Origin of the sequence: Mesorhizobium sp. Root102 (assembly GCF_001425625.1) — a bacterium.
Taxonomy (GTDB): domain Bacteria; phylum Pseudomonadota; class Alphaproteobacteria; order Rhizobiales; family Rhizobiaceae; genus Mesorhizobium.
Map to the genome: position 1 here is coordinate 1 of NZ_LMCP01000005.1, position 175,098 is coordinate 175,098.

The 175,098-nt window shown below is 61.3% G+C and carries 158 protein-coding genes, 3 tRNA genes and 8 pseudogenes; 82 read left to right on the top strand and 87 right to left on the bottom strand.

The window, feature by feature from the left end; all coding sequences use genetic code 11:
- Positions 1-10: 10 nt before the first annotated feature.
- From ASD12_RS32810 to ASD12_RS06575, 7 genes are all read right to left on the bottom strand, one after another.
- Positions 11-959, bottom strand: a protein-coding gene (locus ASD12_RS32810) for an IS630 family transposase (protein ID WP_156389034.1) whose coding sequence is annotated in 2 segments (ribosomal slippage) — positions 11-622 and positions 624-959 — 948 coding nt in all. Because the reading frame shifts where the segments join, the coding sequence is not laid out codon by codon here.
- A 674-nt stretch (positions 960-1,633) separates the two neighbouring features.
- Positions 1,634-2,701 (bottom strand): phosphatase PAP2 family protein, encoded by a 1,068-nt coding sequence (locus ASD12_RS06550; protein ID WP_082525279.1) that lies wholly within the window; start codon positions 2,699-2,701, stop codon positions 1,634-1,636.
- 51 nt (positions 2,702-2,752) lie between these two features.
- Positions 2,753-3,265, bottom strand: coding sequence for a prepilin peptidase (locus ASD12_RS06555; RefSeq protein WP_056583121.1), 513 nt, complete (start codon positions 3,263-3,265; stop codon positions 2,753-2,755).
- A gap of 1 nt (position 3,266) precedes the next feature.
- Positions 3,267-3,809: a tetratricopeptide repeat protein gene (locus ASD12_RS06560; protein ID WP_056583124.1), complete on the bottom strand. Its 543-nt coding sequence runs from the start codon at positions 3,807-3,809 to the stop codon at positions 3,267-3,269.
- Positions 3,810-3,862: 53 nt separating this feature from the next.
- Positions 3,863-4,810 carry a type II secretion system F family protein gene (locus tag ASD12_RS06565; protein ID WP_056583399.1) on the bottom strand — a complete coding sequence of 316 codons (948 nt, stop codon included), beginning with the start codon at positions 4,808-4,810 and terminating at the stop codon, positions 3,863-3,865.
- Between the two features lie 16 nt (positions 4,811-4,826).
- Positions 4,827-5,798: a type II secretion system F family protein gene (locus tag ASD12_RS06570; RefSeq protein WP_056583126.1), complete on the bottom strand. Its 972-nt coding sequence runs from the start codon at positions 5,796-5,798 to the stop codon at positions 4,827-4,829.
- A complete protein-coding gene (locus ASD12_RS06575) occupies positions 5,798-7,186 on the bottom strand; it encodes a CpaF family protein (protein WP_056583128.1) in 1,389 nt (462 codons plus the stop codon). Before ASD12_RS06575 ends, ASD12_RS06570 begins: the two co-directional genes overlap by 1 nt.
- 532 nt (positions 7,187-7,718) lie before the next feature.
- Here ASD12_RS06575 and ASD12_RS06580 point away from each other — a divergent pair.
- The 10 genes from ASD12_RS06580 to ASD12_RS06625 all read left to right on the top strand — a co-directional run bounded on the left by ASD12_RS06580 (position 7,719) and on the right by ASD12_RS06625 (position 15,754).
- Positions 7,719-7,898, top strand: coding sequence for a Flp family type IVb pilin (locus tag ASD12_RS06580; protein WP_056583130.1), 180 nt, complete (start codon positions 7,719-7,721; stop codon positions 7,896-7,898).
- 74 nt (positions 7,899-7,972) lie between these two features.
- The gene (gene cpaB / locus ASD12_RS06585; RefSeq protein WP_056583132.1) at positions 7,973-9,025 is read left to right on the top strand and encodes a Flp pilus assembly protein CpaB; all 1,053 of its coding nucleotides are present in this window, start codon (positions 7,973-7,975) and stop codon (positions 9,023-9,025) included.
- 55 nt (positions 9,026-9,080) lie between these two features.
- Positions 9,081-10,526: a type II and III secretion system protein family protein gene (locus tag ASD12_RS06590; RefSeq protein WP_056583134.1), complete on the top strand. Its 1,446-nt coding sequence runs from the start codon at positions 9,081-9,083 to the stop codon at positions 10,524-10,526.
- Positions 10,527-10,530: 4 nt separating this feature from the next.
- Positions 10,531-10,797, top strand: a complete 267-nt coding sequence (locus ASD12_RS06595) for a hypothetical protein (protein WP_244482757.1) — start codon at positions 10,531-10,533, stop codon at positions 10,795-10,797.
- 75 nt (positions 10,798-10,872) lie between these two features.
- Positions 10,873-12,339 (top strand): pilus assembly protein TadG-related protein, encoded by a 1,467-nt coding sequence (locus tag ASD12_RS06600; RefSeq protein ID WP_056583137.1) that lies wholly within the window; start codon positions 10,873-10,875, stop codon positions 12,337-12,339.
- On the top strand, positions 12,320-12,847 hold the full coding sequence (locus ASD12_RS06605; protein ID WP_056583141.1) for a TadE/TadG family type IV pilus assembly protein: 528 nt from the start codon (positions 12,320-12,322) through the stop codon (positions 12,845-12,847). Before ASD12_RS06600 ends, ASD12_RS06605 begins: the two co-directional genes overlap by 20 nt.
- 46 nt (positions 12,848-12,893) lie before the next feature.
- Positions 12,894-13,421, top strand: coding sequence for a TadE/TadG family type IV pilus assembly protein (locus ASD12_RS06610; protein WP_244482758.1), 528 nt, complete (start codon positions 12,894-12,896; stop codon positions 13,419-13,421).
- A complete protein-coding gene (locus ASD12_RS06615) occupies positions 13,418-14,581 on the top strand; it encodes an AAA family ATPase (protein ID WP_056583144.1) in 1,164 nt (387 codons plus the stop codon). Before ASD12_RS06610 ends, ASD12_RS06615 begins: the two co-directional genes overlap by 4 nt.
- Entirely contained in the window at positions 14,565-15,170 is a 606-nt protein-coding gene (locus ASD12_RS06620; protein ID WP_056583146.1) for a L,D-transpeptidase, read from the top strand. The genes ASD12_RS06615 and ASD12_RS06620 overlap by 17 nt, the downstream gene beginning before the upstream one ends.
- A 20-nt stretch (positions 15,171-15,190) precedes the next feature.
- On the top strand, positions 15,191-15,754 hold the full coding sequence (locus ASD12_RS06625) for a hypothetical protein (RefSeq protein ID WP_244482759.1): 564 nt from the start codon (positions 15,191-15,193) through the stop codon (positions 15,752-15,754).
- Positions 15,755-15,793: 39 nt separating this feature from the next.
- Here the strand turns inward: ASD12_RS06625 and ASD12_RS06630 are convergent, their stop codons facing one another.
- A complete protein-coding gene (locus ASD12_RS06630) occupies positions 15,794-16,327 on the bottom strand; it encodes a hypothetical protein (RefSeq protein WP_056583149.1) in 534 nt (177 codons plus the stop codon).
- A 203-nt stretch (positions 16,328-16,530) separates the two neighbouring features.
- On the opposite strand from ASD12_RS06630, the gene ASD12_RS06635 reads away from it, so the two are divergent.
- Complete coding sequence (locus ASD12_RS06635) at positions 16,531-17,517, top strand: sugar kinase (RefSeq protein WP_056583151.1); 987 nt, start codon at positions 16,531-16,533, stop codon at positions 17,515-17,517.
- The gene (locus ASD12_RS06640; protein ID WP_056583153.1) at positions 17,517-18,785 is read left to right on the top strand and encodes a D-tagatose-bisphosphate aldolase, class II, non-catalytic subunit; all 1,269 of its coding nucleotides are present in this window, start codon (positions 17,517-17,519) and stop codon (positions 18,783-18,785) included. Before ASD12_RS06635 ends, ASD12_RS06640 begins: the two co-directional genes overlap by 1 nt.
- Before the next feature lie 47 nt (positions 18,786-18,832).
- Here the strand turns inward: ASD12_RS06640 and ASD12_RS06645 are convergent, their stop codons facing one another.
- Positions 18,833-20,179, bottom strand: coding sequence for an FAD-dependent oxidoreductase (locus tag ASD12_RS06645; RefSeq protein ID WP_056583155.1), 1,347 nt, complete (start codon positions 20,177-20,179; stop codon positions 18,833-18,835).
- A 1,000-nt stretch (positions 20,180-21,179) separates the two neighbouring features.
- Between ASD12_RS06645 and ASD12_RS34790 the strand changes: the two are divergent.
- Positions 21,180-21,306: pseudogene (locus ASD12_RS34790) on the top strand (GNAT family N-acetyltransferase); the annotation flags it as partial.
- Positions 21,307-21,912: 606 nt separating this feature from the next.
- Here ASD12_RS34790 and ASD12_RS06655 read toward each other — a convergent pair.
- The 6 genes from ASD12_RS06655 to ASD12_RS06670 all read right to left on the bottom strand — a co-directional run bounded on the left by ASD12_RS06655 (position 21,913) and on the right by ASD12_RS06670 (position 28,272).
- Positions 21,913-23,244, bottom strand: coding sequence for a carbohydrate porin (locus tag ASD12_RS06655; RefSeq protein WP_200953684.1), 1,332 nt, complete (start codon positions 23,242-23,244; stop codon positions 21,913-21,915).
- Positions 23,245-23,303: 59 nt separating this feature from the next.
- Positions 23,304-23,477 carry a hypothetical protein gene (locus tag ASD12_RS33985; RefSeq protein ID WP_156398542.1) on the bottom strand — a complete coding sequence of 58 codons (174 nt, stop codon included), beginning with the start codon at positions 23,475-23,477 and terminating at the stop codon, positions 23,304-23,306.
- A gap of 3 nt (positions 23,478-23,480) precedes the next feature.
- A complete protein-coding gene (locus ASD12_RS06660; protein ID WP_056583159.1) occupies positions 23,481-23,678 on the bottom strand; it encodes a hypothetical protein in 198 nt (65 codons plus the stop codon).
- A gap of 7 nt (positions 23,679-23,685) precedes the next feature.
- Positions 23,686-24,249 carry a DUF6538 domain-containing protein gene (locus ASD12_RS06665; RefSeq protein WP_348271707.1) on the bottom strand — a complete coding sequence of 188 codons (564 nt, stop codon included), beginning with the start codon at positions 24,247-24,249 and terminating at the stop codon, positions 23,686-23,688.
- 347 nt (positions 24,250-24,596) lie between these two features.
- Positions 24,597-25,103, bottom strand: coding sequence for a transposase (locus ASD12_RS32820; protein WP_162252216.1), 507 nt, complete (start codon positions 25,101-25,103; stop codon positions 24,597-24,599).
- 322 nt (positions 25,104-25,425) lie between these two features.
- Positions 25,426-28,272: a winged helix-turn-helix domain-containing protein gene (locus tag ASD12_RS06670; protein ID WP_056583162.1), complete on the bottom strand. Its 2,847-nt coding sequence runs from the start codon at positions 28,270-28,272 to the stop codon at positions 25,426-25,428.
- Between the two features lie 323 nt (positions 28,273-28,595).
- Between ASD12_RS06670 and ASD12_RS06675 the strand changes: the two genes are divergently transcribed.
- The 5 genes from ASD12_RS06675 (at position 28,596) to pgm (ending at position 35,563) form a co-directional block, all read left to right on the top strand.
- Positions 28,596-28,841 (top strand): DUF982 domain-containing protein, encoded by a 246-nt coding sequence (locus tag ASD12_RS06675; protein ID WP_056583404.1) that lies wholly within the window; start codon positions 28,596-28,598, stop codon positions 28,839-28,841.
- Positions 28,842-28,925: 84 nt separating this feature from the next.
- The gene (gene tal / locus ASD12_RS06680; protein WP_056583164.1) at positions 28,926-30,023 is read left to right on the top strand and encodes a transaldolase; all 1,098 of its coding nucleotides are present in this window, start codon (positions 28,926-28,928) and stop codon (positions 30,021-30,023) included.
- Entirely contained in the window at positions 30,023-31,675 is a 1,653-nt protein-coding gene (gene pgi / locus ASD12_RS06685) for a glucose-6-phosphate isomerase (RefSeq protein ID WP_056583405.1), read from the top strand. Before tal ends, pgi begins: the two co-directional genes overlap by 1 nt.
- Before the next feature lie 104 nt (positions 31,676-31,779).
- Positions 31,780-33,891, top strand: a complete 2,112-nt coding sequence (gene tkt / locus ASD12_RS06690; protein ID WP_056583165.1) for a transketolase — start codon at positions 31,780-31,782, stop codon at positions 33,889-33,891.
- 10 nt (positions 33,892-33,901) lie between these two features.
- Complete coding sequence (pgm, locus tag ASD12_RS06695) at positions 33,902-35,563, top strand: phosphoglucomutase (alpha-D-glucose-1,6-bisphosphate-dependent) (protein WP_082525281.1); 1,662 nt, start codon at positions 33,902-33,904, stop codon at positions 35,561-35,563.
- Positions 35,564-35,674: 111 nt separating this feature from the next.
- Here pgm and ASD12_RS06700 read toward each other — a convergent pair whose 3' ends face one another.
- Positions 35,675-36,238 (bottom strand): DUF488 domain-containing protein, encoded by a 564-nt coding sequence (locus ASD12_RS06700; protein WP_056583167.1) that lies wholly within the window; start codon positions 36,236-36,238, stop codon positions 35,675-35,677.
- Between the two features lie 208 nt (positions 36,239-36,446).
- Between ASD12_RS06700 and ASD12_RS06705 the strand changes: the two genes are divergently transcribed.
- The 4 genes from ASD12_RS06705 to ASD12_RS33995 all read left to right on the top strand — a co-directional run bounded on the left by ASD12_RS06705 (position 36,447) and on the right by ASD12_RS33995 (position 39,760).
- Entirely contained in the window at positions 36,447-36,662 is a 216-nt protein-coding gene (locus tag ASD12_RS06705; protein WP_056583169.1) for a DUF2945 domain-containing protein, read from the top strand.
- Between the two features lie 23 nt (positions 36,663-36,685).
- The gene (locus tag ASD12_RS06710) at positions 36,686-38,419 is read left to right on the top strand and encodes a molybdopterin-dependent oxidoreductase (RefSeq protein WP_056583171.1); all 1,734 of its coding nucleotides are present in this window, start codon (positions 36,686-36,688) and stop codon (positions 38,417-38,419) included.
- A gap of 90 nt (positions 38,420-38,509) precedes the next feature.
- Complete coding sequence (locus ASD12_RS06715) at positions 38,510-38,902, top strand: CBS domain-containing protein (protein WP_056583173.1); 393 nt, start codon at positions 38,510-38,512, stop codon at positions 38,900-38,902.
- 546 nt (positions 38,903-39,448) lie between these two features.
- Positions 39,449-39,760 carry a hypothetical protein gene (locus tag ASD12_RS33995; protein ID WP_156389118.1) on the top strand — a complete coding sequence of 104 codons (312 nt, stop codon included), beginning with the start codon at positions 39,449-39,451 and terminating at the stop codon, positions 39,758-39,760.
- Positions 39,761-39,955: 195 nt separating this feature from the next.
- Here ASD12_RS33995 and ASD12_RS06725 read toward each other — a convergent pair whose 3' ends face one another.
- From ASD12_RS06725 to ASD12_RS06745, 5 genes are read right to left on the bottom strand one after another with little or no spacing between them, the layout of a single operon-like run.
- The gene (locus ASD12_RS06725; protein WP_056583177.1) at positions 39,956-41,971 is read right to left on the bottom strand and encodes a hydantoinase/oxoprolinase family protein; all 2,016 of its coding nucleotides are present in this window, start codon (positions 41,969-41,971) and stop codon (positions 39,956-39,958) included.
- A 4-nt stretch (positions 41,972-41,975) separates the two neighbouring features.
- The gene (locus ASD12_RS06730; RefSeq protein WP_056583179.1) at positions 41,976-42,185 is read right to left on the bottom strand and encodes a DUF3470 domain-containing protein; all 210 of its coding nucleotides are present in this window, start codon (positions 42,183-42,185) and stop codon (positions 41,976-41,978) included.
- Positions 42,182-42,598 carry a group III truncated hemoglobin gene (locus ASD12_RS06735; protein ID WP_056583180.1) on the bottom strand — a complete coding sequence of 139 codons (417 nt, stop codon included), beginning with the start codon at positions 42,596-42,598 and terminating at the stop codon, positions 42,182-42,184. Before ASD12_RS06735 ends, ASD12_RS06730 begins: the two co-directional genes overlap by 4 nt.
- A gap of 8 nt (positions 42,599-42,606) precedes the next feature.
- A complete protein-coding gene (locus ASD12_RS06740) occupies positions 42,607-43,305 on the bottom strand; it encodes a CBS domain-containing protein (protein ID WP_056583182.1) in 699 nt (232 codons plus the stop codon).
- A gap of 11 nt (positions 43,306-43,316) precedes the next feature.
- A complete protein-coding gene (locus ASD12_RS06745) occupies positions 43,317-43,835 on the bottom strand; it encodes a hypothetical protein (RefSeq protein WP_156398543.1) in 519 nt (172 codons plus the stop codon).
- Between the two features lie 237 nt (positions 43,836-44,072).
- Between ASD12_RS06745 and ASD12_RS06750 the strand changes: the two genes are divergently transcribed.
- From ASD12_RS06750 to ASD12_RS06765, 3 genes are all read left to right on the top strand, one after another.
- A complete protein-coding gene (locus ASD12_RS06750; RefSeq protein ID WP_244482760.1) occupies positions 44,073-44,456 on the top strand; it encodes an XRE family transcriptional regulator in 384 nt (127 codons plus the stop codon).
- A gap of 627 nt (positions 44,457-45,083) precedes the next feature.
- Entirely contained in the window at positions 45,084-45,548 is a 465-nt protein-coding gene (rnk, locus tag ASD12_RS06760) for a nucleoside diphosphate kinase regulator (RefSeq protein WP_056583189.1), read from the top strand.
- Between the two features lie 162 nt (positions 45,549-45,710).
- Positions 45,711-46,271 (top strand): nucleoside-diphosphate kinase, encoded by a 561-nt coding sequence (locus tag ASD12_RS06765; protein ID WP_056583191.1) that lies wholly within the window; start codon positions 45,711-45,713, stop codon positions 46,269-46,271.
- A gap of 106 nt (positions 46,272-46,377) precedes the next feature.
- On the opposite strand, the gene ASD12_RS35855 is transcribed toward ASD12_RS06765, so the two are convergent.
- Together ASD12_RS35855 and ASD12_RS06770 are read right to left on the bottom strand one after the other, a co-directional pair.
- Positions 46,378-46,605: a DUF488 domain-containing protein gene (locus tag ASD12_RS35855; protein ID WP_320410791.1), complete on the bottom strand. Its 228-nt coding sequence runs from the start codon at positions 46,603-46,605 to the stop codon at positions 46,378-46,380.
- Between the two features lie 286 nt (positions 46,606-46,891).
- A complete protein-coding gene (locus ASD12_RS06770) occupies positions 46,892-47,737 on the bottom strand; it encodes a LysR family transcriptional regulator (protein ID WP_056583409.1) in 846 nt (281 codons plus the stop codon).
- Positions 47,738-47,862: 125 nt separating this feature from the next.
- Between ASD12_RS06770 and ASD12_RS06775 the strand changes: the two genes are divergently transcribed.
- From ASD12_RS06775 to ASD12_RS06785, 3 genes are all read left to right on the top strand, one after another.
- Entirely contained in the window at positions 47,863-48,525 is a 663-nt protein-coding gene (locus tag ASD12_RS06775; RefSeq protein WP_082525290.1) for a 5-formyltetrahydrofolate cyclo-ligase, read from the top strand.
- Between the two features lie 99 nt (positions 48,526-48,624).
- A complete protein-coding gene (ctaD, locus tag ASD12_RS06780) occupies positions 48,625-50,220 on the top strand; it encodes a cytochrome c oxidase subunit I (protein ID WP_056583195.1) in 1,596 nt (531 codons plus the stop codon).
- Between the two features lie 61 nt (positions 50,221-50,281).
- Positions 50,282-50,902, top strand: a complete 621-nt coding sequence (locus ASD12_RS06785; protein WP_056583196.1) for a Tim44/TimA family putative adaptor protein — start codon at positions 50,282-50,284, stop codon at positions 50,900-50,902.
- Positions 50,903-51,014: 112 nt separating this feature from the next.
- Here the strand turns inward: ASD12_RS06785 and ASD12_RS06790 are convergent, their stop codons facing one another.
- Positions 51,015-51,311, bottom strand: a complete 297-nt coding sequence (locus ASD12_RS06790; RefSeq protein WP_056583198.1) for a hypothetical protein — start codon at positions 51,309-51,311, stop codon at positions 51,015-51,017.
- A gap of 77 nt (positions 51,312-51,388) precedes the next feature.
- Positions 51,389-52,924, bottom strand: a complete 1,536-nt coding sequence (locus tag ASD12_RS06795; RefSeq protein WP_056583200.1) for an FAD-dependent oxidoreductase — start codon at positions 52,922-52,924, stop codon at positions 51,389-51,391.
- Between the two features lie 653 nt (positions 52,925-53,577).
- On the opposite strand from ASD12_RS06795, the gene ASD12_RS06800 reads away from it, so the two are divergent.
- From ASD12_RS06800 to ASD12_RS34795, 3 genes and pseudogenes are all read left to right on the top strand, one after another.
- Positions 53,578-53,991 carry a group III truncated hemoglobin gene (locus tag ASD12_RS06800; protein ID WP_244482761.1) on the top strand — a complete coding sequence of 138 codons (414 nt, stop codon included), beginning with the start codon at positions 53,578-53,580 and terminating at the stop codon, positions 53,989-53,991.
- Positions 53,992-54,051: 60 nt separating this feature from the next.
- Positions 54,052-54,512 (top strand): annotated as a pseudogene (locus tag ASD12_RS06805) (Rrf2 family transcriptional regulator).
- 159 nt (positions 54,513-54,671) lie between these two features.
- Entirely contained in the window at positions 54,672-54,815 is a 144-nt protein-coding gene (locus ASD12_RS34795) for a hypothetical protein (protein WP_164482338.1), read from the top strand.
- A gap of 441 nt (positions 54,816-55,256) precedes the next feature.
- Here ASD12_RS34795 and ASD12_RS06815 read toward each other — a convergent pair whose 3' ends face one another.
- The gene (locus tag ASD12_RS06815; RefSeq protein WP_244482762.1) at positions 55,257-56,759 is read right to left on the bottom strand and encodes a PAS domain S-box protein; all 1,503 of its coding nucleotides are present in this window, start codon (positions 56,757-56,759) and stop codon (positions 55,257-55,259) included.
- Positions 56,760-56,957: 198 nt separating this feature from the next.
- A complete protein-coding gene (locus ASD12_RS06820; RefSeq protein WP_056583206.1) occupies positions 56,958-58,115 on the bottom strand; it encodes an NnrS family protein in 1,158 nt (385 codons plus the stop codon).
- A 319-nt stretch (positions 58,116-58,434) separates the two neighbouring features.
- Between ASD12_RS06820 and ASD12_RS06825 the strand changes: the two genes are divergently transcribed.
- Both ASD12_RS06825 and ASD12_RS06830 read left to right on the top strand, forming a co-directional pair.
- Positions 58,435-58,824, top strand: a complete 390-nt coding sequence (locus ASD12_RS06825) for a hypothetical protein (RefSeq protein WP_056583209.1) — start codon at positions 58,435-58,437, stop codon at positions 58,822-58,824.
- 152 nt (positions 58,825-58,976) lie between these two features.
- Positions 58,977-59,453 (top strand): plastocyanin/azurin family copper-binding protein, encoded by a 477-nt coding sequence (locus ASD12_RS06830; protein ID WP_056583412.1) that lies wholly within the window; start codon positions 58,977-58,979, stop codon positions 59,451-59,453.
- Between the two features lie 61 nt (positions 59,454-59,514).
- Here the strand turns inward: ASD12_RS06830 and ASD12_RS32835 are convergent, their stop codons facing one another.
- The 3 genes from ASD12_RS32835 to ASD12_RS06840 are packed head-to-tail and all read right to left on the bottom strand — an operon-like array spanning position 59,515 to position 61,941.
- Positions 59,515-59,769: a DUF2249 domain-containing protein gene (locus tag ASD12_RS32835; RefSeq protein ID WP_082525283.1), complete on the bottom strand. Its 255-nt coding sequence runs from the start codon at positions 59,767-59,769 to the stop codon at positions 59,515-59,517.
- Positions 59,770-59,806: 37 nt separating this feature from the next.
- Entirely contained in the window at positions 59,807-60,391 is a 585-nt protein-coding gene (locus ASD12_RS06835; protein WP_056583212.1) for a UbiX family flavin prenyltransferase, read from the bottom strand.
- Positions 60,388-61,941 carry a UbiD family decarboxylase gene (locus tag ASD12_RS06840; protein WP_348271708.1) on the bottom strand — a complete coding sequence of 518 codons (1,554 nt, stop codon included), beginning with the start codon at positions 61,939-61,941 and terminating at the stop codon, positions 60,388-60,390. The genes ASD12_RS06835 and ASD12_RS06840 overlap by 4 nt, the downstream gene beginning before the upstream one ends.
- Between ASD12_RS06840 and ASD12_RS06845 the strand changes: the two genes are divergently transcribed.
- The 5 genes from ASD12_RS06845 to mog are packed head-to-tail and all read left to right on the top strand — an operon-like array spanning position 61,854 to position 65,495.
- Complete coding sequence (locus ASD12_RS06845) at positions 61,854-62,468, top strand: hypothetical protein (RefSeq protein WP_244482775.1); 615 nt, start codon at positions 61,854-61,856, stop codon at positions 62,466-62,468. The two genes, ASD12_RS06840 and ASD12_RS06845, sit on opposite strands and share 88 nt — an antisense overlap.
- A gap of 50 nt (positions 62,469-62,518) precedes the next feature.
- Positions 62,519-63,067: an SCP2 sterol-binding domain-containing protein gene (locus ASD12_RS06850; protein ID WP_056583216.1), complete on the top strand. Its 549-nt coding sequence runs from the start codon at positions 62,519-62,521 to the stop codon at positions 63,065-63,067.
- Complete coding sequence (locus tag ASD12_RS06855; RefSeq protein WP_056583218.1) at positions 63,064-64,062, top strand: peptidase U32 family protein; 999 nt, start codon at positions 63,064-63,066, stop codon at positions 64,060-64,062. The genes ASD12_RS06850 and ASD12_RS06855 overlap by 4 nt, the downstream gene beginning before the upstream one ends.
- Before the next feature lie 4 nt (positions 64,063-64,066).
- Positions 64,067-64,966 (top strand): U32 family peptidase, encoded by a 900-nt coding sequence (locus ASD12_RS06860; RefSeq protein ID WP_056583220.1) that lies wholly within the window; start codon positions 64,067-64,069, stop codon positions 64,964-64,966.
- Between the two features lie 22 nt (positions 64,967-64,988).
- On the top strand, positions 64,989-65,495 hold the full coding sequence (gene mog / locus ASD12_RS06865) for a molybdopterin adenylyltransferase (protein ID WP_056583223.1): 507 nt from the start codon (positions 64,989-64,991) through the stop codon (positions 65,493-65,495).
- A 41-nt stretch (positions 65,496-65,536) separates the two neighbouring features.
- Here mog and ASD12_RS35175 read toward each other — a convergent pair.
- Positions 65,537-65,933: pseudogene (locus ASD12_RS35175) on the bottom strand (IS5/IS1182 family transposase); the annotation flags it as partial.
- Between the two features lie 76 nt (positions 65,934-66,009).
- Between ASD12_RS35175 and ric the strand changes: the two are divergent.
- Positions 66,010-66,978 carry an iron-sulfur cluster repair di-iron protein gene (ric, locus tag ASD12_RS06870; protein ID WP_244482763.1) on the top strand — a complete coding sequence of 323 codons (969 nt, stop codon included), beginning with the start codon at positions 66,010-66,012 and terminating at the stop codon, positions 66,976-66,978.
- A 191-nt stretch (positions 66,979-67,169) separates the two neighbouring features.
- Here the strand turns inward: ric and ASD12_RS06875 are convergent, their stop codons facing one another.
- From ASD12_RS06875 to ASD12_RS06895, 5 genes are all read right to left on the bottom strand, one after another.
- A complete protein-coding gene (locus tag ASD12_RS06875; RefSeq protein ID WP_056583227.1) occupies positions 67,170-67,457 on the bottom strand; it encodes a DUF6522 family protein in 288 nt (95 codons plus the stop codon).
- 254 nt (positions 67,458-67,711) lie between these two features.
- Complete coding sequence (locus ASD12_RS06880) at positions 67,712-67,981, bottom strand: hypothetical protein (RefSeq protein WP_056583229.1); 270 nt, start codon at positions 67,979-67,981, stop codon at positions 67,712-67,714.
- Positions 67,982-68,313: 332 nt separating this feature from the next.
- On the bottom strand, positions 68,314-68,523 hold the full coding sequence (locus tag ASD12_RS06885; protein WP_156398544.1) for a hypothetical protein: 210 nt from the start codon (positions 68,521-68,523) through the stop codon (positions 68,314-68,316).
- Positions 68,524-68,564: 41 nt separating this feature from the next.
- Positions 68,565-68,903: a metal-sulfur cluster assembly factor gene (locus ASD12_RS06890; protein WP_056583233.1), complete on the bottom strand. Its 339-nt coding sequence runs from the start codon at positions 68,901-68,903 to the stop codon at positions 68,565-68,567.
- Between the two features lie 69 nt (positions 68,904-68,972).
- The gene (locus ASD12_RS06895) at positions 68,973-69,227 is read right to left on the bottom strand and encodes a DUF2249 domain-containing protein (RefSeq protein WP_056583234.1); all 255 of its coding nucleotides are present in this window, start codon (positions 69,225-69,227) and stop codon (positions 68,973-68,975) included.
- 252 nt (positions 69,228-69,479) lie between these two features.
- On the opposite strand from ASD12_RS06895, the gene ASD12_RS06900 reads away from it, so the two are divergent.
- The 4 genes from ASD12_RS06900 to hemN all read left to right on the top strand — a co-directional run bounded on the left by ASD12_RS06900 (position 69,480) and on the right by hemN (position 72,435).
- Positions 69,480-69,908 carry an Rrf2 family transcriptional regulator gene (locus ASD12_RS06900; RefSeq protein ID WP_056583236.1) on the top strand — a complete coding sequence of 143 codons (429 nt, stop codon included), beginning with the start codon at positions 69,480-69,482 and terminating at the stop codon, positions 69,906-69,908.
- Positions 69,909-70,242: 334 nt separating this feature from the next.
- Entirely contained in the window at positions 70,243-70,479 is a 237-nt protein-coding gene (locus ASD12_RS06910) for a hypothetical protein (protein ID WP_056583240.1), read from the top strand.
- Between the two features lie 9 nt (positions 70,480-70,488).
- The gene (fdxA, locus tag ASD12_RS06915) at positions 70,489-70,830 is read left to right on the top strand and encodes a ferredoxin FdxA (RefSeq protein WP_056583241.1); all 342 of its coding nucleotides are present in this window, start codon (positions 70,489-70,491) and stop codon (positions 70,828-70,830) included.
- A 252-nt stretch (positions 70,831-71,082) separates the two neighbouring features.
- Entirely contained in the window at positions 71,083-72,435 is a 1,353-nt protein-coding gene (gene hemN / locus ASD12_RS06920; RefSeq protein WP_056583416.1) for an oxygen-independent coproporphyrinogen III oxidase, read from the top strand.
- A 170-nt stretch (positions 72,436-72,605) separates the two neighbouring features.
- Here hemN and ASD12_RS06925 read toward each other — a convergent pair whose 3' ends face one another.
- The 7 genes from ASD12_RS06925 to ASD12_RS06955 are packed head-to-tail and all read right to left on the bottom strand — an operon-like array spanning position 72,606 to position 81,591.
- Complete coding sequence (locus ASD12_RS06925; protein ID WP_056583243.1) at positions 72,606-73,601, bottom strand: FAD:protein FMN transferase; 996 nt, start codon at positions 73,599-73,601, stop codon at positions 72,606-72,608.
- 1 nt (position 73,602) lies between these two features.
- A complete protein-coding gene (locus ASD12_RS06930) occupies positions 73,603-74,121 on the bottom strand; it encodes a nitrous oxide reductase accessory protein NosL (protein WP_244482773.1) in 519 nt (172 codons plus the stop codon).
- Between the two features lie 20 nt (positions 74,122-74,141).
- Positions 74,142-74,972 carry an ABC transporter permease gene (locus ASD12_RS06935; RefSeq protein ID WP_056583247.1) on the bottom strand — a complete coding sequence of 277 codons (831 nt, stop codon included), beginning with the start codon at positions 74,970-74,972 and terminating at the stop codon, positions 74,142-74,144.
- Positions 74,969-75,886, bottom strand: coding sequence for an ABC transporter ATP-binding protein (locus tag ASD12_RS06940; protein ID WP_056583249.1), 918 nt, complete (start codon positions 75,884-75,886; stop codon positions 74,969-74,971). The genes ASD12_RS06935 and ASD12_RS06940 overlap by 4 nt, the downstream gene beginning before the upstream one ends.
- The gene (locus ASD12_RS06945; protein WP_056583251.1) at positions 75,883-77,271 is read right to left on the bottom strand and encodes a nitrous oxide reductase family maturation protein NosD; all 1,389 of its coding nucleotides are present in this window, start codon (positions 77,269-77,271) and stop codon (positions 75,883-75,885) included. Before ASD12_RS06945 ends, ASD12_RS06940 begins: the two co-directional genes overlap by 4 nt.
- A gap of 3 nt (positions 77,272-77,274) precedes the next feature.
- Positions 77,275-79,200: a TAT-dependent nitrous-oxide reductase gene (gene nosZ, locus ASD12_RS06950; RefSeq protein ID WP_056583253.1), complete on the bottom strand. Its 1,926-nt coding sequence runs from the start codon at positions 79,198-79,200 to the stop codon at positions 77,275-77,277.
- Positions 79,201-79,224: 24 nt separating this feature from the next.
- Entirely contained in the window at positions 79,225-81,591 is a 2,367-nt protein-coding gene (locus tag ASD12_RS06955) for a NosR/NirI family protein (RefSeq protein ID WP_244482765.1), read from the bottom strand.
- A gap of 145 nt (positions 81,592-81,736) precedes the next feature.
- Here ASD12_RS06955 and ASD12_RS06960 point away from each other — a divergent pair, with 145 nt between their 5' ends.
- The 3 genes from ASD12_RS06960 to ASD12_RS06970 all read left to right on the top strand — a co-directional run bounded on the left by ASD12_RS06960 (position 81,737) and on the right by ASD12_RS06970 (position 84,584).
- Positions 81,737-82,582, top strand: a complete 846-nt coding sequence (locus ASD12_RS06960) for a ferritin family protein (RefSeq protein WP_056583258.1) — start codon at positions 81,737-81,739, stop codon at positions 82,580-82,582.
- Between the two features lie 279 nt (positions 82,583-82,861).
- The gene (locus tag ASD12_RS06965) at positions 82,862-83,305 is read left to right on the top strand and encodes a pseudoazurin (protein WP_056583260.1); all 444 of its coding nucleotides are present in this window, start codon (positions 82,862-82,864) and stop codon (positions 83,303-83,305) included.
- 574 nt (positions 83,306-83,879) lie between these two features.
- Complete coding sequence (locus ASD12_RS06970; protein ID WP_056583262.1) at positions 83,880-84,584, top strand: Crp/Fnr family transcriptional regulator; 705 nt, start codon at positions 83,880-83,882, stop codon at positions 84,582-84,584.
- Here the strand turns inward: ASD12_RS06970 and ASD12_RS32840 are convergent.
- From ASD12_RS32840 to ASD12_RS07025, 12 genes and pseudogenes are all read right to left on the bottom strand, one after another.
- Complete coding sequence (locus ASD12_RS32840; RefSeq protein WP_082525294.1) at positions 84,550-84,801, bottom strand: DUF1858 domain-containing protein; 252 nt, start codon at positions 84,799-84,801, stop codon at positions 84,550-84,552. The genes ASD12_RS06970 and ASD12_RS32840 overlap by 35 nt on opposite strands.
- Positions 84,802-84,900: 99 nt before the next feature.
- Positions 84,901-85,425: a DUF2249 domain-containing protein gene (locus tag ASD12_RS06975; RefSeq protein WP_056583263.1), complete on the bottom strand. Its 525-nt coding sequence runs from the start codon at positions 85,423-85,425 to the stop codon at positions 84,901-84,903.
- 24 nt (positions 85,426-85,449) lie between these two features.
- Positions 85,450-86,811 carry a hypothetical protein gene (locus ASD12_RS06980; protein ID WP_056583265.1) on the bottom strand — a complete coding sequence of 454 codons (1,362 nt, stop codon included), beginning with the start codon at positions 86,809-86,811 and terminating at the stop codon, positions 85,450-85,452.
- Positions 86,812-87,045: 234 nt separating this feature from the next.
- Entirely contained in the window at positions 87,046-87,765 is a 720-nt protein-coding gene (locus tag ASD12_RS06985; RefSeq protein ID WP_056583266.1) for a peptidylprolyl isomerase, read from the bottom strand.
- Complete coding sequence (gene narI, locus ASD12_RS06990) at positions 87,762-88,481, bottom strand: respiratory nitrate reductase subunit gamma (protein ID WP_056583268.1); 720 nt, start codon at positions 88,479-88,481, stop codon at positions 87,762-87,764. The genes ASD12_RS06985 and narI overlap by 4 nt, the downstream gene beginning before the upstream one ends.
- 18 nt (positions 88,482-88,499) lie before the next feature.
- Positions 88,500-89,123, bottom strand: a complete 624-nt coding sequence (gene narJ / locus ASD12_RS06995; protein ID WP_056583270.1) for a nitrate reductase molybdenum cofactor assembly chaperone — start codon at positions 89,121-89,123, stop codon at positions 88,500-88,502.
- Between the two features lie 10 nt (positions 89,124-89,133).
- Positions 89,134-90,666 carry a nitrate reductase subunit beta gene (narH, locus tag ASD12_RS07000; protein WP_056583272.1) on the bottom strand — a complete coding sequence of 511 codons (1,533 nt, stop codon included), beginning with the start codon at positions 90,664-90,666 and terminating at the stop codon, positions 89,134-89,136.
- Positions 90,663-94,442, bottom strand: a complete 3,780-nt coding sequence (locus tag ASD12_RS07005) for a nitrate reductase subunit alpha (protein WP_056583274.1) — start codon at positions 94,440-94,442, stop codon at positions 90,663-90,665. Before ASD12_RS07005 ends, narH begins: the two co-directional genes overlap by 4 nt.
- A 22-nt stretch (positions 94,443-94,464) precedes the next feature.
- Entirely contained in the window at positions 94,465-95,718 is a 1,254-nt protein-coding gene (locus ASD12_RS07010; protein WP_056583276.1) for an MFS transporter, read from the bottom strand.
- Positions 95,719-95,942: 224 nt separating this feature from the next.
- A complete protein-coding gene (locus ASD12_RS07015) occupies positions 95,943-96,137 on the bottom strand; it encodes a hypothetical protein (RefSeq protein WP_056583278.1) in 195 nt (64 codons plus the stop codon).
- Positions 96,138-96,494: 357 nt separating this feature from the next.
- The gene (locus tag ASD12_RS07020; RefSeq protein WP_056583281.1) at positions 96,495-96,959 is read right to left on the bottom strand and encodes an Hsp20 family protein; all 465 of its coding nucleotides are present in this window, start codon (positions 96,957-96,959) and stop codon (positions 96,495-96,497) included.
- A gap of 459 nt (positions 96,960-97,418) precedes the next feature.
- Positions 97,419-97,739: pseudogene (locus tag ASD12_RS07025) on the bottom strand (SMC-Scp complex subunit ScpB); the annotation flags it as partial.
- A gap of 866 nt (positions 97,740-98,605) precedes the next feature.
- Here ASD12_RS07025 and ASD12_RS34800 point away from each other — a divergent pair.
- The 4 genes from ASD12_RS34800 to ASD12_RS34805 all read left to right on the top strand — a co-directional run bounded on the left by ASD12_RS34800 (position 98,606) and on the right by ASD12_RS34805 (position 99,725).
- Positions 98,606-98,767, top strand: a complete 162-nt coding sequence (locus ASD12_RS34800; RefSeq protein WP_164482340.1) for a hypothetical protein — start codon at positions 98,606-98,608, stop codon at positions 98,765-98,767.
- 69 nt (positions 98,768-98,836) lie between these two features.
- Positions 98,837-99,058 (top strand): DUF768 domain-containing protein, encoded by a 222-nt coding sequence (locus ASD12_RS07040; protein WP_056583287.1) that lies wholly within the window; start codon positions 98,837-98,839, stop codon positions 99,056-99,058.
- Between the two features lie 68 nt (positions 99,059-99,126).
- Positions 99,127-99,417: a hypothetical protein gene (locus tag ASD12_RS07045; protein WP_056583289.1), complete on the top strand. Its 291-nt coding sequence runs from the start codon at positions 99,127-99,129 to the stop codon at positions 99,415-99,417.
- Between the two features lie 143 nt (positions 99,418-99,560).
- Positions 99,561-99,725: a hypothetical protein gene (locus ASD12_RS34805; protein WP_164482342.1), complete on the top strand. Its 165-nt coding sequence runs from the start codon at positions 99,561-99,563 to the stop codon at positions 99,723-99,725.
- Positions 99,726-100,575: 850 nt separating this feature from the next.
- Here the strand turns inward: ASD12_RS34805 and ASD12_RS07050 are convergent.
- Positions 100,576-100,652: transfer RNA gene (locus tag ASD12_RS07050), tRNA-His, on the bottom strand.
- A gap of 373 nt (positions 100,653-101,025) precedes the next feature.
- Positions 101,026-101,484: a phasin gene (locus ASD12_RS07055; RefSeq protein WP_056583292.1), complete on the bottom strand. Its 459-nt coding sequence runs from the start codon at positions 101,482-101,484 to the stop codon at positions 101,026-101,028.
- Positions 101,485-101,733: 249 nt separating this feature from the next.
- On the opposite strand from ASD12_RS07055, the gene ASD12_RS07060 reads away from it, so the two are divergent.
- Positions 101,734-105,654 carry a PAS domain S-box protein gene (locus tag ASD12_RS07060; protein WP_056583294.1) on the top strand — a complete coding sequence of 1,307 codons (3,921 nt, stop codon included), beginning with the start codon at positions 101,734-101,736 and terminating at the stop codon, positions 105,652-105,654.
- 386 nt (positions 105,655-106,040) lie between these two features.
- Here ASD12_RS07060 and ASD12_RS07065 read toward each other — a convergent pair whose 3' ends face one another.
- Positions 106,041-108,011 (bottom strand): acetoacetate--CoA ligase, encoded by a 1,971-nt coding sequence (locus ASD12_RS07065; RefSeq protein ID WP_056583296.1) that lies wholly within the window; start codon positions 108,009-108,011, stop codon positions 106,041-106,043.
- Positions 108,012-108,228: 217 nt separating this feature from the next.
- Here ASD12_RS07065 and ASD12_RS07070 point away from each other — a divergent pair, with 217 nt between their 5' ends.
- Positions 108,229-110,082, top strand: coding sequence for an AsmA family protein (locus tag ASD12_RS07070; RefSeq protein WP_056583298.1), 1,854 nt, complete (start codon positions 108,229-108,231; stop codon positions 110,080-110,082).
- Positions 110,083-110,102: 20 nt separating this feature from the next.
- Here the strand turns inward: ASD12_RS07070 and ASD12_RS07075 are convergent, their stop codons facing one another.
- From ASD12_RS07075 to ASD12_RS07100, 6 genes are all read right to left on the bottom strand, one after another.
- Entirely contained in the window at positions 110,103-110,921 is an 819-nt protein-coding gene (locus ASD12_RS07075) for an ABC transporter permease subunit (protein WP_056583301.1), read from the bottom strand.
- A gap of 4 nt (positions 110,922-110,925) precedes the next feature.
- Entirely contained in the window at positions 110,926-111,897 is a 972-nt protein-coding gene (locus tag ASD12_RS07080) for an ABC transporter permease subunit (RefSeq protein WP_056583303.1), read from the bottom strand.
- A 9-nt stretch (positions 111,898-111,906) separates the two neighbouring features.
- Positions 111,907-113,046, bottom strand: coding sequence for an ABC transporter ATP-binding protein (locus ASD12_RS07085; protein ID WP_056583305.1), 1,140 nt, complete (start codon positions 113,044-113,046; stop codon positions 111,907-111,909).
- Between the two features lie 81 nt (positions 113,047-113,127).
- Complete coding sequence (locus ASD12_RS07090) at positions 113,128-114,225, bottom strand: polyamine ABC transporter substrate-binding protein (RefSeq protein WP_056583307.1); 1,098 nt, start codon at positions 114,223-114,225, stop codon at positions 113,128-113,130.
- A gap of 350 nt (positions 114,226-114,575) precedes the next feature.
- Positions 114,576-115,529 (bottom strand): DMT family transporter, encoded by a 954-nt coding sequence (locus tag ASD12_RS07095; protein WP_056583310.1) that lies wholly within the window; start codon positions 115,527-115,529, stop codon positions 114,576-114,578.
- A gap of 135 nt (positions 115,530-115,664) precedes the next feature.
- The gene (locus tag ASD12_RS07100) at positions 115,665-117,107 is read right to left on the bottom strand and encodes a helix-turn-helix domain-containing protein (protein WP_056583311.1); all 1,443 of its coding nucleotides are present in this window, start codon (positions 117,105-117,107) and stop codon (positions 115,665-115,667) included.
- Positions 117,108-117,343: 236 nt separating this feature from the next.
- Here ASD12_RS07100 and aceA point away from each other — a divergent pair, with 236 nt between their 5' ends.
- From aceA to ASD12_RS07115, 3 genes are all read left to right on the top strand, one after another.
- A complete protein-coding gene (gene aceA, locus ASD12_RS07105) occupies positions 117,344-118,633 on the top strand; it encodes an isocitrate lyase (RefSeq protein WP_056583312.1) in 1,290 nt (429 codons plus the stop codon).
- A gap of 59 nt (positions 118,634-118,692) precedes the next feature.
- On the top strand, positions 118,693-118,935 hold the full coding sequence (locus ASD12_RS07110) for a hypothetical protein (RefSeq protein ID WP_006202762.1): 243 nt from the start codon (positions 118,693-118,695) through the stop codon (positions 118,933-118,935).
- A gap of 276 nt (positions 118,936-119,211) precedes the next feature.
- Complete coding sequence (locus ASD12_RS07115) at positions 119,212-119,619, top strand: response regulator (protein ID WP_244482774.1); 408 nt, start codon at positions 119,212-119,214, stop codon at positions 119,617-119,619.
- A 69-nt stretch (positions 119,620-119,688) separates the two neighbouring features.
- On the opposite strand, the gene ASD12_RS07120 is transcribed toward ASD12_RS07115, so the two are convergent.
- Positions 119,689-120,405 carry an HAD family hydrolase gene (locus tag ASD12_RS07120; protein WP_056583316.1) on the bottom strand — a complete coding sequence of 239 codons (717 nt, stop codon included), beginning with the start codon at positions 120,403-120,405 and terminating at the stop codon, positions 119,689-119,691.
- A 145-nt stretch (positions 120,406-120,550) separates the two neighbouring features.
- Here ASD12_RS07120 and ASD12_RS07125 point away from each other — a divergent pair, with 145 nt between their 5' ends.
- The 3 genes from ASD12_RS07125 (at position 120,551) to ASD12_RS07135 (ending at position 124,686) form a co-directional block, all read left to right on the top strand.
- On the top strand, positions 120,551-121,987 hold the full coding sequence (locus ASD12_RS07125; protein WP_027035719.1) for a glutamine synthetase family protein: 1,437 nt from the start codon (positions 120,551-120,553) through the stop codon (positions 121,985-121,987).
- A 188-nt stretch (positions 121,988-122,175) separates the two neighbouring features.
- Positions 122,176-123,462, top strand: coding sequence for an FAD-binding oxidoreductase (locus tag ASD12_RS07130; protein ID WP_056583318.1), 1,287 nt, complete (start codon positions 122,176-122,178; stop codon positions 123,460-123,462).
- 363 nt (positions 123,463-123,825) lie between these two features.
- Complete coding sequence (locus ASD12_RS07135) at positions 123,826-124,686, top strand: SH3 domain-containing protein (protein ID WP_056583418.1); 861 nt, start codon at positions 123,826-123,828, stop codon at positions 124,684-124,686.
- Positions 124,687-124,775: 89 nt separating this feature from the next.
- Here the strand turns inward: ASD12_RS07135 and ASD12_RS07140 are convergent, their stop codons facing one another.
- Positions 124,776-125,522 (bottom strand): SDR family oxidoreductase, encoded by a 747-nt coding sequence (locus ASD12_RS07140; RefSeq protein WP_056583320.1) that lies wholly within the window; start codon positions 125,520-125,522, stop codon positions 124,776-124,778.
- 315 nt (positions 125,523-125,837) lie between these two features.
- Between ASD12_RS07140 and zwf the strand changes: the two genes are divergently transcribed.
- From zwf to edd, 3 genes are all read left to right on the top strand, one after another.
- Positions 125,838-127,307 carry a glucose-6-phosphate dehydrogenase gene (gene zwf, locus ASD12_RS07145; RefSeq protein WP_056583321.1) on the top strand — a complete coding sequence of 490 codons (1,470 nt, stop codon included), beginning with the start codon at positions 125,838-125,840 and terminating at the stop codon, positions 127,305-127,307.
- Positions 127,289-128,005 carry a 6-phosphogluconolactonase gene (pgl, locus tag ASD12_RS07150; RefSeq protein ID WP_056583323.1) on the top strand — a complete coding sequence of 239 codons (717 nt, stop codon included), beginning with the start codon at positions 127,289-127,291 and terminating at the stop codon, positions 128,003-128,005. Before zwf ends, pgl begins: the two co-directional genes overlap by 19 nt.
- A gap of 71 nt (positions 128,006-128,076) precedes the next feature.
- Entirely contained in the window at positions 128,077-129,900 is a 1,824-nt protein-coding gene (gene edd, locus ASD12_RS07155) for a phosphogluconate dehydratase (RefSeq protein ID WP_056583324.1), read from the top strand.
- Positions 129,901-129,965: 65 nt separating this feature from the next.
- Here the strand turns inward: edd and ASD12_RS07160 are convergent, their stop codons facing one another.
- From ASD12_RS07160 to ASD12_RS07175, 4 genes are all read right to left on the bottom strand, one after another.
- A complete protein-coding gene (locus tag ASD12_RS07160) occupies positions 129,966-131,627 on the bottom strand; it encodes a VWA domain-containing protein (protein WP_056583326.1) in 1,662 nt (553 codons plus the stop codon).
- 125 nt (positions 131,628-131,752) lie between these two features.
- Positions 131,753-132,715: a GlxA family transcriptional regulator gene (locus tag ASD12_RS07165; RefSeq protein ID WP_013530232.1), complete on the bottom strand. Its 963-nt coding sequence runs from the start codon at positions 132,713-132,715 to the stop codon at positions 131,753-131,755.
- A gap of 56 nt (positions 132,716-132,771) precedes the next feature.
- A complete protein-coding gene (gene folD / locus ASD12_RS07170; protein ID WP_056583330.1) occupies positions 132,772-133,671 on the bottom strand; it encodes a bifunctional methylenetetrahydrofolate dehydrogenase/methenyltetrahydrofolate cyclohydrolase FolD in 900 nt (299 codons plus the stop codon).
- 180 nt (positions 133,672-133,851) lie between these two features.
- On the bottom strand, positions 133,852-136,476 hold the full coding sequence (locus ASD12_RS07175; protein WP_056583333.1) for a Wzz/FepE/Etk N-terminal domain-containing protein: 2,625 nt from the start codon (positions 136,474-136,476) through the stop codon (positions 133,852-133,854).
- 198 nt (positions 136,477-136,674) lie between these two features.
- On the opposite strand from ASD12_RS07175, the gene ASD12_RS07180 reads away from it, so the two are divergent.
- A complete protein-coding gene (locus ASD12_RS07180; protein ID WP_056583335.1) occupies positions 136,675-137,970 on the top strand; it encodes a lipopolysaccharide biosynthesis protein in 1,296 nt (431 codons plus the stop codon).
- Here ASD12_RS07180 and ASD12_RS07185 read toward each other — a convergent pair.
- The 3 genes from ASD12_RS07185 to ASD12_RS07195 are packed head-to-tail and all read right to left on the bottom strand — an operon-like array spanning position 137,967 to position 140,856.
- Positions 137,967-138,896: a DUF6492 family protein gene (locus ASD12_RS07185; RefSeq protein WP_056583337.1), complete on the bottom strand. Its 930-nt coding sequence runs from the start codon at positions 138,894-138,896 to the stop codon at positions 137,967-137,969. The genes ASD12_RS07180 and ASD12_RS07185 overlap by 4 nt on opposite strands.
- The gene (locus ASD12_RS07190; protein ID WP_056583339.1) at positions 138,893-139,687 is read right to left on the bottom strand and encodes a WecB/TagA/CpsF family glycosyltransferase; all 795 of its coding nucleotides are present in this window, start codon (positions 139,685-139,687) and stop codon (positions 138,893-138,895) included. The genes ASD12_RS07185 and ASD12_RS07190 overlap by 4 nt, the downstream gene beginning before the upstream one ends.
- On the bottom strand, positions 139,684-140,856 hold the full coding sequence (locus tag ASD12_RS07195) for a glycosyltransferase family 4 protein (protein WP_056583345.1): 1,173 nt from the start codon (positions 140,854-140,856) through the stop codon (positions 139,684-139,686). Before ASD12_RS07195 ends, ASD12_RS07190 begins: the two co-directional genes overlap by 4 nt.
- Before the next feature lie 171 nt (positions 140,857-141,027).
- Between ASD12_RS07195 and ASD12_RS07200 the strand changes: the two genes are divergently transcribed.
- The 3 genes from ASD12_RS07200 to proC all read left to right on the top strand — a co-directional run bounded on the left by ASD12_RS07200 (position 141,028) and on the right by proC (position 144,218).
- On the top strand, positions 141,028-142,026 hold the full coding sequence (locus ASD12_RS07200) for a glycosyltransferase (RefSeq protein WP_056583347.1): 999 nt from the start codon (positions 141,028-141,030) through the stop codon (positions 142,024-142,026).
- Positions 141,995-143,341 (top strand): O-antigen ligase, encoded by a 1,347-nt coding sequence (locus tag ASD12_RS07205; protein ID WP_056583349.1) that lies wholly within the window; start codon positions 141,995-141,997, stop codon positions 143,339-143,341. Before ASD12_RS07200 ends, ASD12_RS07205 begins: the two co-directional genes overlap by 32 nt.
- Before the next feature lie 61 nt (positions 143,342-143,402).
- Positions 143,403-144,218, top strand: a complete 816-nt coding sequence (gene proC / locus ASD12_RS07210; protein ID WP_056583352.1) for a pyrroline-5-carboxylate reductase — start codon at positions 143,403-143,405, stop codon at positions 144,216-144,218.
- A 4-nt stretch (positions 144,219-144,222) separates the two neighbouring features.
- Here proC and ASD12_RS07215 read toward each other — a convergent pair whose 3' ends face one another.
- Positions 144,223-145,539: an NAD(P)H-dependent oxidoreductase gene (locus ASD12_RS07215; protein ID WP_056583420.1), complete on the bottom strand. Its 1,317-nt coding sequence runs from the start codon at positions 145,537-145,539 to the stop codon at positions 144,223-144,225.
- A gap of 335 nt (positions 145,540-145,874) precedes the next feature.
- Between ASD12_RS07215 and ASD12_RS07225 the strand changes: the two genes are divergently transcribed.
- The 3 genes from ASD12_RS07225 (at position 145,875) to ASD12_RS07235 (ending at position 148,119) form a co-directional block, all read left to right on the top strand.
- Positions 145,875-147,278, top strand: a complete 1,404-nt coding sequence (locus ASD12_RS07225) for a PTS transporter subunit IIC (protein ID WP_056583356.1) — start codon at positions 145,875-145,877, stop codon at positions 147,276-147,278.
- A 74-nt stretch (positions 147,279-147,352) separates the two neighbouring features.
- Complete coding sequence (locus tag ASD12_RS07230) at positions 147,353-147,814, top strand: PTS sugar transporter subunit IIA (RefSeq protein ID WP_056583358.1); 462 nt, start codon at positions 147,353-147,355, stop codon at positions 147,812-147,814.
- Positions 147,815-147,831: 17 nt separating this feature from the next.
- Positions 147,832-148,119: a PTS sugar transporter subunit IIB gene (locus ASD12_RS07235; protein WP_056583361.1), complete on the top strand. Its 288-nt coding sequence runs from the start codon at positions 147,832-147,834 to the stop codon at positions 148,117-148,119.
- A gap of 57 nt (positions 148,120-148,176) precedes the next feature.
- Here ASD12_RS07235 and ASD12_RS07240 read toward each other — a convergent pair whose 3' ends face one another.
- Together ASD12_RS07240 and ASD12_RS07245 are read right to left on the bottom strand one after the other, a co-directional pair.
- Entirely contained in the window at positions 148,177-149,571 is a 1,395-nt protein-coding gene (locus tag ASD12_RS07240) for a multicopper oxidase family protein (RefSeq protein ID WP_056583363.1), read from the bottom strand.
- Positions 149,572-149,727: 156 nt separating this feature from the next.
- Positions 149,728-150,360 carry a TetR/AcrR family transcriptional regulator gene (locus ASD12_RS07245; protein WP_056583366.1) on the bottom strand — a complete coding sequence of 211 codons (633 nt, stop codon included), beginning with the start codon at positions 150,358-150,360 and terminating at the stop codon, positions 149,728-149,730.
- A gap of 102 nt (positions 150,361-150,462) precedes the next feature.
- Here ASD12_RS07245 and ASD12_RS07250 point away from each other — a divergent pair, with 102 nt between their 5' ends.
- A complete protein-coding gene (locus tag ASD12_RS07250; protein ID WP_056583368.1) occupies positions 150,463-150,867 on the top strand; it encodes a VOC family protein in 405 nt (134 codons plus the stop codon).
- 87 nt (positions 150,868-150,954) lie between these two features.
- Here the strand turns inward: ASD12_RS07250 and metH are convergent, their stop codons facing one another.
- The 3 genes from metH to ASD12_RS32845 form a co-directional block, all read right to left on the bottom strand.
- Complete coding sequence (gene metH, locus ASD12_RS07255) at positions 150,955-154,764, bottom strand: methionine synthase (RefSeq protein WP_056583371.1); 3,810 nt, start codon at positions 154,762-154,764, stop codon at positions 150,955-150,957.
- A gap of 373 nt (positions 154,765-155,137) precedes the next feature.
- Entirely contained in the window at positions 155,138-156,769 is a 1,632-nt protein-coding gene (locus tag ASD12_RS07260) for a DUF882 domain-containing protein (protein WP_056583373.1), read from the bottom strand.
- Between the two features lie 259 nt (positions 156,770-157,028).
- Complete coding sequence (locus ASD12_RS32845; protein WP_244482768.1) at positions 157,029-157,559, bottom strand: LysR family transcriptional regulator substrate-binding protein; 531 nt, start codon at positions 157,557-157,559, stop codon at positions 157,029-157,031.
- Here ASD12_RS32845 and ASD12_RS07270 point away from each other — a divergent pair.
- Entirely contained in the window at positions 157,512-157,892 is a 381-nt protein-coding gene (locus ASD12_RS07270) for a cupin domain-containing protein (protein WP_056583377.1), read from the top strand. The genes ASD12_RS32845 and ASD12_RS07270 overlap by 48 nt on opposite strands.
- A 181-nt stretch (positions 157,893-158,073) precedes the next feature.
- Here ASD12_RS07270 and ASD12_RS07275 read toward each other — a convergent pair whose 3' ends face one another.
- The 4 genes from ASD12_RS07275 to ASD12_RS07290 all read right to left on the bottom strand — a co-directional run bounded on the left by ASD12_RS07275 (position 158,074) and on the right by ASD12_RS07290 (position 163,517).
- Positions 158,074-158,835: a glutamine amidotransferase gene (locus ASD12_RS07275; protein ID WP_056583379.1), complete on the bottom strand. Its 762-nt coding sequence runs from the start codon at positions 158,833-158,835 to the stop codon at positions 158,074-158,076.
- Between the two features lie 82 nt (positions 158,836-158,917).
- Complete coding sequence (locus ASD12_RS07280; RefSeq protein ID WP_244482769.1) at positions 158,918-159,970, bottom strand: rhamnose ABC transporter substrate-binding protein; 1,053 nt, start codon at positions 159,968-159,970, stop codon at positions 158,918-158,920.
- Complete coding sequence (locus ASD12_RS07285) at positions 159,967-160,956, bottom strand: ABC transporter permease (RefSeq protein WP_056583382.1); 990 nt, start codon at positions 160,954-160,956, stop codon at positions 159,967-159,969. The genes ASD12_RS07280 and ASD12_RS07285 overlap by 4 nt, the downstream gene beginning before the upstream one ends.
- Complete coding sequence (locus ASD12_RS07290) at positions 160,953-163,517, bottom strand: ATP-binding cassette domain-containing protein (RefSeq protein WP_082525285.1); 2,565 nt, start codon at positions 163,515-163,517, stop codon at positions 160,953-160,955. The genes ASD12_RS07285 and ASD12_RS07290 overlap by 4 nt, the downstream gene beginning before the upstream one ends.
- A gap of 252 nt (positions 163,518-163,769) precedes the next feature.
- Between ASD12_RS07290 and ASD12_RS07295 the strand changes: the two genes are divergently transcribed.
- Positions 163,770-165,023 carry an ROK family transcriptional regulator gene (locus ASD12_RS07295; RefSeq protein WP_244482770.1) on the top strand — a complete coding sequence of 418 codons (1,254 nt, stop codon included), beginning with the start codon at positions 163,770-163,772 and terminating at the stop codon, positions 165,021-165,023.
- Here ASD12_RS07295 and ASD12_RS07300 read toward each other — a convergent pair.
- Positions 165,002-165,076: transfer RNA gene (locus tag ASD12_RS07300), tRNA-Thr, on the bottom strand. The genes ASD12_RS07295 and ASD12_RS07300 overlap by 22 nt on opposite strands.
- Positions 165,077-165,238: 162 nt before the next feature.
- On the opposite strand from ASD12_RS07300, the gene ASD12_RS07305 reads away from it, so the two are divergent.
- The 9 genes from ASD12_RS07305 (at position 165,239) to yacG (ending at position 171,107) form a co-directional block, all read left to right on the top strand.
- Positions 165,239-165,439, top strand: coding sequence for a hypothetical protein (locus tag ASD12_RS07305; protein WP_056583384.1), 201 nt, complete (start codon positions 165,239-165,241; stop codon positions 165,437-165,439).
- Positions 165,440-165,568: 129 nt separating this feature from the next.
- On the top strand, positions 165,569-166,861 hold the full coding sequence (gene murA, locus ASD12_RS07310) for a UDP-N-acetylglucosamine 1-carboxyvinyltransferase (protein ID WP_056583386.1): 1,293 nt from the start codon (positions 165,569-165,571) through the stop codon (positions 166,859-166,861).
- A 307-nt stretch (positions 166,862-167,168) separates the two neighbouring features.
- Positions 167,169-167,603 carry a DUF2948 family protein gene (locus ASD12_RS07315; protein WP_056583387.1) on the top strand — a complete coding sequence of 145 codons (435 nt, stop codon included), beginning with the start codon at positions 167,169-167,171 and terminating at the stop codon, positions 167,601-167,603.
- A 7-nt stretch (positions 167,604-167,610) separates the two neighbouring features.
- The gene (hisD, locus tag ASD12_RS07320; protein ID WP_056583389.1) at positions 167,611-168,903 is read left to right on the top strand and encodes a histidinol dehydrogenase; all 1,293 of its coding nucleotides are present in this window, start codon (positions 167,611-167,613) and stop codon (positions 168,901-168,903) included.
- A 6-nt stretch (positions 168,904-168,909) separates the two neighbouring features.
- The gene (locus ASD12_RS07325; RefSeq protein ID WP_056583391.1) at positions 168,910-169,395 is read left to right on the top strand and encodes a UPF0262 family protein; all 486 of its coding nucleotides are present in this window, start codon (positions 168,910-168,912) and stop codon (positions 169,393-169,395) included.
- The gene (locus tag ASD12_RS07330; protein WP_082525287.1) at positions 169,383-169,844 is read left to right on the top strand and encodes a low molecular weight phosphatase family protein; all 462 of its coding nucleotides are present in this window, start codon (positions 169,383-169,385) and stop codon (positions 169,842-169,844) included. The genes ASD12_RS07325 and ASD12_RS07330 overlap by 13 nt, the downstream gene beginning before the upstream one ends.
- A gap of 199 nt (positions 169,845-170,043) precedes the next feature.
- On the top strand, positions 170,044-170,262 hold the full coding sequence (gene infA, locus ASD12_RS07335; protein WP_006200926.1) for a translation initiation factor IF-1: 219 nt from the start codon (positions 170,044-170,046) through the stop codon (positions 170,260-170,262).
- A 21-nt stretch (positions 170,263-170,283) separates the two neighbouring features.
- Positions 170,284-170,913 (top strand): Maf-like protein, encoded by a 630-nt coding sequence (locus tag ASD12_RS07340; protein WP_023809261.1) that lies wholly within the window; start codon positions 170,284-170,286, stop codon positions 170,911-170,913.
- Entirely contained in the window at positions 170,910-171,107 is a 198-nt protein-coding gene (gene yacG / locus ASD12_RS07345; protein ID WP_056583395.1) for a DNA gyrase inhibitor YacG, read from the top strand. Before ASD12_RS07340 ends, yacG begins: the two co-directional genes overlap by 4 nt.
- Before the next feature lie 64 nt (positions 171,108-171,171).
- On the opposite strand, the pseudogene ASD12_RS07350 reads toward yacG, so the two are convergent.
- Both ASD12_RS07350 and ASD12_RS34810 read right to left on the bottom strand, forming a co-directional pair.
- Positions 171,172-171,804 (bottom strand): annotated as a pseudogene (locus ASD12_RS07350) (alpha-glucosidase/alpha-galactosidase); the annotation flags it as partial.
- 51 nt (positions 171,805-171,855) lie between these two features.
- Positions 171,856-172,011: pseudogene (locus ASD12_RS34810) on the bottom strand (ABC transporter permease); the annotation flags it as partial.
- On the opposite strand from ASD12_RS34810, the pseudogene ASD12_RS07355 reads away from it, so the two are divergent.
- Both ASD12_RS07355 and ASD12_RS07360 read left to right on the top strand, forming a co-directional pair.
- Positions 172,012-172,638 (top strand): annotated as a pseudogene (locus ASD12_RS07355) (helix-turn-helix domain-containing protein); the annotation flags it as partial.
- Positions 172,639-172,961: 323 nt separating this feature from the next.
- A tRNA-Phe gene (locus ASD12_RS07360) sits at positions 172,962-173,037 on the top strand.
- Between the two features lie 1,848 nt (positions 173,038-174,885).
- Here the strand turns inward: ASD12_RS07360 and ASD12_RS35180 are convergent.
- Positions 174,886-175,098 (bottom strand): annotated as a pseudogene (locus ASD12_RS35180) (hypothetical protein); the annotation flags it as partial.

The following is a 175,098-nucleotide window of genomic DNA, read 5'->3' on the forward strand; positions in this document are numbered from 1 at the left end:
CTAGAGCCTTTCACGTTTTGACGGAAGCATAGCCTGCGTTTTGGAAGTAGTTCTTGCATTCGGCTGCCTCGATGGTTTCGACGAGGTGGCCGATGTGGCGCCAGGTGTCCTCGACAGTGCGTTTCTGAGCCTGGCGCATCCAGTGTTTGATCTTGGCGAAGGCCTGCTCAATCGGATTGAGGTCCGGCGAGTAAGGCGGCAGGTACCAAAGCCTGGCGCCGGCAGCCTTGATCATCTGCCTGATGGCCGCCGACTTATGACTTCCCAGATTATCCATGACGACGATATCGCCGGGCTTCAGCACCGTGATGAGCTGCTGCTCGACATAGGCGCGGAAGCATTGGCCGTTGATCGGACCGTCGAAGACGCAAGGCGCTGCGAGCCGATCCCAGCGCAGCGCGCCGAGGAAGGTCAGCGTGCGCCAGTGGCCGTGCGGAGCCAAGCCGCGCAGCCGCTTGCCCTTTGGCCCCCAACCCCGCAGCGGAGCCATGTTGGTCTTGATCCAGGTCTCATCGATGAAGACCAGGCACTGCGGATCGAGGCCGGCCTGCCAGGATCGCCATCGCTGGCGCCTGCGGGCAATATCGGCGCGGGCCTGCTCAAGGGCGAACAGCGTTTTTTTTGAAGCTCAGCCCCTCGCGCCTCAAGAACAGCCACACCGTGTTGTGCGAGACCTTGATCCCTCGCGCATCCAACTCCTCCTTCAGCCGATGCAGCGTCAGTTCAGAGGTCTGATTGATCCGCTCCACGATGAAAGCCCGATGGGGCTCCAGAACCCGCTTGCGGTGGCCGCCCATCTTGCCCGGCGCCACCGAGCCGGTGGTACGATAACGCTGCGACCACTTCACCACTGAGGAAACCGCAACGCCAAAGCGCGAGGCAACCGCACGGCAGGTCTCCCCGCCAAGAACTGCCGCTACTGCACGCTCACGAAGATCATTTGAAAGCGCTCGCGTCATCAGATGCTGGCCTCCAATCCAGCCAGCATCTTGAATCACAAACAAGCCTCGATGGGAATCCTACGATTCCCTCAAAGTGGGAAACGCTCTAGNGCGTCATCAGATGCTGGCCTCCAATCCAGCCAGCATCTTGAATCACAAACAAGCCTCGATGGGAATCCTACGATTCCCTCAAAGTGGGAAACGCTCTAGCATGAAAAAGTCGATGAACGGACCGAACAGATATTTCTGCGGAGTGGCCTGGACCGAAACCGAGGCATCCGCCGAAAGGTGAAGCGCCATCATGCCTTCTCCCTGTGGTCGTTTATCTAACCATCGACCTGCTTTTCCGACAAGCTCTTCGTGGACAGCCAGTTCGGCGGCGTCGGCGGCTTTTGTGCCGCCAGCTTTTCACGATAGGAATTTTTTCTTGATCCCATGACCTCAGCTATGGTACATGTTCGTCCATGGTGCTGATTTGCGTCGGTGACCCGCCGCACAGGCGGGGCCGGCAGGATCACGAAGCGCGCCCGCCAAGCATGAAAAAGTCGATGAACGGACCAAAGAGATATTTCTGCGGAGTGGCCTGGACCGAAACTGGAGCGTCCGCCGAAAGGTGAAGCGCCATCGTGCCTTCTCCCTGTGGTCGTTTATCTAATCATCGACCCTCTACCTGGGCAACATATCCTGCATGGCTACTGGCGATAGAATGGGATGTCGATTGGCGTCGAGCTCGGCCAAGGTTTCGCTATGCGGCCGGCAACGATCCATATGATCGGAGTCGCCAGCATCGAAGCATATCCGTCAATCCCATAATGCCAGGCGAGTTGGACAGACCCTATTTGGGTTGCGATCAGGAAAACGACGCCAGTCCAACGCACCAGACCGCCAAAACGCCAGAGATAGATGGCGTTCAACGTGGCTATCGCAACGTGCAGTGAAGGAAATGCTGAAATACCACTGCCCATGCGTGGACCATCCAAGGCTGCATTAGCCAGAAGCATTCCCTGAGCATATAAAGCCCATATCGGGTAGACGGCGTTTGTGGCGTTGAGATATTCCATCAGCGGAGAGAAGGTACGGTCGCCGTAAAAGGGCAGGACAAAAGCTGGCCCTACCGACGAAAACGCCGTCGCCGCGAGATTGCCAAGCAAGCCCCACGTCAGCACAAAAGCCACCAAGTATTGGGAACGAAGACGGTCGTTACCCGACGAGAATGCAACGCAAAACAACACGACAAACATTATCACAAACCAAAGATTGTAGAAAAAATTCAAAACGAAAACTAAAGCACCGTGTCGAAATATCTGCGGCAATATTTGCCAAGCATCAAACCCACCATGAAGCGATCGATCGATCTCCATCATCGCTTTGTCAGCATAGAACGGGACAATCCTATTGATACCATCCTTCATGCTCGTGAAAATTGAAAAGAATACAGGCAGAACCAGTATCACCGGTAAACCTTTCATTATCCTTTCTGCCAATTCATTTTCCAACAATTTCTCTTTAATGGCACTAAATACATAACCTGGTCGACCGAGCATGACACGTATCGATATCCACGAAAACAGAACAACCGCAACGGAAAATCCAAACACCCAAAAACCTTCGTTATAAAGTCTAACATCGATAGGTATCTGCCAGTACAACGCTACTGGAATTACAAACAATAAATAAACAACCAAGGTAGCGTAGAATTGGTTATTAGCTCGCCAGATCGCAGGACTGCCCCAACGCATCACAGCCTCAATCACGCGCATCTTGGACCTCGAGCATGTTCAGCCAGCAAGCGACGAATGCGCTGCCCTCTTTTAGCCGTTAGCGGTCAAACTATTGATGACCAGAAATGCCGTCGTGCAGATCGCTGCAAGCGAGATAGGCACACCAAACGGCACGACACCTTGGTTGTCGAGGTGCTGCGCATAGATTCGGAAGGCGCCCTCGGGAAGCAAAAAGGGATTTTTCACTATCAACGCCGTAGCGAGCGCGAAAATCAGCAGAAGGGAGGAAAACACGACGAGGCCGCCGCTGCCGATCAGAAGCGGCACGACAGCCATAAGCTTGACATCGCCGGCCCCGACCTTGCGCAGGAGCCAGAACGGGAACAGCGCGACGAACAGCAGAAGTCCGGCCATGGCGCTCAGCCCCATGTCCCACCACGATCCGGTCTGGAGCGACAGCAGCAGCAGCGACCCCGCCCCAAGGCAGAGCAGCAGCAGGACATCGCGATTGGAGATCTTCTGGGTGGTGAAATCGAGCCAGCCAATCCTTGCCAGCAGGGGAATGGCGAGCACTTTCAGCACCAGCGCTTCGACGAGCAACATGCTAGCGCTCGATGTTCTGCACGCTTGACGACAGCAGCTTCAGATTGTTGGCGACGGTCGGATCGTTGGGCGCCAGTTCGTAAGCCTTGAGGAAATTCGAGCGCGCGTCCTGCAGCTTGCCGCGCAGCAGGTAGGAATAGCCGACATTGTTGTAATATTCGGGCGTCGCGCCGATCAGCCTGAACGCCCTGGCATAGGCCTTGTCGGAAAGGTCGAAGCGGTGGATCCGGTCGGTGCAGGCGGCCAGCCCCATCCAAGCGTTACCATCATTGGGCGCCAGTTGCGTCGCCTTGAAGAACAACGCGCCGGCATTGCCGTAATTTTCCGCGCGGAACTGGTTCTTGGCTTCGGCGACAGCCTGGTCCGAGGCATAATATTCGACATTGCTGACCGTCTTCAGCCCATCGAAAGCATCGCCAAAAGATGTGACGTCGCCCTTCGACGGCTCGTTGGTGCGAACAATGCCGTCGGTTGTGTCCGCCGTCTGGCAGCCGGCAAGCACCACCATCAACAGACAGGCTGCGGCCGCAGTAGCCCTTTTCATAGTGTACCCCCAGAGGGTCCCCGACTCACATTAGGACCAAAGCATATACCTAACTAGAAGAAAATGCCCTTCATGCGAATGAGCACAGGCAGCATTACTACCATCATCACCACCGGGAAGATGCACAGACCCAATGGGATCATCATCTTGACCGGCAGAGCATTGGCGCGCTCCTCGGCATTCAGAATTCTCTGGCTGCGCATTTCGTCGCTGTAGACGCGCAAAGCGTCCGTCAGGCTGGTGCCTAGTTCTTCCGACTGCCTGAATAGCACAGCTAAAGCTCGCGCCTCTTCAAGCCCGATGCGATCCGACAGTTCGCGCAACGCCTCCCGCAGCGGCTTGCCGGCACGCAACTGCAGGTTCATGATTGAAAGTTGGATGCCGAGCCATTTGTGGGTCCCGGCCAATTCGCTTCCGACGCGCTCCACCGCCGCCTCAAGGCTCATGCCGGCATCAGCACAGGTAATCATCATGTCCATGAAGTCGGGAAACCCGCGCCGATAGACCTGCTTTTGGCGGTTCTCAAAGCGGTCAAGCGCTATGCTGGGAATGACGAGCCAGCCAAGTCCGATCAACGCTGAACCGGCGAAGGCGGCGAAGCTGGGGATCTGCGGCGGCAACACCGCCGTCAGGACAGCGTAACTGCCGAGAAATCCAATGCACACCGCACCAAGACGCGACAACGTGTAGATTGCCGGCGCGCTTGCCTGGTAGAACCCGGCCCGAAACAGTTTCGCCTCCAGCGCATTCGGCTCGCCGCGTTCTTTCTCCAGGGCGCGGAAATAGGCATCGACCGGCCGCTGTGCCGCCATCCTGTTGAGTTCCTGTTGCGCCGTCAGCGACCGGTTGGAAATTCCCTCGGATAGGAGAGTTTGAGCGACCAGCTTCCTCGTCTGGAGGACGGGCGTCAGGACTAGGGCAATCAGGAGAAAAAGTGTCGTCACCGCAAGGAAAACGGCAAGCGAGAGCAGCGTGGCCGAGTCTCCTATGTAGTTCAACAGCCCATACCCCCGTTCGTCAGAAGTCAAAATTGACCATGCGATACATGATGAAATCGCCTAGCAGCGCCCAAAGTCCGAAAATCAAGAATACCGGCATGACAATGGGGCTATCCCAGATGTCACCGTAATAGCTCGGAGCGATGAGCGTCAGGATGCCGAGCATGAGGAGTGGAAACAGCGAAATGATCCAGGCAGACATGCGGCCCTCTGCCGAAAGCGACTTGATCTTCATGCGCAGTTTGCGCCGCTCACGCAACACCGACGACAGATTGGCCAGAATTTCGGTAAGATTGCCCCCGGTTTTCGCTTGAATGGAGAGTGACACCGACAGGAGGTGTAGCCCCTCAAAGCCAACGCGCTCCGACAGCTTTCGAACGGCCTGCTCAAGACTGAGGCCGAAGCTGATTTCATCGGAGACGATGCCGAACTCGGTGCCGAGCGGATCCGGCATTTCGCGCGCGACGAGGCCGATCGCCACGGTGGTCGGATGACCGGCGCGCAATGAGCGGACGATCATGTCAAGTGCGTCGGGTAACTGTGTGGCGAATTTCTGGATTCGTTTATTGCGGGCGCGCCGCAAAACGAGAAGCGGCAGGACAAGGCCAACGACGAGAAAAACAATGATCGCGACGATGGTCGAGAAACCCAACAGCAAGGGCAACATCAGCGCGAGGACCAAGCCGGCGAGCAGGAAAACAGCCGCGAAAGCGAGCGGGTTTCCGGTTATGCCGGATTGGGTGTAGAGGCGATTCAAGGCGATCGCGCCGAAAACAAAATCACCCGATGCCGTAAGCCCCCGCTCTTGCAGCAAACCCTGTAGATTTTGTTCGGCGGGCAATTCGTCGCCCAGTCGTTGCAAGCGCCGGTTAATGACCCCTGCCCTCGCTCGCCGTCCCGCAAACGACAGGTAGAAGGATTCGGCAGCAAGGATCACTGACGCTGCCACCAACACATAGATGAAGTAGAGTAAGGTCTGGCCCGTCGGCATCAGAGCGGAACCTGTGGATTGAAAGCATCCTTGGCGAATTGGTGACCAAGTGTCGCCGCCTCCTGGGCAAAACGCGGCCTGACACCCGTCGCGCGAAATTCGCCGATGACCTTGCCTTCGGCGCTGATATCGCGCCGGACAAAGTGATAGATTTCCTGGAGTTGCACGACATTGCCTTCCATGCCCGTGATTTCCGATATCGAAGTTACACGCCGACCGCCGTCCGAGAGCCGTTGTGTCTGCACGATGATGTCGATGGCCGAGGCGATCTGCGCACGGATGGAATCGTTGCTCATCGGCATGCCAGCCATGCCGACCATCTGTTCCAGGCGCGAGATCGCATCGCGCGGCGTGTTGGCATGGATTGTCGTCATCGAGCCTTCATGGCCGGTGTTCATCGCCTGCAGCATGTCGAAAGCTTCCTCGCCGCGAACCTCGCCGACGATGATGCGGTCCGGCCGCATGCGCAGCGCGTTCTTCAGCAGTTCGCGCTGGCGCACCTCGCCCTTGCCCTCGACATTGGGCGGGCGCGTCTCCAGCCGGCCGACATGCGGCTGCTGCAATTGCAGTTCGGCCGCATCCTCGATGGTGATCAGCCGCTCTTTCGACGGGATGTAACTCGACAGTGCATTGAGCAAGGTGGTCTTGCCGCTGCCGGTGCCACCCGAAACCAGGATCGATTTGCGCGCCTGCACCGCGATGCGCAGCAGCTCGATCATGGGCGGCCGGATCGAATTGAATGCCATCAACCGCTCGAGCGAAAAAGGGTTCTTGGAGAATTTGCGGATCGATACCAGCGGGCCGTCAACCGAGACCGGCCGCACTGCGATGTTGACGCGGGAGCCGTCCTCCAGCCGCGCATCGACCATCGGCGCCGATTCGTCGACACGCCGGCCGATCGCCGAGACTATTTTGTTGATGATACGCAACAGATGTGCCTCGTCGCGAAAGCGGATTGCGGTCTCCTCGATGACGCCGCGTCGCTCGATGAAGACGCGCTTGTGCGTGTTGATAAGGATGTCAGCGATCGAATCATCCTTGAGCAGCGGTTCGATCGGCCCCAATCCGAGCATCTCGTCGGCCGTGTCGCTGGTCAGTTGATCGAGTTCGCGGGCATTCAGCGGCACGTTTCGATTTCGCACGAACTCGCGAACGATCGGACGGATCTCATTCAGGATCTCGTCCTTAGTGGCACTTTCAAGAGCGGTCAGGTTGAACCGGTCGATCAGATGGCGATGAAGCTCGACCTTGAGCGTCAGGAAAGCTTCCCCGTGGGACTCGATATCAACTCCTGTAGAAAGAGGCGAGGCAACGGGCGCCACAGCCAGCGGCTCGGGCTTTGCTATTGCCGCCTGCTCGCTTACCCCCTTGATGAACCGCCCCAGCATAATCGCTTATACTCCCCTCTTATACGCATTAGCGGAAACTAAACATTAACCAACGCGCGCACAAGCGCCTGGATGCCCTACGCGCAGCCATTACTTCAGACATAGTTAAGAGCAAGCGCCAGCAATCCTTTATTTATTTTATGTGGCTGGACGTCAGGAATTTTCCCGTTCCACTCCGCTCTTCGATCCCACCCGCCTTTTGCCGAAAACCCGCTAGAAACACGGCCTTAAGTCCTTAGATATAAAGGAATATGCATTATTGCTAATGCTTTCTCAATCTCGCCGCATCCGGGGCTAAATTGTGAACGAATGGTTAAGGTGCTTGAAAAATGAAAAGAATCAAACCCTTGGTAAGATTCGATTTTGCAATCTTCTTGCCGAATCACGTATATGAAAGTTAAGGAACCATTAATCTCGTTTGACTCTGCGTTTTCTCGGGACCTAGGATCGAGATGACGGGGGATGCTTGGGTATGGGGTTCATCACCTAGCTCTGTCTCGTCGGGTTCAAACCTCCAAAGGGAGAAATTGACATGAAGAAGCTCATGACGATGACCCGGCAGTTCCGCGACGACGAAAACGGCGCTGCAATGGTCGAATATACGGTACTGCTCGGGATCATCACCGTGGCGGTTATCGCCACAGTGGTGCTGGTCGGCACCTGGGTCGGCGGCAAGTGGACCGCACTCTACTCTGCTATTTCGGGTCACTGATCAGCAGGCGCTGCTGTCATCGACGCAAGGGGCGTCGATGACTGCAGGCGATAGGGGGCAATCGGGGGCTGACGATGCGCGCAAACACTGTCATCATGATCGTCTTGGCTGGTGTCTTCGGCGTTCTAGCCGTTGTCCTCGCCAATATCTGGCTGGCCAACCAACGCAGCGTCATGGCGCGGACGGATGATGTTCAGCGCGACACAGTTGTGGTGGCCGCGGTGGCGCTGAAGTTCGGCGACACGCTGTCCGCCGACAAATTGCGCGAAGTCGCCTGGCCTTCTGGCGCGGTTCCATCGGGTGCCTTCAAGACGAGTAAAGAGCTCCTGACAGGCGACTCAAAACAGGCGCTGCAAGCGATAGGCGTCAACGAGCCCGTCCTTGCCACCAAGATAACCGGGCCCGGCCAGCGCGCGACGCTTTCGGCGGTGCTCGGCGAGGGCATGAAGGCCGTTTCCATCCGCGTCAATGATGTACTCGGCGTCGCCGGCTTCGTCTTCCCAGGTGACCGGGTTGACGTGTTGCTGACGCGCACCGTGCGAAGTCAAGACGGCGCGGATCAGAGTTTTGTCGATGTGCTGCTGCAGAGCATGAAGGTGCTCGCGGTCGACCAGGTTGCGGACGAAAGCAAAGACAGTCCCACCGTCGTCAAATCGGTGACCCTTGAAGCCACCACCAAGGATGCACAGAAGCTGACGCTGGCGGCGGGCGCCGGCCAATTGTCACTGGCGCTGCGCCAGGCCGCCGCCAGCAAAGGCGAGACGACTGAGCGCGTGACGCTTTCCGATTTAACCGGCGAAATGCCAGCCGACGTCGCCAAGAGGCAGGCCGAACTGGACAAACAGGCTGCGACTGAAGCTTTAGCTGCGGCCGAACGTCAGCGGGCTGAGGACGAGCGCAAGCGCGCGGACGACAAGATCGCCGGGCTGGCCAAAGCAGTCGATCGGGTGGGAAGCAAGCTCGACGAGTTGGGCAAAGTGAAGCCAGCTCCGGCCGTGGTGTCCGCACCACAGCCGGTCGTCAAGGAAGTGGTCAAATACGTGCAGCCTGAACCGCCGGCACGGGCAACGATCGGCGTTTTTCGGGGCGTGAAACTCGAGACATATGACGTTCCGCGACAACAATAGCCAAGCGCGGTGAAACGGAATAGGGCTGCCGCCGGCAGCGATTGGGGAGACGGGGATGCGGGGATCTTGGTTAGGGATAGCGACGGCCGCGTTGTCGTGTCTGGCGGCGCTGTTGCTGTCGAGCCTGGCGGCTGGTGCGGCCGACCGTTTCATCGACGTGTCCACTCCCGCCGTCCATCGTATCTTCCTGCCGATGTCGCAATCGGTAACGATCCAGGTGAGTGCCAATCTGGGCGACATCGTCGTTGGCGACGAGAAGATCGCCGATGCCCAGCCGATGACCGACCGCACGCTTTATGTCATTGGCAAGGGCGCTGGCACCACAACTGTCAATCTCTTCTCGACGGACAAGCGCTCGCTCGGCGCCCTGCAGATCGAGGTCGGCGTCGATGTCAGCGACATGGCGCAGGCGATCCGCCAGGTGGCGCCGAAGTCGCGCATCGAGATCGGCTCGGTCAACGGAAGGGTCAGGCTTGGCGGCCATGTCAAGGACGGCGCGACCCTGGCGACGATCCTCGACGTGGCAAAGCAATATGGTCCCGATGAGATCATCAATTCCGTGACCGTCGACGACAGCCAGCAGGTCAATCTCGAAGTGCGTGTGCTGGAAGCCAAGCGGAACGCGGGCCGCGACCTCGGCGTGTCGATCAGGAGTACGAATGGCGATGGGACGACCAAAACCGGAACCGGAATTGCTGCCGTCGACAAAGACAAAGTGGTGCTCGGACCGGGCGCTCTGCTCAGCAACCTTCTGTCCAACTCCACTCCGTTCGGAGCGCTGCTCACGCGCGTCATCGACAGCAACATCAAAGTCGATTTGTACATCGAGGCGCTCGAGGCCAAAGGCGTGGTGCGCACGCTCGCCAACCCCAATCTCACCACGCTTTCCGGTGAGGAAGCCAGCTTCAACGCCGGCGGCCAAGTGCCTATCCGCTCTCTCGACAAGGATGGCCAAATATTCATCGAGTACAAGCAATTCGGCGTCAATCTGGTGTTCACGCCGGTGGTACTCGACGACGGCAAGATCCACATGAGGCTGGCGCCGGAGGTCAGCGACCTGACCGGCTTCACCACCGCCGGCGACCCGATCTTCACCAACCGCAAACTCGCCACCGTGGTCGAGTTGCGCGACGGCCAGAGCTTCGCCGTCGGCGGGCTTTTGTCCAGCAAGACCACCAAGCTGCAGAACCAGGTGCCCTGGCTTGGCCAGGTGCCGGTCATCGGGACGCTGTTTCGCAATTCGAGCAACCAGAAGGAAGAGACCGAGCTGGTGGTGATCGTCACGCCGCACGTGGTGCGGCCGGTGAAACCCGGCGAGCAGTTGGCAACGCCTTTCGACAAGACGCGGCCCGCCAACGATCCGGAATTCTTCGTGCTCGGTCAGCTCGAAGTGAACAAAGACATGATCCGAAAATATGAAACGGGCGAAGGCGTCACCGGCCCCTATGGCCACATGCTCGACTTTAAATCGAAGGACAAGATGCTCTATGTCAAGAAATAGCGCCTTGATCCTCATTCTGGGCACCGGCCTGCTGACAGGCTGCGCCGCCGATTATCTGAACCACTATGACTCGGTGACCCTGGCCGCCGGCGACACGCAGAAATTCAATTCGATGCTGCAGACGGTCGACCCGCTCAACCCGGCTTCACGGAACACACATATCGAAGGCGACGGCGCTCGGGCCGCGACTGTTGCCCAAGGGTACAAATATCCACCGCCGCCACCGCCGCCGGCGCCGATCACGGTCAATGTCGGCACGCCTACGAACTAAGGCACGGAAGGATGCGGTTTCGACGCGTCAGGCAAAACGAGGGATCCTGGCGCAATGGGAACAGAGAGTACGGTCATGTTGAGGACCATCAGAGCATTTTGGCACGACCAGAGGGGAATAGCGCTGATCCTCGTCAGCATCATGCTGCCGGCAATCATCGGTTTCTCACTGCTAACAATCGATATGAGCCGTGCGAACAATCTGCACAACGATTTGCAGAAAGGGGCGGACGCGTTTGCCCTGGCCGGTGCGGCGGAACTGGACGGCAAGCCGGATTCGATCGTCCGCTCCGATCGGGCGATCGCCAATCTCGTCGACAACACGTACAAGTTCTCCAACGCGGGGCCGGTACAGACGCTGACAAATGCCGGGATAACTCGCCGCTACCTGCGGTCGCTTCCGCCAAATGACACTGACGCAATCAGGGCGCAGGACGTCATCGCGGACGAGGTTGCGGGAGCTGCCGAAGCCGAGTTTGTCGAGGTGAAGGTCAACCCGACCGGGTTCTCGGCGATCTTCCCCGCCTCGTTTCTGACTGGCAATACCGGGGATAATGCCTTCAACATCGGAGCGACAGCGGTCGCAGGCTTTGCCGGAGTCGTCGTGTGCGACATGACCCCGCTTTTCATCTGCAACCCGTTCCCCGGTCAGAACCTGCAGGATGTGGTCAACAATCAGAATTTCTTCCGAAAGGGCATCAAGCTCGTGATGGGCTCAACGTCCTGGGGGCCTGGCAACATGGGCTTCCTTAGACCCGCCGCATCCCACGGCTATGGTGAAGGCGACCTTGCCGACGACATCGCCCATGTCGATTTCCCGGAGTGCGTGAACAGCCGAGGTATTTACACCCAGACCGGCAATCTCACCGAAAAGGCCAAGGCGGCGTTCAACACCCGCTTCGACATGTACGGCCCCCACTTCTCAAAAAACGACGCGTCTGTTCCTCCCGCACCGAATATTCGGAAGGGCTTCGATTTCGCACCGAAGGGCAAGAAGCCGGGCACCGACCCGTGCGATATGATCCCAGGGACCGACCTCACCAAGTTCCATGGTCTGACGCAGGACACAGCCTACCCGCTCTTTGACGGGCGCATCGGCAATGGGCTTTGGGACTACGACGGCTACGTGACCGCCAACTATCCCAATGGCGAACTGGCCGGCTTCAGAGACGCAGCCGGAAACGCCTACTCGAACACCAACCCGCCGTCTCGATACGACCTCTACAAATACGAGATAGACACCCCCGGCCTGGTAAACACTCACTCAGTCGGCGGAGAAACCGGCCAAGCACTGTGTCACGCAACTCCATCGACCGATCCCGATCGTCGGCTGATCTATGCCGCGATTGTCGACTGCGACCAGTACCTGAGCGAATTGAACGGGCAGAGCGGTTCAATGACCGCGATTGGGTTCGCAAGCTTCTTCCTCACCGAACCAGTTACCGGCGATGATGTGTTCGCCGAAATCGTCGACATCGACGGCAACAAAGGCCGAGGAACCATGGTCAACTTCGCCAAAGACAATGTCCAACTCTACCGCTAAGCGCACCGGGATCCTTCGCCGACTCGCCCTGAAATTCGGCCGCGAGGAACGCGGCGCGATGCTGGTCGAGATGACGTTGATCACGCCGCTGATGATCGCACTGTCGGCGGGTGTATTCGAGTTCGGCACCATCATCCACCGGAAGCTGCTGATAGAAGTGGGCCTGCAGGACGCGGCACGGTACATGGCACGTTGCACCACCGGCTTCGCCACCGTGAATTGCACGACCACGGCGCAGAACATCGCCAAATATGGGACGCCGACGGCCGGGACCTTGAGAGTGGCCGACTGGGGCACCGACGAGCCGGTCGTCATATCAACCTATGACACCACCAATGCGGTCGATCCCGACACCGGGCTGCAGGACTATCGAGGGACCGGCGCGACTGTCCGCACGATCCGCGTGACCACCACCTACGCATACGGGGCTACATCGCTGCTCTCCTATATCGGTATCGGTCCAATCACCATCACCGCTTCACATGAAGAGCGATTTATCGGGTACTGACATGCGACCATTGAGTGATTTCAGACGAGAGGAGTGCGGGGCAGTCATGGTCGAGGCGGCCATCGCGATGACGCTGCTTCTCGTGTTGACGCTTGGCTTCGTCGATTTCGGCTATGCGCTTTACCAATGGAACGCAGCCACAAAGGCGGTCGAAGTCGGAGCCAGGGCCGCGTCCATTTCCAATCCAGTGAGTACCGCGATTGCCAATGCGGCGGTCACCACGAACGTGACGCTGGTGGGCACGGCCATGGCGTCTGGCAGCTTCCCCACCTATTCCTGTACCGGTGCAGGCGGATGTACTGGATTCAACCAGGCGAATTTCGACGCGATCTACAATCGCATGGTCGTGTTCTTCCCCAGGCTCCAGCCTGCGAATGTCAGGATCACCTACTCCGCGACGGGCCTCGGCTATTGGGGCCGCCCAGGCGGACCGGTCCCAACGATAACGGTCAGCCTGGAGGGTCTTACCTTCCAGTTCTTCTTCCTCAGTGGACTTCTCGGATTCAATGACATCCCCATGCCCTCGATGCTGAGCACGGTCACGGGCGAAGACATGAAGAGCACCTTCCCATGAATGCCATCAACACCAAGGTTACGCCGACCAAGCGAAAGCAGGTGGCGCTGTTTTCGTCAGATCCGAATTTCAAGCGCGATGTGGCGACGCGGCTCGATGCGCTGGCGATCTATGACGTCAGGGTTTCCGAGACCAGCGACTTCCTCAAGGGGCCGGCCGCCGAGACGCGCCCGGGCATCGTCATCCTCGATCTCGGCAATGGCGAGTTGCTCGGCAGGCCTGGCATCGTCGAGGCGCGCGCGCTGTGGGCGACCGTGCCGCTGATCGCGGTTTCCGACGAGCTGACCTCGGAGCAGACGCGCGTGCTGGTGCGCATGAACGCCTCGGACTGGCTGCACAAGCCGCTCGACGGCAAGGAGCTGCTCAACGCGGTGACCTTCCACGACACCGGCAACCAGGGCGCGAAAAGCCGGATCATCACCTTCATCGGCGCCAGCGGCGGCGCCGGCGCCACGACGCTGGCGCTGTCGGCGGCCGAACATCTCGCCTCGAAATCGGCCGAGCGCGCGGCGTCCACCTGTCTCGTTGACCTGGATTTCCAGAGCGCCAATTGCGGCGCCTATCTCAATCTGTTCAACCAGTTCGACCTTGCCGGCATCATCGGCCAGCCGGAACGGCTCGATGTCGAGCTGATGGATGTCATCAAGCTTTCGCGCCCGTCCGGCCTCACCCTCTACGCGTTCGAGAGGCCGCAGCTGCCGTTCGAGCCGCATGGCAGCGATTTCGTCTTCCGGCTGCTGGACCTCGTGGCCTACCGCTTCGACGACATCGTCATCGACCTGCCCAATCTCGAAACGCCGTGGCACAATTCCGTGCTGTCGACGAGCGACGAGATCTTCATCGTCTTCGAGCTCAATGTCGCTTCGCTGCGGCAAGGCAAGCGGCTCTACAAGAAGATCCGCGAGCTGCGCGGCAACGCGGTCAACATCACGCTGGTCGCCAACAAGCACAAGCGCAAATGGTTCGGGAACCATTTTTCGCGCAGCGAGCTCGAAAAGATCTTCAAGGCGCCGCACATCAAGTCGGTGGCGCTGGACAACGCCCTTCTGACCGATGCGCTGAACAGGGCCATCCCACCTTCCGAGGTGGATGGACGGGCGCGCTTCAACAAGGATCTGAAGCGGATGTTCAAAGACCGGCTCGATGACGCTGCCCGATAAATATCGGATCGCGAGATACCGGATCGCTGGGCGGCTCGCCGGCGCCTGCGTGCTCGGCGTGGCGCTGGCTTTGTCCGCCCACGATTTCGCCCAGGCGAGATCGAGCCTTTCAGATCGGCCGCCGCTGCCGGCGATGGGGCCAAGCCTGCGCAAGGCCGTTGCCTTCGCGACCGCCGAGCAGCCGGGAACGATCATCATCCGCAAGGACGAGAAGGCGCTTTACCTGGTGACCCGCCAGGGCCAGGCGCTGCGCTACCAGATCAGCGTCGGACGCGACGGGTTTGGCTGGACCGGCGTCGTCAAGGTGGGGGCGAAGACCGAATGGCCGGAGTGGCGCCCGCCACAGGAAATGCGGGCCCGCCAGCCGGAGCTGCCGAAAATGGTGCCCGCCGGCCCGTACAATCCGCTCGGCGCAAGGGCGCTCTATCTGTCTCGTGACGGGCGCGACACGCTCTACCGCATTCACGGCACCAACGATCCGTCGGGTGTCGGCTTCGACGGAACGTCAGGCTGTTTTCGTCTTACCAACACGGATGTGATCGATCTTTTCAAGCGCGTCGCGGTCGGCGCAAAGGTGGTGGTCCAATGACGACGATCAGCGAACCGGACATGCCGGCGATCGACATCGGAAACCAGGAACAGCGCGCCATCGAGAAGCCCAGCAATCCCAGGACGATCGGCGTCGTGGTCGCCTGCGGTGCCTTGCTGCTCACCGTGATCAACATGGCGGCCGCGGTCTATCTCTATCGGGGCATGAGCGACCTGCGTTTCGTCGAAGCGCGGCTGGAGCAGCTCGGAGCGTTCGAGCAGCGGATCGCGGCGCGGCTCGACACGGTCAACAACGGCTTCCAGAGCCGGTTCGAGAAGCTGGACAGCCAGTTGCAAGGCAACTTCAACGAAATCAACGGCGGCATTGCCCGGTTGGGACAGAATGTGCCGGCCGCCGGCGGCGAGGCCGTGTCGAGTGCCGCGGAACCGTCCGAGATCACCACCAGCACGCTGGCGCAGGCGCCCGAAGCTCTCGACGGCGCGATCGCGGGCGAACCCAGCGTCATCGAAGCGCCGCAAGCGCCAAGGAAGAGGACCGCGTCGGCGTCGCCCCCTGCCCCAAGCTCCAACTACCAGCGCATCGAGCAGCCTGACGGCAAGGTCTATTACCGCAGGACCAACTAGACTTTTGGGGCGTAGGTGGCGAAGACCGCCCGGAACGATCTAGAGATCGCGCTGCAGGGCCAGGATGCTGATGGCCCGGATGGACCGCTCTCGCGCTTCGGCGAGGAAGGCGATGTGGCAGTAGCCGCAGGCCGCCGCCCCCAGAAGCAGCACCAGGCTGTTCTTCAAGGTGAAATCAACAGCCAGCGAAAACTGAAGGCCGCTAGGCGACGTGAATGCAGCAATCGTGCTCGCCGTTTCCGAATGGCTGCCGACCGCGATCATCAGCCCAGCGAAAATCAGGGCGACGTGGTTGGCGAGGAAGAAGAATGCCGACCTTCTGGCGTGGCACGCCATCCAACAGGCGATCGATGCGACGGCCAGGATGGCGGCGTCGACAGCCATCGAGCTGCCCAGGTAGACATCGACCTGCTGCCAAAGCATCACCGACAAGGGGCGCAATTCAAGCCATATCCACCATGCGGTGGGGCTGGCTGGATAGGCGCCCAGCAAGAAGGTCGCCATGCGCTCCCCTGCCAGGACCGCAAGAATGAGAAAGGGGAAGGCAAAAAGCAGAAGCGGCTGGCGTTTCATGTTCCCTCGACAATCTGCAAGCCAGGATAGACCGCATAGATTGCGCAAGGCTTAACGGCTCCCGGGATATCCTGATGACACAATGTCGGATCATGGCTGAGTGGCGGTGGCATCTGGTCGATTCGCATCGATCCGGTAAGAATCCCCTTGCGCCTCAGTCTCGTGAACCGCAAACGACGCCACACCCCAGGATTGGACGCTTGATGAACGACACCCCCAAAACGCTGGCACCAGACTCGCTCGGGCCAACCGTGACCATTGGAGAGATATTGGTTGAGATCGTCGCGAGGGAGACAGGCGCCGGCTTCCGGGAACCGATCGACCTCATTGGTCCCTTTCCGAGCGGCGCCCCCGCCATCTTCATCGATCAATGCGCGCGTATGGGCGGAGCGGCCGCGATGGTGGGCGTGGTCGGCGACGACGATTTCGGCTTCGTCAACATCGAGCGCCTGAGACGAGACGGCGTAGACATCTCCGCCATCGCTGTTTCCCCGGATTATCCGACGGGCAGCGCCTTTGTTCGCTACCGCGACGACGGAAGCCGCGATTTCGTCTACAACATCGCCAAATCCGCAGCAGCCCGGCTGGAATGGACCCCGCAGGTCGAGGCGTTGATCGCGCGTTGCGGGCATATCCACGTCATGGGAACGGTGTTCGCAAGCCCAGCCGCCTGGGCGATCACCGAACGCGCGATCCCCCTGATCACGGCACGCGGCGGCACGATGTCGCTCGATCCGAACCTGCGCAAGGAATTGCTGGCCCACGGCCAGACCGAGGAGAAATTCGCGGATCTGGTGGACAAAGCGGACCTGCTGCTGCCGTCGGGCAACGAATTGTTCCTGGCGGCCGGCATGGACGGCGAGGAACGCGCGATCGAGGCGCTGTTCAAACGAGGGGTCAAGGAGATCGCCGTCAAGCGCGGCGAACATGGCGCGTCGGCTCGTCAACGCACCGGCGCCCGCGCCGATTGCCCCGGCCTCATCGTCGAGGAAAGGGACCCGACCGGCGCCGGCGACTGTTTCGGAGGAGCCTATGTCGCATGCCGGCGGCTGGGCATGCCGCTGCAGACGGCGCTCGAGTTCGCCAACGCGGCAGGGGCGCGCAATGTCACACGCCTCGGCCCCATGGGGGGAGCCGGCACGCGTGCCGAACTGGAAGATTTCATGGCAAGGACGGCGAGAAGAAGCTGATGCGTGTGGCGATCGAAGATTTGCCGGCCCTGCAGAGGGAAGGGAAGAAAATCGGGGTGACCTCGGTGTGTTCGGCACACCCGTTGGTGATGAAAGCCGCACTGCGCCACGGCCGGGAAACCGGCACCACCGTCCTGATCGAGGCGACGTGCAACCAGGTCAACCATCTGGGCGGTTATACAGGCATGACGCCGTCCGATTTCGCGGCGATGGTGGACGCACTCGCGGCGGCCGAGCAATGCCCGAAGGAACTGATCGTGCTTGGCGGGGATCATCTCGGCCCTAATCCCTGGAAAGACCGCCCCGCCGAGGAAGCGATGGCGCAGGCCGGGAAAATGGTCGATGCTTACGTTCGCGCCGGCTTCCGCAAGATCCACCTCGATGCCTCGATGGGCTGCGCGGGTGAGCCGGCGGCGCTCGACGACCACACGGTGGCCGAGCGTGCGGCCAAGCTGGCGGGCGTCGCGGAACGGGCGGCAGCGCGGAGCAGCGGGGCAAGCCCGGTCTACATCATCGGCACGGAAGTGCCGCCGCCCGGCGGTGCCGATCACGCATTGGATGCGATAATCCCGACCAGTCCGGAGGCCGCTCGCCAAACACATGCCATTCACGCCAAAGCATTCCAGGCCGCCGGGCTTGAAAGCGCGTTTTCCCGCGTCGTCGGCCTTGTGGTGCAGCCGGGCGTGGAGTTCGGCAACCAGAATGTGATTTTCTACGATCGGGCGAAGGCCCGCGATCTGGCGGCAACTCTGGACAGATTGCCATCGCTCATTTTCGAAGCCCATTCGACGGACTATCAAGGCGAGAGGCCGCTGCGTGAACTCGTCGAGGACGGTTTCGCCATCCTCAAGGTCGGCCCCGAGCTGACCTTCAAACTGCGCGAGGCGCTGTACGCGCTCGATCTGATCGCTTCCGATCTGGTACCCTTCTACTGCGAGCGGCCGCTTTACCACGCCATGGAAGAGCTGATGCTCGGCGCCCCCAGGAATTGGGCAAGCCATTATCACGGCAGCGATGCCGACAAGCGGACGCTGCGCCACTACTCCTATTCCGATCGCATCCGATACTATTGGGCGGCCCCGCAAGCCCGTGCCGCCTGCGACCGGCTCTTCAATGCGCTGACGGGCCGGAAGGTGCCGGTGACGCTGTTTCTCCAGCACCTGCCTTCGGCGCTCGCTTGGGCCGACCGCGCCTGCGACGGCGAGGAGATCGCGATCAATCACGTCCAGCGGAGCATCGAGGTGTACGCTCGGGCATGCGGCACCTGAACCCGCGTCCGGCCCCTTCAGAGCCGATGGGCCGGGGGCTGGAACGCTTACAGCGATGGTCCCAATCGGATCGGGCTGCCGTCGCTGAAACGGGATTGACGGAACCTGTGGAGATTGTGCCCGGTCTCGTTGCCCTGGATCAAATCGGACAGGATACGGCCCATTCCGGGTCCTATGCCGAAGCCGTGGCCACTCATCCCGGTCGCGACAATGAGGCCTGGGATCGCAGCGGCCCGATCGACGATAGGCACGACATCCGGCATCGCATCGATCATGCCCGCCCAACTCGCCTTGATCGGCACTGTCTTGAATTGCGGGAAAAATTCCCTGAACCCGCTATCGATGGCGCGGAGCGCCGCAGCCTCGGGAGCGGGATTGAGGACGCGCATCCGTTCGAACGGGGTTTCCTTGTCAGCGTCCCATCTTCGCGGGGTTAACCAGCCGTCCGGATATCCGCGCGGCGCGGCCGGCAGGTAGCGTGTGCCAAAGGGATTGGCCATCAGGGCGCTGGCATATTTGCCCGCATGTCGAAATGCGTCCGGTCCTATGTAGAGTTGGCTACTGCCTCCCAATGCGAGCGTGTATCCGCCATCCTGCCTGCGACGGAACGCGATGCGTTCGTCCGCGGCGGCACCGGCGTGGATTTCGGCCATCGGCGCTGTCGCGGCGACGGTCGCCCTGACGCAGAGCTGCGGGATAGAGATGCCGTGCGCGCGCAGGAAGAGCGACGTCCAGGCGCCGCTGGCGACGAGGACGCTCGAGGTGGCGATGTGGCCCCGCTCGGTCCAGACGCCGCTGATCCGGCCCGCCGAGATGTCAAGCATACGTGCCGCACAATTCTCGATGATCGTGACGCCTTGCCGGGCGGCCAGGCGAGCGATCGCGGGCACGGCGACCCAAGGCTCGGCGCGCATGTCCGATGGGGTGGTCATGGCGCCTTTGAACGGTCGCGACATGGCCGGGATAAGACTTGCCACCTCACCTTGGTCGAGGAGACGCGTGTCGACGCCATGAGCCAGGGCGATCTTCAGGAATTTCGCGAAACCGGCCATCTCCTTATCCGTCCGCGCAAGATAGGTGACGCCCGTCTGCTTCAGTCCTATGTCCTCGCCGCACTCCTCGGCCAGTTGCCGCCAGAGGCGCTGCGCTTCGATCACGATCGGCAGTTCGTCGGCATCGCGACCCTGCTGCCGGATCCAGCCCCAATTGCGCGAGGACTGCTCGGCGGCGATGCGTCCCTTTTCCAGCAGCGTCACCGAGATGTTCCGTCGCGCCAGGAACAGTGCCGTGGTCACGCCAATGACGCCACCGCCGATGATCACGACTTCCGAGGTCTTCGGCAGCGGCTCTTGAAACTGGATCGGAGTGGCTTCGGTGAAGGGGAAGATTATCAAAGAGCACTGTCCCTATTGGTACGCTACGGCGGTATCCGGCTTAAAGACTTGTCTTGGCAGCGAGATTCGGCCGCTTCCGTGGAATGTCTGCGCCGCTTCAGCGCCGAGCACGCAATCGGCCGCAAGAACCAAGCGTACTACGATGCCTATACACCGCAGAAACTCAAAGATCTCGCTGCGGCCCTCAAGGCCGCCACATCATCGGCGGGAATCGGCGCAACGCGCTATGGGGAGTCGCCAGTGGACCGGCCTCCAAGACTCACGTTTTGAAAGATCGGATGGAAAAAACATGAATGGTGCGTGTGGGGTCAATACATGTTTCGCCAATCCGCGACGAATGACCGGCAAGCCAGCCGCCACCTTGCTGCATTGCGGCCCGGGTCTGGCAAACGGTCTCGCGAACCTTCACAACGCACGCCGAGCGAATACGCCGATAGTCAACCTCGTAGGTGGTCAGGCGACCCATCACCGCCAGTTGGACGCACCGCTGACGGCCGATACCGAAGTCTGGTCACGCCCCGGTTTCGCGGTGGGTCAGAACGTCAGCGACTTCACGCACCGTTGGAGAAGATGCCGCGGCCGCCGTCGAAGCCTCGCTGCACAGTCCCGGCGGTATAGCTACCCTCATATTGCCATCAGATGTCTGCTGGAATCCGGGCGGTGTTGTGGGATCGCCCCGAGCCGTGTCCGGCGCGCCCTGCAAGTGAGCCCTGACGCCGTGGCGGAATCGGCACGCCTGCTGCGTTCCCGCCGGCAAACGGCGATCATTCTTGGTGGCATGGCGTTGCGGGCGCCGCAGCTTGAACTGGCGAGCAGAATCGCCGCCGCAGCTGGTGCAAGGCTTTTTGCCCCCGTTTCAAATGCCCGTATCGAACGTGGCGAAGGGCGATATCCCGTCACGCGGCTACCCTACTCCATAGACCAGGCCGTGAAGGTGCTGTCGGACGTTTCCAATGTGATCCTGGTAGGCGCAATGCGTCCGGTGGCTTTCTTTGCCTACGCCGCGTTTCTTCAGCAGAGCTGCCCCGGCTGAAGCTGTTACAACCATGTCCAAAGGGCGCCGATTCCTGAACCGGGAAGAAAACGGACCGTGGGTTTACAGTTTGGCCGGCCACGCATTGAGCTGAATGCAGCATACGGCTGGTGGAGGGCATCTCGTCCACCGCCAGATTTATGTCCTGTAAATCGCGGGACACCGATTCTACTCTCGTGGCGGCCGTGTCTTTTCTCGGGGTTGCTGCGTGGCAGCACCGAAATTCCGAGGCACGGTCTTTATGGTTGGCCAATTTGATGCTCATTGCAGCCCGTTGCCTGGACCATCCGTGCTGCCGCCAAATGCCCGGAACAGGGTAGATTCGTTGACGAGTTGAGCAAGTAGGATCTCGGCGAGCGCCTCCTCGGCCATGCGACGTCGTTCCTGCGCGTCGAGCCAGATGCGCGAGGTGATGGCACCGGCTCTATACCTTGCTTCGGTAAGCCGCTCCACTTCCTGCGCGGCCGAAAGGGCGTTGCGCAGACGGCGCGCCCGTTCGACGCAATCCGCCCGGGCGCCTAATTTAGCTCGGAGATTCTCGCCGCTTGCGTCTCCACGGTCTGTTCGACTTCCATGACTTCGAGGTCAGAAATGGCGCCACTTGCCCGCTGGGTCCGCACCAAAGCTTATGTTTGCCTGACATAAGCCAGGCTTCTTTCGGCCGAAGCGATCGATTGATTGAAACTCCGGCGAGAGCAGTTTAGAAGTCGATGGTGCTTCTGACTCCAACAACGAGGGCGTTGGGGATTGCCTGGCCGGTCGCATCATCCGCAGCTCCTCCGCCGGGATGGACAATATACTGGAAATCCGGCTGAATATTCCACCATGGTGCCGCGACGAAGTTGTAATTCACCTCGAAGATGGTCTCGCCGGAACGTATTGGATACGCTGTGCCTGTTTCGGCCGCGGTGTCTCTATCAAGTCCTGATGCCGCATGGCTGATTCCTGAGTGACTGACGCCAACGGTCAGCGTATCGTCTTTGCGGTCTGGCAGTAGGCCGGTAAAGGCCAGCCCTGCGTCGACTCCCCACGCCACCAGATTCCTGTCAGACGGCGCCAACTGCCCGCGCAAGAAGCCACCGACTTTGGTGCCATTCCCCTCAAACAGCGTCTGGTCTACCAGGGCGTAGACACCCCAGTTCCCCGAATGCATGATCGGACCCACCGCTTGAGGCGACGCGCGCGACACCACATCGCCCGAACTGCTCAGGCCATATCGGTCATCGGCAAACGTGCTGGTGTGATACCAGCCGCCGAGCTTGTAAGAAACCGATGGCCCGTCCGCCGCGCCGTCCGGATTGAGCTCATAGGCCAGCTCGGCCATCAGCAGGGCGCCACCGGTCAAACTGAATGTGGTGCCGTGAAAGTTGCAAACCTGCGGATCGTCTTGGCAATCCCGGCCGGCCGGGTCGCCGCTGAAAAGCCCACCGCGCACGACAACTTGCGGCTTGAGGTAAATGCCTGAAACCACACCGGGCGTCGCAAGCGGATAGGCCGGTCCGCCGCTCGGCATATCCGAGGCATTCAGCACAGGCCATCCAAACGCACCGTTGAGCAATTTCCCGGCCGAATTGCTCGTTGCGAAATCCTCGTCCGCCGAAACCTGCCCCAACCTGACAAAGCTGCCGTCTGCAAACGTTTGCTGGAGCCAGGCGGTGAAGAGCCGCGTCGTCGGAACCGCATCGATGTTACTTGGATCGCCGAGGCTGCCAACCTCAGCGGCGACATTGCGATCATTGAGATCGTGTATTTGATACAACGTCACATGGGCAGATCCACCCTGCCACAGACCCATCTTCTCAAAATCGAGGTCCAAGTTGACGTCGAAGCGACCTTCGTAGGCCGCGCCCTGGCGGATGCCGCCACTCGCCACATCCATGACCTCGCTGACGTAATCGAGGGTGAACTTAACGCCCTTGTCCTCAAGCGCCTTCCGGTCGCCATTCCAGTCCCCAGTCAGGTGATCCCACTGCCAGATTGAGTTACCCGCCTGGCCGGACGCGTCGGCGGCGCCGGCCGGAGCAGCGAGCAAGATTAAATCCGCCAAAAAAATGAATGACAGCGACCGTTGCAACCGACCGCATCGGGACTTCACTTGGCATCCTCCACGGTGGGCGAAACCTCGACCACAGACATCATTCGCCCAAGCTTCAGCCAATCACCGTGCAACGGGTTGAGCGAGCGCTCGACCGCGTGGCCGAGATAATCGTCGCGCACGGCGACCAAGGCGAGACATGGCTTCCGCTGTACGACTATCTTGAACATGCCCTACAAGATTGCCAAGCGAAAGAAGAACGCCTTGCCGCAGCCCATCAGCGCGTTAAACGATTGAGGGATCGGCAGTACGATCTTCATGAGTTCTTCTTGCCACACTGTGATGTCGCCGCCTTCGCCGTACTTCGGACGGTCGATGGTGTGGCCCATCAGCATGCGCCGGAGTTCCTCATCCAGCCTGCCATTCTTCATGCGATCCTCAAACGACCAGTGCGATAAAGACATCGACGCTCATTTGGCGTTTTGCCTTCCATCGTTTCTTTTGCTCGGCGCTTTTGGTGCGGAGTTCGTCGCGGACGATTTCGTCGAAATAGAGCTTCAGCGCTTCCGAAATCTTGTCGTCAGGATGGGAGACAGTGCCAGTAACAGCGTCAACCACCGGAGAACTGGCAGGCTTTCCAATCGTCGCCTCGACCCGCTGTAGGATGGTGTCTAGCGGCTCGGCAACGAGGATGTCGGCGAGCGGACGATAGACGAACCCTAGCGCCTCTGCGCGCTTGATAGCGCGCCGGTAACGAATGTGCGCAGCTTCTGGGTTTTCGCCCAGTATAAGAGAGGACCATAACGCGTTATCGGCAGCCTCATGGAGATCACTCGCGGTGCGCGCCTTTAACCGGTCCGAGGTGTCCAACGCGCCGCGTACGAAAACACCGCGATCATCGAGTTCTCGTAGCTCCTTTGGGACCCGTCGGTAGTAGTGGAAGCGATCGCCCCTTCGTTGCAGAAAGCGATCCGGATCATGCGCTTCGCGTCGCCTTCCCATATCTTTAAGATACCGTTTGTATCGCAATCAGTAACACAAACGGCCAAAATGGCGCAAGCGTCAACTCAGGAAATGCAAAATTCTTCAGCAAAATCAATAATTTGCAAGATTGGCCGATGGTACCGTTGGCTGGGATCGAACCAGCGACCTCCGGATCCACAATCCGGATGTCTAAGAAAATGGGCCTCGCACAATCTGTTGACGACCTGTGAAATTGTTAGGTTTGGTACCGGATAGTGTTCAAGCTGCACCGCTTCGGCGATGCGAGAGCAAACCGATGACTAAGATGTGCAAGAGGGCCTTTTGGGGCCAACTTCCGCGGCTAGTCGTGCTTGCAGGCTTGGTCTTCAGGCGGTGGCCGCTGCAATTCTTGGCTTCCAGCGCAGGCGGATCCATTGCCGGATATTGTAGGCCAGCAGGGCCCACAGGGCTTCCGTTCCTGCCTTTGCCAACCCGCGCACACGAAAGCGCCGCAGACCCAGCTTATCTTTCAGCCACGCATTGACGAACTCTGCGACACGCCCACGTTCGCGGATTAACGCTTTTGTCTCTGGCGAATTTTTCCGAAAGCGGAACGCACTCACTACAGGGTCTTCGTGTGTAACGACAATCGATCGTCCATAGCGCTGGTTGCCTGAGCAACATTGGCGGCGACTGGGGCATGGCCGACAATCGGTCGGGCTGGCCAGATAACACACCATCTTTCTTCCAGATCGCACATGGCCATAGCGGGCGGTGAGCGTCTTGCCCTCCGGACAAACGTAGCTGTCGGACGCCGTATCGTACTGGAACTTGTCGGGCAGGAAAGCGTCCGTTACCCCCAACACGAGCAAGCCGTTGCTTGGCGCGGCCATCAGTTTCAGTCCATGGCCCGACAAGTTCAATGTCTTTCTCGCGCGCGTCCAGAATGTTCGCCCGACTGGTATAGCCTGCATCCGGGTCCGGACGGCCCGTGATTGAGATCGTGTCACGCCATCTTTTCTCCGCCCCACTCAAATCTGGTGCCGCCAACCCAGAGGCAGCGGGGCAGAACCGCGATCTTGCGAGCATCCGCCACTTTCGCTTTCTTCATGCCGATCCGCGTTGACGATCAATCGCAGGTTCTGTTCGCTGCTGCGCAGGGTTTGCTCGGCCGCTTTCTGTTCTCCGGCCTAAGGTTCCCATCCCTTTGGGCTGTTAGAGCTGATCCAAAAGTTGACATGCTGCGATAAGATCTCGCGTTCCAAACCCTTCAGTAAATCGCTGGTAAACACTTCCTAGCAGCGATCTGGCCTCCTGATTCTTACCCAAATCCCTCCACATTTGGGCAAGGGGAATTGCTGCCTTTAGTTCCCAACTGAAGGCGGATTGCTCTCGCGCGCAAGAAATTGACCTCAGAAGAAATTGCTCGGCAGAAGCAAGGTCCGGCTGCGGCATCATCAACTCGATCTCGCCTTGAGTTCGTAGCAACTCTGGCCGCCAGCATCGTTCGTTAACCAGATCGGCGCGTGACAACGCTACTTCAAGCACTTGCCGCGCTTCTTCACCACGTGCTGAAGCTGCCAACGCTTTTGATAATACACAGGACGTCGAAGACGCTATGATGCTGTATTGGCTGGAAAGCATGGTTGAGTAGCCTTGCTGGAGCATCTCCAACCCCGTCGAATCGTCCCCATTTACAAGCAGGAACTCGCCCTTCTGTGCACGGGCGATGGCCTGAAAGGCCGGGAGAGAATACTTGGACGCATGTGATAGCGCGCTCTCAATCGGCTCGGCCGCCATCTTATATGCGCCGCACCAAAAGAAGACGGGGATCGTCCAGACTAAGGCAAAGCAGTAGGAAGCATGATGGCTGTAGGCGCGCATGTGTTCTATTGTCTCATGGGCGGATTCGAGAGCTTGATCGGGAAAACCTCGCAGCCACAGGGATCGCGTCAAGGCCAGCCGCGCACGCGCTTCGCTAGCCAGGTCCAATTTCAAAGACGAGGCGGGAAACGCCTGCAACAGGAAGCCATTCTTGCAATGACGCAGCGCAGCTGCCTGATTGCCAGTCGCGTGATATGAGGCGCCAAGCAACCACTCTGAAAGAATTTTTTCGACGGGGTCGCCCGTTCGCTGAGCGATAGCGGCGCTTTCCTTCGCTGTAGCAATCGCACCTTCGAAATCACCATTGCGAACGAGATAGACATTGAAATCGGCGAGCAGATCGAATTGACGACGTTCGTCGTGTAAAATCTCTGACAGATGCAATGCGCGTTTGAACGCGTCCTTGACCTCGTTGACGCTTCCTGGAGCGTAGAGCGCCGATCGCGCCAGTGCGTAATATAATTGTAGCTCTAGTGATGTCCCACGATCTCTTTCAGGTAGCCCAGATATAGCTTGACGGCACCATCTCTGGCATTCTCCAAATTGGGAAATTTCCAGAAATATTGACACGGCATTGGTGGCAAGCTCGCGTCCGATGGCGGGATTGCCCCGATCGGAAAAACTCCACTCAAGCGCCTTGCGGATATTGCCTAGATGAGGAGTATATTTGGCCGCGTCCCTGCCATCAAATCCTTGTCCTGCCAAGCGCGATTTGAGGAAACTGTCGAAGTAGAGGGCGTGGCGCCCGGCTATTGCACTTTCCTCGTCGCCAACCTTGAGCTTGGCAGAGGCGTATGCGCGCGTCGTATCCAGAAGTCGGTAGTAAACAAAGCCGCTGATCGATGAGATTGAAATCAGAGATTTGTCGGCTAAGCTTGCAATGATGGTCGCCAGTTTCTTTCTGTCATTATCCACAACACCCGCAACCGTATAGGCTGCATCGAGGGGGAATTGACCGATAAAAATTGAGAGTGTGCAGAGCGTTTTTTGCTCGCTTCCCGACAACAGGTTGAAACTCCAGTCAAGCATCGCCTGCAACGTTTGGTGCCTCGACGTGGCACTGCGCCGACCTTGAAATTGTAATGGATCGGCCTCATTGAGGAGGCTGGCCACTCCTCTAATGCCATACGTTCCCACTCGGCTTGCAGCGATCTCGATCGCCAACGCAATCCCATCAAGCCGTCGGCAGATGTCAGCTACAATGGGGGCATCGCTGTCCTGAAGGCCGTCCAAAAGCCCGCCGACAGCAGCTTTTTCCATAAAAAGTTGCACTGCCGGCGAAGCGAGAGCCGAAGCCGCAGACGGCGCGGCGTCAAGCGGCCAAGCAAGCGGCGGGAGCAAATGGACGTTCTCTAACTCGACGCGAAGTGCTTCTCTGCTCGTTGCCAAAATGTGGATGGACGGCGCCCCAGCGACTATATGTTTTGTCAGCGGCGCGACTGTCTCCATAACATGCTCGCAGCTGTCCAGAATGAGCAGGGCGCGCTTGTCCGCGAGAAACGCGGGTATAGCGTGATCTGGTACAAGGCCTTGCACAGAACATCCAATAGCGGCGGCAACCGCACTCGCAGCGTCGGCTTTGTCGTCCAGGGAACCAAGATCGACAAAGAAAACCATTTCGTTTCCAAAGTCAGACAGAAGCGCGTGGGCAACCGCTATCGCGACAGTAGTCTTTCCAATGCCGCCCGGCCCCACAACACTTACCAAGCGGTTTGACTGCACCTGCGCGATCAACTCTGCCAACGTTTCGGCGCGGCCAGCAATTGACCGCAACGGTGCAGGCAAGTTCTTTGGTTGCGGCAACCCGGCTTCACTATAGATAGAGCTAGTGCCGCTATGGGGTGAGCGCAGCAAAGGAGCAACGAACGCGTATCCTCGACCAGGTACGGTAATAACAAACCGATTTCCGTCTCTAGAGTCGCCGAGGACCTTACGAAGAGCGGCGATGTGGACTCGGAGATTGGCCTCTTCGACCGTCACATCCGGCCATACGATATCAATCAATTTACGTCCGCTCACGATCTCCGTGGGCCGATCGGTCAATGCGATCAGAATCTCGAGCGCGCGGCCACCGATTGCGATTGGCTCGCCATCTCTCGTAAGCAATCGTTTGATTGGTGTCAGCACGAAGCGACCAAAGGCAATTGTCGAGATGCCAGATTCGCTGTCGTTTGCCATGATCGAAGCCCTTGGCCTGGCCGGAGCTCGTCTCGTACATTTCCCTAATTCGCTATATGATCGACGTTAAGTCAAGGCGTTGTGGGGCCGCCAGTGCGATGCCAGACTTCCGTGTCCACTATCGATCGCCGCTCTGTGCCGCCCAGGCTTTCTCACCCTCGATCATTCTTGAAATCATTCAACGACCGCGTAACCGTGGCCGCTCTCAAACGCGCTGCTGCTATTCACACGGCTTGGGTTCACGCAAGGGTGATGCCTGTCGATGAAACCTCACCCGACGGGGCGCGTTGTCAGAGTTCAGCCAGTTAGAGGCGGCCCACTCGATGTATGATGCCTGGTTTTCCAAGCCAATATCTGTTGCCACCGGCATAAGCGGCGACATTCGAAACCTTACCAACGCTCGGCAAGCTCTTGACCTTCTCAACGATCATTGGCGCAACGGAGGAAGCGACAAGCACCGATCGGCGAAACGGGCATGCCAGCAGGCCTTGAATGGTAGTGTTCCGGCTGACGTGGCCAGAGACGCGTTTGCCGACGCGGCGCGCGAAGCGCACATGCTGGTCGAGTGATTTGCGTTTCGGACATAGGATTTGGTTGGGGTCGTCGATCAATTTTCGCCCGTCCAAACGGGCCATCACGCTAGCGAGGTCGCCATGAATGCAACAACCCGATTGCACGAACTCGGCCAAAGCCTCTGGTTGGACAACATCACCCGCGACCTGCTGAGCAGTGGCACCCTTCAGCGCTATTGCACCGAATTTTCGGTGACGGGATTGACGTCGAACCCCACGATTTTCGATGAGGCTATCAGAAACAGCACAGCTTACGACGAGGCCCTTCATCGAAAAGCCAGAGAAGGGAAAGCGGGCGAGCAGCTATTCTTCGAATTGGCGCTCGAAGACCTGACCCAGGCCGCGGCACTCTTCGGGTCGGTCCATGAAGCGACGGGCGGTATCGATGGCTGGGTTTCGCTGGAAGTTTCGCCTTTGCTGGCTAACGATGCCGGCGTCACTGTCGAGGCCGCCAAGCGATTGCACGCGCAGGCGCACTGTTCCAACCTCTTTATCAAGATTCCGGGCACGCCGGCTGGCGTCGAGGCCATAGAGGAATCGATCTTCGCCGGCGTGCCTGTGAATGTCACACTGCTGTTTTCGTGCGAGCAGTACTTAGCGGCGGCCGACGCGTATTGCCGAGGAATTCAGCGCCGGATCGATGCCGGGCTCGACCCGAAGATAGCCTCGGTCGCCTCAATCTTCGTCAGCCGCTGGGATAAGGCGGTGATGGATAAGGTTAGCCCAGCGCTGCGGAACCGCCTCGGCATCGCCATATCCGGGCAAGTCTATAAAGCCTACCGGGAGCGGCTTGCCTCTAGCGGATGGCGCAAGCTGGCCGATGCCGGCGCACTTTCCCAGCGTCTGCTATGGGCAAGTACCGGGACCAAGGATCCGAAGCTTCCGCAATCCTATTATATCGAAGCACTCGCCGCGCCGGCTACCATCAACACCATTCCGGAGAAGACGCTCCATGCATTTTCGAAAGAGGGTGTGTTGCGCGGCGTCATGCGGGAGGACGGCGGCGACAGCGAAACCGTGCTTGGCGATTTTGCAAAAGCCGGCGTCGACATTCAGGCGCTTGCCGCGCAGCTCCAGTTGGAAGGCGCGCAATCCTTCACCAAATCATGGGCCGATCTGATGGCGGTGATTGCCTCGAAGAGCGAGCAGTTACATCGCGACGGTTCGGCCACCGGATGATGAGCGCGCCTCTCGCGGCCAGGACGTTGCCGCTCGCGAAACTTCCAGCATGGAAGGCGTTGCTGACGCATTGCCAGGAAGTGCGCCCTTTGCATCTGCGACAGCTCTTCGCCGACGATCCCCAGCGTGGCAAGCGCTTCGCCATCGACGCCTGCGGACTTTATCTCGACTATTCGAAAAACCGCGTCACGGCTGAGACGATCCAGCTTCTCATTCAACTTGCCGAGGCTTGCAGCTTGCGTGAGCGCCTCGAAGCGATGTTCAAAGGGCAAAAGATCAATGTGACGGAGCGGCGCGCCGTGCTTCATACGGCACTGCGCGCTGTCGGCGAGCAAATTTTGGTCGATGGCATCGACGTCGTGCCGGCAGTGCACGCGGTGCTCGGCAAGATGGCCGATTTCACGGACAAGATCCACCGCGGCACTTGGCGCGGCCATACTGGCCTGCCGATCCGCAACGTCATCAATATCGGTATCGGCGGCTCGGACCTCGGGCCGGTCATGGCCTATGAAGCGTTGCGGCATTACAGCCGGCGCGACATCATTTTCCGTTTCATCTCGAACATCGACGGTACCGACTTCGTGGAGGCGACGCGGGATCTGAATCCTGAAGAAACGCTGTTCGTCATCTGCTCGAAGACGTTCAAGACATTGGAAACGCTGACCAACGCCCATACGGCACGTGAATGGGTACTGCGAAAGTTAGGCGACGATCAGGCGGTGGCCCGGCATTTCGTCGCCGTCTCGACCAACACCGAAGGGGTCGCTGAGTTCGGCATCGACACCAATCAGATGTTTGGCATGTGGGATTGGGACGGCGGCCGCTATTCGATGGATTCAGCAGTCGGCCTGTCCACCATGCTCGCCATCGGCGCGGAGAATTTCCACGCGATGCTGTCGGGTTTCCACGACATGGACCAGCACTTCCGCACCGCGCCGTTCGATCGGAACCTGCCGGTCCTGATGGGCCTGCTCGCTGTCTGGTACACCAATTTCTTCGGGGCGCAGACGGTCGCGGTGCTGCCCTACGAGCAATATCTGAAGCGTTTTCCCGCCTATCTCCAGCAACTGACGATGGAAAGCAATGGCAAGCACGTCACGCTTGGCGGTACGAAAGTCGATTACCAGACAGGGCCGATCTATTGGGGCGAACCTGGCACCAACGGGCAGCATTCCTTCTACCAACTCATTCACCAGGGCACCAAACTGGTTCCATGCGACTTCATCGGGTTTTGTCGGGCATTGAACCCGCTGGGACGCCACCACGATCTCCTGATGGCAAATCTCTTCGCGCAAACCGAGGCTCTGGCCTTCGGCAAGACGCCAGAGGAGGTCAGGGCCGAAGGGACCCCGGACTGGCTGGTTCCGCACCGCACCTTCGAAGGCAACCGCCCCACCAACACCTTGCTTGCCGAACGCCTGACCCCAAGGACGCTGGGCAGCCTGGTCGCGCTCTACGAGCACAGCGTCTTCACGCAAGGCGTCATCTGGAACATCGACTCTTTTGACCAATGGGGCGTTGAGCTGGGCAAGGCCCTGGCCGAGAAAACAATCCCTGAACTGGAAGCCTCCCAGACCCCAAATCTCCGACATGACAGCTCGACCAACGCTTTGATCGAGCGCTATCGCCGGTTCCAAAAACGAAAGAAGTAAAGGGCGGTGAGCCCGGCCGCGCCTATGGCCCGACCAACATACTGCGGCGCAACCCAGCCAGCACTTGGACGATCGGGTTGCCTACATCCGATCAAAGGATCCCCATGAAACAGGTGCCACTCGACCAGCTCAGCATCAACACGCTGCGAATGCTTTCAATCGATGCGGTCCAGAAAGCAAAATCCGGCCATCCCGGAACGCCGCTGGATGCCGCGCCGATGGCCTATTGCCTGTGGCAACGCTTCCTTCGCTACGACCCTGCCGACCCCGATTGGCCGAACCGCGACCGCTTCGTGCTGTCGGCCGGCCATGCCTGCGCCCTGCTCTACAGCCTGCTCTACCTGTGCGGCGTCAAGGCAAAGGGCGCGAGCTATCCATCGGGCGACCGGCTTGCCGTGACGCTGGACGATCTCAAGAGTTTTCGCCAGGCAGGCAGCCATTGCACGGGACATCCCGAATATGGCTGGACCTCGGGCGTGGAAACCACCACGGGGCCACTCGGACAAGGTGCGGCAACAAGCGTCGGCATGGCAATTGCGGAACGGTGGCTGGCGGCCACCTACAATCGACCCGATTATGATCTGTTCTCGCACAACGTCTATGCGCTGTGCAGTGACGGCGACATGATGGAAGGGCTCAGCAACGAGGCGGCATCGCTGGCTGGACACCTCCGATTGTCGAACCTCTGCTGGGTTTACGACGACAATCACATAACCATCGAGGGGCCGACTGGCCTTACATTCACCGAAGACGTGGCAACCCGCTTCCTCGCGTACGGATGGCATGTCGAGCGGGTAAGCGATGCAAACGATCTGATGTTGCTGGACAAGGCTTATCAGACGTTCATCGATACGCATGACCGCCCCACGCTGATCATCGTTCAAAGCCATATCGGTTATGGCGCGCCGCATAAGCACGACACAAACAAAGCTCACGGAGAGCCACTGGGCGCCGAAGAAGTTCGGCTGACTAAGGAATTCTACGGCTGGGACCCGGACGCCGATTTCAAGGTTCCGGAAGGGGTCGCGGCGCATTTCCGCGCACATATGGGCAAGCGTGGGGACGCCGCTCATGCCGCCTGGCGGAAATTGTTTTCCGCTTACCGGATGCAATATCCCGACCTGGCCAAACAGATCGACCAGATGCAGCGACGCGATGCTCCCTCCGGGTGGGACGCCACGTTGCCCGCCTTCTCAGCCGATGCGAAAGGCCTCGCGACGCGCGATTCGTCCGGTCAGGTGTTGAACGCCATTGCTGCACACATGCCATGGCTGCTGGGTGGGGCGGCGGACCTGTCGCCGTCAACGAAGACGAACCTCGAATTCGATTTCGCCGGCGACTTTCAGACCCCCGAGGGTGAACAGGCCGTCAGCTACCGCGGGCGGAATTTCCACTTCGGCCTGCGCGAACATGCCATGTGCGCCATCGGCAACGGCATGAGCCTGTCGATGCTGCGGCCGTTCGTTTCCAGCTTCCTGATCTTCACCGACTATTGCCGCGCGGCGCTGAGACTGAGTTCAATGATGGAGCTCCCGCTGATCTCCATCTGGACCCATGATTCCATCAGTCTCGGCGAGGACGGGCCAACCCATCAGCCCATCGAACAGCTTGCCTCGTTCCGCGCCATGCCCGGCATGGTTGTCCTTCGTCCGGCAGACGCGAACGAAGTCGTGGAGGCATGGAAGGTCATCATGGATCTCAAGGACAGGCCTGTCTGCCTGGTTCTGACGCGACAGGCGGTGCCGACGCTCGATCGCTCGACCTATGCAAACGCAGTCGGCGTGGCGCGGGGCGCCTATGTACTCGCCGATGCTCCCGACGGCAAACCCGATGTCCTGCTGCTGGCGACCGGCAGTGAGGTCGCGCTCTGCGTGACCGCATATGAGCAACTGAAAGTCGAGGGCATCAAGGCACGCGTCGTCAGCATGCCGTCATGGGAATTGTTCGAAAGCCAACCGAAGGAGTATCGCGAGACGGTCCTGCCGCCCGCTATAACGGCCCGGGTTGCGGTAGAAGAAGCATCCGGTTTCGGATGGGAGCGTTATACGGGTTTCGACGGTGCTATCCTCGCTCTGCACAGTTTCGGCCTGTCCGCTCCATCAAAGGTCGTCGCAGAACACTTCGGATTCGAGCCGGTACACGTCGTTGCGGCTGCCAAGGCGCAAATAGCCGGCCGCCGGTCAATCAAACAAGTCGGGATTGCCCGAACCGAATGAGGCGACCAGCATGACCATGAAAATCAGTGCATTGGCCGGAAAGCCGGCCCCGCCCGACCTGCTGGTCAATGTCGCCAAACTCGTCACCGCCTATTACTGCCAGGTACCGGACCCTGCCAACCCCTTGCAGCGGGTTGCGTTCGGCACGTCCGGGCATCGCGGCACGGCGTTTGAGAACACGTTCAACGAGGCGCATGTGCTGGCAATCAGCCAGGCCATTTGCCTCTACCGCAAGCGACTGGGCATCGACGGCCCCATATTCGTCGGCATCGACACCCATGCGCTATCGGAACCAGCCTTTGCGAGCGCCCTTGAGGTGCTTGCCGCGAACGGAGCGGAGGTGATGATGGCGGCCGGTGGCGAGTATACGCCCACCCCGGCCGTCTCGCATGCAATCCTCAACTACAACAATGGCCGCAAGACTGGACTAGCCGATGGCATCGTCGTCACGCCGTCGCACAACCCACCCGGCGACGGCGGCTTCAAGTACAATCCGCCTAATGGCGGGCCGGCGGATACCGATGTTACCGGCTGGATCGAAAAACGGGCCAATGAGTTGCTTGGCAGCGGCCTGAGAGATGTGCGGCGGATGCCGTTCGAGAAAGCCCTCCACGCGCCGACAACCCATGCCCACGACTTCTTGAATAGTTACGTGAACGATCTCGGCAATGTCATCGACATGGATGCCATTCGCGAAGCGCATGTCCGCATGGGCGTCGACCCGCTCGGCGGCGCGGGTGTCCACTACTGGCCAGCCATCGCCGACCGCTACAAGCTCGACTTGACCATCGTCAATCGGCAGGTCGATCCCACCTTTCGTTTCATGACGGTCGATTGGGATGGCCAGATCCGCATGGACCCGTCTTCATCCTACGCGATGCAAGGCCTTATCAGGCTGAAGGACCAATACGACATCGCTTTCGCATGCGACACCGATCACGACCGGCACGGCATCGTCACGCGAAGCGCCGGGTTGCTGCCGCCCAATCATTACTTGTCGGTGGCGATTGACTACCTGTTCCAGCATCGCGCTGAATGGCGCAAGGACGCCGCCGTGGGAAAGACGGTGGTGAGCAGCCAGATGATAGATCGCGTCAGCGCCAGGCTGAAGCGCAGACTGTATGAAGTGCCGGTCGGTTTCAAATGGTTCGCCGAGGGCCTTCAGGACGGCTCGCTGGGTTTTTGCGGCGAGGAAAGCGCTGGTGCGACGTTCATGCGCCGCAACGGCGCCGTCTGGACGACCGACAAGGATGGCATCGTTCCGGCGTTGCTGTCGGCCGAGATCACGGCAAGGATGGGTCGCGATCCCGGCGAGGTCTATCGCGACTTGACCAAGAAGTTGGGCGAACCCGTCGCCGACCGGCTCCAGGCAACAGCAACCCCAGCGCAAAAAGAGAAACTGTCGAAGCTTTCACCGCATGAGATCACGTCGAAGACCTTGGCTGGAGAACCGATCCGGTCGGTGTTCAGCCGGGCACCGGGCAACAATGCCGAAATCGGCGGCGTCAAGGTGGCCACGGAAAACGGCTGGTTCGCCGCGCGCCCGTCAGGCACCGAGAAGATCTACAAAATCTACGGAGAGAGTTTTCGCGGACAGGACCATCTGCGCGCCATCCTCTCCGAGGCCCAGACGATCGTCGATCATGCGCTTGGTGCAGCCGGAGATACCTGAATTGGCGGGCGGCTGCGCTGGCCCTGCGGCTTGTGGCACGCCTCATTTGGCAGCAGCCCCGGCAAAGCCCGATGAAGGGGGCGGCATCGTAGCAGTCCTCCTCCGCTGCGCCTAAGAGTGGCCGTCGTCAACGTTCGGCGACGAATTCGGCGGGTATAGGACCGTTCCATCGTCGCGAACGACGGCGCCAGGTGTCAAATGCGCCTCGTCGACATGCGACGGTCCGAGAATATGCATCACACGCTCGCCTGCTGCGAGGAGATAGTCTGCGATGATCCGCCGGTGGCATCGCCACCAGACTGTTTCGGCACACATAATCGCGCACACCTGCTGGGCGCCTAGCTCCCGGAGGCGGGCAAAGCCAAGCTGGAAGGGCACTGTCAAAGCGTAGTCAGCATAGTTGCGGAAGCTACGGACCCGCCAATATGTGTTGGGGGAAGGCTCCGCGCCGCGCGTCTTTCCCCGAAGGCCGCCTAGCTCGGCTATATGCTCATAACCGATCTGCCACGGCGCCAATGTTGCCGGCAAGCCCAGCCCGTTGAACTGGGGATTGGTGCGCGATCTCGGCATCGCTCTCACATCAACAACGAGTCTGATGCCTTCTTGCTGAAGAAGGTCAGCAAATTCGTCTATCGTCCTCGTGGAGTGGCCTATCGTGAAAAAAGTGTTGGTCATGGCTCCAGCATCAAGGCGCTTGCGTCTGCCTATGACAAGCGAATGGTTTCGAAATCAAAAGTGTCGTTTCTGCTACGTCCGCTAGTTTCTACGGAACCGACATCGATAGCGAGGGTTGTTGCGGTAGTCGGTGCAATTAAGTGCCTGACGGCCGACGAAAACCTCCAGCGGGACGTTCAGACGATCGCCAGGGACAAGGAGAAACACCATGACCGACAAATTCAAGGTTGGCGAAAACGTGACTTGGAATTCCGAGGCCGGGCGGGTCAGCGGAACGATCGTTCGCGTGCATAGGCGCAATTTCGAGGTCGAGGGCCACATTCACCACGCCAGCGCCGAGACACCGCAGTACGAAATCAAAAGCGACAAGACCGACCATGTCGCATTCCACAAGGCCTCGGCGCTCAGCAAACTTCGCGGCTGACGCCATCAGAAAGCGACTGGCTGATGCCAAACTCTCTGCAGCCGCCTACGACCGAGCCGCTCCGCGCCAGTCTGAGCGACGCCGACGACCGCATCTTCCTCAATCGCTGGATGCCGCCGCAGAAAGGGATAGCGCCCAGGATCAGGATCGGGCGTCGCTGGATCAACACCTTATGGAGCCTTCCAATCGCCGCCGCGGCGCTGCTTTGCCTGATCGCGCTGGCTCAAAGTCTGCGTGAACTGCCGATGGTGGAAGTGTTCATCCGACAGAACCCCGGCATCCCTCAGTCCGCGGCTGCGGTGGACGCGGGCTTCCCATGGTGGCTGCAACTGCAGCACTTCCTGAACATGTTCTTCATGCTATTCATCATGCGGGCCGGCCTACAGATCCTGGCCGACCATCCCCGGCTTTATTGGGGGCGGGATTGCACGCCGGGAACCGACTGGTTCCGGTTCCAGGTTCCGGTGCCGAAGGACCGGATTTGGACGGCCAAGGACGACTCCGTCACACTGCCGACCTGGCTCGGTATTCCCGGCCTGCGTCATACCCTTGGGCTGTCGCGCTGGTGGCATTTTTCAATCAACCTGCTGTGGCTGATCAACGGCATCGCCTTTTATGCCCTGCTGTTCTCCACCGACCAATGGCGCAGGTTGGTGCCGCTGACCTGGGAGGTGTTTCCGGCCGCGATGTCGACAGCGATCCAGTATGCCTCGCTGAACTTTCCGGTCGACGAAGGCTGGACCCGCTACAACGGCCTGCAGCAGCTCAGCTATTTCATCACCGTATTCATCGCGGCGCCCCTCTCGATTGCCACCGGGCTGATGCAAAGTCCGGCAATCTCCAATGCGCTCGGGTGGTTCGGCAGGGTGTTCAATCGGCAGGCGATGCGCTCCGTTCACTTCATCTCATTCGCCTGGTTCGTGGCTTTCATCCTGGCGCATGGCGCCATGGTTTTCGTCACCGGCATCAGGCAGAACACCAACCACATGTTCGCCGGCGTCGACAACGCCTCTTGGTCAGGATTCCCGCTGTTTCTCCTTGCGATGGGCATCCTGCTCAGCACCTGGCTTGTGGTGTCGCCCTTCACCATCCGGTACGCCCGGCTGGTACAGCGCGTCGGAGCGTTCATGATTGGCTGGATCATGGGATTGGCCGAAGGTTGGGACCCGCGTTCGCAACTCACAAAGAAGGACATTTCCCCCTACTTCTGGCCGAACGGGACGATGCCGAATTCCAAGGAATTCGACGACCTCGTTGCTGAGAACTTCACCAGCTACAGGCTTCGCGTCAGCGGTCTTGTCGCCGCGCCGCGGGAATTCTCCCTATCCGACCTCAAGGCAATGTCGAAGCAGGCACAGATCACAACGCACTTCTGCATCCAGGGCTGGTCCGGCGTGGCCGAATGGGGCGGTGTACCCATGCGAGATATACTGAGTCTGGTGAAGCCGACGCCCGACGCACGCTACGCGGTGTTCTACTCATTGGCTGACGGCGCCGACGGAGGGCGCTACTATGACGTCCATAAGATCGAGAACATGTGTCACTCGCTGACCATCCTGGCCTATGAGATGAACGGAGCGCCCGTCAGCGTGCTGCACGGTGCGCCCTTGCGGCTCAGATGCGAAAACGAGTTGGGTTTCAAGATGGTCAAATGGGTCGCAGCGATCGAGTTTGTTCGCGATTTCGCCGACCTTGGCGCGGGACAGGGCGGTTACAATGAGGATCATGAGTTCTACGGCTATCGCATGCCGATTTGATCGGCGATAATAACGGGCGCTGTTGCCCTACGGACGATCCTGAGCGCCCACGGATTTTGACGCCAAAGCGATTTCACAGGAATAGGAACGATGTTGGTCGAGAAGATGTTGCCACGCGCGTTCGAGCGGCTCGCGGTAATCGAAGCAAAGGCTCAGATTAAAGAAGCGGCCAAAATGATGTCCAAGCCGCACACCGACCTCGTTGTGGTGTGTGAGCGAGGGAACATGGTCGGCGTCGTTACAAAGACCGACATTGTTGGTCAGATCAGTCAGTGTCTCGGATTCGGTTGTACGGCCAGCATAGACAGCATCATGACGCGCGATGTTACCTATTGCCGAGAGAATGAGGGGCTTCTTGATGTGTGGACGGTGATGAATGAACGGGGGCTTCAGCGCATTCCGGTTCTCGACGCGGGACAAAAGCCAATCGGCATCCTTCTCTGCCTGGAAGGAGCAGTGTGTTTGCCTGCACCTTTGTCATGATCGCATCTTTTACGCTGTTGCTGGGCTTTTCCTTCGGCGGCGTCAAAGCCGGGTGATCGTCATGATCTGATACCGGCGGCGCCCGTGTCCGCAGTTGGAGGTGCGCCAATGCCTCCTTCAGTCTGTGGTCCGTGCGGATGCTCGGGATTGTAGTTATGCGTCGACGTCTCGAAACGAGCCGATCCGCTGCCTCGTGAACCGCGGGCAGGAGACCTCGGCCGAGGAAGATTCGCTTGCCGAAAACCGCCGAGGGACAGTGTGTCCAACACCATTTCGACCAAAGCCGGATATTTGCGCGCCCTGACGCCGAGTGCGTCGCCAGGTTCGAATGCGAGTCCCGAGCCAGTCAGCGACAGTCGATGTGTCGGGTTTCCTTGCTCGACCCGCGTCCGGACAGGACAAGATTATCGATGATAGTCTTGGCGAGGTCGGAACTGTTGCCGGTCTCGCCGCCGAACAGGATCGTCAGCGATCACGAGGCAATCGCCAGCGGCGCGACCGACACCGGGTGGATGCTGATGGAGAAGCGATGTCTCCGAAAAGCGCGTGCGCGCCGTGATCGATGCGGGCGAGATAGCCGCTGATCCACAGCGCCTGGCCGGGCTTCAGCTAGGTCGCCAGAGCTGCAAGGCGTTCCCATTGTTATACGGTGAAGCCTGGGCCCGGAAATTCCAATGCCGTCATCTTGTCGCTTCCTTAAGCATGGTCCTGCCGCCGTCGGCTTGGCCGTTCAAAGGGGTACGCACGACGCAAATTGTGGTGGCGGGCCCGACCATTGCATTGCGCTTTTGGCCCAGACAAACGAATGATATTGCTGGCCGACTGCAAGAAGTTTGCAGTAAACAGCAATTTGAATAGAGGTTCTAACATTCATCCGAACGACACTTCTTTCTTTCCAAGAACGAGATATTCCATGGTCAGAAAGTACGGTCGGCCGATTCCAGTTTTTTGTCGTTTTGGAGTTCGATCGGCCCAACAGTTCCCGGTTTCCAATCCGAGGTTCCCGTGTCAGCCGACGAGTTGTCATAGCCGAGATTGGACCTAGCTGCGTCATCACGCGATCCTCGGCCGTCCGGTGGCAGTCGCGACAATGATGGCTTCGATGAAGCTGCGTTCCCCTTCAATTGTTGCAATCCTGATGTCCCGTGCGATCTCGATCCGCGCCTGATCGGTCCCGGCGCGCTCGGCAAGACCTGCCGCCAAGGCGCGAATGTGGGCTTCGCCGGCAGCCATCGCTTCGTCTTCGGTGTCATAGTCGTCCAGCCGCTGGCCTGAATTGAGACGAAAAAGCCCGATCTCTGGCTGGCTGACGCGCGCTTCCGCAGACATCCGCACCTGTCCTACGACGGCGCCCAGCGCATTTGCGACGTCAGCGTGTTCGGCGATGATGCAGTCATTACCGATCAACCGCGGTAGACCGGCATAGTGGAGAGATGCTGACGCCCCAAGGCCGATCACCGGCCGGTCGAGTGCGATCGTCAGCCGCGCCATGCCGCCACGTCGGCCAACCGCCCGCTGAACCAGCGGATTGGCAACGGAGACACCGCCATCCAGTCCGTCTTCGGCAAAGACTGTTTCAAGAATGGCTTCGGCCGAACGCCGGGTCACCGCGGTGAGAACCATCTCGGAAAAAGCTTCCGCGCCTTCGGCTACACGATGCCCCTGGCCGTCGCGCTTGCGTGCGAACAGTTCGGCGCCCAGTCGAGCCGCGACAGGATCCCAGTTCGCTTGCCGGCCTAGCACATGAGCCGCGTCGGATGGCGTGAAGCCCACGATATGCACCAGACCGCGCGCGACCAGGCGATTGAGTGTCGCGACCTGTGACGTCGATACCAGCAGCCGATCGAGCGCGGCGGGAATTGCCGAAATGTCAGCATAGAGCCTTGCCTCGGTAACCGTCAGGCCTGCAGCCAGACGCTCGGGTACACCTATTCGCAACGCGAAACGGCCATCCAGCCGACTCGTGTTGGGGCTGAGCAATTGCCGCCTGAGGCCCTTGTATATGGCATCGTCGTGCTTCACCGCGGCGAGCGCCAGCGGCACGAACCGACGGGGCCCGAGGACGATCGTCGAAGTCAGCGACCGCTCATGAAGCGAGACTTCCGAATCTCCACCGAGACCAAAGGTGCGCATGGCGACTGCTTCCACCATGGTTCGCATTTCGCCGACGGTGGCGCCTTCCGGATCGAGCCGCAGGCGGCCGCCGTCCAGAACGGCGATGTCGGTGGTGGTGCCGCCGATGTCGGACACCACGGCGTCATCGAGGCCGGTCATGTATCGCGCTCCCACCAGGCTTGCCGCCGGTCCTGACAGGATGGTCTCGATCGGCCGGGCGCGGGCGAATTCTGCGGTGACAAGCGCGCCGTCGCCGCGCACGACCATGAGCGGAGCGACGATCCCGCGTCTTGCCAGAAAGCCCTCGGTGGCGTCGACAAGACGATCGATCATCGAGATCAGTCGCGCATTGAGAAGCGTCGTAAGCGCTCGACGCGGGCCTCCGAGTTTCGACGACAGTTCGTGCGAACAGGTCACCGGAAGCCCGGTACGCTCTCGGATGACGTCACGTACCGCGATCTCATGTTCGGGATTGCGAACGGCAAAATAAGAGGCCACGGCAACGCCTGAAACCGTGTCGGCGAGGGACGGCAGCATAGCCACGAGAGCGTCCAGAACCAGCTCACGCGGATCGCCATGGACGTCATGTCCGCCTGGGCAGAAGATCACGGGATCGGAGCCGAGGGCTTTTGACAATCCGTTCCGGGCAAGATCGGCTTCAGCGAAGCCGATCATCACGAGGGCGACCCGTCCGCCCTGCCCTTCGACGAGGGCGTTGGTTGCGAGCGTTGTCGACATCGAGACGAGTTTGATCGCGCTGGGTTCGATGGCAGTCTCGGACAAAACAGCGTCGACGGCGCCGGCGATGCCCTCGGCAAGATCGTGCCGCGTGGTCAGCGATTTGGCCTTGGCCACGATGCCTGTGGATTCCGACCACAGCACGGCATCGGTGTAGGTGCCGCCGGTGTCGATGCCCAGATACAGAGGCGACGGCTGATGCGTATATGTGTTCATTTTATCAGTCGCCCAACCTGGGTCTCGGCGAGAAATATCTCGCGAGCTTGTTCGCTTCGCCGTCGAACGCGTTGGCGTCGGCGGGTTGATCACGCTTGATCGCAATATTAGGCCATACAGACGCGTACTCGGCGTTCAGCGCGAGCCAATCGTGGAGATCTGGCGCGGTGGGAATTTTGCACCTGATGCAATTGTCGGTGACCACGAACGTCATGCGGCGTTTCTCAGCCATGGACGGTCAGGGCGATCGAACAAGAACAGCTTCAGACTTTCGGCGACGTGAGCGGCCTTCAGCCAACAGAGCCCAGCAGTCTCGCTGTCCATAAATTCGTCGCAACTGTCGCCAAACAAGACGAGGCACCGGTCGAGCAGACCGATCTCAAACTCACACATGTGCTTGCGGACCGCGACGAGACTTTTCCTGTCGTACCTAGTGGTCAGCATGACAGAGGACCAGAAATCGGACATCTTCGCCAGATGCGTTTCCCGATCGCCGGAAACGAGGCGCTCGAAAATCGGCCCGAGATCGGCGTCGGCTCGGATCTTGCCGCAGAAGGAATCGACGAGTTGTCTAATCTGCTCGTCGGGAATTGGACTGTCTGTATCAGGGGCTGGTCCAGCGCTCATCCGGCCCTTCAGACCACGCCGTAGGTCATATCGAGCGGAATGCGGTGATCATCGATACCCCGTACGCCAGCGGTGTTTTCAGCAAGGATGAGTGAGGCTTTCCGCTCCTGCTCCGACAGGTAGGCTCCCCAGAAGGTGACCACGCCGTTGGTAACAGTCACGTCCGAACTTCCCGTCGAGGGCCATGATTCGGATCGCAGGGCGTCAATAATCTCCAACCTGATAGTGCTGTCGTCATACGAGACCGGAGCGCGCCAACCTTTCCTGGCGACGACAAGGGCCCGCACCAGGCTCGCGCGGCTGACGATCCCCACCACCTGTCCGTCGCGAAGCACGGGGACACGCTTGATCCGATTGTGTTCAAGCAGGGTTGCGATCTCGACGACTGGCGTACTCTCGACCACCGTCGCAACCTGCTGTGTCATGACATCGATCACATGCTCGGAATGAGACTTGAGATAGCCTTGCGCCTGAGCCGCGTTGTTGGTGAAAAACCGAAGCCACCAGGAACAACCCCGCAGCGCCGTACCGATCTCGACCCGGCGGATCAGGTCGCCTTCACTGACGATGCCCAGCAGCGCACCTCGATCGATCACTGGCACGGCGCTGATCCCGTGCGACAGGAGAACATCGGCGACCTCGTCCACCGTACTGTCCGGCCCCACCGCGATGACCGGTGACGTCATGACGTCCTTGGCGATCAGCATTTCGTTCTCCTTCACCTGCTTGCAGGCGGCAGTACCGGCGGCAAGGTCGCTCCAGAGCCTTGCCCGTTGCCAGCATGGAGATGGATCGCGCGATAGAACTCCCTTGCATGGAAAGCATAGGCTTCCAGATCGACCGGATCGCCAACGAAAAGCCCGATGTCCTTGGCTTTCCGGAAGAACCAGGGAGCGGGCAAACCGGGATCGAGCGACTTCACGGCAACAGCCGCAAGTAATGGCAGGCCTTCGTCCGCATCGTCGTCCATCAGTTGTTCGAGTGCACCACGGATCACGCCTGTTGCTTCCGAACCAACCATGCTCTCGGCCAGTCTTGCATAGGTGATCGGCAGCCGGGTCTGTGCTTGCAGGAGCAGTTCCTCGCGCAGCCGCGTTGTGAGAGGGCTGTCATCCGCAGGTGCGATTGGGATGCCGTCTGCGTCAAGGCGATTGGCAGATACCCTTCGACCGACCACATGACGCCGTATGTCCGGGCCGGAAAGTATTCTGCCGAAATCGTGTTCAAGCCTGTCCATTATCATCATCGCCGACCTCAAGGTGCCCTTCGCGCGATATCGCCAAGAGTTCCCCTAGCGTTGAAACCTGCTGGCTGGCACCCAATCGGTCAATTTCGCTACGCGCGAGCTTCACTGATCCTTACATGCAAGACAAACGAAATTTATTGCCGCTTCGGCCCAATTATTTTGCATCAGGATTTCGATTGCGGTGAGTGGCGCAGCCCTTCCCTTTTCGGATTCGATGTGCATTTTTGATTGGATGAGGCTGCGTACCCGGAGTGTCCTGGCTTTCAGCAAGCGGTGATTTCGGCCCCGAAAACGGTAGCAGGAGATTTTATGATGATCACTGGGGCTCAATGCCGTGCCGCTCGCGCGCTGGTCGAATGGACCCGTGATAAGCTCGCCGGCAATTCAGGCGTGGATGCGTTGGTCGTCGAAGAATTCGAGCGCCGGATCAGCCTTCCTGACCGTGAGATCTGCGACACGCTGCAAACCGCGCTTGAAAGCGCCGGCGCCGTTTTCATCGCAGAGAACGGCGGCGGTATCGGCGTTCGCCTGAAACTCAACCGCTCGGACGTCAAGCGGATCGGCATTCTGGAGAATGAAGGCGGCATTGTCGGTATAGATGCCGTTCCATAGGCCCAAGGCCTTCGGGCTCAATGAATTCATGGTCGCAGCCCGTCGCTGGACAATCCAGGATCGGCATCGGCTTGATGTGCACGCAAGGGAGGTGGCCCTCATGACGGTTATCTGGGGCGATCTCACCAAGGAGGAGCAGACGGCACTCAAGCGAATGAACCGAGGACCCTACCCATCTCTATCGAAAGCCTTGGCCGAACGTCTTGTCTTTCTCGGATTGGCTGAAGAAAGACCGGGCGGGACCGGGATAAACAGGGTCGGACGAGAGCTGGTGATAAGAACGTTGCTTCGCACTCGCTCTGACTAGTTTAGGATTGATACCCGCCAAGCTGCATCGAAGTGGCTGACTTGACTTCCCGGATTGCGTCACCAACTATGGTTGTATGAACGCCGCCGTCAAAATTCGTCGCGATTTTCTTTTCCGGGTTTGCCCCATAGCGGGAATGTAGCCCCCGGCTCGGCTGCCATGCGCGCCCCGAGCCGAGGGCGGTGCGTTTACCCACATGGGATGGTTCCGCAGGGCCTCAAGCCTCCGGAGCATCGGCGTTCCATCAAGATTTTCACGAATTGGCTCGATTCCGGCACCCTTGGCGGGCGGCTGGTCCGAGCAGAAGCACGAGTATTCAAATGCAAGATAACACGAAAACCCGGCGCAAGCCGAACATCCGCATTTCACAGTCGGACCATACGCGTCTGTCGGCAGTTGCGAGCACCGTGGCCGCGCGCAATCCGGAGGCCTCCGATGAACTGCTCGCCGAACTCGAGCGGGCACGTATCGTCGCCGATGGTTGGGTCTCCGCCGGCACCGTCCAGATGGGTTCGACGGTGACGTTCAAGCCCGATACTGGCAATGCCAAAACAGTCACGCTGGTTTTTCCTGGCGACGCGGATATCTCCGAAGGCAAGGTTTCAGTCCTCACGCCGATAGGCACGGCCCTGATCGGCCTCTCGGCCGGACAGTCGATCATGTGGGCCGCGCGCGATGGGCGCCGGCACGAACTGTCGGTGCTTGCCGTGGGCCAACCCGCTGCCGAAGGCGATGCAGTCGATCGGCGCACACCGGCGTCTTCGGCGATCGCGGCGGACGCCTAGACATGGGCGTTTCCATCCGTCTCCTCAATCACTCGGGCAGCCTGATCGCGGGAGTCTGACCCCTGCGCCGGCCTATCCAGGTCCGGCACAGGGGTAGCTTTCCACATCCGATCAAATGCTTGACGCCGGATCCCTTTCACGGGTCCGGCTTGGAGACGCACCATGCCCACTTTCGATAGCTGCCAACTGACCACCAAGGACTACACGATTCTTGAAGTGATGCAGGAGCGCCATCCCCGCGGCGATACCTTCTCGGCGATCCTTCAACGAAAAATTTCGAGCGCGGTTGTAATGTTTCGGGAAGACATCCCGGCAACTGTCGTGACACTCAGCACCCGCGTGGCTTATCGGGTAAACGACGGTCCTGCCGAAACACGCATCGTCGCACATGACGAGATGCGCGGTTTGGTTGGCATGCTTTTGCCGATCACCAATCCGCGAGGCCTGGCGCTGCTCGGCCTGGCCGAAGGTCAGTCCGTAACCATTCCGGCCGCGGACGGCAGCCTTGAAACGCTGACCGTGCATGAAGTGGTCTATCAGCCAGAAGCCGCGAGGCGCGAGAGATTGAAGCTAACTGGGAATGCAGCGTCGGCCCCATCGCGGCTGGGCGGCCCGGTTCTGCGCGTCGTCCATCGTTCCGATGAGCTGCAGGACAAAGCGGACAACAAGGTTGTGGCGACATTCGACACCGGGTTCGACGACCCGGGTCCGTCGGCCGCCTGAGGGCTCGTCTATCCCGAAGGCTGTGAAGGCGGGTAGACAAGCGTTCCGTCGGGTCTTGCTTTCACACCGCCGGTGAGGTTCGCCGGCTCGACCTTGTCATGGCCCATCAGATGAAAAACGGACTCGCGCGGCTAAGGAGATAGCCCGCGACGATCCTTCTGTGACAGCGCCACCAGAGCGTTTCCGCGCACATGACGGCGCATCGCCGCTGCCTGCCGAGGGACACAAGCCGGTCCGGGCGGCAATGAAACTCCACCGACAGCGCGTAGTCGGCATAGTTGTGAAAACTCTGGTTGATCCAGAATGCGTTGAGCGTCGGTGGAATGTCGTGCACCTAGCCGCACAGGCCGCCAAGCTCGGCAATGTGCTCATATCCTATCCCGAACGCTGCCAGGCATTCCGGCTGCACCTCGCTATTGAACCACGGGTTCGCCCCGATCGTCGGACGATCCTGATGTCAACCGTCAGGGCGATCTCTCCAACCCGCAGCAGGGCGACGGATTCGGCAATCGACCGAGTCTAGTAACCGATGGTGTGGAACAGACAAGGCATGTTCGGTCAATCCGTGTCGAACCATCCTTCCAGTCACGCGAACCATGGCTTCGCGCCTGGAGGGACAATCATTTCACAACTTGCTTCAATCCGCGTAGCGCCTCCTGCACGTCGGCTCGCGCCTCGCCTGCTTCCGGATAGACTGCATAGGCCGGATAGGTGAATTCCGGCGCGCCTTCTACCACCTCCAACTGCCCCGCCTCTATATGGGGAGCCGCCGCGCCCCTGCGGAAATAACCCATTCCGCCGGCGCGCAGGATATAGCTCAGCCCGAGCGGACCAAGGCCGACCATCAATCCCGGCTCGCCGAAGGCAGAGGAACTGGCACCATGCTGGGCCGCAAATAGCGGCCCCCAGTCTACATAGACATAGTCCCTGGGGCCGACCGGTTCCCCGTCTCGGTCCGTGGTCCGAACCAGGACGAGCTGCTCCTCGACCAGAAGCTCTACCCTGAAACCCGGCAGCAGCTTCGGCGCATAGAGCACCGCAATGTCCAGGACGCCAGTCCTGAGCTGCTCGATGAGCTGGTCCGGCACACCGACCTGGGCTTGGATGGCGATTTCCGGCCTGGCCCCCTTCATCCAGACCAGCCAGTCGAGCAGCAGCGGATTCCACAGGCTGAGCTCTCCGCCCAGGGCAACGACGCTTGTCCGCCCCGATGGGATGGCGAGCTGGTGCCGTGCCCGCTCCCAGATTTGCACGAATGACTGGGCAAATCGCTCGAACTCCCGGCCCGCCGGCGTCAGTTGCGCGCCATTGCGGTTGCGGATGAAGAGCTGGCGTCCAAGCTCTTCCTCCAGCGTGCGTATCCGCGCGCTGACAGTTGTCTGGGTGACGTGGAGTCGGTCGGCGGCTCTCAGAAAGCTACCGGAATGGACGATTTCCAAAAACGTGCGCGCGCGGTCGATGTCCATCACAGCGTCCATATTAGTGCAATAATCTTGCACTAATACAGCATTTAATTCCGTTTGCCTTCCTGTTTTACGCAGCGCAACGTCCACGTATGCGGGTCTCGGCTGCAACGGATATGGAGCGTGCGATGTCTGATCAGGAGGATGTTTACCCGGAGACGAGAGAATACGCCTCTCCGCCATGCTTCATGCATGAGCTTGTCCCCGGGTACGGCACTGAGCCGGCCGTTCAGGACGCATGGCCCGACGTCTGTCGATGGCGCAAGGCGGAACGCAAGCGCCTGATCGATGAGCGTCTCGCGATCGACGCCGAGGAACGCAATGCGAGGTCTTCACGTATCGCTTCCGCTCTCGACCTGGCTGTCGGCCGGGTGAGCGGGCGGATCGTCAGCGGCTACTGGCCATTCCGCGGCGAGCCCGATCTCCGCAACTGGGCGATAAAGGTGATCGAGCGCGGCGGGCGAATCGCGCTGCCGGTCGTCATCAAGAAGGGCTGGCCGCTGGAGTTTCGTATCTGGGGGCCGGGAGACCCGCTTGAACGCGGCATCTGGAACATTCTTGTCCCGTCACACGGGCCATCGGTCCAGCCAGATGTGGTCATCGCGCCTGTTGTCGGTTTCGACCAGGCCAACTATCGCCTGGGGTATGGCGGCGGCTTCTTCGACCGGACCCTGGCCGCCGCGCCGAAGAGGCCGCTCGTCGTGGGCGTGGGTTACGCCGGCAGCAGGATCGAGACCATCTATCCTCAGCCACACGACATTCCGATGGATGTGATCGTCACGGATGAATGAGTGCAGGCAAGGCCTGATCCCCTCGTGACGGAGGATCGCGGATGCCGTCCATCGTCGAGGCCGTCTTGCCTGCCAGCAGTGAAGAGCAGGAAGCACACCATGTCTAATCCAGCCACGACCTTGGATGATCACAGGCCCCGGTTTCTCGTCCGGTGGCTGCTCTCGACCAACCACAAGGATATCGGGACGCTTTATCTGATCTTCTCGATCATGGCAGGAGTACTCGGCACCGCGTTCTCGGTGCTGATCCGGATGGAGCTTCAGGAACCGGGGCTGCAGATATTCGCCGACCCCTCTGTCTACAATGTCGTCGTCAGCGCCCACGGCCTGGTCATGATCTTTTTCGTCCTCATGCCGGCGCTGATCGGCGGCTTCGGCAATTGGATGGTGCCGATCATGATCGGCGCGCCCGATATGGCTTTTCCGCGCATGAACAACATTTCCTTCTGGCTGTTGGTGATGTCGTTTATCCTCTTCATCACCTCGATGTTCGTTCCAGGAGCACCCGGCACGCTCGGCCATGGCGGTGGCTGGACGCTCTATCCGCCACTGTCGACCTCAGGCCAGCCCGGCCCTGCCGTCGACCTCGTCATCCTTTCGATCCACCTTGCAGGAGCGTCATCGATCCTCGGTGCGATCAACTTCATTACGACCATTTTCAACATGCGCGCACCCGGCATGACAATGCACAAGATGCCTCTGTTTGCCTGGTCGATGCTGGTCACCGCCTTCATGCTTCTCATGTCGCTGCCCGTGCTTGCCGGCGCGATCACGATGCTGCTCACGGACCGCAACTTCGGCACGACTTTCTTCGTGCCCGAAGCCGGCGGCGATCCGATCCTGTACCAGCATCTGTTCTGGTTCTTCGGCCATCCCGAAGTCTACATCATGATCCTGCCAGGCTTCGGCATCATCAGCCATGTCATCTCGACTTTCGCCAAGAAGCCGATCTTCGGCTATATCGGCATGGCCTATGCGATGGTGGCGATCGGCGCGATCGGTTTCGTGGTTTGGGCTCACCATATGTATACGGTTGGCCTGTCCGCCGACACCCAGCGCTACTTCGCCTTCGCCTCGATGGTCATTGCCGTTCCAACCGGGGTGAAGGTGTTTTCGTGGCTGGCGACCATGTGGGGAGGATCGATCGAGTTCAAGACGCCGATGCTATGGGCTCTCGGCTTTGTTCTGCTCTTCACCATTGGCGGCGTCACCGGGATCATGGTCGCTAGCCCCGGCATCGACCGCTCGCTGCACGACACCTATTTTGTGATCGCCCACTTCCACTATGTGCTGTCCTTGGGCGCGGTCTTCGCCATCTTCGCCGGCTTTTATTACTGGTTCCCGAAGATGACTGGTTTCATGTACAGCGAAACGCTGGGCAAGCTGCATTTCTGGCTGATGTTCATCGGCGTCAACCTCGTCTTCTTCCCGCAGCATTTTCTGGGCATGGCCGGCATGCCGCGACGCTATGCCGACTACCCCGACGCATTTGCCGGCTGGAATTTCATTTCCTCGATCGGGTCCTACATTTCAACGGCCGGACTAGTCGTCTTCTTCATCACGGTGGCGGAAGCTTTCAGCCGCGGACGCCAGGCTGGCGCCAATCCATGGGGCGAAGGGGCGACCACGCTCGAATGGCAACTGCCATCGCCGCCGCCCTTCCATCAGTGGGAGAAGCTGCCGCGCATTCTCTAGCTTCGCCTCCTGCTCCAAATCGGCGCCTGCTGTCACTTCGACATTTTGTCGGGAGAACGACATGAACGAGACCGCAGATCCAAACAACCAGATCCTGCTCGTGGCGATCATCGCGTTCTATTGGGCGTTGCTGGGCATTTGGGATCAACTTCTGCCGCGCTCGGGAGAAGGCAAGGCCAAGCGGGACGATGCGCCGACGGACAGGCGGACCAGCGGTGCCGAACACACTTCCTCCGCCGACACCTCCTCGGAGGGGATTCGAAAGATCGACCCGGATTTCGACGTCGCCGCGTTTCTGGCCGGCGCCAAGACAGCCTATGAAACTATCCTGCGGGCCTATGTGGACAGTGACATCCAGACGTTGAAGCGTCTTGTCAGGCCGGACGTGCTTGATACCTTCGAGAGAGCCATTGCCGGACGCCGGGATCACGAGGAGACACTGCATCTCACTTTCATCGGCACCAGCGAAGCGAAGGTCGTCGATACTCTCGAGGAGGACGGTACCGCTGAGATTGTTGTTCGCTTCGTTTCCGACGTGGTCAGCGTTACCCGCTCGGCCAACGATGCGATCGTCGCCGGCGATCCCGAGCAGATCGTCGAGGTGATCGATACGTGGACGTTCGCCTGTGAAATCCCGTCAACGAAGCTGAATTGGATGTTGATCGCCACGGACGGCGAATGACAGCATGTGCCGTTCCGATAAGTCCGCCTGACAGCCGATGGCTGATGAGCCGTCCACCCGAACGATCATTGCTGTGAGAAGGGCGCCGGCCGGCGTGCTCGTGAATCCTCGGTTACTCGAACATGATCCGAGCGGTACCTCTTTCGGCGATCAACATTCTCCGAGCTTCCTGGATCCGCTCAGCCTGTTGTTTGGTATAGGGACCCATCGGCCGGGTCTTTTCATCGCCGCGACGGACCCGGCAATACCAGTGGCCGCTGTCCGAGAAGATTTCAACCGAAGTCGGCGTCTCATCGGACGCTTCCCCGGCAACCTCCTTGGCGAACTCGACGATCTTTGAATAATGCTGAGTAGGTGCAACCGCGTACAAACCGTTGTTAGTGTCAAGTTCCTGTTGCATTGTGGACATCAGTCAAACTCCTCTCTGTCGCGATGGCACACCGTTCCGTCATACTGGCTACGCTCTCCGGTGCCCGAGAGTGCTTGCTAATTTGCCATTTGGCGCTCCATTTCCACTTCGGCCTCTAGACTTTCGATGTCGCGAAAGATCGAGGCGACAGCCAGTGTGCGCCCTGCGCGTTTGAAGTGGAGCAGGCAATCCTTGGCTGTGATGTCTCCATCGACCGCGATCTCATCCCATTGCCCGGCATGACCGACATAGTTGATGGAAACGTCGTAATGCTGACTCCAGAAGAACGGCACGGCCGCGAATTTCTCCCGATGGTCGAGCATGTTCCGAGCCGCAGTCTGCCCCTGTCTCTCGGCAACCACCCAATGCTCGACGCGAATGTTCTCGCCGCTGTGAGGATCTGGCCATCTCGCAATGTCGCCGGCCGCGAAGATCCCTGGCTCGCTCGTCTCCAGAAAAGCGTCCACAACAACGCCGTGGTCAACGACCAGCCCGGCCTTCTCGGCGAGCCCGATCCGCGGTCGCACGCCAATGCCAGCGACGACGAGGTCCGCCGTCAACGTACCACCATTGGTGAGGTTAACCCTGCTACCATCGATGCTACTCGCGGTGTCCCCGAGATGGAATACGACGCCATTCTCCTCGTGGAGTGCGCGGATGAAGTCGCCCATTTGCGGACCGAGGACCCGTTCCATGGGTCGTTTATCCGGCGCCACGACATGAACGTCGATACCGCGCGAGCGCAGGGCCGCGGTAACCTCCAGGCCTATGAAACTGGCGCCAAGCACGACGGCGCTGCGCGCAATCGTCGCTCGCTCGATGATCGCCTTGCAATCCGCGAACGAGCGCAGCGTGTGAACGTGTGGCTGGTCGGCGCCGGGAATGGTGAGGCGCACCGGTTCGGCCCCCGTGGCAAACAGCAGCCTGTCGTAAGGAACCGTGCCTTTATCCGCGAGGACAACCTCGCTGGAATGCAGGTCGATGTGAACGGCCTTCGTATTGAGACGCAGGTCGATGTCGTTTTTTGAGTAGAACTTCTCCCCGCGGAGCGGAATCCAATCCTCCGGTGCCTTTCCGGCGAGGTAGTCGTTGGAGAGATTCGGTCGGTCGACGGGAGGCGCTTGGTCATCGCTGATCATGACGATGCTGCCCTGGTACTGTTCGCGCCGCAGTGTTTCGGCGGCTGCGAAACCAGCTGCCCCGCCGCCGACAATAACGATTTTCTCTGGAACCTTGCCTGAGCTTGCATCACGCCGTTCTGGAGCCGTCCTTTTGCGCCTCTCGCCCACGAATAGTCGACCATCGCGTTCTTCCACCGACCAGCAAGCGAGTGGGTTGAAGGCAGGGGCGTGCAAGGCTTCGCCTGTGCGTAAATCGAAACACGCGTGATGCCAGGGACACCGGACGGTATCCTCCACCACAAGACCGTCAGCGAGCGGCCCACCGTAATGTGTGCATGTCGCGCCAATGGCGAAGACCTCGGCCCCGCGACGCACCAACAAAACCTGCTCGTCGCCGCAATGACCGACAAGCTTTGCACCATCGGGAAGATCGGACAACGCGATGCCCCGGAACAGATCCGGTCCGGTCGGCTTGCTTTGGTCTTGGGTCATTGCCTTCTCCCTTGAGGATCCAGGATCGGAGACGTCCTCTGCAATCGAGAAGCGGGAATTCTTCAGGTAATCTTTGAGTTCAACGGTAGCTTCTCGCTATTCCCGACATCGTGCAAACGAATTTAATCGGCGGTTGCGTGCAAATTTAATGATAGGAACAGGCGGTCCGGCGCATCTACAGGATCGCTTGCCCCCTCTTGCGCCAGAAAGAGGCCCGTCGGTGAGCGGGTGTCTGGCAAGGTTCGGAGCACCGTCGGTGGCCCGGCCTCGATATCGGCGCCTGTGATGTGATCGCGGCCTGTTTGGCATCGAGAGGGGTGATGGCGCTCCATGCGGAATGCCCAACCTGCCAATGCCATGAGCACTCCGAATGAGCCTCGGCCTTCAGCAGAGTGCGGTTCAACGCAAGCCTTGCCGAAATGCATTTGCGTCCACCGTCATGATCGTGTTTCTAAAACACACATTGACAATGTATGTTTTAGTTGGGATGCTTGCTCGAGTCTATTGCCAAACACAATGAGAACCGAACCCGTGTGGCAGTCTGGATGTGTCTGGCGTGATGCCAAAAGCCGCCTTGGCCTTGCGGAAATGGGAGCGCGCACATGAGCGGGAACAGTCGGAGCAAGAGAACGATCATCATTGACGGCGTCCCGTTGCCGGATCTGCTTGACGAGACCATGATCCATAATGTGGTTCACGGCTTCTACGATGGGATTCGCCGCGATGAACTTCTCGGTCCTATCTTCCAGCAGAGGATACAGCCCGACGAGTGGCCGCATCATCTGGCAAAGATGTGTGACTTCTGGTCGGCGACACTGTTGCGGACGGCCCGATATCAAGGGCGGCCACTGCCGCCACACCTGGCGATAGCTGGTCTTGGCGAGGTGCATTTCCGCCGTTGGCTTAAATTGTTTCGCGCCACGGTGCATGGCATCTGCCCGCCCGACGTCGCGGCGCTGTTCATCGATCGCGCGCTGCGCATCGCTCACAGCTTTCGTCTTGCAGTCGCCTTCAGTCGCGGCGAGACCACGATTGGCATCGAACCGATTGCCGAGAAAGACCTGTGATGACGAATTGGTTGTGAGTGGTTCCGGTGACGGCGCGCCAACCCAAGAGAGGAACCGCCCATGAGGCTGACCAACTTCTGGGACTATGCTTTGAGGATGCTGATGTACGCCGCCTGCGCTGGTGATCGCCTGATCACGATCGAGGAGACTGCCCGCATCTTCAAGGTGTCGAAGACACACCTCAACAAAGTCGCCAACACCCTGACTCGCGGCGGCTATCTGAAGGCGGTGCGCGGCCGTTCCGGCGGCCTTGTTCTGGGCTCCGGCCCGAGATGATCCGGATCGGCGATGTCATACGGCTGACCGAGCCGGATTTCGCGGTTGTGGAGTGCTTTGCCACCGGGAACCAATGCGTGCTCACCGACTCTTGCAAGCTTTCAAGCATGTTTGGCGACGCGATAGCCTCCTTCCACAGCATCCTTGACCTCTACACGCTGGCCGACGTCGCACTGATGCCTCAAGATTTCCTCGGCAGGCCGTCACCACCCCAAGTTTCCGGCGTGGCGCAAAGCGGCGGGTAAGGTCGACCTCTCCTTTTGATCGGAGACAAAATGTTGCGCCGCGAAGAATCAAGAGCACCGGATCGATTTGAAGACGGAGCAGACGGCCGTCACAGTCACCTACGCAGGCGCTGCCCCTTTACCGGACGCATGCCGCTTTTCCTCGGATGGAGATGAGCCATGGTTGAACCAAAGAAGAACGAAGAGACGGTAACAAAACAGTTTGAATCTGGTATCGACCCGGACAACAGTCTGTTGCCGATGCTGATCGGAGGGCTTGTTCTGATCGTCATCGGCGCGATCATCGTCATGATGTTTGTCTAGACTATTTTCGGAATTAGCGATGCGGTGGATAGTCGGCGAGCCCGATGTTCGGAGTTGGAAAGACCAGTCTTCTTCGGTTTATTCGGAAAAGATCAACGATCTTCCGTAGAGAGGGGTTTGCAGGGAATCGCGCGTTCGGCCCGATTGGCCTGTGGGGCGTTTTTTGAAGGCCACCGAGGTCTCGCCCTGTCTCTTAGGCCGAGGGCATCGTTCTCATCACTTTTGCTCACTCGAACTGAAAGCACCCCCTTCGCATGTCGAGCATCAATGAAGACAACGGCAATCCGACCCGTTTAAGTTCATGCCAGTGCCAGTTGGAGATGGCGACCGTCGTATCCGGTGCGCTCGGCGTGAGGTGGGAGTTTGCGGAGCAACTCGGTCAGTGCTCGCGGATCGGACTTCACTTCCATTGGAAGATAGGGCGTACGGACATCCACAACGTCAACAGGATTCCTGGGGCAGCGTGAACCGGAAGACGCAACCGCCCTCTGGACGCTGTTCCGACCAGATCCTCCCGCCATGGCTCTCAACGATGGTCCGGCAGATGGATAGACCGACCCCCATTCCGGTCGGCTTGCTGGTCACGAAGGGCTCGAACAGGCGCTGCGCCACATCTTCCGGCAGGCCCGGGCCAGTGTCTGACACGCTGACTTCCACCATGTCCCGCTGCGCTGGCGTGGATGCGACTGCGAGTTCCTTACGATCAGAACCCTGCATCGCTTCGATCGCGTTGCGCATCAAGTTCACCAGGACTTGTTGCACTTGTATCCGGTCGCAGACGACACGGTCTGCCAACGGGTCGATACGCAAGGCGACATTCTGCCCATGGCTTCCGACGAGAACCAGCCCGACCGCGTCGCCGACAATCTCGGACAGGCTGTCGCCCTGATGCACCACCTTACCTCGCGACACGAATTGGCGCAGCCGTCTGATGATGTCGCCGGCCCGCAGCGCCTGGTCAGCCGCATCTTTGAAAGCCGTCTCGATGAGCGGCAGGTTCTTCATTGACGGATCGGACAGCAGACGGCGAGCTCCGCTGAGGTAGTTCACAATGGCCGAAAGCGGCTGGTTCACTTCGTGCGCCAGGCTTGAGGCCATTTCCCCCATGGCGCTCAGGCGAGAGACGTGAACCAGCTCTGCCTGCAGTTCCTGCATGCGGGCCTCGTCCTTCCGCCGCTCCGTCAAATCCCTGATGAAGCCCGTGAAAAACCGCATATCTCCACTGGCCACCTCTCCGACGACAAGCTCGATTGGGAAAATGCTCCCGTCCTTGCGCTCGGCCGTAACGGTCTTCCCCTTTCCGATGACATGCCTTCGTCCAGTCGCCAGGTATCGCTGGATGTAGCTGTCGTGCTCGCCGCGGACGACAGACGGCATTAGGATGGACACGCTCCGGCCGACGACCTCCTCCGCGGCATAGCCGAACAGCTGTTCCGCCGTCCTGCTGAAGGACTCGATGACACCGTGTTCGCCGGCGATGACCATTGCGTCCGGCACGGTTTCAAGGATCGACCGTAGATTCGCCTCACGGGCAGCGAGTTCGTCGGCGCGCGTCTTCGCCCGTTCTTGGGCGCTATGGAGCCGCTGTCCGAACCACGCCAGCAACACGCATATCCCCCAATAGGCAGCGACGTTGACGCCCTCGGCGAAATCAACGCCGTCATACAAGGGCACGAACACCATGCCTCCAACGAATCCTAAAAGGGCCGCCAGTAATCCCGGACTGAACCCGCCGACCGCTGCCGCGATGACTACAGTCGGCAGAAAGAACAGGAATGGGGCGTTGACACCCAAGGAGTGCGACAGGGCAAGCCGGATCACGAACGCGGCAAAGACGAGCCCCGCTGCGAGCGTATAGCCCGAAATCCGCCTTCTCATCGCGCTACCGATCAAGCGCTGCTTTGCCGCCTCAGCCAGCGACAACGGGTCCTGGATGCGGTTCATTCTCGTGGTCATCGAGACCCTCAGGCTGCCACATCAAAGCTGTACAGGCCGTCCTAATGAAGCAGAATCTCGCCAGGAACGTTGCTCAAGATCAAACAACTTGGCTTCTGACGGAACCCGGCGGACATCCGTCAAAGGATTCCGACGGTTTGGCCCGGCAGGTAGTTCTCGATCGTACGCTCGCACAGGCACGTTGCCTCATATGCGCGGCATGAGCATTGTACGGAAAGCCATGAGAAACAGGCCGAAGCCGGCAACCCACAACATGCCTGCAAGGCTCGTTAAAGCGACGCCGTAGACGGGCAGAAATTCGACCAGGAGGCGCGACAGGCAGCAAATTGTCATCGCTACGAACGCACCAGTCGCAAGAACCGAGGTCTCGAAGGCGCGGCGGCTGTGCTTGCGGATCATGCTCGCCATGATGGCGAGAGCCATTGTGCCGATGGCGCCGATCGTCCAGGCATGAACGGCAACAGCCTCCCCTAGCCTTGCAGGGGCGAAAATGTGGATCGTCAGAAGCCCGAAACCGACGGTGATCCAGACGTACCCAATATGAAGAGCGAGAACTGACGACGACGCCACCATTCGCCATCCTTTCCACTGGGCGACTCGCATCACCTGACTGCAGGCGGCAAAGGCGCAGGCAAGGCCGGTGAATTGTGCCTGCGGCGCAACAACCCACGAACCAAGGGCGCATGCCGCCACGACCGCTGCCGCGTACTCAAGAACAGCGGAGCGATCGATGAAGATCCGGCCGTCGACGCTTTCGACGTAAGCCATGGTCAAAGCCGGCACGACCCGTCCTCCGATGACCATGAGGAGGCCGATGATCGCAGCCAGGGCTAGTCGCAGTGCAAATTCTACCTGGTAGGACGCTGCCGTGAGCACGTTGCTGCCACAGAAGATAAGCAGCAGAAATACTATCTTCAGGTTGCGGCGATCCCGGCTGGCGATCACATGTCCCGCCGCGATCAAGAGGAGCGTCAGGACCAACAACGCCGAGAGGGCAAGCCCGGCCGGATGCGACAGGAACAGGAAAGTCCCCCGGCTGCACAGCCATAGAGCGACCAGCAAATGCGTGGTGAGCGGCGACACTGCACGACGTCCTGTCCATCGGGGGAGAGCCGTCAACAGAAAACCAGTCAGGATGGCTGGAACCATCCCGAACAGAAGCACGTCACGATGCCAATCGCCGGGAGAAATCCCGGTCGAGCCCATGGCCGGCATTCCGAACGCTGAGGGCAGCCAGACCGCCGCCCCTACGATCGCGTCCAATCCCGCGATGAGAAAGAAAGGCCGAAACGGTACCGACATCCGCTTCGCATCGAAAGCGGGCACACTCCGGTCAGCAGCCATGCAACAATTCCTCTAGAGGGAGATAACTGACACGACATCCTCGTTCCGCTTCGCAACTCCCAAAAATCGGCGGTCGGAAAAAACTCAATCCAACGGCAATACCGTCAATGATCGATCTCCGTGTTTGCTCCAGCGCAAACAGGCTGCAAAATGGTCGATTATAGTCAAAAACAATTTTCGGGACCGGTCGGCCAACTGGAAAGGCGGGCTGCGTCTGTTCGCGTTGCGACCGGCCGCGAAACGTCTGCCTTGCGGTGTGCTGACGGCTAAACCGGACGCCGGCAGATTTGATTGGCCGTGCGATAGGAGCGAAGAAGATATGAAGCAGAACGTTCCATTGAGTAGCATTGATGGCGGCACCCGGAGCTTTGCCGACGTGGCCGTTATCGGTCGGTTGGCAAATTTGATCAAGGACGCCCGACTCGACTGCAAGTGCCGTTCCAGGCTCGACGAGACGCTGGCGCGATTTACGGCTCTGGAAGTCCGGCGCGCGGCACGCGAACATCTTGCCAATGCCCGCAGTCAACGCGAGCGCATAGAAGCCATTCTCTTCTTCTTGCAGGATCTCGATGAAATGGGCGCAGCCGAACGGGATCGCAGCGTCTACATGGATCTCGCACTCCTGTTTGACGATATCGCGAGCACTGCAAAGGAAGGTGCCTTCTCAATGCGGCAACTCAGTTTGTCGGCGGTGCCGACCAGGCCATAGGTGATCAACCGCAAGAGCTGGCGAGGCTGCAGGCGTCCCTACCGATCCTGTTCCGGGGATCGTCGATCGCGGTCCGAACAGAGCCTGCGGCCACCTCCGGCATGAGTGAAACTCAACACATTTCGCAAAGGAGAAATCGCGTGAAGAAATGCATGATGCCGACAGTCGCCATGATCCTCTTCGCCGCGCCGGCGCTTGCGGCGGGAATGCATTCCGGCACTCATGACGGCCATGAAATGATGATTATCGGTCACCCGGGCATGAACGCCAAAGCAGACCGTACCATCGCGATCAGCATGGTCGAGAACGAAGATGGATCAATGGCGTTCGATCCGGTTTCAGTCACCGTGAAAAAGGGCGAGACGGTGCGTCTGGCCTTCACCAATGAAGGCGAATACGACCACGAATTTGTCATGGATACGCATGAGCAGGTGATGGAGCATAGGGCCGGGATGGAGAGGCTTCCCGACATGGAACATGCCGACCTCAATGCAATCCGCGTCGGTCCCCAGGGAAAAGGTGAGATCGTCTGGACCTTCACCAGCGCCGGCCGGTTCGACTTCGCCTGCCTGATACCGGGTCATTACGAGCTTGGAATGAAGGGGGCCCTCAAGGTCACCGCCAACTGAGTCCCGAGGTAACCAGATCAGGTCGATCGGCGTGTGCGACCTCTTTTCGTAGAGTTCGACATCACTGCGCAGGTCGAGGTCTTCCTATCTCGATCAGCCATTCTGGTGGCCCCGGTCTAAGGCAAACCCAGATGTGTTCGCCAGCAAAGAAGGCTCCGAACTGACGCCTGAGTTTGTCGGGATCAAAATCGAGAACGACCACGAATGTCTGACCGGGTTTGAGTCCGTCGAACATTGACAAGACGGCGGACTGCTTCCTTTCAGGTGGAAGTTTCCGTACGTCATATGTCGCGCCTTTCGGCTGCAGGAAATTCATCGCAATCCTTATCCGTTGAGCCAATCCATCAGGACGATCACGCGGCGGCGACTTTCTTTTCGCCCCAACGCGTGAGCTTGTCGCCCGGGTCGACGCCCGCCCAGCCGACCAGCCGGGCAGCCATCTCGACGACCATTTCCTCAATCGAGGCCAGCTTGACATAGAACGGCGGTACTGGCGGTGCGATGACTGCCCCCATCCGTGCTAGTCTCAGCATCGCGTCGAGGTGCCCTTCATGGAGCGGCGCCTCGCGCGGCACGATGACCAGCCGGCGCTTTTCCTTCAAGCTGACATCGGCGGCCCTGGTGAGAAGGTTGTCGCCTAAACCGTGTGCCATAGCCGCCAAGGTCCGCATCGAACAGGGAACGACGATCATGCCATCCATTCTGAAAGAGCCGCTGGCGATGGGTGCAGCCAAGTCCTGATAGGAATAAGCGTGGTTGGCGAGGGAGGTCAGTTGGGCAAGGCCATCGGTGCCGAGCTCATGAGGGATGGCCAATCGCGCCCCCTTGGAGACGACGAGATGAGTCTCCACCCCGGCCCTGACCAGTTGACGAATGGTTTCCAGCGCGAGCACGGAGCCGGATGCACCTGTGACACCGATTATCAGCCGTTTGGTCATTGTTGCCCCTGAGCGGTCGTCTGCGAAAAAAACTCGTTCCATCGTTGGGACACCTGCTCCTCGATAGTAGCTGACATCCTCAGCTCCTTTCCCCACTCGCGAGATGTCTCGGATCCAATCTTGCGCGTCGCATCGAATCCGATCTTTCCTCCAAGTCCTTCGAGCGGTGACGCGAAATCGAGCTGGTCGATAGGAGTCCTATCCACCTGCATCAGATCGCGCGAAGGATCCATGCGGGTGGCGACCGCCCACATCACGTCCGGCCATGATCGAATGTCGATGTCGTCGTCAACCACGACGACCATCTTGGTCATCGAGAATTGTGGCAATAGGGACCAGAACCCCATCATCACGCGCCTGGCCTGTCCGGCGTACTTCTTGGCGATCGAGATAACGGCAATCCTGTAGGAGCAGGCTTCCGGCGGAAGCCACACGTCGACGATTTCCGGTATTTGTTGGCGCAGGAGCGGCTTGTAGACATCGAGCAGCGCCTCGCCGAGGACCGAGGGCTCGTCGGGCGCGCGCCCGGTGAACGTTGTCAGGTAATTTGCCCCGTCACGGACGCGGACTCGCTTGAGGTTGAATACGGGGTATCGTTCCGGCGCGTTATAATATCCGGTGTGATCGCCGAAGGGTCCCTCCAGCGCTGTCTCTGCTGGAGAGACGACACCTTCAAGCACGATTTCCGCACTGGTTGGCACGTGAAGCATGATGCTCTTGCAGGACGCCAATCCGACCCGGCGATTGTTGATCATCCCGGACAGTGCGAGTTCCGAGACGCCTTCGGGCGCCGGCATCACCGACGCGATCAACGTGGCGGGGTCCGCCCCGATGACGACCGCCACCGGCATCTCAAGACCCCTCGCCTGCCAAATACGATGGTGTGCTGCTCCGCCTCGCATGGGAAGCCATCTTATGATCGCACGATCGCGGGCTAGCACCTGCATCCGGTATATGCCCAGATTGTATGTGCTCGGGTCGTCCTCGCCAGGCGGGCGAGTGATAACCACGGGCCACGTTATCAGGGGGCCGGCGTCTCCCGGCCAACAAGTCTGGACGGGAAGAAGCGAAAAATCTGGATCGGCGTCTCGCCACTCTCTAGGCGGGGAGACGATCTTCGGCCGCGCCACGAGTGCACCCCGCGCCATAGGCAACATCTGTCGGGCCTGACGAAGGTTCTGCGGGGCCTGAGGCGATCTCATCCACGCAAGGAGCGCGCCGAGGGTTTCTAGACCATGAAGGTCGGTGCCAAGGCCCCAAGCTACACGTTCCCGGGTGCCGAAAAGATTTGCGACGACTGGAAAGGCTGACCTGACGCCGCGATCGTCGAGAGGCGCCGTAAGGCGGAGCGCCGGGCCTTTCGAGGCAATCACGCGCCTATGTATCTCGGTCAGTTCAAGCCTTGTCGAAACAGGCACGCCAACCTCACGAAGCTGCCCGTTCCGATCGAGGAACGAAAGAAATGAGTCGAGATCTGAAAACAAGGGAAGGCAGCGGTGATGCATGGCGAAATCCGGCCCGACCGGTTCGTCGGCGACTAATTTTGCCATCAGGGCTGACGAAGAACTTTGCGCTTGCGCAAAGAGCGAACGATCCGTCCCCTCTATTTTCCCTTCTCACATCATTTCCGAGGAAGGCGATCGAGGCGAAGGGATTTCACATGGCAGGCAATCTCATCAGCGAAACTGTCGAAGCTTGGCGGTCCGTAATTTCCCTTCTTGCGGATCGCCGGCGGAGCAGGGCAGCGACAAGAGAATTCTGGGCAATGGGTTTGGATGAGTGCACAGGCATCTTGAATGACATCGGTCTATCGCGAAGCGAATTCGACGATGCCATGCGGTTGCCATACGCCTCGGAAGACCTGCTTTCTTCGGCGATGCGTTCAGCCGGCATCGATCCGGACAGTTTCCAATCGCTGCAAGCGCACCGTTTCATGTCACGCATCTGCATCACCTGCCAGCATCGTCGTCAGTGTCATAGCCAACTGGCCGCCTTCGATTTCGAAAGTCACTATCAGGATTTCTGTCCGAACAGCCAGAATTTCGCAGATCTGCTCGAGAACGGACCCCGCACGTAATCCGCCGCGAAATCCGCTTGAGCGACCCCCATATGGAAAGGATGCACTGAATGGTGGCGGGAAACACGGAACCGAGATTGCCGGCGGTCGTTCGCCATCTTTTCCCGGCCTTCGCCGGCTTGCCACTCGGGCCGCTGCTCACGCTGTCCTTGCGCTCTTTGGCCGGGCGACAGCCTCGATTGTTCGAGCGCCTCGGCGAACATCGAACAGCTTGCTATTTCATCGACCCGGTCGACCTCGCCTTCGCATTTACCGTCGTGCCGGACGCGGAGCGCTCGATCGTTCGTGTCGTCAGGAAAAGTGAGGCCGCGACATCAAGCGTCCAGATCAGGGGACCTATTCTGACACTGTTGAGCCTGCTCGACGGCACGCTGGATGGCGATGCGCTTTTCTTCAGCCGGATCATCTCGATCAGCGGCCGCACGGAGGCGGTGCTCGCGCTGAGGAACACAATCGAGGACGCCGAGCTTAGCCCCGCGGACTTACTCGGCCTGCGTGGCTTTCTAGCTCGTTTCGCCGATACGGGCATTCTCGGCGCATTGAGCGTCGCACGCCAAATGGCCGATCGCAACTCCAGACGCAAGGCACCAGTGGCATGAAAAGCGGACGCATGGAACTTGTCTGCCCGGCCGGAACCCCCGCTACGTTGAGGGCAGCCGTCCAGGCAGGCGCGGACGCAGTCTATTGCGGATTTCGCGACGAAACGAATGCCCGGAATTTCCCGGGACTCAACTTCTCCAGGGAAGAACTGGCCGAGGGCGTCCGCTTCGCGCATGACCACGGTAGCAAGGTTCTGGTCGCTATCAACACCTTCGCGCGGGTCAATGATGTCGACCTGTGGAAGAAGGCCGCGGACACGGCGGCTGAATGCGGCGCAAACGCGATCATCGCGGCGGACATCGCCGTCCTCGATCACGTCGCGAAAAACCACAAGCAAGTTCGTCTTCATCTCTCCGTACAGGCAGCGGCCGCGACGCCAGAAGCAATCGGATTCTACGCGACCAGTTTCGGCATCCGTCGCGTCGTCCTGCCGCGGGTGCTTTCTGTTCAGGAGATCGCGGCGCTCAACCGTGCGATCGAAGTGGAAACGGAAGCATTCGTGTTCGGCGGCCTTTGCGTGATGATCGAAGGCCGATGCTATCTCTCTTCATACGCGACAGGAAAATCACCAAATCTGAATGGCGTCTGTTCGCCACCCGAAATGGTGAGTTACGACGACGAGCCGAACAGCACGGCGGCACGGCTTTCAGGGTTCACGATCGACCGCTACGAGCCTGGCGAGCCAGTGGGCTACCCCACTTTATGCAAAGGCAAATTCAAAGCCGGCGGAAAGACCTCCTATTTGTTCGAGGATCCCGTCAGCCTGAACGCCGGCGGGATGATTGCCGGGCTGAAAGCCGCCGGCGTAACCGCCTTGAAGATCGAAGGACGCCAGCGCGGCAAAGGTTACGTTACGGAAGTGGTCCATGCCTTCCGGAAGGCCGTCGACGCCGTCGGGCAAGGTGGCGACGCGATCGAGATCGATCGGATCCTTGCCGGTCAGTCGGAAGGGTCCCGGCAGACGGCAGGAGCGTACAGCAAGAAGTGGAGATAGCAACTTGTCCGCAATTGCGTTGACGCTTGGGCCGGTGTTCTTCCACTGGTCGCCCGACCGCCTCTTGGACTTCTACCGCAGGATAGCAAACGAGGCTCCGATCGACCGCGTCCATGTCGGCGAAGTCGTATGCGGCAAGCGGATGCCGTTTTCCGACCCGGCATGGCCTGAGATCATCGAACGCCTCGAGAGTGCGGGAAAGGAAGTGGTGCTGTCCACGCTGGCGGCGCCGGCAACCGTTCGAGAGCGCAGAAGCATCGCGGATCTCTGCACCGACGAGCGGCTGGTGGAGATCAACGATGTCACCGCCCTGCCGTCACGCTCCGGCAAGCCCTTCGTGACCGGTCCGTTCCTGAACGTCTACAATGAGGCTTCCGCGCGGTTCCTGATCCAGCGCGGTGCCACAACGATATGCCCACCCGTGGAATTGTCGCTCGCCGCCGTCGGCGCCATGGCCGGCGTATGTCCCGAGGCGGAATTCGAGATTTTCGTCTTCGGTCGGCTGCCGCTCGCGCTTTCCGGCCGATGCTATCACGCGCGCATCAACGGCCTTCACAAGGATTCCTGTCAGTTTATCTGCGAACGAGACCCGGATGGTCTTGCCGTCGACACGCTCGACGACCAGCAGTTTCTCGCGATCAATGGCGTGCAGACGCTCTCCAACCAGGTGCACGCCTTCTGCCCGGCACCCGCGGATGTCACCTCCAGAAGCGTCCGGCGTATCCGCTTGTCTCCGCACACGTGCGACATGGTCGAGGTGGCGAAGACCTATAGAGCGCTTGCCGATGGGAGAGAGGATCCCAAGGGTGCCCGCTTTATCCTTTCGTGCCTCGATCTGCCCGGTAGGCTGGTCGACGGATACGCCCTTGGCAAGCCCGGATGGCAAACAACCGCTTCGATCTGAAGACGGATTTCGAACGGAAAAAATGACCCAGATTGCAATCATCACGGTGTCGGACCGTGCAAGCCGCGGCGACTACGAAGATCTTGGCGGGCCTGCCATCGAGCGCTGGCTTCGCCGTGTCGTGACGACACCCTGCGCTTTCATCCGTCGCATTATCCCCGATGGTCTCGAGAGTGTTCGGGATGTGCTTGTTGAGCTTTGCGACCAGGGCGGAGTTGATCTGATCCTAACAACGGGAGGAACCGGCCCTTCTCCGAGGGATCTTACTCCCGAAGCCATGCAGCAGGTCATCACGAAGGAGCTTCCCGGTTTTGGCGAACTCATGCGGCGGGCCAGTTCGCGGCACGTCGGCACAGCCATCCTTTCACGTCAAACAGCTGGAGTGCGCGGTCGTTCGCTGATCATAAACCTGCCCGGTAAACCGGCGTCGATCGACGTGTGTCTGAACTCCGTATTTCCTGCCGTGCCGTACTGTCTCGAACTGATAGGAGCAGCGCCAATCATAGCGGATCCAGCGATGCTCGGATGATCTCGCGCCGATATGGCCTTTAGATTTGGAGTTGTGGACAGTTATCTGATCCATAGGATAGTAGCTGCGAGAGCGACCGCAGCAAGTTCCCTGCTGTTTTCTCAAGCGAGTTGCGACGCGTCGGAACTGTTGAGCTTTGAGAAGCAACATCCGATCAGGTGGGGTTAGGCGCAATGTGAACGTCGACAGGGTATCTTTGAGTCCGCGACGGTTGTCTTGGGATGCAGCCACGGCGTCTTTGTCTGCGATCACTTGGCGCAGGCGATCGGCGTCTTAGGCAGCGTCGGCCATGACGACTTTGGCGCGCCGTCGATCAAGGGATAAGCCTGCGGCCTAACCCCGGTGGTCGGCGGTCAGGATGAAGCGCACCCGGCAGGAGAGACCTCGTACGGCCCATATGGTGCTCAGGTCCCCGCGGGAACGGCCAACGGCCTGGTCGTCAGACCCCTTGTTTAGCGCTTGAAGACAGCTTGCTGCCTTGGGATCTTGGCGGTAGTGCGCGGTGGAACCCGACGTGGTCCCCTGGCTGTCCACCTTTGTGCTTCCGCGCTTCGATGGGCAATCGGCAGACAAACGGCAGCCATCGCCACACATGAACGATCCATGCCCGATTAAGGAACGCGCGCAAGGAATGCATTTTGCCCCTCTTTGTTCCAGCGCAAAGACTAGGACCTCTATCTGGACAATTCATGGTCCCAACGGCTGGCACTATTTCGTCCTCGCGACGGAGCGAAGAGTTCGCTGTGAGTTTCAAAGCCGTTGTGTTGAAAATGCATGGAGCTTCGTTATGAACACCCAATTCCCAGGTCCAGAATTATGGGAACGCACAGTCGGCGACATAGCCGCTACGCTGCCTGGCGCCACCGCCGTTTTCCGCAAATTCAAGATCGACTTCTGCTGCAACGGCGATCTCACCCTTGATGGCGCCGCGCACCGGCGCGGAGTCGATCCCGACGAGCTTGAGCGCGCGCTGGAGGCGCTTGGTACCGGCGCCGGGGACACGGCCGCGCCAGCTGCGATGGACAGCGATGAACTGATCGACCACATCGAAGCCTGCTACCACGAGGCGCACCGCCGCGCTCTGCCCGAGCTCATCGCCCTGTCGCGTAAGGTTGAGGCGGTGCATCGCGAGCATCCGAAGGTGCCGGCCGGCCTTTCCGATGCGTTACGGCAGATGCAGAGCGCACTGGAGCAGCACATGGCCAAGGAAGAGGCTATTCTGTTTCCGGCAATGCGGCAGTGGGACAAAGGCAAGTTCGATATCCCGGTTTCGGAACTGCGGCACGAGCACGATGACCAGGGGACCTTGCTTCGGCTCCTCGAAAGCCTCACCGATGACTTCGCCACGCCAGATGGAGCTTGCCGCTCCTGGCAGGCGCTGTACGTCGGCACGGCCCAGCTTGCCGAGGACCTGATGGAGCACATCCACCTGGAGAACAACATCCTGTTCCCGCGGTTCGCGGCAACGGAAAGCCGTGCCTAGCCGCCCAACGTTGATAGCGACTGCAGCAATGTAAATCGCTTGGCGAATCTTCGACTGACAAGCTTGGCGCTGGACCCGGTAGTCGCCGTGCTGCCACTGTTGCCGTTAACGCCAACTGGCCTACCGGTCTGTTTTTAAGCGAATGAAAAGAGGCTTAGTTCACGCATTTCAACGGGCATGGGCACCGTCCGCTATCGGCCTGAGCGATGCAATTGGCGCGGTAGGACAGCTTGGCCAAAGTCGATCATCGAGCGCCGTAACACGTTGCCGGCGGCATCAATGCTCACACGCGCGCGGCGATTGCCGTAGAAGAAGCTCAGTCGATATTCGCCCTCGTGCTCGCCAATCCCGCGTTCACAGAGAGATGTAATCTCTTGTGTTCTCAGCAGTGAGTGCACCGCCGTTGGATCGAGACGTAGCAAATCGGCAAGCAATCTTGCGTCGATGAGAATCTCGTCCGTGTCGATCTCGACTTGCATAGGTCCACCCGCGAATCAGAAAGCCTTTGACGAACCGTGGCCGGAGCCGCAACTGATCCATTCCGGAGGATCACTGGCGGGAACGATTCCCACAACGGCCGTGGGTCATCGCACGGCCACCTCCCGACATAAGATACACTAAATATATATCTTAATATTCGACATTACAAGGAATCTTGGAATGTCGCGCGGAAGCTGACGGCGCGGCCCGCATGCCGACGAACGAGCGGACGGGCATCGAAGCGGCAAGATGCCTAGGCGGTCACGACCCACTGCAAGATTGTTTGTACAGCCGAAAGGCCGGGATCTTCTGATTTGCGCATCAGCGTTAGAAGCTGGAACCAGAGATCATCGTCGGCTTCGTCGAGAAACGTCCGCACGGCTCCAGCTGAAAAGTCCCCGACGGACATCGATGCTTGTGCTGCGCGTTCAGCGACCTTTGTGGCGAGTTCGGGATGGAGAGTCGACAGGACACTGGCGACCACCTCTGGCTGGTCCAGCGCGGCGATCAAATCCCCAAGCATATTACACCCGCGCTTGGTTCACTCTGTGCCTTAGCCAACATAAGAATACAGGCCCTCAAGTTGCGTGACGCTGCCCCCGCCCCTGAATCCCCCTGCGCTCGCCTGCAGTGGCCAGTCGCTGACATCCTGTCGCGTATCGGCATGTCGGGTCAGGCTAACCTGATGACGAAGATCATGGCGACGACGATAAGTATAAGGCCGTCGACAAGCATGGGGCAACAGCGAGCTTTCGTGTCGCGCTTGCTGCCTTTCGTCCTGAGCGGACCTGTTCATGGGATCGCTTTCAGTGGCTCGACCGTTGTCCACTCTCCGGCAAAGGCGCGATAGTCCCTCTACGGCTCGTCCCAACGCACCTGTTTGCTCAACCGATGCAGAAGCGCGTTGAACTTCTGCCATTGCCTCGCGTCGATGTCCCGCAGTTGGGCACACGCCCGACCGGCAAGGCGGCAGGCGGTATCTGTATGTCCGGCCTTTGCCAGTAATTCAAGGCTGGCGACCAGGATATCCGCCATGCCTTCGATCCGATCCGCCTGTTGCACCATGCTGGCCTCCGTGAACTTGATCAAGGCAGTCCGAACGTCGCTCACCACTCGCCATCATCGCCAATGCCGAGGTGCCGCTTGGCTTCGATGCTCATCTTCTGTGGCGACCAGGGCGGCTCATAGGTCAGGGTAACGTCGACGAATTCGACGCCTGGAACGCTCCAGGCGGCGTCACGGGCCCCCTCCTGCATGTAGTTGGTGGCCGGGCAACCGCGTGTCGTTGTGGTCATCACGATGTTGACGACACCGCCGTCGTTGACCAGGACAGCGTACACAAGCCCCAGGTCAACGATGTTGTAGCCGAGTTCCGGATCGATCACGAGGCGAAGCGCCTCCTTGACCTTCTCGTCGTTAAGCCGCGGTTCTGCTCCAACGGTCATGTCACGGTCCCTGCCGCAGCGCCGCCCACGCAAAGTCCGGGGGCGGCTTGTCGGGTTGCGATGCCTGTCTCACGCCGCCTTCGAGAGGCGACCGATCTCGACGCGCCAGACCGGCCCCCTCTCGAGATAGGTCCAGGAGAATTGGTGCGGATGTTCTGCCTCCAGCTGGTAGTAGAGGGGCTTGGGATCATGATCGTTGACGAGGATGAACTTCCCGCCGGGCGCAAGCTGATCGACAAGCTCGAAGATCTTCTGGTGCCTCTGCATCGGCACCAGGCTGCGGACATCTATTTCGTTCGTTTCTGCTTCTGTCGTAAGTGCCATTGAATCGTTCCTTCGATTTCAGTGAGGAGCGGCGGATCCAATCTTGACCCAGGTCGCCGCCGTGCCGAGGCAAATTGCGCTGCACCGACGGTCATCGATAATCGATGCATAAAGATACATTGTCAATGTATGTTTTAGCGCTCCTGGCAGAAACTCCGAAAATTGCCCGCCTTGCAAAAGATACCTCCGCGGCGCATCTTTCTGGTGTTTTATCGCCGAGATGGCGCATTGGGTTTGGCAAGAGGGCTTTGGATGAGACTGACAGATTTCTCGGACTACTCGCTGCGGTTGCTTATGTACGCCGCGGCCAGGGCCGGGCAGCTGGTCACTATCGAGGAAACCGCTCAGGTCTATGGAATTTCGCGCGCGCACCTCATGAAGGTGGCCAACCAACTGACCCGCGCCGGGTTCCTGAGGGCGGTGCGCGGTCGCTCTGGCGGCCTCGCGCTCGCCAGGCCGCCAGCGCAAATCCGATTGAGCGACGTATTGCGCGCGACCGAGCCCGACTTTGCGCTGGTCGAATGCTTCCGAAGCGAAAACAACTGCCTGATCACCCCGCGTTGTCGCCTGCGCGGTATGCTGAAGGAGGCGCTCGCCGCCTTCTCCGGGACGCTTGACCGCTACACCTTGGCCGACCTTCTGCTCAGTCCCGAAGACTTCGGCATCCAGCCGGCGGCCTAAGGGGGCGACGCCCCCGCTTCACCTGGTCGCAGCGTTTTCCCTTGCTGGGTCATATTCAAAAAGATACATTTACGATATATCTTTTATCCAGCCTGATGGTGATCACCTTGCCAGCCACTTTCATCGGTCACACGTTGCGTACCCTTCAAGGATTCTTGCCAGCGTTGACGCGCCCGGACCTCACCTGCGGCCTGTCACGCCAGGAGCGGCTCGGCCTGATCTTCTCAGCGATCGAACAATGTGGCGCCGACTGCCCGCCCTGCGCAATTTGGGCGCTGGAGCAGGACAGGTCGTAGGCAGTGATGGATATTGAACTAGCCGAAAGGAGATTGCCATGCTGAGCAATTCGCACGATTTCGTCCAGCCCGCGGATACAGCGGACCGCGCTTATCTCGAATCCTTGGTTCGCGCGGATTATGACGGGAGCCATCCTGGTGAAACTTTCGACGACATGAAGCGCCGCATGTCCTTTTCCAGGGAGGATCAAGGCCTCTACCGCGATTGGATAGCCCTTGCCGTGGCTCGCGCCGAGACCGCGCGCGCGGCAAGACCGAGCCCGGTTGCCGCCTGAGGATTTCGCATGGCCTATGTCGTCACCGACAATTGCATCAAATGCAAATACATGGACTGCGTCGAAGTGTGTCCTGTGGACTGCTTCTACGAGGGCGATAACATGCTCGTCATACATCCCGACGAGTGCATCGACTGCGGCGTCTGCGTCCCCGAATGTCCAGCGGAAGCAATCTTCCCGGATACCGACCCATCCGCCACTCCGGCCTGGCTCGCGCTCAATCACAAATATGCGTCGTCCTGGCCCAACATAACGCGCAAAAAAATACCGCCGGCCGATGGGGAAGCCTGGGACGGGATGCCCGGAAAGTTCGACGCACATTTCAGCGCCAAACCCGGTGAGGGCGACTGATTTGGTGCCCTTCCCTGACAATGGCCGCGGACGATGCGGGCAAATGAAACTCGGCCGACCGCTCGGGCAGTGGCAGCCGGAATGGCCCGCAGCTTCGATTTCTGTACTCGCCACGGCGTCGCCACTCTCTCGATGGCGGGCACAACTGCTCCGCAGCATCGCCTTCCCAGATGCAAGACATTTGGCATTTCGCAAAGAAGCCGGGCGGGAGATCCACGAGTGTCCGATGCTTCAACGGAGGCGAGGAAGGTCGTGAAATTGTCTGTTTTGCAAAAATATGGTGAGGCGCGCCTGCCGCGCTATACCAGCTACCCACCCTCGCCGGAGTTCTCACCTTCGGTCGACGTTGACACCTATGCAAACTGGCTGTCGCACCTGCCGCGAGGCGCTCCAGCCTCCCTCTACCTGCATATCCCATTCTGCCGCTCGATGTGCTGGTATTGCGGCTGCCACACAACCGTCACGGCCAAAGATCAGCCCATCGTCGAATATCTGAACCTGCTTCGCAACGAGATTCACATGGTCGCCGCGCAGGCGGCGCAGCCACTTCATGTCGACAGGGTACACTTCGGCGGCGGTACCCCCACCATCGTCACGCCAGCGGATTTCGTAGCATTGACGGATCTTCTTCGCGATCGCTTCGTTTTGGCCGAGACCGCCGAAATCGCGGTCGAGATCGATCCGCGCACGCTCACGATCGAGATGGCGGGCGCGTTGGGTGGCGCGGGCGTCGGCCGCGCCAGCCTGGGCGTACAGAGCTTCGACCCGGTGGTCCAGAGAGCGGTGAACCGCATCCAAAGCGAGAAGACAACAGTGGAGGCGGTCGACCGCCTGCGCCAGTCCGGCGTAGGCAGCATCAATTTCGACCTGATCTACGGCCTGCCTCACCAGACGGTCCGATCCTGCATCGACACGGCCAAAACCGCAGCCGCCATGCGGCCTGACCGGCTTGCAGTTTTCGGCTACGCCCATGTGCCGTCGTTCAACAAGCACCAGCGCATGATCGAGGAAGCGACACTGCCTGACAGCCTCGCTCGCATGGAGCAGGCACTTGCCATAGCCGGTACGCTCGTTGGCGCTGGCTACGTCCAGGTCGGGCTGGATCATTTTGCGCTGCCCAACGACGATCTCGTGCGGTCGCAGGCTACGGGAAAACTGCGGCGCAACTTCCAGGGTTACACCACCGACAATTGCGAAACGCTGGTCGGCTTCGGCGCCTCGGCCATCGGTCACACCCGTCACGGCTATGTCCAGAACCAGGTCGGCCTCGGCTTCTATGCCGGTTCGATCGCTTCCGGGCGGCTGGCGACCGCCAGGGGCTACCGGCTAACCGACGAGGACCGCCTGCGCGCGGAGATCATCGAGCGTCTGATGTGCGACTTCACGGTCGACGTGCAGGAGATTTGCATCCGGCATGGATTTGATCCGGCCAGGTTGCTCACCGACAACCAAAGGCTTGCCGAACTCGCCGATGACGGCATCATCTACGTCGCCGAAGGCATCGTCCGGGTACCGCGTGATCATCGGTTCCTGGTCCGCGCCGCCGCGGCTGCCTTCGACGCCTATCTCCATCGGTCGAGCCGAGGCCACAGTCAGGCTGCCTGAGCGGTGGCAATCTAAGGCGAGAATCCGGAGCGTGAGGGAGGCCAAGCGCATTGGCGCTGGCCGCTACCACCATTCGGCGATATCCGCCCAGCCGGAGTGGGACAGATCGAGATGTCCGCCGTGTTCAATGCCGCCAACCGGGCAATTGGGCCTGCTTTCCGATCGCCTCCTCATGCCCTGATACGAGTCCATCCACCTTCATGCGACAGGGTATGGACCTCCACGCCGGCATTGCCGTGGACGGAGGCCGCGATCGCGGCCGCGTCCATCAGGTTGAAGGCGGTTGACAGCGCATCCGCCAACGCCGCCTGCCCGGCCACCACGGTGACGCTGGCATGGCGCTGTGGCGTCGCGCCGCTGCGTGGATCGATGATGTGGCTGAACCTCCCCTCCGCGTCGAAGCGGAAGCCGAACGGGCTCGACGTGGCAACCGCGCGATCCTCCACTTCAAGTATCTTGAGGATTTGGGCCGAATCGAGCGGGTCGGAGACGCCAACACGCCACGGCCGGTCGCCCGGAGCAGAACCGATAGCGCGGCTTTCGCCCATGTTCACCATCGAGCGCTCGATGCCGCCGGCCTTCAGCAGATCCACCACCCTGTCGGTGACATAGCCTTGGGCGATGCCGTTAAGCGTCAATGCCGCACCCGGCTCCGACAGTTCTATCCGGTCGGGTGAGCAGGTGACATTTTCAAGGCCGACGCAGCCGAGACATTCACGCACAAGCTGCCTCGAAGGTCCGGCTTCGGAGGCGCCGGGCGTCGAGAAATGGCGTCGATAGGCTTCCCACAGCGGCTGCACCGTCGGATCGAAGGCGCCGCCGGTGAGCAACCAAACATCACGGCACTGCTGAAGTATGTCCACCAACTCTCGCGGCGGCGCGATGAGAAAGCGCTGATGGTTTAGGTGCGTCAGATCTGAATCGTCCAAGTACAGGCTGAAGATACGCTCCAGTCGCCGCACCTCCGCGACCACGTCGTTGATCAGCGTCAGTGCCAAGGCGCGATCGGGATGATGGATGACGATCGAGGCCTGCGCCCCCATCGCCTCGCCCTGCCAAGTCACTGCCGTTGGGGCTGCCTTACCATGCGGTGGCAGTAGCGCCATGCCGACCGTAGCGGCACTGATGGCAATCATGCGACGTCTGGTCATCGTTCCGGAAATCATGTCAATCGACCTCCCTGGCAGACTGCTTAGACGTATCGCCGCCGCTGGCCTGCCCGTCCAATATGTAGTCGCGCGGAACAGCGTCGAAGCCGATTACCTTGCCGCCGTGGTCCCCAGCGAAGGTCTTCGCCGCCGCCTCCGTCGAGAAGGGCACGGCTTCGGCCGCTCCCATGCCGCCTTTGCGATCGCTGCCGACGACGAAGAAGGCCTTGCGAGCGTCAACCCAGTTGTCCGCACCGGGCTGCTCCCAGCTTGCCGCCTTGGCCATGTCGGAAACATAAATAGCCCTTATGTCCTTGGGCTCCTCCGGCAACATGGTGAAGGCGATCGTGTCGCGCGCCGAGGAGAACCAGATCGGCTCGTCGTATCGGGCGAGGATGACCTGCCCCTTCGGGCCCGCATGTTCGAGGATGTTCATGCCGCAATAGCGGCCCATCGCCTCCTCCGTCATGGCGAAGGGAGGCGGAGGCGCCTCTGGCGTGCGCTGACAGGCGCCGAGCACGAGCAGGCTTGCGAGCAGACCTATCTTCAGATGTCGCTTCACAGTTCCCTCCGTGAGAAGGCGAGTGCGGCAAGCGCCATCGGCCCGGCGACCCATGCCGCGAGCGCCGCGATCAGCGCCAGGGGCGCCAATGCGACGCTCTGCACGCTCCCGGCCATGCCCGAGGCAGCGGCGATCTCGTTCGAGCCGGAGAGATTGAGGATGCGGTAGGCATCGGTAGGATTGAACAGGAGCAGGGCATTCAGCGCGCCGCCGCTGACGTGGTGGCCCTGGTCGGCGACCAGAATCCCCAGCAGAGCCATGTCGTAGATCACCACGAAGACCAGCCATATGCCAATGGCAATGCCGGCGGCTGTGCCGCGGTCGCGCGCCAGCGCACTGACCAGATAACCGATCGCCACGAAGACGGCGCCCAGCAGCACCGACGACGCGGTCATTGTCGCGAACGCCGTCCAGCTTTCGCCGCCAATCCCCTTGTCCGTTGCCGCCAGCGCCAGTGCGGCAAGCCCGTAGCCGACGCAGGTGGCGAAGGCCAGTATCCCGAGATGGCCCAGGAACTTGCCGAGCAGCACCTGACGGCGACGGACCGGATAGGAAAGCAGCAGCGTCATGGTGCCGCGCTCAATCTCTCCGACGATGGCATCGTGGGAAATGAGCAGCGCAATCAGCGGCACGACGAAGATCGTCAGGCTGGCGAGGCTGATCACCACGACATCCAGCGCGCCGGCGCCGACCGTGCCGGCAGGCGCACTGCCGAGGAAGACGAGCGTCAGCGCCAGAGCTGCCAGAAGCCCCGTCGCGGCGATCACCCAGCGGTTGCGCAGGCCTTCGCGCAACTCCTTGGCCGAGAGCAGCAGGATGGTCTTCATTGGGATGCCCTCCCCGCGAGGAAATGTGCATAGAGTTCATCGAGGCCGGGTGGCACCATGTCGAGATCCTCGAAGGGGGCGCCCTCGCCCGCGGCGCGGCGGAGGAAGGCAGCCTTGTACTCAGGCGTGGCGTCGATCTCGACGATGTGACCGTTGATCTGCCTGAGGCCTTTCGGCTCTCCCATCCATTCCCTCAGCCGCCGCGCGCCGCCCTCGCCAGACGTCAGGCGGATCCTCGTCGGCAGTCGTGCGATACGGCGCAATTCGTCAAGCGAGCCGTCGGCGATCTTTCGGCCTTCGTCCAGGATAACAACTCGGCCGGCATTGCCTTCCAGCTCGTTCAGCGCATGGGAAGACAGAAGCACGGTCGTGCCTGCCGCCTGCATCTCGCGCACGATCCCATAGAACTGCTGGCGCAGTTCAGGATCGAGCCCGGTGGTCGGCTCGTCCAGCAAAAGCACCGCCGGCTTGCCGATCATCGCCTGCGCCAGTCCCAGCCGCTGGCGCATTCCCTTGGAATACGTGCCGATGCGTCGGTCGGCGGCGTGGGCAAGGCCGATTCGCTCCAGCAGCGCATCAGCCTCCTTTGGCCGGCGGCCCTTGAGTTGGACATAGAAGCGCAGCGTTTCGCGACCCGTGAGGACCGGATTGAAGGAGACGTTTTCGGGAAGATAGCCGAGACGACGGCGAACAGTCACGTCTCCGTCGGCCGGGTCCTGCCCGAGCACGGAGACCGAGCCGGAAGTGGGCCGCGCAAGCCCGAGCATGAGCTTGATGAGCGTGGTCTTGCCAGCGCCGTTGTGGCCCACGAGGGCGACTACCTCGCCTGCGTCGGCCGAAAAGGAGACACCATCCACCGCCTTGACTGAACCATAGTGCCGGGCGACCGCGTCCAGTTCGATGTTGAAGCTCATGGCTTTCCCCTTTTCTCGATGCCGTCGGGATACATGAGCGGATGGCTGTCCATCACGCCGCCGGGAAACACTCCCGGGAAGCGCGCCTGCGCCCAGCGGATCACCTGCACGGCCGGGCTGTTGACCAGCACCTTCGCCGCCGGCGTCTGCCACAGAACCCTGTCGATCATGTCGTTCGGCCGGTAGGGCTTGTCGGCAACCCCGTCGCCGTCAAGGTCGAAGGCCGGGTTGTCGCTCCAGTAGTTGCCACGGCCGCCGCTCGACCAATCGAGCGAGCGGGTCCCGACATATTTGACCTGATTGCGGTTGCGCACGAAGGCGTTGCCGGTCATGGCGTTGCCCTCGGAACCCGCCGTAAAGTGCACGCCGATCTCGCAACCCTCGAAGAGGTTGCCACTGAAGCGGTTCTTGTTGGCATTGTAGATGAAGACACATTTTTCCGGGCCTATGCGCATGCCCGAGGGCGTAGCGAGGACTGGCGCCGCACCATCGCCGGCTGGCAGGTCCTGATCCGCGACGAAGCGTTGCCCGTTGCTTGTCCAGCGGCCGGCCGGCTGCGGGCCGCCGCGCACGACATTGCCGCTGATCTCGGAACCATTGGCGTAATTGAGCAGGAGGCCGTTGTCGCGATCGCCGTCGGACACATTGCCGGTGACCTTCAGGCCGTTGGAATACATGATTGCATAGCCGACGATGTTGCCGGTCGATACGTTGTCGGCGATCACGCTGTCGTTGGTGTACATGTAGTGGACGCCGAAACGGAGGTTGGCGAAGGCGTTGCCCTTGAATTCGTTGTTCCTGCTGGCGTTGGCGAAGATGCCGTCGCGGCCGAAGCGGATGTCATTGCCGATGACCTTCGCCCCCGGCGCGTTCCACACCGAGACCCCGCTGCCGGACCGGCTGATTCGCCCCTCGCGCAGGCCCTCGATGCGATTGTTGCGCGCCACAGAGTCGCGCGCCCCGTGCAGATAGATGCCGTAAAGGTTGCCGACGACCGAATTGTTCTCAATCTGGGCGCGCGTCGCGGTCTCGGTGGCGAACACGCCCGCATCCATGGCGTCGAGGTCCATGCCGGAGCCTTCGATCTCAAGACCACGCACAGCCGCATCGGGCGCCAGCAGCGTAACGACGCTGCCCTGTCCGTTGCCCTTGAGCGACGCGCCCGGGTCGCCCTGCAACGTCAGCGGTTTGGCGATGATGACCGGCCCGCGATGCTCGCCCGGCGCAAGACGCAGCACGTCGCCGGGCGCGGCGGCGTCCACCGCCGCCTGCATGGGCGCAGCACCAGCAGGCACGGCAATCTCGGCCGCGGTGGCCGCGCAGCCGGGAATGGCGGCTAGAAACGCCGCCATTCCCATCACTGCCAGGTTCACGACGCGGAACATGTCCTAGGCGCCTTGTGGCTCTACGAACATGCGGCCCTGCATCTCCATGTGCATGGCGTGGCAGAACCACGAGCAGTAGTACCAGTAGACGCCGGGCTTGCTTGCCTTGAACGTCACCGATGCCGTGGCTTGGGGGGCCACCTCCATGTTGATGCCGTAGTTGACGATGGCGAAGCCGTGGGTGAGGTCCTCCACCTCGTCGATGTTGGTAACGTAGACCGTGACCTCGTCGCCCTGCTTGACGCTGAAGCTCTCCAGCCCGAAGGCCGGCGCCGAGGACGTCATGTAGACGCGCACCTTGTTGCCGTCGCGGATCACCTCGCTGTCCACCATCAGGTCAATGCCGTCGGCCTTCGCCTGCTTGACCGCATCCTCGAAGAACGGATCGGCTCGGTCCCAGATGCTGATCGGGTTGATCTTCGAGCGGTGGACGAGGGTCGCGTCGTGCGGCTCGGCGAAGCTCGGGCTGTCATGCACCAGCACCATCTGGTCACCGGAAATGTCAATGAGCTGGTCATTCTCCGGCTTCAGCGGGCCGACGTTGAGGTAACGGTCCTTGGAGAACTTGTTCAGCGAGATCAGCCACTTGCCGTCCGCCTCCTTGGTCTGGCCCATGGAGGTATGGTTGTGGCCGGGCTGATAGTGAACGTCGAGCTTCTGGCGGATCGGGTCGACTTTCTCGCCAGCGAATGAGCGCTTGGCGTCCTCGATGCTCCACTTGCAGATCTGGCTGTCGATGAACAGCGTGGTGTAGGCGTTGCCCCGACCATCATAGGCCGTGTGCAACGGCCCGAGCCCCAGTTCCGGCTCGGCCACCACCGTGTCGCGCGGCTTGATCTTGTCGTCGAAAAGGTCATCGAACTTGCGCACGTCGAACACCGTCACCGTTGGCGACAGCTTGCCGTTGGCCACCACATGGATGCCGTCCGGCGCGGTGTTGATGCCGTGCGGGCTGTTCGCCACCGGCACGTAGCGGGTGTAGGGCGAGCCGTGTCGCCCGTCGATGACCGGCACCCCTCCCATTTCCTTGTAGTCCCCGCTCTTCACCGCGTCCTCGATGCGCTTCAGGTTGAAGATCACGATCCAGTCCTGCTCCTTCGCCATCGTCTGCTCGAGGTTGACGCCCTCCTCGGAATTGTAACAGGTGGAGAAGGCGTACTTGCCCTGGTAGTCGGCGTCGACATTGTCGAGATTGCCGTCCACCATCACCTGCCAGGCGACCTTCATCGTCTCACCGTCCACGGCACTGAAAATGGAATGGTACTGCTTGCTGTCATCCAGGATCTTGCCGTCATTGGGGATCGGCACGCGGTCCTCGCCATTGCAGAACACGTAGCCGGTCTTGGGATATTTCTGCACGCGCAAGCCGTGCACCGTATGCTGGTTCGGCAGCTGGATGATCTTGTCACACTTCATCACGTCGAGTCGGATGCGGGCGACGCGCGTGTTGGCCTTGTCGTTGACGAACAAGTAGCGGCCGTCGTAGGTCCCATCCGTTTGGGAGGGGTGGGGGTGGTGCAGATCGCCATTGAGGTAGATGCCGCCGCGGTCCTTCAGGAATTCAACAGTCTCCGGCAGCAGACCCTCGGTCAGGATCTTGCGGCTCTCGTTGGTCAGGCCCCAGCCGGTGGCGCTGCAGCGGTTGAAGACAGGGATGCGCATCATCTCGCGCATCGAGGGCGCGCCCATGATGCGGACCTCGCCCGTCTGGCCGCTGGAGAAGAAAACGTAGTACTCATCCAACTCGCCGGGCTTGACCTCGAATTCCTGCCCGCCCTTCTCGCTGGCTGCCGCCCGTGAAACCACGCCTCCGTTCAGCGCCAGTCCACCGCCTACGCCGGCAGCCCCCGCCGCGGCTATCGCCGCCGTCGTACCCAGCAATTGGCGCCTGCTCAGGATCGTCTTCCTGTCCTGGTCTTCCTGCGACATGTCCTTCTCCTTTTGGTTGGCCTGTCAGCCTGTTGGGTTTGTGTCGTCTTCGGGAACTTTTATCGGCAAACCCTTGTGGGTGATGACCGGCGGTCTTGCCGGCCCCTTGCCCGGCTTGGCGGGGGCCCGCGTTGTGGGCGATGACAGCGCCTCGAACTTCTCCCGCTTCAGCCGCACCTGGATCATGTGCGGACAGCGGTGGTCGTCGTGGTAGAGTTCCTGGCAGTGCATGCAGTAAATGCACTCGTTGACATTGATCTGCCCTTCGGGATGGATCGCCTCGACCGGGCATTCCTTGGCGCAGCGCTGGCATGGCGACCCGCATTCGGGATAGCGCTTCAGCCATTCGAACATGCGGATTCGGCCGGGAATGGCGAGGGCCGCGCCCAGCGGGCACAGGTACCGGCAGTAGAAGCGCTCGATGAAGAGGCCGGCTCCCAGCAGCGCCAGCGCGAAGGCGACAAAAGGCCAGCCGCGTGCGAACTTCAGGATGATCGCCGTCTTGAACGGCTCAACCTCGGCATAAGTCTCGGCCAGCGACACGGAATAGAGCGACAGACCGAACAGGCCTAGGAAGATCATGTACTTGATCGGCCACAGGCGTTCGTGCAGGCCGAAGGGCAGCTTGACCTGTGGGACTTTCAGCCATTGCGCGATGTTGTTGGTCAGTTCCTGCAGCGCGCCGAATGGACACAGCCAGCCACAGAAAGGCCCCCTGCCCCAGAACAGCAGGCCCACGGCCACCGCCGCCCAAAGGATGAAGATGAGCGGCGCGGTGAGGAAGAATTCCCAGCTGAAACCGGTCAGGAGCGAATTGATGAAGGTCAGCACGTTGACGACGGAAAGTTGGGCGTTCGCGTACCAGCCGAGCCAAACCAGCGCGAACAGAAGGTAGCCCCGCCGCACCCAGGCGAACAGGCGTGGTCGACGCACCAGCCAGTTCTGGAAGAAGAAGATGGCGGTGAGCACCAGGAGGGCGACGACGGTGATGCCGATTTTGACAGTGTTCAGCTTCCAGATCTTCACCCACAGCGGTTCTTCGTCCGCTGAGCCCTGTCCGGCGGGCTCGGCGGCCGCCTGCGTGCCAGCCGCCAGCCCAGGTGCGGCCGCTTGCGGCTGCCGAGGAGGCTGTGCTGTCTGCGGTGGCGCGGACGTCGCCTTCAGGTAGCGATGGGGCAAGGTGTAGCCGAGGTCGAAGGGTAAGGTCGCCTTGTCGCGAGCGCCATAGCTGCGCTGGACGAGCAGTTGCAGCGCCCACGGCTCGGTAAGATCGAGCGGAAACTCGTCCGGCACCGTGAATAGCGCAATCTCGCGCAGGTGCGGCGCGCCCTTGGTCGCGAGGTCGCCGAGACGCGTATGGTTGCGGTCGCGAAAGCGCACCCCTTGCCCGCCCTGCAACAGCTCGATGCGATCGAAGATGCCGCCGCGCACATAGCCGGAGCCCTTGAAGGAATATGCGCCGTCTCCGGCCACCACGATCGCCTGCTGGCCGGGTCTGAGCGACTTCTGCAGACGCTCATAGGCGGTATCGCCCAGGAGGCTGCGGCCGATGGTGGGCACGCTGACTGGCGCGATAAAGAGATCGATGAAGCGATCGTCCGCATTGCCCGTCTCCGGTCGCGCGGCGGCCTCCGGATGGCCGGAATCGGCGAACGCCTTGGTTACCTCGCCCACAGTCAGGCGCAGGCTTCGCACCGAGCCGTCGCCAAGCAGGGTATTCCAGTCGTGGACTTCAGAAACGGTCGCATCCACTGTTTTCGCCGGGGTGACTGGCGCGCCGGAGGCCAACGTTCCGGTTTCCGCCAGACGGCCACTGCGGATCAACTTCACGGCCGAGCGCACGACGCTGTCGCTCATCACCAGGACGGTGACGGTCGCGCCGCTGACGATGTCCACTTGCGGCAGCTGTTCCTGACCAGCAGCGACTCGGCCAAGGTCCTTGCCGATCAGCGAATTGAGCGCCGCGACGACCTTTTCCTGCGGGATGCCTATGAGGACGATGGGTTCCTTGTGCTCGACCAGCTTGATGCCGCGGATGACCCCCTTGGGGTCGATCCCGACAAGGATGCGGATCGGCTTGCCTGAATAGCCTACGGCGCTGGAGAAGTCGGTGTTGAGATAGGCGTAGCCGACCGGCTTTCCGCTGGACAGGAGCGGCACCAATGGCGGGCTTCCCGACATCTCGCCATAGGCATCCGCGCCTTGGATCAGCTCCCCCGGCCGCGTGCCGGAAATAAAGTGCTGCAGGCTTTCGTCCGCACGGCTCTGAGGCATGGAAAGGGCGAGCAGTATGAATGCCGCCAGTACGAATGCCAGCGCGCGCCGCGCTCGGGCGCCGACATGGCGCGATGCGGCTCGATCGGTTCTGTGCATGAATGTGCCTGTAGGCATGCGCTTCCTCTCCGGCCGCTCCAGGCGCAACCGGTCTCAGGACGCACATGTCGGTGGTTTTGCCGGATGGTTCTTTGATCAAACGCAAACAAATGCGCCGAGGAAGATGGTACGACTAAGCGCTTAAGCGAGGGAAAGCTGTCCCATGTCCCGTCTGACGTCCGAACCGACCTCAATCCGGTCGATGGACGAGCTTCTTGCCGTCGCGCTGGCGATGGAGAAGGAGTCCGCCGACCGGTACGCAGGCTTGGCCGAGCGCATGCGCTCGGTCGGCCGGATGGAATTGGCCGATGTATTCGATCGTCTCGTCCGCGAGGAAACTGGGCATATCGATATGGTTGTGAGCTGGTCGCGTCAGGTCAGCCGCCAATCGCGAGAAGTTGTGCCGGCCGACGCCATGCCGCAGGATGTGTTCGACGATGAGGCAATAGGGCTGGTTTCGCCCGAACTTGTGGACGCCTACCGTTCTTTTGCGATCGCCGTCCGAAACGAGGAGCGCGCTTTCGCCTTCTGGTCCTATATAGCTGCCCATGGCGCGTCGCTGGAAATCCGGGAGGCTGCCGAGCGGATGGCGCGCGAAGAGCTCGAGCACGCGAAAACGCTGCGGCGCGAGCGACGGAAAGCCTTTTTCAAGGATCGGCGTCTGGGGCCGACAGTCCGCGAACCCCATGATCTGCCCGGCCTGGAGATGGAGGTCTGCCAGCGCCTTGAGGAATATGCTGACAGGAACGAGGATCGAAGCGAATACCGGGATCTCGCCCTTGAGGCGCGCATGATCTCCCTCGATCTCGCATCGGATCCTCTCCAGGACCCCGCGCAGGTTGGGCCGTCGCCGCCGAGAGCCCTGGATGCGCTCTGCGAGTGGTTGGCTGACTACTATATCGACGCCGGCGAACAGCTACCTTCGCAGGCCGCCCGGGATCGGGCGCAGGCCCTTGCCACCATCGCCGTCAAGCGCCTTGCTGTCGTCCGGACCCTTGCAGGGAAATAGGCGGGAACCCGACAGTCTGCGTCGGGTCGTCACTATGCCAAATCATTTTACCTCCAGACCGCGGCTTGCCGGGCAAGCCGAAGTCATCGCCGGTCCCCGGGGCACGTCCGCGTCAGTTGGCGCAACGCGTCGTGGCGTCGTTCAAGCTCGTCCTCGATCGCCCATCGAAAAATGAAAAGAACAATCTCACGCCAGTTTGCGCTGCAACAAAGTGAACCTCCCTGGGCCACGGTAGGTACCAGCGCGGTGTTCATCCCGTAGAAGAAGGAAAGTTAGATCATGAAATACGCAACCATCGCAGCGGCAGCGTTCGCGACTCTTGTCGCCTCAAGCGTAGCCCAGGCCGCCGACCATCAAGTGCAGCTGCTCAACAAGGGCGAGCACGGCGTCATGGTCTTCCAGCCGAATTACATCGAAGCAGCCCCCGGCGACACGGTGACTTTCGTCCCGACTGACAAGGGCCATGACGCGGCCAGCATCGACGGTATGATCCCGGACGGCGCGCAGTCCTTCAAGGGCGAGATCAGCAAGCCGGTCACTCTCACGGTCGACAAGGAAGGCGTCTACGGCATCAAATGCGTCCCGCACTACGGCATGGGCATGGTGGCGCTGATCGTCGTCGGCAAGCCCGTCAACCTGGAAAAAGCCAAGGCCGTCAAGCAGCCTGGCAAGGCCAAAACCGTGTTTGCCGATCTGTTGTCGAAGGTCCCGGCAAGCAACTGAGCCGACACTCACCGCTTTGGCCGCCTCCGGCTCATCCGGCGGCGGTCTTTGCGCATCCCGTCACCCATACAGGAATGCGGGATTGCGATGTCGCGCACGAGGGCAGGCAATTGGCCCGGGACTCCATCCTAAGGTTCCCCGGCCCCGGACACGGCTCCCTGAAGGCACACGCCATATTTGCCACGGACCGGAGAAATGCCACGCCGTTGGCCATTGTCAGGCCTGCATTGGTTGGTCACTGCATTCTGAGCATAGCCAGCAGCGCGTCTGTCGCGTGCCAGCCGGATGACGAGGTTGTCCGTGGCAAGACCGGCAGCGCAGCCGCCCTTCCTGCAGTCACGAAGGATGCTGGACATGTACCCCCGCGATGTCGGCCAGTTACGACACGCGTGCCGCAGTTGTGGGCACTTCGGGGAACCGACGCATCCACGCCAGCACGAGGCTGGATGAGTGCCACTCAAGATCGCGGCGAAATCCTTCCGGGTATTAGGCCGCAGCACGAATGACTTGCAGCAAAAGTCGTTCGCGTGACATGTTACTTGGAGCGCAAAACTGCCAAAGCCGGAAAATAAAGATGACTCGTCTTGACCGCTCACTGATCGCCAGCCTGTCGGCGTTTGAGGGGCTGACCCCGGCTGAACTCGACCGCATGGTTGGCCAGGCCCGCTCGCTTCGTATTGCAAGAAACCGGGCCGTCTTCGAGCAGGAGGGCGATGCCCATTCCTTCTTCCTGTTGTTGGATGGCCATATCCGCGTCGTCAAGAGTACGGCAGAGGGCGGAGAGGTCACCGTGCGCTACATCGGTCCTGGCGAACTGATGGGCATAGCCACGGCCCTTGGCCGCATCACCTATCCAGCCAGCGCCATCGCCGCGGTCGACTGTGTGGTGCTGGCATGGGCTAGCAGCCTGTGGTCGGAATTCGCCTCCGCTTATCCAAGCTTTGGTGCCAGCACCTACAAGACCGTCGGCAACAGGCTTCAGGATGCCCACACGCGTGTGGTCGAAATGTCAACCGAGCACGTCGACCGGAGAGTGGCCCATGCCCTCCTCAAGCTGGTGAACCAGACTGGAAGAAAGACGGAGGAGGGTCTCATGATCGACTTTCCGATTTCCCGCCAGGACATCGCCGAGATGACGGGAACGACGCTGCACACGGTCAGCCGCCTTATGAGCGCCTGGGAAGGAAAGGGATTGGTCAGAAGCGGCCGCCAGAAAGTGACTGTCGTGGAGCCGCATCGCCTGCTCATGCTGGCCGAAGGTCGGACGCAGAAGACATAGGCGACGCCGAACTGCCCGAGGATGCAGCGGTTTCCAGATCGCTGCGCAACAAATCTTCATCCAATCCGTGCTCGCGGGCGGCGTCAGCAACCCCATGGAAGGATGCAATGGGACAACCAACGCACAGCATGCCGCTGCGAATGACCACTCGGATGGTCAGCGGCCATCTGCGCATGATCTGGTCCATGGTCATATCGTCATCAATCAAAGATTCCATCGTCGTCATCCGCTTCCGAAGTCGGTCAACCCTAAGGCAATGGACGGCGGCGGTTCTTTGCGCCTCGACAAACTCCGGCGCGGAGCCAGCGTCATTCGCTCAGCCTCGCCGGATCAAGACGCGATAGTGTCCGTCGGGCTCGAAGGCTCCGCGCCAGAGATGGCCGCGCGATTGCAGTTCCTCGAAAAGGAAAATCGGCTCGCGCGGCAGCAGTGCTGCCAGCGTCTGTCCGGGCGACAGCGCCTCGACCCCTTCCAGCGTCCGCACCATCGGTTCAGGTGGCTCGAGGTTGCGATTGTCCAGTTCGACGACGGGCGCGGGCCAGGTCTCGCTGGTCGGGATGGTTCCATCAACCGCTGGCGCCTGTTCAGCTTCCACGGGGTCAGGCTGCTGGCCGACCGGCGTGAAGATCACCTCCCAGTCGCCATTGCCGATCTCGCGCGCCGCCGGTTCAAAGCCACGACTGCCCAGGACATGAAACAGGGGGATCGGCTTGAAGGTAGCAAGCAGGCGCAGGCTCTGGCCAGGTGCGAGCGCCTCGACCGCCGCCATGATGGCACTGAAAGGTTCCCCGCCTTCTCGCAGGATCGGCCTGACGTCGACATCGTAGTAAGGAAGAGTCATCGCTATCTCCAGTTCATTTCGCCATCAATGGGGGGCGGGGAGGAAAAGTCGTGGCCGCGACGCGCCTTCGGGCAGGCGCTTGTCATCCGGTACGTTGGCGAGACGGCGCGCCACGACGAGTTCGGCGACAATGGCCAGCGTCGCAAGCAGCGTCGCGGCGGCTGCGGCGCGAAACAAGCCAGGTTGGTCGACAAGCAGGGTTGCCGTGCCGGCCAGCACGCCGAGGAAATAGAGCGCGAACCAGATCCAGCCACGGCGTTCCATGACGAGGTCCTGTACTCGCGGAGTAGGCTTCCTGCCCATGACCGGGCCATAGCATTCCAGCCACGTGAGGAACGGCACGATCTTGTAGAGCTGCGAGAGTCCCAGTCCAGTTAGCCAGCCGAAGGCGACGAGATAGAGCAGCGCGCCGATATGGCGTTCCAGCGTTCCGGTCGCCAGCAGGGCAAGCAGCAGAATCGCTGACAAAGCGAGTGCCAGAAAGGCACCTTGGGCCGCGCGGCTGTTCAATTCCATGGTACGGCGCTTGCGGTGACGGTAGAAGAAGGCAAGATCGAGGCCGTAAAGGACGAGGGCAGCCATCCCGAGTGCCACCGCCAGCCTCGTCGCCGGGCTGACTGCGGCAGCAAGGCCCATTTTTTCCAGAAAGGCGGCGATTGGCGAGGCCAGCACGGTCAGCAGCAGTGCGACGACCCCGCTCCACCAGGACACACGACTGCTGGCGCGCTCCCGGTCCGGCGACAGCATGAACATGGGCAAAAGGCGGTAGGAGACGCCGATCGCCGTGAAACTCAGCCATCCGCCAAGTCCAACGGCGATATGGACAGGAAGCGCCTGCGTCCGGAAGTCGATCACCGCCAGCGCAGGAAGAAAGCCCGAAAGCAGCAACGCGAAGAGCGCGCCGAGGATGGCCGTGACGAGCACGCATCCCAAACCCACGGCAACGAAACGCGCGGGAAGCTGCAGGTTCGCGCGCCAGAGCGTGCCGCCGAGCACGCCGGCGACGAGCAGAAATCCGGCAGGCAGAAGCGTGCCTGCCAGGGCGAGCAGAGGAATACCGGTATCGAAGACGCCGGCCAATTGCAGGAAACCCGCCAGAAGAGAGGCGAGCCCGGTCAAAAGACATATCAAGGCGGGCAACACCAACCGTTCCCCGCGTAAAGGCTGCGCGATCAGCACCGGCACGAACTGAAACAGCGCGCCGCACATCAGCATGCTAAGCCAGCCGATCGTAACCATGTGCACGAGGACCAGCGTCTCTGGCGCCTCCACCGCCACCGCAGGGAAGCCGTAGCCGGCGACCATCAACATCTGGGCACCGACAAGAAAGGCCAACGCTACGGTGAAATATGACATTGTCCAGCGCGATAGCGCGGTGCCTATCATGGCCGTTTCCTCGCAGCGCCTCCATGACGGACAACGCATCAAAACCGTCGAAACTTCGCTGTGGCTTTCCGGCGACGGAGCCCTTTGCGGTTCGGGGTGCTCGCGCTGCAAAGAGATATCTATATCCAGTCGAGCACCTCAACAGGAAGCTTACCCGACCTGTCTCAATGGACTTTGTCCAAACGCAAACTTGTTCGCGAGCGAAGCATTTTCTCTTCGGCGGAAGGGTCGAGCCTACTGGACCAGCGGCGATGCGCTTGCCTCGATATGTGCGCCTTCGATTTCGGCCTGTCCGGCCAGAACGCTGACATACTGGCGCAGCGCCCTTTCCTCCACCTGTGACCGAAGACGCTCGGCGATCCGCTCCTGGACAACATCGAACGGAAGCTTGCGGCCTGGGATGCGCTGATCCACGGCCACGATGTGGAAGCCATAGCGTGTCTTGACGAGGTCGCGAAGAATTCCGGACGCTCCGAACTTGAAGACAGCCTTTTCGAACTCCGGCACCATGTCGCCGCGCCCGACCTGGCCGAGATTGCCGCCCTGCTCTCCTGACGGGCAGTTGGAAAGCTCGGCGGCAAGCGCCGCGAAGCGGTCTGGCTCGGCAAGCAGCGTGTTCAGCGCTTGTTCGGCCCGCACCCGCATATGCGGCACGTTCACCTGCGGCGTCACTTGAAACAGAATATGACGAACATTGACCAGATCGCCGCTTTCGAACTCGGCCGGGTTACGCTCGTAATACCGGCGGCATTCGGCGTCCGTCGGAACGGGCGTCACCACCTCCTTTTCCAGCAAGGCCTCAATCGCCGCCTCGACCGTCTCATCGTCCTCGGTCGCCGGCTCCAGCAGGGCGAGTGCGATGGCACGTTGCCGCAAAAGCTCGCGCGCGGCTGCAAGCTCAGCCGGCTGACCGGCGTCCACCGTCACCGCAAAACCGTTGACCGACAGGATCATGGCCGGGTCGGCTCCTGGGCGCGGGTCTTGGGCGTGCGAACGATCTGGTAGGGCCTAAATAGGTAGGACAGTGCGCCCGCCCCGCTCCAGATGTGGATCATGCGCGTGAACGGCGAGACGAGGAAGATCGTGAAGCCGAGCAGGATGTGCAGCTTGTACGTAAGCGGCACACCCATCATCAGTGTTGCAGCGCCGCCGTCAAGCGTGACAATGCCCTTCACATAGCTCGTCAGTGTCTCGAACAGTCCGCCGTCCATATGGAAGGCCGACAGTGGAACGGTGAGCAGGCCAAGCGCAAGCTGCAGCCAAAGCATGAGGGTGATGGCAATATCCCATTTGCGGCTGTTCAACCGGATACGCGGATCGGCGAGCCGGCGATGGATGAGGATCGTCAGCCCGACGATGGCGACGAGGCCGGCGATGCCGCCGACCACCATGGCAAGAAGCTGGTGCGCGACTGGCGTCAGCGCCCAGTCGACCGCCCAGTGCGGCGCCAAGAAACCCGCGAAATGGCCGAGGATGACGACAAGGACGCCGTAGTGGAAGAGATTGGAGCCGAGCCTCAATTCGCGCTTGCGCAACATCTGCGAGGAATCGCTCTTCCAGGTGTAGGGCTCGCGGTCGAAGCGGATGAGGCTGCCGATCAGGAGCACCACGAGACAGATATACGGATAGACGCCGAAGAGAAGCGTGTTCACGTAGGAATTGGCGAGCATGAAGAGCCTCCTTCCTTCTCAAGTTGTGGAGCCGCCGCCGGCCGTGTCGGCATCGGCAAAAGCGGGCCGCTCGGCCCAGTCGCGGTCGAGCGTTTCCGCCGGTTCGCGAACCGGTTTCACGCTGGCCGCATCGACGGGTTTCTCGCCTGCGATGGCGAGCAGTGCCTGGATGACAGCGGCATAGCTGCTTTGCCGGGCCAGCAGCGCGCGGCAGATGGAGGCCAGAATGGCCTTGCAGTCGACCAGCAGTTCGCGCGCCTCGGCCATGTCGCGCTGGCCCAGATACTCGAGCACGACCGGCAGGTAGTCCGGCAGTTCCGAAGCGGTGAGCTCAAAACCGGCGGCGGCGTAGAGTGCCTTCAGTTCGACCATCGCGGCACCCCGATCCCGGCCGTCGCCATGCAGGTGCTCGAAGAGATGTAGCGACAGCGCCCGCCCCCGGTCGAAGAGATCGACATAACGCTCTTCCGCCGCAAGCAGGTCGTCTTCGTCGATCTCGGCGAGAAGGCGAAGCAGGTCCTCACGCTCGCGTGTGGCCAGCAGTGGCGAGGTGCGCATCAGCTCGGCGATCTCAGGCAGCGCCTGGCGCATCTCGGCGTCCGGATAGGAAAGCAGGGCACTGAACGCCTTGAAGATCAGCATGGCACGTGCCTCACGTATCGAGTGGTCGCACTGGGTTCAGCTTGCGCCGCCCCATCTTGCCGCCGAAGAGCGAGGAATGCGGCGGGCCGAAATCGCAGCCATTGCCGAAGGTGAAGCCGCATGAGCCCTTCAGCCCGTACGCGTCTTCGGCTTCCTCGCGGTGGCTGGTCGGGATGACGAAGCGGTCCTCATAATTGGCGATGGCGAGATAGCGGTGCATGTCCTGGACCTGCGCGACCGAAAGCCCCGCCTGCGCCAGCACCGCGTCGCCGTCGCCCTCTCCGAGCTGGCGCTGACGGAAATAGATGCGCATCGCCAGCATTCGCTCCAGGGCCGATACGACCGGCGCCTCGGCGCCGGCAGTGAGCAAATTGGCGAGATAGCGCACGGGGATGCGCAACGAGCGCACGTCGGGGATCTCGCCCACCGTCTCGATGGCACCGGCATTGGCATGCGACTGGATGGGCGAGAGCGGCGGTACGTACCAGACCATGGGCAATGTCCGATATTCGGGGTGCAGCGGAAAGGCGATCTTCCAGTCCACCGCCATCTTGTAGGCGGGGGAGCGCCTTGCTGCCTCAATCCAGTTGTCGGCGATGCCATCTGCTCGAGCCTGCTCGATCACTGCCGGGTCGTTCGGGTCGAGGAACAGCTTGAGCTGCGCTTCGTAGAGGTCCTGCTCGTCCTCGACGGATGCCGCCCGCTCGATGCCGTCAGCATCGTAGAGAAGCACGCCGAGATAGCGAATGCGGCCGACGCAGGTCTCCGAGCAGACGGTCGGCTGGCCGGCCTCAATGCGAGGATAGCAGAAGATGCACTTCTCCGCTTTCCCCGAGGTCCAATTGTAGTAGATCTTCTTATAGGGACAGCCGGACACGCACATGCGCCAACCGCGGCACTTGTCCTGATCGATGAGGACGATGCCGTCCTCCTCGCGCTTGTAGATCGAGCCGGAGGGGCATGAGGCGACGCAGCTCGGGTTCAGGCAATGTTCGCAGAGCCTCGGTAGATACATCATGAACGTGTTCTCGAACTGGCCGTAGATGTCCTTCTGCACCGCCTCGAAATTATAGTCCTGCGAGCGCTTGTCGAATTCGCCCCCGAGGATCTCCTCCCAGTTCGGCCCCCATTCGATCTTTTCCATCGGCCTGCCGGTGACCAGGGACAGCGGCCGGGCGACGGGCGCGGTCGGCAGTTCCGGCGCTTTCTGCAGATGCTCGTAGTCGAAGGTGAAGGGCTCGTAGTAGTCGTCGATCTCGGGCAGATTCGGATTGGCGAAGATATTGGCCAGAACGGCGAGCTTGCCGCCCTGCTTCGGGACGATCTTGCCATTCTTTTTCCGCTTCCAGCCGCCGTTCCAGCGCTCCTGGTTCTCCCAGTCCTTGGGATAGCCGATGCCGGGCTTGGTCTCGACATTGTTGAACCAGGCGTATTCCATGCCCTGGCGCGAGGTCCACACCTGCTTGCAGGTGACGGAGCAGGTGTGGCAGCCGATGCACTTGTCGAGGTTGAGCACCATGGCGATCTGCGCGCGGATCTTCATGATGCGGTCTCCTCGGCAATCGGGTCGACAGGGTTGGAGCGGTCGAGCCATTCGACCTTGACGAGCTTGCGCACCACCACGAACTCGTCTCGGTTGGAGCCGACCGTACCGTAATAGTTGAAGCCGTAGGAAAGCTGCGCGTAGCCGCCCACCATGTGGGTGGGTTTCAGCACCGTGCGCGTCACCGAATTGTGGATGCCGCCGCGCTGGCCGGTGATCTGCGAACCGGGCACGTTCACGATCTTTTCCTGCGCGTGATACATCATGCACATGCCTTCTTGGACGCGCTGGCTGACCACCGCGCGCGCCGCGATCGCGCCGTTCAGGTTGAAGAGTTCGATCCAATCATTGTCGACGATGCCGGCCTTCTTCGCATCGGTCTCCGAAAGCCACACAATCGGCCCGCCGCGCGACAGCGTCAGCATGATCAGGTTGTCGGTGTAGGTGGAGTGGATGCCCCATTTCTGATGTGGGGTGATGAAATTGAGTACGATTTCCTTCTCGCCATTCGCCTTCTTGCCAAGCATGGCGACTGCGGTACGGGTGTCGATCGGCGGACGGTAGACGGCCAAGCCTTCACCGAAATCGCGGAACCAGCGGTGATCCTGATAAAATTGCTGACGGCCGCTGATTGTGCGCCACGGGATCAGCTCGTTCACGTTCGTGTAGCCGGCCGTGTAGGAGACATGCTCGCTCTCTATGCCGGACCAGGTCGGCGAGGAGATGATCTTGCGAGGCTGCGCCTGGATGTCGCGGAAGCGGATCTTCTCGTCCTCGCGCGTCTTGGCAAGATGGGTGTGGTCGCGCCCAGTGATTTTGCCGAGCGCCTCCCAAGCCCTCACCGCTACCTCGCCGTTGGTTTCAGGCGCGAGATACATGACGGTTTCGGCAGCATCGATGTCGGTGTCGATGCGCGGCCGTCCATCGGTCGGTCCGCCGTCGTTGACACGATGGTTAAGGTCGCCGAGTCCCTTCACCTCGGTTTCGGTGTTCCACGAAATGCCCTTGCCGCCGTTGCCGAGTTTGTCGGCCAACGGCCCAAGCGCCGTGAAGCGGCGGTATGTATTGGGATAGTCGCGCTCGACCACGCTGAGCTGAGGTGCGGTGACCCCGGGCACAAGATCGCATTCGCCCTTCTTCCAGTCTTGTACTTCGAACGGCTGGGCAAGCTCCGCCGGCGTGTCGTGCTGGATGGGGGTCAGCACCACGTCGCGTTCGACGCCAAGATGGCCTTCCGCCAGTTCGGAAAAGCGCTTGGCGATCGCCTTGTAGGTCTCCCAGTCGCTTTTCGCCTCCCACACCGGATCCACGGCCGCCGACAGCGGGTGAATGAAAGGATGCATGTCGGAGGTATTGAGGTCGTTCTTCTCGTACCAGGTGGCCGTCGGCAGCACGATGTCCGAATAGAGGCAACTCGTCGACATGCGGAAGTCGAGCGTGACCACAAGGTCGAGCTTGCCTTCGGGTGCGGCGTCGCGCCAGGCCACCTCGCGCGGCTTCTCGCGGCCTTCCTCGCCGAGGTCTTTGCCCTGCAATCCGTGGCGCGTGCCGAGGAAGTGACGCAGGAAATACTCGTGCCCTTTGCCGGACGATCCGAACAGGTTCGAACGCCAGATGAATAGATTGCGCGGGAAATTGACCGGATTGTCCGGGTCCTCGCAGGCCATGCCGATCTTGCCGGATTTCAGGCCGGCGACGACATGGTCCTTGACACCGACGCCCGCGTTCTCGGCTTCGGTCGCGAGCGCCAACGGGTTGACGTTGAGCTGCGGCGCCGAGGGCAGCCAGCCCATGCGCTCGGCCTTGACGTTGAGGTCGATCATGCTGCCGCGATAGGGCGCGGGATCGGCAAGCGGCGACAGAAGCTCGGCCACGTCCAGCTTCTCGTAGCGCCACTGGTCGGAATGCGCGTAGAAGAAGGAGGTGCCGTTCATGTGGCGCGGTGGCCGCACCCAGTCGAGCGCGAAGGCGAGCATGGTCCAGCCTGTCTGCGGCCTCAGTTTCTCCTGCCCGACATAATGCGCCCAGCCGCCGCCCGAGACTCCGACTGTCCCGCACATCATCAGCATGTTGATGATCGAGCGGTAGCCCATGTCCTGGTGGTACCAGTGGTTCATGCCGGCGCCGATGATGACCATCGAGCGACCCTTGGTCTTCTCTGCGTTTGTCGCGAAGCCGCGCGCCACGTCGACGGCGTGCGCAATCGATACGCCGGTGATCTTTTCCTGCCACGCGGGCGTATAGGGCACATTGTCGTCAAAGCTTTTGGCGCAGTCGCCGCCGAGCCCGCGGTCAAGCCCGTAATTGGCACAGAGCAGATCAAAGACGGTGGCGACATGGGCCTCGCCGTCCGCCAGCTTGACGCGACGTACCGGCACGTTGCGCATCAACACGTCGCCGCCTTGGTCGTTTCCAGAAAAATGCGGATGTGGCGTGCCGCCGAAATAGGGGAAGGCGACCGGCAGCACGTCGTCGCGCCGATCTATGAGGCTGAGCCCCAGTCGCACCTCCTTGCCCGTCTCGCCGTCCTTCTCCTCGAGGTTCCAGCGACCCTTTTCCTCGCCGTCCGAAGGCCAGCGATAGCCTATCGAGCCCTGCGGGACGACGAGATCGCCGCTATCCTCGGCAAAGGCCACGGTCTTCCAGGCGGCGCGATCGGTTTTCGGTGTCTTGCGGCGCGATTTCGGCCCGCCTGCGAGATCGCTCTGGCGGACATAGCGGTCGGGCACAAAGCGGTCACCGTCCTTCCGCAGCCGCACCAGCATCGGCAGGTCGGTCAGACGCCGGCAATAGTCCTGGAAATACGGCACCTGTCGGTCAAGGAAGAACTCCTTGAGGATGACGTGCCCCATCGCCATGGCGAGCGCCGCGTCCGTGCCCTGCTTGGGATGCAGCCAGAGGTCGGACAGTTTCGCCACCTCGGCGTAGTCGGGTGTCACGGCCACGACCTTGGTGCCATTGTAGCGCGCCTCGACGAAGAAATGCGCGTCGGGCGTGCGCGTCTGTGGCACGTTGGATCCCCAAGCGATGATGTAGCCGGAGTTGTACCAGTCGGCCGATTCCGGCACGTCGGTCTGCTCGCCCCAGGTCTGCGGACTCGACGGCGGCAGGTCGCAGTACCAGTCGTAGAAGGACAGCAGCGTGCCGCCGATGAGGCTCAAATAGCGCGCACCGGAGGCATAGGAGACCATCGACATGGCCGGGATTGGTGAGAAGCCTACGACCCTGTCAGGACCGAAGGCCTTGACCGTATGCACGTTAGCGGCGGCGATGATCTCAACGGCCTCCGCCCAGGTCGAGCGCACGAAGCCGCCGCGCCCGCGCATCGCCTTGTACGATTTCGCCGCCTTTTGATCATCGACGATCGAGGCCCAGGCCTCCACCGGCGCAAGCGTCTTGCGCGCCTCGCGCCAGGCCTTGACCAGACGGCCGCGCACCATCGGATATTTGATGCGGCTGGCGCTATAGAGATACCAGCTATAGGAAGCGCCACGCGAGCAGCCCCGCGGCTCGTGGTTGGGCATGCCGGGCCGCGTGCGCGGATAGTCCGTCTGCTGTGTTTCCCAGGTGACGACGCCACTCTTGACGTAGATCTTCCACGAGCACGAACCGGTGCAGTTCACGCCGTGAGTGGAACGTACGATCTTGTCGTGCTGCCAGCGCTGTCGGTAGCCCTCCTCCCACATGCGGTCCTCGTCGCGCAACTCGCCATGGCCATCGGCAAAGGTCTCGCGGCGGCGGGACAGGTAAGTCAGGCGTTCCAGGAAGTGGCTCATACGGCTGTTCCTTTTGTCGGCGTCAGTTTTGCGAAGCCTTCTGCTGTGCGGCCCCCTCGCCCATGACCGGGGCGCGCCGCACCTCTGTCAGATAGTTCCACGTCAGTGACACCCAGACGATGCCGTAGAGCAGCATGAAGCAGCTCGAATTGACGCCGAGCCGATCGAGGATGGCACCGAACATGATCGGCAGCAGGAAACCGCCAAGGCCGCCCATCATGCCGACGATGCCGGACACCGCGCCCATGTTTTCCGGAAAGTCGTCGCCGACATATTTGAAGGTCGAGGCCATGCCGCAGGCGAACGCGATGCCGAGCACGAACAGAAGCGCGGTGAAGAACCAGGCCGGCAGGGCTAGGCCGAAGCTCGCCGGGCCGCTGACCGTATGGATGGTCAGCTCGGTCTTCGGATAGGAAAGCAGGAAAAGGCAGATCCAGGCGACCCACAGCACCCACCATGTCACCGCATGCGCGCCGAAGCGGTCGGAAAGCCAGCCGCCGAATGCGCGGAAGACGCCGGCCGGCAAGGCAAAACAGGTCGCCAGCAGCGAGGCCTGCGCGATGGTCAGACCATATTCGGACTTGAAATACTGCGGCATCCAGATCGACAGTGCCGTAAAGCCGCCGAAGACGATGGAATAATACTGGCAGTATTTCCACACTCGCGGATCGCGCAGCACGGCAAGCTGTGACCGCATGGATGGCGAAGTCGCCGTCCGCGCGGTATCCGGCGCCGAGAATATCCAGAAGACTCCGGCCGTCACGACCAGGCCGACTGCATAGACCTTGGGCACCATCTGCCAGCCATAGGCGTTGATAAGCCACGGCGCCACGAACATGTTGAGGGCCGCGCCTACCGTGCCTGCTCCAAAGAAGCCCATGGCGAAGCCGCGCCTTTCCTTGGAAAAGAACCGCGCGACATAGGGCGTGCCTACCGAGAAGGAGGCTCCCACCAGCCCGAGCGCCAAGCCGAGCAGCAGGAAATGCCACAGCGCAGTGGCATAGGAGGAAATCCACACCGGAACGGCGCAGCCGAGAAGCAGTGCCAGCATCAGGCGTCGGCCGCCGAGACGGTCGGTCCAGATGCCAAGCGGCAAGCGGAACAGCGCCCCCGTCAGCACCGGCATGGCGGTCAGAAGACCGAATTCGAGCGAATTGAGCCCGAGTTGCTCGCGGATCGGGATGCCGATCACGCCAAACATCATCCAGACGGCAAAGCAGGCCGTGAAGGCCCACGTGCTGACAACCAATACCGCGGCGCTTCCTCGCCTGGGCATCCAAGCCTCCGGCTCCGATTCCTAGGTTGTTCCGAAAAATATCGCATCGCGATCATCCCAGTTCTTAGCGCAAATGCAAGTACAAACCGGAATCGCCCACCAAACCCAGGTCCCACCGCGTGAGCCCTGCGAGCTCTGTAAGAGGGCCTGGGACTCCTGATGACGATGCACGCAGCAATCGACAACGGAGCTCTGAATGATGCCGGAAGACCAGATACACATCGTCATGGGTCACGCAACCGGCGCCATGCGCCGATCAAAAACGTCGAGAAATTTCGCCAGAATTCAATCAAGCCGACCTGAAGCGCCAAATACAAGATGGCGACCTGCCGGTGCTGCATCAGCGATCCTGCAGATTCGAAATAGATCACGCTGGCTACAAATATCCCATTTTCGCCTTCGCCGATCGCGAGGGGCAATGGCGCATCAATCGCATCCGGCGGTCTCGAAACGGAGAACCTTGGGGAGCTTGCAGCTCGCATCCTATAGCGCGGAGCAGGTGTTCCCACGATTGACGCGTCAACCCACCAAGGCAAGGATGCGTTCCGGCGAACGCGGCAGGTCCGTCAGTTCGGCGCCCAGCGCATGATTGACGGGGTTGCCGCCGCAACCGGAATGGTCGCTACCTCGCCGACGGCTTTTGCGAGCCGGGACAGGCCCTCGGCAGATGTTATCGTTTCATGATGCGGGTTGTTCATCTCCGTTCTCCGCAATCTGTGCCTCCCGGCCGAAACCGGGAGGCGGACCGCAGTGTTGAGGGTGAAAAATCGCAACGGTCAGGCAGCTTTGCGAGGACGTTCGGTATCCTGCGCGATCTGCTTACTGACTGCCGACGCATCGCCAGAGCCGATGGTGATGCGACGCGGCTTCAGCTCTTCGGGAATCTCACGCACTATGTCGATTGTAAGCAGGCCATTGTCGAGGTTCGCCGCCACAATCTTCATGTGGTCGGCCAGCTTGAAGGTCTGACGGAAACTGCGGTAGGCGAGGCCCTGGTGCAACAACTGCCCGCCGGTCGGTTCATCGCTCTTCTGGCCAACGACAACCAACTCGGGGCCGTGCTGGGTGAGCTCAACTTCTTCTGTGCTGAAGCCCGCAATCGCCATGGTGATACGGTAGTCGTTCTCGCCGACCTTCTCGATGTTGTAGGGCGGCCAGTCGGCCCGAGTGCTACTGTCGAGCATATCGAAGAGGCGGTCGAAACCGACCGTGGTGCGGTAGAGAGAGTCAAAGGTTCTCATAGCCATATTCTCCTTGAGCAACATGGGTATAAGGGACGCCGCCCCATGCGGCGCCGCCAGTTTGCCGAGCCAAACGGCCTCGACGGCGAGGAATTAGGAACGGCGGAAATTTGGTTCAAGAGCCCTATTCAAAAAAATTGGCTGAGGATCCGCAGGCCCGTCCATCCTTTCGTCACCGAAAGAGTGCCGAGATGTCACGGTCCCCCTCAAAGATGTTTGCCACCTTCAGGAACTCACCCTGAGACGATAGAAAATCACCTCTTTGCGGCCGTACTCTCTGCCGATTGGAACGCCGCATAAATCGCGCCGAGGCGGATAAGAAATCTAAGCATGGAATCTCTCCGTCGACAGGATCAACAGGCCGGCATCAAGATAGTTCCAAGGTTTGCGAGCTGGGACTATTTTGCCGCCTCGCCCATTGTCCAACCACGGGCGTCGAGCTTTGGCATCGCGCGGCCATCACCCTTCCTGTCTGTGATCGCCTTCGTCGTTCAATCCAGGTATCAGATGCGCTTCACCGGACAACCATTTGTCCTTGTTCAGCAAGCCAGCGTCTTCGAGCGCGTCGATGTCAGGCAGATCACGCAGCGTGTTGAACCCGAAATGGGTCAGGAATGTCTTTGTCGTTACACAAGTGTGGGGTGCCCCGGGGGTAGGGCTGCGCGGACCCGATGCGATGAAGCCCGCACCGCGCAGATGGCCGATCAGGTCGCGGCTTATCTCGCGGCCGAAGAACGACGATAATTCACCGCGGGTCACCGGCTGGTGTGGAACGCATAAAGTGCGCCCGAACGGCTTAGGCCGGAAAGACCTTTCCAACGAAATGGCGCGCCTGCATGGCAAGTGAAGCGGAGTTCGTGCACCGCGAAAACATCAAGCACTTCGAAAAGAGGCTGGAAACCGAGACGGACCCGGCAGCCCGGAGTGTGCTTTTGAGGTTGCCGGATGAGGAACGGACGAAGCTCTCGCAGATTGAGACTCGGACGCGTCAGCCCCATAAGTCCCATCAAATCCAGCGCTAGACGCAACGGCTCAGGCCCTGGGGGAATGGTCTGTCAAATATCTAATCGCTCCATATGCGCGAACCATCTACGCGGCGAGGAAGACTTGCGGCACGCGTCACTGCAGGATTTCAGAGAGCTAATGCAGCCCGAGCCTGAATAGCTCAAGGCTGCTGCGTTTTGGTTCCCGACGTTAACCGACCTTGCGAAACTGCGTGCGCGGTCGCCCGCCTTCAAGCAGTTCGGCTTCGGTGTTACGTCCCGACTCGAACAGATTTACGAGCCTTGTGGCGATATCCTCCGCCTCGGGAGACCTTGGCTGGCATTGATCCTCGGCACGGAGGACGTCGAAAACTCGCTTTTGCAAGTCGAGGTCAGAGGGATAGAACCCCGCCGCCTGTAGGAGTGACCTGTGCATCTCTGTGCCTCCAGAAGGGCGAGAGTGCGGTCTACGCTCCCAAGCAACGGAGCCCATACAATGGCCGCTGACCTTCGTACTATGGGCCGCAATTGCGGGCGTGGCATTGTCATTTGACATAGCGTTGCAAAAAAAGGCGATGGCTGAGCATCGAGCGCTCTGTCCGTTTCCGACTAGGAACCAGGCTCGTTCGGGGGCGTTCGCCACCTGAAGGGATTCATTCCACCATGGTTGATGAAAACAAAAGCGCTCTCGATGTATCGGTCGGCATACTCAGCCGTCTAATGACGGAAACCGGCATCACCGAAGCGCAAGCCCGTGAACTCATTGCACTACTCGGGCTGAATTGGTCATCGCTGTTGCGAGAGGCGCGGCTCCTGAAGCGGTGACTGCCCTAGTATCGTAGACCCACACCTCGACAAGCCGAACCTAATATCGCCAAGCAGCTTGTTTCATGCATGAGAACACGCGGTGTCAATTTTCTCGATCAAGGGATCGCCAACAACATCCCTGAGACGACAACGGCAGACGTCATCTCCGTCGACGAACTCACGCATAAGCTGATCGCCGCCGCAAAGGCGCACGGCATCAAGCGAGACGAGATCGACGAGGATGTCGACAGCCTCTATCGCACCATCCCCGACGCGATTGTGCACTACGACCCTGGCCTGCCTGAATAGCCTTGCGACTGCGGTTGTGCCGAGGAATACATTCCTCCGTTGCGGCGATCCCTCTCACGGAGATTGCCATGCCTCAGAAGACCCTCGCCGATACCCTTGCCGCCCGCGAAAGCATCCACATCAACTGCGGGCACCCGGTGTGCTGCAGATCAACCAAGCTCGATATCCAGGCGCTGATAGACCGCCTCGGGCCTGACCACGGTTCGATGCACCAGGATCTTGTCGGGCTGTTCGGCTGCTCCAGTTGCAAATTAGCCGACCGTGAGCGGCGTCCGGTGTTTTTCACATGCATTCCTGACTACGAAGGCCAGCAGCGGGAGCGCAACCGCGACTGGAAGCCGGCGTTCGATCGAGGATAGCGATTGACGGGAACATTAGCCGTCTCTGAAAGTTTGTGCCTGGCAGCTGGCGGTGCCTCCATTGCCTGCTGAAGATCGGGGGCAACCCTGATCGGCCCGCGCTCTCCGCCAGAGGCGCGGGCTTTCGAACCAAAGAGGAAGAGATGCCTGAAACGCCGGCTACAACCTACGTCGTGAGGGTGTTCGAGAAACCGCATTGGCGGACTGTGCTCACGACCAACGACAAGACCAAGGCGCTGGCTTTGGCGAAAGAGATTGGTGACAAGGTACGGGTCGACACAATTACGCCGAAGCCGGAGGAGCGCTAGAGGGCTCGGCGCAGTCGGCGACATAGCCGGTGATAGATCGGCGAGCTTTGAAGGTCACGGGCTGCGTGGGTGAACAGCAGCACGAAAAACAAAACCACAACTGCAGACACAAACCCGGTAACGAGAGCCATACAAGGGAACGACGCCGCCGTCGGGAAGTTCCGCGCTGAACGAGCGCCTTCTTCCGACGCCGGGTTGAGGCGACCATGGAGTATATGATCAGCATGCTTGACGCGATGGATGGTGACCCCGATCTTGAACCTGACCTGTCGAAGAACAACACGACCGAGAGGCTGTACCGCTGAGGGCGTCACGGCCCTTCCTCTTGGCCGAAGTCCAACGGCGATACCGAAAAACTCACCGTTGATTGGCAACAGAGACCGGCGGACGACCCGCCGGTTTTCATTTGGTTCGATCGCTGCTTGGCAGGACATGAGACCTCGGCGCCAAGCGTGCTCCCCGAAGGGAGCGCTTGAACGATTTGAGCGAATAAGGGCAGTGGGCACGGCCCTTGGCCTGCAGGCGGCTGGCGCCAAGACGCGGGAGAAGTCGGCGGCGTAGAACACTGCGACCAATGTGCGACCAATGAATGGAGATAAGGGCAAGGTTGGGGAGATTATGATCGCATCATCGCCGAGGAGAACAACAATTCGTGGGTAGCCAGATCGTGGGGCCGATGCTGGCGGCTGCCTTGGCCTATTTCGAGGCCCAGCCATGAATATCACCAGACGTTCCGCGCTTAGTCGCAGGAAACCCTTGGAAATCAACGGAAGCAGTTTGCAACATAGCGCGAGGGCGATTTGGCACCACGGTCCGCCGATCAATGCATTGACTTTATTGGTCAATTTTGTGGTACCGTTGGCTGGGATCGAACCAGCGACCTCCGGATCCACAATCCGGCGCTCTAACCATCTGAGCTACAACGGCACGTTTGCCTGAGCGGGAGCGAAACAGAAACTCGTCCCGACCTGTCGTTCGGCGATGCGTCCTTACGGGCTTCTGGATTCTAATTCAAGGCTTTTGGAAAGCAAAGGTCACTTCCCCACATCGGCGCGGCATTTGCCTGGCAAAAAGAGGGCACAAGACAAGAACTGGGCACCAGACAAAGAAAAAGGCCGGCGGGAGGAGGTGCCGGCCTTTTCCTGTTACGAGCCAGCGGGAGGAGGTGCTGGCTGGTCACCCCGGGGAGCAGAGGGAGGAGGTTCCACCCGCCGGGTATTCCTTGATGGCTACCATCATACGCCTGATCGTTTTTAAGAAAATGCGACCTTTTGTTGCATCTTCGGATCATGCGTAAATGTTAGGCAACCTTGATTTCCTTCATCGCCTTCTCGAAGGCGGTCTTGATCGGCTTGGAGACGTCCTCGGCTGCCTTGGAGGCGACGGCCTGGAAGTCCTTGGCCTGCTCGACGGTCGCTTCGACGCGCTTGCGCAGGAAGGCGGTCTGCAGCTCGACGACTTCCGACAGCGACTTGGCGCCGATCAGGGCTTCGAGATGGGAGAAGCCGGCCTCGGCATTGGCGCGCAAAGCGGAGATGGTCTTGAGCGACAGGTCGCTGGAAACGGTCTTGGCGGTCTCGAAGGTCGACTCCAGAGCCTTCTGGGTCTCCTCGGCACCGGTCTTCAGCTTGGCATAGGCTTCCTTCGACTGCTCAACGCCCTTTTCAGCGAAAGCGCGCATCTGGTCGGTGGCCTTGGAAGCGTCGAAGCTCGGGAATTCAACGTTTTCGATCGTCTCGGCGGTTTTGGTCCTGGACATTTTCCATCCTTTTCAGCGGCGGCGGCTTTGACAGAAGGCCGTCTCGTTCATGTATGATGGCAATATAAAGGCAAATTTTGTGCATTGCAATATCTTTGTTGCAGTGCACCATAAATTTCTTTTGGGCCGTTAACCAAGAGCCCAGATTCCAGCCTTTGCACGTTCTGGCTTGTGGACCTTCGCGCCTCCGGCTTTTATTAACAAAGCGTTAACTGCAAATTCGCCGCTCCGTGAGGGTTCGCCAAGCGCATGCCGTCCGAATATTCCTTCCTCGACGTCGCCGTACTCGACGCGGTCCGCCAGCGCTTTGCCGCTGGCGACGCGATCGCGATCCTGTCGGCGGATCTGGAGCAGGTGATCTGGGCCAATGGACCAGGCGCCGCGGTGTTCGGCTATCCCGACATCGAGGCGATCATCGGCGCCTCGGCGCAGTTGCCCTTGATCGCTAGGCGCCAGATCATGGCGACCAGCGGATTTCCCGAGATCGGCAGCGACCGCGCCATCATGGTCCGGCTGGCGACCGGCATGACCAGCCGCGCCGTCGGCTTCCTGGCCAATGCGGTGACCATGCCGGATGCCGAAAAAGCCATCATGCTGGCCGTGCCGGCGGCGCAGACGGGTTCGCGCAGTGCCGGCGAAATCGCCGCTCGCGCCATCAGCGGCTTCACCGAGGATGGCCATTTCATCGCCTTTGTCGACGCCGGCGGCACTATCGAGGCGGCCTCGGAAGGATTTTCGGCACTGGGCATCTTGCCGGAGACGCTGGCCGCGCTCGTCGCCGACGTCGCGGCCGAGAGCGACCGCATCGTCAAGCGCCTCGTCCCCGGCCGCATGGTCTCCTATCCGGCAGGGCTGGCAAGATTGACCGAGGAGCGGCATCTGCTGGTGGTGATCGACGAGGACCAGCTCGACGATAAAGCCGCTGCCGACGACAGCGTCGTGGAACCACAGCAGCCAGCCCCAACCGAGACCGCAGCTCCGGAAAGCACGATCGCCCAGCCGGAACCGGATCAGGACAACAGACCGGCAGTCGACAGCGAACACGCGACTGCCGCAGTGGACGAATCGAGCGTTGCACAAGCCACCGAGACCAAATCGGTGCCTGCCGAGCCTGGGAATGTCTATCCAGACGAGCGACCCGCGGAGACTGCGGACAACGACCCAGGGAGTGCCGGCGGCACGCCGGCGCAGCATGATCACTGGTACTTCAATGCCGGTGAGGATGATGCACAACGAACCGACCGGCCAGCCGCAACCGAGCCCGTTGAGCCTCCCAGCACCGCCGCGGAGGTCGCAGCGGAAAATCCGATGCAGGACGACACGAAGACCGCCGCGCCTCTCGAACGCCCGGTGGCGCGGTCGATCGACCGCACGGCGGCGCCGGTACGCTTCGTCTGGCGCACCGATGCCGAGGGCAGGTTCAGTGCGCTGTCGCAGGAATTCGCCGACATCGTCGGCAAGCCGGCGGCCGACGTGATCGGCCGCCGCTTCAGGGATGTCGCGGCCACCTTCGGGCTCGACCCCTCCGGCGAGATATCCGGCCTCCTGGAACGGCGCGATACCTGGTCCGGGCGCTCCGTGCTGTGGCCGGTCGTCGGCACCGACTTGAAGATACCTGTCGACCTAGCGGCCCTGCCTGTCTATGGCCGCAGCCGCGCCTTCGAGGGTTTCCGTGGCTTCGGCGTCGCCCGCCCCAGCGATGCGGTCGTCGATCCGGAAGCGATCGGCATGGCGCTGGTGCCCAATGGCAAGGCGCCGGTGCCGCAAGCCGTCGAACCCGAGCCCGAGCAGCCGAAGGCCGAGCAGCCTCAGGCATTGGATCCATTCAAAGGTGAGGTGCCGGCGCTGACCATCGTGCCGAAACCGGAGCGGCGCTTTGCCGACAAGGTGATCCGGCTGGCCGAGCATCGCCAGCCAGCCAACGACAAGGGCCTGTCGACGCTGGAACGCAGCGCGTTTCGCGAGATCGGCGAACGACTGAAGAAGGACAGCGCCCCGGTCGAGCCGGCAGAGACCCAGAAGCCCAGCCTCGAAAGCTTCGGGGAGGCTACGATCGAGACGTCTGCCGAACCTTTGGCGGAAACAGCGGAGGCCGAGGCTCCGGTCGAGGCGGCTGGCGACCTTACGCATGCCGGCGATATCCCCGCGGCAGAGCCCGAGGACGAACCGGTCGAGCCATCCGAGACCGATGCCGAAGACGAGCAGGATCTGGCGCGGCTTGACGGCGGTCGCCCGGACAAAGCGGTTCATGAGGGACCCACTGGACCGAATGTGACGGGCTCGTTGCTCGACTATGCCGGCCATGATGACGAAAGCGGTCCGGTCGCGGACAACAATGACGCGGCCTCTGTTTCCGAGCCGGTGACGGCGGAAACAGAAATCACCATGCCCGTCACGGCTGGCGAAGGGCCGGCTGGCGCTGATGCGACACATGACGCCGTCGATGACGACAGCATGACCTCAGCGGATTTTCGCGATGCCGAGGATAGTGAAGATTGGGCGCAGCCCGACGCGGAAGGCGCGGCGCCTGACGAGGAGGCGGCTGCATCCGTCGAAGAAACCACCAGCGCAAGCGACGCCGTCGCGGCACGCGTGGAGCGCCCTCGCCTGCAGGTGCCGCCGCTCAAGACAGAAGGCTTCGTGCCGTCGGCGTTTTCCGCCGGAGATGAACACAAGGCTCCGGACACCTTGCTGCTCGGCAGGCTGCCGGTGCCCCTGCTCATCCATTCCGGTGACCAGTTGCACTATGCGAACGAGGAATTCCTCAATCTGACCGGCTATGAGGCGCTCGATGACCTGACGGACGCCGGCGGCCTCGGCGCGCTGTTTGCCGACCCCTATGCCGACGACGGCGCTACCGACGGCACCGATCATGCGCTGCGGTTGAAGACGCGTGACGGACAGGAATTCCCGATCGAGGCCATCTTGCGCTCGGTTCCCTGGCGCGACGGCAAGGCTCTGATGCTGGTCGTGCGCCGCTCCGGCGAGGACGACGCACCGGCGGCCCTACATTCGGTTGGCGACGAACAGACGCAGCCCGACATTCCCGAGTTGAAGGCCCGCATCGCCGAGATGCGCACCATCATCGACACCGCCACCGACGGCGTCGTGCTGATCGGGCGTGACGGCACCATCCGCTCGATCAGCCGCCCGGCCGAAGCGCTGTTCGGCTTCGACAGCGACGACGTGACCGGTAAGCCGTTCGCCTCTCTGTTCGCGATCGAAAGCCAGCGCGCGGCGCGCGACTATCTCAACGGACTGTCCGAGCCCGGCGTGGCGAGCGTCATGAATGACGGCCGCGAGGTGATCGGGCGCGAGGCGCAGGGGCGCTTCATTCCGCTGTTCATGACCATCGGCCGACTGCCCAACGACAGCGGCTTCTGTGCAGTCGTGCGCGACATCACGCAGTGGAAGCGGGCCGAGGAGGATTTGACGCAAGCGCGTGCGGTGGCCGAGCGCGCGTCTTCGCAGAAGACCGATTTCCTCGCGCGCATCAGCCATGAGATCCGCACGCCCCTCAACGCCATCATCGGCTTTTCCGAACTAATGATCGACGAGAAGTTCGGACCTGTCGCCAATGACCGCTACCGCGACTATCTGCGCGACATCAACCGCTCGGGCAATCATGTGCTCGACCTGGTCAACGACCTGCTCGACATCTCGAAGATCGAAGCCGGCCAGCAGGAGATGGCCTACGAGGCGGTTTCGCTCAACGACACGCTGGCCGAGACAGTGGCGATGATGCAGCCACAGGCCAACCGCGAACGCGTCATCATCCGTTCCAGCTTCGCATCGCGGCTGCCGGAAGTGGTGGCCGACCTGCGCAGCGTGCGCCAGATCGCGCTCAACATCCTGTCGAATGCCATCCGTTACACCCAGGCCGGCGGCCAGGTGATCGTCTCGACCGCCTATGAGACGTCGGGCGACGTTGTCATGCGGGTGCGCGACACCGGCATCGGCATGAGCCAGGCCGAAATCGAGCAGGCGCTGAAGCCGTTCAAGCAGATCAACGCGCTGAAGCGTGGGCGTGGCGACGGCACGGGCCTTGGACTGCCACTGACTAAGGCGATGGTGGAAGCCAACCGCGCCCGGTTCACCATCAACTCGACACCGGGGGAAGGCACCCTGGTCGAAGTCGCGTTTCCGTCGACCCGTGTGCTCGCGGAATAGGCCAGCCCTTTCCACAGCTCAGCCTCTTTTGTTTGGCGCAATTCCGAACGGAAAACCGCTATGCACTTTTCCTGGAATTGCTCCGGTAAAAGAAAAGGCGCCCAAAGGACGCCTTAAGAGATGGGATTGCTGTCACAACGGGGGCTTGAGCGAATTCGGATCCTCCGGGGGCTGAGGAACGGGATTTCTCCCTCAAGTTGTATGCGACTATCGACGCCGGACCTTAACAACTCCTTACCGGGCAGCCAAAAAATTTACGAATGTGTACCACTCGTGAAATCTAGGTAAATTCTACCGACATATTTGGTTAACCATGCCCGAGAGTCTTTTTCATGGATGTCGTTGTCTCAAAACCGGAGCCACATTTGAGCGACATGAAGTAGCAGCTACTCGGCCAATTGCGGCAGGTTCTTGAACAGCTCCAGCGCCTCTGGATTGGCGAGCGCCTCCTTGTTCTTGATGGCGCGGCCGTGCACGACGTCGCGCACCGCAAGCTCGGTGATCTTGCCCGACTTGGTGCGCGGGATGTCGGTGACGGCGACGATCCTGGCCGGCACGTGGCGCGGGCTTGCGCCGCCGCGGATCTTGGCGCGAATGCGTTTTTCGAGTTCCTCGTCGAGTTGCACGCCGGCGGCCAGCCGCACGAACAGCACGACGCGCACGTCATTGTCGAAGTCCTGGCCGATGCACAGCGCTTCCAGGATCTCCGGCATCTGTTCGACCTGGTTGTAGATCTCCGCCGTGCCGATGCGCACGCCGCCTGGGTTGAGCGTGGCGTCGGAGCGGCCATGGATGATCAGGCCGCCATGCGCGGTCCATTCGGCGAAATCGCCGTGACACCAGACATTGTCGAAGCGCTCGAAATAGGCCGCCCGGTACTTCTTGCCCTCGGGGTCGTTCCAGAAGCCGATCGGCATCGCCGGAAAGGCCTTGGTGCAGACCAGTTCGCCCTTCTCCTGTCGGATCGGCCTGCCGTCGTCGTCCCAGACATCGACTGCAAGGCCGAGGCCGGGTCCCTGGATCTCGCCGGTCCAGACCGGCTGCGTGGGCACGCCGAGCACGAAGCAGGAGACGATGTCGGTGCCGCCGGAAACCGAGGCCAGATGCACATCCTTCTTGATGCCGTCATAGACGAAGCGGAAATCCTCCGGCGACAGCGGTGACCCGGTGGAAGAAATCGCACGCACGCTCGACAGATCATGCGTGCGGATCGGCTTGAGACCGGCCTTGCGCACGGAATCGATGAATTTGGCCGAGGTGCCGAAAAAGGTCATCTTCTCGGCATCGGCGAAGTCGAACAGCACATTGCCGTCGGGGTAGAAGGGCGAGCCGTCATAGAGCAGCAGCGTCGCACCCGAAGCGAGCCCCGACACCAGCCAGTTCCACATCATCCAGCCGCAGGTGGTGAAGTAGAAGAAGCGGTCACCGTCGGTGAGACCGGCATGCAGCCGGTGTTCCTTGACGTGCTGGATCAACGTGCCGCCGGCCGAATGGACGATGCATTTGGGAATGCCGGTCGTTCCCGACGAGAACAGGATGTAGAGCGGATGCAAAAACGGCAGCGGCTCGAAGGCAACGGGCTTGCCGGCGAAGGGCGACAGCGCTTCTTCCAGCGCCACCGCCTTGTCGACGGTAGCAGCGACATCGCTCGATGTGCCGAGATAGTCGACGACCAGGATCTTGCGGACAGTGCCGAGCTTGGCCGCGACCGCGGCGATCTTGTCGGCGACCTCGATCGCCTTGCCGTTGTACCAGTAGCCATCCGGCGCGATGAAGACGACGGGCTCGATCTGACCGAAACGGTCGAGCACGCCCTGCTCGCCGAAATCGGGAGAGCAGGACGACCAGACGGCGCCGATCGAGGCGGCGGCCAGCATGGCGGCAATCGTCTCCGGCATGTTGGGCATCATCGCCGCAATGCGGTCGCCCTTTTTCACCTTGAGCGACAGGAAAAGCTGCTGCAAACGCGAGGTCAGCGCATGCAACTCGCTCCACGACAGCCGGCGTTCGACCTTGTCCTCGCCACGAAACACGATGGCCTCACTGGCGCCGGTCTTCCTCAGCAGATTCTCGGCGAAATTCAGCGTGGCATTAGGGAAGAAGGAGGCACCGGGCATCTTGTCGCCGTCGACCAGCACGGACTCGCTCCCATTGGTCCCCTTGTCGCCGACGATACCGCAGAAATCCCAGACCAGGCCCCAGAACCCTTCTCGATCCTCTACCGACCAGCCGTGAAGCTGTGAATACGAAGAAAACGTTACGCCGGCTTTCACAGCGGCGGCCTTGGTGAAAGCGGTCAAGGGTGCTGCATCAATCTGGTCTTGTGTCGGGGTCCAGAGCGGTACTTCGGCAGCCATGATGGTTCCTCCACGGTCGCCATCGCTTATGCATATCGCAGCGCAGCAGAGCAAGATTTTGTTCGGTCAATGCGACCAGATGTGCGCAAATGCCATCGCCGAGCCATAAAGACTTGAAATGCCTCAGCCCTAAGTCGTAGTGACGACTGGACGTCGTGGTGACGACTGGGGTTACACCCGTCGGGCGATTTGTCGGAATGGAAGCATACGGGGCGATATGCCATCATCTTTGATCCGGCGCGGGGTATGGACGATCGGCGCTGCCGGTATCGTCATCGCGCTGGTGGTTGCCGCCCTGCCGCTGATCGCCTCCACCCGTATCGTGCGCGACCGCATCGCCTGGGAAATGAGTGCGTGGAGCGGCTTCCGGGTCGCCATCGAAGGTTCGCCGCGCATCGAGGTCTGGCCGACATTCCGGGCCATCCTGACCGATGTGACGCTTTCACAATGGACCGACACCGAGGCGCCACCGGTCGTCGAGGCAGAACGGGTCGAGGTCGACCTTTCCGCCATGGCGGCGCTGCGCGGCGACGTGGTGTTTTCGACGGCGCGGCTGGTGCGGCCGACGATCCGGGTTCAGCGCACGCCAGCCGGCCTCTTCCTGCCCGCCGTCCCGACCGGCGGGCGCATCACGCGCTCCATCGATGCGGCGCGCGGCGTGGTCAATGCCGACCCCGCCAAGCCGGACCTCGATAAGCTGCCGGCCGACACCTTCGGCACGGTGGAGTTCCGCGACGGCCGCATGGTGGCCTCCATCGCCGGCAAGGACGTCGAAATCCTGAGCAGTTTGACCGGCCAGGCGAATTGGGCGGCGATGAACAGCAATGCGACGCTGTCGGCCACAGGGATCTGGCGCGGTGAAAGCGTTGCGCTGGACGTCGCCTCGGCGAAACCGCTTGTGCTGTTTGCCGGCGGTACGGCGCCGCTCACGCTGTCCTTCAAGGCGGCACCCGCCACCTTCTCGTTCGACGGCACGGCCAGCATGTCCGAAAACACCTATTTCGACGGCCAGGCGAAATTCTCGGCACCCTCGCTGCGGCGTGTCCTGGAATGGTCGCAGGCCGGCATCGCTCCGGGCGCTGCCATCGGCTCGGTCGGCATTTCGAGCAAGATCACGGCGACGGGCGGGCGCGTCAAGTTCGACAACACGGCCATTGCCCTGGACAACAATCCGGGAATGGGTGCGCTGGACCTCTCGCTCGGCGAGGCACAGCCGGTGATCTCCGGCACGCTCGCCTTCGACACGCTCGATCTCAGATCGTTCCTCTCCGCCTTCACGCCGCTGGCGCCGACCGGAGGGGCGGGACCCGGCGAAATCGACACAAGTTTCGCCGACAAGATCAACCTTGATCTCAGGTTGTCGGCAGCGCACGCCACGGCGGGGCCTATCCAACTCGCCGATGTCGCCGCCACCGCACAGGTCAAGGATGGTCTTTCCGCCTTCGATATTTCCGATGCCTCGGCCTTCGGCGGCAACATCCAGACCAGCCTTCGTTTCGACCGCAAGCCGGAAGGTACGCAGGTCGAAATCCGGCTGCTGGCGTCCGACATCGACGGCGGTGCTTTCGGCACGGCGGCAGGCATGACCCGGCTGGTGCCGGTCGGCACGGGGACCGTCTCGGTGATCCTCAAGGGACCGGGCAGAACCTGGGACTCCATCTTTGACAATGCCGACGGCTCGGTTTCGGCGACCTTCGGGCCAGGTGCGTTGAGCAAGCTCAACCTGCCGGCCTTCCTCAAACATACCGAGCAAGGCGGCTTCTTCGCGCTTGACGACGTCTCCGACGGAACGTTGCCGATCGACGGCGCCGAGATCAAGGCCAGCATTTCGAAGGGCGTGGCACGGATCGACAAGGCCGAGGCCAATTCGGCGAAGTACAAGATCTGGCTGTCGGGCATCGCCTCCTACGCCGGACGAGGACTGGCATTGTCCGGTGGTGTCATTCAGGCGGACCAGGCGGCAACACAGACCAATGGTCAGCAAGGCCCCAACCAGTCCTCGTTCTTCGTCGGCGGGACATGGAGCACGCCGTTCATTTCCCCGATCAGCCGCGGCGTTTCGGGGGAATAGGCCCGCCGCGCTTTCAATCTTCAGCCGCGCTGTGCGGCCTGCTCGTCGAGCTGGCGCTGCACCTCACGGCGCTTGTTGGCAAGCGAGGCGATGATGACGCCAATCGCCACAACGGCGATCAGGATGGTGCAGGCGGCGTTGATCTCCGGCGTCACGCCGAGGCGAACCTGGCTGTAGATCTTCATCGGCAGCGTCGTGGCGCCCGGCCCGGAGGTGAAGCTGGCGATGACCAGATCGTCGAGCGACAGAGTGAAGGCCAGCATCCAGCCGGACACGATGGCCGGCATGATGACCGGCAGCGTGATCTGGAAAAAGGTCTTCACCGGCGTTGCGCCCAGATCCATCGCGGCTTCCTCGAGCGAGCGGTCGAAGGTGATGAGGCGCGACTGCACGACGACGGCGACGAAGCACATGGTCAGCGTGATGTGGGCGAGGGTCACGGTGAGGAAGCCGCGGTCGAGGCCGACCGCGACGAAGAGCAGCAGCAGCGACAGGCCGGTGATGACTTCCGGCATGACCAGCGGTGCAAAGACCATGCCTGAAAACAGCACCCTGCCCCTGAAGCGCGTGTAGCGGGTCAAGGTGAGCGCAGCCAGAGTGCCCAGCACCGTCGCAACGGTGGCCGAGATCAGGCCAACACGCGCCGTCACCCAGGTCGCGTCCATGAGGCCCTGGTTGTGGAACAGCGAGACGTACCATTTGGTCGAGAAACCGCCCCAGACCGTGACCAGTTTCGACTCGTTGAAGGAGAAGACGATGAGCAGCACGATCGGCAAATAGAGAAAGGCAAAGCCAAGCACGATCGAGGTGATGTTGAAGCGACTCCAGGTGGTGTTCATGCGGTCACCTGTCCATTTCTTGAGCGCGCGCCTGAGCCCGCTGGAAGAGCATGATCGGCACGATCAGCAGCAACAGCAGGATGACGGCCACGGCCGACGATACAGGCCAGTCGCGATTGGCGAAGAACTCGTTCCACAGCGTCTTGCCGATCATCAGCGTCTGCGACCCGCCAAGCAGATCGGGAATGACGAATTCGCCGACGGCCGGAATGAACACCAGCAGACAGCCGGCGATGACACCGGGCAGCGACAGCGGGAAGGTGATCTTCCAGAAAGCGCCGGTTGGCGGACAGCCGAGATCCTTGGCTGCCTCGATCAGCGAATAATCCATCTTCTCAAGAGCGGAATACAGCGGCAGCACCATGAACGGCAGGTAGGAATAAACGATACCGATGAAGATCGCCGTGTAGGTGTTGAGGATGATCAGCGGCTGGTGAATGACCCCAGTGGCGAGCAGCAGCTGATTGAGCAGCCCTTCGGGCTTGAGAATGCCGATCCAGGCGTAGACGCGGATCAGGAACGAGGTCCAGAATGGCAGGATCACCAGCATCAGCAAGGTTGGGCGGATCGTCGCCGGCGCGCGCGCCATGCCGTAGGCGATCGGATAGCCGACGAGCAATGTCAGGACCGTCGAGATCGCGGCGATGATGACGCTGGTCACATAGGCGTTGAAGTAGAGCGCGTCCTGCGTCAGCCAGGTGTAGTTGTCGAGACTGAGTTGCTTCAGCTGAGCAATGAACCCGGAAATGCCGCCGCTGAAATCGAGTGCCGGCGTATAGGGCGGAATGGCGATCGCCGTTTGCGACAGTGAAATCTTGAAGACGATGACGAACGGAATGAGGAAGAAGAACAGCAGCCAGACATAGGGGACGATGATGACCAGGCGGCCAAAGAAGGCCGCGCCCAGCCTGGCGAGGGCGGATCCGCCGGCATTGGTAGCCGGGGCTGATGCGGTGGTGACGGCGGCGCTCGACATGGTCGCCCCCTACCGCGTCAGCACGACGCCGGCGTCGGGCCGGAAGGAAACCCAGGCGCGGTCGTTCCAGCTCAACGGATCCTCGGTGATGCGGGCCGCGTTCATGGTGCTCGCACGCACCACCTGGCCGTCGTCCAGCCTGACATGATAGACGGTCATGTCGCCGAGATAGGCGATGTCGTAGACCTCGCCCTCTATCGCGTTGACCGCCTCGGCCGGCTTCTTCGACGACACCTTGATCTTTTCCGGCCTGATGGCGAAGGTGACGGCCGTCCCAGCGCCGGCGGTGCCGGCATTGTCGGTGCGGATGGTGATGCCATTGCCGGCATCGATGCTGGCGCTGCCGGCCTCGCCACGCGCGATCTTGCCTTCGAACATGTTCACATTGCCGACGAAGCCGGCGACGAAGCGCGACCCCGGCGCCTCGTAGACTTCGGCCGGCGTTGCCACCTGCATCACCTCGCCCTTGTCGATGATGGCGATGCGATCGGCCATCGTCATCGCCTCTTCCTGGTCATGGGTGACGACGACGAAGGTCAGGCCGAGGTTCTGCTGCAGGTCCATCAGTTCGAACTGCGTTTCCTCGCGCAGTTTCTTGTCGAGAGCGCCAAGCGGCTCGTCGAGCAGCAGCACCTTCGGCCGCTTGGCGACCGAGCGGGCGAGTGCGACGCGCTGGCGCTGGCCACCTGACAGCTGATGCGGCTTGCGCTTGGCGAACTGCTCGAGCTTGACCAGCTTCAGCATCTCGGCAACGCGCGACGCGATCTCGGGCTTCGGCATGCCGTCCTGCTTGAGGCCGAAGGCGATGTTGTTCTCGACCGTCATGTGCGGGAACAGCGCATAGGACTGGAACATCATGTTGACCGGCCGCCGGTAGGGCGGGATGCCGCGCAGATCCTGGCCATCGAGCAGGATGCGGCCTGATGTCGGCTCCTCGAAACCGGCGAGCATCCTGAGCAGCGTCGATTTTCCGCAACCGGAGGCGCCGAGCAGAGCGAAGAACTCGCGCTCGAAGATGGTCAGCGACAGATTGTTGACGGCGGTGAAGTCACCGAACTTCTTGGTGACGTTGTCGAACTGGATATATGGCTTGGCGTTCGGGTCGTTCCACGGCGCAAAATCCCTGCGGATGCTGCCAAGCGATTTCATGTCCCACTCCGTCCTGACTCTTGCTTCTTGCCCCAGAAAAGAATGGTCCCGGCAGGTGGCTGCCGGGACCATGTCGATTGCTTATTGGCCAGTGACGATCTTGGTCCAGGTGCGCGTAATGATGCGCTGGGTCTTGGGATCGTACGGCTGGACAGTATAGAGCTTCTGCAAGGTCGCCACGTCCGGATAGATCGCCGGATCGTCCAGGATCGCCTTGTCGACGAACTGCTGCGACGCCTTGTTGCCGTTGGCGTAGAGCACAAAGTTCGACGATTTGGCGATCACTTCAGGCTTCATCATGTAGTTGATAAATTCATGCGCCTCGGTGACATGCTGCGCATCGGCCGGTATCGCCATCTGGTCGAACCATATCTGCGCCCCTTCCTTCGGCACTGCGTAGCCGATTTCGACGCCCTGCTTGGCTTCTTGCGCGCGGTTGCGTGCCTGAAAGACGTCACCCGAGAAGCCGACCGCCAGGCAAATGTCGCCGTTTGCCAGAGCATTGATATATTCGGAGGAGTGGAACTTGCGGATGGAGGGCCGGATCTTAAGCATAACCTCCTCGGCTTTGGCGATATCGTCGGCCGAAGTGCTGTTCGGGTCGAGGCCGAGATATTTCAACGCTGCCGGGATCATGTCGGCCGGCGAATCCAGCACATACACGCCACAGTCCTTCAATTTGGCCAGACTTTCCGGGTTGAAGAACACGTCCCAACTGTCGATCTTGTCGGTGCCGAGCGCTGCCTGCACTTTCTTGATGTTGTAGCCGATGCCGACCGTGCCCCACATGTAGTTGGTCGAATATTCGTTGCCGGGGTCGTATTTGCTGGTTCGCTCCGAAATGACGTCCCACATGTTGGAAAGGTTCGGCAGCTTCGACTTGTCTAGCTTCTGGAACACCCCGGCCTGGATCTGGCGCGCGAGGAAATTGCCGCTGGGCACGACGACGTCGTAGCCGCTGCCGCCGGCAAGCAGCTTGGTTTCAAGGATTTCGTTGGAATCGAAGGTGTCGTAGACGACCTTGATGCCGGTTTCCTTGGTGAAATCATCGATGATCGAACTGTCGATGTAGTCCGACCAGTTGAAGACGTTGACGACGCGGTCTTCGGCGTGACCGCCGACGGTAAAAAGCGTCAGAAATGCCGAGGTTGCCGAAAGCCAGAGCGCTTTGCGGATCATGCTATTCTCCTTTGGTGAGTGTTCCATTGCCGGCTCGTCGCGGACCCCGCGCGACCGGGCATTTGTTTCAGACTATTGAGCTTTCCAAGGGCCGACAAGCGCGAACTGGCGACACCATGCAGGCGGTTCAATGAGCGGCAAGAGATGGCTCTGTGTCCCTGCGGCGGCCTGGGAGGCGTGCCGATACCGTCAGAGGCTTTCGCCGTGGCGGGGGCAGAGATACGACGATATGGTCCGGTCTCGATCTGACCGGCTGGGAGACTTGGCAAGATACGCCTGTCTTGTTGTTGCCGTGGTCTCAGCCTGCCCGCGCGGCTACGAAGTTGTCAATGGCAAAGCTGCACACCGCTTCAATTAGGCGACGGCACGCCGGTGACCCCTGCACGCTCGGGCCGTGTCTGGCGCTTGAACTCAAGACCGATATGGACGAGCAGCGCCGTCACCACCACCGCGCCACCGATGATGGTGCGCGCCGACGGCACCTCGGAATGGATGAGCCAGACCCATATCGGGCCGAGGATCGGCTCGAACGTGCCGAGCAACGCCGCGATGGCCGCCGGGATCAGCCGTGCGCCAGTGGCGAAGAACGCGAGACCAATGCCGAGATTGACCACGCCGAAAGCAAAGAGAAAGCCCATGTCACTGACCGATACAGTGAATGTCGATGCCTGTGAGGCGGCAAAGCCGGCCGCAAGCATGGTGCCGAGACAGGTTGCCGGCGTCATGCGTACGCTGGAAAACCGCCGGGTGATGACGGTCGCGATCGAGAACATGACCGCGATCAACAGCGCCAACCCGTCGCCTATGGGCGAGACGGCGCCATCAAGCGATTCCGACACCATGATGGCGACGCCGGCGATGACGGCGGCAATCGCCACCCAGGTCGTGATACCAACCCTTTCGTGGAACAACGCCCAGGCAAACAGCGCCGCCAGCAACGGCACGCCGGCCTGCATCAACAGGATGTTGGCGACGGTGGTGTAGGCAAGCGCCACAACGAAGGCGGTCGACGCGGTGGCGAAGCAGATCCCGACGGCAAGGCCGGGCAGACCCATGTCACGGAACATTTTCAGCATGCCGCGCCAGCCGTCGCGCCAGACCATGAAGCAGACCAGGAAGGCGGCTGCCCAGATGGAGCGCCAGAAAATAACCGTCCAGCTGTCGCCGGTGGTGATGAAGCGGGCGATGGTGCCGCCGAAACTCCACATCAGCGCCGACAGGAACACCAGCAGGAAGCCGATGCGCTCCTCCCGTTGCGGGACGCTCGATGAAACAAGGATCGGCGATGGTGCGGTGTCGGTCATGGGCGCGACTGTCGGGCTTTTGTGGACGGGACGATGCGCAAGGGACGACGAAAAGATGCTCTGTTCGCGTAACGCAAAGACGCAGGCCGGGGGTGAGCCAGCGACCGGCGACAATTGTGGCACCTTGCCTCGGCGCTACTGGAAGTCGAAGGCGCTCAGGCCCGTCACCATCTCGTCGAGGCCGAGCGGACGCGTCACCGGCGGTTCGGCGCGCGCCAGGCAGCCGACGCGTTCGCAAAGCCGGCAGGCAGGCCCGATAGGCGTCGCCGCTACACTGCCAGCCTTTGCGGTGATTGCCGCACCGGGCAACGCTGCGCCATAGACGATCTCGTCACGAAAGCCGATGTCGCAACCGAGCAGCAGCGCGGTGCGGCGCGGGCGTTCCGAGAACGCGCCTTGCGGCCCTTCCAGCGTGCGGGCGATGCACAGGAACTCGGCGCCGTTGGGCATTTCCACTGCCTCGACGAAGATCTGGCCGGGCTGGGTGAAGGCCACATGCACGGGCAGTTTGGGACAGCCGCCGCCGAAGCGGCTTTGCGGAAAGCCCTGGCTGCCGGCCTTGCGGAAGCGGTTGCCGGCGCTGTCGACCTCCAGCATGAAGAACGGCACGCCTGAGGCACCCTGCCGCTGCAGCATGGTCAGCCGGTTCGCCGCCTGTTCGAAAGAGACCCCGAAGCGCGAACGCAGGACGTCGACGTCATAGCGGGCGCGCACGGCTGCCGCATGAAAGGCCTGATAGGGCATCATCAGCGCATGCGCCGCGTAGCGGCCAAGTTCGAAGCGGGCCAGGCGGCGTGCCTCGTCGGTGGTGAGTTTGAGCGCCTGGATCTCGCCGGCGACCGCGACTGTCATGCGGATCAGACAGGCCTCCATCGCGACTTCGCGCAACTGGTCGAACGGCGACAGGCGTTCGGACAGGAACAGGCGCTGCGAGTGGCGATCGTAACGGCGGCGCCAGTTCGGCATGGTGGCGACCGGCAGCACCTTGACCACGATGCCATATTCGCGCCTCAGCCAGGCCTTCAGCGCGCCGAACAGATCGTCGCCGGGATCGAGGACCGAGGTGAACGCCGCGGCCTCCTCCTCGAGGGCTGCGAAATGGTTCGGCCGGCGCTCGAAAATCTCGTGCACCTCGTCGATCGGCAGGCGGGCGCCGGAAAGCGCCGTCGCGCGACCTTCGCGCGCCAAAAGCGCGTTGAGATCGGACAGGCGCTCGGCCTGCTCGCGATAGGCGCGGAACAGTTTTATCACCGCCGCGGACGCGTTGGGCGCTGCCTCGGCAATCTCGATCAGCTCCTGATCGCCCGGCAGCTCGCCGACCAGCAGAGGATCAGTGAACACCTCCTTCAAGGCGGCGACAGACCCCCTTGCCTCGCCCTGCAACTCGTGTGGGTCGACCTTGTAGACGGACGCCAGTTTCAGGATCAGCTGCACCGTCAGCGGCCGCTGGTTGCGCTCGATCAAGTTGAGATAGGACGGCGAAATGCCGAGGCCCTCGGCCATCGCCATCTGAGTCAGGCCCTTGGCGTTGCGGATGCGGCGGATGCGCGGCCCGGCGAATATTTTCTGGTCAGCCATCGACTGTCCTTGACAGGAATTTACACAAGTTTCGCGGCAACCTCGCTGCGCTGCCCTTTACAATCATGACAAATTTACAATGCGAGTCTGTCAAAGGCAACACAGATTTTCCCTTATATTTCGCCAACTTCCTTGATTTTTCTGGCTCATTTTGCGCCGCAATGTAAATTCAGTCATATCCCGGCGCACAGATGATCAACGCCCGGACACGGTGCAGCAATCTTTCGGAGTGACCCATGACCGATTTTTACAACCTCGTCCCATCGGCGCCTGAAGGTCGCTTTGACGGTATCGAACGGCCCTATTCCGCGGCGGATGTTAAGCGGCTGCGCGGTTCGGTGCAGATTCGCCAGAGCCTCGCCGAAATGGGCGCCAACCGGCTGTGGAAGCTCATCCACGAGGAGGACTTCGTCAACGCGCTCGGCGCCATGTCTGGCAACCAGGCGATGCAGCAGGTGCGCGCCGGATTGAAGGCGATCTATCTGTCGGGCTGGCAGGTTGCCGCCGACGCCAACACGGCTGGCGCGATGTATCCGGACCAGTCGCTCTATCCGGCCAATGCGGCGCCCGAACTGGTCAAGCGCATCAACCGCACGCTGCAGCGCGCCGACCAGATCGAGACGTCCGAAGGCAACGGGCTTTCGGTCGAGACCTGGTTCGCGCCGATCGTCGCCGACGCGGAAGCCGGCTTCGGCGGACCGCTCAACGCATTCGAGATCATGAAGGCCTTCATCGAGGCGGGTGCCGCCGGCGTCCATTATGAGGATCAGCTGGCGTCGGAGAAGAAGTGCGGCCATCTCGGCGGCAAGGTGCTGATCCCGACCGCGGCGCACATCCGCAACCTCAACGCCGCGCGCCTGGCAGCGGACGTGATGGGCACGCCGACCCTGGTCGTCGCGCGCACCGATGCGGAAGCCGCCAAGCTGCTCACCTCCGACATTGACGAACGCGACCAGCCTTTCGTCGACTATAGCGCCGGGCGTACGGTGGAAGGTTTCTACAACGTCAGGAACGGCATCGAGCCCTGCATCGCCCGCGCCATCGCCTATGCGCCTTACGCGGATCTGATCTGGTGCGAGACCTCGAAGCCCGACCTGGCACAGGCCAAGAAATTCGCCGAGGGCGTGCGCAAGCATCACCCCGACAAGCTGCTCGCCTACAATTGCTCGCCATCGTTCAATTGGAAGAAGAACCTCGACGACGCGACGATCGCCAGGTTCCAGAAGGAGCTCGGCGCCATGGGCTACAAGTTCCAGTTCATCACACTCGCCGGCTTCCACCAGCTCAACTATGGCATGTTCGAACTGGCGCGCGGCTACAAGGCACGGCAGATGGCGGCCTATTCCGAGTTGCAGGAGGCGGAATTCGCTGCCGAGGCCGATGGCTACACCGCGACCAAGCACCAGCGCGAGGTCGGCACCGGCTATTTCGACGCCGTGTCGATGGCGATCACCGGCGGCCAGTCGTCGACCACTGCAATGCATGAATCGACCGAGCACGCACAGTTCAAACCAGCCGCAGAATAGCGGATCACAGAAATACAGAGGAAACGCCCAACGGGGCTTGGAACACAAGGAGAAGACCAATGGCATCGATAAGCCGCGTCAAGGAACGCGCCGAGGAACAGTCCACGACGATGAGCGTCGACCAGCAAGCGACGATCCGCATGCTGGCCAACGACCTGCACCGCCTGAACCAGTCGGTGATGAAGGCGGTCGAGGCGGGCGTCTCGGTTGAGCTCGTGCGCTCGGCACGCCACCACGGCGGCGACGGCAACTGGGGCGATCTGCTGATCCCGGTGATCGTCACACAGCAGAGCCACGGCTGATCGAAATCCTTGCAACCTACCCTTCACCTGCGCAGTCTCTGCGCAGGTGAATTTTCTTTTTACGAAATGCACGAATGGACAGTTCAGTACAGTAGCGTTGCTTGGAATGCACTGCCCCCGGAGATGATTTCGGGTCGTTTTATTTCACCTTGACATGGGCTTCGATCTCACGCCAATTGCGCTCCAGATTCAACTCTGCATTGAAATAGGGGCGAGCTTCTTGGCCGACTTGTGTGCCCAGTGAATCGCGAAGGCGAGACTCCAAGACATCCAAATCTGGTGACCCGCGACTCAAGCACCGAGACGATCCATGATCCGTCGCAGGTGCTTGTCGTTGGCAGATCGCCAATCAATCGCGTGGTGATCTCAAAGATCGTCGAGCGATCCGGGCTCAAGCCGATTTCGGAATCTCCCGACACGGCGGCAAGGATCTTGCGGTCCCTCATTCCCGGCGCGGTTGTCCTTGACGGCGGCGCAGACAACAAGGACTGCGACAGTCTGATGTCCAGCATCGCCGCGTTGCGGCGGGTCTCGGGCAAATCGCAGCCACCGGTAATCCTGCTTTCAACCAAGAATGGCACGACGGAAAGCCTGGGCCTGTCTGATATCATCGATGTCGTGGTCGCCAAGCCGATAACGCCCGAACGGTTGCAACCGGTGATCGATCGCCTGATCGGCCGCTAGAGCAATTGCAGGAAAAGTGTGTAACGGTTTTTCCGTCCGGAATTGCGCAAAATAGGTAAGGCCCGGCGATCAGCCCGGATTGATGATGCTTTCAACCAGTCCGGGCAGTTGTCCGAGATCGGATATCTGGCAAAACCTCGATTCGGCCACCGGCGCCTCGACATGCTCCAGCACCCAGGTCAGTTCATGCGGCACATGGACACCCCAACCGCCGGCCTCGATGGCCGGCACCACGTCCGACTTCAGCGAGTTGCCGACCATCATGCTTTTCGCAGGACCATCGCCGTGGCGGTTGAAGAGTCTGTTATAGGTGGCGGCATTCTTGTCGCTGACGATCTCGACCGCATCGAACAAATCGCCCAGGCCTGACCCAGCCAGCTTGCGCTCCTGGTCGAAGAGGTCGCCCTTGGTGATCAGCACAAGGCGGAATGCGCCGGCAAGCTTCTCGACAGTCTCGCGCGCATGCGGCAGGGGCTCGATCGGATGGCTCAGCATCTCGCGGCCGGCATCGAGAACCTCCGATATGACCGAGGCCGGCACGCGGCCTTTAGTGACCTCGATCGCCGTTTCGATCATCGACAGGGTAAATCCCTTGATGCCGAAGCCATAGATGGCGAGGTTGCGCCTTTCGGCTTCCAGCAATCGTGCGGAGATGTGCTCCGCTTCGCCATGATCGGCAAGCATGGCGGCAAAGCGCTTCTCCGTCAGGCGGAAGAACTGCTCGTTCTGCCACAGCGTGTCGTCGGCATCGAAGCCGATCGTCGTCAGTTTACCGTTGTGCCGCATTGAACGTCTCGATTGGCATTGGGAATGGGGAAACTAAGCAGATTGGCGTGATTTTCAACCGCGTCAGCCAATGCCCGACGCGGCTCCCCTTCCCTTCCATAGGGGGGCACGGCTATACTCCACAATCCGCAACCCAATCTGGTGAATGATGCCGCCTGCAAAAAAGGAAGTCCGTCCGTCGAGCCGCGGAGGACGTGCCCGCACGCCTGCCTTCGTGAAAAACCAACGGGGCGTCAAGAACTGGAAGGAAGTCAGCGCCTGGCTGGAATGGCGCGGCATCGAGGACATCGAGTGCATCACGCCCGATCAGGCAGGCGTCGCGCGTGGCAAGATGATGCCATCGAAGAAATTCACCTCCAACACCTCGCTGGCACTGCCGTCGGCAGTCTTCATGACGACGATTTCCGGCGGCTACCCCGAGGATGGCAACGGCTTCCATTACCCGGAAGACGACGGCGACCTCAAACTGATGCCGGACCTGTCGACGCTGACGGTGGTGCCCTGGGAAGAAGACCCGACGGCCGCGGTCATTTGCGATCTAGTCCACCAGGACGGGCGCTCGGTCGAATTCACGCCGCGCAATGTGCTGAAGCGTGTGGTGGCTGCCTATGACAAGCTCGGCCTGAAGCCGGTGGTGGCGCCCGAGATCGAGTTCTATCTGGTGCGCAAGAATCCCGATCCGGACTATCCGCTGACACCGCCGGTCGGCCGTTCGGGGCGCGCGATCGGCGGCGGCGCCGGCTATTCGATCGCCGGCGTCAACGAATTCGACGAGCTGATCGACGACATCTACCATTTCTCCGAAAGCCAGGGCCTGGAGATCGATACGCTGATCCACGAGGAAGGCGCCGGCCAGTTGGAGATCAATCTGCGCCACGGCGACCCGATCGAACTGGCCGACCAGGTGTTCATGTTCAAGCGCACCATTCGCGAGGCGGCGCTGAAGCACGAGATCTATGCCACCTTCATGGCCAAGCCGATCCAGGGGCAGCCTGGCTCCGCCATGCATATCCATCAGTCGATCATCGACAAGAAGACCGGACAGAACATCTTTTCGGCCGCCGACGGCTCGGAAACCGACGATTTTTTCCACTTCATCGGCGGCATGCAGAAGCATGTGCCGAACGCGCTGGTGATGTTCGCGCCCTATGTCAATTCCTACCGCCGGCTGACACAGGCGGCGTCGGCGCCGGTCAACAACAAATGGGGCTATGACAACCGCACCACGGCGTTTCGCGTGCCACGCTCGGATCCGGCGGCTCGGCGCGTCGAAAATCGCATCCCGTCCTCCGATGCCAACCCCTATCTGGCGCTGGCGGCATCGCTTGCCTGCGGGCTGATCGGCATCACCAACAAGATCAAGGCCGAACCTCCCGTCCTGACCACAGCCAACGCCGACGAGATCGACCTGCCGCGCGGCCTGCTCGAAGCCGTCGACCTGTTCGAGGGCGACGAGGAACTCTGCGCGCATCTGGGCAAGTCCTTCGCCGCGACCTATGCGGCGATCAAGCGCGCGGAATTCGAGACCTTCATGGAAGTGATTAGTCCGTGGGAGCGGGAGTATCTGCTGCTCAATGTTTAGGGCAATAGCGAATAGAAAATAGCGAATAGCAAATAGCAAATAGCAAATAGCAAATAGCAAATAGCAAATAGCAAATAGCAATGATGAGACAGGCGACACAGTCTCGATCAACCCTCACTTTTCAATTCTTCCCTATTCGCTAATCGCTATTCGCTTCCCCTTCCAAATCTCCGAGTCTTCACCGCATCATGACCTACCAATCCCCGATCTCCCCCGGCCGTTCCTGGTATGAGGACACGGCCGGCCCATGGCCGGAATACCCGGCGCTTGATGGCGACCGGACTTGCGACGTCGTCATCATCGGCGGCGGCTTTACCGGCCTGTCGGCGGCAGCGCATCTGGCCAAGGCGGGCGCCAATGTCGTGCTGATCGAGGCGTATCGCTTCGGTGATGGCGCCTCGGGGCGCAATGGTGGTCAACTTGGCACCGGCCAGCGTGCCTGGGCTGAGGAGTTGGAAGCCGAGTATGGTTTCTCCCGCGCCAAGGCGCTGTTCGATCTTGCCGAAGAGGCGAAGACGCATCTCCTCGAATTCGCCGCCGCCAACCAGATCGATATCGACTATATGCCGGGCCAGCTCTCGGTGGCGCACAAGCCGCGCTACGTCGACGACTACAAGGCGCATGCCGAGACCATGGCGAGCCGTTTTTCCTACCCGCATATCTCGTTCATGGATGCCAGGGAGACGGCGGAGCGGCTGGGCTCGACCGCCTATTTCGGCGGGACTCGCGACACCGGCACTGGCCACATCCATCCGATGAAGCTGGTGATCGGTACAGTGCGGGTGGCAGCGCAAGCGGGCGCGCAGCTGTTCGAGGGGACACCATCGACCGGGATCATTTCCCATGGCGGCAAGGTCAAGGTTTCGACACCGAGAGGCACGGTGACCGCGCAGAAATGCCTGATCGCGGTCAATGCCTATGGCGGCACGCTCGAGCCGGTGAGTGCGGCGCACATCATGCCGATCGGTTCGTTCATCGGCGCCACCGTTCCTCTGGGAGCGGACTCAGACGTGCTGCCGGGCGGCGAGGCGGTCGACGATTCCCGCTTCGTCGTGCGCTATTTCCGCAGATCGAAGGACGGGCGGCTGCTGTTTGGCGGACGCGAGGTTTACGGCGTCAACGATCCGAAGGATATCCACATCCACATCCGCCGCCAGATCGCCGAACTCTATCCGGCGCTCAGGGATGTCGAGATCACGCATGGCTGGGGCGGCTATGTCGGCATCACGGTGCCGAGAAAGCCGTTCGTGCGCGAAGTGATGCCCAATGTGATCTCGGCCGGCGGCTATTCCGGCCACGGCGTCATGCTGTCCAACTTCTTCGGTAAGCTCTATGCCGAAACCGTAGCCGGCAACCGCGACCGGCTGAAGCTGATCGAGGATCTGAAAATCCCGCCCTTCCCCGGCGGCCGGCGCTTCCGCACGCCGCTGCTTTTCCTGGCGCTCAACTGGTTTGCGCTGCGGGACAGGATTTAGGACCGGTTCCGTCCCGATGGAATCAGGACCGGGCTCCATCTGTTGGTTGGCATGATTTTTGGCCACAGCCTGATGCCACTTTCGGGATCATGCGCCGGGTGGATAGGATCGTTCTGAATTCCTGTAATATTGCTGTAATATTTGTTGCCGTGGCGACACATTGCAGAATCCCCGGCGAAGGTGCAGAATCGCAGGGAAGGCGTAGTGATGCCACAATCACCGGCAAAAGATGCCGGTTGTGGGCGACTGACGGGGAATTCTGCGGGCTTGCCCGCTTTGGTTTCTTGGGATCGATGCAGATCTGGCGCCAGGTTCTTGGCATTCGATCGAAAGAACATCGGCCCGCTTATGGAGGTGGCAAGAGTGAGAGAGCCCTTCAGTTTCGGTACGCCGGAACGTCGGCGCTTTGCCATGCAGTTCGGGTATGACATGCGGCCGTCCTTCTGGCAGGAAGTCCGTTCGAATTCGCATCTGGTGATCGCCGCGATCGGCACCGCCGCACTGTTTGGCGTCGCCGCCGTTGCGCTGTGGCTGGCATTGCCGGCCAATGACAGGCAAGCGGCAGCGAGCCCCGAGCAGACCATTCCAACCATTCCGGTGAAGACGACGAAAATCGCGCCGGCAGGAGCAGCGGTGGCTGCGGCAACCGTGCCGCAGGCGCGCAAATCCAACGCGGTTTCACCGACCGTAGCGGCCGCTGAAGCCAACATCCCCGCACTCGCGGCCAACGATCCGCGCTGGACCGGTTCGCAGCCGAAGGCTGCACCCGCTTCCGACGCGCCTGCTCGCAGCCAGGCGGCGAACCAGGCTGAACAGGCGCCGGACAAGCCGGCGGCATTCGCGCAGCCGTCAGCCGATACCGATGCCGCCACCGAACTTGCCAAGGTCGCCGCGCCCACCTCGCCGTCGGGCGGCCATCCCGATGGTGCACAAACCGCCGCCATACCGGAGGTGCAGCCGCAAGTGACGGCGCAGCAGCCGGCAGCGGCGGAAGGCGATGGCAGCCAAGCCAAGGAAAAGCCAAGGAAAATTGCCGCCGCCGGAACCGGACGGATCCTGCGGGCTGTGACCATGCGGAGCGGTCCGAAGAAAAATGCGGCCGCCATCGTCACGGTGCCAGCCAGAACCTCGGTGCAGGTGATGAGCTGCAAGAAATGGTGCCAGATCACCTACAACGGCAAGACCGGCTGGATCTACAAGAGCTACATCAAGACCGGCGCCTGACGCCCATCGCCCTGCGTGGAACGTGCCTCTTGCTTTGGTGCATGTCGTTCGCCCAAAACCGGTTCTCGCTTCTGGGCGACCCAGGGCCTTCAGATACAGCGGCCGCCGTCGACCTCCAGCGCGACACCGGTGATGAAGGCGGCTTCGTCCGAGGCCAGCCAGAGCGCTGCGTTGGCGATATCGAGCGGCGTCGAAAGCCGGCCGAGCGGGATCGATGCCCGGAACTTCTCGCGGATTTCGGGCGTGTCGGCGCCCATGAATTTCTCCAGCATGCCGGTCTCGCCGGCAACCGGGCAGAGGCAGTTGACGCGGATGTTCTTCGGCGCCAGTTCCACCGCCATCGATTTGGTGGCGGTGATCGCCCAGCCTTTTGACGCATTGTACCAGGTGAGGCCCGGCCGCGGGCGCAGGCCTGCGGTGGAGGCCGTGGTCAGGATGACGCCGCCGCCTTGCCGCTCCATGATCGGCACCACGGCGAGTGCCGCATGATAGATCGCCTTCATGTTAACTGATGTGATCAGGTCGAAGGTTTCCTCGTCGACGTTGAGCATGTCGCCATTGCGATGGGTGTAACCGGCATTGTTGACCATGATGTCGATGCGACCGAAGGCGCTTTTTGCGGCATAGACCATCTCGTCGAATTCGGAGCGCAGCGAAACATCCGTCTGGGTCCAGATCGCCGCTTCCCCGATTTCGCCGGCGACGCGCTCCGCGCCCTTGGCATTGAGATCGGCGACAACGACCTTGGCGCCCTCCTGCGCAAAGCGCCTGGCGATGCCCTCGCCAAAGCCCGACGCGGCACCGGTGATGACGGCAACCTTGTTTTCCAGACGCATGTTTTTCCCGCTCATGATTGGTGACGATCAACCGGCGCGCCAATGGCGCTCATCCGCACAGAGCCAGGGCTTCTGACCGGATTGGGCGAAAGATGTGCGGCCATTGCCGATTTCTCCTTTGGCTTTCGCTTCGATCCCGCTCTATGCTGCAACTGCGAAGGCTTCCGGAGCCGCGCCTGTCGACAAGCCTCCCGGGTATCGGACTGTCAAGAGGCAGGCGCATACACCCAGATGTGACACCATGGCACTGGAAAATTTAAATCGATTAGATTATATCAGCCGCGTCACAGCGACCGGCGTCAAAGCGGACAGACCATGACCAGCCAGATCATCCCCGTCGACCCGTTCGACTTCATCATTTTCGGCGGCACCGGCGATCTGTCGGAGCGCAAGCTTCTGCCGTCGCTCTACTATCGCCAGCGCGATCATCAATTCTCCGAGCCGACGCGCATCATCGGCACGTCACGCTCGAAGATGAGCGATGAGGAATTCCGGGCCTTCGCTAGCCAAGCGATTTCCGAGCACGTCAAACCGGCCGATATCGACGCCAAGGAACTGAAGACCTTCCTGGCGCGCCTCTCTTATGTCTCGGCCGATGCAACAAGCGGGGCCGGATTCGACAAATTGAAGAAGGCGATCGGCGACAGCGACTGCATCCGCGCCTTCTACCTGGCGGTGACGCCGGCGCTGTTCGGCGATATCTCGCACAAGCTGAAAGAGCACAATCTGATCACGCCGAACTCCCGCATCGTGCTGGAGAAGCCGATCGGTCGCGACCTTGCCTCGGCGCAAGCGCTCAACGACTTGGTCGGCGACGATTTCCACGAAAGCCAGATCTTCCGCATCGACCATTATCTCGGCAAGGAAACGGTGCAGAACCTGATGGCGCTGCGCTTTGCCAACGCGCTCTACGAGCCGTTATGGAACTCCGCCCATATCGACCATGTGCAGATCACCGTGGCCGAGACCGTCGGGCTGGAAGACCGCGTCACCTACTACGACAAGGCCGGCGCGCTGCGCGACATGGTGCAGAACCATATGCTGCAGCTGTTGTGTCTCGTCGCCATGGAAGCGCCGTCGTCGATGGACGCCGACGCCGTGCGCGACGAGAAGCTGAAGGTGCTGCGGGCGCTGAAGCGCATCAACGGCAACGAGGCGCCGAAGCACACCGTGCGTGGCCAGTACCGCGCAGGCGCCTCGGCCAGCGGAGCTGTAAAGGGCTATGTCGAGGAGCTTGCCCACGACAGCAACACCGAGACCTTCGTCGCTATCAAGACCGAGATCGGCACCTGGCGCTGGGCGGGCGTTCCGTTCTACCTCAGGACCGGCAAGCGGCTGGCGACCCGGGTTTCGGAAATCGTCATCGAATTCAAGCCGATCCCGCATTCGATCTTCGGCGACAGCGCCGGTCCGATCTTCGCCAACCAGCTGGTCATCCGGCTGCAGCCCGACGAAGGCGTCAAGCAGTTCATCATGATCAAGGATCCGGGTCCGGGCGGCATGCGGTTGCGTCAGATCTCGCTCGATATGAGCTTCGCGCGATCCTTCGACGGCCGCGCGCCGGACGCTTACGAACGGCTGATCATGGATGTCATCCGTGGCAACCAGACCCTGTTCATGCGCCGTGACGAAGTCGAGGCTGCGTGGAAATGGATCGACCCGATCCAGAACGCCTGGGAAAGCGCCAGACAGGAAGCGCAGGGCTATACGGCAGGCACCTGGGGTCCCTCGGCCTCGATAGCGCTGATCGAACGTGACGGGCGGACATGGCACGAGAGCAATTGAACAGCGCCGCCTATAGCTGGAACGGCTTCGCCAAGCGCCAAGAGCTGGCGGCCGCCCTCGCCGATCATGTCGCCGGCCGCCTGACCAAGGCAATCGCCGAGCGCGGCACAGGGCTGCTCGCCGTCTCCGGCGGCACTACGCCGGCAAAATTCTTCGCCGCCCTATCGGCGATACCCATCGCCTGGGAAAAGGTGATCGTGACGCTGGTCGACGAACGTTTCGTGCCGGCCTCCTCGCCGCGCTCCAACGCCGGCCTGGTGGCCGCCAATCTGCTGCAGAACGCGGCCAAGGCGGCTCGTTTCGTGCCGCTCTACCACGAAGCCGCCAGCATTGAGGATGCGGCTTCCTCCGACAATGCAGCGCTCCAGTCACTGCCCTGGCCGCTCGACGTCGTCGTGCTCGGCATGGGACCGGACGGCCACACCGCTTCTTTCTTTCCCGATGCCGATGACCTGGCAAGATTGCTCGACCCGTCCTCCAACAGGATCGTGCTGCCGGTTCATGCGGCAAGTGCGGGCGAGCCGCGGCTGACCCTGTCGCTGGCGCGCATCGTCGATGCCGGTTTCACCGCGTTGCACATCGAAGGCGAGGACAAGCGCACCGCCTTCGACAGCGCGGTGGCACCTGGACCGCGAAAGCCAATCCGCGCCGTGCTCGATGCCGCGCGCAAGCCCGTAGAGGTTTTCTGGGCTCCCTGAATTGAACTTGCTGAGGGTCCCGGCGGACAGCCGGATTGTGTTCCGGGACCTCGCCTGAAAGGACCGACGCCATGACCGCCAGACGCGATATCGAAGCCATCACCGAACGCATCCGCCAGCGTTCAAAGCCAGGCCGCGAGCGTTATCTTGGCCGCATCGCCGAGGCATCGAACCGCACCGCCAACCGGGCCGTGCTGTCGTGCGGCAATCTTGCGCACGGCTTTGCGGTGTGCAGCCCCTCGGAAAAGCTGGCGTTGGGCGCCGACAAGGTGCCTAACCTCGGTATCATCACCTCCTACAACGACATGCTGTCAGCGCATCAGCCGTTCGAGACCTTTCCGGCGCTGATCAAGGACGCGGCACGCGAAGCCGGCGGCATCGCCCAGGTGGCCGGCGGCGTGCCGGCAATGTGCGATGGCGTGACGCAAGGCCAGCCCGGCATGGAGCTGTCGCTGTTTTCGCGCGACGTCATCGCCATGGCCGCGGCGATCGGCCTGTCGCACAACATGTTCGACGCTGCCGTCTATCTCGGCGTCTGCGACAAGATCGTGCCGGGGCTGGTGATTGCAGCCCTCACCTTCGGCCATTTGCCGGCGGTCTTCATTCCGGCCGGGCCGATGACGACCGGCCTGCCCAATGACGAAAAGGCCAAGGTTCGCCAGCTCTATGCCGAGGGCAAGGCAGGTCGCGCCGAACTGCTGGAGGCCGAGTCCAAGTCTTACCATGGGCCGGGCACCTGCACCTTCTACGGCACGGCGAATTCCAACCAGATGCTGATGGAGATCATGGGCCTGCACACGCCCGGCGCATCCTTCGTCAATCCAGGCACGCCGCTGCGCGAGGCCTTGACCCGCGAGGCGACGAAGCGGGCGCTGGCGATCACCGCGCTCGGCAACGCCTATACGCCGGTCGGCCGGATGATCGACGAGCGCTCGATCGTCAATGGTGTTGTCGGCCTGCATGCCACCGGCGGCTCGACCAATCACACCATCCACCTGATCGCCATGGCGGCGGCGGCCGGCATCACTATTACCTGGCAGGATATTTCCGATCTTTCGGAAGCGGTGCCGCTGCTAGCGCGGGTCTATCCGAACGGTCTCGCCGACGTGAACCATTTCCATGCCGCCGGTGGGCTCGGCTTCCTGATCCGCGAACTGCTCGACGAAGGCATCCTGCACGAGGATGTGCAGACGGTCTGGGGCGAAGGCCTGCGGCCCTACGCGGTCGAGGCAAAGCTTGGTGCCGACGGCAGCGTCGTGCGCGAAGCCTCGCCGCGGACAAGCGGCGACGAGAAGGTGCTGGCGCCTTTCAACAAGGCGTTCCAGGCAACCGGCGGTCTGAAGGTGCTGTCGGGCAATCTCGGCCACGCCGTCATCAAGACTTCCGCCGTGAAGCCGGAGCGGCGCATCATCGAGGCGCCAGCCAAGGTTTTCGATAGCCAGCAAGGGCTGAATGACGCGTTCAAGGCCGGCACGCTGACCGGCGATTTCATCGCCGTCATCCGCTTCCAGGGGCCGAAGGCCAACGGCATGCCGGAACTGCACAAGCTGACCACCGTGCTCGGCATCCTGCAGGATCGCGGCCAGCGCGTGGCGTTGGTCACCGACGGGCGCATGTCGGGCGCCTCCGGAAAGGTGCCGGCGGCGATCCACGTGACGCCGGAGGCGGTCGAGGACGGGCCTATTGCTAGAATCCATGAAGGCGACATCATCCGGCTGGACGCCGATGCAGGCACCCTGGAAGTGTTTGTGCCGGCACCGGAATTCGCACTGCGCCGTACGGCGGAAGCCGATCTCATCGGCAATGAATTCGGTTTCGGCCGCGAGCTTTTTGCCGGGTTCCGGCAATTGGTCGGCCGCGCCGACCATGGCGCCAGCGCCTTCGGCACGGCTTGACGGACCACCGTCCTGCCCATGAAAAAGGGCGGCTCGTGGCCGCCCTTTTTCATGGGTTAAGGCAGTTACTTGACGGTGACCTCGACGCGTTCGCCGGCCTTGACCGTAGCCGTGCCTTCCTTTGAGCCGTTCTCGGAGGTGTCGGCGACAATCGCGTAGTCGCCGGCTGGCAGCGTGGTCTGGAACTTCGCGTCGTAATTATAGCCGATCGACTTGCGGTTGCCGTTGATGTCCTTCTTCGTCTCGAAAATCTCGATCTTCGAGGCGCCGGGCGCGGCGGTGATTGCCAGCACGCCGGCATTCATGGCCACTTTCACGTCCTGAGACTCACCGGCCTTCACCGTGAACGGCTGCTCGACCTCTGCCAACTCGACCGTCGCGATCAATACATAATCGTCCGGCGGCAGATCGAACTTGCTGTCGGGACCATAGGCATAAGTCACTTCTTCCCTAGTCCCGTCGATCTTCTTTTTCGCCTTGAACACCTTAAAGCCGATGCCCGAACCGTCGGCCTTGTCGCCGCCAGCGGTATAGTAGGCGTTGGCAACGATATGCCCGACGCCGACGATGATGTCCTTTTCGACCGTCTTGCCCGCAGCGAGCGGTATCGACTCGGAAGCCACGCCTTGGCCGATTGTGACCGTCACTTTCTCGTCGCCGGCCGGCAACACGATCTTGGTGGTCCCATAGTAGGTTGCGGGGTTGTCGGCACCCGGGTAGTCGATCACGACAGCCGCGCCATCGACAACATCAGCCCCCGCGCTTGGTCGCGGATGAATGATGAGCGTGCCGGCATTCAAGGTGAAGACTGGCTTGGCGACCTGGCCTGCCTCGATCTTTACCTTCTGCTCCACCTTGGCCTCGCCGTCGCGCGCGACGATGACGTAATCGCCCGGTTCCAGATTGGCTTTGTAGGCGCCGTATTCGGTGGTGACGTTGTCGCCACGCGTGCCGTCGGACTTTGCCTTGTAGACTTCCCAGGCATTGCCGTCGGTGACCGGATCACCGCCCTCGGCAAGCACTGCCGTCGGCATGAAGTTGAATTCCGGTTTGGCAGGCTCGGGGGCAGGTGCGGGCGCCGGTTCAGGAGCAGGTGCCGGCGCTGGCGCCGCCACGGTCTCGACAAGCGCCTCCTGCAGCGCTTTCTCGTCAGACGCCTGGATGTATTTGCCGCCGGTGTTGTCGGCAAGACAGGCGATCTGCTTGCCCTCGTCGGCGGTCAGACCAAAGCCGACGACGTCGGCGGTAAAATCGATGCCGGACGCCTCGAGCTCCTTGCCGAGCGCGCAAGGATCACCGCCACAGGTTTCAAGTCCGTCGGTGATCAGCACGACGGTCGCCTTGTCCTCTGTGTATTTCAACGCTTCGGCCGCCTGCTTGACGGCCGCCGTCAGCGGCGTCTTGCCGAGGAATTTCAGGCTGTCGGCGGCGGCCGAAATGGCGCTCGCCGAACCTGCCTGTGGCGGCACGATCAACTGGATATCGTCGCAGCTGCCTTTTTCGCGATGGCCATAGGCCATGAAGCCGATCTCATCGTCGGCGGGGACCGATTGAAGCACTGACCTCAGCGATTCACGGGCGATTTCGAGCTTGGGCTTGCCGTCGATCTGCGCCCACATCGAGCCGGAGGCATCGAGAATGATGATGACCTTGTTTGCGGCAAAGCCGAATGTCGTCATCGACAAAAGGAGGATCGCCGCAGCGACGCTCCGTGCAAGTCCCGCCATCGATATCTCCTCAAATCCGCCCCTGATCCGGGCGGGAAAGCTATTTGACGCGGCGTCAGGACACAAGTCCGGGCAAGGCTGGGAGGGGCCGAATGCCAAACTTTTCGGCGAAAGCGAAAATCCGCTCAGTAGGTCGTGCGGCGCTCTTCCGAGGGCGGCCTGCCAAATTGCAGACGGTAGCTCTGGGCGAAGTAGGAATGCGAGGTGAAGCCGGTCGCGATCGCCACGTCGAGGATCGGCATGTTGGTCTGGCGCAGCAATTCGCGCGCCCGCTCCAGCCGCAGCCGCATGTAATAACGGCCGGGCGTGACGCTGAGATGGCGCAGGAACAGGCGCTCGACCTGGCGCACCGATAGGCCGGCGGATTTGGCCAGTTGCACGGCCGAGAGCGGTTCGTCGAGGTGGTCGGCCATCAGTTCAACGATGCGCCTGAGCTTCTCCGACTTGCCGGTCAGGTCACGTTCCGGCCCGACGCGCTGGCGGTCGCCGGCCGAGCGGATGCGTTCGTGCTGGAACTGGTTGGCGACGCCATTGGCGAGGTTCGAGCCGAAATCGCCGCGCACGATTTCCAGCATCAGGTCGATCGAGGTGGTGCCGCCGGCGCAGGTATAGCGCTTGCGATCGATCTCGAAGACGTTGCCCGTGCAGTTGATGTCGGGGAAGCGTTCGACGAAGCCGGCGCGGTTTTCCCAATGGATGGTGCAGCGATAGCCTTCGAGCTGGCCGGCCTCGGCCAGCAGGTAGGAACCGACCGACAAGGCACCCAGCGCATTGCCACGCCTGCCCCAGCTGCGCAAAGCCGCCAGCACCTTGCTCTTGCCGGGAAATTCCGTCGTCAGCCCGACCGAGACGAAGAGGATGTCGACCGGCGGCAGGTCGGCAACGGCGTAGTCGATCTTGAGCGGCAGGCCATTGGAGGCCATCACCGGATCGCCGTCGGCCGACACCGTGGTCCAGCCATAGAAGTCGCGGCCGAGCAACCGATTTGCCGACCGGAACGTGTCGATCGCCGCGGCCAGCGAGAACATGGAGAACTTGTCGACCAGCAGGAAAGCGAACTGCCGGCCGCCTTGAACGGGATCGGTCATGGCCGGCCGTTCCAAGGGAATAGTGGGGTTCGGCAAAGCTGCGGCTTTCTGGCGGGTCAGAAGGACGGCCGTTTCAATCCGGCCGCAAGGTAGGCAGAGGCTAACGTATTGGCCATCAGCATGGCAATGGTCATCGGCCCGACACCGCCGGGCACCGGCGTGATTGCGCCGGCGGCCTTGGCCGCTTCGGCATAGGCGACATCGCCAACAAGGCGCGACTTGCCCTCGCCCTTTTCCGGCGCCGGAATGCGGTTGATGCCAACATCGATAACGGTGGCGCCGGGCTTCACCCAATCACCCCTGATCATTTCCGGCCGGCCGACGGCCGCGACAAGAATGTCGGCGGTGCGGGCTAGTGCCGGCAGATCCCTGGTGCGGCTGTGGGCGATGGTGACGGTGCAGTTGGCAGCAAGCAAGAGATTGGCCATCGGCTTGCCGACGATGTTGGAGCGGCCGACGACGACGGCATTGAGGCCGGACAGGTCCTTGCCGCGCACGCGCTCGATCAAAAGCATCGAGCCGGCCGGCGTGCAGGGCACGAAGGCGGTCTCGAGTTCACCGGTGCCAAGCTTGCCGACATTGATGAAATGGAAGCCGTCGACATCCTTTTCCGGCGCGATGGTCTGGATGATCTTGCCGGCGTCGATATGGGCCGGCAGCGGAAGCTGCACCAGGATGCCGTTGATGGCCGGATCGGCGTTGAGGTCGCCGATGATCTTCAGCAATGCCTGTTCGGAGGTTTCGGCCGGCAGCGTGTGCTGGACGGAATGAAAGCCGCATTCCTTGGCTGTGCGCGACTTGGAGGCGACATAGACCTGGCTGGCCGGATCCTCGCCGACGATGACCACGGCAAGACCGGGCTTTGCCTTGCCTTTGGCAACCAGCTCGGCCGTCAGGGCCTTGACCGTCCGCACCACATCTTCGGCGACGCTCTTACCATCAATCATTTCGGCCATGGACCATCCTCAACACCAAAATGCCCAAGCGCGTCGCTTCCGGAAGCGACGCGCTTTTCGATCTTTCACAGCCTGGCATTTTCACGAAAATTCCAACACGCAATCCCGCCAAAGCGCCTTCCCATGCCGCTTACGCGAAACCGGCATGTTTTTGTATGGCGCCGCGAAGAATTTTGTGGCTCAGAAATACCTGCGGCGCGCGCGGCTCTCGGTCAGTTCGCGGACCGCTTCGCGGAATTCGCGCAGGCTGGCGCGGATTTCCTCGATTGGCGCCTGCTGCTCGACATCCGCCTTGGTCCGCGGCGTCTCCACCGATTGCTGAGGCGGGATGGGCGGCTGCGGATAAGACTCAGAAGCAGGCTGAGGCGGATAGGGCTGCTGTCCGGCATTGGGGGCCGGAATGGACTGCGGATAGGGATGGCCGGGCTGCTGCGTGTAGCCCAATGGCTGCGCGTAGGGATAGAGCTGCGGGCCCGAATATGGTCGCTGCGGCACTATCTGCGGAGGCAATGGCGGCTGCGCCATCTGCTGCGGATGGGGGGCATGGCCACCGGGCTGGAAAGGCAGCGGTGGCGGTGGGTAGGCTGCCGCAACCTGCTGCCTAGGCGCAAAGGCCGGCGCCGACTGGGGATAGGCGGGGTACGCTGGATCTTGCGTTGGCTTCACGTTTTCAGCGGAGACCCATTCGGTATCGAAGGGCTCATCCGGGGACGGCTTGCGGGACACGGCCTTACCCAGCATCGACAGCAGCGCACGGATCCGGCCGGGGCCTTCGTCCGGCGCGATCTCAGTCTGCTGGACAGGTGGTGGTGCTGCCGGCGGTGGCGCAGGTGGTGGCGGTGCAGGCGGGGGTGTCGATGGCTGCGGTACTGGTGGTTGTGGCGGTGCCGAGGGTGCTGCCCGATATGGCTTGTCCTCGTAGGGCGTCCGGCGTTCGTCCATGCCGCGGTCGCGGCGCGAGCGCGAATTGGCTGTGTCACGCAGGCTCTCATAGGCGCCACGCATGGCGCCGAGGCCAATGCCGGAGGCAAAGCCCAGCAACAGGCCGGCAAGCGCCACCACGACCCGCGACGGCCCGTTCGGCTCCAGCGGCGCGAAGGCCTTCGAGATCACATTGATGTTGGCGGTGTTGATGTCCTTCTGCTCGCCGGTCTCCTTGGCGCGCAGCAGATACTGCTCGTAGACGGAACGCTTGGCGGAGGCCTCGCGCTCCAGTTCGCGCATAGACACCAGATCGCTGTTGACGTCGCCGCTGCGGACCTTGAGCTGAGCCAGACGAGAGGCGAGATCCTGTTCGAGCTGGACGGCACGCTTGAGGTCGACCTGCAGCGACGAGCCTATGCGGCGCAGCTCCGCGGCGATGCGGTCGCGTGCGCCGGCAATCTGGGCATTGAGGGCCTGGAGTTCGGGGTGACGCGGGCCGAACCGGATGGCGGCGCGGTCAGCTTCCTGCTTCAGCGACGCATATTGCGAACGCAGGTCGCTCATCGTGTTGGAGTTGATCTCCTCCGGCAAGGTACCGGTGAGAACCGAGTTGACGTCGACCGAACGCGCCGAGGCCGCCCGGGCATTGAGTTCCAGCGTGCGGGCGCGGGCAACCGACAGTTGTTCGTTGAGCTTCAGCATCTCATCGTCGCTGATGAGGTGGCCTTGCGCATCGACAAGGTCGTGCGTGGCTCTGAAATCCTCGACCTTGCGCTCCGCCGCCTCGACGCCCTTGCGTAGCTCGTCCAGTCTTGCCGTCAGTTCGTCGGTGGCGCGGCCTGCGGTATCGGACTGGATTTGGCCGAAGGTCTGCAGGAAGACATCCGTCATCGTGTTGGCGATCAGAGCCGATTTCTCGCCATTCTGCGTGGTGGCGCTGACGGTGATGACAAAGGTCTTGCCGCCGCGCTCAACCGAGAGGCTCTCAGCCAGATTGCCGACAGCCAGCGCACGGCGGCGGGTGTCGTCGACACCCCCCGGCCCGTCATTGCGAGACAGGACGGAGCGGATGAGCGACATGACGCTGAGGCCGCCGCTGCCTTGCCCATTGAATTCCGGGTCGTTGACGAGATTGAGCTTGTCGACGACCTTGTTGAGAACAGTGCCTGACGTCAGCACCCGGACCTGGTTTTCGACGATGGCCAGCGTCGCGTCCGAAGCGACGACCGACTGGGTGAGATCGCGATCGGTAAGCTTCAGGTCGCGCGGATCGACGATCAGTTCGGTGGTGGCTTCGTATTTCTTCGGCGTCGACAGCGCGATGGCAATGCCGAGCGCGGCACCCAGTATCGTTGTCGTCACGATCAGCAGCTTCGACTTGCCGACACCGCGGACCACCTGCATCGGATCGATCAGCGGCTTCCATTGCTGGCTGTCGGCGCCATCGTTGTGGGACGTCGGCGCGTCGCCTGAATGGTAGCGTTCGGAGGCCCGATCGGAGCGATGGGCGCCTGCGATTTCGGCAGCAACAGTTCCTGCCCGTGACGTGGTTTGCGCGTGGGCCGATGAGGCCGATCCGGCAGTTGAAAAATCGTCGGCGAACAGACCGCGTTCGGGCGTCACCTGCGCTGACGAAGCGGGTCCATAGCCAGCCTGATATCCGTCTGTTGAAACCGGATCCGACAGCTTCGGGTTCGTCCGCGTTTCGCGCTGCGAACGGGCAAGGCGGTGGCGCGTGGCGGCATCCTCGCGCCATGACGGGTCTGCCCGATCCCCGATCGAGACCAGGGACGCGTCGGGTTCGTCGCCGCGCACAGCCTGGCCAAGCGCCAGCAACGAGCGCTCGCGCTTCCAGTCTTCGCGATTTTCCCTGTCGACCATCGTCTGGAACTTTACCCTTGGCGACCTGCAAACGGCGATTGGCCATTCGTTAAGCCACGCTAAACAGGCATGGAAAACAAAAGGTTAATTTTCCCGCGCCGAGCCTGCGGTTTCCCTCTTCGATTGCATCTATTTTCGACGCAACCTCAGGCTCCAGAACGGCACGTTAAGTTTTCCGGCCTAGGCTCTCCATGAGACATGACGCAGGCCAGTGATATACCGCAAAGGCGGCCCCTCGCCCGGATCGGCACTTTTTTGGCCGAACGACGGGGGCTGCTTCGCGACTATTTCTCGGCGATCAGCGGCGCCGGTGGGCGACTGGTGTTTTCACTCGCCTATTTCATCGCACTGGCCAACACGCTGTCCATTTCCGAGTTCGGCATGTTCGCCACCGCATCGGCGGCCGGCGTCATGCTGTCGCGCATCCTCGCCTTCGGTTTCATCTCGGCGCTCTACCGCACCGCCACCATCCGCCCCAATCTGATCGGCACCTTCACCGCCGGCTTCCTGCTGCTCGGCGTGCTGTCGCTGCCGCTGCTGGCCGCGGCCTCGTTCGGCGTCTATCTGATTTTCTTCGCCGACACCGTGCCGCTGTCGGTGTTTGCGGCAATCGTCTTTGCCGAGGCGCTACTGTGGCGGCCGGTGGAGGTGGCGCTAATCGTCAACAACGGTCTGGGCAAGTTCGGCCGCGCCGCGCTGCTGGCCATCCTGGCGACGGCGCTGCGGGCGCTTGGCGCGGTGCTGTTCATGTTCTGGGCGCAACACAGCGTCTGGATATGGTCGTGGTTCTATATCGGCGCCAACGCCGCCTCGCTGCTGATTGCCTTCGGCTTCTTCTATCCACGCCAGCGGCTGCGGCTGCGCATCGAGCTCTATCTCCGGCGATTGGCCGATTCCATCTATGTGGCCGGCGCGGAAGTGCTGTTCTACCTGCAGATGGAATTCGACAAGCTGCTGGTTCTGGCGATCGGCGGCCCGCATCTGGCCGGTATCTACGCCATCATCATGCGGCTGGTCGACCTGACGGCCATTCCGATCCGCACTTTCTCGATGATGCTGGTGCAGCGCATGATGCGCGCGCCGGAAATGCTGTCGCGGCTGGCGGTCAAGAGCGGCATTGAAGGCGGCGTGTTCGCGGTGTCGACGCTGGCGCTGCTGACGCTCGGCATCGTGCTGCATTTCTTCCCCAACGCGCTTGGCAAGAATGTCGCCGAGGCCGCGCCGCTGGTCGTGCTGGCGATCTGCGTGCCGGGGCTGCGCAATCTGGTCGAATACCAGGCCGAGCTTTTGTTCGCGCGCGGCCAGACGCTGGTGCGGGCGCTCAATCTGGGCCTGCTCGCCGGGCTGAAGGCGCTGCTTTTGACCTATGTGCTGACGACCATCCTCGACACGCCGAACCTGGTGCTGTCGCTCAATGTCGTCTTCCTGCTTTTGTATCTCGCCTCGACGCTGCTCACCTATTCGGCGATGCGCAAGCCGGCGAAAGCTATCTAAGAGCGATCGAGCCCAATCAGACGGCGGATGCGGCCGATATCGGTGCCGATGAAGGACTGCATGCCTATCGCCACCTGCTCCGGCGCCATGTCAGCAACGAAGTGGCGGAACTCGTCATCCGACAGCGCCTCGCCGGTCCAGTGCACCCGGCAGAATTCTTCCGAACCGTGGAAGTGACCGGCGCCCTGCAGCAGATCATCGACGTAGCGGCCGTAGATCATGCATTCGGAGAATTTGCGCGCCGAGCCGACGACCTCGACCCAGTTGCGACCATGGACCTTCTGGATCTCGCCGCACATGGCCAGCACGGTGTCGCGACGCCAGGCGATCAGCGTCGAGATGTAGTCGTGGATCGATGTCCGGGACGGGTCGATGCCAAGTGCCGCGCCGGCGTTGCGCGACCAGATGCGATGCTCTTCGTAACCTTCGTTCGCCAGCACGCCGTCACGGCGAAACAGCCGCGCCTTGCCGTCACGCCAGAAGGCGCCGCAGTCGAAGGGCTTCAGGAAGGCGACGTCGGAATCGCAGAAGATCAGCACGTCTTCGGATGCGTGCGCTGATATCGCGATGCGGCGCAGCTGCTGCACATGCCAGCCGCGCAGCGGCTGGGTCTTCAGGCTGAGCCAGACGCGCCGGCGAAACAGGCTGAGCGGATCGTCGAAGGCGTGCAGCCAGCGCGGCAGCAATTCACGCTCATCAACGATGCTGCGATGGCCGGCCTCCAATTGGCGAAACAGCCTGACATCGCGATGTTCGACCAAAATATAGTGGTGCGCCGCACCGGAAACGTGGCGATCAAGTGTCTCGCACAGCAGGCGGCAGCGCTCGAAATCGGGCGCGTAGCTTGCCGTCACTATTGCCGCCGTCGGTGTCTGCCGAACGGGGCTTGGTTCGACAGCGGTGCCTGGAAGGAACCTGCTGTTCACTGGCCGTCCCTCGCAGCTTCGGATGCGCGCGAAAATCTCTGCCCGGCAACACGCAGCAGGAACAGGGGATTGCCGACCACGTAGCGGCGCCACAGGCGGCCCGGTTCGACAGCCAACCGAAACAGCCATTCGAGCCGCAGCCGGCGCATCCACAGGGGTGCCCGGGGCACCGAGCCGCTCAGGAAATCGAGCAACGCGCCGACGGCGATCGGCAGCGTGCAGTGGCGCGCGTCGATATGGCGTTCGATCCACAATTCCTGGCGTGGCACGCCCATGGCGACCAGAAGCACGTCCGGCCGCAGCGCGGCGATCCGGTCGACGATTTCCGATTCCTGCGAAGCGGGGAAATAGCCGTCGTGGATCACCACGAAGCTGTGCTGCACGGCCAGCGCCGCCAGCTTGATCGACGCCGCTTCGGCGTTGACGCGCGTCGCGCCGAGCAGCCCGACCGTCAGCGGCGTCGTCGAGGCCTGCAGGAAGGCGGGGACGAAGTCGGTGCCGTTGAGATTGTCTGGAAACGGCGCCCCATAGAGAAGTCTCGCCGCCAGATCGACACCGATGCCGTCGGGCAGGATGAGGAAATCATCGAGCGCCTCGGCGAAGACCGGGTCGGTATAGGCGATGTTGGCGTTGTGGGCGTTAAGGAAACTGACCTTGGTGAAACGCCGCTCGGCGATCAGGCGGGTCAGCAGGACGATGGCATCGTCCCAGCGGATCGCAACCACCGAGATACCAAGGATCGTCTTCAGCTTGTCGAGCCCGAACGCGGCGCGGGCGGAATGCATGTTCATGCAAACGCCTCCTGCCTGACAGGCTCGAGCTTTTCGAGGCCGAGCCGGATGGCGGCGTCGAGCGCCTTGACTTGCGAACGACGGAATGCGCTGCCGTCGACGTCGCGGATGTCGGTCGCCGCAGCCTCCAACGCCCTGGCGAAGGCAGCGGGATCGTCGGTGATGACGCAATTGGCCGGGCGATGATCGATGCCGCGCAGCGAACGGCTGGTGGCGACCGAAGGCAAGCCGAGTTCGAAGGTTTCGATGGTCTTCAACTGGACGCCGCTGCCGGCGGTGCTGATCAATGGGATGACGGCAGCGCTGCGCACGAAAGCCTGCGCGTCGGGCACACGGCCGACAAATTCGACACCGGGATGCTTCGACGTGACGCCGGCAGGCATGCTGCCGGCGACGCGGATGCGGAAACCGGAGCGTAGATGCGGTACGACCTTGCCCAGGAACCAGTCGAGGCCTATGCGGTTCGGCTGCCAGGTCCAGGTGCCGATCAGCGCTGCATCGCAGTCGATGTGGCGCGGGCCTTTCGGAGTTGGCGCCTGAGCACCGGTCACCAAAGGCAGCACCGCCGAGCGGTCGTCGGAGGCGACACCGAGTGCCGCGCGATCTTCCTCGGCCAGCGTGAAGACGAAACGCGCCCGGCGACAGAGCCGCTCTTCCACGGTCTTGAGCAACCTTGCCTCGCGGCGAAACAGCAGGCGCTGGAAGAGGCTGTCGGCGGCAGCCGCATTCTCCTGCGCCGAAAGATGCTCGACATTGTGGGCGACGAAGATCGAAGGCAGGTCAGAGAACAGCTTTTCGAAGGCGCCTGCGAACTGCACGGAATTCAGCACGTAGCCGTCAAACGGTCCGGCGCGCTCGACAGCAGCTAGTACATCGCCGTCGGACACCGCGCGCAACTTGACCGACGCAAAGGTAAGGCCCGAAAGCAGCGCCTTACCGACCCAGGCCAGCTTTTGCAGTGCGGAGGCATTGTCCGTGCGCACGTCGATCGCACCCAGCACCACGGTGTTTTCGGGATCGGCCGCGGGTTTCCCCGGCCAGGTGAAGCCGATGACCGTGACGCGCGCGCCAGCGCGCCGCAAGGCGGCGATGATCGCAGCGTTGGCGATCTCGTAGCCCGAGGCGAGAGCACCGTCGGGCACGATTGATGTGGCGAACAGCAGATGCATCTCACCTATCCAGTGGTGTAGCCGGTAGCAAAGTGCGGTGAACCCTTGATTAAGCCAGCACATTCGACGGCCGAAAGCCCCTGCCTGGCGGGCTTCTCAGTGCAAGGTGATTAACGAAACCTTATCACCGTGGTGCTACCAGAGCCCAACTCACCATGTGGCTGGACACGGATGATCCCTTTGCCATCGGACGGTTCGGTATCGATCGCTGGACGATCGCCGCGGCTTGATGTCGAGGCCGTCGAAGCGGTCGTCACCTTGCCGACCTTCAAGCGGCCCGAGCAGGTGCTGGAAACACTGGCGTCGCTGCGCGCGCAGCAAACCGGCAGGCGCTTTGCCGTCATCGTCATGGAAAACGAAGCCGAGGCGCGTGCCGGCTCCAAGGCGGCACTGCCGCTGTTCGAGCGCGGCGAGATGTCAGGTCTGGTTATCATCGCGCAGGAGCGCGGCAATTGCAGCGCCTACAATGCCGGCTGGCAGACAGCGATCCTGCAATTCCCGAACTTCAGGCACCTGCTGGTCATCGACGATGATGAGATCGCCGATCCGCAGTGGCTGGAACGGATGTGCAAGGCGGCGGAGACACTCGGCGCCGATATCGTCGGCGGCCCGCAGGTGCCCGTGTTTGCCGATCCCGCCCATGCGCGATGGGCCGAGCATCCGGTGTTCGCGCCTCCCTACCGGGAAACAGGGCGCGTGCCTGCGCTCTATTCGTCCGGCAATCTTCTGGTCGGGCGCAACGTGCTGGTCGCCATGGGCCCGCCCTTTCTCGATCTGAAATTCAACTTCATGGGCGGCGGCGATTCCGATTTCCTGAGCCGGGCGGCGCAGCGCGGCTTCGTGCTTGGCTGGTGCGCTGAAGCGCAAGTGCAAGAAACCGTTCCGGCCCGGCGTGTCGAAGCCGACTGGATCCGTGCCCGCAGCCTGCGCAACGGCGTCATCTCGACACTGGTCGAAAAGAAGAAACGCGCCGGCACCCCACTGGCCAACGCCAAGGTGTTGCTGAAGAGCCTGGCGCTGCTTGCCGCCTCGCCATTTCGCGGCCTGATGCGGCTGGCGCGAACCGGATCACCGGCAATCGCCATCTATCCCGTCCATGTGGCGCTGGGCCGCGTGCTGGCCGAATTCGGATATGCCAATGAGCAATACCGCCAGCCTGAGAAAAACTGAGCGCGCCCCGCTCGGCGCCGCGTTCACGCGCGAAGGCGTGGCCACTGCCATTGCCGCGCTGCTGTTCACCGTCATCATGGTGTCGTTCCGACCGTTCCAGCCGGCCGGCGCCGAGCTCACCGGTCAAGGCGGCGACATCGTCAACCAGCTTGGCTTCAGTTCGCTTGGAGCCATGTCGATCTTCTCGCTGATGGCCTTTGCCGATCCGCGCGTGGTGCGCTCGCTGCTCAGCCCGTCCTGGATGCTGATGCTGGGCTTCTTCTTCCTGTCGGTGATCCTGGCGACCGATCCGCCTTCGGCGATGCGCGCCGCCTCCTTCACCCTGATCGGCATCCTGACGATGGCGACGATCCTGGTGCTGCCGCGCGACGCCGAGGCCTTCTCAAAAGTCATCATCTTCACCGCCGTCGTGGTCATGGGCCTTTCCTATCTCGGCCTCATCGTCTTTCCGCACGAGGCGATGCACACCGCCGACTCACAGGAGCCCGAACATGCCGGCCTGTGGCGCGGCGTGTTCACCCACAAGAACATCGCCGGCCCGATCATGGCCTGCCTCAGCTTCTCAGGCCTGTACCTCTACCGGCGCGGGCAGCGGTACTGGGGCGCCGGGATCTTCTTCGCGGCGATGATCTTCATGCTGCACACCGGCTCAAAGACAACGGCCGGCCTGGTGCCGTTCTCGATCCTGATTGTGATGTTCCCCAGCCTGATAGGCATGCGGCTTGGCACGCCGATCCTGTTTGCCCTGGCGATCATCGCCACGGCGGTCGGCACGCTGGGCATCGTCTTCCTGCCGCCGATAAAACATCTGGCGGCGATCTATTTCCCCGACATGACCTATACCGGCCGCACGACGCTGTGGGAGTTCGCCGGCAGCATGCTGGCGAAGAAGCCATGGATCGGCTACGGCTATGAGAGCTTCTGGGGCACCCCGCTCTTGCTCAACCAGGACCAGCCCTTCGACCGGCCGTGGGACATCAGAACCATCGTACACGGTCATGACGGCTATCTCGACATCGCCGTACTGATGGGTATTCCGGCACTGTGCGTGGCGGTCTATACTTTCCTCATCGCGCCGTTGCGCGACTACATGCGCATTCCGCTGCGCAGGGAGAACATCTTTCTCGGCGACTTCTTCATGATGGTAGTGCTGTTCACGGCGCTGAACGCTTTCCTCGAAAGCTTCTTCTTCCATCGCGGCGACCCGGTCTGGCTGTTCTTCGTGCTCGGCGTGCTTGGCCTCAGGCAAGTCTCGCTGCGGCCGATGGCAGTGCGTGATCCCGATCGCGGTGCACGATCTTCCCGTTCGTCCTGACGGGGTCTTCCCTAGGGAAGCGCCAGCGTCTATGTGAAGGCCTTCCTTCGGAGGGCTTTCGATGACGATCAGGCTTGTTCTCGCCGGCTGCGGCAATATGGGTTACGCCATGCTCTCGGGCTGGCTGAAATCCGGCAAGCTTGCGCCGTCCGCGGCTTTCGTGGTCGAGCCCAATGCCGATCTGCGCAATCGCGCCGCAGCGTTGGGCTGCGGCACATCAGCCGATGCCGGCGCTATTCCGGCCGACGCCGTGCCCGATCTCGTCGTCATCGCGGTGAAGCCGCAGGTGATCCGCGACGTCACGGCCGCCTACAAGCGCTTCGCCGACGGCCGCACCACCTTCGTCAGCATCGCCGCCGGCACGCCTGCCGCCACCTTCGAGGAGATCCTGGGCAATCGCGCACCGATCGTGCGCTGCATGCCCAACACGCCGGCAGCAATCGGCAAGGGCATGATGGTGGTGTTTTGCAACAGGCTGGTCTCCGACGACACCAAGCGTTTCGTCGCCAACCTCCTGTCGGCGAGTGGCGAGGTGGCCACCATCAACGACGAGGGCCTGATGGATGCGGTGACCGCTGTATCGGGATCGGGACCAGCCTACATCTTCCATTTCATCGAGGCGCTGACCGTGGCCGCCGAGAAGGCCGGGCTGCCGATGGCAACCGCCAAGCTGCTCGCCATGCAGACTGTCTACGGCGCTGCCTCGCTCGCCGCCGAAAGCGGCGAGGAGCCAGGCGTGCTGCGCCAGCAGGTGACCAGCCCCAAGGGCACGACGGCAGCGGCGCTGGCCGTGCTGATGGGTGAGGACCGGCTGACCAATCTGCTGACCGAAGCGGTGGAGGCAGCGCGGCTGCGGTCTGTCGAACTGGGGAAGTGAAACCTCAGTCCGCCCCGTAAAGCATCTCGTCCTGCAGCCGCCGCAGGGCGAACAGCCTCGTCGACTGGTCGGGCGACGCATTGTCGGCGGTCAGCAATTCGCCTTTCCTGACCGGTTTCAGCACCTTGCCGCCCTCGAGCAGGCCGACCGGCACGGCGCGCTGGGCACGGGCTTCGCCGACAGTCATGGTCCAGGAACGATAGCAGGTCTCGCCAATCGCATCGAAGGTCTCGCCGGCGGCAAGGTCGCGCTTGGCGACGGCGCATACTTCGGCGACCGGCCTTGGCAACGGCACCATGTCGGGCTTGCCGAAAAGCACGATGCGGGCTGCGGTCAGCGGCACTTCCAGCGAGGTCAAATGATAGGGCCGGAACAGGCTGTAGTAAGGGCCGTGGCCGATATGCAGATCGTCCATGCGCTCGATGATGCGCGGATGCGTCGCCTCGACAATGACGAAGACGCCGGGCGCGACGCCCTTGCCTACCGTGTAGTCGACGACGCCTTTCTTCAGCAACAGACCGCCATCCTCACGCGGGATGAGTACCTTGGCGAGATCGTCGCGGTCGGCCTTGGGGCCGTGCATGCCGGGCACATCGGGCACCAGCCCGGTGGCGTTGGCAATGGCGCACATCTCGACCATGGTCTTGGAGCCGTCGACGAACTCGACCAGCATGCGTGGGTTCATGTTGCGGCGGATCGCTTCCTCGCGATAGTCGTCGGGCACGGCATCGTGGTTGAGCGGATTGTTCTTGCCCTTGCCGGCCGAGACGATGGTCAGCCCGAGCGCCGACGCAAACTCGATCAGTTCCATGCAACTCGACGGCTCATCGCCCGCACCGACCGAATAGACGACGCCAAGTCGGTCGGCCTGCTGTTTGAGATAGCAACCGATGGTGACGTCGGCCTCGACGTTCATCATCACCAGATGCTTGCCGTGCTCCATCGCCGACAGGCAAAAATCGGCGGCGACACCCGGCTTGCCGGTGGCGTCGATGACGACGTCGATCAACGGATTGGTGACCAGCATCTCGTTGGAGGTGATGGCGATCTTGCCGCTCTCGATGGCGCCGGTGACTTTCGACGCGGTGTCGGCTTCGACCGCCATGGCTTCATCGCCATAGGCGATGCGGATGGCCTCGCGCGCGGTATGCGGGCGGCGTGTCGAGACGGCGCAGACCGAAATGCCCGGCATCAGCATGCCTTGCGTGACCAGATCGGTGCCCATCTCGCCCGAGCCAATGACGCCGATGCGCACAGGGCGGCCCTCGGCGGCACGCCTGGCGAGATCGCGGGCAAGGCCGGTCAGGGCGACATTGGTCATGCAGGAAGTCCACAGCTTCGTGATTTGTGGTCGGATAGCAGGGAACGGGTTCCATTTGCCAACGAAACCGTTGGCGACCGGCATTTTCCAGCGAAATCGCCCGAAAAAGGGACATTCGTCCCGGGTGATTGGCACAAAGGGTTGCCAATTGACATTGTCGTGAACAGCCCCAATAAAACATTCGTTCGTCAACAAAGGCAAATGTTCATCGAGAGATCGGAGAGCATGCGCCTCGCGGCGGACTGGGGAGTGTCTTTGCGCCGTGGCGCCAAAGGCTCGATGGAGCAACATTGCGAGGCGTCGAGCGAAGGCTCGGGGGCTCCAGGGGAGGAATAATGGATACTGTTCTCGCGGGCCTCAAAGGGGCCATCGACACGCTCGGCCCGACGATCCTGCTACCAATCGTCATTTTCATCATCGCCGTGGTTCTGGGCGCCAAGGTCAGCAAGGCTTTTCGCGCCGCCGTCACCATCGGCGTCGCCTTCATCGGCATCAATCTCGTGCTTGGCCTCATGTTCACATCGATCGGAGACGTTGCCAAGGCCATCGTCACCAACACTGGCATCCATCGCGACATCATCGATGTCGGCTGGCCTTCGGCTGCGGCGATCGCCTTCGGCTCATCGGTCGGCCTTTGGGTCATTCCGGTCGGCATCCTCGTCAACATCGTGCTGTTGCTGACACGCATGACGCGCACGCTCAATGTCGACGTCTGGAATTTCTGGCACTTCGCCTTTGTCGGCTCGCTGGTCGTCGCCGCGACAGACAATCTGGCCTATGGCATCGCGGTCGCAGCACTTGTCGCCGCGCTGTCGCTGCTCTTCGCCGACTGGTCGGCACGCGCGGTGCAACAATTCTACGGCGTGCCCGGCATTTCCGTGCCGCACCTCGCCTCGGCGCAGATCCTGCCGATCGCCATTGTGCTCAACTGGATCATGGACCGCATTCCCGGGATCAATCGCATCAACATCAACACCGATACGATCGAACGCAGGTTCGGCGTGTTCGGAGAACCTGTCGTGATGGGCCTGATCATCGGCCTCGTGCTCGGCGCGATCGCCTTCTACAATGCGGGTGATCTCAGCGTGGTGCTGGCAAAGGTTCTGGGCACCGGCATGACGCTGGCTGCGGTCATGCTGCTGCTGCCGCGCATGGTCAAGATCCTGATGGAAGGGCTGATCCCGGTTTCCGACGCCGCTCAGGCGTTCGTACGCAAGCGCACCGGCGACCGCGAGCTGCTCGTCGGCCTCGATTCGGCGATCCTGATCGGCCATCCGGCCGCGATCTCGTCGTCGCTGATCCTGGTGCCGATCGCGATCATCCTGTCCATCATCCTGCCAGGCAACCGCGTCATCCTGTTCGCCGACCTGGCGGTCATTCCCTTCATTGTCGCCATGACCGCGCCGTTGGTCAAAGGCAACGTGTTCCGCATGGTGGTGATCGGCACGGTGACGCTGGCCATCGGCTTCTACGTCGCCAACGCGCTGGCGCCGCTGTTCACTAGCGCCGCAGTCGCATCGGGCTTCAAGCTGCCGGCGGACGCGCTGCAGATCACCTCGGTGGTCGACGGCTTCCTGTGGGTGCCCTACGTGATCATCGAGGCCATGGGACTTGGTCTTGTCGGCATCATCGTGATGGCGGTGGTCGTCGCCGCGCTGTTCGTTCTCTACCGCCGTAATCCGCTCGGCTGGGAGCGGGCGGCTGGCGCCGAGGACGAGCCGGCCGAAGAGACGGTCTGAACCTGATAGCGCCTTGCGTTTGAACCGATCGTGCGCCCTTCACGGGCGCACGATTTCATCGACGGAGCAAAGAAATGGCTGACGGCCTCATGCAGCTTCTGGATCCCGAAGCGATCGTGCTCGGATCCGATGCATCGAGCAATGAGGAGATCATCCGCATCCTGGCGGGCCGGCTCGAGATGCTTGGCTATGTCAAAAGCTCCTATGCCGACGCGGTCGTGCGCCGCGAATTGACCATCCCGACCGGATTGCCGCTGGAGCGCCCCGACAACGTCGCGGTACCGCACACCGATCCGGAGCATGTGCTGAAGCCGGGCATCGCGATGGGCACGCTGAAGCAACCGGTGACCTTCGCCAACATGGAAGACCCCGACGAGATGCTGCCGGTCGGCTTCGTCTTCCTGCTTGCCATCAATGACAAGGACAAGCAGATTGAGGCGCTGCAGGCCGTCATGGCCATCATCCAGAACCCGCAAGCCTTGGACGGCTTGAGGTCGGCCAGAACCCTCGATGACGTGCGAGCCGTACTCGGCTGAAACAAGGAGAAGCAGAGATGTCCAGACAGAAAACCATTCTCTTTGCCTGCGGCACGGGCATCGCCACCTCGACCGCGGTCAACGTCGCCGTCACCGAGGAAATGAAGAAACGCGGCCTTACCTTCAATGCCCAGCAGGCAAAGGCCACCGAAGTGCCGGGACTGGCCGACAATGTCGACTTCATCGTCGCCACCACGCCGATCTCGGCTTCGGTGACCAAGCCGGTGATCAAGGGCCTCGCCTTCCTCACCGGCATCGGCAAGGACAAGATCCTCGACGAGATCGAGGCGCAGCTGCGCAAGTGACGGTCACGCAGCGACACGGAGACTGACGCGATCCGGCACGACCCCACTGGCGCGGCTTCAGACCACCCTGACGTAGGTCGTCATTCCCGATTTCTGATGCTCGATAATGTGGCAATGCAGCAGCCAGTCGCCGAGATTGTCGGCGACGAAGCCGAGCTGAACCTTCTCGTTGGGCTGGATGAGATAGGTGTCGGAGATGACAGGCTGAACCTGGCGCGTCGAGGATGACAGCACCTTGAAGCTCATGCCGTGCAGATGCATCGGATGGGATTGCGGCGTCAGGTTCTCCATATCGATGACATAGCTCCTGCCGAGCTTCAGTTCGGCCAGCGGCGCGGTCGGATCCGGCGTATCGCCGGGCCACGGTACCTTGTTGATTGCCCAGAAACTGTAGCCAAGCGATCCGCAGATGCCATCGCTCGGGACGTTTTCCGCCGTAGCGCTGAGCGCCAGGGAAATATGTTGGGCGCTGGTGAAATCCACCTCCGCCACCGGATTGACCTCCAGCGGAGCAAGATCACGAATGTCCCGCTTGAGGGAGTCTCCTGTCGCGAGCAGGGTCGCCAGGATTTTTGGCTTCGTGCCCCTGACGTCTCTCAGGCTGACGATCGCGCCCTCGTCGTCGGGCATGCGGATGGCCAGCTCCATGCGCTGACCGGGTCCAAGCAGCAAGGCATCGGGGGAAAAACGCTGCGGCACCGGATTGCCGTCCAGCGCGATGACTGACGCTTCGGCGCCATCGACGCGAAAGGCATAGATCCGGGTGACATCGGTGATGGCGACCCTGAGCCGAACCAGCCCTCCGGCCGGCGCGTCATACTGCGGCTGATCTAGCCAGTTGGCGGTGCGCACCGTGCCGTAAGTGCCGGTTCCTGCGGCATCGCGCGGCCGGAACTGGTCGATGAACTGGCCATCGTCGCCGAGGCGCCAGTCGCGCAGGTTGATGACAATTTCGGCGTCGAATTTCGGATCGTTCGGGTTTTCAACCACGATCACGCCGGTCAGGCCGTGACCCATCTGCTCCAGCGTGTTGCAATGCGGGTGATACCAGAAGGTGCCGGCGTCGGGTGGCGTGAAGGCGTAATCGAAATGATCGCCGGTGTAGACGTAGGGCTGGACCAGAAACGGGACGCCGTCCATCCTGTTTGGAACACGAATGCCATGCCAGTGGATCGTCGTCGGATCATCGATCGCGTTGACAAGGCGCGCGGTGAAAGGCGCGCCTTTTTTCATTCTGAGCACGGGCGGCATTCCGGCGTTACCATAGGTCAGCACATCCTTGGTCTGGCCGACATCCATCAGCTTCGCCTGGATCTTTGCCGTCTGCAAAACCACCGGCTCAGCTGTGGCAGCGGCCCAGCCGCCAAGCCGACCCATGGCCGAAAGCCCGATCCCGCCGGCACCGGCAACCGCGGCCGTTTTCAAAAACCCGCGGCGTGTGAGTACGGTCATTTGGCGCTCCAACTGCAAGGACGGCAGCCTTGGGTTTATCGCAGCCCTGGATCGTAAGCGAGAAGCCTGTGCAAGACCGACCTCCGCCACCGGCCCGCCGACAGGCGCGGACGGACAATCGACCGCAAGACGCATCGCCGTCGGAGAGGAGCGTGACTATTTCGACCGCACCCCATAGGCGGCAAGGAACGCTTCAACCGAGGCATCGGCATGCCGCTCAAGGTCGGCCTTCGAGCGCGGGTTGCTTCCGGTGAACATGGCTTCGTTCATGGGGATCCAGAGAAGCATTCCGAAGAGATGGCTGGCCGCCAAACGGGGATCGCTGGTCTGCAACAGGCCTCGACTGGTAAGCTTTTCAAAGCATGACGCCACCGAGGCAAGCATGCGCTCAAAACCTTTTTCATACCAACTGCGGCCAAGCTGCGGCATTCGATCCGCGTTGGCGATAATCAGACGCCGCAGCTTCAGCAAATCGTCGTCCATCAGCGTCGTTGTCATGCGTCGGGCAAGCTGCTGCAGACCGCCCTCCATGAATTTCGCCTCGGAAAGCAGCATCGTTACGGACTCGACAACATCGTTGGTCTGGCTGGCGGTGGACTCGACGACTTCGCTGAAAAGCGTCTCCTTGTCCGTGAAATGCTTGTAGACGGTCTGCTTGGAAGCGCCTGCCTTGGTGGCGATCTCTTCCATGCTGGTTCCATCATAACCCTTGGCGATGAACGCGGCCGTGGCCGCTTCGATGATTTCACGATCCTTGCGAGCCGATCTGGTCTCACCATTATTTTCCATAGCGCCTCTCAACCAGTACTAGACGGTACCGTTCCCGCAAGGTAGCTACGCTTACAGTACTAGACTGGCTAGTACTCGTCAACGAAAGCAAGGCTTGAACCGATGACCAAGATGATCTTCCTCAATCTGCCGGTGCGCGATCTGCAGGCGGCGACCAATTTCTATCTCGCGATCGGCGGCACGCTGAACCCGCAGTTCTCGAGCGACCAGGCCAGCTCGATCATGTTCTCCGACTCCATTGGGGTCATGTTGCTTACGCACAAGCATTACAGCCAGTTCACAGCGCGGGAGATCGGCGACCCCAAACGGGACAGCCAGATGCTGATAGCGCTCACCACCGACAGCAAGGACGAGGTCAATGCCATAATCGAGAAGGGCGTGGCGGCAGGCGGTCGCGCCGATCCCAACCCGGTGCAGGATCTCGGTTTCATGTTCAACCGCCACATCGAAGATCCGGACGGCAACGTCTGGGAGCTGCTGTGGATGAACCCATCCGCCATGCAATAGCCCACCGGAATCGAAGCGGGCCAGGATGACAATGGAGAAGCGATTGGCATTTGCCTGTCGCTTCTCCAACGGACGCGCCGGCATCAGCTATTCCGCCGCCTCGGCATAATGTGCCGGCACGTAGTTGAGGATGGGGCCAAGCCAGCGCTCGACCTCGGCCAATGGCATCGCCTTGCGGAGTGCATAATCCTCGACCTGGTCGCGTTCGACCTTGGCGACGCCGAAATAGTAGCTTTCGGGATGCGCCAGATAGATTCCCGATACCGAAGAGCCCGGCCACATCGCATAGCTCTCGGTCAGGCTAACCCCGGCATTGCCTTCGCCGTCGAGCAGTCGGAACAGCGTCGCCTTCTCGGTATGGTCGGGCTGTGCCGGATAGCCGGGTGCCGGGCGGATGCCGCGATAGGGTTCGCCGATCAGTTCGTTTGGTGCCAGATTCTCGTCGGGAGCGTAGGCCCAAAACTCCCTGCGCACCTTCTCGTGCATGCGCTCCGCAAAGGCTTCGGCGAAGCGGTCGGCCAGCGCCTTGACCATGATCGACGAATAGTCGTCGTTGGCGCGCTCGAAACGCTCGGCGATCGCCACCTCCTCGATGCCGGCGGTGACGATGAAGCCGCCGATGTAGTCCGGCTTGCCGCTATCCGCCGGCGCGACGAAATCCGACAGGGCGACATTGGATTTGCCGTCACGCTTGGTCAGTTGCTGGCGCAAGGTGAAGAAGGTCGCCAGGTCCTGTGACCGCTTCTCGTCCGTGAACAGCCTGATGTCGTCGCCGACGGCATTGGCCGGCCAGAAGCCGATGACGCCGCGCGGCGCGAACCATTTTTCGGCAATAATCTTCTTCAGCATCGCCTGCGCATCCTCGAACAGCTGGCGGGCGGCGGCGCCTTGCGCCTCGTCCTTCAGTATCTTCGGATAACGGCCCTTCAGCTCCCAGGTCTGGAAGAACGGCGTCCAATCGATATAGCGCGCGAGTTCCGTGAGATCCCAGTTCTCGAACACCTTCACGCCTGTGAAGGACGGCTTCGGCGGCTCATAGGCCGGCCAGTCGATGCGGTGCGCGTTGGCCCGCGCCTTGGCCAGCGGCAGCCGCTGCTTGTCGGCTTCGGAGCGGGCATGCGCGTCGGCGACCTTCTTGTATTCGGCGCGCACCGTGTCGACATAGCCGCTCTTGGTCTCGTTCGACAGCAAGGACGAAACCACGCCCACCGCCCTGCTGGCGTCTGTGACATAGACCGTCTGGCCCTTGGTGTAGCGCGGGTGGATTTTCACCGCCGTGTGCACGCGGCTCGTCGTCGCGCCGCCGATCAGCAATGGAATGTCGAAACCTTCGCGCTCCATCTCCGCGGCCATGTGCGCCATCTCGTCGAGCGACGGCGTGATCAGGCCTGACAGGCCGATGATGTCGACATTTTGCTCGCGTGCCGTCTGCAGGATCTTTGCCGCCGGCACCATGACGCCGAGATCGATGATCTCGTAATTGTTGCAGGCGAGCACAACGCCGACGATGTTCTTGCCGATGTCGTGGACATCGCCCTTCACCGTCGCCATCAGGATCTTGCCCGCTGTCTGGCGTTCGCCATTGTCGATGCCATTAGCGGCGTTGGCCAGCTTCTCGGCTTCCATATGAGGCAGCAATCCTGCGACGGCTTGTTTCATCACCCGCGCGGACTTCACCACTTGCGGCAGGAACATCTTGCCCGCGCCGAACAGGTCGCCGACGACGTTCATGCCGGCCATCAGCGGGCCTTCAATGACATGCAGCGGGCGCTCGGCGGCCAGCCGCGCTTCCTCGGTGTCGGCGTCGATGAACTCGGTGATGCCGTTGACCAGCGCGTGGCTGATGCGCTGTTCGACCGTCCATTCGCGCCAGGCGAGATCGCGCTCCTTGGCTTCCTGGCCCGCCGTGCCCTTGAAGCGTTCGGCGATCTCCAGCATGCGTTCGGTGGCGGTGCCGCCGGCCCTGGGCACGCGGTTGAGCACGACATCCTCGCAGGCCTCGCGTAGCGCCGGCTCGATCGTGTCGTAGACGGCGAGCTGACCGGCATTGACGATGCCCATGTCCATGCCGCGCTGGATGGCATGGTAGAGGAACACGGCATGCATGGCCTCGCGCACCGGCTCGTTGCCGCGGAACGAGAAGGACAGGTTCGACACGCCACCGGAAATGTGGACATGCGGCAGCGTCCCGGTGATCTCGCCCGTGGCCTCGATGAAGTCGACGCCGTAATTGTCGTGCTCCTCGATGCCCGTGGCGACCGCGAAGACATTAGGGTCGAAGACAATGTCCTCGGGCGGGAAGCCGGCCTGTTCGGTCAGGAGCTTGTAGGCGCGGGTGCAGATCTCGACCTTGCGCGCCTTGGTGTCGGCCTGGCCGTCTTCGTCGAAGGCCATGACGACCACCGCCGCGCCATAGGCCCGCACCAGCCTGGCATGATGCAGGAACGCAGCCTCGCCTTCCTTCATCGAGATGGAGTTGACCAGCGACTTGCCCTGCACGCATTTCAGGCCGGCCTCGATGATCTCCCATTTCGAACTGTCGACCATGACGGGAACGCGAGCGATGTCCGGCTCGGCGGCGATCAGGTTCAGGTATTCGACCATCGCTTTCTTCGAATCGATCAGCCCCTCATCCATGTTGATGTCGACGATCTGGGCGCCATTGGCGACCTGGTCGCGCGCCACGTCGAGCGCGGCGACATAGTCGCCCGCCGTGATCAGTTTTCTGAACTTTGCCGACCCGGTGACGTTGGTGCGCTCGCCGATATTGACGAACGGAATCTCGTCGGTGATCGTGAATGGCTCCAGCCCGGACAGGCGCATCCTGGGTTCGATGTCCGGAATGGCGCGCGGGGGATACTTCCGCACCGCTTCGGCAATGGCGCGGATATGTTCCGGCGTCGAGCCGCAGCAGCCGCCAACGATATTGACCAGCCCTTCCCTTGCAAACTCCTCGATCTGCGCGGCCATGAAGTCCGGGCTCTCGTCATAGCTGCCGAATTCGTTGGGCAGTCCGGCATTCGGATAGGCGCAGGTGAAGGTGTTGGCAACGCCGGAAATCTCCGCCAGGTGCGCACGCATGGCATTGGCGCCTAGCGCGCAGTTGAGGCCGATGGTGAAGGGGCTGGCATGGCGCACCGAATGCCAGAAGGCCGTCGGCGTCTGGCCGGACAGCGTGCGGCCGGACAGGTCGGTGATGGTACCGGAGATCATCACCGGCAGGCGCACACCCTTCTCGATGAAGATCTCTTCCGCAGCGAAGATCGCCGCCTTCGCGTTCAGCGTGTCGAAGATGGTCTCGATCAGGATGACGTCGGCGCCGCCATCGATCAATCCGCGCAGCTGTTCGCCATAGGCGAGGCGCAGATCGTCGAAGGTCACCGCGCGGTAGCCGGGATTGTTCACATCCGGCGACATCGAGGCGGTGCGGTTGGTCGGCCCCAGCGCGCCGGCGACGAACCGACGCTTGCCGTCCTGCTGCTCGGCCCGAATAGCGGCGCGCCGCACCAGCCGCGCGCCATCGCGGTTCAGCGCATAGACGGCACCTTCCATGCCGTAGTCGGCCTGGGCGATCGAGGTCGAGGAGAAGGTGTTGGTTTCCAAGATGTCGGCGCCTGAGATGGCGTACTGATAGTGGATCTCCTCGATGGCCTCGGGCTGGGTCAGGATCAGAAGGTCGTTGTTGCCCTGCTGGTGGCAGGCGCAGCCGGCGAAGGCCTCGCCGCGAAACTGGTCCTCCTCGAAGCCGAGGCCCTGGATCTGCGTGCCCATGGCGCCGTCGAGGATAAGGATGCGTTCGCGCGCCGCTGCCGTCAGCGCCGCAAGCACTTCCGATCCGTCGGACTTTGCCGCGACGGGGCCGAACAAAGCGTCCAGCGATGCAGAGTTCTGCGACATTTTTTATCCCTTTGGCGACAAGTTTTCTCATCTCACATAAGGATATCTTTATGTCAATATACGATAGGCGATCATCATTGTCACCCGTCGTTGCAAGTGCCTGGCTCCAGAGGGGCAATCGCTCGGTCAATGCAACTCGGCCAGCAAGGCTATCCCGCGTAAAGGCGATACCCGGAACAGAATTGATCTTCTTCTGCACGGCCTCGCGCAGGATCGGCACCGCTTGCTCGAAACGGGTAACGTCGTTTCGGCCCGCCAGCGAGCGTTAAAGTTGCCGACCTCGTTCTGCAGGCTGGCCCAACGGTCGGGATCGCGGTCGCGACCGACCTCGTCGGCGAGCGCCCGGATAGGTCAAATCTCGGCCGCAGCCAGCCTATTTGAAGCTGGCGATGGGCAAGAACTTCACCGCGGAGCCGGTGAAGCGGCGGTGATCGGACGTCTGTCCTCGCGGCTGGAATCCGTCGAGATAGACGTGCTCCGGCGCCCTGCGGATGAAATAGGCGGCAACAAGCCGCGCGGTCGCGGACCCCGTTCCATCGGCAATGCCGCGACCTCTCTGGAGCGGTCTGCTGGTGACCGCAGGCGCTTCAGCATCGGCGCGTGGCTGGACACGGTCGGCCTTCGGGCTGGTCCTGACCCGATCTTCGCGTTCCGATGCATGGGGGGCAAGCCGCTGGCCGGTCAGCCTGTCAAGGCCGTCATCGGCGTGGTTCAGGGCCAGCAAGGCACCGATTGCGTCGCCGGATTTGGCTGCTTCCGGTTGGCGCGTCGGGCTTGTCTGGCTTTCCGGCCGCCATGTCGGCAAGGGGATGTTGAGCGCCACCATGTCCGCCGCGACGCTCGCGAGAACGGCATCCCCGCCCAAAGGAATGTCGGCACCGGTTGCTGCCGGCTTGGCCACCGCCAGTTCGGCCCGCGCCATGGACGCACCGGCGATTGCGGACCGTGCGGTTTCCGGTGTCGGAACACGCGCCGCAAGTTCGGCGCGAGGGGCGAAGGCGGGCAGCGGCACCGAGCCCGGTGCCATGGCCATGACGATCGCTTCAGGCGTCTTCCCCGTCTGCCCAGATGGCGGTTCCTCCCCTGGATAGCTGGCAGCCATTTGGATGTCCGCCCGCTGGGCATCCCGCGGCTGCACGATGGCGATACCCTGTCCGACCGGCCTGGGCTCAACAGACCTGGCCGGTTTGCGCGGCGCCGACACCGCTTCCGCGACATCATCCGACTCGTCTCCGCCACCCAAAAGCGTCGCCAGTAGGCCACGCGCCTGTCTGCGTTGGCCGCCATCAACGCTTGCCAGCTCGATGTTGGGCGTGCCGGCGCCCTTGCGCGATTTGTAGGCGGCAAACGCCTGCTCGTAGCCGGGCAGCGGTCTGCCGTCGCTTGGCACATGCAGTGTGTTGCCGTTCGGAAATACCCTGGCTAGTTCCTGGCGGCTGATGCCCGGCCAATGCCGCACATTGCCGACATCCATGTGTATGAAAGGCGAACCGGAGGTAGGGTAATAGCCTACGCCGCCGCCCTGCATCTTGAGGCCGATATCGCGCAGCTTCTTCAGCGGCACATCCGGCAGGAAGAAATCCATCGCGCGGCCTACCATGTGTTGACTCTCTCGAGCTACGCCCTTCGAGCGGCTGCGCAGCATTGCGTTCGTCGCCGGCGAACGATAGGCGCTGACCACATGGATATAGGCTCTTGATCCACTGGCGCGATAGGCCTGCCAGACAAGATCGAGCAGGCGCGGATCCATCTTCGTCGGTTCGTTGCGACGCCAGTCGCGCAGCATGAGATTGATCTTCTTCAATCCCGCCGGATCGTAGCGCCCATTGCGCTTGAAGACGATTTCGGCCTTCTCGCCCGTATGGAGATGTTGAATCTTCAAAGCGCGCGTCTCCGCCAACGCGCTGCTGACGCAGAGGCAAAGGAACGCCACCATGATGGCCGGCAGCAATGTCCAACGATGGGAAGCGCCGGGCGTGTTTTGCTCGTTTTCAATCACGTTCATGCCTTGCAAATTGTTTTGTTTTCAGGCGATTTGACGTCGGCGTCGAGATGAAGAGCTCGTCTTCGGCGTCCTCGACCTGACAAGGCATGGACTTGACCGGCGCAGACGGGCATCCATCCCACAACGCGCCTGTCGAAGAACATCATCTTGGTTAATGAATCGTGTCGGTGCCGAGAATGCGATTCGACCGGTGGGTGCCTGTAACAACTCTTGGAGCCAGGGCTCCCCGCTGCAGCTAGGTCAGTGAGGTTTTCCAATCCTAGTCCCGGACAGCATCGGCAAACGCATCAATGGCTGGCGAGTGTGAGCGCCCTGCGACAGTAACCAACGACACTTGCGGATGATTTCGGGATCGACCACAGGCTGGTGGCACCCCCATTCCCGCCGCGACTATCGCCAGAATCCAATCCTCGCGCTCACTACGATGTGCACTTTCGATCTCTATCCCGAGGCTTCTGCAAAGCTCGTCGATGTGATCGCTGTATTCGCAGTTGATGCGGTCGAGGTAGGGCTGCTCGTGGACATCGGAAAGATGGAGCGTGTTGCGCAGTTCAAATGGATGGCCTGTCGAAAAAGCGAGGCCAAAACGCTCGGTATAAACCGGTGTCAGGGACGGTCGTCGCGGAGATGAGGTGACCAGGTCCTGTTCGCTAGAAACTCCGAAGCGGAAGATTTTAGAAAAGCAATTACTAATATAATGACGTGACAGCGCCAGTATCCGCGTCGCGTATGGGAGGATGCCATGACCGATGGTGGAATGAACGTCACGAAATTTGAATCCAAGTCTCACAACAAGCCGGATGAGGTTCGCTCGCCCAACAAGACACGCGTCGAAGTGGTGCGGCTTCCCGGTTTCACGCTCGGACGGCTCAACATGGAGCCAGGATGGAAATGGTCGGAGTGCGTGAAGCCCGTCGTCAAGACCGACAGCTGTCAGGTGTCGCATGTCGGTTACGTTGTATCCGGAGCGATCACCATCAGATTGGATGACGGCACCCAGAAAACCTTCGAACAAGGCACATCCTATACAATTCCGCCCGGCCACGACGCCTGGGTGGAAGGCAACGAACGCATTGTGTGTATCGAAGTCACGAGCGCCGAGCGGCATGCCAAACCAGCGTAGGACAGAACGCAGAACTGCTGGCTGGCGGGGTTTGCGTCGGGCGACGGGCTGCTGTCGCGCCATCAAATTATTTGACGCGGAACACTATGTAACCGCACCTCCACCCGTTCCGCGGGCAACGAGACGCTTCAAGGCCCGCAGCGAGAACCGGCAACGGCACTGAACTAGCTCTCCGCCTCTCCTATTCGGTGCCGGCGAGCCACCGCACCATGTTCGCCATCAACTTGCCGTAGAGCGGCCATTCGAGGAAATCCTGCGACAGCCAATGCGGACCGATGTCGGTCGTCCAGGCGACCGTGCGGCCGCGACCGTGGTTGCAAACGGCAAGGAGTGGCCAGTCCGTGCCGCGGTGATGGCAGGTTGCCAAAAGACGGGATGAGCCATCATGCCTGAATTCCAGCTTGTTCATGCCGAGGATCGGAGGCAACGGCCCGTCGATGCCGGAAAAGATTGGGTGGGATGTTTGCAGGATGGAGGCTTGAAGACCTTGCGGCACCTCCATGCCGTCGCAATACGGCAGGCAACGGACAGGCAGCACATCTTCGACCGGGGTGTCGTAGAATCGCGCTGTTCCGAACATGCCCTGAAAGCCCATATAGCCGCCGGCCAGCATCAGCCCACCGCCACCTTCGACATAGGTCTTGAGCAGATCGAGGCGGTTGACACCGACACGGCCGGCCCGGGCTTCCGGCGTCACCAGCAAGGTCAGCGCGCCGACATCGGAAATCACCACCGCCTGATATTGGGCGAGCGCATCCAGATCAGAGGGAAACTCGGCGGCGCACCGATCACCGCCGATCTGTGTCACCGCGACGCCCTCGGCGGCGAGGGCGGCATTGAAGGTCGTTGCACCATTGGTGGAGGTCGCGCTTGTGAGCACATCGCCACCTATGGCGACCGAAGTCGTTGCCGCGAAGGTTTCGCCTGCAAGCAGCACTTTCATAGTCGCCCCACATTGTCCGATAGATCGAGTTGAGAGGACGCCGGCTGGAATCGGCGCCCCCGGGGGTTCGATAACCGCCGTATCAGAACTTGAACTCAGCCAGATTTTCGGGGGTCACGATTTTCGCTGGTCCAAGGATCAATTCGCCGCCGGCCCCAATCGTGTATTCGCCGAGCCTGCCTGCCTTGAACTTGTCACCCTCCTTGCCGGTGATCTTGCACTGCGCAAGCGCCTGGGCAGTTTGATAGGTAAGATAGCCAAGATCGGTGACGTTCCACCAGATATCCTGAGCAGCGCCGTCCTTGATGTATTTCGAGATCAAAGTGGCCGGGGCCAGGCCGGTCAGTTTGACCTTGCCGATCATGCCCGCCTCCTCAAGTGCACGAGCGGCCGCAGGAAGGCCAATGCCTGCTGGAACGATGATCACCTTGAGATTCGGAAACGCTTGCACCAGCGCCAGTGCCTGCTGCTGGTTGATCTGTTCGCTTTCTTCGCCATAGGCGACCTGCACGAGCTTCATTTTGGAAAACTTCGGCTCGGCCGCCATTTTCGCCTTCATGAAGTCGATCCAGGCGTTTTGGTTGGTCGCCGTGGGCGTCGACGACAGGATCGCGAATTCGCCTTCACCGCCGCTAAGATTGAATGCACTTTCCAGCATCATTTCGGCGAGACTGTCGCCCTTCACTTGATTCACGAATACCGCGCGGGCGTCGGCCGCCACATCGGAGTCATACGAAATGACGCGGACGCCCTGCTGGACGGCACGCTTCAGCGCAGGCGCAACGGCATTGGCGTCGTTGCCGGCAATTGCGATGACCCCGACCTTCTGCGACACGAGACTATTGATGAATTCAATCTGCGCCTCTGCCGTCGCTTGCGATGGGGCGACCTGGGTAGCTGTGCCGCCAATTTCCTTCGCCGCCTCTTCGGCCCCTCCAAAGGCCACCTTGAAGTAGGGATCGGTGTCGAGCTTGGGCAGGAAGCCGACCGTTACCGGCTCCTTGGCGCATTCCTGGCTCAGAGCCAGCGAGGTCGGTGCGAGCAGAACCGCGGATGCGAGCAGGGCTAATCTAAACGCTTTCATTGTGACTCCTCCATCAAAAATTCGGGCTTGAAGAAAGGGGCCCGAGATCACCCCTTGTTTTCGCGCAAGACGCGCGATCTTGAGAGCCGCTCCTGTGCTGAGCGCCAGTAATTGCCGACCAGCAGCGAGCCGATCAAAAGCAGCCCGATGATCATGCCCTGCGCGTCGCCGCCGATCTGGTTGAGCGCCAGAACGTTGCGGATCACGGCAATCAGAACCAGGGCCAGCATCACGCCGGTCAGGCGACCCTTGCCGCCAAAGACGCTGACACCGCCGAGCAACACGATGGTGATGACGTCAAGTTCCATGCCAAGTGCGTTGTTGGCGCGGGCGTTGGAAAGGCGCGCGGTATAGACGACACCGGCGACGGCCGCGACGATACCGGAGACGACGAACAGGTTCAACACCATGCGGCGCGTATCGATGCCGGAATAGCGCGCTACTTCTGGACTGCCGCCGAGCGCGTAGATGCGCTTGCCGGTCGGCGTCTTCTGCAGGATGACGGCAAACACCGGCGCCAGCACCAGGAATGGCACGATAGTCCACGGTATCTGCGTGCCCGGCAGGTTGTTGATGCCGAAATCGACGACCGCAGGCGGCAGGATGTTGACCGAACCGGTGCCGAGCAGGATGTAGCCAATACCGCGATAGAGCGCCATGGTGCCGAGCGTCACCACCAGCGACTGCAGTCCCAAGCCCGAGACCAGATAACCGTTGAAGGCGCCGAGCAGCCCGCCGGCGACGAGCGTTAGCGGGATTGCCGCCAGCGTCGGCACGCCGGCTTGAACGAGCAGGCCAAAGACCACGGATGCCAGCGCCAACACCGAGGCGATCGACAGGTCGATCTCGCGGGTGATGATGAGGAGCGTCATCGGCAGGATCAGCAACGCCTTTTCCGAGGCGCTTGCAGCCAGTTGGGAGAGATTGAAGCCAGAAACGAAATTCGGCACGAAGATCGCCGCATAGAGGAAGATGGCGAGACAGGAGACTGCCAGCAGCAGGTCCCAGAAGTCGATCGAGCGCAGGAACTTTCTCATCTCGCCCTCGCCAGTCTCGCCTGCTCGGCGCGCCGCACGATGAAGGTGTCGATGCCGATGGCTACCAGGATCACCAGGCCGTAGACACCCTGCAGCCACAGTGGATCGACGCGCACCAGTGTCAGCCCGTTCTTGATGACCAGCAAAGTGAGCGCACCGAGGATGATACCGAGCAGCGTGCCCGAACCGCCGCGGATGGCGACGCCGCCGACCACCGCCGAGGCGATCACTGTGAGTTCGAAGCCGAGCGCGACACGCGCATCGATGGTGGCGTAGCGCGATGCCCACAGAGCGCCGCACAGGCCGCCGAGCAGGCCGGCCATGCCGAAGGCCAGAAGGATGCGGCGGTCGACGGGGATGCCGATGAGACGCGCGCCGTCCGGGTTGGAACCGGTGGCGAACAGTTCGCGCCCAATGGCCGTGCGGTAGAGCAGCACGTAGCCGGCGCACAGGATGACAATGGCGATAACGACGATCAGCGGCACGCCGGCGATCTTCAGGCCCGTCATGTCGAGCCAGGCCTGCGTGACCTCGTCGGCGCTGATCTGGTCGCCCGCCGCCCAGATCGAGTTGAAGCCGCGAAAGATCGACATCGAGGCCAACGTAACGACGATGGCCGGTATCCTTCCCCTGGTAACGACAAGGCCGTTGGCCAGACCGGCGATACAGCCGACCGCGCATGCAGTCGCCAGGCCGATGCCGATGTCGAGTCCCGGATAGGCCTGAACCATGCTGGCCGCCATGTAGGCTGAAAGACCGATCACCGCGGCGATCGAAAGGTCGATATTGCGGGTGATCAGCACCAGCATCTGTGCGAGTGCTGCAACAACCAGCAAGGCAGCATCCATCGACACGGCGGTCAGGTTTGCCGCGCTCACCATGCGCGGGTTGATGATGGTGACCGGAATGGCGACCGCCAGCATCGCGGCCAGCAAACCGAACTCACGCCGCTTTAGGAAATCGAACGGTCCCTTTTTCTTTTCGTTGAAGGCGGCACGCTCCGCCTGCGCCGCCGGATCGATGGGCTCATCGGTTTTCGTCGCCGCTTCCAGCACCTTTTCCTGGGTGGCTTCGCCCCTGGCGAATTCGGCCATCCGATGACCTTCGCGCAGAACGACTATGCGATCGCACATGCCGATGAGTTCGGGCATCTCGGAAGAGATCAGGATGATCGCCATGCCCTGGGCTGCAAGGTTGGCGATCATCGCGTGCACTTCCGCCTTGGTGCCGACATCGATGCCTTGCGTCGGCTCATCGAGGATGAGGACGCGCGGTTCGGTACGCAGCCATTTGGCCAGCACCACCTTCTGCTGATTGCCGCCGGAAAGTTCCTTGACCGGCTGACCGTAGCCGGAGAAGCGCAGCTTCATGCGCTTCAGCCAGTCCGCAACCAGGTCGATGGCGCGGTCCGTGCTGTAGAGGCCGGAGGGCGCCGCCTTGTCGAGAACCGGCAGCACGGCATTGTCGAGGATGGAGAAATCCATCACCAGGCTCTGGCCCATTCGGTCTTCCGAAACATAGGCGATGCGAGCATCCATAGCGTCACGTGCGGATGCGAAGCGCACGGCTTCTCCATCGATCAGCATTTCGCCGCCATCGGGCTGGTCGATACCGAACAGCACGCGCGCGATCTCTGTCCGCCCGCTGCCAACCAAGCCGCCCAGCCCGAGCACCTCCCCGGCATGCAGCTTAAAGTCGACGTCGGAGAAGCCGCCGGCGCGCGAAAGCCCCCTCGCCTCCAGCACCAGCGCGCCGGTGGCGTGGTCACGTTCCGGATAGAGGTCGGTCACCTCGCGGCCGACCATCATGCTGATTGCGGCCGCGCGGCCAAGCTCGGCCTTCGGCTTGACGCCGATGAGACGGCCGTCGCGCAGCACCGCAATGCGGTCGGCGATACGGAAGATCTCGTCCATGCGGTGACCGACGAACATCATCGCCACGCCGTGCAGCCTGAGATCGGCGACGACGGTGAACAGCCGTTCGACCTCGCGCTGAGACAGCGCCGCCGTGGGCTCGTCCATGATCAGCACACGCGCGTCGAGCGACAGGGCGCGGGCGATTTCCACCAATTGCTGCTCAGAGGTCCGCAGCGCGCCTAACCGCGTTGCCGACCGCACGTTGAGGCCGACCGTTGCCAACACCTTGCGGGCGCCGGCAAGCATTGCGGCATTGTCGATGCCGCCGAAGCGGTCACGCGGCATGTGCCCGAGATAGATGTTTTCCGCGACCGAAAGATCCGGAAACAGGCCGGGATGCTGGTGCATGACCGCGATACCGGCGGTCTGGGCGTCGTGCGGCGAATGGAACGTCACAGGCTTGCCGTCGACTTCGACATGGCCACCGGTGGGAGAATGAACGCCGGCCAGCAGCTTCACACAGGTGCTCTTGCCGGCGCCGTTTTCGCCAAGCAGAGCCAGCACCTCGCCTGGGCGCAATTCGAAAGTCGCGTCTCTGAGGGCAATCGTGCCGCCAAAGGCCTTCGTTGCCTGAACCAGGGCAACCGGAACGGCCACTCCCCGGCCCGCCGTGGCGTCGGCGTCGCTATATGCGCCTAGCTGCAACACCTTCCTCCCGGCATTGTTATTTTTTCAATTTGCTATATTAAATGGCTTGAAGCCGCAATAGGAAAATTGACTTAGACGGCTCCGACGCGCACTGTTGCATCTCCCACAGGCGTCGTCCATCGTGACTCGACCGGAGTGGTTTCAGGGCCGCGCGTGCTGGGCTGAGCGGTAACAAACAAATCTGGAGGCTCCGCTTTGTCGGGAAAAGGCAGCAATTCCGTCAAGGTTCGGCACTATAATGAGCGTTTTGTGCTCGATGCCATCCGCCGCCTGAAGGAGGCATCCAAGTCTGACTTGGCACGCGCCGCAAACCTGACGCCGGCTGCAGTTGCCACCATAGTTGATGGACTGGAGGCATCCGGATTTGTAAAGCAAGTGGGAAAAAGATTTGGACAACGCGGATCGCCGTCCACACTTTACAGGTTGACGGCAGAACGAATTTACAGCGTCGGCATCAAGATCGGTCGGCGCGCGCTGGAAGCCGTGCTCGTTGACTTCGCAGGCGAGGTCCGCGCCCGCGACTCACACGAATACCGCTTTCCGGATCCGGATCTGGTGCTCAAAGCCGGGAACATGTCACTGGCCAATTTCGAAAAACTGGTTGCCGGACTTGGCGACGCCAGCATCGTCGGGGTCGGTATCGCTTCGCCTTATTTCCTCGGTGGCTGGAGCGAGGAACTCGGCTTTCCTGGTGACCTTGGCAACCGCTGGGACGCGATCGATCTGACGAAATTCTTCGCCACGAGGCCGAAGACTCCAGTTTTCGTGGAGAACGACGCGTCTTCAGCGGCGCTTGCCGAACTTATCCAGGGCGCTGGTTCCCGATTCCGCGACTTCATGCACATCTCGATCGACACTTTCGTCGGCGGTGGGCTGGTGCAGGGCGGCAAGGTTCATACCGGGCCACACGGCAACAGCGCCGCGCTCGGCCCTTTGCCGGTTTCGCCATCAAGCCTCGATTCGGTGGCGGCCAATCCTGCGCGTTATCAAAGCCTGCTGCATCGTGCTTCCATTTATGTGCTGGTCAATCACCTCAAGTCGCGCGGCATCGTCATCAATCGCGTGCGGGAACTGGACCCATTGCCGGCGGGTGCCCGCGAACCGCTGTTCGAATGGATCGACGATTGCGCCAACGCGCTGGTCGAGGCGATCATCGCCATCACCTCCGTCATCGACATCGAGGCGATCGTTCTCGACAGTATTCTGCCGCGACCGATTCATGTCGAACTCCTGGCAAGGGTGCAGACCCAGTTCTACAGGATCAGCGCTATTGGCATCGTGGCGCCGGAAATCGTGTCGGGACAATTCGGCCCCGAGGCTTCGCCGATCGGCGCTGCCATGTTGCCATTCTCGGCGCTTCTCGCCCCCGACAGCGGCGTGCTGATGATCGGCAAGGACAGAACAATGTTGCTGGGCAGTCTTTCGATGCTTGCCAGCCAAAGCCAACCACCAACAAGCACAGCGACTTCAAAGAGATCGACTGGTGCTGCGAGAGAGGATTGAACTCTCGACCTCTCCCTTACCAAGGGAGTGCTCTACCACTGAGCTACCGCAGCCGCTGATGGCGGGGCTTCTGCCATATCGAACCGGCAAGCGCAAGGCCAAGCGCAACGCTTCTGTGAAAGCCTTTGCCGGATAGCTTTTAATGACATGGCGGCGCCACAATGTTGGCTATGCCTCATTGGGAGGTTGGCTGGGTCACCGGCCGGGACGGGACGATGGACGACAAGACAATTCCAGTGAAAAAGGGCGGTACTAACCGCAAGGATCGGCTCGCCGAGCAATTGCGCGCCAATCTGCAGAAGCGCAAGGCGCAGTCGCGCTCGCGGCGCAGTGGTGACGCCGACAAGCGGCGCGCCGGGGAGGCCGACCAGCGGCCGGACGGGCTCGCTGCATCGAAGGAAATACAAAAAGATTAACTCAAATCGGCCACTCTTGGCCCGGGGTGGGCGAAATCCTATTTCTTGAACCAAGCCGGCCAATGGTCTAGACGGGCCGCTACTCAAACGATTGAACCGGCCCTTTTTGGCCGAGAGGGACGTTCTTCCATGGATCGCATCAGAATTGTCGGGGGCAACAAGCTCTCCGGAAGCATTCCGATCTCGGGCGCGAAAAACGCGGCCCTGCCCCTGATGATCGCCTCGCTGCTCACCGACGACACGCTGACGCTGGAAAACGTGCCGCATCTGGCCGATGTCGAGCAGCTGATCCGCATTCTGGGCAATCACGGCGTCGATTATTCGGTCAATGGTCGCCGCGAGAAGCAGAACGAGGGCTATTCGCGCACCATCAACTTCTCCGCCCGCAACATCGTCGACACGACGGCGCCTTACGAGCTGGTGTCGAAGATGCGCGCGTCGTTCTGGGTGATCGGCCCGCTGCTGGCCCGCATGGGCGAAGCCAAGGTGTCGCTGCCCGGTGGTTGCGCCATCGGCACGCGCCCTGTCGATTTGTTCCTCGAAGGCCTGCAGGCGCTGGGTGCCGATATCGACGTCGACACCGGCTATGTCATCGCCAAGACCCGGAATGGCCGCCTTGTCGGCAACCGCTATGTGTTCCCGAAGGTCTCGGTCGGCGCCACCCATGTGCTGATGATGGCGGCAGCACTGGCCAAGGGCGAGACGGTGCTGGAAAATGCCGCCTGCGAGCCCGAGATCGTCAACCTCGCCGAGTGCCTCAACGCCATGGGCGCGAAGATTTATGGCGCCGGCACGCCGACCATCACCATCGACGGCGTCGAATCGCTCTCCGGCGCCCGCGTCCGAGTCATTCCCGACCGCATCGAGACCGGTACCTATGCCATGGCCGTCGCCATGACCGGCGGCGACGTCGTTCTCGAAGGCGCGCGTCCGGAACTGCTGCAGACCGCGCTCGACGTGATCGCCCAGACGGGTGCCGAAATCACGCCGACCAATTCCGGCATCCGTGTGAAGCGCAACGGCGCCGGCATTTCGCCGGTCGATGTGACGACAGCGCCGTTCCCGGCCTTCCCGACCGATCTGCAGGCGCAGTTCATGGGCCTGATGACGATGGCCAAGGGCAAGTCGCGCATCACCGAGACGATTTTCGAAAACCGCTTCATGCATGTGCAGGAGCTGGCGCGGCTCGGCGCCCACATCACGCTTTCGGGCCAGACGGCGATCGTCGACGGCGTGCCGAAGCTGAAGGGCGCGCCGGTCATGGCGACCGATCTTCGCGCCTCTGTGTCGCTGGTCATTGCCGGCCTGGCTGCGGAAGGCGAGACCACGGTCAACCGGGTCTACCATCTCGACCGCGGCTTCGAACGGCTGGAAGAAAAGCTGTCCAACTGCGGCGCGGTGATCGAGCGGATTTCGGCGTAGACGCATCGGCGGGATTCCAGGCGTCAGACAATTTTCGATCTCGGCGCCGCCCCTCATCTGCCTGCCGGCATCTCTCCCCATATCAGCGACGGGAGAAGGGGCTGCCCGCAACGTCGGTTCCCTTCCGCAACGCTGGATAGTGGCGAAATCCTCATTGAAGGCGTCCTTCTCCCCCGTCCCTACACGGGGAGAAGTGACCGGCAGGGCGATGAGGGCAGCGCAAACCGAAGCTGTTGGCGCGGTTGCACGGATCGCCAAGACCGCCTAACAGAAGGCTGAACAATCAACCTTCAGGTGCGAAAACCGCATGACCGCCCTTAAGCTTATCGCGCTCGACGATCAGGATCTGAGCATTATTTCGGCCCATGTCCAGGACGCCGTGATGAAGATCAGTGATCTCGAATACCTGCCTGCGGCCAAGCGTTTCGTGCTGACCATGAACCGTTTCGTGTGGGAGGCCAAATCCGGCCTGTTTCGCCAGCACAACGAGCGGCGCCAGGCAGTGCTGCATTTCGACCGAGTGCTTGGCGCCAAGACCAACGGCCTCGCCCGCGACAAGCCGAATGAGGTCCTGTCCCTGCTGGCGATCAGCTTCATCGAGATCAGCAAGCCGGCCGGCATCGTCGAGCTGATCTTTGCGGGCGGCGGCACGATCATGCTCGATGTCGAATGCATCGAGGCGCGCCTCGCCGATGTCGGCGGAGCGTGGGAAGCCACCTCGCGCCCCATCCACAAGGCTTGAGCGTCCGATGGCCATCACGCTTCGTCAGTCCGACGCCGATTTCGAGCAGCGTTTTGCCGCCCTCCTGCTGACTAAGCGGGAAGTGTCCGCCGATGTCGATGCCGCGGTGCGCGACATCATCGCGCGCGTGCGCGCCGAGGGCGACGCGGCCTTGATCGACTACACAAGGAAATTCGACCATGCCGACCTCGGCAGTCTCGGCATTGCCGTCTCGAAGAACGACATCGCCCAGGCTTACAAGGCCGCCGACCCAAAGACGATCGAGGCGCTGGAATTCGCGCGCGACCGCATCCGCTCTCATCATGAACGGCAGCGACCGAAGGACGATCGCTATACGGATGCCGCCGGCGTCGAGCTCGGCTGGCGCTGGACGGCGGTCGAGGCGGTCGGGCTCTATGTGCCGGGCGGCACGGCAAGCTATCCAAGCTCGGTGCTGATGAACGCCATTCCGGCGAGGGTGGCCGGCGTCGAGCGCATCGTCATGGTGGTGCCGGCGCCCGGCGGCAGCATCAATCCGCTGGTGCTGGTGGCGGCCGATATATCAGGCGTGTCGGAAATCTACCGCGTCGGCGGTGCCCAGGCGATCGCAGCACTTGCCTATGGCACAGAAACGATCAGGCCGGTCGCCAAGATCGTTGGCCCCGGCAATGCCTATGTCGCGGCGGCCAAGCGGCAGGTGTTCGGTACCGTCGGCATCGACATGATCGCCGGGCCATCGGAAGTGCTCGTCGTGGCCGACGGCAGCAACGATCCGGACTGGATCGCCGCCGATCTGCTGGCCCAGGCCGAGCACGACACATCGGCACAGTCGATCCTGGTCACCGACGATCCGGCCTTCGGCATTGCTGTCGAACAGGCGGTCGAGCGTCAGTTGCAGAGCCTGCCGCGCGCCGAGACGGCAGCGGCAAGCTGGCGCGATTTTGGCGCCGTGATCCTGGTTCCAACCATTGAATCCTCGCTGCCACTGGTCGACCGCATCGCCGCCGAACATGTCGAACTCGCCATCGACGACGCCGAGGGCTTCCTGGCGCGTATGCGCAATGCCGGTGCCGTCTTTCTCGGCCGCCATACGCCGGAAGCCATCGGCGACTATGTCGGCGGCTCCAACCATGTGCTGCCGACGGCACGCTCGGCACGTTTCTCGTCCGGCCTGTCCGTGCTCGATTTCGTCAAGCGCACGTCGATTCTCAAGCTTGGACCGGAGCAGTTGCGCCTCTTGGCGCCGGCGGCGATTGCGCTGGCCAGGGCGGAAGGCCTTGATGCGCACGGACGCTCCGTCGCGTTACGGTTGAACATGTAGGCCGCTATGTCGGACTCCGATCAAACCCGCGCCAGGCTGATCGATGTCGAACTCGATGAATCGATCGGCCGTTCGACACCCGATGTCGAGCATGAACGCGCGGTGGCGATCTTCGACCTGATCGAGGAAAACAGTTTTCAACCCGTCAATGACAGCGGTGCCGGCCCTTATCGGCTGAAGCTGTCGCTGGCCGAGCAGCGCCTGGTGTTTGCCGTGGCGCGCGAGGATGGTGCCGCCGTCGTCACCCATATCCTGTCGCTGACGCCGCTCAGGCGCATCGTCAAGGACTACTACATGATCTGTGAAAGCTATTACGACGCCATCCGCTCCTCGACGCCGAGCCACATCGAGGCGATCGACATGGGCCGCCGCGGCTTGCACAATGAGGGTTCGCAAACGCTGATGGACCGGCTCTCCGGCAAGATCGACATCGATTTCGATACGGCGCGCCGGCTGTTCACGCTGGTCTGCGTGCTGCACTGGCGGGGCTAGTCCTGGCACCCGGCGCCCTGCCCCGTTCGATCCTGTTCCTGTGCGGCATGAATGCCGTGCGCTCGCCAATGGCAGAGCAACTGGCGCGGCGGATACTGCCCGCCACCATCTTTGTCGCTTCGGCCGGCGTCCGCGCCGGCGAGCGCGATCCGTTCGTCGATGTGGTTCTGGCCGAGGAAGGACTGTCGCTGGGCGAGCGCCACCCAAGGACACTGGACGATCTCGAGGACGATTACTTCGACCTCATCGTCACGCTGGCGCCGGAAGCGCACCACGCCGCACTTGAGCTCACCCGCTCGCTCGCCGTCGAGGTCGAATACTGGCCGACGCCGGACCCGACCGATGCCGGCGGCACGCGCGAACAGATCATGGCGGCCTACCGGGACGTGCGCGAGCGGCTGAAAGCGCGGATCGGGCGTCGATTCGCGCCTCCGGAGGCCGCCGATTAAGCGTGTTCACAAGCGGACGATTATCATATAGGTTCCGCCGAAATTCCGGCTAGAGTCGGATGATTTCAGGTCTGTTCGACCTGAAATCTGAATCCGCCTCTAAACCAAGAAGTAGAGCATGATGTCGTCCGAAAACCGCTTTACACTTTTCGGCATCATGCTCTAAGCGCCGGAACTGCCATCCAAGCAAAGGTATCGAATGCCGAAGGAAGAAGTCCTCGAGTTTCCGGGTGTCGTGACGGAATTGTTGCCCAACGCGATGTTCCGGGTAAAGCTCGAAAACGAACACGAGATCATCGCCCATACGGCCGGCCGCATGCGCAAGAACCGCATCCGCGTGCTGACCGGCGACAAGGTTCTGGTCGAGATGACGCCATACGACCTGACCAAGGGCCGCATCACCTATCGTTTCAAGTAAGCAAAGCCCGACTGGTCCGCGATGAGCATTTTGCAGAAGCTGGTGCTTGCCTCGGGTTCGCCGCGCCGGATCGAGCTCTTGCAGCAGGCGGGCATCGAACCGGACCGCGTGCTGCCGGCCGATGTCGACGAAACGCCGCTGCGTGCCGAGCATCCGCGTTCGCTGGCCAAGAGGCTGTCGAAGGAAAAGGCCGAGAAGGCGTTCGCGTCACTGAAGACCGAAGCCGACTATGCGCCGGGCTTCGTGCTGGCCGCCGACACGGTGGTCGCCGTCGGGCGGCGCATCCTGCCCAAGGCAGAGACCCTCGACGACGCCGCCAACTGCCTTGGGCTGTTGTCGGGCCGTTCGCACCGGGTCTATTCCGGCATCTGCCTGATCACCCCAGGTGGCAAGCTGCGCCAGCGGCTGGTCGAGACGCGGGTGCGCTTCAAGCGGCTGCCGCGCGAAGAGATCGACGCCTATGTCGCCTCGGGTGAATGGCGCGGCAAGGCCGGCGGCTACGCGGTCCAGGGTCTTGCCGGCGCTTTCGTCGTCAAGCTGGTCGGCTCCTACACCAACATCGTCGGGCTGCCTCTGTATGAGACCGTCGCGCTGTTGAGCGGGGAAGGCTTCAAGGTGCATGGCGGCTGGCTGGCGGGAACCCGGCTATGAATTCGGATTCCAAAGTCACGCCCTTGCGCCCAAAGCGCCCCTGCCCCGAATGCGGCAAGCCATCGGCGCGCGACGCCTTTCCGTTCTGCTCGACGCGCTGCAAGGACATCGACCTCAACCGCTGGCTGAAGGGCGCCTATGTCATCTCCGCCCGCGACGACGAGGAAGAGGCGGACCCGGTCGCTCCGAAATAAAGCGAGCCTTGTTTTTATGCATGTCTTTGTCCCAAAACCGACCCTTTTGGGCGACATGCATTGGTCAGGCGGCCTCGGTCTTGCGCCTCACGCGCGCCCAGGCCGGCAGCCAGTCGCCATGAGCTGCGAGAAGATCATCGACCAGTGACCAGATCTGGTCGAGATCGAGCTCGGCGGCGGTGTGCGGATCCATCATCGCCGCATGGTAGATGTGCTCGCGGTTCTCCGTCATCAGAGCCCGCACCGTCAGTTCCTGCACGTTGATGTTGGTGCGGATCAGCGCAGTCAATTGCGGCGGCAGCTCGCCGATATAGGTCGGCTGGATGCCGGAGGCATCGACCAGGCACGGCACCTCGGCGGCACAATCCCGGGGCAGCGAGGTGATGCAGCCATTGTTGCGGACATTGCCGTAGATCACCGATGGTTCGCCGGTCCAGACCGAATTCATGATCGAGGAGGCATATTCCCGGGACTGCTCGACCTCGATGCGATCGGCCGAGCGATAGGCCTCAGCCTGCCCCTTCCAGCGCTCGATCTGCTCGATGCAGCGCTTGGGATACTCATCCAGCGGGATGCCGTACTTCTCGATCAGGTCCGGGCGGCCGTCCTTTATGAAATAGGGCGTGTATTCGGCGAAATGCTCCGAGCTTTCGGTAACGAAATAGCCGAGCCTGGTCAGCATCTCGTCGTAGCGGACGGTTGGTGCTAAGGATTTGGCGAGCGCGACGGTCATCTCTGCCACCTCAATAGGGTCTACGGCGCCGCGCAGGCCGTCGCCCAGCGCGTTGAAGGCAAAAACGGTGACGAGCACGAAACCGACCGGCGACAGGATCCAGGGATAGGTGCCGATGACGGAATAGGTCGCGGCGTCCTGCAGCATCAGGCCCCACGAGATCAGCGGCGGATGGATGATCTGTCCGACGACGCCATCTATGCTGGCGCGCATCTGCCGCTGGTGCATTTCTTCCGCTTGCATTTGCCGACGGATGTCCGCCATCGGCTGATGACAGGCGCCACCGACCCGGCGGACCACCACAATTTCGAGCGCTGGAACCGCTACTTCCGCTCGAAAGATCCGGCGATGACCGCGCATGCCGCCAACGAATTGCTGCCCAGGCTGGAGCGGGTGCGGTTCGAACCTTACTGGCTGGTGCCCGAAACCGCGCCCGGGCAGGAAACGGGCAGCCCTTTCGACCAGCAATCGTCGCGCAATGTCGGGCGCATGTGCGATTTCATCGCCGAGAACTTCCTCTTCGACATCGATTGCGTGAACATCGCGGCGGCCGCCGACATCCACCCCAAATACGCCATGAGCCTGTTCAAGAAATCGACGGGCATGACGCTCAACGAATATGTCAACCTTTTGCGGCTGAGCTACGCGCAGGCGCTTTTGATGCATCAGGATGCCAATGTGCTGGGCGTTGCCATGGACTCCGGCTTCGGCACGCTCAGCGCCTTCAACAAGTCGTTCCGCAAGCTGGCCGGCATGTCGCCCTCCGATTTTCGCCGAGGCGTGACCGGCGCCAGATAGGCGGCAACGGCCAGCGGCGCACCTGGTGCCGCGAAAGCATTGGTGCGCCTCGATCGCCGGCTAAAAGACGTGTCACGGCATTTCAGCCCGCAATCGCGACGCGGACAACGGTGACGATGGCCGGATCGTGCCATGCTATGCGCCATTCCGGCCATGCAAGCAGCATGGAAACCGGGGCACTGCACGGCATCGCTTTTCCTGTCTGAAATCGCCACCTAGGCGCTGGACAGGCCGAATTCCCGTGCTATAACCCACGCGCTTTCAAGGGGTGCCCACGGCGCCTTGATGAAATCCGGTCAACGAGATTTCGTTCGCCGGAACAGGCCCAGATAGCTCAGTTGGTAGAGCAGCGGACTGAAAATCCGCGTGTCGGTGGTTCGAATCCGCCTCTGGGCACCACTACCCTTGAAGAGCATTGAATTTTCGCGACTTTTTGCCCCGTTTTGTCCAACCGACTTACACCATCCCGTTTTTCTGGACACTTTTGTTCCTCCGCATCTTCCCTCGGCAAGGCGGCGGCCAGAACCTTCAATAATCCACATGCCGCACTGCCGTTCCTGATGCTCGGGTTCGTGTCCCTCGCAATCAAAGTGGAAGAAAGCCGGCGGAACCCACCATCTGGCCTGCAAAGCTAAACGTAACGCGAAGATAGGAGCCAACCGGCCCTTTCGCGGTCCATTGATAGGTCTTCATCGGGCTCGCGATTACCAATACTCCTTCGCAGCCGATTGTCGCAACCACTTCGGCGTATGTCATGTCGGGTTTGAGCATTGCCTTGGTTGATCTGGTTGCTTCGCAAGTCGTCTTAACCGGTGCTGCAATCGCAGAATTCGCACAGAGTAGCCCTGCTGACAGCGCAAGAGTAAGTGCTGGTCTCATCGCTTCCCCCACCGATGTTCGTCGGCGCGATTGCCGGCAGGGTACTATTGCGCCGCCCTTAGTAGCGGCACAACCAAGCCAAATGTGTAACATTAGCTACCCATAATTTTGGCACGTTTTTTGCTGTCGCGAACTTGGGGGGATAGCGAGGCCGAAGCGATGCATCGAAATGATGAAGAACTGTGCAATTGGGCGAGCACACGGGGCATCATGATTTACCGACGCTCAAAGACGGTGTGGATCGCGGCAGGTGGATACCGTGGCCGCGATTTTGAGGTTAAGGGACGTTCCCCATCGATTGCGGTCGCATTGTGGCTGGAGGCTGCCCAGTACAAAGGTTCAAGGTGTTATAGCACTCCATGATCCTGCCAGCTGCCGAAAGGTGGCGGGCTTTTGCGTTTCAGACCGGCCACTTTCGCAGCGGCGTCGTGCTCGACCCTCTGTCCATCAAATTCTAACGGCGGGACAGCGCAGCCGTAAAGCACTGGCGGTAACAGTTGATTCAACCATAGCTGGTATCTTAGGAGTGTAGCGGCTCCGACAGTGCCGGGGGGCGCTGATTGCCGGAGCCGCCTGCGCAGCCCGGTTGGGGGTTTGACCGCGCCGTCCTATTCTGGGACAGCGCGGTCAACGATTCGTTAAAATTTTCCGGATTAATTAAGTGCATTCTAGTCGAATGGCGCTGTTTATGCCGGCCGGCTTTGGCTCACCGCCGAGCTGGACGGGGCGGAGGCCGAGTCGCTTGAACAGGCGATGGTCCAAGACGGAGTAAAGGCGCAGATCGAAGAGATCACGCCGGAGGCGAAGCGGCGCTAGTTGCACGCTCCATGAACCTTTAAATTAGCCCCGACAGGTGGAGTAGCTTGGCAACTCGCGCACCAAAGCCAATGACGAATCGGCCATCGTTAGTGGCAAAGTCCCAACAGCAGAATGCGGCCCAGCCGAAGAGCAGAAGGGAGAAGCGCATATGTCAAATGCTAAATTAGATGCATTGAATAAACGTTAAGGCATGGGACACGGCCGGCGTCCGTTGGGTGGGCGCGTTGGGACAACAGGCGCCGGCCAGGCGGAAACAAGTCCGCCGCAAAGGAGAAGCTAATATGCGGAATGTCCCTGCGCCTATGGCGTGATAGCGGAAGCCACAACGTTTGTTGGTTGGACAGTTTTCCGAAAAGCCTAACGATTAGGTGGGAGACCGGACTGAAATCACGCAAGCTAATGATTGCGCTAGGTTTCTGTATCCCGCCTGTGGGCACCATCATTTTTCAAAGCAAAAAACAAAAGCTTAGGCGCCCATCCGAAGCAGCATTTCTGCGTCTAAGCTTCGAACTGCCGCCGCTTATCAGTTCGGCAGCGTTTGCAGACGGATTATCCTGGCACAGAAAAAACCCGGGCGCCACAGGCGCCCAGGCCGTCCATCAATAGTCGTGCGGGCTCAGTTCTTGCCGACGTCGGCGGCCGCCTGTTCGATGAGCTCGGCGACTCATGGCGCCCGTTCTGCTGGGGGCAGCCCGGCTTGATGCGCTCGATGTCGATGCCCAGGCGCAGCCACCAGACCGACAGCTTGCTGAGGTTGAACAG

Excerpts from the sequence above, each read along its gene's own strand:
- narJ (WP_056583270.1), bottom strand. The coding sequence starts at position 89,123 with ATGCTGATCTTCAAGGCGTTCAGTGCCCTGCTTTCCTATCCGGACGCC.
- ASD12_RS07080 (WP_056583303.1), bottom strand. The coding sequence starts at position 111,897 with ATGTCGAGCGCCGCCGTCACCACCGCATCAGCCCCGGCTACCAATGCC.
- ASD12_RS07285 (WP_056583382.1), bottom strand. The coding sequence starts at position 160,956 with ATGAGAAAGTTCCTGCGCTCGATCGACTTCTGGGACCTGCTGCTGGCA.
- pgl (WP_056583323.1), top strand. The coding sequence starts at position 127,289 with ATGGCACGAGAGCAATTGAACAGCGCCGCCTATAGCTGGAACGGCTTC.
- ASD12_RS06825 (WP_056583209.1), top strand. The coding sequence starts at position 58,435 with ATGAAGCAGAACGTTCCATTGAGTAGCATTGATGGCGGCACCCGGAGC.
- tkt (WP_056583165.1), top strand. The coding sequence starts at position 31,780 with ATGAAACAGGTGCCACTCGACCAGCTCAGCATCAACACGCTGCGAATG.
- ASD12_RS06940 (WP_056583249.1), bottom strand. The coding sequence starts at position 75,886 with ATGAGCTTCAACATCGAACTGGACGCGGTCGCCCGGCACTATGGTTCA.
- ASD12_RS06610 (WP_244482758.1), top strand. The coding sequence starts at position 12,894 with ATGGTCGAGGCGGCCATCGCGATGACGCTGCTTCTCGTGTTGACGCTT.
- ASD12_RS07090 (WP_056583307.1), bottom strand. The coding sequence starts at position 114,225 with ATGATCCGCAAAGCGCTCTGGCTTTCGGCAACCTCGGCATTTCTGACG.
- ASD12_RS06960 (WP_056583258.1), top strand. The coding sequence starts at position 81,737 with ATGTCCCGTCTGACGTCCGAACCGACCTCAATCCGGTCGATGGACGAG.
- ASD12_RS34800 (WP_164482340.1), top strand. The coding sequence starts at position 98,606 with ATGGTTGATGAAAACAAAAGCGCTCTCGATGTATCGGTCGGCATACTC.
- ASD12_RS07055 (WP_056583292.1), bottom strand. The coding sequence starts at position 101,484 with ATGTCCAGGACCAAAACCGCCGAGACGATCGAAAACGTTGAATTCCCG.
- ASD12_RS07325 (WP_056583391.1), top strand. The coding sequence starts at position 168,910 with ATGTCGGACTCCGATCAAACCCGCGCCAGGCTGATCGATGTCGAACTC.
- ASD12_RS06765 (WP_056583191.1), top strand. The coding sequence starts at position 45,711 with ATGCCCACTTTCGATAGCTGCCAACTGACCACCAAGGACTACACGATT.
- ASD12_RS06955 (WP_244482765.1), bottom strand. The coding sequence starts at position 81,591 with ATGCCTACAGGCACATTCATGCACAGAACCGATCGAGCCGCATCGCGC.
- ASD12_RS07020 (WP_056583281.1), bottom strand. The coding sequence starts at position 96,959 with ATGAGAACCTTTGACTCTCTCTACCGCACCACGGTCGGTTTCGACCGC.
- ASD12_RS07065 (WP_056583296.1), bottom strand. The coding sequence starts at position 108,011 with ATGGCTGCCGAAGTACCGCTCTGGACCCCGACACAAGACCAGATTGAT.
- ASD12_RS06790 (WP_056583198.1), bottom strand. The coding sequence starts at position 51,311 with ATGTCCACAATGCAACAGGAACTTGACACTAACAACGGTTTGTACGCG.
- ASD12_RS06560 (WP_056583124.1), bottom strand. The coding sequence starts at position 3,809 with ATGAAAAGGGCTACTGCGGCCGCAGCCTGTCTGTTGATGGTGGTGCTT.
- ASD12_RS06985 (WP_056583266.1), bottom strand. The coding sequence starts at position 87,765 with ATGATCCTGTCGGTCAACGGTTTTGCGGTGACGGTGGACGCCGGTCAG.
- ASD12_RS07125 (WP_027035719.1), top strand. The coding sequence starts at position 120,551 with ATGATGCCGCCTGCAAAAAAGGAAGTCCGTCCGTCGAGCCGCGGAGGA.
- ASD12_RS06570 (WP_056583126.1), bottom strand. The coding sequence starts at position 5,798 with ATGCCGACGGGCCAGACCTTACTCTACTTCATCTATGTGTTGGTGGCA.
- ASD12_RS07240 (WP_056583363.1), bottom strand. The coding sequence starts at position 149,571 with ATGACCGTACTCACACGCCGCGGGTTTTTGAAAACGGCCGCGGTTGCC.
- ASD12_RS06705 (WP_056583169.1), top strand. The coding sequence starts at position 36,447 with ATGACCGACAAATTCAAGGTTGGCGAAAACGTGACTTGGAATTCCGAG.
- ASD12_RS06730 (WP_056583179.1), bottom strand. The coding sequence starts at position 42,185 with ATGACGTTCGTGGTCACCGACAATTGCATCAGGTGCAAAATTCCCACC.
- ASD12_RS06745 (WP_156398543.1), bottom strand. The coding sequence starts at position 43,835 with ATGGACAGGCTTGAACACGATTTCGGCAGAATACTTTCCGGCCCGGAC.
- ASD12_RS07340 (WP_023809261.1), top strand. The coding sequence starts at position 170,284 with ATGAGCATTTTGCAGAAGCTGGTGCTTGCCTCGGGTTCGCCGCGCCGG.
- ASD12_RS06640 (WP_056583153.1), top strand. The coding sequence starts at position 17,517 with ATGCGTGTGGCGATCGAAGATTTGCCGGCCCTGCAGAGGGAAGGGAAG.
- ASD12_RS07205 (WP_056583349.1), top strand. The coding sequence starts at position 141,995 with ATGAGCAATACCGCCAGCCTGAGAAAAACTGAGCGCGCCCCGCTCGGC.
- ASD12_RS06900 (WP_056583236.1), top strand. The coding sequence starts at position 69,480 with ATGAGACTGACAGATTTCTCGGACTACTCGCTGCGGTTGCTTATGTAC.
- ASD12_RS07010 (WP_056583276.1), bottom strand. The coding sequence starts at position 95,718 with ATGCCCAGGCGAGGAAGCGCCGCGGTATTGGTTGTCAGCACGTGGGCC.
- ASD12_RS07235 (WP_056583361.1), top strand. The coding sequence starts at position 147,832 with ATGTCCAGACAGAAAACCATTCTCTTTGCCTGCGGCACGGGCATCGCC.
- ASD12_RS07130 (WP_056583318.1), top strand. The coding sequence starts at position 122,176 with ATGACCTACCAATCCCCGATCTCCCCCGGCCGTTCCTGGTATGAGGAC.
- ASD12_RS06885 (WP_156398544.1), bottom strand. The coding sequence starts at position 68,523 with ATGGTGCAACAGGCGGATCGGATCGAAGGCATGGCGGATATCCTGGTC.
- ASD12_RS06600 (WP_056583137.1), top strand. The coding sequence starts at position 10,873 with ATGTTGAGGACCATCAGAGCATTTTGGCACGACCAGAGGGGAATAGCG.
- ASD12_RS06880 (WP_056583229.1), bottom strand. The coding sequence starts at position 67,981 with ATGCTTGGGGATTTGATCGCCGCGCTGGACCAGCCAGAGGTGGTCGCC.
- ASD12_RS06725 (WP_056583177.1), bottom strand. The coding sequence starts at position 41,971 with ATGAACACATATACGCATCAGCCGTCGCCTCTGTATCTGGGCATCGAC.
- ASD12_RS06700 (WP_056583167.1), bottom strand. The coding sequence starts at position 36,238 with ATGACCAACACTTTTTTCACGATAGGCCACTCCACGAGGACGATAGAC.
- folD (WP_056583330.1), bottom strand. The coding sequence starts at position 133,671 with ATGGCCGAAATGATTGATGGTAAGAGCGTCGCCGAAGATGTGGTGCGG.
- ASD12_RS06740 (WP_056583182.1), bottom strand. The coding sequence starts at position 43,305 with ATGCTGATCGCCAAGGACGTCATGACGTCACCGGTCATCGCGGTGGGG.
- cpaB (WP_056583132.1), top strand. The coding sequence starts at position 7,973 with ATGCGCGCAAACACTGTCATCATGATCGTCTTGGCTGGTGTCTTCGGC.
- ASD12_RS07270 (WP_056583377.1), top strand. The coding sequence starts at position 157,512 with ATGACCGATGGTGGAATGAACGTCACGAAATTTGAATCCAAGTCTCAC.
- ASD12_RS32820 (WP_162252216.1), bottom strand. The coding sequence starts at position 25,103 with ATGGCCGCGCCAAGCAACGGCTTGCTCGTGTTGGGGGTAACGGACGCT.
- ASD12_RS07075 (WP_056583301.1), bottom strand. The coding sequence starts at position 110,921 with ATGAACACCACCTGGAGTCGCTTCAACATCACCTCGATCGTGCTTGGC.
- ASD12_RS06840 (WP_348271708.1), bottom strand. The coding sequence starts at position 61,941 with ATGGCAAAATTAGTCGCCGACGAACCGGTCGGGCCGGATTTCGCCATG.
- ASD12_RS06875 (WP_056583227.1), bottom strand. The coding sequence starts at position 67,457 with ATGCAAGTCGAGATCGACACGGACGAGATTCTCATCGACGCAAGATTG.
- ASD12_RS07100 (WP_056583311.1), bottom strand. The coding sequence starts at position 117,107 with ATGGCTGACCAGAAAATATTCGCCGGGCCGCGCATCCGCCGCATCCGC.
- murA (WP_056583386.1), top strand. The coding sequence starts at position 165,569 with ATGGATCGCATCAGAATTGTCGGGGGCAACAAGCTCTCCGGAAGCATT.
- ASD12_RS07190 (WP_056583339.1), bottom strand. The coding sequence starts at position 139,687 with ATGAACATGCATTCCGCCCGCGCCGCGTTCGGGCTCGACAAGCTGAAG.
- ASD12_RS06630 (WP_056583149.1), bottom strand. The coding sequence starts at position 16,327 with ATGAAACGCCAGCCGCTTCTGCTTTTTGCCTTCCCCTTTCTCATTCTT.
- ASD12_RS06590 (WP_056583134.1), top strand. The coding sequence starts at position 9,081 with ATGCGGGGATCTTGGTTAGGGATAGCGACGGCCGCGTTGTCGTGTCTG.
- ASD12_RS07140 (WP_056583320.1), bottom strand. The coding sequence starts at position 125,522 with ATGCGTCTGGAAAACAAGGTTGCCGTCATCACCGGTGCCGCGTCGGGC.
- ASD12_RS07040 (WP_056583287.1), top strand. The coding sequence starts at position 98,837 with ATGAGAACACGCGGTGTCAATTTTCTCGATCAAGGGATCGCCAACAAC.
- ASD12_RS07120 (WP_056583316.1), bottom strand. The coding sequence starts at position 120,405 with ATGCGGCACAACGGTAAACTGACGACGATCGGCTTCGATGCCGACGAC.
- ASD12_RS06850 (WP_056583216.1), top strand. The coding sequence starts at position 62,519 with ATGGTGGCGGGAAACACGGAACCGAGATTGCCGGCGGTCGTTCGCCAT.
- zwf (WP_056583321.1), top strand. The coding sequence starts at position 125,838 with ATGACCAGCCAGATCATCCCCGTCGACCCGTTCGACTTCATCATTTTC.
- ASD12_RS07200 (WP_056583347.1), top strand. The coding sequence starts at position 141,028 with ATGATCCCTTTGCCATCGGACGGTTCGGTATCGATCGCTGGACGATCG.
- ASD12_RS07045 (WP_056583289.1), top strand. The coding sequence starts at position 99,127 with ATGCCTCAGAAGACCCTCGCCGATACCCTTGCCGCCCGCGAAAGCATC.
- rnk (WP_056583189.1), top strand. The coding sequence starts at position 45,084 with ATGCAAGATAACACGAAAACCCGGCGCAAGCCGAACATCCGCATTTCA.
- ASD12_RS07160 (WP_056583326.1), bottom strand. The coding sequence starts at position 131,627 with ATGGCGGGACTTGCACGGAGCGTCGCTGCGGCGATCCTCCTTTTGTCG.
- ASD12_RS07070 (WP_056583298.1), top strand. The coding sequence starts at position 108,229 with ATGCCATCATCTTTGATCCGGCGCGGGGTATGGACGATCGGCGCTGCC.
- ASD12_RS06615 (WP_056583144.1), top strand. The coding sequence starts at position 13,418 with ATGAATGCCATCAACACCAAGGTTACGCCGACCAAGCGAAAGCAGGTG.
- nosZ (WP_056583253.1), bottom strand. The coding sequence starts at position 79,200 with ATGTCGCAGGAAGACCAGGACAGGAAGACGATCCTGAGCAGGCGCCAA.
- ASD12_RS06735 (WP_056583180.1), bottom strand. The coding sequence starts at position 42,598 with ATGAGCGCTGGACCAGCCCCTGATACAGACAGTCCAATTCCCGACGAG.
- ASD12_RS32840 (WP_082525294.1), bottom strand. The coding sequence starts at position 84,801 with ATGGAATCTTTGATTGATGACGATATGACCATGGACCAGATCATGCGC.
- ASD12_RS06715 (WP_056583173.1), top strand. The coding sequence starts at position 38,510 with ATGTTGGTCGAGAAGATGTTGCCACGCGCGTTCGAGCGGCTCGCGGTA.
- ASD12_RS06895 (WP_056583234.1), bottom strand. The coding sequence starts at position 69,227 with ATGGCACTTACGACAGAAGCAGAAACGAACGAAATAGATGTCCGCAGC.
- ASD12_RS07165 (WP_013530232.1), bottom strand. The coding sequence starts at position 132,715 with ATGACCGATCCCGTTCAAGGCGGCCGGCAGTTCGCTTTCCTGCTGGTC.
- ASD12_RS06670 (WP_056583162.1), bottom strand. The coding sequence starts at position 28,272 with ATGGCAAACGACAGCGAATCTGGCATCTCGACAATTGCCTTTGGTCGC.
- ASD12_RS07245 (WP_056583366.1), bottom strand. The coding sequence starts at position 150,360 with ATGGAAAATAATGGTGAGACCAGATCGGCTCGCAAGGATCGTGAAATC.
- ASD12_RS34805 (WP_164482342.1), top strand. The coding sequence starts at position 99,561 with ATGCCTGAAACGCCGGCTACAACCTACGTCGTGAGGGTGTTCGAGAAA.
- ASD12_RS07305 (WP_056583384.1), top strand. The coding sequence starts at position 165,239 with ATGGACGACAAGACAATTCCAGTGAAAAAGGGCGGTACTAACCGCAAG.
- infA (WP_006200926.1), top strand. The coding sequence starts at position 170,044 with ATGCCGAAGGAAGAAGTCCTCGAGTTTCCGGGTGTCGTGACGGAATTG.
- ASD12_RS06635 (WP_056583151.1), top strand. The coding sequence starts at position 16,531 with ATGAACGACACCCCCAAAACGCTGGCACCAGACTCGCTCGGGCCAACC.
- pgi (WP_056583405.1), top strand. The coding sequence starts at position 30,023 with ATGAGCGCGCCTCTCGCGGCCAGGACGTTGCCGCTCGCGAAACTTCCA.
- ASD12_RS07095 (WP_056583310.1), bottom strand. The coding sequence starts at position 115,529 with ATGACCGACACCGCACCATCGCCGATCCTTGTTTCATCGAGCGTCCCG.
- ASD12_RS07215 (WP_056583420.1), bottom strand. The coding sequence starts at position 145,539 with ATGACCAATGTCGCCCTGACCGGCCTTGCCCGCGATCTCGCCAGGCGT.
- ASD12_RS06550 (WP_082525279.1), bottom strand. The coding sequence starts at position 2,701 with ATGCGCGTGATTGAGGCTGTGATGCGTTGGGGCAGTCCTGCGATCTGG.
- ASD12_RS06795 (WP_056583200.1), bottom strand. The coding sequence starts at position 52,924 with ATGACCCAAGACCAAAGCAAGCCGACCGGACCGGATCTGTTCCGGGGC.
- ASD12_RS06665 (WP_348271707.1), bottom strand. The coding sequence starts at position 24,249 with ATGGGAAGGCGACGCGAAGCGCATGATCCGGATCGCTTTCTGCAACGA.
- edd (WP_056583324.1), top strand. The coding sequence starts at position 128,077 with ATGACCGCCAGACGCGATATCGAAGCCATCACCGAACGCATCCGCCAG.
- ASD12_RS06945 (WP_056583251.1), bottom strand. The coding sequence starts at position 77,271 with ATGTTCCGCGTCGTGAACCTGGCAGTGATGGGAATGGCGGCGTTTCTA.
- ASD12_RS32835 (WP_082525283.1), bottom strand. The coding sequence starts at position 59,769 with ATGAATTTCCTGCAGCCGAAAGGCGCGACATATGACGTACGGAAACTT.
- ASD12_RS06980 (WP_056583265.1), bottom strand. The coding sequence starts at position 86,811 with ATGATAGGCACCGCGCTATCGCGCTGGACAATGTCATATTTCACCGTA.
- ASD12_RS07225 (WP_056583356.1), top strand. The coding sequence starts at position 145,875 with ATGGATACTGTTCTCGCGGGCCTCAAAGGGGCCATCGACACGCTCGGC.
- narH (WP_056583272.1), bottom strand. The coding sequence starts at position 90,666 with ATGAAGATCCGCGCGCAGATCGCCATGGTGCTCAACCTCGACAAGTGC.
- ASD12_RS06605 (WP_056583141.1), top strand. The coding sequence starts at position 12,320 with ATGTCCAACTCTACCGCTAAGCGCACCGGGATCCTTCGCCGACTCGCC.
- ASD12_RS06820 (WP_056583206.1), bottom strand. The coding sequence starts at position 58,115 with ATGGCTGCTGACCGGAGTGTGCCCGCTTTCGATGCGAAGCGGATGTCG.
- ASD12_RS06625 (WP_244482759.1), top strand. The coding sequence starts at position 15,191 with ATGCCGGCGATCGACATCGGAAACCAGGAACAGCGCGCCATCGAGAAG.
- yacG (WP_056583395.1), top strand. The coding sequence starts at position 170,910 with ATGAATTCGGATTCCAAAGTCACGCCCTTGCGCCCAAAGCGCCCCTGC.
- ASD12_RS07315 (WP_056583387.1), top strand. The coding sequence starts at position 167,169 with ATGACCGCCCTTAAGCTTATCGCGCTCGACGATCAGGATCTGAGCATT.
- ASD12_RS06845 (WP_244482775.1), top strand. The coding sequence starts at position 61,854 with ATGAGTCGAGATCTGAAAACAAGGGAAGGCAGCGGTGATGCATGGCGA.
- ASD12_RS07085 (WP_056583305.1), bottom strand. The coding sequence starts at position 113,046 with ATGAAATCGCTTGGCAGCATCCGCAGGGATTTTGCGCCGTGGAACGAC.
- ASD12_RS07180 (WP_056583335.1), top strand. The coding sequence starts at position 136,675 with ATGACGCAGGCCAGTGATATACCGCAAAGGCGGCCCCTCGCCCGGATC.
- ASD12_RS06555 (WP_056583121.1), bottom strand. The coding sequence starts at position 3,265 with ATGTTGCTCGTCGAAGCGCTGGTGCTGAAAGTGCTCGCCATTCCCCTG.
- tal (WP_056583164.1), top strand. The coding sequence starts at position 28,926 with ATGAATGCAACAACCCGATTGCACGAACTCGGCCAAAGCCTCTGGTTG.
- ASD12_RS06925 (WP_056583243.1), bottom strand. The coding sequence starts at position 73,601 with ATGATTTCCGGAACGATGACCAGACGTCGCATGATTGCCATCAGTGCC.
- ASD12_RS07175 (WP_056583333.1), bottom strand. The coding sequence starts at position 136,476 with ATGGTCGACAGGGAAAATCGCGAAGACTGGAAGCGCGAGCGCTCGTTG.
- ASD12_RS06855 (WP_056583218.1), top strand. The coding sequence starts at position 63,064 with ATGAAAAGCGGACGCATGGAACTTGTCTGCCCGGCCGGAACCCCCGCT.
- ASD12_RS06675 (WP_056583404.1), top strand. The coding sequence starts at position 28,596 with ATGTATGATGCCTGGTTTTCCAAGCCAATATCTGTTGCCACCGGCATA.
- metH (WP_056583371.1), bottom strand. The coding sequence starts at position 154,764 with ATGTCGCAGAACTCTGCATCGCTGGACGCTTTGTTCGGCCCCGTCGCG.
- mog (WP_056583223.1), top strand. The coding sequence starts at position 64,989 with ATGACCCAGATTGCAATCATCACGGTGTCGGACCGTGCAAGCCGCGGC.
- ASD12_RS07110 (WP_006202762.1), top strand. The coding sequence starts at position 118,693 with ATGGCATCGATAAGCCGCGTCAAGGAACGCGCCGAGGAACAGTCCACG.
- ASD12_RS06770 (WP_056583409.1), bottom strand. The coding sequence starts at position 47,737 with ATGGACATCGACCGCGCGCGCACGTTTTTGGAAATCGTCCATTCCGGT.
- ASD12_RS33985 (WP_156398542.1), bottom strand. The coding sequence starts at position 23,477 with ATGTTCAAGATAGTCGTACAGCGGAAGCCATGTCTCGCCTTGGTCGCC.
- ASD12_RS06580 (WP_056583130.1), top strand. The coding sequence starts at position 7,719 with ATGAAGAAGCTCATGACGATGACCCGGCAGTTCCGCGACGACGAAAAC.
- ASD12_RS34795 (WP_164482338.1), top strand. The coding sequence starts at position 54,672 with ATGGTTGAACCAAAGAAGAACGAAGAGACGGTAACAAAACAGTTTGAA.
- ASD12_RS06785 (WP_056583196.1), top strand. The coding sequence starts at position 50,282 with ATGAACGAGACCGCAGATCCAAACAACCAGATCCTGCTCGTGGCGATC.
- ASD12_RS07195 (WP_056583345.1), bottom strand. The coding sequence starts at position 140,856 with ATGCATCTGCTGTTCGCCACATCAATCGTGCCCGACGGTGCTCTCGCC.
- ASD12_RS07275 (WP_056583379.1), bottom strand. The coding sequence starts at position 158,835 with ATGAAAGTGCTGCTTGCAGGCGAAACCTTCGCGGCAACGACTTCGGTC.
- ASD12_RS06830 (WP_056583412.1), top strand. The coding sequence starts at position 58,977 with ATGATGCCGACAGTCGCCATGATCCTCTTCGCCGCGCCGGCGCTTGCG.
- ASD12_RS07250 (WP_056583368.1), top strand. The coding sequence starts at position 150,463 with ATGACCAAGATGATCTTCCTCAATCTGCCGGTGCGCGATCTGCAGGCG.
- hisD (WP_056583389.1), top strand. The coding sequence starts at position 167,611 with ATGGCCATCACGCTTCGTCAGTCCGACGCCGATTTCGAGCAGCGTTTT.
- ASD12_RS06815 (WP_244482762.1), bottom strand. The coding sequence starts at position 56,759 with ATGAACCGCATCCAGGACCCGTTGTCGCTGGCTGAGGCGGCAAAGCAG.
- ASD12_RS06575 (WP_056583128.1), bottom strand. The coding sequence starts at position 7,186 with ATGCTGGGGCGGTTCATCAAGGGGGTAAGCGAGCAGGCGGCAATAGCA.
- ASD12_RS06890 (WP_056583233.1), bottom strand. The coding sequence starts at position 68,903 with ATGACCGTTGGAGCAGAACCGCGGCTTAACGACGAGAAGGTCAAGGAG.
- ctaD (WP_056583195.1), top strand. The coding sequence starts at position 48,625 with ATGTCTAATCCAGCCACGACCTTGGATGATCACAGGCCCCGGTTTCTC.
- ASD12_RS07230 (WP_056583358.1), top strand. The coding sequence starts at position 147,353 with ATGGCTGACGGCCTCATGCAGCTTCTGGATCCCGAAGCGATCGTGCTC.
- ASD12_RS06910 (WP_056583240.1), top strand. The coding sequence starts at position 70,243 with ATGCTGAGCAATTCGCACGATTTCGTCCAGCCCGCGGATACAGCGGAC.
- ASD12_RS06620 (WP_056583146.1), top strand. The coding sequence starts at position 14,565 with ATGACGCTGCCCGATAAATATCGGATCGCGAGATACCGGATCGCTGGG.
- ASD12_RS07005 (WP_056583274.1), bottom strand. The coding sequence starts at position 94,442 with ATGAGCCACTTCCTGGAACGCCTGACTTACCTGTCCCGCCGCCGCGAG.
- ASD12_RS07260 (WP_056583373.1), bottom strand. The coding sequence starts at position 156,769 with ATGAACGTGATTGAAAACGAGCAAAACACGCCCGGCGCTTCCCATCGT.
- ASD12_RS07060 (WP_056583294.1), top strand. The coding sequence starts at position 101,734 with ATGCCGTCCGAATATTCCTTCCTCGACGTCGCCGTACTCGACGCGGTC.
- ASD12_RS06710 (WP_056583171.1), top strand. The coding sequence starts at position 36,686 with ATGCCAAACTCTCTGCAGCCGCCTACGACCGAGCCGCTCCGCGCCAGT.
- fdxA (WP_056583241.1), top strand. The coding sequence starts at position 70,489 with ATGGCCTATGTCGTCACCGACAATTGCATCAAATGCAAATACATGGAC.
- ASD12_RS06965 (WP_056583260.1), top strand. The coding sequence starts at position 82,862 with ATGAAATACGCAACCATCGCAGCGGCAGCGTTCGCGACTCTTGTCGCC.
- pgm (WP_082525281.1), top strand. The coding sequence starts at position 33,902 with ATGACCATGAAAATCAGTGCATTGGCCGGAAAGCCGGCCCCGCCCGAC.
- proC (WP_056583352.1), top strand. The coding sequence starts at position 143,403 with ATGACGATCAGGCTTGTTCTCGCCGGCTGCGGCAATATGGGTTACGCC.
- ASD12_RS06935 (WP_056583247.1), bottom strand. The coding sequence starts at position 74,972 with ATGAAGACCATCCTGCTGCTCTCGGCCAAGGAGTTGCGCGAAGGCCTG.
- ASD12_RS06775 (WP_082525290.1), top strand. The coding sequence starts at position 47,863 with ATGTCTGATCAGGAGGATGTTTACCCGGAGACGAGAGAATACGCCTCT.
- aceA (WP_056583312.1), top strand. The coding sequence starts at position 117,344 with ATGACCGATTTTTACAACCTCGTCCCATCGGCGCCTGAAGGTCGCTTT.
- ASD12_RS06835 (WP_056583212.1), bottom strand. The coding sequence starts at position 60,391 with ATGACCAAACGGCTGATAATCGGTGTCACAGGTGCATCCGGCTCCGTG.
- ASD12_RS06970 (WP_056583262.1), top strand. The coding sequence starts at position 83,880 with ATGACTCGTCTTGACCGCTCACTGATCGCCAGCCTGTCGGCGTTTGAG.
- narI (WP_056583268.1), bottom strand. The coding sequence starts at position 88,481 with ATGCTCGCCAATTCCTACGTGAACACGCTTCTCTTCGGCGTCTATCCG.
- ASD12_RS06975 (WP_056583263.1), bottom strand. The coding sequence starts at position 85,425 with ATGACTCTTCCTTACTACGATGTCGACGTCAGGCCGATCCTGCGAGAA.
- ASD12_RS06660 (WP_056583159.1), bottom strand. The coding sequence starts at position 23,678 with ATGAAGAATGGCAGGCTGGATGAGGAACTCCGGCGCATGCTGATGGGC.